Annotated in this window: 194 protein-coding genes and 7 pseudogenes (1 of these 201 cut by a window edge); 60 read left to right on the forward strand and 141 right to left on the reverse strand. The window is 40.5% G+C overall.

The window, feature by feature from the left end; translation table 11 throughout:
* Positions 1–654: 654 nt before the first annotated feature.
* On the forward strand, positions 655–2,337 hold the full coding sequence (locus AC1D69_RS11975; RefSeq protein WP_495456396.1) for a ribonuclease J: 1,683 nt from the start codon (positions 655–657) through the stop codon (positions 2,335–2,337).
* Between the two features lie 214 nt (positions 2,338–2,551).
* Here AC1D69_RS11975 and AC1D69_RS11980 read toward each other — a convergent pair whose 3' ends face one another.
* Positions 2,552–3,130 (reverse strand): DNA-3-methyladenine glycosylase I, encoded by a 579-nt coding sequence (locus AC1D69_RS11980; RefSeq protein WP_495456397.1) that lies wholly within the window; start codon positions 3,128–3,130, stop codon positions 2,552–2,554.
* A gap of 141 nt (positions 3,131–3,271) precedes the next feature.
* On the opposite strand from AC1D69_RS11980, the gene pepT reads away from it, so the two are divergent.
* On the forward strand, positions 3,272–4,504 hold the full coding sequence (gene pepT / locus AC1D69_RS11985; RefSeq protein ID WP_495456398.1) for a peptidase T: 1,233 nt from the start codon (positions 3,272–3,274) through the stop codon (positions 4,502–4,504).
* A gap of 162 nt (positions 4,505–4,666) precedes the next feature.
* Here pepT and AC1D69_RS11990 read toward each other — a convergent pair whose 3' ends face one another.
* A complete protein-coding gene (locus AC1D69_RS11990) occupies positions 4,667–6,286 on the reverse strand; it encodes an alkaline phosphatase family protein (protein ID WP_495456399.1) in 1,620 nt (539 codons plus the stop codon).
* Between the two features lie 171 nt (positions 6,287–6,457).
* On the opposite strand from AC1D69_RS11990, the gene AC1D69_RS11995 reads away from it, so the two are divergent.
* A complete protein-coding gene (locus tag AC1D69_RS11995; protein ID WP_495456400.1) occupies positions 6,458–7,162 on the forward strand; it encodes a DUF421 domain-containing protein in 705 nt (234 codons plus the stop codon).
* A gap of 96 nt (positions 7,163–7,258) precedes the next feature.
* Here AC1D69_RS11995 and AC1D69_RS12000 read toward each other — a convergent pair whose 3' ends face one another.
* The 5 genes from AC1D69_RS12000 to AC1D69_RS12020 form a co-directional block, all read right to left on the reverse strand.
* The gene (locus AC1D69_RS12000; RefSeq protein WP_495456401.1) at positions 7,259–7,963 is read right to left on the reverse strand and encodes a M50 family metallopeptidase; all 705 of its coding nucleotides are present in this window, start codon (positions 7,961–7,963) and stop codon (positions 7,259–7,261) included.
* A gap of 78 nt (positions 7,964–8,041) precedes the next feature.
* Positions 8,042–9,160: an NADH-dependent flavin oxidoreductase gene (locus tag AC1D69_RS12005; RefSeq protein WP_495456402.1), complete on the reverse strand. Its 1,119-nt coding sequence runs from the start codon at positions 9,158–9,160 to the stop codon at positions 8,042–8,044.
* A gap of 143 nt (positions 9,161–9,303) precedes the next feature.
* Positions 9,304–10,212, reverse strand: a complete 909-nt coding sequence (locus AC1D69_RS12010) for a glycine betaine ABC transporter substrate-binding protein (RefSeq protein WP_495456403.1) — start codon at positions 10,210–10,212, stop codon at positions 9,304–9,306.
* Between the two features lie 9 nt (positions 10,213–10,221).
* On the reverse strand, positions 10,222–11,058 hold the full coding sequence (locus tag AC1D69_RS12015) for an ABC transporter permease (RefSeq protein WP_495456404.1): 837 nt from the start codon (positions 11,056–11,058) through the stop codon (positions 10,222–10,224).
* Positions 11,055–12,254: a quaternary amine ABC transporter ATP-binding protein gene (locus AC1D69_RS12020; RefSeq protein WP_495456405.1), complete on the reverse strand. Its 1,200-nt coding sequence runs from the start codon at positions 12,252–12,254 to the stop codon at positions 11,055–11,057. The genes AC1D69_RS12015 and AC1D69_RS12020 overlap by 4 nt, the downstream gene beginning before the upstream one ends.
* A 260-nt stretch (positions 12,255–12,514) precedes the next feature.
* On the opposite strand from AC1D69_RS12020, the gene AC1D69_RS12025 reads away from it, so the two are divergent.
* Positions 12,515–13,075, forward strand: a complete 561-nt coding sequence (locus tag AC1D69_RS12025; protein WP_495456406.1) for a GbsR/MarR family transcriptional regulator — start codon at positions 12,515–12,517, stop codon at positions 13,073–13,075.
* A gap of 83 nt (positions 13,076–13,158) precedes the next feature.
* Here AC1D69_RS12025 and AC1D69_RS12030 read toward each other — a convergent pair whose 3' ends face one another.
* The 3 genes from AC1D69_RS12030 to AC1D69_RS12040 all read right to left on the reverse strand — a co-directional run bounded on the left by AC1D69_RS12030 (position 13,159) and on the right by AC1D69_RS12040 (position 15,204).
* Positions 13,159–13,770, reverse strand: a complete 612-nt coding sequence (locus tag AC1D69_RS12030; RefSeq protein ID WP_495456407.1) for a flavin reductase family protein — start codon at positions 13,768–13,770, stop codon at positions 13,159–13,161.
* A gap of 143 nt (positions 13,771–13,913) precedes the next feature.
* Positions 13,914–14,318 carry a DoxX family protein gene (locus tag AC1D69_RS12035; protein WP_495456408.1) on the reverse strand — a complete coding sequence of 135 codons (405 nt, stop codon included), beginning with the start codon at positions 14,316–14,318 and terminating at the stop codon, positions 13,914–13,916.
* A 319-nt stretch (positions 14,319–14,637) separates the two neighbouring features.
* Positions 14,638–15,204 (reverse strand): molybdenum cofactor guanylyltransferase, encoded by a 567-nt coding sequence (locus AC1D69_RS12040; protein ID WP_495456409.1) that lies wholly within the window; start codon positions 15,202–15,204, stop codon positions 14,638–14,640.
* A 243-nt stretch (positions 15,205–15,447) separates the two neighbouring features.
* On the opposite strand from AC1D69_RS12040, the gene AC1D69_RS12045 reads away from it, so the two are divergent.
* Both AC1D69_RS12045 and AC1D69_RS12050 read left to right on the forward strand, forming a co-directional pair.
* Positions 15,448–16,908 carry an alpha-amylase gene (locus AC1D69_RS12045; protein ID WP_495456410.1) on the forward strand — a complete coding sequence of 487 codons (1,461 nt, stop codon included), beginning with the start codon at positions 15,448–15,450 and terminating at the stop codon, positions 16,906–16,908.
* 261 nt (positions 16,909–17,169) lie between these two features.
* Positions 17,170–18,378 (forward strand): peptidase, encoded by a 1,209-nt coding sequence (locus tag AC1D69_RS12050; RefSeq protein ID WP_495456642.1) that lies wholly within the window; start codon positions 17,170–17,172, stop codon positions 18,376–18,378.
* A gap of 94 nt (positions 18,379–18,472) precedes the next feature.
* On the opposite strand, the gene AC1D69_RS12055 is transcribed toward AC1D69_RS12050, so the two are convergent.
* Positions 18,473–18,799, reverse strand: a complete 327-nt coding sequence (locus AC1D69_RS12055; RefSeq protein WP_495456411.1) for a hypothetical protein — start codon at positions 18,797–18,799, stop codon at positions 18,473–18,475.
* A gap of 166 nt (positions 18,800–18,965) precedes the next feature.
* Between AC1D69_RS12055 and AC1D69_RS12060 the strand changes: the two genes are divergently transcribed.
* Positions 18,966–19,919: a TRM11 family SAM-dependent methyltransferase gene (locus AC1D69_RS12060; RefSeq protein WP_495456643.1), complete on the forward strand. Its 954-nt coding sequence runs from the start codon at positions 18,966–18,968 to the stop codon at positions 19,917–19,919.
* 387 nt (positions 19,920–20,306) lie between these two features.
* Here the strand turns inward: AC1D69_RS12060 and AC1D69_RS12065 are convergent, their stop codons facing one another.
* The 6 genes from AC1D69_RS12065 to AC1D69_RS12090 form a co-directional block, all read right to left on the reverse strand.
* A complete protein-coding gene (locus tag AC1D69_RS12065; RefSeq protein WP_495456412.1) occupies positions 20,307–21,662 on the reverse strand; it encodes a sodium-dependent transporter in 1,356 nt (451 codons plus the stop codon).
* Between the two features lie 215 nt (positions 21,663–21,877).
* Entirely contained in the window at positions 21,878–23,173 is a 1,296-nt protein-coding gene (locus tag AC1D69_RS12070) for a hypothetical protein (RefSeq protein ID WP_495456413.1), read from the reverse strand.
* The gene (locus tag AC1D69_RS12075; protein ID WP_495456414.1) at positions 23,136–25,694 is read right to left on the reverse strand and encodes a DUF2339 domain-containing protein; all 2,559 of its coding nucleotides are present in this window, start codon (positions 25,692–25,694) and stop codon (positions 23,136–23,138) included. The genes AC1D69_RS12070 and AC1D69_RS12075 overlap by 38 nt, the downstream gene beginning before the upstream one ends.
* A gap of 180 nt (positions 25,695–25,874) precedes the next feature.
* Positions 25,875–26,507, reverse strand: a complete 633-nt coding sequence (locus tag AC1D69_RS12080; protein ID WP_495456415.1) for a thermonuclease family protein — start codon at positions 26,505–26,507, stop codon at positions 25,875–25,877.
* 114 nt (positions 26,508–26,621) lie between these two features.
* Positions 26,622–28,067, reverse strand: a complete 1,446-nt coding sequence (locus AC1D69_RS12085) for a DEAD/DEAH box helicase (protein ID WP_495456416.1) — start codon at positions 28,065–28,067, stop codon at positions 26,622–26,624.
* 523 nt (positions 28,068–28,590) lie between these two features.
* Positions 28,591–28,890: a stalk domain-containing protein gene (locus AC1D69_RS12090; protein ID WP_495456417.1), complete on the reverse strand. Its 300-nt coding sequence runs from the start codon at positions 28,888–28,890 to the stop codon at positions 28,591–28,593.
* 321 nt (positions 28,891–29,211) lie between these two features.
* Between AC1D69_RS12090 and AC1D69_RS12095 the strand changes: the two genes are divergently transcribed.
* Positions 29,212–29,556, forward strand: coding sequence for a YhfM domain-containing protein (locus tag AC1D69_RS12095; protein ID WP_495456418.1), 345 nt, complete (start codon positions 29,212–29,214; stop codon positions 29,554–29,556).
* Positions 29,557–29,742: 186 nt separating this feature from the next.
* Here AC1D69_RS12095 and AC1D69_RS12100 read toward each other — a convergent pair whose 3' ends face one another.
* The 9 genes from AC1D69_RS12100 to AC1D69_RS12140 form a co-directional block, all read right to left on the reverse strand.
* Positions 29,743–30,147, reverse strand: a complete 405-nt coding sequence (locus AC1D69_RS12100) for a VOC family protein (RefSeq protein ID WP_495456419.1) — start codon at positions 30,145–30,147, stop codon at positions 29,743–29,745.
* A 235-nt stretch (positions 30,148–30,382) separates the two neighbouring features.
* The gene (locus AC1D69_RS12105; protein WP_495456420.1) at positions 30,383–31,996 is read right to left on the reverse strand and encodes a glycoside hydrolase family 43 protein; all 1,614 of its coding nucleotides are present in this window, start codon (positions 31,994–31,996) and stop codon (positions 30,383–30,385) included.
* A 123-nt stretch (positions 31,997–32,119) separates the two neighbouring features.
* The gene (locus tag AC1D69_RS12110) at positions 32,120–34,207 is read right to left on the reverse strand and encodes an alpha-glucuronidase family glycosyl hydrolase (RefSeq protein WP_495456421.1); all 2,088 of its coding nucleotides are present in this window, start codon (positions 34,205–34,207) and stop codon (positions 32,120–32,122) included.
* Positions 34,208–34,362: 155 nt separating this feature from the next.
* Positions 34,363–35,367 carry an endo-1,4-beta-xylanase gene (locus AC1D69_RS12115; protein WP_495456422.1) on the reverse strand — a complete coding sequence of 335 codons (1,005 nt, stop codon included), beginning with the start codon at positions 35,365–35,367 and terminating at the stop codon, positions 34,363–34,365.
* Entirely contained in the window at positions 35,367–36,293 is a 927-nt protein-coding gene (locus AC1D69_RS12120) for a carbohydrate ABC transporter permease (protein ID WP_495456423.1), read from the reverse strand. Before AC1D69_RS12120 ends, AC1D69_RS12115 begins: the two co-directional genes overlap by 1 nt.
* Positions 36,294–36,305: 12 nt before the next feature.
* Positions 36,306–37,247, reverse strand: a complete 942-nt coding sequence (locus AC1D69_RS12125) for an ABC transporter permease (protein ID WP_495456644.1) — start codon at positions 37,245–37,247, stop codon at positions 36,306–36,308.
* Positions 37,248–37,379: 132 nt separating this feature from the next.
* Positions 37,380–39,089, reverse strand: a complete 1,710-nt coding sequence (locus AC1D69_RS12130; RefSeq protein ID WP_495456424.1) for an ABC transporter substrate-binding protein — start codon at positions 39,087–39,089, stop codon at positions 37,380–37,382.
* Positions 39,090–39,235: 146 nt separating this feature from the next.
* Positions 39,236–40,978, reverse strand: a complete 1,743-nt coding sequence (locus AC1D69_RS12135) for a sensor histidine kinase (protein ID WP_495456425.1) — start codon at positions 40,976–40,978, stop codon at positions 39,236–39,238.
* Entirely contained in the window at positions 40,968–42,602 is a 1,635-nt protein-coding gene (locus tag AC1D69_RS12140) for a response regulator transcription factor (RefSeq protein WP_495456426.1), read from the reverse strand. The genes AC1D69_RS12135 and AC1D69_RS12140 overlap by 11 nt, the downstream gene beginning before the upstream one ends.
* A gap of 210 nt (positions 42,603–42,812) precedes the next feature.
* Here AC1D69_RS12140 and AC1D69_RS12145 point away from each other — a divergent pair, with 210 nt between their 5' ends.
* Positions 42,813–46,346: a glycosyl hydrolase 115 family protein gene (locus tag AC1D69_RS12145; RefSeq protein ID WP_495456427.1), complete on the forward strand. Its 3,534-nt coding sequence runs from the start codon at positions 42,813–42,815 to the stop codon at positions 46,344–46,346.
* Positions 46,347–46,474: 128 nt separating this feature from the next.
* Here the strand turns inward: AC1D69_RS12145 and AC1D69_RS12150 are convergent, their stop codons facing one another.
* From AC1D69_RS12150 to AC1D69_RS12160, 3 genes are all read right to left on the reverse strand, one after another.
* A complete protein-coding gene (locus tag AC1D69_RS12150) occupies positions 46,475–47,935 on the reverse strand; it encodes a methyl-accepting chemotaxis protein (RefSeq protein ID WP_495456428.1) in 1,461 nt (486 codons plus the stop codon).
* Positions 47,936–48,809: 874 nt separating this feature from the next.
* Positions 48,810–49,430 carry a hypothetical protein gene (locus AC1D69_RS12155; RefSeq protein ID WP_495456429.1) on the reverse strand — a complete coding sequence of 207 codons (621 nt, stop codon included), beginning with the start codon at positions 49,428–49,430 and terminating at the stop codon, positions 48,810–48,812.
* A 132-nt stretch (positions 49,431–49,562) separates the two neighbouring features.
* Entirely contained in the window at positions 49,563–51,101 is a 1,539-nt protein-coding gene (locus tag AC1D69_RS12160; RefSeq protein WP_495456430.1) for a DUF4153 domain-containing protein, read from the reverse strand.
* Between the two features lie 110 nt (positions 51,102–51,211).
* Here AC1D69_RS12160 and AC1D69_RS12165 point away from each other — a divergent pair, with 110 nt between their 5' ends.
* Positions 51,212–52,939, forward strand: coding sequence for an ABC transporter substrate-binding protein (locus tag AC1D69_RS12165; RefSeq protein ID WP_495456431.1), 1,728 nt, complete (start codon positions 51,212–51,214; stop codon positions 52,937–52,939).
* A gap of 137 nt (positions 52,940–53,076) precedes the next feature.
* Here the strand turns inward: AC1D69_RS12165 and AC1D69_RS12170 are convergent.
* Positions 53,077–53,254: pseudogene (locus AC1D69_RS12170) on the reverse strand (IS5/IS1182 family transposase); the annotation flags it as partial.
* A 408-nt stretch (positions 53,255–53,662) separates the two neighbouring features.
* Here AC1D69_RS12170 and AC1D69_RS12175 point away from each other — a divergent pair.
* The 3 genes from AC1D69_RS12175 to AC1D69_RS12185 all read left to right on the forward strand — a co-directional run bounded on the left by AC1D69_RS12175 (position 53,663) and on the right by AC1D69_RS12185 (position 57,064).
* The gene (locus AC1D69_RS12175; RefSeq protein ID WP_495456432.1) at positions 53,663–55,069 is read left to right on the forward strand and encodes an MBOAT family O-acyltransferase; all 1,407 of its coding nucleotides are present in this window, start codon (positions 53,663–53,665) and stop codon (positions 55,067–55,069) included.
* A gap of 21 nt (positions 55,070–55,090) precedes the next feature.
* Positions 55,091–56,377 carry a DHHW family protein gene (locus AC1D69_RS12180; protein ID WP_495456433.1) on the forward strand — a complete coding sequence of 429 codons (1,287 nt, stop codon included), beginning with the start codon at positions 55,091–55,093 and terminating at the stop codon, positions 56,375–56,377.
* Between the two features lie 480 nt (positions 56,378–56,857).
* Complete coding sequence (locus AC1D69_RS12185; RefSeq protein WP_495456434.1) at positions 56,858–57,064, forward strand: hypothetical protein; 207 nt, start codon at positions 56,858–56,860, stop codon at positions 57,062–57,064.
* Between the two features lie 172 nt (positions 57,065–57,236).
* On the opposite strand, the gene AC1D69_RS12190 is transcribed toward AC1D69_RS12185, so the two are convergent.
* Complete coding sequence (locus tag AC1D69_RS12190; protein ID WP_495456435.1) at positions 57,237–57,797, reverse strand: guanylate kinase; 561 nt, start codon at positions 57,795–57,797, stop codon at positions 57,237–57,239.
* A gap of 220 nt (positions 57,798–58,017) precedes the next feature.
* Here AC1D69_RS12190 and AC1D69_RS12195 point away from each other — a divergent pair, with 220 nt between their 5' ends.
* A complete protein-coding gene (locus tag AC1D69_RS12195) occupies positions 58,018–61,134 on the forward strand; it encodes a GNAT family N-acetyltransferase (protein WP_495456436.1) in 3,117 nt (1,038 codons plus the stop codon).
* 13 nt (positions 61,135–61,147) lie between these two features.
* The gene (locus AC1D69_RS12200) at positions 61,148–62,023 is read left to right on the forward strand and encodes an amidohydrolase family protein (RefSeq protein ID WP_495456437.1); all 876 of its coding nucleotides are present in this window, start codon (positions 61,148–61,150) and stop codon (positions 62,021–62,023) included.
* Between the two features lie 65 nt (positions 62,024–62,088).
* Here the strand turns inward: AC1D69_RS12200 and greA are convergent, their stop codons facing one another.
* From greA to AC1D69_RS12230, 6 genes and pseudogenes are all read right to left on the reverse strand, one after another.
* A complete protein-coding gene (gene greA / locus AC1D69_RS12205) occupies positions 62,089–62,568 on the reverse strand; it encodes a transcription elongation factor GreA (protein WP_495456438.1) in 480 nt (159 codons plus the stop codon).
* Between the two features lie 507 nt (positions 62,569–63,075).
* A complete protein-coding gene (locus AC1D69_RS12210) occupies positions 63,076–64,254 on the reverse strand; it encodes an NAD(P)/FAD-dependent oxidoreductase (RefSeq protein ID WP_495456439.1) in 1,179 nt (392 codons plus the stop codon).
* Between the two features lie 38 nt (positions 64,255–64,292).
* Positions 64,293–64,730 carry a helical membrane plugin domain-containing protein gene (locus AC1D69_RS12215; protein WP_495456440.1) on the reverse strand — a complete coding sequence of 146 codons (438 nt, stop codon included), beginning with the start codon at positions 64,728–64,730 and terminating at the stop codon, positions 64,293–64,295.
* Between the two features lie 433 nt (positions 64,731–65,163).
* Positions 65,164–65,916, reverse strand: coding sequence for an SDR family NAD(P)-dependent oxidoreductase (locus AC1D69_RS12220; protein WP_495456441.1), 753 nt, complete (start codon positions 65,914–65,916; stop codon positions 65,164–65,166).
* Positions 65,917–66,115: 199 nt separating this feature from the next.
* Positions 66,116–66,331 (reverse strand): annotated as a pseudogene (locus AC1D69_RS12225) (carbohydrate ABC transporter permease); the annotation flags it as partial.
* Positions 66,327–66,914, reverse strand: a pseudogene (locus AC1D69_RS12230) (ABC transporter substrate-binding protein); the annotation flags it as partial. The pseudogenes AC1D69_RS12225 and AC1D69_RS12230, both read right to left, overlap by 5 nt.
* 382 nt (positions 66,915–67,296) lie before the next feature.
* Between AC1D69_RS12230 and AC1D69_RS12235 the strand changes: the two are divergent.
* Positions 67,297–68,793, forward strand: a complete 1,497-nt coding sequence (locus tag AC1D69_RS12235) for a peptide MFS transporter (RefSeq protein ID WP_495456442.1) — start codon at positions 67,297–67,299, stop codon at positions 68,791–68,793.
* Positions 68,794–69,038: 245 nt separating this feature from the next.
* Here the strand turns inward: AC1D69_RS12235 and rlmN are convergent, their stop codons facing one another.
* From rlmN to AC1D69_RS12295, 12 genes and pseudogenes are all read right to left on the reverse strand, one after another.
* Positions 69,039–70,136 (reverse strand): dual-specificity RNA methyltransferase RlmN, encoded by a 1,098-nt coding sequence (gene rlmN / locus AC1D69_RS12240; RefSeq protein WP_495456443.1) that lies wholly within the window; start codon positions 70,134–70,136, stop codon positions 69,039–69,041.
* A gap of 219 nt (positions 70,137–70,355) precedes the next feature.
* The gene (locus AC1D69_RS12245) at positions 70,356–71,708 is read right to left on the reverse strand and encodes a GGDEF domain-containing protein (RefSeq protein ID WP_495456444.1); all 1,353 of its coding nucleotides are present in this window, start codon (positions 71,706–71,708) and stop codon (positions 70,356–70,358) included.
* A gap of 205 nt (positions 71,709–71,913) precedes the next feature.
* Positions 71,914–72,987, reverse strand: coding sequence for a dihydrodipicolinate synthase family protein (locus tag AC1D69_RS12250; protein WP_495456645.1), 1,074 nt, complete (start codon positions 72,985–72,987; stop codon positions 71,914–71,916).
* A complete protein-coding gene (locus AC1D69_RS12255; protein WP_495456646.1) occupies positions 72,987–74,003 on the reverse strand; it encodes an NAD-dependent epimerase/dehydratase family protein in 1,017 nt (338 codons plus the stop codon). The genes AC1D69_RS12250 and AC1D69_RS12255 overlap by 1 nt, the downstream gene beginning before the upstream one ends.
* 111 nt (positions 74,004–74,114) lie before the next feature.
* Positions 74,115–75,020: a Gfo/Idh/MocA family protein gene (locus AC1D69_RS12260; RefSeq protein WP_495456445.1), complete on the reverse strand. Its 906-nt coding sequence runs from the start codon at positions 75,018–75,020 to the stop codon at positions 74,115–74,117.
* Between the two features lie 126 nt (positions 75,021–75,146).
* Positions 75,147–76,157 carry a zinc-dependent alcohol dehydrogenase gene (locus tag AC1D69_RS12265; RefSeq protein ID WP_495456446.1) on the reverse strand — a complete coding sequence of 337 codons (1,011 nt, stop codon included), beginning with the start codon at positions 76,155–76,157 and terminating at the stop codon, positions 75,147–75,149.
* A gap of 116 nt (positions 76,158–76,273) precedes the next feature.
* Positions 76,274–76,498: pseudogene (locus tag AC1D69_RS12270) on the reverse strand (sugar phosphate isomerase/epimerase); the annotation flags it as partial.
* 51 nt (positions 76,499–76,549) lie between these two features.
* Positions 76,550–77,647, reverse strand: a complete 1,098-nt coding sequence (locus AC1D69_RS12275; protein ID WP_495456447.1) for a hypothetical protein — start codon at positions 77,645–77,647, stop codon at positions 76,550–76,552.
* Positions 77,648–77,682: 35 nt separating this feature from the next.
* A complete protein-coding gene (locus AC1D69_RS12280) occupies positions 77,683–78,567 on the reverse strand; it encodes a carbohydrate ABC transporter permease (RefSeq protein WP_495456448.1) in 885 nt (294 codons plus the stop codon).
* A complete protein-coding gene (locus AC1D69_RS12285) occupies positions 78,567–79,496 on the reverse strand; it encodes a carbohydrate ABC transporter permease (RefSeq protein ID WP_495456449.1) in 930 nt (309 codons plus the stop codon). The genes AC1D69_RS12280 and AC1D69_RS12285 overlap by 1 nt, the downstream gene beginning before the upstream one ends.
* A 61-nt stretch (positions 79,497–79,557) precedes the next feature.
* Complete coding sequence (locus AC1D69_RS12290) at positions 79,558–80,880, reverse strand: ABC transporter substrate-binding protein (protein WP_495456450.1); 1,323 nt, start codon at positions 80,878–80,880, stop codon at positions 79,558–79,560.
* Positions 80,881–80,980: 100 nt separating this feature from the next.
* On the reverse strand, positions 80,981–82,057 hold the full coding sequence (locus tag AC1D69_RS12295) for a mandelate racemase/muconate lactonizing enzyme family protein (protein ID WP_495456451.1): 1,077 nt from the start codon (positions 82,055–82,057) through the stop codon (positions 80,981–80,983).
* Between the two features lie 395 nt (positions 82,058–82,452).
* On the opposite strand from AC1D69_RS12295, the gene AC1D69_RS12300 reads away from it, so the two are divergent.
* The 3 genes from AC1D69_RS12300 to nagA are packed head-to-tail and all read left to right on the forward strand — an operon-like array spanning position 82,453 to position 85,223.
* The gene (locus AC1D69_RS12300; RefSeq protein ID WP_495456452.1) at positions 82,453–83,322 is read left to right on the forward strand and encodes a MurR/RpiR family transcriptional regulator; all 870 of its coding nucleotides are present in this window, start codon (positions 82,453–82,455) and stop codon (positions 83,320–83,322) included.
* Positions 83,323–83,325: 3 nt separating this feature from the next.
* On the forward strand, positions 83,326–84,051 hold the full coding sequence (gene nagB / locus AC1D69_RS12305) for a glucosamine-6-phosphate deaminase (RefSeq protein ID WP_495456453.1): 726 nt from the start codon (positions 83,326–83,328) through the stop codon (positions 84,049–84,051).
* Entirely contained in the window at positions 84,051–85,223 is a 1,173-nt protein-coding gene (gene nagA / locus AC1D69_RS12310) for an N-acetylglucosamine-6-phosphate deacetylase (RefSeq protein WP_495456454.1), read from the forward strand. The genes nagB and nagA overlap by 1 nt, the downstream gene beginning before the upstream one ends.
* 154 nt (positions 85,224–85,377) lie before the next feature.
* Here nagA and AC1D69_RS12315 read toward each other — a convergent pair whose 3' ends face one another.
* Both AC1D69_RS12315 and AC1D69_RS12320 read right to left on the reverse strand, forming a co-directional pair.
* The gene (locus AC1D69_RS12315; protein ID WP_495456455.1) at positions 85,378–86,406 is read right to left on the reverse strand and encodes a Gfo/Idh/MocA family protein; all 1,029 of its coding nucleotides are present in this window, start codon (positions 86,404–86,406) and stop codon (positions 85,378–85,380) included.
* A 27-nt stretch (positions 86,407–86,433) separates the two neighbouring features.
* Complete coding sequence (locus AC1D69_RS12320; RefSeq protein WP_495456456.1) at positions 86,434–87,321, reverse strand: sugar phosphate isomerase/epimerase family protein; 888 nt, start codon at positions 87,319–87,321, stop codon at positions 86,434–86,436.
* Positions 87,322–87,445: 124 nt separating this feature from the next.
* Between AC1D69_RS12320 and AC1D69_RS12325 the strand changes: the two genes are divergently transcribed.
* The 3 genes from AC1D69_RS12325 to AC1D69_RS12335 all read left to right on the forward strand — a co-directional run bounded on the left by AC1D69_RS12325 (position 87,446) and on the right by AC1D69_RS12335 (position 91,103).
* On the forward strand, positions 87,446–88,333 hold the full coding sequence (locus AC1D69_RS12325; protein ID WP_495456457.1) for a helix-turn-helix transcriptional regulator: 888 nt from the start codon (positions 87,446–87,448) through the stop codon (positions 88,331–88,333).
* Between the two features lie 165 nt (positions 88,334–88,498).
* Positions 88,499–90,412, forward strand: coding sequence for an FUSC family protein (locus tag AC1D69_RS12330; RefSeq protein WP_495456458.1), 1,914 nt, complete (start codon positions 88,499–88,501; stop codon positions 90,410–90,412).
* Positions 90,413–90,488: 76 nt separating this feature from the next.
* A complete protein-coding gene (locus AC1D69_RS12335; RefSeq protein WP_495456459.1) occupies positions 90,489–91,103 on the forward strand; it encodes an NAD(P)-dependent oxidoreductase in 615 nt (204 codons plus the stop codon).
* A 62-nt stretch (positions 91,104–91,165) separates the two neighbouring features.
* Here AC1D69_RS12335 and AC1D69_RS12340 read toward each other — a convergent pair whose 3' ends face one another.
* The 4 genes from AC1D69_RS12340 to AC1D69_RS12355 all read right to left on the reverse strand — a co-directional run bounded on the left by AC1D69_RS12340 (position 91,166) and on the right by AC1D69_RS12355 (position 95,518).
* Positions 91,166–92,563: a sugar phosphate nucleotidyltransferase gene (locus AC1D69_RS12340; protein WP_495456460.1), complete on the reverse strand. Its 1,398-nt coding sequence runs from the start codon at positions 92,561–92,563 to the stop codon at positions 91,166–91,168.
* Between the two features lie 43 nt (positions 92,564–92,606).
* Complete coding sequence (locus tag AC1D69_RS12345) at positions 92,607–93,737, reverse strand: glycosyltransferase (RefSeq protein WP_495456461.1); 1,131 nt, start codon at positions 93,735–93,737, stop codon at positions 92,607–92,609.
* Positions 93,734–94,558: a DUF6492 family protein gene (locus tag AC1D69_RS12350; protein WP_495456462.1), complete on the reverse strand. Its 825-nt coding sequence runs from the start codon at positions 94,556–94,558 to the stop codon at positions 93,734–93,736. Before AC1D69_RS12350 ends, AC1D69_RS12345 begins: the two co-directional genes overlap by 4 nt.
* Positions 94,559–94,843: 285 nt before the next feature.
* Positions 94,844–95,518, reverse strand: a complete 675-nt coding sequence (locus tag AC1D69_RS12355; protein ID WP_495456463.1) for a glycosyltransferase — start codon at positions 95,516–95,518, stop codon at positions 94,844–94,846.
* 220 nt (positions 95,519–95,738) lie between these two features.
* Here AC1D69_RS12355 and AC1D69_RS12360 point away from each other — a divergent pair, with 220 nt between their 5' ends.
* Positions 95,739–96,071: a heme oxygenase gene (locus AC1D69_RS12360; protein WP_495456464.1), complete on the forward strand. Its 333-nt coding sequence runs from the start codon at positions 95,739–95,741 to the stop codon at positions 96,069–96,071.
* Between the two features lie 691 nt (positions 96,072–96,762).
* Here the strand turns inward: AC1D69_RS12360 and AC1D69_RS12365 are convergent.
* From AC1D69_RS12365 to AC1D69_RS12410, 10 genes are all read right to left on the reverse strand, one after another.
* Positions 96,763–97,866 carry a protein-glutamate methylesterase/protein-glutamine glutaminase gene (locus AC1D69_RS12365; RefSeq protein ID WP_495456465.1) on the reverse strand — a complete coding sequence of 368 codons (1,104 nt, stop codon included), beginning with the start codon at positions 97,864–97,866 and terminating at the stop codon, positions 96,763–96,765.
* Positions 97,867–97,901: 35 nt separating this feature from the next.
* Positions 97,902–99,500: a methyl-accepting chemotaxis protein gene (locus AC1D69_RS12370; protein ID WP_495456466.1), complete on the reverse strand. Its 1,599-nt coding sequence runs from the start codon at positions 99,498–99,500 to the stop codon at positions 97,902–97,904.
* A gap of 448 nt (positions 99,501–99,948) precedes the next feature.
* Positions 99,949–100,608 (reverse strand): response regulator transcription factor, encoded by a 660-nt coding sequence (locus AC1D69_RS12375; RefSeq protein ID WP_495456467.1) that lies wholly within the window; start codon positions 100,606–100,608, stop codon positions 99,949–99,951.
* A 47-nt stretch (positions 100,609–100,655) separates the two neighbouring features.
* Positions 100,656–104,330, reverse strand: a complete 3,675-nt coding sequence (locus tag AC1D69_RS12380) for a PAS domain S-box protein (protein WP_495456468.1) — start codon at positions 104,328–104,330, stop codon at positions 100,656–100,658.
* 112 nt (positions 104,331–104,442) lie between these two features.
* The gene (locus AC1D69_RS12385) at positions 104,443–105,858 is read right to left on the reverse strand and encodes a hypothetical protein (RefSeq protein WP_495456647.1); all 1,416 of its coding nucleotides are present in this window, start codon (positions 105,856–105,858) and stop codon (positions 104,443–104,445) included.
* Positions 105,859–105,995: 137 nt separating this feature from the next.
* A complete protein-coding gene (locus tag AC1D69_RS12390; RefSeq protein ID WP_495456469.1) occupies positions 105,996–106,697 on the reverse strand; it encodes a histidine phosphatase family protein in 702 nt (233 codons plus the stop codon).
* A 123-nt stretch (positions 106,698–106,820) separates the two neighbouring features.
* Complete coding sequence (locus AC1D69_RS12395; protein ID WP_495456470.1) at positions 106,821–108,275, reverse strand: PTS transporter subunit EIIC; 1,455 nt, start codon at positions 108,273–108,275, stop codon at positions 106,821–106,823.
* 150 nt (positions 108,276–108,425) lie between these two features.
* Entirely contained in the window at positions 108,426–109,301 is an 876-nt protein-coding gene (locus AC1D69_RS12400) for a PRD domain-containing protein (protein WP_495456471.1), read from the reverse strand.
* 260 nt (positions 109,302–109,561) lie between these two features.
* Positions 109,562–110,065, reverse strand: a complete 504-nt coding sequence (locus AC1D69_RS12405; protein ID WP_495456472.1) for a PTS sugar transporter subunit IIA — start codon at positions 110,063–110,065, stop codon at positions 109,562–109,564.
* Between the two features lie 303 nt (positions 110,066–110,368).
* Positions 110,369–110,725, reverse strand: a complete 357-nt coding sequence (locus tag AC1D69_RS12410) for a nucleotide excision repair endonuclease (protein ID WP_495456473.1) — start codon at positions 110,723–110,725, stop codon at positions 110,369–110,371.
* Positions 110,726–110,950: 225 nt separating this feature from the next.
* Between AC1D69_RS12410 and AC1D69_RS12415 the strand changes: the two genes are divergently transcribed.
* Positions 110,951–112,153: an MFS transporter gene (locus tag AC1D69_RS12415; RefSeq protein ID WP_495456474.1), complete on the forward strand. Its 1,203-nt coding sequence runs from the start codon at positions 110,951–110,953 to the stop codon at positions 112,151–112,153.
* A gap of 78 nt (positions 112,154–112,231) precedes the next feature.
* Here AC1D69_RS12415 and AC1D69_RS12420 read toward each other — a convergent pair whose 3' ends face one another.
* The 4 genes from AC1D69_RS12420 to AC1D69_RS12435 form a co-directional block, all read right to left on the reverse strand.
* Positions 112,232–113,212: a zinc-binding dehydrogenase gene (locus AC1D69_RS12420; RefSeq protein ID WP_495456475.1), complete on the reverse strand. Its 981-nt coding sequence runs from the start codon at positions 113,210–113,212 to the stop codon at positions 112,232–112,234.
* 154 nt (positions 113,213–113,366) lie between these two features.
* Positions 113,367–113,846 (reverse strand): GyrI-like domain-containing protein, encoded by a 480-nt coding sequence (locus AC1D69_RS12425; RefSeq protein ID WP_495456476.1) that lies wholly within the window; start codon positions 113,844–113,846, stop codon positions 113,367–113,369.
* Positions 113,847–113,910: 64 nt separating this feature from the next.
* Positions 113,911–114,849 carry a helix-turn-helix transcriptional regulator gene (locus AC1D69_RS12430; protein ID WP_495456477.1) on the reverse strand — a complete coding sequence of 313 codons (939 nt, stop codon included), beginning with the start codon at positions 114,847–114,849 and terminating at the stop codon, positions 113,911–113,913.
* Between the two features lie 168 nt (positions 114,850–115,017).
* A complete protein-coding gene (locus tag AC1D69_RS12435; RefSeq protein WP_495456648.1) occupies positions 115,018–115,959 on the reverse strand; it encodes an aldo/keto reductase in 942 nt (313 codons plus the stop codon).
* A 296-nt stretch (positions 115,960–116,255) separates the two neighbouring features.
* Here AC1D69_RS12435 and AC1D69_RS12440 point away from each other — a divergent pair, with 296 nt between their 5' ends.
* Positions 116,256–116,813 carry a TetR/AcrR family transcriptional regulator gene (locus AC1D69_RS12440; RefSeq protein ID WP_495456478.1) on the forward strand — a complete coding sequence of 186 codons (558 nt, stop codon included), beginning with the start codon at positions 116,256–116,258 and terminating at the stop codon, positions 116,811–116,813.
* 269 nt (positions 116,814–117,082) lie between these two features.
* On the opposite strand, the gene AC1D69_RS12445 is transcribed toward AC1D69_RS12440, so the two are convergent.
* From AC1D69_RS12445 to AC1D69_RS12460, 4 genes are all read right to left on the reverse strand, one after another.
* Positions 117,083–117,517 carry a MarR family winged helix-turn-helix transcriptional regulator gene (locus AC1D69_RS12445; protein WP_495456479.1) on the reverse strand — a complete coding sequence of 145 codons (435 nt, stop codon included), beginning with the start codon at positions 117,515–117,517 and terminating at the stop codon, positions 117,083–117,085.
* Positions 117,518–117,550: 33 nt separating this feature from the next.
* Entirely contained in the window at positions 117,551–118,306 is a 756-nt protein-coding gene (locus tag AC1D69_RS12450; RefSeq protein WP_495456480.1) for an SDR family NAD(P)-dependent oxidoreductase, read from the reverse strand.
* A gap of 380 nt (positions 118,307–118,686) precedes the next feature.
* Positions 118,687–119,358 carry a hypothetical protein gene (locus AC1D69_RS12455; protein ID WP_495456481.1) on the reverse strand — a complete coding sequence of 224 codons (672 nt, stop codon included), beginning with the start codon at positions 119,356–119,358 and terminating at the stop codon, positions 118,687–118,689.
* Positions 119,359–119,396: 38 nt separating this feature from the next.
* A complete protein-coding gene (locus AC1D69_RS12460) occupies positions 119,397–120,374 on the reverse strand; it encodes an NAD(P)H-dependent flavin oxidoreductase (RefSeq protein WP_495456482.1) in 978 nt (325 codons plus the stop codon).
* Positions 120,375–120,607: 233 nt separating this feature from the next.
* Between AC1D69_RS12460 and AC1D69_RS12465 the strand changes: the two genes are divergently transcribed.
* A complete protein-coding gene (locus AC1D69_RS12465; RefSeq protein ID WP_495456483.1) occupies positions 120,608–121,285 on the forward strand; it encodes a lysoplasmalogenase in 678 nt (225 codons plus the stop codon).
* Positions 121,286–121,325: 40 nt separating this feature from the next.
* On the opposite strand, the gene AC1D69_RS12470 is transcribed toward AC1D69_RS12465, so the two are convergent.
* The 5 genes from AC1D69_RS12470 to AC1D69_RS12490 all read right to left on the reverse strand — a co-directional run bounded on the left by AC1D69_RS12470 (position 121,326) and on the right by AC1D69_RS12490 (position 128,366).
* Positions 121,326–122,342, reverse strand: coding sequence for a DUF2804 domain-containing protein (locus AC1D69_RS12470; RefSeq protein WP_495456484.1), 1,017 nt, complete (start codon positions 122,340–122,342; stop codon positions 121,326–121,328).
* Between the two features lie 35 nt (positions 122,343–122,377).
* Positions 122,378–123,661, reverse strand: a complete 1,284-nt coding sequence (locus AC1D69_RS12475; RefSeq protein WP_495456485.1) for an MFS transporter — start codon at positions 123,659–123,661, stop codon at positions 122,378–122,380.
* Entirely contained in the window at positions 123,654–125,477 is a 1,824-nt protein-coding gene (locus tag AC1D69_RS12480; protein ID WP_495456486.1) for a glycoside hydrolase family 2 protein, read from the reverse strand. The genes AC1D69_RS12475 and AC1D69_RS12480 overlap by 8 nt, the downstream gene beginning before the upstream one ends.
* A gap of 131 nt (positions 125,478–125,608) precedes the next feature.
* Positions 125,609–126,796, reverse strand: coding sequence for a nitric oxide synthase oxygenase (locus AC1D69_RS12485; RefSeq protein WP_495456487.1), 1,188 nt, complete (start codon positions 126,794–126,796; stop codon positions 125,609–125,611).
* A gap of 322 nt (positions 126,797–127,118) precedes the next feature.
* Positions 127,119–128,366, reverse strand: coding sequence for a GHKL domain-containing protein (locus AC1D69_RS12490; protein WP_495456488.1), 1,248 nt, complete (start codon positions 128,364–128,366; stop codon positions 127,119–127,121).
* Between the two features lie 435 nt (positions 128,367–128,801).
* Between AC1D69_RS12490 and AC1D69_RS12495 the strand changes: the two genes are divergently transcribed.
* Positions 128,802–129,908, forward strand: coding sequence for a PdaC/SigV domain-containing protein (locus AC1D69_RS12495; protein ID WP_495456489.1), 1,107 nt, complete (start codon positions 128,802–128,804; stop codon positions 129,906–129,908).
* A gap of 107 nt (positions 129,909–130,015) precedes the next feature.
* On the opposite strand, the gene AC1D69_RS12500 is transcribed toward AC1D69_RS12495, so the two are convergent.
* A complete protein-coding gene (locus tag AC1D69_RS12500) occupies positions 130,016–131,524 on the reverse strand; it encodes a DHA2 family efflux MFS transporter permease subunit (protein ID WP_495456490.1) in 1,509 nt (502 codons plus the stop codon).
* Positions 131,525–131,790: 266 nt separating this feature from the next.
* On the opposite strand from AC1D69_RS12500, the gene AC1D69_RS12505 reads away from it, so the two are divergent.
* Positions 131,791–132,678 (forward strand): TetR/AcrR family transcriptional regulator, encoded by an 888-nt coding sequence (locus AC1D69_RS12505; RefSeq protein WP_495456491.1) that lies wholly within the window; start codon positions 131,791–131,793, stop codon positions 132,676–132,678.
* A 147-nt stretch (positions 132,679–132,825) separates the two neighbouring features.
* Here AC1D69_RS12505 and aguB read toward each other — a convergent pair whose 3' ends face one another.
* Both aguB and AC1D69_RS12515 read right to left on the reverse strand, forming a co-directional pair.
* Positions 132,826–133,704: an N-carbamoylputrescine amidase gene (aguB, locus tag AC1D69_RS12510; protein WP_495456492.1), complete on the reverse strand. Its 879-nt coding sequence runs from the start codon at positions 133,702–133,704 to the stop codon at positions 132,826–132,828.
* A gap of 19 nt (positions 133,705–133,723) precedes the next feature.
* On the reverse strand, positions 133,724–134,755 hold the full coding sequence (locus AC1D69_RS12515) for an agmatine deiminase family protein (protein WP_495456493.1): 1,032 nt from the start codon (positions 134,753–134,755) through the stop codon (positions 133,724–133,726).
* Positions 134,756–135,288: 533 nt separating this feature from the next.
* On the opposite strand from AC1D69_RS12515, the gene AC1D69_RS12520 reads away from it, so the two are divergent.
* On the forward strand, positions 135,289–135,639 hold the full coding sequence (locus AC1D69_RS12520) for a RidA family protein (RefSeq protein ID WP_495456494.1): 351 nt from the start codon (positions 135,289–135,291) through the stop codon (positions 135,637–135,639).
* A gap of 111 nt (positions 135,640–135,750) precedes the next feature.
* Here AC1D69_RS12520 and AC1D69_RS12525 read toward each other — a convergent pair whose 3' ends face one another.
* Positions 135,751–136,692, reverse strand: coding sequence for a MerR family transcriptional regulator (locus AC1D69_RS12525; protein WP_495456495.1), 942 nt, complete (start codon positions 136,690–136,692; stop codon positions 135,751–135,753).
* A 188-nt stretch (positions 136,693–136,880) separates the two neighbouring features.
* Here AC1D69_RS12525 and AC1D69_RS12530 point away from each other — a divergent pair, with 188 nt between their 5' ends.
* Entirely contained in the window at positions 136,881–137,927 is a 1,047-nt protein-coding gene (locus AC1D69_RS12530; protein WP_495456496.1) for a bifunctional transcriptional activator/DNA repair enzyme AdaA, read from the forward strand.
* Between the two features lie 101 nt (positions 137,928–138,028).
* Here AC1D69_RS12530 and AC1D69_RS12535 read toward each other — a convergent pair whose 3' ends face one another.
* The 4 genes from AC1D69_RS12535 to AC1D69_RS12550 form a co-directional block, all read right to left on the reverse strand.
* Positions 138,029–139,054: an HAAS signaling domain-containing protein gene (locus AC1D69_RS12535; RefSeq protein ID WP_495456497.1), complete on the reverse strand. Its 1,026-nt coding sequence runs from the start codon at positions 139,052–139,054 to the stop codon at positions 138,029–138,031.
* Between the two features lie 4 nt (positions 139,055–139,058).
* Positions 139,059–139,406 (reverse strand): PadR family transcriptional regulator, encoded by a 348-nt coding sequence (locus tag AC1D69_RS12540; RefSeq protein WP_495456498.1) that lies wholly within the window; start codon positions 139,404–139,406, stop codon positions 139,059–139,061.
* A 180-nt stretch (positions 139,407–139,586) separates the two neighbouring features.
* The gene (locus AC1D69_RS12545) at positions 139,587–140,090 is read right to left on the reverse strand and encodes a DUF2798 domain-containing protein (RefSeq protein ID WP_495456499.1); all 504 of its coding nucleotides are present in this window, start codon (positions 140,088–140,090) and stop codon (positions 139,587–139,589) included.
* Positions 140,091–140,259: 169 nt separating this feature from the next.
* Complete coding sequence (locus tag AC1D69_RS12550) at positions 140,260–141,294, reverse strand: C40 family peptidase (RefSeq protein WP_495456649.1); 1,035 nt, start codon at positions 141,292–141,294, stop codon at positions 140,260–140,262.
* Positions 141,295–141,484: 190 nt separating this feature from the next.
* Here AC1D69_RS12550 and AC1D69_RS12555 point away from each other — a divergent pair, with 190 nt between their 5' ends.
* The 5 genes from AC1D69_RS12555 to AC1D69_RS12575 all read left to right on the forward strand — a co-directional run bounded on the left by AC1D69_RS12555 (position 141,485) and on the right by AC1D69_RS12575 (position 148,571).
* Positions 141,485–142,180 (forward strand): response regulator transcription factor, encoded by a 696-nt coding sequence (locus AC1D69_RS12555; protein ID WP_495456500.1) that lies wholly within the window; start codon positions 141,485–141,487, stop codon positions 142,178–142,180.
* The gene (locus tag AC1D69_RS12560; RefSeq protein WP_495456501.1) at positions 142,173–143,177 is read left to right on the forward strand and encodes a sensor histidine kinase; all 1,005 of its coding nucleotides are present in this window, start codon (positions 142,173–142,175) and stop codon (positions 143,175–143,177) included. Before AC1D69_RS12555 ends, AC1D69_RS12560 begins: the two co-directional genes overlap by 8 nt.
* Before the next feature lie 100 nt (positions 143,178–143,277).
* The gene (locus tag AC1D69_RS12565) at positions 143,278–144,039 is read left to right on the forward strand and encodes an ABC transporter ATP-binding protein (RefSeq protein WP_495456502.1); all 762 of its coding nucleotides are present in this window, start codon (positions 143,278–143,280) and stop codon (positions 144,037–144,039) included.
* Positions 144,029–145,975 carry an FtsX-like permease family protein gene (locus AC1D69_RS12570; RefSeq protein ID WP_495456503.1) on the forward strand — a complete coding sequence of 649 codons (1,947 nt, stop codon included), beginning with the start codon at positions 144,029–144,031 and terminating at the stop codon, positions 145,973–145,975. Before AC1D69_RS12565 ends, AC1D69_RS12570 begins: the two co-directional genes overlap by 11 nt.
* 202 nt (positions 145,976–146,177) lie before the next feature.
* On the forward strand, positions 146,178–148,571 hold the full coding sequence (locus AC1D69_RS12575; RefSeq protein ID WP_495456504.1) for a nitric-oxide reductase large subunit: 2,394 nt from the start codon (positions 146,178–146,180) through the stop codon (positions 148,569–148,571).
* Positions 148,572–148,675: 104 nt separating this feature from the next.
* Here the strand turns inward: AC1D69_RS12575 and AC1D69_RS12580 are convergent, their stop codons facing one another.
* The gene (locus tag AC1D69_RS12580; protein ID WP_495456505.1) at positions 148,676–149,041 is read right to left on the reverse strand and encodes an IS3 family transposase; all 366 of its coding nucleotides are present in this window, start codon (positions 149,039–149,041) and stop codon (positions 148,676–148,678) included.
* Between the two features lie 25 nt (positions 149,042–149,066).
* Here AC1D69_RS12580 and AC1D69_RS12585 point away from each other — a divergent pair.
* Positions 149,067–149,738: pseudogene (locus AC1D69_RS12585) on the forward strand (bacitracin ABC transporter permease); the annotation flags it as partial.
* Between the two features lie 124 nt (positions 149,739–149,862).
* Here the strand turns inward: AC1D69_RS12585 and AC1D69_RS12590 are convergent.
* The 3 genes from AC1D69_RS12590 to AC1D69_RS12600 are packed head-to-tail and all read right to left on the reverse strand — an operon-like array spanning position 149,863 to position 152,005.
* Complete coding sequence (locus tag AC1D69_RS12590) at positions 149,863–150,288, reverse strand: hypothetical protein (RefSeq protein ID WP_495456506.1); 426 nt, start codon at positions 150,286–150,288, stop codon at positions 149,863–149,865.
* 48 nt (positions 150,289–150,336) lie between these two features.
* Complete coding sequence (locus tag AC1D69_RS12595; protein WP_495456507.1) at positions 150,337–151,062, reverse strand: DUF2705 family protein; 726 nt, start codon at positions 151,060–151,062, stop codon at positions 150,337–150,339.
* A gap of 4 nt (positions 151,063–151,066) precedes the next feature.
* Positions 151,067–152,005: an ABC transporter ATP-binding protein gene (locus AC1D69_RS12600; protein WP_495456508.1), complete on the reverse strand. Its 939-nt coding sequence runs from the start codon at positions 152,003–152,005 to the stop codon at positions 151,067–151,069.
* A gap of 667 nt (positions 152,006–152,672) precedes the next feature.
* On the opposite strand from AC1D69_RS12600, the gene AC1D69_RS12605 reads away from it, so the two are divergent.
* Positions 152,673–153,086: a metallophosphoesterase gene (locus tag AC1D69_RS12605; protein WP_495456509.1), complete on the forward strand. Its 414-nt coding sequence runs from the start codon at positions 152,673–152,675 to the stop codon at positions 153,084–153,086.
* A gap of 459 nt (positions 153,087–153,545) precedes the next feature.
* Here AC1D69_RS12605 and AC1D69_RS12610 read toward each other — a convergent pair.
* From AC1D69_RS12610 to AC1D69_RS12645, 8 genes and pseudogenes are all read right to left on the reverse strand, one after another.
* Positions 153,546–153,759: pseudogene (locus AC1D69_RS12610) on the reverse strand (NAD(P)H-dependent oxidoreductase); the annotation flags it as partial.
* Between the two features lie 253 nt (positions 153,760–154,012).
* Positions 154,013–155,029 carry an extracellular solute-binding protein gene (locus tag AC1D69_RS12615; RefSeq protein ID WP_495456510.1) on the reverse strand — a complete coding sequence of 339 codons (1,017 nt, stop codon included), beginning with the start codon at positions 155,027–155,029 and terminating at the stop codon, positions 154,013–154,015.
* A 114-nt stretch (positions 155,030–155,143) separates the two neighbouring features.
* Positions 155,144–156,226, reverse strand: coding sequence for an ABC transporter ATP-binding protein (locus tag AC1D69_RS12620; RefSeq protein WP_495456511.1), 1,083 nt, complete (start codon positions 156,224–156,226; stop codon positions 155,144–155,146).
* Positions 156,227–156,249: 23 nt separating this feature from the next.
* Entirely contained in the window at positions 156,250–157,905 is a 1,656-nt protein-coding gene (locus tag AC1D69_RS12625) for an ABC transporter permease (protein WP_495456512.1), read from the reverse strand.
* A gap of 86 nt (positions 157,906–157,991) precedes the next feature.
* Positions 157,992–159,029 carry an ABC transporter substrate-binding protein gene (locus tag AC1D69_RS12630; RefSeq protein ID WP_495456513.1) on the reverse strand — a complete coding sequence of 346 codons (1,038 nt, stop codon included), beginning with the start codon at positions 159,027–159,029 and terminating at the stop codon, positions 157,992–157,994.
* Between the two features lie 22 nt (positions 159,030–159,051).
* Entirely contained in the window at positions 159,052–159,840 is a 789-nt protein-coding gene (locus AC1D69_RS12635) for a DUF3919 family protein (protein ID WP_495456514.1), read from the reverse strand.
* Positions 159,841–159,910: 70 nt separating this feature from the next.
* On the reverse strand, positions 159,911–161,317 hold the full coding sequence (locus AC1D69_RS12640; RefSeq protein ID WP_495456515.1) for a sensor histidine kinase: 1,407 nt from the start codon (positions 161,315–161,317) through the stop codon (positions 159,911–159,913).
* Positions 161,318–161,319: 2 nt separating this feature from the next.
* Positions 161,320–161,985 carry a response regulator transcription factor gene (locus AC1D69_RS12645; RefSeq protein ID WP_495456516.1) on the reverse strand — a complete coding sequence of 222 codons (666 nt, stop codon included), beginning with the start codon at positions 161,983–161,985 and terminating at the stop codon, positions 161,320–161,322.
* Positions 161,986–162,260: 275 nt separating this feature from the next.
* Here AC1D69_RS12645 and AC1D69_RS12650 point away from each other — a divergent pair, with 275 nt between their 5' ends.
* Positions 162,261–163,718, forward strand: a complete 1,458-nt coding sequence (locus AC1D69_RS12650; protein WP_495456517.1) for a methyl-accepting chemotaxis protein — start codon at positions 162,261–162,263, stop codon at positions 163,716–163,718.
* 143 nt (positions 163,719–163,861) lie between these two features.
* Here the strand turns inward: AC1D69_RS12650 and AC1D69_RS12655 are convergent, their stop codons facing one another.
* The 7 genes from AC1D69_RS12655 to AC1D69_RS12685 all read right to left on the reverse strand — a co-directional run bounded on the left by AC1D69_RS12655 (position 163,862) and on the right by AC1D69_RS12685 (position 172,895).
* Positions 163,862–166,405 (reverse strand): ABC transporter permease, encoded by a 2,544-nt coding sequence (locus tag AC1D69_RS12655; protein ID WP_495456518.1) that lies wholly within the window; start codon positions 166,403–166,405, stop codon positions 163,862–163,864.
* A 1-nt stretch (position 166,406) separates the two neighbouring features.
* Positions 166,407–167,078, reverse strand: a complete 672-nt coding sequence (locus tag AC1D69_RS12660; protein WP_495456519.1) for an ABC transporter ATP-binding protein — start codon at positions 167,076–167,078, stop codon at positions 166,407–166,409.
* A gap of 136 nt (positions 167,079–167,214) precedes the next feature.
* Positions 167,215–168,144, reverse strand: a complete 930-nt coding sequence (locus AC1D69_RS12665) for a sensor histidine kinase (protein WP_495456520.1) — start codon at positions 168,142–168,144, stop codon at positions 167,215–167,217.
* A 1-nt stretch (position 168,145) separates the two neighbouring features.
* Positions 168,146–168,829 (reverse strand): response regulator transcription factor, encoded by a 684-nt coding sequence (locus AC1D69_RS12670; RefSeq protein WP_495456521.1) that lies wholly within the window; start codon positions 168,827–168,829, stop codon positions 168,146–168,148.
* A 212-nt stretch (positions 168,830–169,041) separates the two neighbouring features.
* A complete protein-coding gene (locus AC1D69_RS12675) occupies positions 169,042–169,746 on the reverse strand; it encodes a hypothetical protein (protein ID WP_495456522.1) in 705 nt (234 codons plus the stop codon).
* Positions 169,747–169,996: 250 nt separating this feature from the next.
* Positions 169,997–171,757, reverse strand: coding sequence for a dihydroxyacetone kinase subunit DhaK (dhaK, locus tag AC1D69_RS12680; protein WP_495456523.1), 1,761 nt, complete (start codon positions 171,755–171,757; stop codon positions 169,997–169,999).
* A 1-nt stretch (position 171,758) separates the two neighbouring features.
* Positions 171,759–172,895: a glycerol dehydrogenase gene (locus AC1D69_RS12685; protein WP_495456524.1), complete on the reverse strand. Its 1,137-nt coding sequence runs from the start codon at positions 172,893–172,895 to the stop codon at positions 171,759–171,761.
* A 387-nt stretch (positions 172,896–173,282) separates the two neighbouring features.
* Between AC1D69_RS12685 and AC1D69_RS12690 the strand changes: the two genes are divergently transcribed.
* The 3 genes from AC1D69_RS12690 to AC1D69_RS12700 all read left to right on the forward strand — a co-directional run bounded on the left by AC1D69_RS12690 (position 173,283) and on the right by AC1D69_RS12700 (position 176,308).
* Positions 173,283–174,323, forward strand: coding sequence for a PocR ligand-binding domain-containing protein (locus AC1D69_RS12690; RefSeq protein WP_495456525.1), 1,041 nt, complete (start codon positions 173,283–173,285; stop codon positions 174,321–174,323).
* Between the two features lie 98 nt (positions 174,324–174,421).
* Positions 174,422–174,943 (forward strand): DUF1036 domain-containing protein, encoded by a 522-nt coding sequence (locus tag AC1D69_RS12695; RefSeq protein WP_495456526.1) that lies wholly within the window; start codon positions 174,422–174,424, stop codon positions 174,941–174,943.
* Positions 174,944–175,123: 180 nt separating this feature from the next.
* Positions 175,124–176,308 carry a MalY/PatB family protein gene (locus AC1D69_RS12700; protein ID WP_495456527.1) on the forward strand — a complete coding sequence of 395 codons (1,185 nt, stop codon included), beginning with the start codon at positions 175,124–175,126 and terminating at the stop codon, positions 176,306–176,308.
* A 76-nt stretch (positions 176,309–176,384) separates the two neighbouring features.
* On the opposite strand, the gene AC1D69_RS12705 is transcribed toward AC1D69_RS12700, so the two are convergent.
* Both AC1D69_RS12705 and AC1D69_RS12710 read right to left on the reverse strand, forming a co-directional pair.
* Positions 176,385–176,726 carry a zinc ribbon domain-containing protein YjdM gene (locus AC1D69_RS12705; RefSeq protein WP_495456528.1) on the reverse strand — a complete coding sequence of 114 codons (342 nt, stop codon included), beginning with the start codon at positions 176,724–176,726 and terminating at the stop codon, positions 176,385–176,387.
* A 76-nt stretch (positions 176,727–176,802) separates the two neighbouring features.
* The gene (locus AC1D69_RS12710) at positions 176,803–177,864 is read right to left on the reverse strand and encodes an endonuclease/exonuclease/phosphatase family protein (protein WP_495456529.1); all 1,062 of its coding nucleotides are present in this window, start codon (positions 177,862–177,864) and stop codon (positions 176,803–176,805) included.
* Between the two features lie 242 nt (positions 177,865–178,106).
* Here AC1D69_RS12710 and AC1D69_RS12715 point away from each other — a divergent pair, with 242 nt between their 5' ends.
* From AC1D69_RS12715 to AC1D69_RS12745, 7 genes are all read left to right on the forward strand, one after another.
* Positions 178,107–179,579 (forward strand): MBOAT family O-acyltransferase, encoded by a 1,473-nt coding sequence (locus tag AC1D69_RS12715; protein WP_495456530.1) that lies wholly within the window; start codon positions 178,107–178,109, stop codon positions 179,577–179,579.
* A 9-nt stretch (positions 179,580–179,588) separates the two neighbouring features.
* A complete protein-coding gene (locus AC1D69_RS12720; RefSeq protein ID WP_495456531.1) occupies positions 179,589–180,677 on the forward strand; it encodes a hypothetical protein in 1,089 nt (362 codons plus the stop codon).
* 250 nt (positions 180,678–180,927) lie between these two features.
* Positions 180,928–181,266, forward strand: coding sequence for a DUF4234 domain-containing protein (locus tag AC1D69_RS12725; RefSeq protein WP_495456532.1), 339 nt, complete (start codon positions 180,928–180,930; stop codon positions 181,264–181,266).
* Positions 181,247–181,657, forward strand: coding sequence for a DUF2752 domain-containing protein (locus tag AC1D69_RS12730; protein ID WP_495456533.1), 411 nt, complete (start codon positions 181,247–181,249; stop codon positions 181,655–181,657). Before AC1D69_RS12725 ends, AC1D69_RS12730 begins: the two co-directional genes overlap by 20 nt.
* Before the next feature lie 340 nt (positions 181,658–181,997).
* Positions 181,998–182,891, forward strand: coding sequence for an N-acetylmuramic acid 6-phosphate etherase (gene murQ, locus AC1D69_RS12735; protein WP_495456534.1), 894 nt, complete (start codon positions 181,998–182,000; stop codon positions 182,889–182,891).
* 37 nt (positions 182,892–182,928) lie between these two features.
* Positions 182,929–184,368 (forward strand): PTS transporter subunit EIIC, encoded by a 1,440-nt coding sequence (locus AC1D69_RS12740; RefSeq protein WP_495456535.1) that lies wholly within the window; start codon positions 182,929–182,931, stop codon positions 184,366–184,368.
* Between the two features lie 202 nt (positions 184,369–184,570).
* The gene (locus tag AC1D69_RS12745; RefSeq protein WP_495456536.1) at positions 184,571–185,416 is read left to right on the forward strand and encodes a MurR/RpiR family transcriptional regulator; all 846 of its coding nucleotides are present in this window, start codon (positions 184,571–184,573) and stop codon (positions 185,414–185,416) included.
* 32 nt (positions 185,417–185,448) lie between these two features.
* Here AC1D69_RS12745 and AC1D69_RS12750 read toward each other — a convergent pair whose 3' ends face one another.
* Complete coding sequence (locus AC1D69_RS12750) at positions 185,449–186,003, reverse strand: hypothetical protein (RefSeq protein ID WP_495456537.1); 555 nt, start codon at positions 186,001–186,003, stop codon at positions 185,449–185,451.
* Positions 186,004–186,100: 97 nt separating this feature from the next.
* Between AC1D69_RS12750 and AC1D69_RS12755 the strand changes: the two genes are divergently transcribed.
* The 4 genes from AC1D69_RS12755 to AC1D69_RS12770 all read left to right on the forward strand — a co-directional run bounded on the left by AC1D69_RS12755 (position 186,101) and on the right by AC1D69_RS12770 (position 189,989).
* The gene (locus AC1D69_RS12755) at positions 186,101–187,015 is read left to right on the forward strand and encodes a phosphatidate cytidylyltransferase (protein ID WP_495456538.1); all 915 of its coding nucleotides are present in this window, start codon (positions 186,101–186,103) and stop codon (positions 187,013–187,015) included.
* A 433-nt stretch (positions 187,016–187,448) separates the two neighbouring features.
* Positions 187,449–188,048 carry a glycosyltransferase family 2 protein gene (locus tag AC1D69_RS12760; protein WP_495456539.1) on the forward strand — a complete coding sequence of 200 codons (600 nt, stop codon included), beginning with the start codon at positions 187,449–187,451 and terminating at the stop codon, positions 188,046–188,048.
* A gap of 64 nt (positions 188,049–188,112) precedes the next feature.
* Positions 188,113–189,141, forward strand: a complete 1,029-nt coding sequence (locus tag AC1D69_RS12765; RefSeq protein WP_495456540.1) for a polysaccharide biosynthesis protein — start codon at positions 188,113–188,115, stop codon at positions 189,139–189,141.
* Positions 189,138–189,989, forward strand: coding sequence for an SDR family oxidoreductase (locus AC1D69_RS12770; protein ID WP_495456541.1), 852 nt, complete (start codon positions 189,138–189,140; stop codon positions 189,987–189,989). Before AC1D69_RS12765 ends, AC1D69_RS12770 begins: the two co-directional genes overlap by 4 nt.
* Before the next feature lie 100 nt (positions 189,990–190,089).
* Here the strand turns inward: AC1D69_RS12770 and AC1D69_RS12775 are convergent, their stop codons facing one another.
* Positions 190,090–190,620 (reverse strand): class I SAM-dependent methyltransferase, encoded by a 531-nt coding sequence (locus AC1D69_RS12775; protein WP_495456542.1) that lies wholly within the window; start codon positions 190,618–190,620, stop codon positions 190,090–190,092.
* Positions 190,621–190,908: 288 nt separating this feature from the next.
* On the opposite strand from AC1D69_RS12775, the gene AC1D69_RS12780 reads away from it, so the two are divergent.
* Complete coding sequence (locus tag AC1D69_RS12780) at positions 190,909–191,031, forward strand: hypothetical protein (RefSeq protein ID WP_495456650.1); 123 nt, start codon at positions 190,909–190,911, stop codon at positions 191,029–191,031.
* 298 nt (positions 191,032–191,329) lie between these two features.
* Here the strand turns inward: AC1D69_RS12780 and AC1D69_RS12785 are convergent, their stop codons facing one another.
* The 8 genes from AC1D69_RS12785 to AC1D69_RS12820 all read right to left on the reverse strand — a co-directional run bounded on the left by AC1D69_RS12785 (position 191,330) and on the right by AC1D69_RS12820 (position 200,297).
* Positions 191,330–191,824: a CAP domain-containing protein gene (locus AC1D69_RS12785; RefSeq protein ID WP_495456543.1), complete on the reverse strand. Its 495-nt coding sequence runs from the start codon at positions 191,822–191,824 to the stop codon at positions 191,330–191,332.
* A gap of 319 nt (positions 191,825–192,143) precedes the next feature.
* A complete protein-coding gene (locus AC1D69_RS12790; RefSeq protein ID WP_495456544.1) occupies positions 192,144–192,890 on the reverse strand; it encodes a hypothetical protein in 747 nt (248 codons plus the stop codon).
* Between the two features lie 64 nt (positions 192,891–192,954).
* A complete protein-coding gene (locus AC1D69_RS12795; RefSeq protein ID WP_495456545.1) occupies positions 192,955–193,803 on the reverse strand; it encodes an MBL fold metallo-hydrolase in 849 nt (282 codons plus the stop codon).
* A 168-nt stretch (positions 193,804–193,971) separates the two neighbouring features.
* Positions 193,972–195,447 carry a protein adenylyltransferase SelO gene (locus AC1D69_RS12800; protein ID WP_495456651.1) on the reverse strand — a complete coding sequence of 492 codons (1,476 nt, stop codon included), beginning with the start codon at positions 195,445–195,447 and terminating at the stop codon, positions 193,972–193,974.
* Positions 195,448–195,628: 181 nt separating this feature from the next.
* Positions 195,629–196,693, reverse strand: a complete 1,065-nt coding sequence (locus tag AC1D69_RS12805) for an acyltransferase (RefSeq protein ID WP_495456546.1) — start codon at positions 196,691–196,693, stop codon at positions 195,629–195,631.
* Between the two features lie 11 nt (positions 196,694–196,704).
* A complete protein-coding gene (locus AC1D69_RS12810) occupies positions 196,705–196,872 on the reverse strand; it encodes a hypothetical protein (RefSeq protein WP_495456547.1) in 168 nt (55 codons plus the stop codon).
* A gap of 91 nt (positions 196,873–196,963) precedes the next feature.
* Positions 196,964–199,345, reverse strand: a complete 2,382-nt coding sequence (locus AC1D69_RS12815) for a phosphoketolase family protein (RefSeq protein ID WP_495456548.1) — start codon at positions 199,343–199,345, stop codon at positions 196,964–196,966.
* Between the two features lie 226 nt (positions 199,346–199,571).
* Positions 199,572–200,297, reverse strand: a complete 726-nt coding sequence (locus AC1D69_RS12820; RefSeq protein WP_495456549.1) for a GntR family transcriptional regulator — start codon at positions 200,295–200,297, stop codon at positions 199,572–199,574.
* Between the two features lie 148 nt (positions 200,298–200,445).
* On the opposite strand from AC1D69_RS12820, the gene AC1D69_RS12825 reads away from it, so the two are divergent.
* Positions 200,446–201,315, forward strand: coding sequence for an aldose epimerase family protein (locus AC1D69_RS12825; protein WP_495456550.1), 870 nt, complete (start codon positions 200,446–200,448; stop codon positions 201,313–201,315).
* A 135-nt stretch (positions 201,316–201,450) separates the two neighbouring features.
* On the opposite strand, the gene AC1D69_RS12830 is transcribed toward AC1D69_RS12825, so the two are convergent.
* Complete coding sequence (locus AC1D69_RS12830; protein WP_495456551.1) at positions 201,451–202,005, reverse strand: TetR/AcrR family transcriptional regulator; 555 nt, start codon at positions 202,003–202,005, stop codon at positions 201,451–201,453.
* A 169-nt stretch (positions 202,006–202,174) separates the two neighbouring features.
* Between AC1D69_RS12830 and AC1D69_RS12835 the strand changes: the two genes are divergently transcribed.
* Complete coding sequence (locus AC1D69_RS12835) at positions 202,175–203,620, forward strand: DHA2 family efflux MFS transporter permease subunit (protein ID WP_495456552.1); 1,446 nt, start codon at positions 202,175–202,177, stop codon at positions 203,618–203,620.
* A gap of 101 nt (positions 203,621–203,721) precedes the next feature.
* On the opposite strand, the gene AC1D69_RS12840 is transcribed toward AC1D69_RS12835, so the two are convergent.
* The 6 genes from AC1D69_RS12840 to AC1D69_RS12865 form a co-directional block, all read right to left on the reverse strand.
* The gene (locus AC1D69_RS12840; protein ID WP_495456652.1) at positions 203,722–204,258 is read right to left on the reverse strand and encodes a DinB family protein; all 537 of its coding nucleotides are present in this window, start codon (positions 204,256–204,258) and stop codon (positions 203,722–203,724) included.
* Between the two features lie 67 nt (positions 204,259–204,325).
* A complete protein-coding gene (locus AC1D69_RS12845; protein ID WP_495456553.1) occupies positions 204,326–205,273 on the reverse strand; it encodes a helix-turn-helix transcriptional regulator in 948 nt (315 codons plus the stop codon).
* Between the two features lie 141 nt (positions 205,274–205,414).
* Positions 205,415–206,029, reverse strand: a complete 615-nt coding sequence (locus tag AC1D69_RS12850) for a hypothetical protein (protein WP_495456554.1) — start codon at positions 206,027–206,029, stop codon at positions 205,415–205,417.
* Positions 206,019–207,776 carry a HAMP domain-containing sensor histidine kinase gene (locus tag AC1D69_RS12855; protein WP_495456555.1) on the reverse strand — a complete coding sequence of 586 codons (1,758 nt, stop codon included), beginning with the start codon at positions 207,774–207,776 and terminating at the stop codon, positions 206,019–206,021. The genes AC1D69_RS12850 and AC1D69_RS12855 overlap by 11 nt, the downstream gene beginning before the upstream one ends.
* The gene (locus AC1D69_RS12860) at positions 207,773–208,453 is read right to left on the reverse strand and encodes a response regulator transcription factor (protein WP_495456556.1); all 681 of its coding nucleotides are present in this window, start codon (positions 208,451–208,453) and stop codon (positions 207,773–207,775) included. Before AC1D69_RS12860 ends, AC1D69_RS12855 begins: the two co-directional genes overlap by 4 nt.
* 280 nt (positions 208,454–208,733) lie before the next feature.
* On the reverse strand, positions 208,734–210,011 hold the full coding sequence (locus tag AC1D69_RS12865) for an amidohydrolase family protein (protein ID WP_495456557.1): 1,278 nt from the start codon (positions 210,009–210,011) through the stop codon (positions 208,734–208,736).
* Between the two features lie 177 nt (positions 210,012–210,188).
* Here AC1D69_RS12865 and AC1D69_RS12870 point away from each other — a divergent pair, with 177 nt between their 5' ends.
* Entirely contained in the window at positions 210,189–210,620 is a 432-nt protein-coding gene (locus AC1D69_RS12870) for a MarR family winged helix-turn-helix transcriptional regulator (protein WP_495456558.1), read from the forward strand.
* 68 nt (positions 210,621–210,688) lie between these two features.
* Here AC1D69_RS12870 and AC1D69_RS12875 read toward each other — a convergent pair whose 3' ends face one another.
* Entirely contained in the window at positions 210,689–212,314 is a 1,626-nt protein-coding gene (locus AC1D69_RS12875; RefSeq protein ID WP_495456559.1) for an MFS transporter, read from the reverse strand.
* 201 nt (positions 212,315–212,515) lie between these two features.
* Here AC1D69_RS12875 and AC1D69_RS12880 point away from each other — a divergent pair, with 201 nt between their 5' ends.
* Positions 212,516–213,550 carry a CdaR family transcriptional regulator gene (locus tag AC1D69_RS12880; protein ID WP_495456560.1) on the forward strand — a complete coding sequence of 345 codons (1,035 nt, stop codon included), beginning with the start codon at positions 212,516–212,518 and terminating at the stop codon, positions 213,548–213,550.
* An 88-nt stretch (positions 213,551–213,638) separates the two neighbouring features.
* Here the strand turns inward: AC1D69_RS12880 and AC1D69_RS12885 are convergent, their stop codons facing one another.
* The 12 genes from AC1D69_RS12885 to AC1D69_RS12940 form a co-directional block, all read right to left on the reverse strand.
* Complete coding sequence (locus tag AC1D69_RS12885; RefSeq protein ID WP_495456561.1) at positions 213,639–214,778, reverse strand: glycerate kinase family protein; 1,140 nt, start codon at positions 214,776–214,778, stop codon at positions 213,639–213,641.
* Positions 214,779–214,796: 18 nt separating this feature from the next.
* Entirely contained in the window at positions 214,797–216,092 is a 1,296-nt protein-coding gene (locus AC1D69_RS12890) for a GntP family permease (protein WP_495456562.1), read from the reverse strand.
* A gap of 496 nt (positions 216,093–216,588) precedes the next feature.
* Entirely contained in the window at positions 216,589–217,089 is a 501-nt protein-coding gene (locus AC1D69_RS12895; protein WP_495456563.1) for a CarD family transcriptional regulator, read from the reverse strand.
* A gap of 73 nt (positions 217,090–217,162) precedes the next feature.
* Positions 217,163–218,254 carry a GerAB/ArcD/ProY family transporter gene (locus AC1D69_RS12900; RefSeq protein ID WP_495456564.1) on the reverse strand — a complete coding sequence of 364 codons (1,092 nt, stop codon included), beginning with the start codon at positions 218,252–218,254 and terminating at the stop codon, positions 217,163–217,165.
* A 12-nt stretch (positions 218,255–218,266) separates the two neighbouring features.
* Positions 218,267–218,494 carry a hypothetical protein gene (locus tag AC1D69_RS12905; RefSeq protein ID WP_495456565.1) on the reverse strand — a complete coding sequence of 76 codons (228 nt, stop codon included), beginning with the start codon at positions 218,492–218,494 and terminating at the stop codon, positions 218,267–218,269.
* Positions 218,495–218,500: 6 nt separating this feature from the next.
* Positions 218,501–219,706 carry a Ger(x)C family spore germination protein gene (locus AC1D69_RS12910; protein WP_495456566.1) on the reverse strand — a complete coding sequence of 402 codons (1,206 nt, stop codon included), beginning with the start codon at positions 219,704–219,706 and terminating at the stop codon, positions 218,501–218,503.
* Between the two features lie 14 nt (positions 219,707–219,720).
* A complete protein-coding gene (locus AC1D69_RS12915; RefSeq protein WP_495456567.1) occupies positions 219,721–221,154 on the reverse strand; it encodes a spore germination protein in 1,434 nt (477 codons plus the stop codon).
* Positions 221,155–221,452: 298 nt separating this feature from the next.
* Positions 221,453–221,818 (reverse strand): GntR family transcriptional regulator, encoded by a 366-nt coding sequence (locus AC1D69_RS12920; RefSeq protein WP_495456568.1) that lies wholly within the window; start codon positions 221,816–221,818, stop codon positions 221,453–221,455.
* 1 nt (position 221,819) lies between these two features.
* Positions 221,820–222,476, reverse strand: coding sequence for an ABC-2 transporter permease (locus AC1D69_RS12925; protein WP_495456569.1), 657 nt, complete (start codon positions 222,474–222,476; stop codon positions 221,820–221,822).
* On the reverse strand, positions 222,469–223,323 hold the full coding sequence (locus tag AC1D69_RS12930; RefSeq protein WP_495456570.1) for an ABC transporter ATP-binding protein: 855 nt from the start codon (positions 223,321–223,323) through the stop codon (positions 222,469–222,471). Before AC1D69_RS12930 ends, AC1D69_RS12925 begins: the two co-directional genes overlap by 8 nt.
* 229 nt (positions 223,324–223,552) lie before the next feature.
* Positions 223,553–224,947: a sensor histidine kinase gene (locus tag AC1D69_RS12935; RefSeq protein WP_495456571.1), complete on the reverse strand. Its 1,395-nt coding sequence runs from the start codon at positions 224,945–224,947 to the stop codon at positions 223,553–223,555.
* A 1-nt stretch (position 224,948) separates the two neighbouring features.
* Positions 224,949–225,596 (reverse strand): response regulator transcription factor, encoded by a 648-nt coding sequence (locus AC1D69_RS12940; protein WP_495456572.1) that lies wholly within the window; start codon positions 225,594–225,596, stop codon positions 224,949–224,951.
* A 237-nt stretch (positions 225,597–225,833) separates the two neighbouring features.
* Here AC1D69_RS12940 and AC1D69_RS12945 point away from each other — a divergent pair, with 237 nt between their 5' ends.
* The gene (locus AC1D69_RS12945; protein ID WP_495456573.1) at positions 225,834–226,643 is read left to right on the forward strand and encodes a hypothetical protein; all 810 of its coding nucleotides are present in this window, start codon (positions 225,834–225,836) and stop codon (positions 226,641–226,643) included.
* Between the two features lie 162 nt (positions 226,644–226,805).
* Here the strand turns inward: AC1D69_RS12945 and AC1D69_RS12950 are convergent, their stop codons facing one another.
* The 4 genes from AC1D69_RS12950 to AC1D69_RS12965 form a co-directional block, all read right to left on the reverse strand.
* The gene (locus tag AC1D69_RS12950; RefSeq protein WP_495456574.1) at positions 226,806–227,009 is read right to left on the reverse strand and encodes a hypothetical protein; all 204 of its coding nucleotides are present in this window, start codon (positions 227,007–227,009) and stop codon (positions 226,806–226,808) included.
* Between the two features lie 78 nt (positions 227,010–227,087).
* Positions 227,088–227,819 carry a Crp/Fnr family transcriptional regulator gene (locus tag AC1D69_RS12955; RefSeq protein ID WP_495456575.1) on the reverse strand — a complete coding sequence of 244 codons (732 nt, stop codon included), beginning with the start codon at positions 227,817–227,819 and terminating at the stop codon, positions 227,088–227,090.
* Positions 227,791–229,707 carry a heavy metal translocating P-type ATPase gene (locus AC1D69_RS12960; protein WP_495456576.1) on the reverse strand — a complete coding sequence of 639 codons (1,917 nt, stop codon included), beginning with the start codon at positions 229,705–229,707 and terminating at the stop codon, positions 227,791–227,793. Before AC1D69_RS12960 ends, AC1D69_RS12955 begins: the two co-directional genes overlap by 29 nt.
* 13 nt (positions 229,708–229,720) lie before the next feature.
* Positions 229,721–229,951, reverse strand: a complete 231-nt coding sequence (locus AC1D69_RS12965) for a heavy-metal-associated domain-containing protein (RefSeq protein ID WP_495456577.1) — start codon at positions 229,949–229,951, stop codon at positions 229,721–229,723.
* 337 nt (positions 229,952–230,288) lie between these two features.
* Here AC1D69_RS12965 and AC1D69_RS12970 point away from each other — a divergent pair.
* A pseudogene (locus AC1D69_RS12970) lies at positions 230,289–230,598 on the forward strand (response regulator transcription factor); the annotation flags it as partial.
* A 44-nt stretch (positions 230,599–230,642) separates the two neighbouring features.
* Positions 230,643–230,686: the beginning of a winged helix-turn-helix domain-containing protein gene (locus AC1D69_RS12975; protein WP_495456653.1), read on the forward strand. Its footprint extends 238 nt past the window's final position; the window shows 44 of its 282 coding nt (coding positions 1–44); it begins with the start codon at positions 230,643–230,645; its stop codon lies beyond the right edge, outside the window.

Consider the following 230,686-nt stretch of genomic DNA (forward strand, 5'->3'; position numbering starts at 1 on the left):
AGCGATATGCTCATTTAAAACAAACTGACGAGAAATTACTTTCTCTATCAAATGATTTCTCATTTGTTTTGACTTCACTTTCGTGAAATCTACTCACTCGTTGTTCAGTTTTCAAAGACCAATTTTTTCATTTTGTTAGTCGCCATGTAATGTCTGTGACAACTTTTATATCATAACATGTCCGGTTCGTTTGTGCAAGCTTTTTTTTCGTTTAAGTTTCATTCGAGTTTGGCTTGCCGATTCAATAAATGTGTTATTTACTGGCCGGAATAAGAATATACCATGTCTATCATTAGGTTGACAAGTTGTAAAAATTGACAGTTAACTAGATCCTTTTTAATAGTCTTACAACCTACTCTCTAAGAATAACATAACGATATTACACGCCTACGTATCTCCTATTAAAACAATATACTTTCACTTCTCTACCATACCCCTATCTGAATTGCTGGAAACTTGAAATATTCTATTCGATTGCATTAACAGAACTGACGTCTTCTCTACCATCATCAATATCCTTCTAAGCAATACCGCAGTCTTACAACTACCTTCATTATAGCAACACCCCAAAAGTCATATCTCCACTCATATTAATCATAATAACTTCTACATAAGGGAAGACTACTTTCATATTTTTAAGTGGAGGTGTCTGGATTGAATACAAACGAATCAACTGAATCGACGCTGTCGATTGCTGCCTTAGGCGGTGTTAATGAAATCGGGAAGAATATGTACGTGCTCAGATATGGTGATGATATCATCGTCATTGACTGTGGCTCCAAATTTCCTGATGAAAGCTTATTAGGGATTGATCTAATCATTCCTGATATATCTTATCTACTGGAGAACCGCGACAAAGTCAGAGCCTTAGTTGTTACTCATGGTCACGAAGATCATATTGGTGGTATTCCATATATTCTAAAACAGTTGAATCTACCCGTTTATGCAACACCATTAACTCTGGGCTTAATTGAAGTGAAGTTAAAAGAGCATAGTCTTCTAGGCAGTACAAAAATGATAACGATCAATTCCAAATCTACATTAGAGATCGGAAAGATCAGTTTAAGTTTTTTTAGAACAAACCATAGTATCCCTGATTGCCTCGGTGTCGTATTTGATACTCCAGAAGGAACGGTTGTACATACAGGAGATTTTAAATTCGATTTAACACCTGTAAATGACGAATATCCAGATCTGCACCGTATGGCTGACATCGGTAAAAATGGTATCCTAGCTCTGTTGTCTGAAAGCACGAATGCAGAACGCCCAGGGTTCACCCTCTCTGAACAACTCGTTGGGGAGAATATTAAAGAAGCCTTTATTAAGGCAGAACAGAAAATATTTATATCAACCTTCGCTTCCAATGTTCATCGTCTACAACAAGTGATTGATGCAGCAGAGATAACTCATCGAAAGATTGCTTTGCTGGGAAGAAGTATGGTTAATGTGGTATCTATTGCTCATGAACTAGGTTATTTAAATATTCCTGAAGGCATGTTAGTCGAAGCAAATGAAGTCAGCTCCTATGATCCTCACCAGATGGTTATTCTATGTACTGGAAGCCAAGGAGAACCTATGGCTGCTTTATCCCGTTTAGCGAGTTCTGACCATCGACAAGTAGAAGTATTAGCAGGTGACACTGTTATCCTAGCTTCCACACCAATCCCCGGAAATGAGCGGAATGTGGCACGGGTAGTGGATAATCTATATCAATTAAAGGCTAAGGTTATTTACGGATCGGCTTCAGTAACAGGAATGCACGTATCGGGTCATGCCAGCCAAGAGGAACTTAAGTTAATGCTGTCATTAATGAAGCCTAAGTATTTCATTCCCATTCACGGGGAATTCCGAATGCTCCATCAACATCGTTTGTTAGCGGAATCGGTAGGCGTTGAACCAGATAACATCTTCATTATTAATAATGGTGATGTCGTCGATATTACCAATCAAAAGGCTATTCAACGTCGAAGCATACCTACCGGGAATACACTCGTTGACGGTCTCGGAATCGGTGATGTTGGAACGATCGTCCTTCGAGATCGTAAATTATTGTCCGAAGATGGCATTCTTATCGTCGTGGTCACGCTTAGCAAGAAAGAAGGTAAAATCATATCTGGGCCCGAAGTCATTTCTCGTGGGTTCGTATATGTGCGTGAATCAGAGGGTTTATTGGATGAAGTAAGCCGGATTACAGTAGAAAGCATCCATAAATTACAGGAAAAGAACATCACCCAGTGGGGAATATATAAGCAAACCATTAAAGAGTCCGTGGGGAATTACTTGTATAGTAACACTAAGAGAAGACCCATTATCCTCCCGCTTATTATTCAAGTCTAGATTGAGCTATTTAGACTCTCAGATAAAGGACACTCCAAACGGACACTACCTCATCGAGGATTGTGTCCTTTTTTTGCTAATGATCAAGTGCTATACTCAGGTATCCAGAGACTCATTCAATGAGTCATAGATGAACTTTAATCTAGTCTCGGTACTGTTTTTATTATCACCAGTGAGCGTTGGCCACTACGATTCGCAAAAATATCATAACATCTTAGGTTTCAGTTATTCCGTCTCTACAGAAACAATCTAACGTATGGTCGTTCACCATACCAGACGCTTGCATAAATGCATAACAGATGGTGGTGCCAACAAACTTAAAGCCTCTTTTTTTCAGAACCTTACTCATCGTATCTGATATAGGTGTGCTCGTAGGAACTTCAGAGCGGCTTGTCCATTGGTTTACGATCGGTTCACCATCAACAAAACGCCACATAAAGCTAGAAAAGGAACCTTCCTCACGTTCGATCTGCTGATACACACCAGCATTATGAATAATAGCACGTACTTTCAACTTATTACGGATAATTCCTGAGTCCTGAAGAAGTAGTTCCACTTTCGATTCATCATAAGCAGCTATTTTTATAGGGTCAAAATGATCAAATACTTCGCGATAATGTTCTCTTTTCTTCAAAATTGTATACCAGCTCAACCCTGCCTGCATTCCCTCTAACATTAACAATTCGAATAGTTTCCGATCATCACGTAGTGGCATTCCCCACTCCTTATCATGATAATCCATATATAAAGGATCTTGATTCACCCAGGCACAACGTTGCTTCAATTGTTCCATTTCACGCATACTCCTCTCATCGAGCTATCGCTCTATCTCAATGTATCTCATTTAGATTTGGAAAACCTTAAACTCAGATAAGACTAGACTAGCTTGGACATGATAAAATAATACTATCAAATCAAAGGAGCGATCCAATACATGAAACAAGAACTTATTGAACGATTTATTTCCTACGCCAAAGTAGATACGCAATCTAATGAAGATATGGATACATGCCCTACGACCTCTGGACAACTGATTCTCGCAGATATGTTAGTGGAAGAACTAAAGAGCATCGGCATGGAGGAAGTAACGGTTGATCGCAACGGATATGTTATGGCTACACTTCCCTCTAATACAGAGAAAGAAGTCGATACCATCGGATTCTTAGCTCACCTAGATACTGCCACAGATTTCACTGGAACAAATGTTAATCCGCAGGTGATCGAGAACTATGAGGGAGGAGATATTACTTTAAATGAATCCTTACATATTGTCATGTCACCTACAGAGTTCCCTAGTCTAGCAGAATATACGGGCCACACATTAATTACAACGGATGGTACAACGCTTCTTGGCGCGGATAATAAAGCAGGAATTACAGAGATTATGACAGCTATGTCCATCTTGATTCAACATCCCGAAATCAAACACGGGAGAATAAGAGTCGCTTTTACCCCTGACGAGGAAATTGGGAGAGGACCAGAGAAGTTTGATGTCACTGCGTTTAATGCTACCTATGCTTATACAGTCGATGGAGGTCCTCTTGGCGAACTAGAGTATGAGAGTTTTAATGCAGCAGCTGCCAAGATCACTTGCAACGGAAGTAATATTCATCCAGGAACAGCCAAGGGCAAGATGGTGAACTCCGCCAAAATAGCGATGAAACTCCAAAGCATGCTTCCGGTTATGGAAGCCCCTGAATTCACAGATGGCTACGATGGGTTCTATCATTTGCTTGAAATGCAAGGTGATGTTGAGCAGACAACACTTCATTACATTATTAGAGACTTCGACAAAGAGAATTTTCAGGCTAGAAAGGCGAACCTCGAACGGATTGTAAATGAGCTTAAAGCGGAATACGGTCTAAAGAGCGTAGTGCTAGATATGAAGGATCAATACTACAACATGAAAGAAAAGATTGAGCCTGTTAAACACATTGTTGATATCGCGTATGAAGCGATGAAGAATTTAGATATTGAACCTATTGTTAAACCTATTCGTGGAGGTACAGATGGCTCACAGTTATCTTATATGGGCCTTCCTACACCGAATATTTTTACTGGAGGAGAGAATTTCCACGGCAAGTTCGAGTATATATCCGTAGATAACATGGTCAAAGCAACACAAACGGTGATTGAAATTATTAAATTGTATGAGCAAAAAGCTTAAACTAGTAATACTGCCATAGGTCACTGGTAGATCATACACTATAATTTACTTCGACCTTTCTATTCATAACGTATATTTTATATGCGACCATCATTGGCTCAATAGAAAAAGAAGGACACGGCTCTAGTTCAGAGGCCGTGTCCTTCTTCTATATATACTCATTTAATCTTTTGACTCGGATTTATTTCCCAAGGGCTTCGTTAGTAATCGTACGATATACGATTTCAGATCCACGATACGAGTATGATCAGGCTCTTCATCGGTACCGCTAATGATCAATGGAACTAATGACTCCGTACGGTTAAGTGCCCCGTGGCCACCCCCACCTTTATGCGTAGGTGAGCTCTCACCCGCAAGTTCGTATCCCGACTTCGCTGTGACTACTAAGAAGTCTCCCTCATGGGAATTTAAAGCGCCGTACAGTCTCTTTAATGCATCAGGGTATTCTCTATATTGAACTGTGTCTTGATCTTTATCCAATTGTAGATCTAATACCTCGGGATGATTGCCTATGGTCCATGATTGTCCGTAAGCGTCTATCGTCTTCCCAGTTGGCTTATATCTGAATTCTTTCGTTGTGCCTCCCTGCAGCACTTGAATCCATCCGTTTTGTTTCCAAGCAATGAAATCGATACGTGCCTCATCTTTTAACCTATTAGCCATACTCCGGAGTGAATCTGTAGTATTCAATTTATACACATAGGCCATCGTTTCATTCACAGCCAGCGCGATTTCTGTATCCCTGGTAGTGTGTGCACCTGATTGTAAAATGGAGTAGTTATGCAATATCTGTGGCAGATCAATAACCGGTTGTTTGCTTTTCGGCATAATAGCACTCATGCCACTGTCCCCAACAATCATGATGACGGCTTCGTCCAACGCCTCTTTTGGAGAACCAAATGAGTTCAATACCGTCTGAAGTTGCTTGTCCATTTTAATAACACCATCGAGCACTGAGGGACCCTTCTTATGTAGCTCTTGGTCTAAATTAGGTAAATAGACATACAGAAAGTCAGGTAGCTTTTCCGTCTGCACTAAATGCTTCACAACTTCTACAGCATAGTCATTATTGAATCCCATTCGCTTAGTTAACGCATCAGGTAATTCCTTTACACCTTCTAGTGGATTCGAAAAGGAACCTAACGACAGAAAATCAGGTCCTTTCACTTTTATTTCTTCGGGTAATGAGGTTGGCTCTTTAATCCACTTAGGGACAGAGATTGTATGTTCCACGTTTCCTCGGTATATCAATCCATTGACAGAACCTGTTTTTAAACCTTTTTTGTTCAATTGCTCATAGATGGTTGCGGTTTGTGTATTCAGATGATCCCCGTTTAAATGAATCATAGCATCACTCATGACAGGGTCTATTCCATGTTTAAGGATTTCCATTGGCCCGGTTCCATAATTAATGACTTGATGATCTTTCGCTGAATACCAGATCAGACCAGGAACATGATGTTCGTTAGGGTACGTCCCCGTAATTAAAGAACTATCGATTGCAACAGACATTGTTGGAAAAGAACTCACGAGATTCTTATGATACTTGCCATGATCTATCAGGAATTTCAATGTAGGGAGCTTGTTTTGCTGTATTCCTTTATCAATGGATTGAGCCATTAGAGAGTCTACTAAGATCAGAATGACTTTTTTCGCTTTGTGTTCCGTTTGGGACTTCACATGGAGCAGATCGTCTTCCTTGGGCTTAGCTTTACTCCCATAACATCCTGAACAAATGATGAGCGGCACAACGATCCAAATCAAATATCTGACGATACGCACTAGTACCACACCTTTTCTGTAGTCTTTTCAACTCAGTTCTTAAGTCAATATACTTCAGTTTGTTCGTTTGTAAATTTAAGTATACAAGGAAAAGTTGGGCAGTTTATTTGGAGGGATATTCACAATATATAAGGTTATGCTAATCATAAAATTTCTAGGGAGTGAATAGATTTGGATTTTCTGAACAGCCAAGAATCATTAACAACCATTGAATGGGTCCTTCGAGGCATTATTAGTTTTGTATTTCTGCTATTGGCAAGCAAAATAATGGGCCAACGCTCGATTTCCCAATTAAGATTTCTCGATTTCATTATTGCCTTAATCCTTGGGAATATTATCGCTCACCCACTTTCAGATGAGAAGTTAGGTTTAAAGGGTTCTGTGACTACGACCATTGTTCTCATTATTTTATATGTTGTAGCGACATGGTTGAGCCTGAAATGGCCTTTATTCAAAAGATATCTCGATCCACCACCCATTACGGTTATTAACAATGGACAAATTCATTTTAAGAACCTATCCAAAGCTAGAATCTCGATTGAATTCTTATTTAGTGAACTACGCAAAGAAAAGGTAGAGAATATAGAAAAGGTAGCTCTAGCCGTTTGGGAACCCGGTGGTACCATTTCTATTTTTATGAATACGCAAAGCCAGCCAATTACCCCTGCAGATATGAAATTAAAGACCCAACCCTTTAACATCATAAGACCCATCGTCATTGATGGCGTAGCCGACTTATTCCTTCTTCATGAGATCGGCAAGGATATGAACTGGCTTGAGAAAAAGGTGTCTCCTACCCATACAAATATTCGCGATTGTGTATTAGCTACTGTTGATGAAAATGAACAAGTGAAAGTTTACTCTACTCCTACCTGAGGTCGACCTTTACTTACCTCTTATATCTGAAAAGTCAGACAACAAAAAACTAACTCGGTACGAATCATACCAAGTTAGTTTATTAAAATTTTAAATTCATTTATAGAGAGTTGAAGAGTTAGTCTCTTTAACTCGTGAAGATTGCCGTTTCTTAAAGAATAAGGAGACAGCAATCTTAGCACACACAAGCGAGAAGGCTAGAAATAATAGTGCCCAGAATACTGCAGGAACAGATGTCCAAGAGGCAAGATTAGAAGCGTCACCCGCCCTTCCCTTACTTGTAAGGGAAAGTACAACGAGATGAAAGGGCCCTACTACGGACTCTTCCAATGTAAGAAACGCAAGTAGCCCATAATATATAGTGCGTAGTGCTGGTGGTAATACCATCATCACAATGTTCAGTATGATAAACCCTACAAGCCAGAATACACCATAACCTTGGTGCACATACAAGATGAGCATGACTAAGGCAATCGTAGTTAGTAGGACTAATCCCCATTTCTCTCGGCGTTTATTCATCCAATAAAATAGTAACACCGCAAATAATGACGCTAAGGTATACCCCGCAAGTGCAACAAACATGGACATCCATTGCGATGTCGTTGTGGAATAAGTGACCCCGCTGTGGTTTGCATTCAATTCAATAGCTAGTACGCGTCCCGAGGTAAGTAGTGTCACTAATGCATGACCAAACTCATGAATCATCGTGTCTACGGTTCGAAATACATAACTAAAGGGTATAAACCTCGTTAGGATTGCCGAACCGACAAGCAATAGAATGGTCTTGAGCCATTTATTCAAATACATCCCCCTACTTTGCCTACATTAGGCAAGTGTTCTTACTCTTATATTAACAAGAATGAACGGGATTCACATCTATTACTCAACAGGAAACCAACCAGGTCTACCTACGATACCTTGCCAAAGCGGATCCGGAATCACCAGTTGCTTCTGCGCAGTAGTGCTCACAGTTGTAGCAATGTCTTCTTGACGTCCTGATTGTACTTTCTCCACCCAATCCGGCTCTACAATCAATTCTCTCCCTAGAGCAATTAAAGGGATATCAGTCTCCAATGCCTTCAAAGCCTCATCTGGCGTATGAATAGAACCTACACCCATGATAGGAACACGTTTTCCAACACGATCTCTAATGTATTCCATACGAGAACGACCATCCAATTCTACCCCACGTCTTGGCTCTGACCAGAAATCCATAAGAGAAATATGAATGTAGTCTAGATCTTTATCTGCTAAAGCATCAAGTAAAACGAGTGTATCTTCCATGGTGAAACCCAATTCCTCTGGCTCTTCTGGAGATAAACGATAACCCACTAGGAAAGGTCTATTAGCATGCTCAGCTACAACTTTCTTCACTGTATCCACGACAGCTAATGGGAACGTCATTCTCTTCTCAAGACTTCCACCCCAGCGATCATCCCGGCGGTTTGTGTGACCAGAGAAAAACTGATGTATTAGATAGTTATTCGCCCCATGAATCTCTACACCATCATATCCAGCTTCTATAGCTCTACGCGTTGTTTCTCCAAAATCATGAATCATAGCTACAACTTCTTCATCTGAAAGAGCACGCGGCGTTACTTGGCCATCATCCGTTGGTACTGCACTCGCACTGACAACATCACCATTTACCAGTTCAGGAGGACACATACGACCACCATGGAATATTTGAAGTACAGCTTTCGAACCCTTTTCCTTAATTGTAGTTGCTAGTCTTGTCAAACTAGGAATCATCTCATCGCTATAACCAGCGAATTCACCATGAAATCCTTGTCCGTTCTTGGAGACATTGGTGCATGCAGTAATAATCATGCCCACGCCACCAGCTCTACGGCTATAGTAATCAATCTCACCATCTGAGACTGTACCGTCTAAATTCGAAGACCAATTCGTCATCGGAGCCATAACAACACGATTCTCTACCTCAACACCACTACGAAAAGTAAACGATTTGAAAAGCGGTTCATATTTAGCTTCCATTTGATTAGTCCTCCATGATTATATATTTTCCATACTGTAACTATTATAATTACAATTAATTTGATTTGCAAATCTGCCGAATAATGATGGTAAAAAAGAACAGAAGCTTATCGCTCCTGCTCTTACATGATTCCATTAATCTATTATTCAATTCCTGCAATCCATTTATTTACCTTTTCTTCATTAGCGTCTACCCATTTCTTAGCCGCATCTTCTTCGGACATCCCATCAGCGATATCACCCATCACAGCTTCCATATCTGCTGGTGCCCATTCAAATTGATCTAGAAAACGATACGCATTGGGTTGATCTTCTTTCAGACCTAAGCGTACAAGTGTATGGATTTGCTCGCTTCCACCGTACACCTTCTTAGGATCATCAAGGTATTTCAAATCCATATCTGCGAACATCCAATGTGGAGTCCAACCTGTAATTACAATCGGTTCCTTTTTAGCATAAGCATCCTTAAGTACCTTTACCATTGCCGCTGAAGAGCTCTCTTGAAGATTCCACTTGCTGAGATTATACTCTTTAACTGCATTTTCTGTTTGGCTCATTATGCCAGCACCCGGTTCAATCCCGGTAATTGTATAATTAACCGACTTACCTACTGCTTCTTTATTTAAATCTTCGATCGTCGTAGCATCCATGTAGGTTGGTACAACCAATCCGTTCTTGGTTCCATCTAAGTTAACGCCAAGATCTTCAAGCTTATCTTTATTGGGTTCATAATAGTTCTCACCGTGTGTGCTTGGTAACCATGCAGCGACCATTCCATCTGCACTACCATCTGCAACACCTACGTACATAGGTCCAGCATCAACCTGAAGCATCTCTACTTTATAGCCTAATTTACTTTCCAATACTTCCTTTACGACATTGGTGCTAGCAATTTCTGAATCCCATGCGACATAAGCTAGCGTAATTTTTTTATCTTTCGATGCCGTTCCGTTTCCTGCATTATTCGCGTTCTTGTTATTAGAACATCCTGCAATCACCAAAGTTATTGCCATAAACGCGACCATAAGTACACTCATTTTCTTTTTCATCATCAATTATATTCACTCCTTCTTATTTTTCTTAGCTAATTTCTGAGTCATTCGATCCAGCATAATGGCTAACACGACAACGGCTAACCCTGCTTCGGTACCCACACCAGTCTTCGCTTGCGTTACTGCTTTATAGACATCTGCTCCGACACCTTGAGCACCGATCATTGAAGCAATAACAACCATCGATAGTGACAGCATAATCGTCTGATTAATTCCCGCCATAATGGTTGGAATCGCAATGGGTAACTGTACTTTAACTAACTTCTGCATACTTGTTGAACCAAATGCATCTGCTGCCTCTACTAAATCCTCAGGAACCTGGCGAATACCCAAACTTGTTAATCGAATGGTAGGTGGAATAGAGAATATAACGGAAGCAATTACGCCTGGTACAACACCTAATGAGAAGAAAGCAACGGCTGGTAATAAATAGACAAACGCCGGCATCGTCTGCATGAAGTCCAAAAGTGGTGTGACAACACTTTGTACTTTCTTATTTCCAGCGCATAGAATGCCAATCGGCACACCTAGTACAATAGAAATGATGGAGGCAGTTAACACCAATGCAAGAGTATCCATCGTATGTTCCCAGTACCCTAAATTAAGAACTAACAACAAACCTATAAGTGTGAAAGCACCAAGTCTTACTTTTCCAAGCCAGAAGGCAAGGATTGTAAAAATTGCGATCAATACTAGCGGAGGTAAAAAGTTAAATCCATCTGCTAAACCATTGACGACATTACCTACGACTAGTTTAACGCCGTCAAAAAATGGCTCAAAATTCGTCTCTAACCAACCTTCAAGCGATTCTACCCATTCACCTATTGGGATCTTAGGTACATTCATTGAGGTTCACCTACTTCCGCCTCATTATTTCCAGTCAGTGCTGCGAGGACAGCTCCTCTGATCACGATTCCTACTAGACGGTTGCGATCATCAATCACAGCCACAGGAATCTTAGCACTACTTACAACATCGAATAGTTCTACTAAAAGAACATCCGGGGAAATCGTCGGAGTATCGTGAATGATAATCTCCCCAAGCGTCTGGCCTGATTTGATTGCAGCTAATGCATCCTCTGCTGTCACAACCCCTATTAGTTGACGAGACTTGTCTACAACATAGAGATTGGATATTCCTCGATCACGCATCAGTTGTAAAGCTACTCTTGGTCCACGGTCTATACCAATTGTCTCTGCACGAATCATGACATGTGCCGCAGTCAGTACCTTGGACAAGTCTACATTCTCAACGAATCGTTCAACATAAGCATTGGCAGGATTCATTAGAATTTCTTCAGGTGATCCAATCTGTACGATAGCCCCGTCTTTCATCAACGCTATACGATCACCAATACGTAAAGCTTCGTCGAGATCATGGGTGATGAAAATAATCGTCTTCTTCATATTTGCCTGAAGCTCGAGTAATTCATCCTGCATATCTTTACGAATAAGTGGATCCAGTGCGCTGAAGGCTTCATCCATCAATAGAATGTCAGGATCGTTAGCCAATCCGCGAGCTAGTCCAACGCGTTGCTGCATTCCTCCGCTTAATTGATCCGGTTTCCGGTCTTCTAGTCCCCCTAACCCAACTAAGGCTAAGGATTCCTTCGCTTTCTTACTTCGTTCCTCTTTCCCTACCCCTTGAACCTCTAATCCATATTCAACGTTCTCTAATATCGTGCGGTGGGGAAAAAGAGCAAATTTCTGAAAAATCATACTCATTGTCTTTCTTCTGACCTGTCGTAACTCTTCCCGATTCATTCGAACGATATCTTTACCGTTGATGAGAACCTGTCCTGCAGTTGGTTCAATAAGACGGTTCAATAGTCTTACCACCGTCGATTTGCCGCTACCCGATAAGCCCATAATGACAAATATTTCACCAGCTTCAATGGAGAAGTTGACCTGATTAACCCCTACTGTTAATTTTGTCTCTTTCGCAATACGTTCCTTAGTCCAACCTTGCTGTAGCAAAGGAAACGCCCTTTTAGGGTCATTACCGAATACCTTACTTAACGATTTAACTTCTATAATCGCCATCTATATGCCCCCTTCAGTCAATCCAAATCTAATATATGGCACTTATATAGTGTAGACTTCATCAAAAATAGGGTCAAAATGGAGAATCGAGCGTATAGTACGTACAGTTTTAACTTTACGTACTATATTAACTGTATGCTCCGTTTAACTTACAATTCCTTCTTTGCTGTATTCTTTACTTTTCAAACACTTTTTTTTACAATGGATGCTGTGGATATTGTTTCCGCTCATCGCAAGCGTTATTCAAGGGAGTGTACGATATGACAACATTTGATGGATTAACTGAAGAGCAAGCTAAAGTGATCGAGAAATCGCGTCAGCGCGTTATGGATTCTATTGGAACAAATATGGATCTATATGGGGTCACAATGTCCATTGGTCATTTGTACGGAAATATGTACTTCCACAATGGTCCCGTCACGCTGGACGAGATGGGTCAAGAAATGGGCATGAGCAAAACAAGTATGAGTACGGGCATGCGTGCATTAGTTGATCTGAAAATGATAAACAAAGTATGGGGAAAAGGTTCGCGGAAAGATCTGTATGAAGTTGAACGAGACTGGCATCAGAACTTTGTTGATTTCTTCTCTATAAAATGGCGAAAATCTATGGAAATGAATATAAATTCTTTACACAAATCGTTAACAGAGCTTAGAAAGTTACAGGAACAGAACTGTGATAATGAGCAGCTGATTACCTATGTGGAAATGGACATAGAAAGAATGACCCACGCTGTTCAATACTATAAATGGTTAGGTCAATTCATCGACGCATTGGAAACCGGGAAAATATTTGATTGGATTCCAAAATTGGAGGAATAACTCCAGCTCTTTTATTCATTCCATCAAAAAAAGCCACCACTCTTGAATCATTCAGAGTAGGTGGCTTTTTAAGTTTAAGTAAATCAGTCCGGACGTTCAATAGAAAATAATTCACCCAACTTGGCGTATGAGGTACCCGCAAGCCGACTCACCGGTCTAAGGGAATGAGGATTAATATGCCCGTTCTCATACACCGATTCATCTATATGGAAACAGACTACACGTCCAATTAGTAGATCTGCTGTTGGAGATCCCTTCGTTCCTCCGAGTGGTATACAATGTTCAAGCGTGCACTCCATCCGAATCTTAGCCTCCGCTATGCCAGGGACTGCTATCTTGTCACTCGCCACAGGAGTAAGTCCTGCCAGAACAACTTCACTCTCTTCTGGTGGTAAATTGGCTGCTGTCTCGTTAATCTGGTGAATATAGGATTCATCAGATATATGAACAACAAAGGCCCCTGCCTCTACCGCATTTCGAGCTGTATCCTTTGGTATTCCGTTCTTTCGCTGTACAGATATAGATATTAAGGGAGGATCAGCAGTGACAACATTGAAATAACTAAACGGTGCAGCATTCAAAACGTCTTTGTTTGAGAGCGTTGTTACAAATGCCACGGGTCTTGGAATAATGCTACCAATTAGCAGTTTATAGTTATCACGTTCGCTTTGTTCTAATGGATCGATAGAAATCATAATGATTCCTCCTCTCTAAATAAGGATCTCCTCAGGTTTACTTATCATTGTATCAAAACTGTTTATAACTCACGAATTCAGCAACAGGTTTACGATACCCTCGTGGTCTTTGACTTGCTCATTTGTATATCTCCCTTTATCTATTATCTAAGTAATACAGCGTCAAGAGAGTAATCCCCCGCACCTATGAAAGCCAATCCAATAGCAACTGCAATCAACAATACATTGTATTCATACCCATTCGCTGTAGCCCAGTAGCCATTTGCACCATGTACTTTAATAATAGCTCCAAGCATCGTCGCGATGATCAGGATAGAACCAACTACGGTGAACAACCCTGTAACGAACAATAACCCTGCAACCAACTCCATTAGTCCGGCCATGACAGCCATCACAACACCAGGTTTCATCCCCATGGATTCCATCCAGGCACCCGTTCCCTTAGGTCCATGACCGCCAAACCAACCGAACAACTTTTGTGCACCGTGCCCCATATAACTCAACCCAACAACCAACCGTATAATCAACAACCCTACTGCGATACTCATTTGTAATTCCTCCATATTTTCGTATTTGGTTAGGATATCCGTTAAACCTACAAGCTATATTATCTTAACATTAAGATAAAAAATCAAAAAAATTTATCTCCCTGTTTCTAAGCTTGTTACCTCCACACCATTTAATCTTAATTTAAAGATACTTTATATTGAGGTATTAGTCAACATTTTTTATATATTTTTAAAAAAAAGATAGTAGCCCCTTTCTCTATCCGGTGACTACTACCTTTACTCTTTATCTCATATGTAACGCTATAAGTATAAAGGGAAGAATTACCGCATACCTGAATGCCCGCTGAAAGTTATGGGATTAACTATGTTCCTCAGGGCTATTTATATTCCGGAATACTTCTCTAGCATGGCTTGTCAGTTCTTCTCCATCGATCCAACGCACATCCACTTTTTCCAAAAGTCTCATGACGCTAAAATGACCTTGCTCCAAAGCATGATAGATGGAATCTTTCATCCTAGCATTAAAAATAGAAACGATTGGATGTTGTATACCGTCCACTTCCACTGCGAGAACATCTTCACCCGTATAGCTTGCAACAAGTTGCTCCATGACATCCCTGCTTATATAGGGCATATCACAAGGTAATACTACATACCGATCTGCTTGAAAAGCATTCATGACAGAGTATATTCCCGCAAGGGGGCCACATCCCATATATTCACTTACATCCACGATCACGTTCAGCCCTTCTCTAAATCGCTCTAGAAACTCTGGGCGAGCTACCAATACTACTTGATCACTCACCGTCGATATAGCTTCATTGGCAATCTCATAATAAAACTTACCTTCTTGTTGCACAAATGCCTTTGGAGAACCATAACGCCGCGATAATCCACCCGCCAAGACAATACCTACTGTATTCATGATCTGCTCCTCTATGGCTATTTCATTATTAGTATTCCTTCATCCACTACTATAAAACGAACTATTCCGTTTGCAAAGTATCTACTTCTACATACTAGTGAAACAACCCATTTCATAGATTATTCTATTCATGAAAGTTTAATAACTATGGCACAATGGGTAATCTGTATAAGAGAAACTATGAATGAGTGCTCATATGAGTGGTAAATTGGACATGCTATTACACAAAAGGGGATTACACATATGAATCGCAATAATACGATGATGCAATTTTTTGAATGGCATGTTAATGCAGACGGAACACATTGGAAACGTCTTAAGGAAGCTGCGCCCGAATTGAAGAAAAAAGGAATTAGTACCGTATGGATTCCACCTGTCACCAAGAGTCAATCTAAGGATGACACAGGTTATGGTGTATATGATTTATACGATCTCGGAGAATTCGACCAAAAGGGGTCCGTTCGCACGAAATATGGAACAAAACAGGAATTAGAAGATGCTATCACTGCCTGTCACGATCAAGGACTTGCCGTTTATATAGATGTAGTCATGAATCATAAAGCGGGAGCAGATGAGACAGAAACCTTCAAAGTTATTGAAGTAGATGGCAATGATCGTACGAAAGATATCTCCAAACCCTTTGATATTAAAGGCTGGACAAAATTCACATTCCCAGGACGAGGGGATAAGTACTCATCCTTTAAGTGGAATTCGGAACATTTTAACGGAACTGATTATGATGCGGCTAAAGAGCGAAGTGGTGTTTTTCGAATCTTGGGTGAGAATAAACATTGGAATGAGAATGTTGATAATGAATTTGGGAATTACGATTATTTAATGTTCGCCAATATTGATTACAATCACCCTCAAGTGAAAGAAGAAATGATCTCCTGGGGCAAATGGCTTGCAGAAACGTTATCGTGTGATGGCTATCGCTTAGATGCGATCAAACATATTAATCATGATTTCATTAAGGAATTCGCAACTGAAATGACTAAAGAACGAGGAGACGACTTCTATATGGTGGGCGAGTTCTGGAACCCAGAGCTCTCTGAATGTCAGCAGTTTCTAGATACGATCGACTACAAACTGGATCTATTCGATGTCTCTCTTCATTATAAATTAAACGCAGCTTCAGAGGCGGGTAGTTCGTTTGATCTCAGAACTATTTTTAACGATACGCTCATTAGCTCACACCCCCAAAATGCTGTAACATTCGTAGATAATCATGATTCACAACCTAATGAATCACTTGAATCTTGGGTGCAGGATTGGTTTAAACAAAGTGCCTATGCGCTAATTTTGCTAAGACAAGATGGTTATCCAGTCGTCTTTTACGGAGATTATTATGGAATTGGTGGCGATCAACCACTGAAAGGAAAACAATCAGCCATTGATCCCTTGTTATACGCTCGTTACCATAAGGCCTATGGGAAGCAGATAGATTATTTCGATCATCCCAATACCGTTGGATGGGTCCGGCAAGGTATGCAAGAATTTGAGCATTCTGGTTGTGCGGTTGTCATCTGCAATGGCGATGCTGGAGAAAAACGAATGTGTGTTGGAGAAGATCATGCAGACGAAGAATGGGTTGACCTAACTAACTCGAGAAAGGAACGTATTACCATTGAAGCTGATGGTTTTGCAACATTTCCAGCCAATGGTGGTAGCGTATCTGTATGGGCATACCCAGACAATGTATAAGTAGTTAAACTAAAAAGGGGATGTCTCGTAACCTACGTAATAAGGCTGCGGGACATCCTCTTGTTCGATATAAGCTGGAGTGTCTATCTATTTCACAATGGTTCCTCCAAGACTTCTCGATGTTCCTGGCTCCATTCTATGCGAAAAATTAATGATGCAACATTCTAATGTAACTTACCGTCTAAGATGATGTAAGCCGAATAGAAATTTAATCCATTATGACATCCTAAAAACCATTGGAGGAATGACAACGTGAACCACATGTTAAAAGTATTAACAACAGCATCTATCCTAACGATGATAGCTATCCCGGTGGCAGCAAGTGCACAGGACGTAGCTACGCCAATTCAATATGGACAAGAATCTACAATAAAGATAGTTCCTGGTACAATGGGTCAAATAACCGATTTCGTGAACGATAAAACAGGTAAATTCATTACAGTAACAGGTCGTGGCCTTAGCTTCGCTGATCAAAGCGAAATCATTCTATCCATTACAAAAGACACTAAAATTTTCGATTCTAAAGGTAAAATAGTACCTTTAAAAACGATTATTGATGAGAAAAAAGTTGTAAAAGCATTCTACGATCCTAAGATTACGAAGAGCCTTCCAGCAATAGGAACAGCGCTAACCCTGATTGTTAAAGACCAGAGCTTTACTGGAATTAACGGAACAGTATCTGATGTTAATGACAGTAGCATCACGGTTACAGGAAAAGATATCTATTCCGAATTGGAAGATAGTATTGTACTTCACTTTGATGACCGTGCACAGATCATGAGCCAAGATGGAAAAACCATTGAAGCAAGTTCGATCAAACCAGGTATGACTATCAAAGCATTCTATGGCCCTGCTGTGACGATGAGCCTTCCTCCTCAATCCACAACGAACTATGTCGTGGTAGACACTACCGCTGAAGAAACGGTTCCAGCGAAAGCTCCTGGTACATCTGGCGTGATAACGAATATCCAAGATAACAAGTTCACTGTGATTGGGAGTCCTATGGAGCAAGGTGGCGTGAACTATGTGATATTGAAGGTTGATAAGAACACTCAAATTTTTGACCAGAATGGAAATTCATTAACACAAGACGCGTTAAAATCGGACCTTCTTGTCGATGCTTATTATGGTGAAGTAATGACGATGATCTATCCAGCTCAAACGCATGCTGATAAAATAGTTGTGAAAGAAACACACTCCAATAAAATTGAAGGTACCATCGTTGCTTCTGAAGAAACAACAAAAGGCCAAGTATATGTCAACGTTGGTTCTGACTCAAGTATCAACAATGATGTCATTCTCAACATTACAGATGATACAACTGTAATTGCAGATATGGGTGGAAATGAATTGAAAGCAGGCATGAAAATTGTCGCTTACCATTCCCCAATGATGACTAAATCATTACCCGGTATCACAAATGCTGAAATTGTAGTCGTAATCTCTGGCAATATAATATTGCCTCAATAATCATGTTACATGCCAATATATTAAAAAAACGAACCGATCTATTGAGATCGGCTCGTTTTCTTTTTCATGTCATAATCATATAAATAATGATTATTTATTTTTTCTTAAACAGAGCAACCGTAAAATGGATTGCTTCTAATACCTCTTTTACAAAAGGAACATTCTCAGGCTCCCACTCCGATGGACTATCCATTCCATATTCATCGACGTACTCCATTAATTGTGCCGCCGCTTCCTGTAGTTGAGCTCCTTTGACCGCAGATTTACCTCTCAACACCTGGACCGAGAGTTTCATGGCTTTGGACGTTTCCTTAATAAAAGGGAATTCATCCTTCTCCCAAGCCTTCGCGTCGTCCATGTCATATACGGATATCCATTTCTCTAGTAACTGTGCAGCTCTCTTCTCATCCATTCGACTCATACCATTGTTCTCCATTCTCGTGATCTATTGATATAGGATTATGCCTTGTTTCCATCCATTTTACCATGCTACTACCCTTGGATTCGCATTTTTTTTGCTTTTCTAGACTTTTACGGATATGGTTGAGGTGAAAGATCTATTAGACGCTATGAAGGATGGGAAATTATTGAAACAAAATATTCAACAACCGGAATTTATATATACTTTTGCATGTAGTGCAGATGAGCAATCTTTATACAGCTTGGAAATGCGCTCCCTATTTGGGATGGAAACTGATTCCTATATTATGAAGAGCTCCATTGATATCGATCCAAATCGAAGTCCATTTATTAAAGAGCAAATAGAAATCATGTACGAAGGCGATCAAATGTCCGATATTCTGAAGCAAGTGGAAGAGATTGTTCTTCATGATTCGACATTCAAAGTCATATTCATTAAGATTAATGACCTAGCTTCAGCGGACAAAATATCCTACGAGGAAAGACGTCTCATCGAACGAGATTTAGGATTACATATTGAGGGCGAAGCAGATGTACACAATCCAGATTATGTATTTGGAATTGTTGCCTTAGGGGGTCGCTGGTATTTCGGAAAATACCGTAAAAATGACGCCTTATGGTTCCTTCATATGAAGAAGCCGCGCAACTATTCAATTGCTCTAGGTACACGTCTCGCAAGAGCAGTGGCTAATATTGCTGTTCCAGCACCAGTAGGATTGAAAGTAATCGACCCTTGTTGTGGGATCGGAACGGTGTTAGTGGAAGCACTCTCCATGGGTATCGATATTGTAGGCCGCGACATTAATCCACATATCGTCCAGGGCGCAAGAGAGAACATCGCTCACTTCGGATATGTAGGTGAAGTCACCTTTGGCGACATTTCCGACGTATCTGAGATGTACGATGTAGCGATCATTGATATGCCTTACAATCTATTCTCTACAACAACACCCGAGGAACAATTATCTCTCCTTAAGAATGCCCGCCGTTTCACAACTAAGGTGGTTATTATTACAATTGAAACCATTGATGACATGATTAAAGAAGCAGGTTTTACAATTCAAGATCGATGTGTAGCCAAAAAAAGATCATTCTCCAGACAAATTATTGTCTGTTCCTAATGTTCTCCACCACGCCGAAATAGGATAGTTGGATGATCCAATCCCGACAATCTCCCCAATTCCTGTCCAAACCATATGCCATGAGCTTGTTGGGTCGCTTCTATCCAAAGAGAAATGTAAAGCAATCATATATTTAATTCCAATTATAGATGAACTATATAGATTATTATGATCATATTTGAAAAACGTAATCACAAAAGAGATGCCCATATCATATGGACACCTTTACTTAGAACTTATTCACTACTGCTTTCTTCCTCCTATTCACAGAAAATACGCCTAGATTCTAGGATCCAACCTAGTCGTGTTAGTTATTGTCCTTAAACAACAAAAATCCCAAATCCTTAAATCAGGATTCGGGATTTTTTATATGGAGATCATCAGCCCCTAGAATTTAATAATTCCAGCTGAATGAAGGAATACGAATACAACTAGGATCGGTGCGACAAATCGTAACATGAACAACCATAAACGAAACCATACTGCAGTGAGGCCTGCTTCTTCTGCCACACCCTTCCAGAAGTATCCTGCAAATATCGTGACCATGAGTCCTCCCAACGGTAACAATATGTTAGAAGCCACAAAGTCAATCCAATCGAAGAATGGCTTACCCCCGAAGGTTAACCCTGGTGAAACTCCCAAGGACAAGGCAGCAGGAACACCTAATATGAAGCATCCGACAATAAAAATCCATACGGACCGAGTTCTACTCCATCCAAAGCGATCCATAGCGTATGCTACCGGTACCTCTAACAATGACACTGCTGAGGTTAACGCTGCGATAGCTAGCAAGATAAAAAAGAAACCCCCAACAATGGAGCCGAAGGGCATCGCTGAAAATGCAGCAGGCAATGCAATAAATACGAGTCCCGGGCCTTGTCCAGGATTTAGTCCAAAAGAAAAAGTGGTCGGGAAAATAATCAACCCGGCGATAAGCGCATAGAGAAGATCACCTGCTCCAATAGCTAATGTTGCCGTTCCAAGTGATTGACGTTTCTCGACATAAGAACCATAGGTAATCATGGTCCCCATACCAAGGGATAATGAGAAGAATGCATGCCCTAACGCTACAAGCGTGGACTCGGTTGTCAGTTTTGAAAAGTCAGGATTAAGAAAGAATGACACACCAGAACTTGCACCTGGTAATGTTAAAGCGCGAATCATTAATGCAACTAGTAGAATAAACATTCCAGGGATTAGAATCTTGTTGAATTTCTCAATTCCCCCAGAAACCCCTTTAACCACTACAGCGCCTATAAGTACTAATACGATGGCCTGCCAAAGTATTGGCGAGTTGCTATCCATGAATCCATTGAACATGACGGTGAAATCTGTATTCGGAACTAATTTACCACTAAACGATTGCACCGCATAATGAAGAGTCCATCCTGCAACAATAGCGTAGAAAGACAAGATGACAAATGGTGCTACCACCGAAATCATGCCTAATCCGCCCCATATTTTTTTCCCGCTTAATTTAACAAAAGAAGAGGATGCACTTCCACGGCCACCTCGACCAATTGCAAGCTCTGCGAGAAGGACAGGCAGACCTACAATCACTAAACATACAATGAATAGTAAAAAAAATGCAGCCCCACCGTATTGTCCTGTAATGTATGGGAATTTCCACATGTTACCCAGCCCGACGGCACTCCCGATCGCTGCAAGTATAAATCCCGATGATGAGAACCGTTCCCCTTTACCATTAGATAAATCCTGATGATCCTGTTGCGAATTCTTCATGATTACCCCCCGATGTTATAAGCCTTAGCATAATACTAGGATCTCTCTATTAAACACACGTATTATACTAAACAAAGATACGAACCGTATACGTTGAATATTATAATATTCCTTGCTATTCTATTTTGTTTTATGCCAATAGTAAAAAGGAGTCGACCCCATGATTAGAGTTCACTCCTTCATAACTATACTCGATATGGCTCAATCGTTATTCCCTATGTCTTAAGCTTCATCTTTTTAACCAATAAAACAATCAAAAGTAAAGCTACCACAACGATAATGGTATTAAACCATAATCTCTGTTGTTGCCACCAAGCTGGATCCTTGTCTGCAGTTGCAGAAACTTGGGATTCCACTTGTGCACTTAACTTTCCAACTACAACGCCTTCTTGCTCGATATGGATCTTGAAATTGACAATATCGTATTGGGATTCCGATGCAGAGGCATTCCCGTAAAGTAATGTATAAGGGCCTTCACCTTTATCCTCGAACACTACCTTATCAAGGATATATTCAATTACAACTCCCGTAATATTTAATGGTGCATCATCTAGATTATTAATTTGTATTGTGTAGTAAGGATTCCTGATTGAGCTCGCCGTTGCGATGGTATAATTCCTAATCCACCAGTCTTTGAATTCCACATTATATATATTCTGTTCCCCAACCGTATCAAGCCTCATGCCCTGATCATCATAAAGTTTATATGACCTTGTGAAGTTACTATTGTCCACTCGTAATAGTGTTTCGTTAATTCGAAGACGACTCGAATTGTTTATAACGATTTGAGTATATCCATCCTCCTGCTTCAGTTCAAAAGATGCATCGCCAACCTTCTTGTAGTCCATCCATTTGAAGTCTTTCGTATTATGAACCAACTGTAATCCTGGGAATATTAATTTCTCCACATTATTCCTTACGATTAATCGATAATATTCATATTTGTAAGCTGTACCCAATGGAATACTATCCTTCACCAATTGGTCTGTTCGGTATAGTTCGCCCCCATTAATATCTAAAAATTCCCACCTGTTGCCATCGTAACTGCCCTGCACCTCAATATACTTCAAGAAATCTACCTTCGGTAACTCTAATGTTAGAGTATTCCCTTGAATATCCACATTCTCTGCCTTTGGCGTGATCTTATAATCCAATATAGAATCTCCATCTTTCATGGCTGTATGGACCAATGAAGAGGAATACGTTACGGTCTTCTCCTTAGCTTCTCCATAGCCACTATCGATATAATAAGGGACGTACTGCCCCTTATGATTGACAATACGTAGGTCACGCAAATCATCATCTGCCCCAGCATACACTTCTTCATCTAGAAAAAAGGCCTGATATGGACCTTCACCCTGCATTTCAATCCCCTTCGAGTAGCGCCATTCTTGCTCCTGACCTTGTTCAGTTGCGACAATCACATCGTTGCCCACGAAAGTACACATCCACAGCGTTACCGCCACGATGAGACTAGCTCTTCGAATCTGCTTCCACTTCTTCGTTCGCATGAGTCTCCCCCATTCTGCTCGATACTTTCTGATAGCCATAAGAAATACCAAGCAACACGATTCCGAAAGTAAAATAAGCGATAATTGTACTACCCGTCGATAATAATCTCAGATCATTCAATATTAATTTCCCAGTTGCCGCGAGCGTCAATCCTAATCCGAACCGTCTAATGTACACATATCTATAACGGAATCCGAATGTAATGTACAAGATAGCCAGGAATAGATATAGCAAACTGAAGATCAACCCGATCTCTTCCATCTGAAATTGAACCACTAGGAAAGACGTTAATATACCCAGTAAATATACCCCTAGAGCTACCGGATAGATCTCAATACTCTTATACTGCTGACTAAGGAATGATATTAACACCTCACGTATGCTAAAGAATACCAATACATTAAATCCAACTAAAATCCCCAATGCAACATATTCCGTTGCAGAGTTATAAGCATAATTCGACTGTAATGCTGGGGTAGTTAATGTAACTACGATACATACCAGGTAACCGACCCCGTATAAGAACATCATGTAGTATTTCACTACGCGGTCATACAGCACCTTAACCTTAGAGAATGCGTAGGCAAGCCCAATGGTTACTGTCGCAACTAAAAGGAATTTATAGAAATCATAATGACTGAATTCTCTCGGTACCCATGTATTATACATATTCTCCATCTCATACAGGAGATAAAACCACACGTTTAGTAACGTAGCATATTTAAATACCGTAACGATCTGAGCTTCATACGGACGACTGAAGAGTCTACCCTCCCGCTGTTGCTGAACAGCATAGAATAACGTAACCACCACCATTCCTGCGGTGACGAAGCTGTATTTTATTACATAGAAGGTATCATTGTAATCAAACAATAAGACATTGCCCAATAGATCTACATAGAGGAATGCCCCTAGACACAACGTTAGAATGCCCCAGCCAACTTTCTCTAACTGCTTAAACCGATTAAGACTACCGTAGATTGTTAAAAGAACACCTTCGACAAGCCAACCCATCGAAATCCACTCTGCTCCGAACTGGAATGGAATCATAAGTACCGCAAAAGTAAGTGATGTGGCATAGAATAATAGTGTTGTTTGTTTCTCTTGCTGCATGAACTTCTCAACGAATTTACCCAACCCGATATAGACAAGACAGAAGACCAATGCTAATAATCCTTGGAAATTCTCCAAGTGCGGCTCACCAAACAAGACATACATCATCACACAACTAATGAACGTATTTAAGGCCAGCAGTGTGAAATCCCACCATGACAACTTCATCTTATACTTAAATGAGTATCCTAACGTGATACCTAGATACATCGCAAATGTAATGCCCACATAACCCATACTTATAGGATTGCTAACCGATAACCACACCAGAGCTATCATAGAAGGAACATTAAATAAGAAACTGATGTAATTGACGATGACCCAACGCTTTTTAAATGAGACAAGTAGAATGGATACGTTCAATAAGAACAAATAACCCATAGCCACGTATACTGCATTCCCCTCAAGTCCGTAAGCCCACATATATGAGAATAACGGTAGATACCCTCCTACAAGACCCAGTGAAATGATACTCCGCGAGTGATACCTTAAAGACAACAGTACTGCCGTTAACGATACTAATACAGATAACAATAGCCCCACGTTCATATCTATAATCTTGAGCAAAAAATAACTATAAAAGATCGACCCATACAATACAGAAACACCGCCACCCAATAACCCTAAGGCGAACGTCTGTCTCTGCTTACGGAATAGCCATTCTCCACCCACAAGCATGATGACACCAAGCAGGAAAAAGGCACTGCCTTTCATATAACCATTGAACCAAGTCGAATATGTATATTTAAAACTAACGCCTACAGCTAAAATAATAAGCAAGATAGCGACCTTATTTAGCCAGTTCAATCCGATTTTCATTTCGAACTGATTCTGCTTGATTCTCTTCTGCATCACTTCTTCGGTTACTTCTTCTGAAGCAAATTGATCTAACCCACCCTTTACAACATGATGAAGTTTCTGCTCATCTTCTCGTAGTCGTTCACGGTGAAGCATAATCTTATGATTTAACTCGTCAGAGATCTGCGTAAGCTTAAGCGCCATCTCTTCTTCCTCTTCCTTCAAGTGGCTGGATGTTCGCTCAAAGAGACGCTGAACCGCAGTCTTTGTCTGGAACTCGAAGGCTCTTAGCCGATTCGAATGACCCTCTGCACGATTTGCAAAATAGGTATTCAACTTCTCCCGTGATACGTTAATGATATTCAATTTCTCGTTAACGATCTGCTCTGTTAAAGAAGTACGAAGCTTCACGTTCTCTTCTTCCAAATGGGTTACTTTCTTCTGTAACGTTGTTAGTCGAACCTTCTGTTGCTTATGTTGCTCTTGAAGTTGTTCATTCTCATGGACTAAATCGTGCGTCTGATATTCATCAATTAAGATCTGAACTTCTCTCGTCAATTGGTTCTGACTGTCTTGAATGTGAAATAGACGATCTTTGAACTCCTTCATGTGTTCCCTCCATTGTGGATTCATGGTAATATTTCCATTTTACTATATATAACAATCAAAAATAGAATTATTTAGGAAGTAACTTTCCTTTTGTCTTGCGAGTGATGACCTCTACCAAACAAAAAAAAGGCGCCGTCCATAGCTTATAAGCCTTGGACTGCGCCCTCTTGATATATAACCTTACTGAGTTGCTTTTCTAAATCCGGAAGCGACCGCTTCCTGATCCGTGCAGAACATCATCTCTGCTTTGGTCTCGTTATAACTTTTACCACCGGGTACATGATATATTTTTTCATTCCGAGCATTAATATTACCTTTGATCTTAGGATTACTACAAGATTTAATCTTGTCTTGTTTACCCCATAATCCGACTTGGTTATCCTGTGCTTCACTTTTTAATAGTGAAAACCTCTTCGTATATAGAACATCAGGAGGAAGCGACATCGTATTCGCATACCCCTTAACAATCAACGTTTCGTTGAACATGACTGAGTCACCTTCTATAAAGACAAAACGTAACAGTCGATCATACTTATCTGTGTCACTTACATCCTTGAATAAATACACGGTCTTGCTCTCCAGTTGTTGCTTGCTGAAGTCACTTGCTTCTTGCCCATAATATTGGGCTTCACCAAATACTTCAGGTGTATTCATACCAATCATGCGCACCTTCTGACCGGAATTGGTCACAAAAGTATCTCCGTCAACGATACGCTTGATAGTTGTAACCTCATACTCTTTATCTTTCAACTCAGGATATTCTCTAACAATCTCGGTAACAAATGCGTCTTCGTCATTTGCTACAGTGCCCATATTGGTACATCCTGAGATGAAGATGGAGACTAATAAACCGATATAAAGAAAGATTCTCATCGTCATTCCTCACTTATTCCTGCGATAGCTCTTCACTAATTGATGATTTATCGACTACTTATTCGCTACATGCACTTTTAACAATTTACCCTTAATCGTTGTATTCTTCATCACTTGAATGACATGTTGACCTTTACCATTCAATATCTCAACGTAAGACACGTTATCTTGAATCGTAATAATACCGATATCATCCGCAGATACGCCTTCAATCTTAGCAATGGTACCGACGAAGTCTACCGCTCTAATCTTCTTCTTCTTTCCACCGTTGAAATATAGCTTGGTAATCCCTTTATTTAATTGCTCATTCTTATCTTGCTTCAAGATAGGCTCAATTCCAATTTTGCCTTGGAAGGCATCCTTATTACTCGCAACTTCTTCTTTCGTGGGAACACTTTTCTTAGGAATAGCAAATCCAATATAACTCTCAATCTCATGCAGAAATTTCTCTTCATAAGGAGTTACGAACGTGATGGCTTTCCCTGTTTTACCCGCGCGACCCGTTCTTCCAGTACGGTGAACATAACTTTCCTTCTCCATAGGAAGATCATAGTTGATGACATGTGTGATGTTATCAATATCAATGCCTCTCGCTGCTACATCTGTAGCGACTAAATAGCGGAATTGGCCCCGTTTGAAGTCATTCATGACTTCGAATCGATCCTCTTGGATCATGCCACCATGGATTTTGGAACACGTATAATTGGCATTCGTTAATTGCTCAGTCACCTGATTCACATGTTCCTGCGTCCGGCAGAAAATAATACAGCTATCCGGATTCTCAACAACCGTAATATCTTTCAGTAAGCCGAATTTCTCTGATTCTCTGACTTCATATAAAGAATGCTCAATCGTATCTGTAGTGAGCCCCGTAGCTTTAATCTCAATCATCATCGGATTACTCATATATTTGTAACAAAGTTTCTCTACATCTTGAGGTAACGTAGCCGAGAACACCATCGTTACTCGTTCTTTAGGAAGTTTCTCAATAATCGATCCGACCTGCTGAATGAATCCCATATTCAACATTTCATCGGCTTCGTCAATGACAAGGTATTCTAAGCGTTCTAACGCAAACGTACCACGTTCAATATGGTCCAATACGCGTCCGGGCGTACCTACAACCACATGACTTTTTTGCTTCAATTCAGCCGTTTGTTTCGCATAAGGGGTCTTACCATAAAGCGCTGTTGCTTTAATCCGTTTGTATCGACCAATATTCGTAATATCTTCTTTCACTTGCGCAGCAAGCTCACGCGTAGGCGTTAAGATTAATGCCTGTGGTTTGTTCTCGTTCCAATCAACCAAGTCACAGATCGGTATTCCAAAGGATGCTGTCTTTCCGCTCCCTGTCTGTGATTTCACAACAAGGTCCTGTCTCTTGAGTGCCATTGGAATAACTTCACGTTGCACCTCAGTCGGATTGTTATATCCTAAGCTATCGAGTGCTCGTACGATTTCTTCACTTAATGTATAGTCCTTAAAACTTTGCTCGCTCATGTAGTAACCTCATCTATTCTAAAATTATTGTTATGGAAGCTCAGCACTACAACCAGTGCTTAACAAAAAGCCATCTATAATGACCGCTACGATAACGGATTGTCCTTCCGATCGCTGTTGCCCTCAGATTTCTTGATTATATACCGGTTCACGGTAGAAATCAGAGGGCAAAGGCGAACGCTATCGCTTCTCCAAGACAATTCCGTCACCTCCGCTAGGTTTCAGCATAATCCATCTTTTTGCAAGCACGAGTTATGGGTAAGAGCCCTTATGGACATATGTTTCCACGAATCATCTATCACATATTCCCCATTATACTCGAAAAGGAGAAAATACTTTAGTGATTCCATGGGAAATAGCCGAAATTAGCTTATAAGGCTACCCTCGGCTTCATCAGAAATTAAATACCGCCTATTGCAATCTAATAGATATATTTATTTCGCAGCTTTATCAGTTCGAATTTCGTCAGGAATGGAATGAACCATAAGCCGTTTATTTCTTAATTGAGCAGGCGACTCCAAATTTATCTTATTCCTCCAAATGTCACCTCTTTTTCGCCTACTTTAAGAACCATCTTATCCTTATTCGCCTTTGTCGTTACCGTAACCGTTTTATTTTTTGAATTCCAGTCTAAATTAAGATTTAACTTTCTCATGGAATCTAATGAGACCATTGTTTTTCCATCAATCACCACAGGTGGTGAATCTGAACTAACGACTTCACTATTAATAATAAGGCTAACCTGTGATCCTGCATATATTGGTATTGAACTACACAAAAATACTAAACACATTACTAATAAAGTACTTATCGTTTTTTTCATATTCTTTCACTAACCTCCATTTTTAGACTCTAATTATATTAGACGCAACTACATATAGAAGTGTTATACAAATCAAAATATATATTACGTACTATTAAGTCAATAGGAAACTAGGCCTTGAATTATATTTGATTCTCAAAGTAACTACCATTTAAATTCTTATACTATAACTAATAAATTTAACTCAGAAGCCCTCGAAAATTTATTTAAATGAGTCATACAATTATGTTGGAGACTGAATAATCGGTCTCTATCCTTTTTCAGCGGGAGGTAGTTTATGAAAAAAAGTAGAATCCTTTCAATTTCACTGATATTTTTATTTTGATAGTTGTATTAGTCAGATCACAGCAAGAGATTGCTAGCGTTAGGCTTGTGTCCGAAACAACGGAAATCACTTATACTGACAGTGAAAGCATCCAAATCTTCGAAGATGCTATAAGAACTGTAAAAAAAGTACGCGGGTCTGTTGATGTGGGTGGTCCACCAGATTATCGAATGACTGTTACTTACGCTGACTCTAAGGTTGATGAATACAGCCTTTATATGGATTTCAAAACTAAAGATGGCTACCTGATTAAAGATAGCCATAGCGAAAAGATGCTGGATTTAAGAACTAAGAATTCGGCAGAACTAGCTGATCTGTTAAGTCAAGAAAAGAGAGAATAATATTTGATATATTCTTCAAAAAGCCATATGTGTACATCTTTTGTGCAGAACTAATGTGCAGAACTAAACGGAAGCTGCGCCCAGCATGGGCGCACTAAAAAGGATCCGCTGTTCACAGCGGATCCTTTGAATTATACGAATCATTGCCACTCCTCAAATTGAGGCCACACTCACTTTAACTGTCCGTTAATGCCTACCGCTGAACCGTTTGATCGCTTCCTCGGTCACCGGCGTAAAGAGGTTAACTAGGTTGCCGTCGGGATCACGAAACAGCACAGCACGGTTCCCCCAAGGCATCGTGGTTGGTTCCTTTACCCATTCGTCGATAAACGGCTTCAAGCGCTCATATTCGGCATCGACATCGTGGACACGGAACTCGAGGATAACAGTGTGATTGTTGGCCGCCACTGCAGAGCCAGCGCCGAACAGTTGCACCGTCTGGGAGTGGCCAATCGCCAGGGTGCACGATGGCACAACAAGTTCAGCAAAGACGGGCGCGGGGCGTTCCGCCGAAACACCCATGACTTTCTCGTAGAACTCGACGAGACGATCCACGTCGTCGGTAATGATGCGTACAGAAGCAAAATTCATAAGATCCATCCTTCCTATAATAAATGATACATTTCAAGTAACCTTATTGATTATATAAAAACACTACTGACAACATTATGTCAGTAGTGTTTTAACATTTTTCTGGGCTTCCTTCCTCATGAATTCGAGCCATTCGTCTTCCATGCAACAATGAAAAAACCGTGCTTTGGCCAACAAGCCAAACACGGTTTCTCTTCGATTGACTTCATATTTCAGGTTCGCCTCATATTACTCTTCAGTTTAATTTCACTTCGTAATCAACATAATCAAAGAACGCCGAAGTCTTACTATCCTCACCATTACCCGTTGCATAACATCCAATAAGTGCTCCTGTGAATCCACCATTTCGTTCTGGCGATACGATATGGGCTGATGCGCGCGCAAGCGAGATCCAGTTCGATCCATCGATGCAATAAGCCAACTCATATTCATGTTCATTCGAAAGGATTTGAAGGCAAATATGATCTTCTGCCACAGGCACCTCTCCCAGTAATGTGAGCTCCCCACGATCAACCGCGACTGCCATTAACATTCGTCTGCCATCGATTCTGCGAATTCCGAAGGTAATATGCCCTTGTTCGTTCAGCCTTACCGCAAGTCCCGCTTCCTCACCATCGGTTTGAGGTGCGAAGACTAACGCTGTTGATACGTTCGTTCTTAGATGCTGTTGCCGAACACCGACGAATAGGGAGACCTCAGCATCACGAAGCGAATGTTTATTCCCTTTTAGCGCCATATAACCAGGTCGTTGACTCAACGATACTCGTTCTTCTTGCACTGTACGGATAAATGCCCAACGAAGGTCAAGCTCCTCGCTATCGAAGTCGTCTCGCCAACCTAACTTGCCAGAACCAACAGGATCAGTATATTTAGTCGTGGTTTCCCTTATTACATTGTCCGAACTCTTTTTTCCATCTAATAAAGATTCTTCTGAATTCCGACCTAGTCCTGCTACAGTCATCTTCAACGCTACCGTTCCCTCATTATTATCAATTGTTGGCCAACCATCTTCTGTCCAAGTCACAGGTGCAAGGAATGTTTCCCTACCAAGGACGCTATATTGCCCATCAACGGGACGTATTCCAAGAAACATCGCCCACCATTGTCCGTGTAAATCTTCAACCAGTTCAGCATGACCTGTATTCTGGATGGGATGATTAGGAAGAGAATTATGTGTCAACATCGGATGCGGCATCATTTCAAATGGGCCATTCGGTGTACTCGATCTGTATACTAAAGCACGATGATCAGATCCCGTTCCTCCACATGCGCAGATGAGATAATATAAATCATTGATTTTATAAAGATGGGGCCCTTCTGTCCAGACGCCACCATCACCATGCGCAACAATAACTGGCTCAGACAAGGCTCTACCTGTCTTAATATCAATCTCATATTGAATAATGTGTGATTCTTTATCTGCACCACGTTGGGCTGTTACATATACTTTTCCATCGTCATCAAACATGAGAGAAGGATCTATATTCGCATAGGGAACTGTAATTGGATCTGACCAAGGTCCCTCCGGTTTCTCCGCTGTAATATAGAAGTTACCAATCCCATAGACATCTGTCGTAATCAGATAAAAGAGACCCTCATGATAGCGTAGTGTTGGTGCATAGATGCCTTGAGAACTTTGTCTGGTGGACATATCAATCTGACTCTTACGAGCTAGCGCATGTCCTATTTGTTCCCAATGGATCAGATCCTTGCTATGAAATATCGGAAGACCCGGGAAATATTCGAATGAACTTACTGCCAAATAGTAGTCATCGTTCACACGAATAACGCTCGGATCTGGATAAAATCCGGATAAAACAGGGTTGTTGTACGTTATAGGGTTGCTCATTATTGGTTCACTCCTAAAGGTTACTACCTATGAATGTGATAGCTATCACTTTATCAGGATATTTTCAGCACGGTAGCTACAATCCGTGTTGACTATCAAATGAAACTTATACGTTCTTATTTTTCAATAAATGATTCTACCCTGCACATCAGGCACTCCCGATTTACGATAAAAGTACGTATTGATGACATCTCGCCATTGATGAGCATGCTCAGCCTGTTCTGCTAATCGTCCAGCTACTTGACTGAATCGATCCGTGTCCACCTTGTTCTGTAGTTCAGACCACTCTTTCTGTAGCTGTACAGCTTCTTCTGCCCCTGCGAAATGAGTATCATAAATATGCTGAATGACCGTCTTACCTGAATGTAAAAGATGCGTATAAGGCACGTGGTGGAAGAACAATAACAATTCATCTGGGCATGATTCAAGAGATTCATATACGTCTGCATTCTCACTGTAATACTGTACTGCATACCCTGTGCCGGTTGCTAATGTACGATCTACTCCAATCCCGTTTCGGTCAGCGAAATGGTACGTTCCCCAGCGCGAGTATTCATATCCATCAATGTCTGGGCCGTAATGGTAATGTGGTGTGACCATCCAACCTACACTTAGAGGCGCTGTATAACTCTCATATATAGGCCAAGATTTCATTAGCATGGCACATATCACATCCACCACCTGAGGGTCATTACCGAAGGAGAGCCGTACCCACTCTTCTGCAATCCCTTCCGATGATAAGTCTGGATTCCAGATGAGTCTGCCATATCCATATAGATTAGCCTGTGCTAACGTATGACCGGTCCAGTTCTCATCGTTCCCGATATTAGAGACTGCTGCTATACCACTGTACTTCATATTGAACACTGAACCATCTACTATATGTTTCACTTCAGCACCAGGTCCGTTAGCATACGTATCGAAATCGAGGACTGTCTTCCATTGAGGAACTAAATAACAGACATGTCGCTGCTGACCGGTATACTCTTGTGTAATCTGAAACTCTAACACCTGATTTGTCTGCTTCATGGCACCAAACAATGGCGAGACCGGCTCTCGTACTTGGAAATCCATTGGACCATTCTTAATCTGTAGAAGGACATTGTCTCGGAACTTACCATCGAGTGGACTGAAATGGTCATATGCCGCACGTGCCCGATCCGTAGAACGATCACGCCAATCTTGCATACAGTTGTATACAAAACATCGCCAGATCACAAGCCCACCATGCGGTGCTAGCGCATCTGCCAGCACATTCGCCCCATCGGCATGATCGCGATCATAAGTAAATGGACCCGGTCTATGTTCCGAATCTGCCTTAACTAGGAATCCTCCAAAATTGGGAATTTCCCGATATATCGTATCTGCCGTGTCACGCCACCATTGGCTAACTCCTTCATCCAATGGATCTGCCGTTGCAAGTCCACCCACCTGCATAGGAGCTGCGAAGTTAACGCTAAGGAACAGACGAATACCATATGCACGGAACACACTCGCTACTCGAGCCACATCAGGTAACAACTCATCCGTTATGAAACGTGTCTCTATCTCATGCACATTGACATTATTCATAGATATACTGTTTATTCCAACAGAAGCTAGCATCCGTGCGTAATCTTTCACTCTCTCTAAGTGAGCGGTGATCTCTCCGTTGTGATAAAAAATAGATGTCCCCGCATATCCCCGCTCAATGGAACCATCAGCATTATCCCATTGGTTAATCATTCGAAGTTGATTCTTTGGTTCTTCTAGTACATTAATATTCTCAGGGCGAACGCCGCTTGCGATTAGACGTAACAAGTGAAATACACCATACAATACACCTGAAGCTGAACCCCCAATGAGCATCAAGTATCTACCTTGTTCTGTTGACACGTACTGTAAACTAAACCCTTCTAAAGAAAGATCACGAAGCTCACGGTCTGTATTTCCTATGAATCTCTCATCCGCGCCTAGTTCAGTCCAGTTCGTTATTTCTGTAATGGTGCCTATCCGAATATATGAGTTCTCCACAGCCTTCGAGGTCACTTCCGGTTGAATACCTAACGAAGATGAGACGCCTTCTTCCAACTCACGTATTGCAGTAACCATGACCTCCGATGATTGATCTTCTACGACCAGATTGCTTAGAAGTTGTGCATACACTGTACGTAATTCTGAGTCCTTCACTTCGGCATGTTGTAGCCATGTTTTATATAAAGTACGTTCCATGCTATAGATTCCCTCCAATGATAGTCGAATTAGATGATGCATCTGGTACAAAACAACAGATGCCGGTCACAAAGACCGGCATCTCGATTAAATACGGCTATGCCGTCCTTCTTATTTGTCCTAACTATTAAACACAACATTTAGGATGTTCCTACTTACCTCACGATACTTTGGAACGCCGGCTTCGGCTGATGTAATTCATCGAACAGGAATGGCCAATTCTTTCGACCCCGTACTGGGAAGTTATCTAACCAAGTATAATCATCTGCTGCTCCCCAGAATGTCACTGAAGTAATCTCACTATGATATTCTCTCAATAATTTAAACATCACTTCATATCGTTGTGCTTGTAACTCTAGTAATGCTTCGGGTGCTACTGTCAGATCTCTACGCTTATCATCGAAGCGGAATAGGGAAACATCCAGTTCAGTTAGCTGTAATTGCAGACCCAGTGAGGCATACTTCTCAATCGCACGACGGATGTCATCTAATAAGGGATCGTACAGATTCCAATGGGCTTGTAGACCAACACCATGCACAGGTACATCTTGTTCCACAAGCGACTTCACTAACTTGTAAATCTTATCTCGCTTAAGTGGATTTGACTCGTTGTAATCGTTATAGAATAGTAATGCTTGAGGATCGGCCTCATGTGCATATCCAAACATCTTAGCAATAAAGTCAGGACCAACAATATCCAACCACTTCGACTTGCGGAGAAGTTCTTCACCTTCATCCGCTATCACTTCATTCACAACATCCCAAGCATAGATATCTTGCTTATAGCGACCTACAACGGTACTGATATGGGACTTAATTCGCTGAAGTACCGTTTCACGATCTGCCGTCTTCCCATCCTTATCTTCGAATAACCAATCTGTTGTTTGATTATGCCAGACTAGGGTATGACCCCGCATACTCATCTCATGCTTCCGCGCAAATGCTACCAATTGATCTGCAAGTTCGAAAGTATAGGTCTCCTCCGATGGGTGAAGACTCTCGAACTTCATTTCATTCTCAGCCGTAATGCTATTGAAATGATAGGCCAGTAGTTCCTCCTGACTTACGATGGTCTTTGGATTCACTGCTGCTCCGATTAGAAAGTCCTGAGCGAATACTTCTTTTAACTTAGGTTCATTACGAGTTCCTATGTTACCCATTAACCCTTCACCCCGCCAATGGTCATCCCTTGTACAAAGTACTTTTGTAAGAATGGATACACCATAATGATCGGAACGCTGGCAACTATTGTCATCGTAGCACGAATAGATGTTGGCGTTACTTGATTAGCTTGACTTGATGTTGAGAACATGGATGAATAATCCTGAGAGTTCATAGATGCACCTGAGTTCTGAAGAATCTTCATAAGCTCATACTGTAACGTACTTAAATCTGGATAAGATGAGTTGTAAAGAAACACATCAAACCATGAGTTCCATTGGGCTACTGCCGTAAAGAGTGATACCGTTGCGATAACCGGTAGACATAACGGAAGAACAACACGGAGAAACGTTGTGAATTCCCCAGCTCCATCAATTCGAGCTGATTCTAGAATTCCCTCAGGCAATCCTTCAATAAAGGAACGGATAACGATAACGTTAAATACACCGATCAATCCAGGAATGATGTATACCGAGAAGCTTCCAATCATACCAAGTTCACGAATGAGTAGGAAGTTAGGAATAAGTCCTCCACTGAAATACATTGTCAAAATAAATGCAAGCGATACAAACTTACGTAGTACATATTCCGGACGGCTAATCGTATAGGCTACCATCGAGCAACATAATACGGAAAGTACCGTACCTATAATCGTTCTCATCGCTGATATAAAGGTTGCCTGGTAAATCGATGATTCTTTAAGAACAAACTTGTAATTCTCAAGCGTCCATTCTCGTGGCCATAAATATATTCCACCTTTAAGTGAATCAGTCGCTTGGTTAAGAGATACTGCCAGCGTATTAATAAAAGGATATAGCGTAACTACGACCAATAATAACATCATGATAATATTGAAGGTGTCAAATACCCGATCTCCAGGGGATTTGAAACGTGCATGTGCTTTTAATACCTTTGCTTTTGCCATTATAAATCCTCCCTAGAACAGTCTATCTTCGCCTAATTTTTTCGCGATGCCATTTGCACTAAATAATAGAATAAAGCTGACGACGGTTTTGAACATTCCAGCTGCAATAGATAATGAGAAGTTACCCATCTGAATACCATATTTGAGTACGAAAATATCTAAGTTCTCAGAGAAATCGATATTCATCCCGTTACCAAGTAAATATTGCGGTTCAAAGCCAGATTCAAGTAAATTACCAATATTCATAATCATGAGAATAACAATAACGGGTTTAATCCCTGGAAGTGTAATATGCCAGATCCGTTTGAAGCGTCCAGCTCCATCAATCTCAGCTGCTTCATATAGGGATGGATCTACTGATGTTATTGCTGTTAAATATATAATGGTGTTCCAGCCTACGTTCTTCCAGACTTCCGAAGCACCTAGTATTCCCCAGAAATAATTACCTTTTCCCAGCCATAGAATTGGTTCATCAATGAAACCAAGCCATATAAGTATTTCGTTAATAACTCCGCCGTCTGCTGATAGCACGGTAGTGATAATACTGGCAGCAACTACCCAGGATATAAAGTGAGGTAGATAACTTATGGTCTGTACAACTCTTTTAAACATCACTCTACGTAACTCGTTAAGTAGTAAAGCTAGAATAATTGCTGTGAAAAATCCTAATACAAGGTTTATAAAGCTCATTGCTAATGTATTTCGAAGTACTAATAGGAAGTGTTTATCTTGAAATAAGAAACCGAAATGTTCAAAACCAACCCACTTTTGATCCGTAAAACCTTTTGCCGGTTTATAATCTTGGAAAGCAATGGTCCAACCCCAAAGAGGGACATATTTAAAAATAAACAACCAGATTAAAAAAGGAACAGACATGAATACTAATGTCTTTTGCTGAGCAATTCTTTTCATGAAAAGTCTCATTCCTGTTGGTGCATTAGCTATCGTTGGCATATCATGCGGTACTATTGGAGTGCTATTGCTCACAGTATATTCTCCTCTCTATCCTCAGTAGAATCGTTAGATGATAAAGGAAGGGTGTCGACCAAATCTAGACAACAGCCCTTCCCCTCTCAAACAATCGTTCTACTTACCTGCTAATATATCTATCTTTTTGGCTACTCCAGCATTAATTATATCTTCAAATTCCTTAACATCTAGCTTGTTAAATTCTGTGTAATATTGGTCCCAAATCTTCTCGAAATCAGCAGGAGCTGCAAGAACTAGTTGTGGGAAGTATTTGCGTTGTAAGTCACTTCTCTTCTGTTCGAATACTTGCGCTTTAGATCCCTGTGGAATCGCAATACTCCATGCTGGATACCAAGGACGTTCGTCTGGTGCAGCAAAAAGTTGAGAGAAGGATTCAATATTGTAAGCCTTCAATAACTCTTTATCACCATCGGTATATGTCATTTGTGCAACTTCTGGTTGAGTTCCTGGCCCTACAGAGTTACCGTCCGGAAACGATGATCCCCCACCATACATCGGCCAGCTATAATTGAAATATTTGAAACCAAATGATTCTTGGAATGCTTTCTCATTCGTTTTTACAATTTGTTCTGCCGTTCTATTGAAACGTCCTTCTTCATTAATTTCAAACGTTTCTCCCTCAATTCCCCATTGACTGAGGACTTGGTTCTCATCGGTTAGCAAGTTATTGAAGAATTTAATAATACGAACCGGGTCCTTAGCACTAACTGTGATACCGATACCCCGATTATTTACAAAAGATGGTGGATCAATATATTGATCCTTGATGTTCTCGTCAAATACGATAGGAAGCGCCATATAATCTAGATCGTGGTTACCTGATAGTACTGCAGCTTCTCGTAGAACATTCATCCCATCTTGTGCTTGCCATTTGTAGTCAAAGAATCCAAGAACCTTACCGGAAGCAATCTTCGCGATATATTGATCTTTCGTATCTACGAAGGATGACTTATCAAAAATTCCTTCAGCATTGAGCTTATTCAATTCTTGAAGATAACGTTTCGTGCTATCTACATCGTCTCCATAATCCTTTGCTTGGTGAGTCTCCATATCAATAATAGTGCTACCATCATTCGGATAGCCTGCCAAATGCATTGGTGGATTAGTGAAAGCGAAGAACTGATCTTGTGCAGTCAGTGCCAAGTAACCAGTTAATTTTTCATCTTTATGTTTAGCTACATAATCACGAATTAATTTAAGATATTGATCATATGTCTTAATTTTTGGGTATCCAGCTTCTTTCAACACTCGACGTTGAATCCAAAATGCACCTTGTGTTATGTTTGGCTCTGGCTTAAACTCTCCTACGTTTGCACTGAATGGTAGAAAGTTGATATTACCATCCTCATCCTTCATTAAGTTGAAATAAGGCTCATATACTCGTTTAATGTTCGGACCATACTCCTCGATTAAATCATTGAGAGGAATGAACGCACCTCCATCAACAAGCTTATCAATAGACTCTCCTGGTACAATGACATCTGGAAAGTCATTACTTGCGATGAATGTTCCAATCTTGGTATTCTCATCCCCTACGAGATGCTCAATTTTCCAGTTAACACCCGTCTGCTCCTCATACTTTTTACCAATCGTTGTTTCATTTGTATTAACATCTTTACCTGCAGCAGCATTAAAGTAAGAGAATGTGACTTTATCTACCTTTTCTTCTGTTGCTACTCCAGGTTCATTGGATGAAGTCGTTTTACCGCTGTTCGCTGTATTACCATTGTTGCCTGAGCAACCTGCAAGAATAGATCCCATCATGACTGCTGTAAGACAAATAAGTCCTATCTGCTTCTTTCCCATACTTGTGACAATCCCCCTTCGAACTTTTAATTATTTTGTAAGCACTTTCATTTATATTATAAGGGAGATATCTCCCTAGTTTTACCCACCATTCTAAAGATGGTACTTAGAAAACTATAGATGCCACTTTGGTATCCTTCTCATGTTCATTCTTCTAATGGTATCCGAAGGATGACCTGCGTTCCCTCACCTGGTTGACTATGAATCCTAAATTCAAAGCGACTACCATAATATAGCTTTAGCCGATATATGACATTTTGTATACCGATTCTCTCACCCATTTCTTCCTCATTGGTGATGTAACTGTACAACTGTTCGACTTTCTCAGGCTCCATACCCGCTCCACTGTCACTTACAAGAATGACTAGATCATTTCGATCTCTCTTAATATTCACATGAATGACACCACCCTGTTTGAAAGGTTCAATGCCATGAATACTTGCATTTTCAACAAAAGTGACAATGGACATTTTAGGGATTTTTGATTTCATCTCGGCTTCTTCCGCATCAACCACATAACTAATTTTGTCACCGAAACGATATTTTTGAATTTCCAAGAAGCAATGGATGAAACTCAGCTCTTCCTTTAGCGTAATCATGTCTTTATTCCAGACAAGGGAGTCTCTGAAAATTTTGGCCATGTTCTGAATAATATGAGCAGTCTCATTCTCATCCTTCATAAGGCTACGCATCCGAATGGTCTCTAGCGCATTGAATATGAAGTGAGGATTAATCTGACTCTGAAGCGCGTTTAATTGAGCGTGTCTGCTCTGAATCTCTAGGTCTTTCTTCTGAATATCCGCTACATAGACATCATTAATTAAGGTGTTGATCTGCAACGTCATACGGTTGAATTCAACGGTCAATTGGCCAATCTCATCACGTGAATGATCATCTTTAATCATCTCAAAATGTTGGTTCTTAACTTTCTTCATTTGTTTCAAGATTCGAATAATACGTACGTTCAACGAACGAGTGACCCATATAATAATTAAAGTAGGCAATAAGATGTTCATACATGTAACTATGATGACGAAATTCCGAGATTGACGTACTTCCTTAAATACTTCCTCCTTTGAAAGGGTAGCGATAATACTCCATCCATTCAGATCATTTGTCGTCTTATATTCTGTGTTGAACTCAATCGTATCCTTAGCCATCGTCAAAGAATCGAAGGGTACAGGGCCCTTCTGTGCATCCACGTTCACATCCGTTGTATACTCAACCTCTCTTTTATTATTCAGCAAGTAGACGTTACCTTGTAGGTTGAGGTTATTAAATATTTGTTTAATAGAAAACATCTTCATATCGATCTTGAGTATTTTGTTGTAATTATTCTGTGAGTAAAAGGAATCCATCCGTCTGACGATGCTAAATGTCTGGAGTGATCCACCTTTTTCCGAACGAATGAGTAATGGTTTAGCTACTCGATTCTCCTTGATTCGCTCGTACCATTCATTTTCTTTAACACTCTCATTGATAGCACTAATACCCCCGGAATATAGTAGGGTCGGATTATCCACGTAGATTGTGACCTCTTCCACTGCATTATAAACAGGTGTATTGGCATTGAGTATACGACGAAGATATGAATCATAAGCCCCTATGTATTCAGCAGGATGGGTATAATCCGTATCAACAATCTCATTCAAAAGGGAATCGGTATATAACACCGTTGAAATCTCCATTGCCCCTTCAACTTCCTGGAAAAACTCATTCTTCACTTGTTCAATCGCGCGGTTAATATCTAGAATCAATTGCTGCTTCACATTATTCGTCGTCACGTAATAAAAAATAGCATTCGTTACTAGAATGGGGACAAAGACGCATAGGAAATACAATCCTAACATTTTGTCCCTTAGACGGACGTTATTCAGACTAGGCTTCATTTGACCGCCCTCTCGGACTATCCCCCTTGTTTAGACTATGGCGATACTCACTTGGTGTTACGCTTTCAATCTTCTCGAATTTAGTCACGAAATAATCACTGTTACCAAATCCTACGCGCTCTGCAACCTCGTAAATACGTAGATCGGTCTGGCGTAGCAATTTCTTCGCTTCGTTAATTCGTAAATGTTGCAGGAAATCATTGAAGTACACACCATATGTTTTTTTAAAAAGTTGACCTAGGTATACCGGATTGATATAAAATTGGGACGCAATCATCTTTAAGCTAATATTCTCCTGATAATGCGCTTCGATATAGGATCGAATCTTCTGAATATCACCACTCTGCTGATCTTTACGGAGACTCGCAATATAGCATCCACTCTCCGTAGCAAACCTTGTGAATATGCGTTTCAACTCGCTTAGTGACAAGTTCAGGTCATGCCAATCCAGAAGCATCGCTAGTGTGTTAACTCCTCGTTCTTCACCATTCATCTCATGAATAATCCTCACAACGCCAGTGACACACTGATGAATATTCATTTTCACAGCCTCTGGTGCATAGGCCTTCTCGCAGAAATGACGAAAGATCTCATCAATCGTTAACGTTAGTTCTTCAAACGCTGACTCTTCGATCTGTTCAATTAATTGTGAATACAGTCTCTCATCCAAACTTATATATTGAAGAGCCTGCATGGTATCCCCGTCATAAATCACAATGCTCTTATCATCATGTACATATTTATATTGGAGTGCTTCCTTAGCACATTTATACGATTCTCTTATATCTGCTAACCGCCCTACCTTACACCCTGCATATAGGAAGATTCGGCAATCATATTGGCTCACCAGCATCTCCAAGAGTGATTCTGCAAATCGTTGAATCTGTCCTTGAGAAGACTGGAAAAGAACACTGTCTGGCACGATAAATCCGATACGATTACGATGTTCATGCAGATAAAAGGGTTGGCTGCCCCCCGTCATCTTCTGAAGGGTTTGCTGCAAAATCTCTTTGAACCTAGAGAGGTTAGGTACTGTGCTAGATTCTTTCCAGAGATGAATATCATTCAGCTCAGCAAACATATAATAAAGGCCATCCCTATCGCTTAGCATTAACCGCTCTTCCCACTCGGATATGAATACATTGTCGGGATTGTCTAGAATAAGCTTCTCTATCATGGCTCCACTCAGTAAATTCTCCTGCAAACTACGGTCTTCTCGATCGCGTTCGAGCTTATCTTTTAAAGTAAGAAGCGTCTCTGTTAATTCAATCTCATCAATTGGTTTAAGAATGAAGTCATGTACTCCGTATCGTACGGCTTTCTGAGCGTAACTGAAATCATCATATCCACTGATAATAATAAAGGCTGGGCAAATGTCACTTTCCGTAGAGATGCTCTTAATTAACTCCAGTCCATCGAGTACTGGCATACGAATGTCGGTAATGACTAGGTCTGGTTGAATGTTCTTAATTAATTCCAATGCATCCTCGCCATTATCGGCTTCCTGTACAATCTGATAACCACAAGCCTCCCAGTCGATTAATTTAATCAACCCTTTACGAGTATAAATCTCATCATCTACTAAAATCACCTTATACACAGTTAGCTCTCCCTTCCTTTTCATGGTGCTCTTTACCCTATGAGAAAACCCTTACAATACCCTTTTATTGTTCCTTCACTCACAGATTATGTCAATCTAAATATATTGATATCTATTCTAGCTTTTCAAAGTATTCCCTATAGTTTGTATGGTACCCCGCATCAATTAGCTGTGATAGCATAATCAGATAGAAGATTACAACCTACCATTTACACATGAAAAGAGGGATGCCTCATGCTCGATAATACGTATATTTGTTCCACGATGAAGAGCGGTGATTTTCCAATGGTTCATCAAGGGAGAGTTGCTTCTCTTTGCGTCTCCTTGAATGAGAAATCGGGAATCGTCCGCGCAGCAGAAGACCTATGTCGAGATATAGAACGTGTCACGGGAGACACACCCTTGCTAAAGAATGATCTCTCATCCCTTTCTGGACATGTCATTCTGATCGGTACTATTGGGGAAAGTCCCCTCATTGATCAACTCATGTCAGAAGGGAAGATCGATACAAGTGGCATTACTGGGAAATGGGAATCCTTTGTTATACAGACTGTAGCTAACCCACTGCCCGGCACAGATATAGAACAGGCCCTTATCGTTGCTGGAAGTGACAAACGAGGAACGATCTTCGGAATCTATGACATCTCCGAGAACATCGGTGTCTCTCCTTGGCACTGGTGGGCAGATGTTCCTCCTAATCAACATGCCAACCTCTATGTCACACCAGGTACCTATAAACAAGGAGAGCCATCCGTTAAGTATCGCGGGATCTTTCTAAACGATGAAGGTCCATCACTTATGGCTTGGGCACGCTCTAATTATCAAGAACTGAATCATCACTTTTACGAGAGTATATTCAAGCTTCTTCTCCGTCTTAAGGCGAATTATCTATGGCCTGCCATGTGGGATAACACTTTTCATGAGGATGATCCATTTAACCCTATAGTCGCTGATGATTATGGAATTGTTATTGGAACTTCTCACCATGAGCCCATGCTTCGTCCACACGGAGATTGGAAGAAGCACAAACAAGGTCCTTGGGATTATTCAATCAATGATGAAGTGCTGTATCGTTTCTGGGAGGAAGGTATATCTCGTAGTCGGGAATACGAGACCATTGTCACACTTGGTATGCGTGGAGATGGTGATGAAGCCATGGGGGGACATTTATCGTTCGAGGAGAAGATCGACCTTCTTCAGCATATCGTTAAAGACCAACGGAAGATTATCACGGAAGCAATGGCTACCGATGTTACACACGTCCCACAATTATGGGCGCTGTATAAAGAGGTTCAAGACTATTACGAGCATGGAATGAGAGTACCCGACGATATCACGTTGCTATGGTCGGATGACAATCACGGTAACTTACGCCGAGTACCCACAGAAGAAGAGAGAACCCGCTCTGGGGGAGCCGGAATCTACTATCATCTAGATTACGTTGGTGGCCCCCGCTCATACAAGTGGCTTAACACCGTGCCTATTCAGAAAATATGGGAACAAATGCATAAGGCCTATGCCTATGGAGCAGACCGGATCTGGATTCTGAATGTTGGGGATCTGAAACCTATGGAGTTCCCCATGGAGTATTTCCTTCGTATGGCATGGAATATAGATCGTTGCACGAAGGATCACTTTCATGCGTACACACTCCAATGGGTAGTTCGTCAGTTTGGAACTGAACATGCTGAGGAAATAACGGATATGATAGAGCGTTACACCCATTACAATGGACGTCTTAAGCCTGAGTTAATCAATGCCGTCCAAGGCTACAGCCTTACGGATTATAAAGAAGCGGATAGTATCATTGCAGAGTTTCGTGACATTACCATCCGAGCAGAACAGTTATTTAAACAACTCCCTGAACAGCTCAAGGATGCATTCTTTCAATTGGTGTTATACCCTGTGAAGGCATCCGCACAAGTACTTGAGCTGCACATTCGCGCTATGACAAGCCAGCTGTATGCAGAGCAGGGTCGGACGATGGCTAATGTAGAGGCACGCGCAGCTGAACTTCTATTCGTTGCCGATGCCGAGCTCACATTTGACTATAACAAACGGCTATCGTTAGGCAAATGGGATCATATGATGGACCAGACGCATATCGGATATACGTATTGGAATCAACCACCTCATAACATCTTGCCTGAGGTGGGTCATGTTACCGCGCAGAAAGGTTCTGAGATGGGTATTGCTATAGAAGGTTCAACCAACGTATGGCCTGATAAAGCAACCCTATGCCAGCTGCCTGAATTCGACGTGTTCACGCAGGAGAAACGCTATTTCGAGATCTTCAATAAACGTTCATCTCCCTTCGAGTACGCCATCCACGTAGATGTCCCTTGGATTAAAGTATCTTCTTGCGAAGGAACGATTGTTAAGCAGAAGCGGATCTGGGTCGATATCGATTGGGAAGCAGTCCCTATAGGAGAGAACATAACTTCATCCATTGTTGTTATGGGCGCAAATAGCGCTAAAGTCGATATCCAAGTGAGCATCTTCCATCCCTTGCAACCCCAGCGTGAGACACTTGTCGGGCATATCGAGACCAATGGTTATATCTCTATTGAAGCTGAGAACTATACTCGGATGCAACCTGCAAATGGCGTGGAATGGCATACCATTGAGGGTTACGGACGTACCCTGTCCTCCATGGGAATCTTCCCTGTCACCACGCCTTGCTGCAATTCACCGGAGCCAGAGAACTCTCCACGTCTGGAATATCAAGTCTATGTGGTTCAACCCGGGGAAGTAACGATGACTCTATTCCTTGCGCCATCCAATGACTTCGTTCCTGGGATGGGGCTACGCATAGGTGTCTCCTTCGATGATGAACCTGTTCAGGTATGTGACGCTATTGTGCGGATGCCGGATGGATCATTCCATGAGAGAGAGTGGGAAGAAGGCGTCATTACCAATGTACGTACTGCCATGAGTGTACATCCGAGACTCGAACGCGGCTATCATACACTAACCGTGTGGATGGTTGATCCTATCACTATTCTACAAAAGATCGTTGTAGATCATGGTGATCTAGCACCTAGTTATCTTGGTCCTCCTGAAAGCTACTATGGCGGGAAGTCCCCTGTATCATCATCCGTATGGTTGGACCATTCATTCGATCCAGTATCCGTGCCCGGTGTTATGACACTTACAGGATCATTCGATTCTCAACAACGTGTAGAAGTATTCGTTGAACATAGTGGAATATATGAATTGAGGTCTACAGCACTGACTGATGCAAGTACTAATGCTGTGATGTGTATAAAGTGCGATGGAATCGAACTACCTAGCTCTTTGATTCTTGCGAATCTAGAGAGTGAAGCTAAGAGCGAGATTAATGATACCTACTCACCTCAAAGGATCGCCTTAGCATCTGGCGAACATATCCTGGAATTCTTCATCATGGAGGGAGCTATCCCCTCTCCTATGGAGATAGAACTAGTACTAATCTCAGAAGATGTCCTTAGCGTACGACCGTCGTTGCGTAGGGGTAACCTTCTTCCTGATAAGCCACTTCTCGCACAGATCGGCGTAATCAACAAGGACCCCATGTACAGTCATCCCTATGTCATGGCTGTTAAGTTGTATGATAACGGTGGTTCACTTCTAGATCAGGCCACACTTACTAATATTGTATCTGTGCGTGGGCAGGAGATGCATCAACTATGTTTGTCTGAGTCAGTCAATAGCACCGTATACTCCATGAAGGTTAGCGTTATGGTTGATGGGCTAACACGGGAATACGTGTCGGATTGGAAACTTTAAGGATTCATAATATAAAAGGTAGGTCAAGAATAGCTTTAACTATTTCTTGGCCTACCTTTTATGCTCATATTATATAGAACTTTTCCATCTTGCTTCAGTAGATCACCTTTTTAACACTTCATGTCTTGTTATTCTTGTTCCGTTAACCGGTTCAAATCAGCAATAAGCATCTCCAATTCTGCGAAGCTATTTACAATTTGATTAACCATTGTACTTTGCTCCTCAATGCCTGCGAGAATTTGCTCTGTGGCTGCGCTCGATTCCTCTGTTACACCTGAAATGGAAGCAACCTCCATAACAATATTGTCAGATGAGCGTCCTAGTTCAGTTGTCTTACCCTCTACTTCTTCCGCTTGAGCAAGCACTTGATTCGCATTCCCGGAAATTTGTTGGAAAATAATCTCTGATTGTTGGGCAGATGCAATACTTTCATCCAACGCCCGTTTCCCTTTGGATACCTGAGCAGTTAATTGCTCCGTACGATCTCTGATACTGCTAAGAATGGTTGTAATCTTAACCGCAGATTGCGAGGAATTCTCCGCAAGCTTGCGTACCTCAGAAGAAACGACAGCAAATCCCCTACCATGCTCACCCGCGCGTGCTGCTTCAATCGCAGCGTTTAACGCCAACAGGTTGGTCTGAGTCGCCATTTCCTGAATCGTCACCAGAATTGTGCTAATTTCCTCATTCTGATGATTTAACATAAGCATATCCTCCACGATTGTTCCAACAATAACATTCGCATGATCAATACGCTGAGTAAGCTCATTTAACTGCTCATTTCCTTGTATAGCTACCAATTGCGTATCTGAAGATACGGCACGCATCTTTTGTGAATTCTCTGCAACCTCTTGAATACCCTCATTTGACTTCTGCATCATCTCGTTAATATCGGACACACTCGTAGCCTGAGATTCAATCCCTCGCGCTACTTCATTAAATCCAAGACTCACTTCATGGGTCATCTTCTGCGTAGTCAACACCTTGTCCTGAAGCTGTGCATAAAACGCACTTAGACTCTGAAGTGCTCCGCGAACTTGTCCCAGTAGTTCTTCGGACTTCTTATGGGCAACCTGTGCATCCTCACTATGCTTCACTACATTAGCTAATACCTTTTCATTAATACGAACTAATGTAATAATTACGGCTCCAATTACTATATATCCGAACAATCCGCTAGAAAGAAATTGACTGGGTAGTAACGGCTCTCCCTTACCAAAGGCCACCTTCTCAATAAACAAAAGTGACGCTGTGATGGCTACCGGACGAAATGTAGGATATAGTGCGGTAAGAGTAACTAGCATGACAGGCAAGGTAGCATCTGCTTCATCGATCACAGACAGCATGGCATAGAACACGACAAAAATCCCAACAATAATATATGGCGTCAACAATGCGAACCGCTTTATTCTCGAAAGTACCGTAATTATTGCACCTAGGATAACCATTGGAATACCCGTATTCTTCAGTACTGTCAAGTCACCATCAAGTGCAGAGTACAGGCCAGGTACCAGAGCAAAAATCCAGAAAAAGATGACAACTGTCTTGCTTCTGTAAAAATACAATTCACTTATTTGTTCTGTTGTCATTTTATTCCCCCTGTGTGTAAAAATTCATAGTGTATATTTTCTATTTCGGCATGTTTAGTCCATATCTTTATATTAAAACGAAATCAGAGGGGCTTTTTAAATAAACCAATGAAATAAAGGCATAGCCTGCCTAGGGTTAACAAAATACCACTCTAATTTAGAGTGGTATTTAATTTATATAAATGCATTCATATTCATTTATTTAGTTAAACCTTTGCTACAATGTCACATTTACTATTTCAGAATTGTTACATAGGAATACAAGAAGTCTCCTTGAAAGGTTACCGCATGATGGATCTATAAAATTGCCTATCACCATTGTTTGAATATGATCAGAAGCTGCCACTGTAATATTCGGGCAAGAAGCGATCAATACTGTTAAACATCGGGGTTCTACTTACGCGACCACGCAAGCACTTTTACCCCATCTTCTTGGTGTAATGAGCCACCCTACGCTTACCAAATTAGGAGACCACAGACAAATCAAGTTTCGTGAAGTTTACATATAAAGATAATGACATGATTTATCTACTAACCATTAGTGGAAGCGACCAATCTACCGTGAAGTTCTTAGATAGCAGCCCGTCTTCACGCAAGTTCATGATGCCGCTGGAACAAAAGTATACAATTATATAGATCCGGACAAGAAGGAGGATAATCTCCTTGTATGGAACCGTCAGGTTACAGGAGGGAGCTTATTCTATTCTTTGACGAACACACCTGTCGATACCACAAAACAAATCACCTTCGCTAAATCCATCATTACCGCACATCCTTCGGATGAGTAAATATGCCCTATAGAATAGACACTTTAAAAGGCTTTATTCTATAATGTGCTTTTCTCTATCATTAGAAAAACATACATCAGAATACATCAGGACTTCTTTGTTTTACTCTTGAAGTGTTCAATTAAGTGGTATAAATCCATCTTCCAAACATTATTTTCTTTTTTCAATCCATATACTGTGGTTGCCGTAAAACTACCTATACTTGCCGTAACGCCCATGGCTATCTCGTTCTCCTTAACCATTCCCTCCTGCGCTTCGATGGAATCATAATATCTATAATCTAAAGCAACCTCTAGCTCCGAACTCATTAAATTTTCATTATATTCTTGTCTAAAGGTATCTGCATCCGGTAACTTCCCATTATCATAAGTGAGTGCATAAATACTTTCTACATCACCCATACTGGCTAAATGAAGGTAGATTAATAGAATCTCTTCTGGAGTGAATCCTTCTAAATGATGAATATTTTTGTCACTCACAAATAGTTCATATGCCTTCAATCTCTCATTCGGCAGTTGATCTATATACACAAATCCCTCCTTTTCCTCTTCTGGAATTGTGGTAGTCTTCACTTGAATGACAGGAGCTACCGTTGGCATTGTAACCGCATCATGTACAATTAAATTATTCTCAGAACACCCCACCAGTACTGAGGAAAAAGAAAGTACCGTCACAAAGGTAATAACAATCGTCTCTTTTATTCTCATACATCCTCCATTCAATAACCTTTTTATATTCCCGTACATTAATTAAGAAGCACACAGTAACTTAAACGTAAGCGAAAGAACTTAGTTACACAGATTGAATAATAACCTTTTGATAAACTCTTTCCATTAAGTCTAGTTCTCTCCCGAGAAATAATCCTTCAACGCTCTCTCCGCTCGATAATCAGATAGATTGAATGACGGCCAATTCTGATCTCTTGTGGACAGGTCCCTCCGTCGTTCTTCCAACTGCGCGTCCATCATAGATTGTTCCTTGAGACTAAACTGAATGAGTGTAGGAATGGCATCCGTAGATAAACTAGTCAAATAGAATTCATCTACAATACCACTTTCTTTATACCGTTCTATGTTCTTCTTAGCAATCATGATATCCATATCCACATAGTTCATGATCACATACGACACTAGACCTAATACGATATATAACTTCGCGAGAGGAATACTTACAAAGTGGATTCTAAGTCCCGCAATGATCAACAATACCCCTAGAAAAATCATAAACGCATGAACGAGAAAACGAATATACGTATAGCCATATGCTTCCTCATACAGAACTAAGCGCATATAGGCCGAATATAGCATGACACAAGAACACACCACCAATATATACAGCATCACATTATTCACCTGCTGTAAGAACCCTCGTTGCTTCACACTAAACATAAGCGTACCCATCACTAGAACCAAATTAATGGCCGTAACGACGATGAGCTCAAGGAATCCACTTCTTGCATATTCTGCGTAAGAGGCCCCCTCTGGTAATGTCCCTTCTCCTGCACCAAACAAGTAAGTGAACTGTACGATGACAAAAAGGACATACACCATATTGATAGCTACTAACACCGTAGCTGTAATGATTGGATCTAACACAATCTTGAATGGTTCTGTTGTACGATGTTCCCCAGTAACTGTTGCCCGATCGATCTTGCAATCCAATGGTTCATGTTGCCCCCACTCGTACTTCTTGGAGTCAATAAAACCCCATAGATATCCAAATAGTAATACACAAACAATACACACCCATATAAACCGAAAGATACCATCACCAATCGATAAGTTACCTAGTAGATCGGGAATTTCCGACAAGATATGGTCGAATACTCCGTCTGCGGAAGACAGCAGGGCAATGACAACCATCAATAATGGCATGGCAATCGCAAGTCCGATAAGAACTTTTCTTACGACTGCTTTGCGACGTTCCTCCATCGTACCAAATGCTGTAGTCTTCACCGTTCGAAATGCGGTTGGAACATGTCGCAAACTTTGAACGATCAGATGATCCAATGCGACTCTTATGATCTGCGGCTTATACCAAGAAGGCCTCTCGTTACTCAACATATATGCCATATGTACAAAGATTAGCAAAGGTATGGTAATAAAATTCAGCCTATGAAAAAAGGGGTTCTGAAATAGGCCATAGGTTAATGAGAGAAGCATAATAGCTCCGAACAGTAACCATCCAAACCATGTTGCTGGCTTCACTTGATCCTTCGCATGATAGAACACATACACATAGAAAAGTCCTATAAAGATAGGATACGACACACCCAGTGCATTCCCATAGAACAAATACTGATGAGCAATAGCTATGATGAACGCGCCAATCAGGGCAACAAGAGGTCTGTCTATTCTCGATGTTTTCTTATTAGCCATAGGTAATCCCTCCATATCTTACTTTCTAAACCCTATTCTAGATGATAAAATAAGAAGATAAAGAGAAATAAATAATTTAAAATTTCCTATTTTAGAGGTGGATCGTTTCTATGAAGCTACATAATCAATTTCTACGTCTTTATTCGCATTATGGTACCTCACAGGAAGTCCAGATTACATTGGATGAGTTAGCTCTAGCCTTCAATTGCACGCATCGAAATGCTTCGATAATCATAGGTAACATGGTAGAACACCAATGGATTCGTTGGGAGCCAAAGCGTGGACGTGGGCGCCGCTCAACGCTACAATTCCTGATACAACCAGAGGAGATTGCTGCCCAATCGATGGTGCAAGCGATCAGTCGGCAAGATATTAAACAGGCGATTGATCAGATCAGAGTCCATGCCAGATCATCTAAGATGCAGGATCGACTACAAGAATGGCTACTCACCTACTTTGGTCACCATTCTGAGATTAGAAGTAACAAACAAATTGATACCCTTCGATTGCCGATTCGTGAGCGACTTCACACCCTTGACCCTATATATATGAATTTGTTGGCTGAGACGTTTGTATCCAGTCATGTCTTTGACGGTCTTACTAGAAGAGCGAATAACAGCAATGAGATTCTTCCCAATCTCGCTCACGCTTGGGATATCGACCCAAGTCGTACACTGTGGACCTTCTATCTACGCAAAGAAGTGTTATTCCATAATGGCACGCTACTGACGGCCCAAGATGTTGTGTTTACATTTGAGCGATTAATCGAGACCTCTCAAAGAACGTTGTATAGCTTTATTTTTAAACAAATTAAATCTGTTCGAGCTATTAATCCTACAACGGTAAGTATCGAGCTAAAAGAACCTAACGAGCTATTCCTATCCTTCTTATGTACTAGTCGGGCTGCAATTGTTCCGAGAGCGTTAGATCAACTAGGGGAAGCTAGCTTCGGCACCAAACCGATAGGCACTGGACCGTTCAAGGTTACGGAAATGAATGAGAGTATGTGTGTGTTAGAGGTGTTTACTCATTATTTTCAAGGAAGGGCACACCTAGATCGCGTGGAGATTGTTTCTGTCCCGTGGGAAATACCTGCTGACTCCATCGACAACAAGCCTAACTCTTCACACATGTCTGACATGTTATCTCCCTTTCATATTATTCATAATCCCTCATTAGCTGAGGGTGCATCCTGGAGCCAGATTCATTCCGAGGCTTCTGTTAGAAAATTTGTAACCTGCAACACCAAAAAAACCGGACCCTTAAATGATCCAGTTGTTAGAGCTCATATTTTATCCTGTTTACGTGGGAAAGAAACCTCCTTAAATGATACCGATTCCTCGAGTCACAGAGAGTCCAGCAAGCACCATTGCTCTCTCCAGATTGCGACCATTCCACAATATAGACAGGATGCTGACTTCATAGCTAGAACATTGGCTCCATATGGTTATGAGTGTGTTGTCGTGTCAGCTTCCGTTGAAGAGTTCAAGGGGTCCATTCGCTTAGAATCAGATCTGATTGTCTTCTCCCTATTCCGTGATCAAGATGAGCAACTTCGCTTATTTGATCTCTATGTAACCATGTCTGAACACGTTGAACCCCATACCCGCGTAGATATCGATACGTTACTTCACAGTATAACTCGGGAATCTGATTCTCAAGCACGTTCACAATGGTTTGATCAGATTGAAGCACGTCTTATTCAGGAACATCAATTACACATCCTTTATGAAAAACCTGTTCAGACCGCCTATCTCCCATCTGTTCGGGGTGTGTCTTTTAATAGTCAGGGCTGGGTTGATCTGAGGCATATATGGTTTCCACCTGTCTCCCAGTAAATAATGTAAAAGAGTCACCTCTTAAAACAGAGGCCACTGAAAAACTACGTTTTTAATTTGTTGAAGACATGTTTTAAATCAAAAAGGTGATATTCCGTTCATATTCGAACGCAATATTGCCTTTCTTTTTATTTTATTCACTTTGATTCTCTTATGAGTGTAATGATTCGCTTGAGATTAACAGAAAATATTGCCATGGCACCTTGCATTTACATGCCAATTAGACCCGAGGAGGAGGCCACATCATACCGTGTCTGCGTTTGGGTTCACTATTTTTGCCTCAATTTTATAACGCTCCTTCGATACATTATAAAATGTGTGCTTCTGACTCCACTTCCCTGCTACTGAAATGCCTTTCTTTGAATCCAGTTATAACGGTAAGATTAAAGAAAGAACATCCTTGTATGTGACCTGTGACCCGAAAGATGAACACTTAGAAAAATTGATTACATCTTTCTGGGTATTTTGCATTTATAATGAAAATTGTGATAAAAGCGAGGTGCACGTTTTGGTCATATTTACGACCTAGGATAATTAATATGAAGATCTGTCGCCTCGTAAAGAAATACAATTTAAAGCGAGTGTGCGCATAATGTTACACAGCACATTAATCATACATTTGAACCACCAATTTGGCACGGGGAAGCCTGATAATGTCTTTCTTACCGCCGTGTCATATCATTATTTGATTCAACAAAACCAAACATAAGGAGGAAGTTAATTTTGGTCTTCAGTTCAGTCATATTTATATTATTCTTTTTACCACTTGTTCTTACACTCTATTTCTCTGTTCCGTTCAATTGGAAAAATACTATTCTATTGATTTTCAGTTTAGTCTTCTATGCCTGGGGTGAACCGAGGTATGTAATTCTAATGATATTATCCATTATCATGAACTATGGTTATGGGATTTGGATCGATAAGAAGGAAAATAACGAAAAAAAGAGGGTCTTGCTATTAACGTCGGCAATCGTTGTTAATATCACCCTTCTGGGCTTCTTTAAATATGCTAATTTCTTTATTGATGTAATGAATGCTGCACTACAAACGAATCTTCATTTGGAGCCTATACCATTACCCATAGGAATTTCCTTTTACACGTTCCACGCGCTCAGTTATTTAATTGATGTCTATAGAAAAAAAGAAAAAGCGCAACGAAATCTCTTTAGCTTGGCGCTTTACATTACATTCTTCCCGCAGTTAGTAGCAGGTCCCATTATTCGATACAATGCTGTCGCCGAACAACTCAGTAAACGCATATTTTCTTCTATCCAATTTGCTGAGGGCATCAAACGTTTTATTCTAGGTTTATCAAAAAAAATGCTATTAGCCAACCCCCTCGGCTCCGTTGCAGACACTGTGTTCGCTACTTCTATAACGGATCTTTCAACCGGAAGCGCTTGGATTGGAATTATCGCATATACGCTACAAATCTATTATGATTTCTCAGGTTACAGTGATATGGCGATCGGTTTAGCTAAAATGTTTGGCTTCGAATTTGCAGAGAATTTTAATTATCCCTATATTTCAAAGAGCATTTCTGAATTCTGGAGACGTTGGCATATCTCCCTTGGTAGCTGGTTCCGAGATTATGTATATATACCGCTTGGCGGAAGCAGAGTTACACCATGGAAGATCTATCGCAATTTATTTATTGTGTGGGCATTAACGGGATTCTGGCACGGAGCCAGTTGGACATTCATTGCATGGGGTTTATACTACGGGGTCCTTATCGCTTTAGAAAAAGCTGGACTTGAAAAGACCCTTTCCAAGATGTATCCGTTAAACCATGTTGTTGTGTTGCTGCTTGTCATGATTGGCTGGGTGTTCTTCCGCGCTGACAACTTTACTTACGCTACTGATTTCATTTCTACCATGTTCTACTCGAGTGGGAGCCAAATATTCGATTCCCTTGCACTCTCGTTGTTATCTTTGAATTGGTTCCAATTTACCATTGCTATCCTTGTTGCCATGCCAGTATTTCCGAAGCTTCAAAAGCTGCAGCTCAGTAAATCGATAACAAATGTAAAAACTGCTATTGCATTACTGTTCTACTTCTTCCTATTCGCCGAAGTTATCTTGTATCTTATTAATTCAACCTATAACCCTTTCTTGTATTTTAGATTCTAATCTTTCAAAAGGAGTAACGAAGTGAATAAACCTATTTCAATCATTTATATAGTCGTCTTTTCAGCCATTATATTCATGTTCGCAATTACTAGCATCATTCTGCCGGATAAGGAAATCTCTACTACTGAAAATAGAACTTTAAGCAAGTTTCCAACTATCAGCGCCAGTGCCGTTGTATCACGTAGTTTCTTCGAAGATATGAATCAGTATTTAAATGATCAACTCGTGTTTCGTGACCAAATGGTTCGGATTTATCATAATCAGCAAAACTCTAAGATATTTAACTCTATGCTGTTCGAAAATATGTTTTACGCTAAAGAACCACTGAAACCCGAAGACGGAACGGAAGTAAAAGATTCACGTATTGTGTCCAAAATTGTGATAACAAATAATAAATGGATGCTGCCGGTTACCAACAAAGTCGTTCATACAAATAGAATCGACGCGTCGACCGCCACATTAAACGAAACGGTTAAATTTGCCGAAGATCAACAAACAGAAACGTTTTTCGTATTTAATCCATCGAGAACGAAGGCATTGATGCATTTGTATCCGGAATATTTGGCAACCGACGCTTATGCCGAATCGAAAACATATTTCTTATCTAAGCTCGATAAAGATATGAAAGTCGTTAATATCGGAAATAAGTTCGATACCTTTACCAAAGCGGAGCTGGAAGACCTTTACTTAGAAACCGACCATCATTGGAATATCAAAGGCGCCTTTACAGCTTATCAGGAAATGATTAATCAAATATCAACAAAGTCGACCAAATTCAAAGGCGAGCCTATGTCATTAAGTGAGATCAATGTGTCTAATTTAACAACGGGTGTCTTCCAAGGTAGTTATAACATTCAAATCAATTATGCTGTAAATCCAAAAAAAGCAGATAGAACAATTATTTACGAACCAAAAATACCATTCACATTCGAAAAATTCGAAGTTATTGACAAGGATGGATCACAAATGATCAAAAAATTCAACGATTTCTATGGTTACAAAAAAGGGCGAAGCACTTATACTTATGGCACCATATATGGCGGCGATAGACGGAAAATCACCTATGAAAATATAAAAGCGAATAATACATTAAACGTCCTATTGCTTAAAGATTCCTTCATGAATCCCATTACACCGTATTTAGCTCAAAACTTTAACAAACTAACCGTTTACGATAATCGTTATTATTCGGAATTTAGCTTGAAAGAGATTTTAACGAGCGAGCATTATGATGTCCTAATCATCGCATTCCACGACGACAATCTTTTCAGTGGTAACTATGATTTTGAAAAAATAACGGAAAATTAAGTCTGTACTAATAAGCCACCATAGGCAAGCGGACAATGTTCTTACCTTAGATCAGGAATCGGATCAAGTTCTTGTCTTCCAACATTAGTGTCATACACCTTATAGCTATATCAATATACATACATAGTTTATAAGTTTGTCTGCCAATCACTTACTACAATTCTTGTTCTTGGACACATACCTTTTGTAGCTGCAAGAACGATAGCCCTTTATAAGACTTCATAAGCTTAATCTAATACTAATCCAATAAATGAAACAGCGGCGAACTAGGATGTAATGTCTTAGACCTGCCGCTGCTTTTTATTATGACCTACCGGTAGCAATAGGTAAGCCTTTGATGCGATCTCCAGCTTTTCCCCTGCTCCACACGGAGCGTGCTAGTGCAAACGGAAATTTAACTTGTCCAACATAGCAATGCCGTCTTAAACGTACTCCATCGTTTCTTAATTTACCATTTTTTGCAATCTATTAACTCATAGTATGGAAGTTGCACAAATTGCTAGAGGATTGGCTATGTATCTTATGCTTGATACCACATTTGTTGTTGAAGCGTGTTATCTCGCACATGATTTGGGGAATCCACCTATAGGCCATTATAACTTGTCCATGATATTGTTATCTATTCTAAGAAGTTGCATTTTACCTTGTAGTCTCCGAAAGGATGCTGACTATAGCACTCGTGCATAATCGCGGGAATAGTCCCCTCTTCCTCTCTCATCATCCCCCATAAGGGCTTAAATCTCACATTTAGGTCTCTATTAGGGGTTATGAAATATTTTAAAGAGTACAACAACGGAGCGAATAGGCTTTGAGGGGAATGCCCAAACACTTAGAATTTTAATGAAATTAGAGAAGATGATTATAAAAACTCACTGTTCTCCACCAACCCTCGCTTAAGATAACTTATCATTCTTTCAGCCTCTTCCCTGTTATCCTCTGAGTTGTATATCACGATGTCACACTGAGAAAGCGCGCTAATTTCCTCTTCAAAACTTGCAAGTCGATGTCTAATGTCCTTCTCGTCAGCATTTCTGGACAACAAGCGTAATTTACATTGCTCTTTATCAGCAGTAACCCCTATAGCTAGAACCTTATTGAGGAATCGCTCTTTAAGCAATTTTACACCTTTAGCATCCATAACAATTGAATATCTTTGCGTTCCATTCATGATTTGGTTAATGGATAACATGGACGTCCCATAATAATTCCCTTGGTACTCCGTCATTTCCAACATGTTTCCTTTTTCAAACATTTCGCACATCATTTCCTTAGTTACAAAATGATAGTCTACGCCTTCCTTTTCTCCTTCTCTAGGCTTGCGTGATGTCCATGTGACTACTTTAGGTAAGTCTAGTAGTGCTTGCAGTGTACTTTTCCCTGAGGCACTTGGTCCTTGAAATACAACGAGCATGATCGACATGTTAACCTCCACAATATATAAAGAATCATTAGTGCTATTTTAACCTTTAAATAAGTAAAGACACCATCTATTTAAAAGAAATACAATCGATCATTTCTCTCAGCATTAAATAATTATAATTAAACTTTCCGCTCGTATCATGAGATAAGTCCTAGGTTTCGCCTTCTTTTTGGCCTAATATTCAGTTAGAATTAAATTAGCAAATATTAGGAGGACTGAAATGACACTACCTTACACGGATCATGTTACCATTGTTGAGTATGAACCAAAGTATGCAGCCTCCGTGGCTGATATGTGGAATCGTAGCCGGGAAAGCTGGGGAGGAGATGATTCTGTCCGCACAGAACAACTCATCATCGCCGAGCATGAACATAGTTCCCACCTTCATGTTTTTCTAGCCTTAGCAGGCAATGTGGTCATTGGTTATTGTAGCTTCTCCCACTATAAAGACGATGAGGGTGCTCTGTATATTCCATTATTAAACGTTCGACCCGATTACCATGGGCGTAAGGTGGGGAAAACGCTCGTTCTTCGCGCACTACAGGAGACGATGCATTTAGGTTGGAATAGACTCGATCTTCATACGTGGCCCGGCAATACAAAGGCGGTTCCGACATATAAGAAATGCGGCTTCTTCTGGGAGAAGCGCGATGACATGACGCATCTTATGAATTTCATCCCTTCCGTTCTGCAAACAGAGGCTGTTCGTGCTTATTTTGAAGACATTGACTGGTACACTGCTAGTACTCGTGTTCTGTCCGTTGAACCCGATGGACGTAAAGAGAATGGCTTCGATTACTTCACATATGAGTGGAATAAGGATGGACGATATTTAAGAATGGAGTATGAACGTTCAGGTCGTGGTCTTCGACTCATAGAGACGGATGATTACCTCATTAGCGCGACTGTAGTCGATCATAAACTCCCTTTTGGCAAAGACTACGAAATTGGTTATGACATCATTAGTAAAAATAACGCTCCTCTAACCGTTGAAGTCCATGGCATAAGCAACAAACAGATTCAATACAATCTTCATGAATCCCGAACCGTTATCGACAAAGATGTGATTAAAGGCCTCTTTCATGTCCATCCTATTGAAGAGGAACAGAGTCCTTGGCACACCCATCCGCATGTCGAAGCAGAACTGAGTATTAACGGTCTTAAAGCTGTGTTTAAGATCGGTATTGCTCCTACGTATCCAGTCACATTTACGCTAGAATCTACACAACATGAATTTTACGTTGGACAAGAAGCGGAGCTATTCCTAACTGTCGCGAATGGATTTAACGAAGAGACGACCTTTTCATTCGAGCTACCTTCGCTACCCATGATCACCTTCGGACAACGTAATATCGAGATAAGTATCCCGGCCAGAGGCCGCAGAACCGTACCCATTACGGCTCAACTGCATGAATATGGCGTCCTACATTGTTCTATTGAGCTACTAGCTATCATTGGCAACGAGAGAATCGTTGTTCACAGAGAGTTAAGTGCGCTCTTTCAAGGGCATACGGCTATGTTCGGGGGTGAAACAGATAAAGAATGGATCATTTGCAATGACGGTTACTCCGTACGTTTAAACAAATTAACCAATCGGACTTCTGTTGCTCAGGGAAACAACGTTATAAATACAACACTCTTGTTCCCTAAACTCGGTCTACCCTTTTCGAATGCATTCGTTAAGAATCGCCCCACCCTTGTGGAGCAATATTCCCAACAAAAACTCATGGTCATGGAGGCACACTATGTCATACCTCGGTATGAGGATGTGCTTCTTATAGGGGTTACGAAATTATATGGGAACGGCATCATCGAGCATTATTACCGTGTGCAAAATATATCGGATGTGGCTAGAATAGAGGATTTGGTGCTGCAGGAGGGCATAATACACGATCTACAGAATAGTATCATGCCCTACGATGGAGATTACATGGATTTACGTCAAGGCGTAGATGCTTCCAATCTTGATTACTGGGATACTAGCTTATTGATGGAGAATTGGTTATTTAAATATAGTGAGCTCTCAACCGTAGGTATCCATTGGCCCTCAAGCCGTAAATTGCGGAAAGAAGGATGGTATTTCTGCCTTGAGCATCCGCTAGATAAACTTCGGGCTGGGCAAGTAATCGAAACTGAACCTTTACAAATAATAGTGGGAACTTTCGCAGATTGGCGAGATTTCCGTGCTTTTGCTATGCAGAATCACAATAGTAAGGACTTGCAAACTTCTGAGCATCTCACTTGCTCTCTTAACGATGGTAATCCATTTGTAAACCATGAATTTCAAGTGACGCTTAAGGAGCATTCCACGGTTGTTCTAGATGGTGAAGTCTCCGTTACATCCGATGGGAATAGTATCCACCCGGCTAGTATCACTATCACAAGTGAGCAACAATTATCCCTTGTGTCGATCCCACTCACGATTCAGGGTAAGAATAAATTAGATATAGCCGATATAAGATTCGATTCTCAACCCTTTGAGGTTCAGCAAAGAAAGATAATATTCCCTATATCGCTTACAGATATCCAACTAGAGACTTCTATCCAACACGGCCTAGAGGTATTCACAGCAGACAATGGGACCCTTCGAATTCAAGCTAGTTCAGCATTTGCGCCTTCTCTATTCTCGATCACTCATCAAGGACGAGAATGGTTAGATTCCTCCTTCCCACAAGTTGGACCGAAGTCTTGGTGGAATCCATGGTTAGGTGGCATAGCAAGTAACCTAAGTGGGATCTCCTTTCTGAGTCTGATGGAAGAGCCACGTACCGTTTCCTTTGCTCAGTTAATTGATAATAAAGGAAACCAATGGTCGGGTATTCGGATGAGTATATCCATTACCCATAATGAGAAATACAAAGGACTCATTATCCATCAATATTTCATGTTATTGCCTGGCGTTCCCGTTGTGTGCCAAGTCATCATGTTCGAACAGCTAACCGGTGTGTATCTACCTCCTTTGCGTGTGATTACTTCAAGCTTCTATAGAGCTGGCGATGAGTTGAATAATAGCCGAGTACATCTGAACGACAAGCAGGGTGAACCGCTTGTATATAAAGCGGGTAGAGTCCAATATGGTATCAAGACGACCGGCATCATACGTTATGGATCCTCAGAACATACAGAACAACTGACGTTGGTCACACATCCTGAATTACCTTACTGTGAGGCGCTTGTAAATACACATGCCATGGCCTCAACCGTTATTGAAGAGCTACTAGTTAAAAGCGAAGAAATTGAATTTACTAAACCGCAGTTCTACGTTATAGGCAATCATACGGTCAGTGACTCGATTTACAACGATTTATTCACCATTCATTTCACAATGCAATCATGAGAGGAGTTTACCCATGAAAATCATCGATGCACATATCCATTATTCCAACATAGAGTCCTTCCATGACACCGCCCGAACGATGTCATTTATCGATTATTCTGCCGTTGGTTTACAGGAGGAATTCAAACGATCCGGTGTTATTGCAGGAGTTGGAATGGGCGTAACTGAGACGGTAGCAGGCGCCTTTCCTGATTCTGCTGCGACAAATCCGATGATGCTTGACCTGACGGAAGAACCATTACCCTCTAATCTATTTACATGTGTTGGTATTAACCCATTAACTCTGCAAGATAGTAATCAGTTAGAGGTATTAGAACACGTCCTTCAACAGGAACATGTGGTAGGCATCAAATTATATGCTGGTTATTATCACTTCAATGTTGGCGATCCAATTTATGACCCCATCTATAAACTGGCCTCAGCCTATAACTTACCTATCGTCATTCATGGAGGGCTTACTTATTCCGACAAGGGCTTACTGAAATACTCTCACCCACTCGCTATGGAAGAAACCCTCCTACAGCATCGAGACATCACTTTCATGATCTGTCATCTAGGTGATCCGTGGGTCATGGATGCAGCAGCCTTGCTGGAGAAGAATCCGAACCTATACACAGATTTATCCGGCTGGATTGTGGGAGATGATGATAAAGTAGAACGTTTGATGCAGGAGCAGACCTATACAGATCATTTCCGCCGTGCTCTCGTATTCGCTGAACGTTACGATCGACTGGTCTTTGGTACGGATTGGCCGCTCGCTCCCCTTGATTCTTACATTCGCTTCGTGAAGAATCTAATTCCCGAAGCGTATTGGGAGCAAGTGTTCTATGGAAATGCCCTTCGTGTATTTCCTAAGCTAGAGCAAGCTTTGAGTCGACTTAATACTTAACATTAAATAAACGTAGAACACAAAAAAGCCGCCCCTCAGGGACGGTTTTACATTGCCTTTTAAAGTTACATTGCCTTTATTTCAAGCAACTCATATTTAATAATGCCCATAGGTGCCGTTACGTTAATAACACTGCCTACTTTTTTACCTAAGAGTTCTTTACCTAAAGGACTCTCATACGATATTTTATTATCCAATACATCCGCCTCAGCTGGTCCTACAATTTGATACTTAATTTGCTCTTTGAATTCAATATCATTCAGAATGACAATGGAACCCACGCTAACAACGGAGAGATCTAAACTCACAGTATCGATAACCGTTGCTTTCGTGATCATCTTTTCCAATATCTTTATTCTAGTCTCCATGAAGGATTGATCATCCTTAGCTGAGTGGTATTCACTATTTTCTTTCAAATCGCCGTAACTAATAGCTAACTTAAGACGTTCTGCTAATTCTTTGCGTTTGACCGTCTTTAAATCTCTTAGTTCATCCTCTAACTTGGTCAACCCTTCTCTTGTTACAATCACTTCTTCTTTAGCCATGTTTACAACTCCTAATTTACTTTCTTATTCAATTCTAACCTAAATTCAATTAAAATGTTATTAAACTCAATGAAAAAGGTTTCAGGACACCGTAAAAGAGGGTGTTTTATCCAACGACAGACGATAAGTATGTATATTCTCACATTATCTTCTACATTTGCGTATCTTTCTATTCTGCTTTCTACACGTACCTCATTTTTATTATCTATTTACGAAAGTAGGTCTTCCTATCCATACAAATGCAATCAAGAAATGGATTGTTGCAGCTCTCGTTTTTTGGGGATCATTTAAAATTTTACTTTTCATAGTGAAGGATATTATTTTTCGATATACTTCCTTCCCAGATCCCTATGACAAAGCTTTACAATTAATTAGCTCTGGATTGATCATCCTATTGTCACTTATTTCTACATCACTTCTAATTCATGAAAAAAACAGTAAGCCAAATGATTAAACAAATAATCACTTCACTTACTGTTTTGCAAGTCAGTTTAAATATTTATCCTCTTAGTATGCCAAAGTGTACAATGCTTTAATATGAGACAAGTAACGAATATTACTTGCTTCCTTCATAAGAGAAGCTGGCAATCCTCTAAGTGGTGTTCCATTAGCTCCGACTGTTGCAACAGCGTCTTTACGACCCAAGCTTGCAAGTGTTCCGGAGTCAATTGGTGAGAAGGATTCCATCGCTTTATTATTCAACTTAGCGTATAGGTTGTAACCAACAAGTTCTCCCATTTGCCAAGCAATCTGTGCTGTTGGTGGATATGGGCGTCCTTCTGGACCGAAGAATACGGCACTATCTCCTACAACGAATACGTCAGGGTGTGAAATGGATTGAAGATGTTCATTAACGCTCGCACGTCCACGGTTCACTTCAAGTCCTGATTCACCAACTAGTGGACTTCCTTGTACTCCACCTGTCCATACAAATGTGTTAGCAATCACTTTCGAACCATCTTTAAGGTCTATTGTGTTTCCTTCAACATTCGTTACAGGAAGGCCTGTTAGGAATTGTACCCCACGAGATTCTAAACTCTTCGTTGCACGTTCGATCAAATGATCTGGCAATACAGGAAGAATCTTAGGACCTGCTTCAACAAGCATCAATTTAATGGTTTTAGGATCTACACCGTATTTTTTAGCAAGTGCAGGCATTCCATCAGCAATTTCGCCGACTAGCTCAACGCCTGATAGTCCGCCACCACCGATAACAATCGTACCGTCAGCTTCGTTATTTGTTTTACTAAATTCACGAATACAACCTTCAATATGCTTATGAATGTTGTTCGCATCCACTGCAGATTTCAAGACCATACTATTCTGTTCAAGTCCCGGAATACCGAAGAATGCCGTTTGGCTTCCCAAACCGACAACAAGAGCATCATAAGTTAATGTAGTACCATCTGAAAGTTTAACTTCTTTGTTATCTACGGAGAATGATTTAACCTTACTAATCTTAAGATCAATATCCTTCCCTTTGAATAGCTTCTGTAATGGCATAGCAATTGCCTCTTGAGCTACATTTCCAGCTGCAAGACGGTGTAATTCTGTAATGATTTGGTGTGTTGGAGTCTGGTTAATAACAGTGACTTTCGCTTCAGCTTTGCTCATGAATTTACGAAGACTCAACGCTGTTAGAAGTCCACCATAACCTGCACCTAATATAACAATATGTTTTGACATCGTGTATCCTCCGCTCTTACTAAGTTATTATTAATGAATTACTTCTTACTTTTTTCTTCACTAACTTGAAGATAAGCATTAACGAAACGGAATACCTTTTGAGCCTGTGGATCTTTTACCATCTTTAACAGACCAAATAGACCGATCACTTCGTTACTTTCCTCAGCGCGATCTTTTGCTTCGATAACCGTTGCCGCAATATTCTTCACGGAGTCTTTCACGGGTCCTACGATTTCAGTTATTGCTCCAACCGTATCGCTCTTCAATGTATCATCTGTAGCAACGGAATGAGCAAAATCATATGATTTTGTCATAGCATTAACAATTTCAGTCAATTTCGGTAATTGCTCAATTAAAGCAGATAGAGATTCCTGAACCTCAGGTTTTAATAGCTGATCCAACACATCATTATTTCTAGTTGCAGTCAATGATTGTGGTTCTTGTTCAGACGTAGTCTGAGTGATTGATTCTGACATATCTAATTCTCCTTTACGATAAGCAAATTCGCTTCAGCTTTATATTTGATGGATTGTCAATAGATTAGATCATTGATCATCCGTCATTTCACGGGAATTACATAAGAATGCGTCTTAATAACCATAATTTAGTTCTTTAATATAAGAATCACGATTTAAATTCCCTATTAATAATACGACTAACCTGCGATATTATCAAATAACTTTTTATTGTCATACTTATTCATACAGGCCTATCCGTACAAAATCAAGAGCTCCTGTTCCATTAACTTTCACGAGTGCAAGTGATATTATGCACCACAGTCGCAATTTAAATCCTCATAACCAAGTAACATTGACAAAGCTGCTGTCCTTTTTCAAAGATGACGTCTCTATTTAAAAATCTGGACGTACAAATGAATTTGTACGTCCAGATGAAATTCTGTCATTCACATTATTTTGCTGTAACGCCACCATCGACAGGAAGTTCAATGCCTGTAATGTAAGCAGAAGCATCGGAAGCAAGGAATAATACGGCACTAGCCACTTCAGATGCTTTCCCAACTCTTGGTAGTGCTGTTTGAGATAAGAACCATGCTAGCATTTTCTCATTATCAACCATATCTTGAGACATTGGAGTCTCAATAAATCCTGGGTGAACAGAGTTTACGCGAACATTGAATTTACCATAATCGACTGCCGCTGCTTTGGAAAGCATACGAACTGCACCTTTGGAAGCTGTATAAGCGCCCGCACCGCTACTACCCGTTAAACCAGCGATAGAAGAAATATTAACAACCGATCCACCGTTAATCTCTTTCATGTGAGGAATAACATACTTCATTCCTAAGAAAACACTAGTAACGTTGATATTCATAACACGGTTCCATTGATCCATAGTCGTATCAAGCATGTTAACTGCTAATGAAATACCTGCATTGTTAACTAATACGTCGATTTTGCTATATTTCTGAATCGTACCATCTACAACCTTGATCCATTCTTCTTCTGAAGCAACATTATGTGCAACAGCGGTAGCTTCTCCACCATTTGAAGTGATTTCTTGAGCAACCGCTTGTACTGCTGCTTCATTGATATCAGTTAATACAACGATAGCTCCCTCTTTAGCAAGCAAGATCGCTTCTTCACGTCCCATACCACTACCAGCACCTGTAACAATGGCTACTTTACCATTCATAACTCCCATTATATAGTCCTCCTCATATATATCTTACATTTCAATGATATAAATTTTGATGCCATAACATTTAATGCTAAACTATTTAACGCTATAACATTTAGCACTATAATAGCATATATTAAGACAGTTTATAAAGTAGTTGTTACAATATTGAAAAGTCAAGGAAATAGCACCCTGTTTTGGGTGCTGAATTCATGATTATTTCCTATTTTACAGCCCCTTGGGTTACCCCATTAATAATCCATTTCTGTGCAAATAAGTAAATAATAATCATTGATAACATGGCCATCAAGTAAGATGCGAATGCTAGGTTGAAATCTGTATTAAATTGCCCCTGAAAAATATACTGAACCAGTGGCAAGGTATACATACTCTGATCACTGATAATGATGAGTGGAAGCAAGAAATCATTATACATTAAACGGCAAGCTTGTCTGCCAATCATCTTTATATGTAAAATAAAATGCTGTTTTCCCACTTTTCTTCAACTTCTCAACCGTTGCGATTAGTTCATCCCATGTTTTTGGAATGGTGAGTCCCATCTCTTTAAAAATATCCTTGTTATAGATAATGCCGTTAGCATTAGTCGCATATGGAACGCCTGTTATCTTGGTCATACCCGTAATATCTTGGAGCATTGTAATATAACTCGTATCGACCGAATCTAACAATTCACTCTGAGACAGGTCTGTAAAAATATCACTCTGTGCAAGAACCGAATATGTATCTGTTGCACCAAGTCCAATGATATCTGGAATATCATTCTTCACGACTCGTGTCTTGAGTACAGTCTCAGCATCCGGTGGATTGACCTGTCTGACCTTCATGCCGGGATGAGATTCATTAAATTTGAGTATGAGCTTATCAAATGATTCCTTTGCTTCAGGTTTATTTTGAAAAAATTCAAGTTGTACCTTACCTGCTTCTTTCTCACTTTGTCCTCCACACCCAGACAGAAGAGATACTAATAGCAGACATGCCACTAGACTCCTTCCAATCTTCATACCGAACCCTCCCTTATCAATCTCTTGCTGTTAATAGATTACCCATTATGGCTCCGTGAGAAACGGCTTACACCCCGTTCGCATGCTAGGTAAATTGTGGATACGATTAAAAGGACTCTACCCATCCGCACATTAGCGATGATTGAATCTCTGCGACGTGAAATGAATCGAATTTAAAAATGGACATACTTCAATAATTTTCAATTATATATATTTCTGTAATCGTCATATAATATTTAGAAAGAAATTTCGTCACGATTCGTCTTCATAGTGATTAAGATCTCTTCTTTTGACGTAAAGTAATGTTAGTATGGTTTTTTCGACTATTTTTACCAAGGAAATATTTAAGATTAGTAAGGTTACATAACAAGGAGGTCGTCCTATGACAGATTCAAACAGGCAAAAAATAGTGGACAGCGTCCCGCAAAAGGGATTTTTCGGTCATCCGAAGGGGTTATTTACTCTATTCTTCACAGAGTTTTGGGAGCGTTTTTCTTATTATGGAATGAGAGCCATACTTGTCTACTATATGTACTATGAGGTATCACAAGGTGGACTTGGTTTCGATGAGCCTACAGCGCTTGCCATCATGTCGATCTACGGATCTTTAGTGTATATGTCAGGTATTATTGGAGGATGGCTGGCCGACAGAATATTCGGAACTTCAAAGGCCATATTTTATGGCGGTATATTAATTATGTTGGGGCATATTATCTTATCTATCCCTGGAAGCACAGCCATGTTCTTTATTTCGATGGTACTCATCGTCCTAGGTACAGGGTTACTGAAACCAAACGTATCCAGTGTCGTAGGTGAGATCTACAGCCCCGATGATCTTCGTCGAGATTCCGGGTTCAGTATATTCTATATGGGAATTAACCTTGGTGGATTCATTTCTCCATTAATTGTAGGAACCATAGGTATGAAAAGTAACAATTTCCACTTAGGATTCTCCTTTGCCGCTATTGGTATGTTTATTGGATTAATTATGTTTGTTTTAACCAAGAAGAAAAATTTAGGTATTGCAGGCACCATTATAGCTAATCCACTTTCCCCATCTGAAAAGAAAAAAGTCTATACGATCATTGGGGTCAGTGTAGTTATCATCGCAATTTTGATTGCTATCAGCATCCCATTAGGTCTGTTAACATTTAGTAGCTTTATTGCTCTTATAGGGATATTAGGGATTCTTATACCTACTACATACTTCGTTGTGATGTACCGCAGTCCTAAAACAAGTATAGTTGAACGTTCCCGACTTATTGCCTACATTCCGCTGTTTATTGCTTCCGTTATGTTCTGGGCAATTCAAGAACAAGGATCAACGATCCTTGCCTCCTATGCGGACAAGCGTACGCAGTTGAATTTTGCAGGAATTGAACTTTCGCCAGCTTGGTTTCAATCGTTGAATCCAATGTTTATTATCATCTTGGCTCCCGTATTTGCATGGTTCTGGATGAAACTAGGCGTTCGTCAACCCTCAGTTCCTAAGAAATTCTCCTTAGGCTTATTATTTGCTGGGTTCTCCTTTCTAGTGATTCTCCTACCCGCTTACTTTGGCGGTAGCCAATCCCTAGTTAACCCATTATGGCTTGTTCTTAGTTATTTCCTTGTCGTTATCGGCGAATTATGTTTGTCACCTGTAGGACTATCCGTAACTACGAAACTAGCACCAGCTGCTTTCTCAGCACAAACCATGAGTTTATGGTTCTTATCCAGCGCTGCTGCCCAAGCTATTAACGCTCAGATTGTTAAGTTCTACACTCCTGCGACTGAGATGATCTACTTCGGTGTCATTGGAGGAGCAGCAATTGTACTTAGTATTATCCTCTTCGCCCTTTCCCCTAAAATTCAGGGATTTATGAAGGGTATACGGTAACCAATCACTGTTAAATATAAAACCTCCCCTTTAATCAAGGGGAGGTTTTGTGATATTTCTGTACAAAAGATGGATTGAAGTTACGGAGTATGACGCATAGAAGGTAGCAATAAATCAGATATTATTTGGACCCAACGCCTAAATGGGATGCTTGGTGTGTTTATACGTAGTATCCTAACCGCAGTATATCGAAATGAGAACCTCTAAGCAGGTAAATTACGGACTTAGAATCCGCTATTATAATTTCAACCCAATGCAAATCGATCTTGATCAGAGATATCATCTTCCGATTGTTTCATTTGTTTGCTTCTTAGCTGTCCACAAGCAGCATCAATATCTGCCCCGTGTTCAAGACGAACGGTACAGTTGATATCATGCTTTTTCAAAGTGTCATAGAAAGCTAGGATAGCTTCCTGATCACTTCTCTGGTATTGACTATGTTCATCTACCGGATTGTATGGAATAAGATTAACACTTGCAAGGTGTTTCTTGTCTTTAATGAGTTCCGCCAGCTCCAAGGCATGCTCTTTGCGATCATTTACATCCTTAAGAAGGATATATTCGAACATAATTCTCCGATTCGTTTTCTCCAAGTAATACTCCACAGCGTTCATTAACTTTGCTATTGGAAAAGCACGATTGATAACCATAATCTTCGTCCGTAGTTCGTCATTTGGCGCGTGTAGGGAAATTGCCAAATTCACTTGTAAATCTGCATCGGTAAACTTAATGATCTTATCAGGCAGACCACTGGTCGAGACGGTAATACGCTTAGCACCAATCGCTAGTCCCTTATGATCCTTAATCACTTGCAAGAAGTCCACCAGGTTATCGAAATTATCAAATGGCTCGCCAATTCCCATGACAACCACATGGCTTACTCTTTCCTCTTGCTCTCTTTGATCTAGATGATGCTGAACATTCATAATCTGTTCCACAATTTCGCCTGCGGTCAGGTCACGACTTTTCTTAATAAGACCACTCGCACAGAAACTACAGCCAATGTTACATCCCACTTGAGTAGTGACACATACGGCTATTCCGTATTTTTGTCTCATCATGACCGTTTCAATGAGATTACCATCCTGTAATTTGAACAGAAGTTTAATCGTTCCATCCGTCGATTCCTGCTTCACATGTTCCGTTAAGGTCTGAATAACAAAGTGATCGGAAAGGATTTGAATACAATCTTCATTCACATCAATCATGTCTGAGAAGTCCGTTACACGTTTGCGATATAACCAATCCCAGACCTGTGTTGCTCGAAATTTTTTATGACCGGATTCCAAAAGCCATGCTGTTAATTGTTCTAATGTTAATCCATAAATGGATTGTTTATTCATGTCGTTTCCTCTTTTCAAAGCTTTAAGGTTCAGTCATATGATTGTCTCAAATTTTTATTATTAACACAAGCGAGACAAACTGTCATTTCTATGAAATATTTTTATTATTCAGCATCGTCTGTAGCTATAACAAGACTACAATAATGAAAAGGAGATCATTCACAAATAAACGTAGCACTCCCCCATAAAAGGGAATGGCTACGTTACTATGTGTTCATATTAACGAATCAAGTCTTTCAAGAAGCTCATTCGGTATTGTTGTCTAGGTCGCCCGCGCGATGCCCCTTTTTCTTCACCTATGATCTCTATAAGTCCAGCATCCATCCAAGCTAGTAGGAACCGGTGCGCACTCCGAGTCGTTACACCTAATACTGCGGCCATATCCTGCGCATAATAGTCGAGTTTCCCAAAACGTGTCGTATGTGCGATTAACTTGCTTAAATAGACAGAGGTTAACCCGGCTGCTTCCGCCTTTTTCAATAAAGCGGCATCAACGAGTGATAGATCAATCTCCATTGGCTCCGTCATTTCAAGAGGTCCTATCACGCTTTTATCTTCCCTGACAATAAAGCAATGATCGCCACCACCGCCCTTCGCTAATCGAAGGGCTTGTCTTGCATGCATTCCGGCTTGTCCAGCAGAATACCCAAATCCCACACCTATGCTTAATAACACGCCAAAAGCCCTCTGGGCTTTCTTAGCCAATGGAATTGTTTTATATCCACCTGTCTCGCGCTCAAAAATTCCCCGCGACGTTACGAACAAATATTCATTCCCCGCCAATTGCGTGAGATGCCCATCCAAATATTCAGCAAAATTTAATACCATATGATGAATATCCAGCTTAAGGCGCTGTACTTCATGCTCAGAAGGCTGCGCCTCAGCAAGCTTGGAGAAGTTGTCGACATGAATCAATCCCATGACAATTTGAGCTTCCTTATTCCTACGCCATTCTGATGATAATAAAGCACGTTCTAGTGTTACAATGATATCCTGTTCCGTAGGTACGACCCATTCACAGGGAATACCCTCTTCGGTTAATTTTATAGCCACACTACTAATTGTAGTCAGTGCACAACTCGAACGACCAGAGTTATATTGGTCTCGATGAAACGTTAACAATTCCTGCTCGGTTGGAATGGTATCTTTCTTATAAACAAATAACTCGACCTTTGGCCCGCCAAGCTCTGTAAATGCCCTTTCGATCATCTTCTCTGTTAACGTATCCACAGATAAAGATGATATACCATAAGTCCGTTCCAAGTGGAACAGACTTCTGTAAAGTCCCGATCCATTTAAGGGGACGAATAATGCAGGCACTTCGAAACGATTATTTTCTTTAGCAAGCAGATAAGGGACCTCACCGGTGAATAGAATCACATCTGCTTCCTCAGCTGCGATTCTTGTGAGCTCAGGAGCCTCGGACACTAGACGATATCCTTTCAACACAGGGTGAAAGGAGGGAAACCCTTTGAGGCAATCTGACATTTTGTCCATTAAAATTTGGGGTCCAATAATGGCTATTCTTATCCCTGAACATTCTGGGTCTTGCATTCTATCTTCCATCCACATGATGCGCCTCCAGCTATTCATATTTATCTTTCTATTCATAATGACTATATTATGAATATTCTAGAGTGGAGACGCCAACCCTTTTCATGTACGAAAATCATTTAATAAAGACAAGCCTTTCATTCGCATATGGACCGACCATGGAGCCGGGGAAAAAAATGAAAAATTATTTCTTAAGTATCAATACAGCAGTAACAGCGCATAATCAGGAATGTAACCACTGGCTCAAATGAGCAGTAACAAATTCATCATCATTCAAATGGGGATAACTACGATGCACACGATCAATCTCCTCCAATTGTCCTGGTGACAGCGTTTCATCTGGATTTAGACACCAACAACCCTCCAACAGCCCTTGACGCCGAAGCACCTCATGAATGCCAGGAATACACCCGTGAAATGAATGCGCAGGATCAAAAAATGCTGCATTGCTATCCGTTACCTCAGCACCTAGTGTTAACCAATTCCGATCTAGAAAACGGTCATCCCTTACTTTCTTAATATCATCCAGTAGCTTAACGGCCTTCTCTGTCCATACTGCCCAATGTCCGAGAAGCCCTCCAACAATTCGCTTCTCAACGATGTTGTCATTGACAGGATAACGGAAGGTCGTCAGCAAATCATGGACGATATTATCGTCATTCCCCGTATATAATGCAATATCATCACAACGGCTTGATTCCATAACCGCACGAACGACATCCCATGATTGATAGCGATTAAAGGGTGCCATCTTAATAGCAACAACCCCTTCGATCTCAGAAAATGCCCGCCAGAAATCATAGCTAAGTGTTCTTCCTCCTACCGAAGGCTGAAGATAGAAACCAAATACAGGAATGATATTTGCAACTTCCCTTGTTCTCATGAGCAACGCTTCTTCGCTCCAATTCTGAAGTCCACCCATACTTAGCAAGCCCACGTCATACCCAATCTCAGCAGCGACCTCCGCTTCGGCCACAGCTTGGTTTGTTGGACCGCAAATACCGGCAACCTTCATAAAAGGACGATCTAGATTCGCTCGTTCCACTTCCTCCGCTGCAAGCCTTAACACGGGTTCAAATAAGTCAATCCCTTTATCCCGAATTTCAAATTGAGTGGAGTGAACGGCTACCGCGATACCTCCAGCACCAGAGGCAATATAGTATCTCGTTAGTGCCCGTTGCCTAGCTTCATCGAGCTGTCGTGACGAATTAAGCGCAAGCGGATGTGCTGGAATAGCTAATCCATCGTGTAGCGCAGCATGTAACCCTGGTGCTAATGGTTTGCTCTGAGCCACCATCAATAGTTCCCCTCCCGATCTTGAAAGTGAGTATCTTTATTCCACGTCTCTCCATCTTGCTGCACCCAATTAGCTATCCATTCTATCATTTCATTCAGGGTAACCTTAGGATATCCAAATGTTCGCATGGCTTCAGCAGAATTACTTAACAGTGCTGTCGAAGCCTCTTCTCCCGTAATGACTGGCGTAATTCCCAATAACTGACCGAAGCGATTGGCTACCCAACGAAGAGACATCGTCTCTGGGCCTGTCACATTCATGAGCTTAGGTGGACTACTACACACATTCAGAGCACGAAGTGCGATCTCATTAGCATCTCCTTGCCAAATGACATTAGCATGTCCCATCGTTACGTCGATTGCCTTGCCCTCCTTCACAGACTTAGCGATCTCGAGCAATACACCATAACGAAGATCGATCGCATAGTTGAGCCGATAAATGAACATCGGAATGTCGTACTTATGGGAGAAATGTTCAAATACTCTCTCACGACCTAGACAGGATTGGCCGTATTCACCATTCGCAGAAGGTGGACATTGCTCGGTTGCTCCTCCGTCCTTGATCGGAGTTAGCGGATATACATTACCTGATGAAAATATAATCATACGAGAATTTCGAAATTTCTCCGCTACCCGTCCTGGCAAGTAGGCGTTCATGGCCCAGGTGAAATGCTCATTCCCAGTCGTACCAAATTTATTACCCGCCATATAAATCACATTTTTCACATCAGGAAGTGCCTGCAGTTCATTATCGTTCAGAATATCCGCAGCTATGGTCTCCACCCCAATATCCTCTAAATCCTGTCTTAACCCACCAGAGGTAAACCGTGATACACCAATCACTTTTTTCTTCAAGCCTGCCTGCTTAATCGCATTCATCGCCAGCCTCGCCATACTTGGTCCCATTTTGCCACCTATGCCAAGCAGCATTATGTCACCATCTATCGCCTCCATGTCACTCACTAGCTCTGCGGATGGCTTCGCCAACCTGCTTTCTAACTCCATAATACTATTGATCATCGTAAATCCCTCCAGTTACTTATCTTAGTAATTCATTTTAAAGACAAGTCTTTAAAATGTCTCAAATTATGTGAAAACCGACTATTTCATCGATCCTGTTCCGTGATTTTATAACTTAACTTCCTTACCCGTTTCTCGACTCTCGTTGGCTGCTTCAATAAACCGAATGACTTGTAGCGTCATAGCCATATCAACCGCTGGCTCACCTGTCTTGAACATATCCATCACTTTTTCAAGTAAGCTTGCATAGAAAGGCTTCTTATCTGAACCAATATCAACGAGTGAGGAGCTATGTTCTCTATTAATGACTGCCATAAATGGAAGACCACCCGATAGACTACCACGAACGGTACCGATTCTTCCATCACTCCACACCCCAGTAATCGTATCTTGGTCCCCTGATGTAGAAACCATAACATGATCACAAGTACCACCCATCACGGTAAATAACATCTCCACGGAATGAATGCCATACCAGAAATATCCCTTCTGGGTAGGTTCCATGTACATTGGTCCATAACAATCGACCCTTAGGATGCTATAGTTAGTGTTACTTTCGAGTTGCCTCGTTAACGCATCTGCATAACGAAGAGCTGATGTGCTTAAGATCGGAATGGACCATTGTTCAGCCAACTTAAAAATCGCTTTAGCCTCTTCTATACTATTTGCAAGTGGTTTGTCTATGAATACTGGCTTACCGTAGGGAGCAATCATCTCAAACAATTCTCGATGAACACGCCCGTCTGCAGACAGCAACAATATGGCATCACACTCAGCTGCTACTTGCTTCGGATGCTCGACCAACCGAACGCCAAACCGAAGGTTCATTTCCTCTGCAAAAGTTGCAACTCTTGAAATGCTAAGTTGGAAATCTGGTGACCCACCCGGAAAAGCGACAATGACCTCTCCTCCCTCTACATGATAAGGATGCTCCCTATCGTTCAGTAGTTCTGTAAAAGCAATTGAGTGAGAGGTATCTGTTCCAATGATTCCTATTCTCATATTTTTCTCCATCAGATCACATCCCCGATACCTAATATAATTTCTGTAGAGCCGACTATTCTGTCAGCCCTATCGATTTATATATCTTATCTTTCTCTATTATCACAAACGCTGGGCAGCCGCAAGAATATTAAGTAATTAATAGCGAATTAGTACACCCAGCGTGTTGCTTATATCTTCTTTCATCGCAATGTAAGCCTCGGGTGCTTCATCAATAGAATATTCCTTTGAAATAAGCGATTCCACTTGAATGATTCCCTCTTCAAGCTGCCGTATGAATTCCGCCATATTCCGGCCTTCTGTCCAACGAACATACGATTTGGGATAGTCAATATTCAGCTCCTCATACTGTTCATCGTATCGACCTGGTCCAGCTGCACGAGCAATTACGAAATCAGCTTCCTTCTGGAAAAAGAGCTCCCGCGGGAATTCAATAGGAACGTTACCAACCAACACATATTTTCCGCGGAACGCCAATTTTTCCATACTTGTAGCGATAATATTGGGTTTCAATGAATGGGCCACCAGAGCAATGCTGTCAAACCCATGACCTTCTGTAAACCGTTCTATATGCTCAGCAAGATGTTCATCATTGGCTAAATAAGCGTCGACTCCAAATTCTTTAGCAGCTGCTACTCGTGCAGGGTCCATATCGGTCGCAAACACACGGTAGTTAGCTTGTTTACTAAATTGTGCCATTAGCTGACCCAGTAGCCCTAAGCCAATAATCCAGACGGTCTCGCCAAATTCTATAGACAACCTTCTTACACTATGAATCGCAACAGAGCTCAATCCAACTAGTGCAGCTTCACGTAACCATTTATCCGACGATAATCGGACACATAACTGTCTAGGCACTGATAATTGCTCCGCATGATAAACGTATGGGCCACCATAACAGGCGACTAAATCACCGGGCACCAAATCATCCACCTTTTTACCTACCGCTATAACTTCTCCTGACACACTATAACCAAGCTTGAATCCATCTGTAACATCCATATTGTGTATCAGGTTCAGCTCTGTACCCGGACTGATAGAAGAGTATTTGACTTTGACGAGCACACGATATGGGTGATCAACCGTTAATACGGGAGCATCCGCTTCTTCAAGAAGTGCAACATGCTGTTTCACGATGATTTGCTTCATTTGTAATTAGTCTCCTTTTGTCCATATAATGGGCTGATCCAATAATTAAGAAAATAATATGACTGACGAAATGCTTCATTATGACCTTAGCTCTAGCACTACCGATATCTCTTGACTACACTTCCTTCTCCAAGTGGCACCTCTTCAAATAGCTTGCCTTCTCGCAGAAGTTTGGCAATCGCCCCATGCTCCATCGGCTCGAATCCTACCGCCCCATACAGGATACGTGGATCGAACACTTGATGTCTGATCCCATCCTTCACATGAGTATGCACGATATAATCCTTCAATAAGTGAACTCCCTTCCCAGGATCATCACCCGTCACCATAACCATATTGGCAGCGCTTGTAAGTGGGCACCTGATATCGAACCTGTTCCGATCACCGCTATTTTAAGCTTTGCCATTCATATATTCATCCTCTTCGTCAAGAACCCAATCATCTAGAATGATATTAGCTGTAATTCCAGCAAATCCCGTAGCTTTACGAAAGGTTGTCGTAACAGGTGAACGATCTGGTAGGTCATTCTGAATATTAGGAGTAAATAGTGAATGACCTCGTTCTGCTATACTCGCAGATACCTCTGCGAAACGGTCTTTCCCAAGCATACAAATATCTGATGATTGGCTTCTCCAGAAGGATAAATAAAGCTCCCAGCCATTAGACCAATCCCTCGTCCACCATGTCGCTTCGCTTTCTTCCGAAGGAGGCTGCTTAATTGCTTCTAGCATAGTATCTACTGCAGCAGCAGATACCTTTGACCAACGTTCATACAATTGACCCTCTAGTAAGGGTAAAGCAGTATACGCAAAAGCAACAATTGTCGCTTGGTAGAGTACACTATTTCCCATATGCACAGAGCCATCCCAGTTCTCGATGTAAGGCCACCAACCCGGTTCATTTTTTCCGAATCGATCCGCTAAATGGTTAAATATTTGATGAACCTTCTCCAAATAGATTAAATCACCAGATAGTTCGTAGGCCCTGCCAAATGTGTGTGCAGCATACATATCCCCGTTCAGCACGTCAAAGTCTGAGCTAGGACGTTTCAGTACAACCGCTGGGTTCTCTACAGCAACCTGAGTCAGTAAATATTGTGCAGCACGAAGTAAACTTTCTTTGGCTGCATCACTTCCCGTCGCTTTGTGTACATGATATAAGCTATTAGCAACGGCACCAATCTCTGCAATATCAACTACTAGAGGTTCACCTTTCTTCACATAGAAGGGCTGTGAAAAGCCACCATTTGGTAGCTGACGTCTTCTCACTTCCTCCACTAGACATTTAGCAATTTCCAACCCCTCAGAATTTCTGTTTAATTTACCGTCCAACACATACAAGGACGCCGCTAACCCTGTCGTACAGCAACTTGCCTTTTCGCCCAACTCGTCATCGAATATATACAGAAATCCAGTCTTTGGATCCTTTCTTAGTAAACTATTGAAATAAGGCTTCATCCCGTTGATGATCTGAGAAGCAAGATCTATCATATTCTCTCATCTCCTGTTGCATACTTATTAATGGATTATTTAGAACCTGTCATCGTAATTCCTTCAATAAATACTTTCTGTACGAAGAAATACAATATGATCATTGGAAACGTAAATAACGCTGCAGCTGACATCAACATACCCCATTCGATGTTGTACTCTCCGATGAAGGCTTTCAGCCCTACGGACAAGGTCCATTTCTCCGGATCGTTTAAATAGACAAGTGGTAGTTGATAGTCCTTCCAAGAACTTAAGAATACGAGCAAACCAACGGTAAATAGTGCTGGACGAGATAGTGGCAACATGATTTGAGCGTATATCCGAAATTCTGAGGCTCCATCAATCTTGGCGGATTCCGATACTTCCTGAGGAATACCCATGAAGAACTGTCGAAGTAAGAAGATATAATACGCTGCTCCAAAAAAAGCAGGAAGGATCAAGGGCCAATACGTATTGATCAGGTTCATTTTGTTAAACAAAACGTATAGAGGTATCATCGTAGCCTGAGTTGGTAACATGATTGTCGCCATGATGATCATAAATAAAAAGTTTCGCCCCTTAAAAGGGATTCTTGCGAGTCCGTAAGCCGTTAATGGCGCTGCAATTAACTCCCCCAGTACGCATAAAAGAGCAACGAATAACGTATTTAAGGTATATTTAAAAAATGGAATAAAGTTGACTGCGTTTGAATAATTGGTCCAATAGAATTCTTTTGGCCACCATACAAAGGGTATAGCGAAAATTTCTTCAATTGATTTAACTGATGTAAGTAACAAATAAGCAAATGGTCCAAGGAAAAACACGCCAGCTAAACAAAGAACAAAATGCTTGAGTATAGATTTCACCTTTTTCTTTGATTCCTTTTTTCTTTTGGCCGCTGGTAAACCTAAGTCATTCGATGAAACAGCTAGATTTGACATTACTTATCACCTCCATAGTAAACCCACTTAGCCGATGTCTTGAGGATAAGAAGCGTAATTAACATGACTACTAGGAACATGATCCAGGCCATAGCAGAAGCATAACCCATATTCAAGAATGAGAAGGCCTGCTGATAGAGATAAATGGAGTAGAATAGCAAGGAATTCTCAGGTCCCCCTGTCGACTGCGTCGCTTCGGCAAACACCATTCCCTCAGTGAAATATTGAAAGGAAGAGATTAGCATCATAAGTAACTGAAATATTGTCATAGGTGAGATAAAAGGGAATGTTATCGTCCAAAATTGTCTCCATTTGCTCGCTCCATCGATACTAGCTGCCTCGTAATACATTCTTGGTACATCTTGGAGGGCCGCCAAATACATCACCGTGATGGTCCCCGTTCCCCAGAAACCCATTAATACAAGTGATGGCTTCGTCCAATCTGGATCTATCAGCCAGTTCGGGCCAGTAATACCAACATAGCTAAGTGCGATATTAATAAATCCATATTGAGAGTTTAGCAACCACATCCATAATAGCGATCCTGCAACGGCAGGGACGAGCGTGGGTAAGAAATAAATTGTTCTATATATACTTTGACCTTTTACTTTCTTATTAAGAAGTAGCGCCATCACTAAAGCGTATGCCAAATGAGGCACGACGCCTACGACTGTAATGTATATAGTGTTATACATGGATAAGAAAAACTTGTCATCTATAAGTAAATTCTTATAATTATCTAGCCCCACCCATTCAGGTGCTTTAAATAAATTATATTCAGTCATACTGTAATAAAAAGAAGTTACGATGGGATATAGTTGAAAAACCAAGAAACCGATAATCCATGGGCTGGTAAATAAAAGTCCTGTGATTAGCACTTTCCGCTCTCTTTTACGAATTCCTTTGAAGTTGATACTCTTTGCTCCCATTATATCTTCTCCTCCCTTTAAGGTAGAAGCGGACCGATAGGCGGCCCGCTGCTCTACCTTCTTATTTCTTATCTGCTAAAGGTTGAATCTTCTCCTCAACCTTGTCCATAGCTTCTTGTGCTGTCAGCGTTCCCTTAAGTGCTTTCTCTGTCTCCTCAGATAAAGATTGCAAGTACTCATTGATGTATGCACTGTTTGGGAATCCGTTCAAATTACTACTTTTTGCTCTTTCATAGAATGACCACATCGTCTTATTATCTTCATCTAATAAACGGCTGTCTTCCAAAGCAGACGTTATCGTTGGAATAACATGTGCATCAAGAGAGAACTGAATCTGTGCATCTGTAGTCATCATGTATTTCATGAATTCCCATGCTTCCGCTGAATGCTTTGCTTTTAAAGGAATAAACGCAGCACGTGGACTAACCATCCCAGCACCTTTTAACTCAGGTTGATCCTCTGGATATGGGAAATCAGCAACGCCAATGGGTCCCTCTTCTGTTCTATCTGGCATAAAATTATATTCCCAACCAACATACATAGCTAGTTGTCCAGTCAAGAGCGGATCTTGAGGAGTACCCCGCTTGCCCATTCCTGATTTAAATTTATCTATTTTACTCTGACCGAATTGTTCATAAAATGAGCGTTGGTAAGCAATTGCTTTAACATTAGCTTCTGCGTTTGGTGTGACTTTACCTGTGCCTGCGTCATACCAAGAGCCTCCAAACACAACGGGCCAGAACACATTATCAATCCAAGGGTAATCGGGGATAAATCCCATTCGTGTTATATCTCCAGAATCATTTTCCTTTATCAGTTGTTTAGCATAATCGAATAGCTGCTCTAACGTTTCAGGAGGACTGGTTAACCCAGCTTCCTTAAAAGCTGCCTTATTGTACATAATTGAGCTAGCCATACTCATCGTGAATGGCATTGCGTAAAACTTATCGTTGACTTTCATTCGTTCTAAAGATGCCGGAATTAATGAATTCATATCAAAGCTGTCTTTTGCAATATTATCAGTTAGATCAAGAACAGCACCTGCATCTGCCCATGGACCGATGTTATTCCAATACGTCAATACTATATCCGGTGCCGCACCTCCAGATATTGCTGTTAATTGCTTCGTAGCGTCCTGATTTCCGAGTATTTTGACCGAAATACGATCTTGACTCTTATTGAAATTGTCTACCAATGTGTTAATCGGTTTTGCATCCGCATCCGTATACGTATGCCAGAATGATATTTCTACTTTCTCTTTAGAATCTGCTACCGAGTTTCCTGCACTATTATTGGCATTATTAGACCCACATCCAGCTAAAAGAGTAGTACTAAGAACAATAGAAGCTATTATCGAAAATGACTTTTTCTTGAATATTGACAATGTATATGCCCCCTTAATATATAATCAGATAAACTTCAGTAACGATTATTACTCTATAATGATAAGTCCTCCGAATTTGAGTATTCAATTCTTAATTATTTTAAATTCGAAATTTATTTAGTTTCTCGATTGAAATCTCACAGCCTATCCCTGGTTTATCAGGTAACGTAACCTGCCCTCCACTAATGAGAGGTCCCTGAAGAATCGGGTCGTCTTCCAAGAACATAGGTCCATTCAAATCTACGGGATCGGTAATCTGTAAGTAATTGAATAAATGTGCGCTAGCCGTCAGTCCTAATCTGGATTCAGTCAATCCACCGCCAAGAAGTCCTAATCCTGCTTCCCTCGCGATTTCACCGCATAGTTTTGCAGGAGATAATCCCCCCATTTTGGTAAGCTTGATCACAACGGAATCACAAGCCTCAGCACGAATAGCTTGTAGGAGATCTCCTGCCGTCCAAATACTCTCATCAAGAGCAATAGGTAAGGATGTCTTGCGCCTAAGTTCTGCATGTCCGAATAAATCGTTTGCTCGGAGTGGTTGCTCGAACACATCTACGCCTATATGCTCCATACGTTTGGAAAGCTTGACTGCTTGCTGTAAATTGTATGCCTGATTTGCATCGACGCGTAAAAACAAGTTCGGCGCTGCTCCCTTTACTGCATCTAGAATATCGATATCGATATCTGGATTGAGTCCAATTTTTACATCCAAACCTTTGTACCCATTTAATTGCGCGTATTGCGCTTTCTGCTCGGCTTCTACTGGATTCGAAGTACTGATTAGATATGAGATTTCCAATGTTTGACGATAAGTAGAGAACCACATATCAGCTAACCGTTTATCACTCGCTGAACCAATCAGATCGTGCAAAGCCATGTCAATCGCAGCTTTTGCAATTGGCTGTCCACTACTAGTACCCTTCTTGATCTCCCTATTCATTAAATAATGGATAGCATGAAGATCAGTTGCACTAGTTCCCAGTAACACAGGTCTTAAATAGTTATATATCGTGCTCGTTACTGTTTCTAACGTCTCATAGCTCCATCTATGACTGGGTCTTGCCTCTCCCCATCCCTCGACACCGTTATTTGCCGTCACTTTCACATATACATGCGGCGCTCCTTGGTTGATGTTTCCAACCGAACCGCTTGAAATTGTGAAGTTTTGTTTCATCGGAAGCATTAATGCAAAGACCTCAATGTTAGATATGTTTACGTCATCACCCCCACGATAATTAGCTTGCTGTTGCTTGTTTTATTGTAGCTTATAAACGATATAAAATGTCTCATTTAGCTTTTAAAGACATTTTTTTCTCCACCAATTACTGAATAACTGAGAAATTATTTTTATGATGTCATTAATAATAACACAAAATATGTAAGCGCTTTAATTTACAAGGAGATTACATCTTCAAGATTCAAAAAATTTACTTAAATTATACAATTCATGTTGCTTCCACAGAAGAATTATATTATATTAGTTATGAAAATAATTTTCTTAATAAACGATATATTTATAGAAATAATTTTACAAAGTGTTTACAATCCAAGTGTAAGTGAGGTGTATACATGGCCGCAATCCTTCACACCCTACAACAACAATTGTCTAAGTTGTCTCCGTTAGAACGCAAACTTGCAGAGCACATTTTAGCCTTTCCCAGTGAAATTGTTCATATTGGTATTACGGAGTTGTCAGAGCAATGTGCTCTCAGCCCCGCTACCATAACAAGGTTCTGCAAGGGTTTCCATTTCAAAGGATTTCCTGACTTCAAAGTCCATCTCGCATCTGAAATAGCCGGTGGAACGGACGATTCGTCACACTCATCTGCTTATCAAGATATCGTAGCAGGGAATCCTTTATCTCATATCGTGGAGGCCATGCAAGCTAATCATCTAGCATCCATTAGAGATACAACCTCTCTTTTAGATCTAACCAAACTTACCAAAGTTGTTGATCTGCTATGCGGAGCAAGAAGGATTGATCTGTATGGGATGGCAACATCCTCTATTGTAGCCCAAGATTTCTACCAAAAATTAATTCGGATCGGGGTAAACTGCACTGCTTTTGCTGACTCCCATATGCAAATCACGTCAGCATCCACCCTCGGCCCTAACGATGCCGCTTTTGCCGTATCCTATTCCGGGGAAACTCCTGAAACGATTGATGCTTTAACGTGCGCTTCCCGTCGGGGAGCTTCAACCATTTCACTAACTTCTTTTGGAAGTAATACACTTGCATCACTCGCTGAACTCCCTCTCTTCTCATCTTCTCTTGAACATGGTATGAGACGTGGAGATATGGCATCACGTATTGCGCAACTACACATTATAGATATCCTGTTTACTGGGATGCTTAGTCAACAATTTGGAGACTTTATTCCTAAGCTGGAACAATCTTATAACGACGTTCAATATTACCGTAATCATCGAGGAGGATAATAAATGAATATACTTACATTTAATCAAGAAGAAGATTTCGTACAAACCGGTGCCAATCTGATTGTTAGTCTATTACAAAGCAATCCAAGGGCTGTTCTTGGCCTTGCAACAGGTAGTTCTCCCATAGGTATCTATGCACGATTAGCAGAAATGTATGAGAAAGGCCTCGTTAGTTTTGCCGATGCTTCTTCTTATAATCTTGATGAGTATGTAGGGCTCTCCGAGGATCATCCACAGAGCTATCACAACTTTATGAATTACAATCTGTTCCAACACATCGATTTAGATCCAAGTCGGATTCATATACCTAACGGAAATGCAGAAGATCTGACAGCAGAGTGTCAATCGTACGACAAGCTCCTTGAGGAGAACGGACCAATTGATCTACAGCTTCTAGGAATCGGTCATAATGGGCATATTGGATTTAATGAACCGAGTGACCATCTTAATGGTAGCACCCATGTGGTCGATTTGTTAGAAGAGACACTTGCTGCGAACGCTCGATTCTTCACATCCATGGAGGAAGTGCCTAAACAGGCCGTGACGATGAGTGTAGGAAGCATCCTGAAAGCTCGACAAATTGTGTTACTTGCGCGTGGTGCTGAGAAGGCAGAGGCGATCAAAGCCGCTGTTCATGGTCCGATCACAACACAATGTCCTGCTTCCTTGCTACAATGTCACCCTAACGTCATTCTTCTACTAGATCAAGCTGCTGGGAGACTACTCTAATGACAACTGTTACAGAACAACTTTTATTCGGAAAAGTACTGACACCACAGGGATTGATTGAAGACGGAGTTATCGCCATATCCGAAGGAACGATTTGTTATGCTGGTGAGAAGAAGGACCTGCCTTCCACTTATACAGATTGGAAGAGCCTATCGAACGAAGGCGGACTACTCATTCCTGGATTCGTGGATGTACACGTTCACGGTGGAGCAGGACATGACTTCATGGACAGCGACCGTGAGACCTTAGATGCCATTAGCCGCTTCCATAGTTCTCAAGGAACAACAACGATGCTAGCCACAACGATGACTGCTCCTAAACATGCCATTGAGAATGTGCTTCGTGAAGTCAATGCTTACCGCTCAGAGGACATGCCATATGCTCAAATCGCGGGCGTTCATCTAGAGGGACCATTTATTAGCCCACAATGGCCTGGGGCACAGAACCCTGAACATATCGTCCCCCCTACTGTAAGTTGGCTAGAGGAATGGGAACAACAATATCCTGATCTTATTCATCAAGTTACGCTCGCTCCTGAGCGTGAGGGGGCTCTTGAAGTTATCTCATGGTTACGAGATAACGGCATAACAGCGGCTCTAGGTCATACGGATGCTACTTACGAACAGATCATTGTTGCTGTTCATGCTGGCCTTAATCAAGCTGTCCATGCCTTTAACGCCATGACGCCACTTCATCATCGTAAGCCTGGTACTGCAGGTGCCGTTCTAAGTGATGATCGAATTGCAGCAGAAGTAATTGCTGATGGGATCCACGTGCATCCAGCGGTGATGTCGATCCTAGCACGTATGAAACCTTCTAATAAACTGATCCTCATCACAGATGCGATGTCAGCAGCTGGACTTGGGGATGGTGAGTATATGCTTGGTGATCAACCCGTGAAAGTGTCCGGAGGAGTAGCGACACTTAAGGACAATGATGGAGCACTTGCTGGAAGTACATTAACGATGATTCGTGGCTTCCGCAATCTGATATCGGACGTGGGCTTATCCCTTGAAGAAGCCTCCAGAGCTGCAAGTCTAAATCCTGCGATATCGCTCGGAATGGACCAACAGATCGGAACTCTTGAAGCTGGTAAACAAGCTGATATTCTTCTATTAGACGATGAATTGAACCTTCGCAACGTATATGTTCAAGGTAGACAAATCGTATAATCAACTATTTATCGTATACATGAAAATAACGCAGCTATCCTTATCAATCAGTAGAAGGATGGCTGCGTTTTTGTTTAGCCCAAAATATCGGGAGGAGCTGCAGAGTATTAATTGTCACCAATGAAAACCTTATGAGGTTCCTTAGCACTTCACTTTACAATATGATCGGCACCTTACGGCCACTCTTCGCACTTTCAAGAGCAGCAAACACCATCGCCATGCTGTATATATTGTCGCTACAGTCCGTTTCTGGTATACGATCCTCAGCAATTGAAGCGAACATCTCATTTAGGCAACCTTGATGGAACGTGTGTTTCATTTCGACAGGTTTTCCCTCCACTCGTTCAACATCAAGAATAAATTTTCCGGTCTGACCTTCCGCAACAACCTCCGCGTACGGCTCTCCTTTTCCATCCCAGATTGCTGTACCATATTCACCCGTCACTCTCCATGAAGACTCCCATGATGTAGATGCCCCCTCAGCACACCACGATCCACGATAATTAAATACTGAACCATCGGACATTTCATAGATACAGATCGCCATTGCATGTCCTTGATACCATGAGCCAGGAGGATTAAACTCCTGGCAGTAGACAGATATCGGATTGGAACCTAGAATGAAACGCGCTTGATCAAATGTATGAATGGCCATGTCAAGCAATAGAGGACTTTCCATCACATCCCGGAAGCCACCAAAATGTGCCCCGATAAAAAAGTCCGCCCCCACATAACCAGGCTTGCCAATCGTTCCTTCAGCAATAAGATTGCGATATGCGCGTATACGAGGATCAAACCGTCGGTTCTGCATAACGGCATGCGTCTTGCCAGTCAAATTCGACAGACGAACAATATCTTTGCATTCACTCATCGACTCTGCTAAAGGCTTCTCAGCAAACACATGACACCCATACTCCAATGCAATCTTACTAACAGCATAATGGCTAGATGGTATCGTAACATCAAAAACCATATTAGCCCCTGTAGCCATGATCGCTTTTTGAATTTCTGTAAATGTCGGGCAGGTCAGACCTTTGCGTTCCGCCATCGCTTTCGCGAACTCTTCTTTAATATCAACTAATCCGACAATTTCGATATCAGCTCTATCCATAGCATAGTCTACCCATGTATTAGCCATTCCGCCACAACCTGCTACGACCACTCGATGCTTAATTTCCTCCATCGCCGAACCTCTCTCTCCTTGGGTTTCTTATATAGGATTTGGAACAGGATTGCCTCCACGACAATATTTCAAATAATTCAATGCATGCACCTGTCCCGTCATTTCCAGCTCATCTTTATAGACGGGATCATGCCATCCCTCAATATCAATCGTTCCTTGATAGCCATTCTGTCTCAAGATTGTAATAATATCCGACCAGTTACTATCACCAAAACCAGGAGTCCGATGCCACACGAACGGATCCTTACCATGTACGCCCTGTTCCTTCACAATATCCCACGCAATCGTTGCATCTTTACCATGCACATGAAACACCTTATCAGCCCATTTACGTAGTTGAGGAATTGGATCGATCAAACTCACCATTTGATGACATGGCTCCCACTCCAGTCCAATGTTATCTTCTGGTACCGCATTAAACATAAGTTCCCAAGCTGCAGGGTTATGTGCAATATTCCAATCGCCCGTTGCCCAAGTACCGCCCATATCACAGTTCTCAAAGGCAATCCGAACGCCTTTATCCGCTGCTCTACGCGTCAACTCTCCGAATACTTCCTTAAATTTAGGGATGGATTCATCAATGGACTGTCCTGTCAGACGACCGGTGAAACCGGATACAATGTTTGTGCCAAATAAATGCGCATGGTCAATAAGACGTTCCCAACTAGCAATCGTATCCGCATTATTACCTTCACCTGTTAAAGGATTCCCGAACACACTAATCGCAGATATCACAAAATCATGCTCGTCTCCGAGCTCGCGAACCTTCTTTGCCATGTCTACAAGATCCGTATCTCCTGTAGTCTGCCAGAAGGTCGGGTTGAATGATTCAAATCCATGGAACACGATTTGTGGAATAACCTCAACCGCGGTGCCACCAGCTACTAATGTTCCAATGCGTAATTTATTTTCCATCCTTGTATCTCACTCCAATGTTGGCTTATAGTATTCGTAACATCTCCATTATAGCTAGGAGATTTGCTTATTACTCTAGTCTATCTTGTTCAATACTAGTCTAATCTTGTGGTGGTGATGAAGATTGACCTATCCGAAGGATCTCTGGGAAAACACCCATATTGAGCATAAAGCATATCCGTTTCAACTCTTTCCAAATCATTACCATAACATCAAACCTAATGACTGCATTCTTTATTTACATTGGCATGAACATTTCGAAATTATTATCATGCGGAAGGGTACCGCACTATTTCACATCGATAGCCAACCCTATCATGTCAAAGCCGGCGAGGTTATTATCATTCCAGGTGGTGGGCTACATGTCGGTTATGCGCTAAGCTATGATGACGTGTACTATGATTCTATTGTCTTCAATTCTTCACTGTTCATTGACTGGGTGAATGATCCACTACACGTGCAATTTGTTGCCCCATATCTCGAAGGACGTATGCGATTCCCAGTTAAACCGACTAACCATGACGAGACATGTATTCGCCACTATTTATTACTGGATGAGGTAATAGAGGAACTTGAAGCTAAACGTCCTGCCTATCAGCTTGTCGTTAAGTCAAAGCTACATACCTTATTTACGCTGCTATCTCGTACTTTTATGCCACATCATCTTGCTGATAAACCTGTGGGGTCTTACTTACCGAACCGCGAACGGTTTAAGCAACTTATTCAACGTATTGAGTCTGACTTTATCAATAAAATAACGATTGAACAGGCTGCCAAGCAGGTTAGTCTTAATCCTTACTATTTCTGCAAGTTGTTCAAACGGCTAACAGGACGTACCTTCATTGAATATGTTAACGTCTGTAGAATGATTGAAGCCGAACGCCTACTCCGTGAGAGCAATGATACGATAACAGAAATTGCTGCCAAGGTTGGATGCGAGAATCCAAATTATTTCACCAAACTATTTAAGCAATACAAGGGGATGACCCCCTCCCAAACGAGAAAGAATTAAAAATCAAGAATTAAAGACGTTCCTCTGGATTTCCCCACAGATCTGACTTCATATCTTATTTACGCCACTACGTCGTGATGCGATAAACAGATTTCGTATAAAATAAGGAGTTCTGCGCAACTATACATAGATAGGTATAGGTGTGTTTAAAAGGAGCTTTTATTTATGACAACGATCAAACAGGCCTTTAAGGTGAATAAGATTCCTCTGCCATGGAACAAGGCCATTCGTGCTGGGATATGTTCTGGCATACCACCCCTCATCGGATTAATATTAGGAAATTTACATTATGGCTTATTAGCAGGCTTAGGTGGACTCACCTACCTATATGTATTTAATATTCCGTATGCTCAAAGAGCCAAAAAGATCTTCTTCGCACTCCTTGGAATGACAATCTCTGTGGCATTAGGGAGTATTCTGGCCCCCTTCTGGCTCGCCTCGGCTATAACTGTCGGTATTATTGGAGCTGTCGGTACATTTATCTTTGGATCTTTAAGAATTGCAGGACCCGCTGCTATATTCTTTGTTCTGACTTTTACCATGTCATCAGGGATGGATATTGATCCTTCACTTGCTCCCTTACGTGCTGGTCTAGTCTTCTTAGGTGGGGCTTTATCGTGGATCATCGGAATGATAGGCTGGCCATTTAACCCTTACGGACCCGAGACTTCTTCTGTACAAAAGAGTTACAACAACCTTGCAGATTACGTAGAGTCCATAGGGACAGACTTATCTAACGAAGCCAGACAGCGACTCGTATTATCGTTGAAGTCAGCCAAAGATACTCTTGTGGCAGGGTATATATCTTGGCGAACACCTGACCCGTATATACGCCTTTTTTTATTAAATGATCAAGCAAATCAACTGTTTATGTACGTTCTTGAGTATGGTGAGGAGAAGAATGTTAAGCTTCCTTCCGAGATTGGTGCTTCCATTCGCCTTATTGCTAATTCAATTGGAACAAGAAGTGGACCCCTTGATGTAGAGCTTCTCCAACCCAAAGAAATGAGTGAAGATATATATCGTTTGTTTCTAAAAATAGGGGATGCCATGGATCTCATACACAAACCTTTGAACGCAACACAGCGTGATTTGAACATTGCTAGGCCCTCCCTTAAATCCGTATTCGGGGGTTCCTTTGATAAAAATTCGATCGTATTCCTTACGGCGTTAAGATACGGAATTGTCCTTATTATTGCTGCGATTATTGCCTATTCCTTTGACTTTAACCGCTCTTATTGGATTACCCTATCCTGTGCGGCTGTCATGTCGGGACCAACCATCCTTTCTACGTTCCATCGCGCTATTCAGCGCTCCATCGGAACGATCATTGGCATTCTGATCGCAACGTTAATTCTCTCTATTCACCCCGAGGGGATCATCATTGTCATCGCTATTGTGATCTTAACCGCCCTAACAGAGCTTGCCATTGTGCTTAATTATGCGATTGCAACACTGTTCATAACGCCGAACGCCTTACTTCTTGCTGAAAGTACAACACAATTACATAATGCTACCTATTTCACTACGGCTAGAGTAACAGACGTCCTAATCGGTTCTCTTATTGGCCTTATAGGAACATTATTGTTCAGCAAAAGACAGGCCTCGAGTCTACTTCCTCATTTAATGGCCAAGACCATTCGAAGTGAGCAACAATTTCTTATGATGTTGTTCTCAGAACATCGTAGCAACGATGAATTAGAAGAATCTATAGAACAACGTAAAATGCGTATTAACCTGACCAATCTAACCATTGTTTACACGACAGCTCTAGGAGAAATGCCTAGTAATAAAATATCCTTACAAAAACTCAGTCCCGCTATTTTTTATATTGAACAGTTAGGTTATCTACTGGAATCCACTCAAAAATACGCCTATCGACCTGTATTATCCGACGAGAGTCTTTCTCAACTGCTTTTTGTTTTTGAAACCATGGCCATTGCCATGGAACAAGAACGTCCATTAACTAAGAAGAAACTTATCCCTGAAATCCAAGGATTCTCCCAAATCCAAAAAGACATCCATGATCTACAGGATGCCCTTCAGCTTGCACCTATTCAAGAAACCCAGATGCAATAATGCATATGACCTTTGGTCTTCATAGACAAACGCTAGCTGTTTACACTATGATGAGGGAAAACAAGGGGGATTTAACATGAAGATTATTGTTTTTGGAGCTTCAGGAGGCGTAGGACAAGAGGTCGTCCGACAAGCGCTGGATGCCAACCATGAAGTAACGGCATTCGTCCGTGACCAAGCTAAGTTATCCGTGCAACACCCTCATCTGACAATGGTACAAGGGGACGGATTGGATGAAAAGGCCGTCAGCCTTGCGATCCAGGGACATGATGCTGTCGTATGTTGTGTAGGAAATAAAGGCATGGGTGCCACAACGTTAATGTCCGATATCGTGCGCAATATCATCGCTGGCATGACCCAACATGGCGTAAATCGAATTGCATATGTTGCCTCTGCTGGTATCCATAAGGAATTGAAGGGCCTCATTGGTTCCTTTGTTGGTTTCCTTCTTCGAAATCCGCTTGCGGATCACCGTAGATCTTATGAACTTCTTCAGAAAACTCACCTTCAATGGACCCTTGCTCGCCCAATGCAATTAACAAACGGGGAACAGACGAGCGTCTATCGTGAGACAGAGACAGGTGTCGCACATGGTGGGCAGAAAATTTCTAGAGCGGATGTCGCTCATTTCCTTCTAAAAGCTCTCGCAGATGATACCTATGTGAACAAGTCAATAGGATTAGTCTACTAAGCCATATCTAAATTCAACACTTTCCTCTACATGGTAAGAGGTATGATCTACTTTGCTACAACTCATACCTCGGTATCTTTTACATGAACAATTTCACACAACTTCATCACATCCTCCCATGTCATCGCCATACGTAGGATATCTTCCTCATCCAGTTCTGTTCCTATCTGAATTTCAATGAATTCAAGAGGTGTTATCGCTTTGATTGCATGCTTCATCCCACAAGGAATTTGCAATACATCCCCTGCGACAATAGGATTTAGCTTGCCATCCAGGATATACTCTCCTGATCCAGAAATAATAGTCCATATTTCAGTTCTCTTCTGATGCATATGATAGCTTATATTTTTTCCAGGTAATAGATTCACTTTAATAGTCACAGCTTCCATGCCCTCATCAACTAACTTGGTATGATCAAGAACCAGGTAAGTCCCCCATCTTTTCTCATCGTATCTAGGCTTTTGTTTGACCTCATGAAGCTGTTTTTTTATTAGATTAGCATTCCGTTTACTTGCAACCAGAATCCCATCGGGACTTGCAGCTACAATGATATTGGAAACATCAATGACTTGAATGGGATACGCTAGTTCATTTACTAAATGTGTATTGATAGAATCACTAGAGATTTGTCCTGTGCCTATGACACTACTCTCGATATGGCTCGTCAATGCATCCCAACTACCAAGATCCTTCCATGTGCCATCATAAGGAATAACCACGGAATGATTTATTTGCTCCACAACCTCCTGGTCAAAACTAAGCTCAGGGAGATACTCATACTGTAGGAGATATTCATCATAATCTATCGGTAGACCCTTGTTCTTCATATAGGTAAGCATGAACTTTTGAGAAAATGCAAAAACACCACAGTTCCACAATGCCCCACTGTTGATTAGGCGGACGGCATCCTGTTCTTCAGGCTTCTCAACGAAATGAGTAACAGGCAAATACGTGCTCTCCTGGATACGACCGATATTAGGTACAATATAGCCAAATTGACTGGAGGGATATTTAGGTACCGTTCCAAGAAGCGCTAGATCAGCCTGGGATTTCGTAAGAACATCAGGGAATGTGTGAAGGAGTTGGAAGAATGCTGTCTCTGCAAATGAATCTACGGGAAGAACACATATCGTTTCGTCCGGATCTATCTGCATCTTGGAATGAAAATAGCTTGTAGCTAGCGCAATAGCTGTGAACGTCCCCTTTTTATAAGGCTCGCCTAGAATGGGAACCACATCACCCACATAAGTCTGTGTAATCTCAACTTGGCTGCGATGTGTAACAATAGAGGTCGATTGAAGTAAGTCTACGGAATCCAATTGCCTACATATTCTTTCAATCATCGATTCCTTACCGCCTTCATCCGATCTCAACAATCTAAGAAATACCTTAGATCTAATCTCATTGGAGAGCGGCCATAGTCTCTTTCCCGAACCTCCAGATAATAGAACGATTCTCACGATATCTCTCCCCCTTTCGAAAAGATGACTAGATTTTCCACTCCTACCTTCGGCGTTGTGTCCGCGCGACTGTATCGATGACTTGCTTCAAAGAGAATCCCGCTCGATCCCAAGACAACCTAAGCACATCGTGTCTACCTCGGCGTCCCTTGGTTTGACATAACTGAGGATTCTGATAGGCTAATCTCATTTTGTGCCGTAAGCTACGAACATCCACTTCTGCCCATAGTTGTCCCCTTTGTGCGAACAATGCCCCGAATTTACGAGAGATCGCATGTCTACTCTTCATTCTTATCGCAGGATTTCTTAATTTATAAGGCACTAAGAATGAGTTGTTTCTATTCAAGAAATCCATATGCCCACCCCACCCCGTAGTAATCACAGGGGTTCCGCTTGCCAATGATTCAAGAAAAGGTAACCCCACGCCTTCACCACGGGTAGGTAGCACGAAGGCTTGACCACGCGTATAGATTCCCTTCAGTTGTTGTGAATTGAGATGTCGGGCTGTAAGTATAATTGGAGCTGTTTGATTGCGAATGCCAAGTCTTTGTTTATAATTCCGAATTCGGTTCTTAATCCATTGTTCATTCTCATGTGCAGCATATCCGTTCGTCTTGATCATCAGAACAACATGATCTGCAGCAGAGAACTCCTCCCAGTAAGCTCTTAATAAAGCTTCCGGATTCTTACGATGTTGAAATCCAAACACAGAGATAAATGCAAATCGTCTATTATAATTTTGTAACGATATTTTCCTATTACTAGGTGTATATTTGCGAGTGTTCACCCCATGAGGAACGATGTATATCGGAACACGAACACCGCTATTTAGCATAGCTTTTTTATTATGAATCGAGGGCACACAAACAGCATCAAACCTATTCATATAAGGTATCCATCGTTTAGGTATTCGGCTTGTCTCCCAGACAGTATTCAGAATAATATGGTCGTAATATGCTCTTTCTCTCCTAAAATTAATCGTATGTGGCGAATGATGATAGATTAGAATTTTCTTACCCCTACCACTACCGTTTGTGCGTGATGTATTTGATGTATTTCCAACCTTGACGTTCACACCTTGTCGTCTCAATGCCTGAACATAAGCCCTACTGGCTATGCCAAGACCAGAGGCTTTGTGTACAGGTCCCTTCCATACTACTTGGTAATTGCTCATTTCCTCTTCACCGTCGATTTTCTTGAATAGTCTTTGCGTTTGTGAAAAGAAATAGATCTGTATTGTTTAGACAGGCGATTCACCCGTGCCTCTGATGCTTGAGTAACACTCATATTTAGACCTTTATTCAAGGATTTCTTAAGAATTAGTCCCTCTGGATGCGTTGAATACACATAATTCGCGTATGTCTCAAATTCGGAAAAGGCGAACTGTTTCGTCTTATCCATACTCCGTATAATGGCGGAATACCATCTTCTATGATGCTTCGCTTCAATAACCCTTTTCATCTCTGCGAGTCTTGATTTCTCAAATAACATATAATGTGTGACAAACGATGTGGATGTGGAGCGTTTCCTTCCAAGAAGTTTACGATACGTTGTGAAGTATTCATTTCTACTCCAATTCCTCGTGTAAAATACCGTCTTGTTCCCCGTTCTAAAGACATGCGGACGAATCATCACCGTATCAGCGTCAATCGCCAGAAAGAAGTTCGAAGAGCCAAGGGTATCCCCATTCAGTTTCAATAGTTGTTGAAATAGCCATCCTGAACGTTCCCATGTTCTCGAACGATAGTTAATATCTTTTTTAGTTATTGGAAGCACTGTATTCTCATTAATGAACTTACATCCTTTTCTAACACATAAATCCATGATTCTTTTCTTTCTCGGCGCAACAATCATGATCTGACCGATGGGGTGCTTCACATATTTCCTTACGGAATCAATCACAAAAGGGAGCGTCCCTAAATCCTTTTCAATCGCAGGGATCAAGATATCTATCTTTGTCTTACTGCTTAATGGACTCTTCTGAGGGATTGGCATTATTTCAACTCCATCTATCAAGGTTTTGCTATATGATATGCATACCAGAACAGATGGATTGGGCATTCAGAAGTGGTATAAAGTCTAAAAATCCCCCGTAATTCCGCCTTTGCAAGGCTAATTCTTGATTTGCTATCCGTTATAACTTAGCTGGAACATACGAGATTGTTTCTATGAATCTATAACGTTCTTGGAGCCATTCTCGATGGGACGAATCATGATCTAATGTAACGAAAGAAGCCATAAGCACGAATAGCACTTATAGCTTCTTTGTTATCAAATTCTTTATTTAAACTTATCTGGAAACTGCTTAACTATTCCGTCAGTAAGGATATCTGCGAATTCGATCATATGATCCAAACCTTTATCAAAAGCGATGGTCTCAGCATCCCAATCCTTTTTAAGTCTTGCTGTGACATCGTCTGTTATCAGTTGTAAATGCACATAATACATGTCCCTTAGTACCTTTTCCGACCAATGAGGATTAATACTGCTGAGGAATTTAGTGAGGTCATCCGTATTTCTGTACCATTCTTTATTGAGTTTATCGAAATTAGCCTGATCTCCACTTTTCGCTGCACCTACTACTTTTCCCGCGATTAAGATGTGCTCCCGTAATAGTTCTGTTAGCTTATTACCCGCTTCTTCCCCATAATACGGTTTGAACGCATTCCCAATATCCTGTTGATTCTGTAGTAATCTCTCCAATACCTTCTGTTGATCCTCTAGCCCAGAAATGGCACTAACGATATAGTTCCTAGTCCATACCACGTGGTCGATCCATAACTTTCTTAAATCCTCTTTCAGTTTCACTTTTGATGGGCTTAGACATTCCTTATGTGCTGTAGTAAGGGCTTGTTCATTATTCTTATCATTGTGCATGGCCTCGGCCTTTAATGGAGTCACCGTTGCTAATAGAATCACGATTAGCATCGCTAACTTCAAACTCCGGATCTTCATAAAGTAATTTCTCCTTTTTAAGCATAAATTGGGATGGAATAGCATCCCATTTATTGTGTACACTTTGATCTATCTCATGCATGGAACTTCAATCTAATGCAGATCCATCGTGACCGCAAAAGTAGCTAATATTTGCTTTTGATATTTAAAGGATTAGAATAATATGAAAGTCTCCATTTAAATATAGGTTTCAAAAATACTATAAAAGGAGTAATGTCGCATGATCATTGTAACGAACAGAATGAAAGTCAAAAAGGGAATGGGTGCTGCCATGGCACCAAGATTTACAGCGTCAGGTTCATTGGACTCTTCTAAAGGTATGATCAAAGTAGAAGTATTACTGACTCAAAACTTATCCGATTATGACGAGTTAAGTGTAAATACGTACTGGGAAACACAAGAGGATTTCACGACTTGGAGAAATAGCGATGCGTTCAGAGCTTCCCACAAACGCCCAGAACCAAGTCCAGATGCACCAAAACAAGAATCACCTATCATTAGTAATGAGATTATTACGTATGAAGTGGCGGCCGTGAAGGAAATCTCTAAATAATAACTATACTCCTGGGGAGATGGTACCTTTATAGTGCGAAGCGTCACCTGATTCATTCACGGTCAAGATTGTCTGCCGGCCTGATCTGGCGATTGCTGTCTCTACTCCGTCTGCCTGTTTCCCCTCAGAATTGAGGGAATATAGTGTGAAACCAGTATAGTACATTACCTTTATAGGGTGTCGTCTCTTTTATACAGAGGAGTATTAACCAACCGCTGTTTTGTTGTTTCGAACAATGAAACGGCGGCCTTTTTGTCTTTTGTGATTGAGGTGATTTGAGGCGAACAATATCATAGGTGTGATTTCATCGGCTAACTTCTAGAATTAATAGATGAAGACACGTAAACGAAGAGAGATTACCCAAGAACAGAATATACTGATATGAATTGCTCAAAATGCTTCACTCCCTCCCCTATTACCTTACATCAGACTTAATAGCATGAAATTATCCTTCTAATTTCTTCATATGGCCCCTTAATGTTGTACTAGCTGGAAATTATCCAGTTAGTTCCGGATAAATAGCTCTTATTCGGTTATCTAGCCAATATTAACAGGAGTTTCTCCAGTTAGGATGAGTATTAACCGACATATGCAGCACATTAGCTGTAAATTCTCCATCTAATTCATTCATTTATCCTTAATTCTGTAATATAATCTACCGCTCATACGAGTTAAGATGATGAGTATAGACTTAGCGTTTCAACACTCCGGTAACTTCTAACATCTTAGAAGTAATTAGATGTAGGGGAACCGTATGATCGACACAGCCCATTTCAATTGCGGCTCTAGGCATGCCATATACAATGCACGTCTCATTTGATTCAGCAATCGTTGAATGTGCTCCTGATTGCTTGGCGGACATCATCCCTCTTACACCATCGCTCCCCATACCGGTCATAAGAATAAAATGCCGCTTCAGGCTCTTACATAATGAAATAGAATCAAATAACACATCAATGGATGGTCGGTGTCCCTGAACCTCCAACTCCTGATGAAGACTGATTCTAAATTCCCCATTCGTCTGGACAGCGGTCATATGGTAATCTCCAGGTGCAATATATACGGTACCACCCAATATAGGTTGGTTATGCTTTGCCTCAACCACCTGCACACGGGATAAGCAATTCAATCGTTCTGCCAATGGCTTTGTGAACTCAGGTGGTATGTGCTGTACTACTAGTATGGGGTAGGGGAAATCGGCGGGCAATGCTGTAATAACCGTATCCAGTGCCTTCGGCCCCCCCGTTGAAGTCCCCATTGCAATGATCTGATCGAATTGTTTTGACAGTCGAGCTTGAGGAATCTTGTTCTGTCCTTCCTCTACTTTTGAAATGAAAATATTATTAAGAATAAGGCTGATCAGAGAGATTTGTGCAGCTTGTTTGATTTTAAATACCAACTCTTCCTTCACCTTGAATAAATCAAATGAATTGGAACCTGATGGTATGGTTATGAAATCCACTGCTCCTGTTTGTAATGCGGTAATCGTTGCTAATGCTCCTGCTGGCGTCATCGAGCTTAGCACAAGTATGGGCGTTGGACGTTGTTCCATTATTTTGGTCAGAGCATCCATACCGTTTATTTCCGGCATTTCAATATCTAACGTTACAACATCCGGCTTCAGCTGTTTCACCATGGTAACAGCCTCCAATCCACTTCGAGCTATTCCAATAACTTCGAGTTCAGCATCTTCTACAATGAGTAGAGAGATCAAATTCCGCATAAATACAGAATTATCTATTACCAGCACCCTTATTTTTTGCACAATATCTACATCTCTTCCTCTGTCCCACATTAATAATCCCCCGCTATGCTTCTTCCTGATGATGATTAATTGATTTTGAACATAGATACTGACAAGTTCAGTTCTTCTGCGAGTTGGGCCAAAGAATGTGCAGTTGATGCTGTTTCTTCGCTACTTGCAGCTGACTCTTCGGTTGCTGCATATATACTTTCAATGGAATACATGACTTCAGTCGATTGAGCAGCCTGCTCCTCACTTGCAGCCGCAATCTCAGATACTTTGCTTGCTGTGTCACTAACTATTGTGGTGATATGCCCCAAGGCTTCACCTGTTTTCTGTGAGGAAGTGACCCCTCCTTCTACAGCAATCACACTTTGCTGGGTATTACGTTGTATCTCATTAATAATATTTGTAATTTGCTTTGTTGCCTCACTGCTTCGTTCAGCTAACTTCCTCACTTCATTCGCTACAACGGCAAATCCTCTACCTTGGTCTCCTGCACGAGCCGCCTCAATTGCCGCGTTCAGTGCCAAGAGATTCGTCTGTTTGGCTATATCGTCAATCACTCCAATGATCTCGCTAATTTTATTAGAGTCCTCTTCTAATCGAGACATTTCTTCATTCACTTTAATCATCCCTTTAATAGAACTATCGACCACCTTAGCCCCTTCTAGTGCAATATTCATGGCTGAATCGGATAGTTCAGAGGCTTGCTCTGCACTTTGCGCAACGGAATTAATTGCTTGAGATAATTGACGAAATAATTCATTTACGGTTTGAACGGAGCTAGCTTGGCTCATACTCCCATTAGCCACCTCTTCCGTACTTGCAGAAATTTGTTGAGCAGCCGCAGAGACGCTATCTGCTGAGAGCAGAATCTCACCTACCGTGTGTCTTAAATTCAGAATCATTTCATTGACCGAATTAGCTAATACTCCGATCTCATCTTTGGTATCTATGTCCGAAGTTTCACTTAAGTCCCCTTTGGCTACTTTACTAAGCAGGTTCATCACCCGACGTAATGGCCGTGCTATAATCTGAGAGATTACATAACCCAACGTTACACTGATCAGAAGTGAAATAATAATAATGATGATTGTAATAATCCGAGAAGATACATATAGCTTATTGGCGTAGCCTATGGCCCCGTTAGCCTGCTTCATTTTGATATCGATTAGACCTTGCACGAGATCTGTCATTTCAGTTGTTGCTGTTTGTAACCCCCCTGTGAGTAGATAATTTGTATATTTCTCCGTACTTAGGTCACTGTTATTAACTTTAATAGCATCATCTACGCTTACTTTGTAACGTTGCCATGTTGAAGAATAGTTTTCCATCTTCTCCAGTTCATCTGGTCTCAAAGCAGTATTCGTATATTTTTTCATGATCTCTTCAATTTCATAGACATTGTCATGGATAAGATCCTTGTATTCATCCTTATCCTCCTGCGTCTTAGCCATTGTATTTATATCTCGAATATTCACTCTATTTTGGAGAAATAATTCATTCACTTCACCAAGATAAACAATCGGAGTTAATCGATCCTCATACATATCCACGATAGACTCATCCAGCTTGTTCAAATTGTTTATTCCAGAATAGCCGACAAAACACAATATCAAACTGACCAAAACAAACGCGGATATTAATTTTACAGCTGTTTTCAAGTTATATAACCACTTCATATGTATACCCCTTTATAATTGTTATTGTTACTTGCTTTCTAGTCCCCTTACGTAAAATACAAAACCAAGCTCGCTAGCAAATTGATCCTTATTCCCTACCCCTTCGCACGAAATGAATCTAAAGAACTAGGACTATCATAATCTATCGTTATATTTTGGTAACCGAAAAAGGTTGGCGTGACCCCGCAAAATGATTGCGCTCCTTTACAGTAGAACAACCAGAATCACCCGCTCTATTAGTAAAAATGGGATACCAACCACCCCCTCCCTATTTCGACGAAATGATAAGGAATACCAAATCAAGAATCAATTACATCATTGCGCAAATCGATTGAAATGCATCGGCGATGATGGCACTGTCCAAGCGAACCTGGTCCTTTCTTATAATTCAAAAAAAAGATCCCTAATCACGAAATGTGATGGGACCTTTATAAATGATATTAGCAACTCACGAATGATTCATATCCGAATTCATTAATATACCTAACTGTTTCGCCTTCAGAGCCGCTTCTATTCGCGACTTAACTTTTAACTTATAGAATAAATCGGTTAGCCTATACTCTAACGATCGTTGCCCCATATGTAGAGTCTCAGCAATTTCCTTGTTACTTTTCCCTTGAGCGATCTCCCTTAACATCTCATATTCCATGTTGCTAATCGTAGAGCCCAGCTCTTCATCGTTCGTCTCCGATCCTGAATGTGTCGTTCTTCTTAATTGCTTAACTAAGGAGAATGGAAGAATGACTTCTCCCCTGAGGGCGCAACGAACGGAAGTGACAAGCTGTTCTCTACTTGTGGTTTTGGGAATAAAGCCAAATATACCTGTCTCAATCATGACGTTAAAATGGTTATTAATTTCAAAGCCTGTATAGATTAATATGATGGCATCCGAATCCATTTGTAACACTTGCTTAGCCAACTCAATTCCATTGACATTGGGAATATGAAGATCGAATAACATAACGTCAAATGTCTGCGTGCCTACCATTCCAAGAACTTCCTCAGATGAATTTGCTAAATCTACTACCATATCTCCCTCTTGCTCCAGAATCATCTTCGTTCCCTCCATAACAGCTGGATGGTCGTCTACGATTAGTATGCGAATCATATTGCTTCACCTCCAAATGAATAATCCATTCCCGCCTTATGACTATATCAATGTCCGGGTAGAGATATAAAAACAGCTAACCCATTATTCTCAGATGAACGGAACTGGATGGTGCCATCCATGCTACAAACCCGTTCCTTCATACTATATATTCCCATACTCTTAAGCGAATCCTCAGTCAATGCTACATCCATACCAATCCCATTGTCTTGATATTCCATTCGAACGCCTTCACCCTCATCCGAAAGGGCAATACGAACCTTCGTTGCCGATGAATGTTTCGAAGCATTAGCCAAAAGCTCCTGTACAACACGATATAATCCGATAAGTATGTCGTCTTGTAATGTATGTGTTAAATGTTCCACTTCAAATTGAATGCTATAGTCGGCACGTAATTGAGTGAAATCAAACAATGCCTCAAGCGACGAAGTTAGTCCATCACTGATTAACATTGGTGGCCTTAGTTCATTACATGTTATTCTTAATTGATAAATGACATCTAGCAAACCTTCTGTAATCTGTCCTAGCTGCTCTCGCAGTGTTCCGGTAATTGATGGATCGGCCAAAAGTAAATCCAGCTTACGATACCAAATAATCTGCTCCTGAAGTGCAGAATCATGAAGATCCTGAGACAGCCGTTTTCTCTCATTCTCGGACAAATGGAACATAAACCGAAGAAACCAGGTTGGGCTAACTTGCCCTAAGGTTGCCTGCTCTAGCTCTTTAGTTAAGTCTTCAATCAACAAAAAATGATCGAAGAGAACACTGACATATCGAGTGATTGTCTTAAGCCATACTCGAATGGATGTAATATTGAGGATGCTCGGTTTTTCGTCAATACAAAGCAAATAACTTCTCGCTTTAGCATTACCGATCTTAAGCAAGTATCCTTTCTCCGTTTCAATTATTTCGCATAACTTGTCATGATTCTGATCAACTTGAATGATACTCACATTTGAAATTTGTAATAAATCACGTACTTCCTTCAATAAGCGCTGTTCCATTTGGCTAATTTTCATGACGCCGAACAGATCATGTGAGAACCGATCCAGGCTTGTTTGTAAGCGGAAATATCGTTCTTCACTTACACGAATGACTTGCTCCGTGCGCCTTCTTTCCTCTTCGGCCCTTTTCCGATCACTTATATTATGAAAGATCGAAATGGCTGCGAATCCCTCTTTATAAGGAATCGAATTAGCTGTCACTTCGACATCGATTATTTCACCATCTGATCGTATGACCTTTTGTTCAACAGGAGTGGAACATATCATTTGTTGCCTATATATTTCATCCATGCGTTCCTTTATCAACCACCAATAGTCAGGATGGGCCCAGCCCAATATGGACTTACCAATCAATTCTTGTGCGCTTGATACTCCAAACAATTCAAGACCTGCATGGTTTACATATATAAACTTATAATCACTATGAACAACTATCGCTTCAGGTGACATTCTAATAAGCAGACTATTTAACTCCACGCTTTCCAATAGAGCCTGTTCTACCTGTTTCTTCTCTGTAATATCTTCGAACATAAGCTGGATCGATGAAGAATGAGCGTCGTATATGGAGAGCATAGATACAATAATGACATGACCATCCGAATGGACGACTTGATATTCGGCAGGGAGTGAATATCCATTCAATAACGTGTGATCCATCGTCTCTTGTACATACTTTCGATAATCTGGATGAATCCAATCTAGCAACATGTAGGTTACACCCTTGTCCCCTTTAACCTCTACACCGAGCATCTTAGCTCCGGCTGGATTAATATAACTGATCTCACCGTCTTTATATACAGCAATCGCTACCGGAGATAATTCCACCAATCTTCGGTACCGTTCTTCACTCTCTTGAAGGGCTCTCTCCATCTTAAGACGTTCCGTAACATCCTTAATGATAATGATGATTGTCTTTGTTATCTCGTCATATATTCCGATTACTTCTGTTTCAATAAGCTGCCCATCGATACGAATGATCTTATATTCCGTAGATCCTAGATACTTCTTATCCATGAGTTGAAGCATCCTATTCGTACCCTCTACCCAATAATCGGAATGAATATAATCATACATCCAATCCCCATGAATATCATCGGCATGGTTCGCTCCAAGCATGTCTAGTCCAGCAGGATTCATGTAGGAAACTTTACTATCACGAATGAGAACCATCGGTTGAGGTGACAACTCTATTAGTCTTCGGTAACGTTCTTCACTTTCTCTAAGTTCATTCTCGATTCCGATTCTTTGGGTGATGTCTCTCGACACGATCACAATGTTCTTCATTTCTCCATCTTCGCCGAATACAGGTGTACCCATGGTTTCAAGATGAATAATATAGCCATTATCTTGAACAAAACGGAACCGTAACAATTCACTTCCTCTTGTATGAAACATAGTTAAGACTCGATCGATTAAATATTGCCTATCTTCCGGATGAATATGTTCCAATATCGTATTATCATTAATAATTTGTTCTATAGGCATCCCCATGATATTCACACAAGAAGGTGAAGCCATAATTAATTTGCCGCTGGAATCTAGAACAACCATCAAATCTTTCATATTGTCGGTAATTAACCGATATTCTGCTTCACAATTCGCTAATCTTTGCTCGGCTTCTCTTCGTAGAGTGACATCTTTGGCAATTGCAAATACGCCCACTATTCGGCCATTCACTTGAATGGGGATATTCTTCATTTCCCAATGAACAATACCTCCATCCTTATGACATGATGTTACTGTGTAATGTGAGGAGTCTCCTGCTATGGCCTTCTCTAAATAATCACTCATGAGCCCAGTATACTCAGAACCAAAGATATTCATGATGGAAAGACTGTCTTCGGTGACATTTAAACGTTCTCCTGTAATCTTCTCGGCAACCCGATTAATAGCTAAAATATTACCATGCAGATCTAATTCGCACACGACATCTGAGTTATATTCAAATAAAGACTTGTAACGTTGCTCATTTCTGTATAGATCTTCTTCCATAACCTTTCTTGAAGTAATATCAGATACAATACCATCAAGACGAACTACAGCTTGGCAACGATTTAGACTAGGTATCAACCTAACTTGTACCCATTTCATATCACCATTAGCATCGATAATCCGATATTCGCATACAGCAGAAATTCCTTGTCTTGCAGATGTAATGATGTGATCGATAACGTGACGGTCATCTGGATGTGCAATATCTGACCATAAATGAATTCCGCTTGCCTCCTCGATTGAATACCCGGTAATTTTTGCGATGGCATCTGAAATGAAAGATACTTTCTTTGAGGCAATATCAAATGACCAAATGGCCACATCAATGGTATCTAATATCTCCTGATATAAAGATAACGTGTTTTCTAACCGTTCCTGAGTAGCCTTCTTCTCTGTAATATCGAGAATAACTCCATCTATCCTATAGACTTGATTATCCTGGTCTAGAACAGGTATACCTATACTTTGCACCCATCTCAACTCATTTGATTCTAAAAGAATGCGATATTCAATGGAGCTGGTCTGACCAGAACATAGGATATCCATGTGTTCATTAAAGAGGTAAACATCCTCGCTATAAACCATTTCTTGCAAGAGATCAGGTCTGTTGTATATTTCCTCTTCAGAACGGTCCATCCATTTCTTGAATCCGTCCGACATGGTCAGAAGATTTCTCTTCTTATCGATAGACCACGTAGTTGTATCTCTCTTGCAGAATGAACTCATGTTGTTATCACTTCCGTCTTGGATATTTAATTCGTTTCCTATTCAAATAGAATAGACGACCTAAGTCGCCTATTTCCAGTATTATTTTCTTTCATAGTAAGGACGCCTCAGCTTATACGAGAAACATTGCCACAACAGTCGTTACAGCAAGCCCAATCAGTACTGGCTTTAAATTACGTCTAGCAAGCTCAAATGGGCTTACGCCACAGATGGCTGCTGCGGGAATTAGAGCCCATGGAATTAACGTACCCCCGCCGACCCATATCGCAGAGATCTGCCCAAGTGCCGTTAAGGTAGCTGCGCTTGATTGAGTAGCGACCGCGAATAGCTGTGCGATGGATCCCGCCAGAGAGATACCTGAGAACCCTGATCCATCCAGACCTGTAATCGCTCCCGTGACGGTTGAAGTCATGGCACCCACTGCGCCATTTAGGGGTACATTACCCGCAAGAGCAACACCCAGATCATTCACGATACCATGCGAAGCATCCGGTAACACTTTACCGAACAACTCCACGAATGCAGAGTCACCTAGATAGAAGAAGGCTGCGATCGGAATAACTGGACCGAATACTTTGAATCCAAAAACAAATCCATCAATAAGATAAGAAGTCACCTTCTCTAAACCTTGATCACGATGCGTGAGTAAAGTAATTACAATCAGAATGACTATTGCGGTGCCACCCACCAAGGCTGTTGCATCTCCTCCCTGCAAATTCAGCAGGAACATGGCTGCTACATCCCCTAGGAATAATAGTGGAATAATAATAGCTAACCATTGCTTTACTCTTGGATGGATCACGATCTTGTCATCATCATCTTTGTCATCAGTAGATAGCGCATTGACTCCGCTTTTCCCAGCTACAAGTCCATCTCTCCAATTGCCATTCTTCATATCTCTACGCATCATCCAGAAGGCTGTTATGGTCGTCACTAGTCCCATGACAATGACCAGAGGAACACTGGCTTCCATGACACTACTTACCGGAATGCCTGCAGCATCGGCTGTTAATTTCGGTGCACCTTGAATAATATAGTCACCCGATAGGGCAATTCCATGGCCGAATAAGTTCATCGCCATGGCCGCACCAAGAGCAGGCAGTCCAACACGGATGGCCACGGGTAGGAGCACCGCTCCGATCAAGGCTACTGCTGGCGATGGCCAGAAGAACCATGAAGTCACCATCATAATGATTCCAATTCCCCAAAAGGCTATTCCTGGTGTTCGCAGAAAACGGGTAAGGGGCGCCACCATGGTTTCATTAATCCCTGTACGAATGAGCACACGACTCATCGCCACGATAATCGATATAATCATAATTGTACCCATCAACTCTTTAGTGGCATAGATAAAAGAGTTGAACACACCTGATATGGAGCCGCTAAGACTTTCTGTGGCCAATAATCCAAGCACGAAAATTCCTACTACGCATATCATCGTCGTATCCCGCCGCTTGATTAAGAACCCCATAATGAACACAATAAAGGCTAGATATACATAGTGAATCGCTGTTAATTCAATGCCTATCACTAGCCACACACCCTTTCTCCTACTACCAAATGTGCTATATGGTATGCACGGGTATAGGCTAGTGTTCTTGAACCCACTCGCAAAGAAAAAGCCTTTTCCTTGTTTATATGGAAAAGGCTTTAAAATGGGCGTTGCTACATATGGTTTCCAAGCAATCCACGCGGGCGATAGTTCATGCCATTGGCATATAGATGAGAAACATCCCCAAGTGCAATACATCTAGGAACTGCGAAGTATTCACTTCGTTCCTCCATTAGAAGGGTTGTCACCGAGCTTGGAGCAATCCAGAAGGAAGACCAAGCCAACGATAAAGGAATCTGTAATAGATGAGCTAACCATGCGAGACCGAATCCACCGTGGCATACCATACCAATCTTTTTCGTTGAAGGCTCCATCATACGATATAGACCATTCTCTCGTTTATAATGCTGCCGAAGCATAAATTCATCGGAGGATGCCTGCAACTCGTTAAATTTAGTTCTATATTCATCTTGTTTTAACCAATGATCCGTTTTATCATCCCAAATTCTCTTTCCACTGGATATCTCAGAAATATGCTCTCCGGCATAGTCCCATATTGGACCCATTTGGTCCTCTATCATAGTACCCGTCCAATCCAGTTCACGAGTCCATGCTTCTGTCTGAATCGTAAGCCCTGTCTCTTTCGCAACATAACCTGCTGTGGTCTGAGCTCTACCGAGTGGTGAAGCATATAGTTCATCAAGTCCTATAGAAGCCATCCGTTTTCCCAATGCTGCTGCTTCCTGATGCCCGAACTCCGTCAAGTCATCTATAGCATAGTCAGGATCGGCATGGCGAATAAGAAATATCTGCATATATTCATTCCTCCAAGTTTATCATAATTGAATAAATCAGCGATAAGATCATGTCTAGTTACATCATAACACTTGTCACTTGTTACTCAAAAATGGATGAACTCGTCAGGAATAGTACGCCGATTATTTCATCAATTTGTTGATCTCATCCTTGATCGCGTCGGATTGTGGTCCGAATATGACTTGGACAGCGCCTTTTCCGAGTCTCATAACGCCTGAAGCACCAAGTTTCTTCAGACCAGCATCGTTAACAGCTTTCTCATCTTTAACGATGAGACGAAGACGTGTAATACAAGCATCAACTGAATTAATATTGCTAGGTCCACCTAGTTGAGCTAGAATCTTAACGGCTCTACTGTCGGAAGCACCAGCGATAGAAGTGTTAGTTACAACAGTATCTTCTTTCTCGATGTCTTCTTCACGGCCCGGTGTTTTGAGTTTGAAAACTTTGATTAGGAATCTGAACAAGATGTAGTACACTACAAAGAATACAATACCAATAGGGATCAACCAAAGCTGATTTGTCTCCAACTTCCAGTTCAGGAGATAGTCTATCAAACCTGCTGAGAAACTGAATCCGAGTTTAATATCAAGTGCGTACATAATCCAACCAGCAACACCCGTAAGAATCGCATGCACACCATAAAGCAATGGAGCAACAAACATAAAGGAGAATTCCAATGGTTCAGTAATACCAGTAAGAATTGAAGCAACAGCCGAACTGATAAAGATCGAAGCAACAATCTTACGTTGAGTAGGCTTCGCAGAATGAATGATAGCTAATGCCGCACCTGGAAGAGCGAACATCATGATCGGGAAGAAGCCCGACATAAACTGGCCTGCTGTTTTATCTCCTGCCAAGAAGCGGCCTACATCACCTTTGACTACATCGCCCGCAGCATTCGTATATTCTCCAATTTGGAACCAAGGGAAGTTGTTCAGTACATGATGTAGACCGAATGGTACTAACAAACGGTTACCGACACCGAACAAGAAAGCTCCTAATCCACCCAGACCAACAAGCCATTCACCTGTAGCGTCAAGCCCTTGTTGGATAGGCGCCCAAATTATACCGAACACGATACCCAAAATAAGAACAATAAGTGCTGTCGCCATAGGGACAAAACGTTTCCCGGCGAAGAAGCCAAGCCAATCTGGTAGTTTAATTTTATGGAACTTATTATAACAATAAGCTGCAATCATACCACACATAATACCGCCGAGTACTCCCATGTTTAATGCCTTACCTTCACCTAGGAATGTGAAGGATTTAGGGATTTGAATGAGAACTTGAAGCAATATCACATGTGCCAGCGCTGCTGATAACGCTGCAACAGCATCACCTGCTAGCCCAATAGCCACACCGATAGCGAATAAAAGCGCGATATTCCCCAGAATGGCACCCGCTCCTGCACTCAAGAACGGAGCAAAATATTGATTTAGAAAGGCTCCAAAACCGCCAAGATGTAAATCTTTTTCATAGTTAATTAATGCAAAACCTTGCAGGATACCTGCGGCTGGTAGTGTCGCCACTGGAAGCATTAGCGACTTACCGATTTTCTGTAGAAAAGCCAACATAATTATTACACTCCTTCGTTTCATATTAGTAAGACTCTATATAATCAATGAGTTGAAGCCACAGAAAAAACACACTACCCTTGCCTGTAGTTACCTAACGATAGGTTGTTCCGAATGATTGATATTTATTTGGTAAACCTATCATTCCTTTCATGTGCTATTTGTTTTGTTCTCTAACGTTTGAAATAAGCGGTGCAGATGCATGGCTAAGAAACAAAGTTCCTCTTCCGGGATGTCGATTTCTAGCGTGTTCTCCATCACTTTCCCCAGCTTCTGGGCTAATTTATATTCCGATTTATACTCTTTCTTAATATGTTTTACAAAAGGATTATCTATTAGTGATCCTTTCAGTATTCTCTCTAGTGAAAACCTCAGGTGAACCGTCAATCTAACGTGATTCATACTGCCTTGTTCAAAAATGATATCTCGTTCTTTACGGATCATATCAAGCAGTTCATTTACAATATTAGAGACTTTCACCACCTGTCCTACCGGAACATTGCTAACAGCCGAGTATACGTGATAGGTTAGAAATCCAATCTCGTCTTCAGGGATCTGGACTTTAAACTCAGCATTAATTTTATCAGCAGCTTTGGAAGCGATTTCAAATTCCTTCGGAAAGCTTATTTTGGTTTCTTCTAAAAAAGGATTCACAATATCCATTCCATTTCGTAATCGATAAATCGTAAATTGAATGTGGCTTGGTAGGGCCAGATATATTTTGTCATTTAATTTATAAGTAAACTCACTTTCTATATCTGAGATAATCTCATCGGTTATTCTCATAACCTCGGGATCAATATCCTCCAACAAAATCTGATACTGACGCCACTCTTCACGGTCCTCCAGACGAAATAATTTCTCAATTCGCGGATCGTCACCTTCAATTATGTCTGACGCTTTGCCTGCAAAACCAATGCCCTTGCCGATGATGACATACTCTCTTCTATTCGTAACTCCTTGAACCATCACAAAATTGCTTCCGATGACTCGCTGTATTTGATATTGCTTGATTTCACGCGCCAAATTTTTCCCTCCCGGTCATCATCATATTTGTAAAAAAAACAAAAGAGCCAAGAACGAGCTCATCTATTCTGAGTTCTATTCTTGGCTCATGCCCTTTACGGTAACACGCCACATATGAATAAATCATTTATGACAACATCATAAATCATAGCCTGTGACGCGTCAATGGCTTTTTTTAAGAAAGTCAAGTTCACTCTCCTACTGTACAAATTGGCGTTCAAGATTAGCTTATTTATAGGATTATTTATCCTAGCTCTATGTTATTCTGTTAAAGCCACGGTTAGAACACTATCCTTACCTGCAGTTACCTGACCATAGTGACAGTCCACATTCCAAGTGATTTCATCCTCACCCGTCGTCACAATAACTGGAATGATGGTGCTATAGCCCGCTGCGCGAATGATGTCTAGATCGAATTCTATCATCGTTTGCCCTGCCTTCACTGTGTCTCCAATTGCAATATGGCTAGTAAATCCTTCACCTTTTAATTTAACTGTATTGACACCAATGTGGAATAACATTTGCAATCCGGAAGCATGTTCTAGCATAACAGCGTGATTCGATTTGACTACATGAACCACCTTCCCATCAAAAGGAGCAATCAGTTTTCCATCTACAGGTTCAATAGCAATCCCCTTGCCCATATGCCCTCCTGCAAAAGTTTCATCTGGCACCTCTGTTAACGATACGGACTTGCCACTTACAGGGGACATAATCTCCATAGGTTGGTTAGTTTGTTTTTTTGATTTCCATTTTGAAAACATATTCTTCATTCCTCTCTGCTACTATTAGCTTTGTTCTCTAAAGGTTAAAATATACGGGCGGTGCAAATTCATGGCTAGGAAACATAAATCCTATAAAAAAACGAAAGAGCCAAGAATGAACTCAAATAAACGTAAGTTCAATTCCTGGCTCATGCCCTTTACGGTAACACGCCACCAACATATGAATAAATCATTTATGACATTATAAATCATAGTCTGTATCGCGTCAATGGATTTTTCAGTTAAAAAAGCAATAAACGTGGTCTTGTTAACTACGCCTATTGCAAATTTATTATCAATCGTTTACTTGTATAATACTTTGTCCACATTGTATTTCGCTTTGTATTCATTAATAATATACGTTTCATAAATTTCTCTATGAACAGGGTCCCCAATGAGGCAAACATCAATTCGAGTGACTTCATCTCTATTCATCTTGATGACGGATACCGTATCTTCGAAATGTTTCTTTATTCTTGGTCTAAGCTTTCTTGCTTTACCAACGAACAATAATTCATCGTTGTCGTTGTAAAACATAAAGATTCCACCCATATCTCGAGGAATCAGGTGAAAATCAGTAAAACCGTAAATGTTACTTAGCTCAGGATTAACCTGTTTAGTAATCGAAATATGTGGATCTGGAACCGTTATATTTATCATTATAGCTCACTTCCTCATTCTATATAGGTGTAAATACTATCACAAATCTTCATGTAAAACCATGAATTATCTAGCCAACCCCCTCAGTATCCCCAATGTTCGAGTCATACCGATCATCTGCGCATCATAATTTCCATTACTTTTCCGAAAAAATTATTCTTGAATAAACTTTCAGAAAACTAAATAATAAGAACTACATACAGAGGAAAGGTTGAACATTACAACATGAATGCTATACAAGGTGTCACTAGGGAACAAGCAATCAAGAAAGAACCGCTTCCCATCTCCATCCTCTCCCTTACCGTTGGCGCTTTTGCGATTGGAATGACTGAATTTGTCATTATGGGGCTGTTACCTAATGTAGCTGAGGACTTAGATGTCAGTATTTCCACAGCAGGACAACTCATTACAATGTACGCCCTAGGGGTAGCTATCGGTGCTCCAGTATTAACGATCCTCACCCAACGAATCCCACAAAAGATGTTATTATGTCTGCTTATGGTTCTATTTATTGTTGGTAATGGCATCTCGGTATTTGCACCAAGCTATGAAGTATTGATGATTGCTCGAATGATTACCGCGTTAACTCATGGAACGTTCTTTGGGGTTGGTGCAGTTATTGCTTCCAATCTGGTTGCACCCAACAAACGAGCCGGAGCTGTCTCTATTATGATGGCAGGCTTAACCATCGCCAATATTGTTGGCGTACCACTAGGCACATTCATCGGACAACACATGGGTTGGCGAGCATCATTTGGTGCCATTGCGATCATGGGTGTTATTGCACTTATCGGTATACTTATCTTTATTCCCAAATTGCGACAGGACAAGCCTGCTAGTGTTCTAAAACAAGTTAAAGCTCTTGCCCAACGCAAGCTACTGTTATTCTTGTTAATTGGTGCACTAGGCAACGCCAGCTTGTTCACGGTCTTCACGTATATTACACCTCTACTGGAAGATGTGACTGGATTCGCTGAGCATAGTGTAACATGGATTCTAGTCTTATTCGGCTGTGGTGTCACTATAGGTAATATCGTTGGTGGAAAGCTTGCAGACTGGAAGCTCCTGCCCTCTTTATTGGGACTCTATTTCGCTACATGCATCATCCTTACGATCCTCACTTTTACTATTCATAGTCCAATTGCTGCTGTAGCAACGATCTTCCTGTGGGGTGTTGCTTCTTTCGCGGTCATGCCAGGACTACAAGTACGAATTATGAGTCTAGCACAAGATGCACCTGCACTTGCGTCTACCTCCAATCACTCTGCCGGTAATTTAGGTAATGCATCTGGTGCTTTTATTGGAGGTTGGGTCATTTCGCATCTAGCCATCACATCTCTTCCTTGGGTTGGCGCAATACTTGTCGGACTTGGTCTAATTCTTGGTATAGCTTGTTACCTGGTCGAACGCAAACAAACCACGGTGTAAATCTACTTAAAGCATTTAACCACATACAGCCCCAGCTACGTTATTCGAAGCTAGGGCTGTTTTTTATTATAAAATTATTTATTTCAACTTAACGACTATCTTCCCTTTAACATGACGTTCTGATAACTGTACTAAAGCTTGAGGAACCTCTTCTAATGTGATGATTTCTTTTAGCATAGAGGTGATCTGGTTCTGTTCCATTAATGCTAACATAGCATCACCTATCACACTTAAATCTCTTTCAGCCTTTACGTCACCGGATTGATGAGCTGCTCCAAGAGCAATCTCGTGATAGGATATGGACTTCGTAAATAGCGGGACCTTCATAAAGTCTGGTGCGCCTGCAATAAACACGATATGTCCCATAAAAGCCAGCATGTCCAAAGAACTCGTCGCACTTGCTCTACTCACCGCATCAATAACTGCATCTACACCACGGCCATTCGTAATCTCCATAACCCTAGCCATCACGTCTTCCTCGCGATAATCAATCACGTAATCAGCACCAAGAGATCGTACATATTCATGATTAACCGGAGAAGCTGTCGTAATCACTGTTTTTCCCGCTTGTTTCGCTAGTTGAATACCAAATCCGCCTACGCCGCCTGCACCACCATGAATCAGAATCGTATTCACTTGGTCCAGCGGAATCTTCCGAAACAACGATTGGTAAGCTGTATACCCTGCTGTAGGAATGGCTGCGGCATCTTCAAATGAGATAGAATCCGGAATTCGGGACACAGTATGCGCTGTCGTTACAGCATATTCAGCATAACCGCCCTTCTTAGTGAGGTCTCCATGATATACAACCCGGTCTCCCAAGCTCAACTCTGTAACGCCCTCCCCTAATTCTGCTACAACACCTGCCACATCTAACCCCATAATATGAGGATAAGACCAATTAGGATTGCCCCCGGTAGCTGATTTATAATCCACGGGATTAAGACCTACCGCGTAGACCTCAACGAGAACCTCACCCTTTTGCGGTTTCGGTGTCTCCACTTCCCCTATCTTCATTTCCATCCATTTATTTTTGCCCAGTAACATTAATGCCTTCATCTATATCATCTCCTGATTAACCTTATTTACATTAGTGTTGCCTCGTAGGGTTTACCAGATTCATTTTAGCATAAAAAAAGAAACCGTCCTAAGCATCACTTCTGCTCTTAAACAGTTTCCCTCTTCTAGTATGATGTTATAATCTGCCTACGAATTATTGGATCGCAATATAAATTTTCACCTCAGCATGGGTAGGATCGAAATGTGCAGCATCATAAAGTTCAAAATCCCCAGTAAAGGTTCTTACCTCCTCTGACTCTTGGAAATATGTCCAAATGTCCCCCCATGCTTGTGCGACAACTTCATACACTCGACCCTTTTTAGTCGTAAATACGAGATACTTACTCGCTGGGGCAACCGCATGAGCATAGTTACAATCGGTAAGAACAGCGTCACTAGCCGTTTCATGTCCAATCAGAACCGTATACGCACCTGATGCGTCAGTCTCATAATCTGTGTATAAGGCATAGATAAATTGCTTGTTGGTCCCTTTCTCTAACGCCATATCACGCTGAAAATAGCTTTCCCAAAGCTTCGATAATCGCCCATTTGGACCCATTTCTTCGGCATTTGTCGTACGTACGCTAACACCTGTCAGTGTGATTTCTGGTTTTTGAACGGTATAGGTGTTCATGAAAATCCCTCTTTTCCTGTGATATACATTAAGTATACACGGGACAAGTGGACACCTATCTGTCTTAGTTAACATACCGCTCTATAATTTTTTGTGCGCGTCGTACGACTTCCTCCGCCACACTCACTGGCTCCTCCACTTTCACATGCTGCCCATAACTTAAGAGCATCCCATATAACCATTCATCTTCCGTGAAATCTGCCTTCAGTCGCATGTTGCCATCCTCCAACACGGTAACCGACTCAGGATCGAATGAATCTGCGACTCGATGACGAACCTCGCGTTGAAAGGTTAGAATGATCTCGCGCTTGATCTCCTTAGACCACTCGATGTCCCATTCGTAACGATCTAAGGATGGTTTCTCACGGTGTTCAGCCTGTTCCATCAACGTCTGTAACTCCATGACACGAGATAACCGAAACACCCTCCAATCCTGTCGTAACGTGCAGTAGGCATGAAGATACCATACATATCCTTTAAGGATCAAAGATGATGGCTCAATGACTCGTTCACTTTCTGTGCCATTCATGTTCATATATTCAATTCTCACCTTACGTGTTTCAGCTATCGCCTGCCTTAATCTATTCACTTTATCTCGTGCGGAAGAACTCTGTCCCCAAGGGTTGAAATCAAAGATAATTCCCGTCTTAGATTGATCCACGAGGTTGGTGTCTGCTTTATTAAGTAGTCCCTTCACCTTCTCAAGCAGGGTGGAGAACATACCGTCATCCACTACTGTGTTGATCCCTTTGACTACGGATACCATCGTATTAATTTCGTTAAGCGTCAGAAATTGGCGACCAATCGTGTATTGCTCCATAATCTCAAATCCCCCTGAGGTTCCTTGGTATGCCACAATAGGAATACCCGATTGTCCTAATGTCTCCATATCTCTGTAAATCGTCTTGGTTGAAACCTCAAAACGATCAGCTAACTCCTTGGCACTCACTCGTTCACGATTGAGTAGCAGCAGCGTCATCGCTAACAAGCGATCAATTTTCATAGTTTCTCCCCTAGCTATATATGTAGTGGCTTTATTTCCATTATAACGGTTTTCACGAATGAAAAAGGATATGGCGACTCATCCTGAACGTGTTGGTAATAATCAAAAAAACTCCTATATAGGAGTTTTCTGATAAGCCATGTTAATGTGTGAGTGCTACTGTAAAACTTAGAACCGTCCCCCGGCAGCGAAGCCCTTTGGAGAGATACGTTCAATTTCTTCGAAATCCGCTGGAGTAAGTTGAACCTGCAGAGCGCCAAGATTCTCCTTCACCCGGTCTATTCGCGTTGTACCAGGGATGGGCACAATAAAGTCTCCTTGGGCGAGCAGCCATGCCAATGCAAGTTGAGCAGATGTACACATTTTTTTTGAAGCCATCTCTTCAATCAGCGCTGCGACTTCCACATTTTTAATGAAGTTATCGCCTTGGAACCGTTCATAATTTCGTCTATAATCATCCTCTGCCAAATCCTCGAACTTTTTAATTTGTCCTGTCAGGAATCCCCGTCCCAGCGGACTATAAGGTACAAAACCAATTCCCAATTCTTTGAGAACCGGAAGTACTTCATCTTCCACTTCTCTGCTCCACAAAGAATACTCTGTTTCCACTGCCGTAATGGGATGAACGGCGTGGGCACGACGGATGATATCAGCAGGTGCTTCGGATAGACCGATAAAACGAATTTTCCCCTCTTTGACTAAGTCGGCCATCGTTCCAATGGTTTCTTCAATAGGGGTATTCGGATCGTAACGGTGTTGATAATAAAGGTCAATGTAATCCAATCCGAGATGGTACAGACTAGCATCTACGGATTTTTTGATATACGCCCGATCACCTTTAGGCCCCTGGGTATGCGTTACACCAAATTTCGTGGCAATCACCGCTTTATCCCGTCTAGACTTAAGCGCTCGCCCTACCAACTTCTCGTTTTCTCCAAACCGCGCTTGCGCAAATTCACCATAAATATCCGCTGTATCAAACATCGTGACGCCGATATCCAGCGCCTCATGAATGACGCGAACAGATTCCTCGTTATTTGGCATCAACATAGTTCCAAGTCCTAGTGCTGAAACTTCTAATCCCTCACGTCCAAGGTTTCTTTTAGTTATGTCTTCGGATCTCATTTAATTTTCCTCCTAGAAATAATATTGATGGAACACGACCGGTAAGTTTCTCTGTTGCTTATCCCCTCCATTAGAATATTTATTCTACTTCACTATAGGAATTAAATATAAAAAAGTCAATAAAATCAGAAAATATATTCTAAATTTATATTTTTTGTACGTTAAATAGCTATTATTAAAAAAAAGTCGCTATTAATATGGAATATTTATTCCTTAAATTGACACAGTATTAATCAAATTGTATAATTAATTAGAATAATTATTCCATGACGAGGTGCGAAATGAGTAAACGTGAAGACATTTTGGTTGCAACCCTTGATTTAATTACCGAAGAGGGCTTGCAGTCCGTTACCTTTTCAAAAATTTTTAAGAGGGCAAATGTGGGTTCTAGCACCTTTTATAATTATTATAAAAGCAAAGAGGAATTGGTTAGTGAGCTCTTTATGAATGCTCGTACTCATATGGGAGAAGCAGTTATGATGGGGAATGATCCCAGTCTGACTGTCTATGAAAGAATAAAAGGTATGCTAAAAAGCACGATGGACTATGCACTCAGCTACCCCAAGGAGCTTTCGTTTATTGAGAATTATTGCGAGTCACCCTATATCTCCGAAGAATTGAGGAATAAGCTAGATCCCTCGGCCATTGAAATTTTTTCAATTATTGAACAGGGACAAAAAGAGGGCGTTATTCGGGAAATGGACATCATATTATGTTGCCAACTCTTCACTGGAATGATCAATTCTGTCATAAAAGGTTATTTGGCAGGTAAATATTCTTTAGACGAATATCAGATTCAGCAGACTCTTGAAGCTTGCTGGAAAGCCATTAAGGTTTAGTGAAAGAGCTTGTGTCCCCTATTATGCGGAAATTCCAGACCAAGTGGTTCAGCGCCAGATTTTCCTACTGAAAATCACCAGTTGCTTGTCAAGAAAACTGATGCACACAAAAAACAGGTCAAGATGGTTTATCCATGACCTGTTTTTTGTGTGCAATCAGACTTCAATAGACCTAACTTCTTCTACAAAAAAACAAATGGGGTGCCCCCAGCCATTTTCATGACTTATGGGACAGCCCCTTATAGAATTTAGATTCATCCATCCGAAGCCTATTCGTCGGTTTTATCAAAGTTCTTTAATAGCTTTTCATGAATACTTATAAACTGTTGTACTTCTTCTTCACTAAGCACCTTGAACAATTCAATTCGAAGTTCTTTGCCCTTGTTATGGGCTTCCCTCTGAACCTCTAAACCCTTGTCTGTAATTGAAAGGAATACATTCCGCCGGTCATCCTCACTATATTTACGCTCCGCAAGACCTAGCTTAATTAAGCGATTCGCAATATTAGTCATTGCACCAGGGCTATATCCTAGTTTCTTTGCTAACACGGTATGTTTTTGAATCCCTTTATATTTCAATTCAGTCAAGACAAGAATAGGTGAAATCCCTATATTATGTTCAAAGGAATTCATCCATTGAAGAATCACTTCATTTGTGAATAATTCCACCGTGTGTATCAATTTAAAAATATCGGTTTGCTCCAAAATGGTCTCCTTTTTATCGACGGAAAGATTATACTATCTAAGTTTGATGGAACCGCCATCAACCATAATTGTCTGTCCTGTGATATAGTCTGAATCCTCACTAGCTAAGAAGACTGCTACCCGACCGATATCATCTTCAAGTTCTCCAAGGCGTCCTAGTGGAATTTTGGACAACATAGCTTGGTAATATTCAGGTTCTGCCTTCGCCCACTGCTGTACCCCAGGAGAATTCGCAATAGGTGAAATGATGTTGACATTAATCCCAAATGGGCCGAATTCATTCGCCGCAACACGTGTAATCCCACGGATTGCTTCCTTCGCTGCCGCATAAGCACCCTGAGTAGCATCTCCATTTATTCCTGCACCAGAGGCAAAGTTAATAATTTTCCCCTTGGACTCTTTCAAGTAAGGTAACGCTGCTTGCATAAGATAGAGGGTTGGATAGAACCCTGTATTAAATGACAAGTCAAAATCTGCTTGTGTAAGTTGTTCCAATGGTGCTCTGTTTGACGCATGAGCGTTGTTAACTAATATATCTAACTTACCGAACTTTTCGATTACTTTAGTCACAATGGATTGAAGTTTATCGTGCTCTGCAAGGTTTGCTTGAATGAACAAGGAATCTGGTTGAATCTCCTGTAGCTCTTTAACAGTCTGTTGACCTACTTCTTCATTGAGATCGACAATAACCACTTTTGCTCCTTCTTTTACAAAGCTCATAGCCATTCCTTTACCTATACCTGAAGCTCCACCTGTTATAAGTGCAATTTTTCCTTCTAATCGATTCATTCTTAAAAACCTCCTTTTTTTGTAATCATTATTTTAACATTAAACTATTTAATAGTAAAATACCTAGCTTTTTAATATCAAAATATAACGTATCTATTATAATACCACAAAAGAAAAAACTCCAACCATACAATATCCGTTCGATTCTTCGCTTATTATTTCAAATTAGAGTGCTTTAATGCATATAAATTGGCCTTAAATCTCGCTTAAAGGGATGTTGTTTGTTGTTTTTTATTTACCGTTTACAATTACATTATTATTTAAGAGACTGTTATCTCAAAAAAAAAACCGCTGCAGCACGCTGCAACGGCAAATATAACTTAAATTATTGTAGACTTTTAATCGTAACCGGGCCTTCTTTCATGAGGTAGGTTACAATTTCAACCTCTTCCGATTGTTGCCCCTCGCCCTGTAGAACGGCTTGATACTTGATAAAAGGATGCCTGATCCCCATTCTTCATTTCATCATACATTCCGTTATCCTGAATCTGTGAAAATTCTATACCTTCGATACCTGTTGCAGATGGTTCATTATGGTCATACTGAATCGTTAGTAATCTTCGTCTATAGTCATCGTCATCTTTCGGATAGCTAAAATTCAGCTTAAGTGTCAAAAATGCCCCGCTCGCCTTAAATGATCCTGGGAGTAGTTGTGGAAATTTCGGTGTAAATCCAATAATCTTCTTCGCGTGCTGTATATCCCCTGTATCGTAAATATTCGCAATCATCATATGGTCATTATTCACATAACGATCTAGTAACCGCTGATTAGGATACCTCATAGAAGCAATCACATCTTGTAATGCCATATCATTTATATTTCCGGTATAGTACTCGTTGATCTGATACCTTATCCCTTTGTCCAGCCAAAGATAATAATAGCGGTCCTTGTTCCACTTGGAAGTAAGGGTTAGCTTAAGCACATCATGACCATTCAGACGAAGTGATTCTTTCTCGATATGGAAGTTGGCAGGGTCCTCTGTTCTACCTAGGTTTTCCCATACCCTACAAACAAGGAAAAACCAATCATCGGTCTCCCGAGATTGGTTCACACTGATCCTTGAGTCACATTGATCCTTGAATAACTTCGTTACTGTACTTCCTTGCATTCATTCATAAGCTTGTCAATGATTTGTTGAACGGTTCTAATCTCTTTGATCTCATGCACCCTCGAACCAGCAAAAACCAACCCGTTCTGAACGTCTCCTGCAAGGGATTTATTTAGACTATCCATTGTGCAAAACCGAAACGAGCACACTTTCAGGCACTTATGGCATTTCTCTATGCGTAGTTTCGTATTCTCATTACTTATCAGATCTGTTAATCGATTCTTTATCGCTCTTCCATGTAATCCCACCGTCGTCTTAACCAATATCGTATCACCCTGCTGTGCATCCACATACATCTGTTTGAAAGCTAGTGGAGCATCACATTCATGGCTAGCCACAAACCGCGTTCCAATCTGAACACCAGATGCGCCTAGTTGCATAGCCTTAGCGATATCCCCACCTGTCATAATGCCTCCAGCTGCAATAACCGGAATTTTGACGGCTTCCACAACTTCTGGAAGGATATCAAATAACGCCCGGTCTGTACCCAAATGGCCTCCCGCTTCATGCCCTTCCACAACCACAGCAGAAGCACCTAATCTCTCAGATAGTCTTGCTACTTTTGCAGATGAAACGATAGAAATGACAGGCGTATTATGCGCTTTACCCCATGCATACATATCTCTTGAAATACCGGCACCAGATATGATGAAATCCACTTTTTCTTCCAAGGCAGCTTGCATTTTTTCCGCGAAATCCTTTACAGCAAATAAGACATTAACTCCGATATATCCCATTCTTTCCTTGGATTCTTCCCGCGCCTTGCGAATATGTAATCTTAATTCTTCTATAGATATGCCTGTTCCTGAAATGGTTCCAATCCCACCTGCATTAGCTACAGCAGCCGCCAGACCACTTAGGGAGATTCCGACTCCCATACCCCCCTGCATAATGGGTACTCTTGATTTAATATGGCCAAATTGTAATATCGGAAGCTCCAATATGAACACCTCTTTCATGATATGTAAACCGGTTCTTGAGATATTTCAATTTTTGTATTACATTTTACAGTACTATATCTGGAAATATGATCATATGATTCAACTCACAGTCTGACGATAGGGTATGGCATGTGATTGTACAATTCCACTTAAATCATATCCTAATCAAAAAAACCTAACTTTAAAAAAAGTTAGATAAATTATGGTATATTTAGTGTTAACCTTCATTTGAACGACAAAGGAGCAATTTCTTGAAGAAATTACGATTACCTGTACTTATTTTACTCATGAGCCTGCTCTACATTTTTCTGATTCCATCTGATCCTCATATCGTCAAAATTCTATTCAAACTCATTCCGATGTGGCTCATTATCGCGTATGCATACGCTCGAATGCCCACCCCTAGAAGGCGTTATCATTGGTTACTGTTAACCGGATTATTCTTTTGTATGATCGGTGATGGTATACTACGTTGGTTTGTCATTGGATTATCTGCATTTCTCATCGGACACCTGTTTTATATGATAGGCTTTCTCAGTAATTGGCGCTTCTCGAAGCTTCGATTCATCTCGATTGTCCCACTTGCCATATATGCCTCAATCATGGGTTGGGAGATTGTTCATGCATTGATACTAGACCATAATGAATCCTTAATCGTGCCTGTTCTTCTCTATATTAGCGTGATTTCATTGATGACATGGTCTGCTATTATGACCGGTCACACATGGGCGATCATCGGAAGTGTATTATTTACGATCTCCGATTCTATTTTATCGTGGAACCTCTTTGTGTCTCCTGTTGCCCACTCCGGTGTGCTCATTATGACAACCTATTATGCCGCTCAATTCTTTATGGCCTACAGTATTCGATCATTTGCAGACCATAAGAATAAAGAGACAGTCATAACTGAAGAGGTGGTCGTGTCCTAAGCATTACGGTTACGGTTACGGTTGCGGTTGCGGTTGCGGGTCACCAATTATTAATGGCATGCTCGGTGAACGCAACCATATCTTTAACTTCAATAACCCTGCCATCATCCAGAATCGCTTGCCCTGTAAACGTCCCAAACACCTGATGACACTTATTATCTACGAACAATATTTTGGTTTGGGTAATCTGATCGTAGATCGGAGTAAATTCCATTTCAAATCTTCCATCATCGCTACTAAATGTCTTCTTCGACATATAGCCACCCGCTGACAAGTCAAAGTACACATGCCCAATCTTATGAGCCGTACCCTCGTAGAACAACATGTTCTCTGTTGCTGATGAGGTGTTCCCGAAACCATGACCAATATTAAACCCGAATCGTTTGCCATCCACGTAAGTGCTACCATTTCCCCAATACCAATTCTGTGAAAAGGGCCATACTCCCCTGCCCCAATCAATCAGACCAAAAGAACTATCCGGTTCAAAGCGATATTCCTGATCTCCAACCCTGGCCACGCCACTTGCTGGCATGCAGTTTATTTTATGATTGTAATAGAAATAAGCAGGATCTTCGTCAAAGGGTGTAGCTATTACCAGTGATGTTAAGTCCGGTTGGGACAATTGGATATCAAGATCTATGGTAGGAGAATTCTTTCCCGAAGCTTTACATATTAGTCTGCGTCCGCCCTCCCACACCTGAAACTGCATAAACATATTTTTATCCTTATACGTCAAATCTCCTTGTTCAGCTGATGCAGGCATATGTAAACGATTGAAGGGCAGAGCCAATATCTTTGAAATTTCATAATGTTTACCTGTCGCGAATTCAAACAACTTAACTGATATATTACCCGCGTAAGATACGTGTCCGATCGTCATCTGCAAGCAATAGTCGTCGTTCGAGACCTGATAGAAGTCCCACTCTTTAATCCGCCAGGGCGGCGCGTTAATATGTTTCCGGTTATACGTTAACTGGGCTTGCGTAGAATATCCCCTCTGTAGAAGAGAGCCATCACTTCCGAGTAGTGGGCCATTAGATTGAATATGATTCTGCATTACTACACCTCCATATGATTGGATTATTTATTGTATTATGCCTTGCGCATACGTTTCTTCGCTTCTTTACTCGCCGGAATGAGTGGCAACAATGTAAAGAGGGTTATAAATGCGGAGACGAGAAAAAGGACTTCGGTTGGTACCATGCCTGCTATCCCATCTATCTCCATATGAACGCCATAATGTTGGATAATAATATTCGAAATCGAAGGTCCAATGACCATCGGTAAGCATACCGCAAACACCATCTTAACGCCCTCGAACTGTCCCCTCTGATCCTCTGGAAATAGATTCTTCACCCATGCGGTGATCGTCTGAATGACCAAAACATACCCAATCCCGGCACAAAAGGTGGCGATCAACAGCATACCTATTTGCGAAGATAAGCTAAAAAGGATGAGACCCAGGAAATTAGCAATGACGGCAAATAAGATAATACGCGCTATCTTTCCTTTATGAATCATTTTGGCTGCGGGTATGGTCAACATAATAGCAGATACAAGTCCAATCGCTTGTATGCCACCCGATAAGGTATAACTCATATTCAAATAGTTATTGAAATAAATCGTGATATACGGAAAGTAAACATTAAATGATATGAAATACACGCAATTGATGACAAACACCCAGAATAGTTCTTTGTTCTTCATCACGGTTCTAACGTGGAATACCTCGGCAAATTGATGCCAATATCCCTCACGATTCCTTCTGGATTTCAGACCGGGATAATCCTTAAGTGAGAATAATGTAAATATACCGGTCAGGGTAACGACGCTACCCATAATAATAAAGAACGGAAAGAAGCCAAGGTGATCCACAATCATACCAGAGACAACCGCACCGAAAATGGTAGCCATCACGGGCATAGCTGCAAATGCAGCGCCGAGTTTCCCACGATTATGTTCGCTCGAGATATCCGTTGTCCACGGATTGTACGCGGCATCATAACCGGTAGAACCGAAGAAACTCATGATGGCATCTGCCGCTACAATGAAGACAATGGCAACGTAAAGGGGATTCTTCGGAAGGAATTCCGTTGCTCCAAAAGCAATGGTGAATACCCCCCAACAGATATAACCGATAGCGATAAATGGTTTTCTCTTACCTACGCGATCACTCCATGTTCCAATCAAGAACGTTGTCATGGTAGATACGATAGCGCTCACCGCTACCATCCACGTAATAATCGAAGGGTCCTTCGCAATTTTGTCATATACAAAGGTGTTAAACCAGGAGTTCTCAATATTCCAACAGATTTGTCCTGCCATTCCGAGAATCCATATGAGTACCCAGTTCTTCCTGGAAATTCGATTATTCATGATTGGCTTTAGCTCCCCAGTCTTTATGTATTTCGTTCAACACATGCTGATCCACTTTTACGATTTCCCTATCATAGGTCATCATCCCATTAATCTCTGTCTCAACATCTGTTAACTGGGTATATACTGCCGCCGACACCCCCTTGGGAATGAGCGGTTTTAACTGGTCATTAATTAACGTACTGTAAGCATCCACCAATCCTTTTCTCGACTTACACTTCTTATATCCGAACTGTTTATTCTCATGCCATACATGCCCCTTCTCAAGTAGGCCATACCCACCGTATTCCGAGATCACGACGGCTCGACTGTTGATTTTCTTCGGCATTTTCAGTTTGCGGAAGTAGATATGGACACTTTTAAGGTCACCCACCTCCTGATCGTGCCAGCCACTAGCGTGATCCACAGGACGAGTAGGGTCATAAGACTTCACCCATGCTGCTGTCTCTGCAGCGTCGAATTGTCCCCATGCCTCATTGAATGGTACCCACATTCCAATACAAGGCGTGTTATATAACGTATCGATCATTTCTTTGAGTTCTTTCTTGTATTGCTCGCGATTGGATTCATCCTCTCGACCTAACGCCTTGTACTTTTTATCATTAACTTTGTATCCGCTTACAAAATTAGGAAGAATAATATGATGGAAATTGTTCCAACCTCCCCCACCGTTAATCATGTCTTGCCAGACGATCAGACCTAACTTATCACAGTGATAGTACCAGCGTGCAGGCTCAACCTTGATGTGTTTCCGATTCATATTAAATCCTAACTTCTTCGTCATGATCACATCATATGCAAGGGCTTCATCCGTTGGAGCCGTGTATAACCCATCGGGCCAGTACCCCTGATCCAGCACACCATGTTGAAATAATGGCTCATGATTTAGACATAACCGCTTCATACCTTTATTGTCTTGCTCAACACTAAATTGTCTCATGCCACAATAACTATCAACGGTATCCACCGATTCCCCATTTTCTATTAATCGGATCTTGATCTCATAGAGGAAGGGTGAGTCTGGGCTCCACAATCTTGGATTGGTAATGTTCAGTTTCAGAACATCTCCATATTTACAAATTCCTGAAGCTATTTCTGTTCCTTCTTCATAGGCTGTCGCCTCAAATGATATCTTCTGATGTCCTTCTGTAGAAGATTGAATATGTACTGTAATGTCATTTGCATCAATGTCAGGTGTTAATCTAAAGGATTGAATATAGGAATGTGGAACAGGCTCGATCCAGACCGTCTGCCATATACCCGATACAGCCGTATAGAATAATCCTTTGGGTGTTAATGTCTGTTTACCTCTCTCTTGTCCATAGGTATTTGTAGGATCCCAAACGATAACAACCATCTCATTATCACCATCGATCAGGTATTCAGAAATATCATACGTAAATGGACAATATCCCCCGATGTGCTCTCCAACCTTATGCTGATTAATCCATACCTCTGTTTTCCAATCTACAGCTCCGAAATGCAATAACAACCTTTGATCCTTCCATGCCTCTGATACGGTAAAAGTCCTTCTATACCACAGTCTCTCATCAGGGAGTAACGGCTTCTGTACACCCGACAATGCCGATTCAATCGCAAATGGTACTAGAATATGACCCTCATATTCGTCAACCTGTAGGGCTTCTAGCGGGCGTATCGCGTACTCCCATAGACCATTAAGATTCATCCATTGATCTCTAACCATCTGGGGTCGAGGATATTCGGGCAGAACCCTTTGTGGATCTACTTCTCTTGCCCATCTTGTCATCAAGCTACCCTCAACAGGTTGCCAGACCTTATCTTGCGTTCTTTCCATGATCAACCTCCTAAGAACATTCGTATTATCGATATGTATCATAGATAAATATATTCTCATTTTAACCTATTTTATGGATTTTTTGTGGTTAAAAGGACACGCCATTTCCACCGCTGGGTCTACAGAGAGTATTATGCTGTCATTATCATCATTAGTAATGGAGGAATGGCCACGAACCCTCCGTTAGGCGCACCATCTAGCGCTTCAAGGAAGTCAGCATAAGCCGCCTTTTGGTACAAATAACGCGGACTAAGGTCAAGCTCCTTCAAGGATTGATCATGCCAGATTGGAGTGGCCGATGGAGACATCGGCGGAATAAGCCACGACCAACGACTGGATACCTCACGTCCTCGTTCCTTCTCTTGTTGTTGAAATTTAACAAATTGATCAGCTGCCGTATGATGATCAACAATACTGACACCTGCCTCCTTGAAGGAGTGAAGCACCGCACGGTTTAATTCAAGAAGTGCTCGGTCTTTCCACAACGTCGTGTTAGTAGAACGATCCAGACCCATCAAGTCTGCAACAGCTGGGAGTAGGTTGTATCGCCCGGTATCACCCAGATTACGTGAACCAATCTCCGTCTCCATATACCAACCATTAAAGGGAGCTGCTGTGTACAGAATTCCACCGATCTCAAGCTGCATGTCTGAAATAATAGGTACGGAATACCAGCGTAATTGAAGATCAGGAAATTGCTCAATTTCGTGATGACTTAGGCGCACTTCCTGAATCAGGTGTTGAGGAATAGGAAACAACCGTGGTTCTGCATCACCAATACCAATAACTAACGGGAGCACATCATAATGTCCACCTGATCCCTGCCAACCTAACTGTTGACATACACGCGTGAACTCATCAGATGCCGGATCACCAGAACGATCATGCCCCTCACTGCCGGGGTAACCAGCATAACGAATTAATTGATGGTTCCATATACGAATGCGCCGATCAGCGTCCACACTACTTCGAAACACCGTGATTATAGGACGAATACGCCCTCCATTATTTGCCCTTTCTATGTGTTGTAACAGAGCCTTTGCAATCTGCTCCCCATTCTCTGCTTGGCGAGCATCAATAACTTCAAGCTTGTGCCAGAACAGGCGACCTATGCAGCGACTATTGTGACGCCATGCCATTCGTGCCCCGTGCATCAGTTCTTCCTCTGTATGAACGTATGTACCCGTTGTATTTATTTCCTCACGCACCGTTAGGAGGCGATTCTCCGTCTCCGCTTCAGACTTGTCCAGTTCTGTATACATCAGACGAATGAATATCTCCGCCTTTTGACTAAGCTCTTTGATGTTCGTGTTATTCACGCTACTCACTCCTTGATCTCGATCCGTCTTACCAGAATTATTTCGTTCATTATACCATTTGAGTTACATTTGCTTCATCTTATAGCCGCTCCATACCCTATCCAATCTGTAAGATGTGTCCATTTAAACAACGTTCACATTCAAAAACACCAAGAAACCCCATTCCATAACGGAATGGGGTTCCCCATGCTGAGTGCATCTTCTACCCTGATGGGTGTCTCTAAACACTAAAAATTCTCACATGATATCTACTAGTTTTTTGGCTTGAGTATCAAGTTGAAGTGCAGCCTGCCCTATGCCTGTAAATTGATCAACCGCCTGTCTATATCGTAATCTGTATAAAGACTTTATCATTTTCATATTCAAAATAAATATCACCCTTATATATTTCTACCGTTCTTTTAATAATTTTCAACCCATTACCACTAAGTTCATCACCATTTTCCTTTGTTGTGTACCCATTTTGAAATAGACTCTTTTCTTGTTTAGCAGTAAGTCTAGCCGTGTTCTCCACGGTGAAAATATACTTCTCGCCAATCGTTTTACATGTAACATTGATCTGTTTAGTCTGGTCACCCATGTAAGCTTCTGTTGCTTCTATCGCATTATCCAATAGATTAGAATAAATTCTTGCCAGATCCATCGAATTCAATCTACAATACTCATTCCGATCCGTATCAAAATACATCTGTATATTTTTAGATTGGGCAAACTCCCATTTACTTTGAAATATAATCATAAGAATTGGGTTTTTAATCAGTAATGACATTTCTACTATTTTGGATTCCACGCTCATCTGTTTGAGATAATCGTTCGCTTTATCATACAACTGCATATCCATTAGACCGACGAGAACCTGAAGATGATTAAGCATGTCATGTCTGCTCGACTTAATGGCATCGATGACTCTTCTAAGTTCTGAGATATACATATCCTCCGACTCTTTCAAATCTTGTTTTAGCCCATTTTTGTACCACTGGTTTAAGCTAAAAGCAACAACCAATAATATAACAGCAAACAAAATATCAATCAAAAAGATAAAAATACTACTTTTAAGAACTTGGTCACTTACCTTCGTCAGTTCATCCGCATCAATATCAATAGCTATAACACCAAGTATCTCTCCATGATTATCGTAAAAGGGGACCCCAACAGATAAATAAGATCCGTTATGTCTATCCTTTATAATATCCGTATAGTAGTTTTGGCCATCTTTTGCTTGCTTTATTTGATGAGCTGGAACGGTGCAAGGTTCTCCTATGGCGAAATCTTTTGTTCCTGAGGGAACAGCAGACACCATCACCTTAGATACATCCGTTTCATCCAGCATTAAAACATATATATATAACGCTTTTATTCGACTGTAATATTGTTCTAGATAATTTTTTATTTGTTTACGATTCTCATCATCCTTTGAGGTTGATAGAAACTGTTGATATACCTCTTTATCTAATCCTGCTGCAATATCTTTAGCTATTTCTATATACTGCTTCGCTATAGTGACTTCCGCTGATTTACCAATTGAATAATAAGATATAAACAGTTTAGCTCCCATAAGGATACTCAGCACTATGCAAGAAACAACAATAAAAGATATGATTTTCTTTTTAGAATATATGTTTTTGAACATTATTATTTAGTCCTTTGGTTATATTGTGACGTGATCTTAGTACATTATGACTACTACAAATGCGACATTTCATTTAGTTACCCATCGCAACACAAGCCACTAGGTTCACACCAAATAGTACAACTTGATGCACCCTTTTACAATGGATATTCCAATATTCCAGCCTTATATCACATCATATTTCGCTAAAATAACAAATTACCGGATGACTCACTCCGATGAGCCACATCTCGAATGATCCATTATGCAACAATACTGTAACCACATTTGTAAACAAATCCACAATCCACTCCATGTAATATAGGTAGTAGAGTTATTTCGGTAAAGTATCTCATCATATCCATATGTGACCACCCGCGAGAGGAGAAATTTAATATGAATAAAGGTATGAAATGGAGCGTAGCCCTATTGTCTGCTGGAATAGTACTAGGAGGTTCCATGCTGACGGGAGAGGCTTCTGTAAGTGCCGCTAGCACTAACAATCAGGTTATTAACAAAAGCGTACAGAAGACCCATGTTGTACTTAAATATAATGGTGAGGTGTCAACACAACAGGGGAAATCTATAAACGGGAATACCATGATTCCATTAACATTTCTACGTGATGCTCTTGGGCTTCCGCTAAGCTATACACCAAGCACAAAAACTTCAACCGTAGATATTGGATCTAAAAAGCTTAATATGGAAACCTCGGAATATGGTGTTTATACGAACCTCAACGGATACTATATTTACAGTTATACTAATAAATATGAAGTGAAAAATGTGGACGGACACTTGTATGTTCCATTCAAGTTATTAAGTGATTACTTAGGTTTCCAAGGGGAGTATAACCCTTCCTTGAAATCACTAGATATCAGTAAGCGAGTGATGAACGATATCAGTATTTCATCTGAGACATTAGATAAAAGTAATAAGAATGCAGCTATTCAAATTCAATATCCACAAATCAGTGGGCTGACAGACGAAGCTCAACAAGCGATCAATACCGTGTTCATGCAGAAGACTGACGCTTTCGTAACGGCAAGTGAACAACAGGCAAGTATAAGAGACGGCTCTATCGAACGTAAATATGAATTCATTCAAAACTTTATAGTGTCCTTCAATCGTGAGGATGTGCTCAGTATTATTGTCGATCAAAGCTCTTACTTAGGTGGAGCCCATGGAAGCACTATACGTGAAGGTCTTACCTTCTCACTTAATACTGGGAAACAGCTGGAACTAGGTGACCTCATGAAGGCAGCTCCAGATTACAAACAAAACCTAGACAAGATGCTGAAGGAAAGAACAAAGGAGGTGTCCTTCGCAGACGTGTCGCCTGGATTGAATGCTAAGCCTGAATTCTACGTTAAAGAAGGTGGAATTGCTATCCTATATCAACAATACGAAATTGCTCCTTATGCTGCTGGCATACCTACGTACGAGTTTAATTATTCGGAATTACTTCCAAAGGGTACAGACCCTTTTGCTTCTTTTAAGTAAGCCATAGAATAGTATTCTGTAAAATAATAATATTTAAAAAGGCATATAAAAAAGGCACTCCATCCTTAGGATGGAGTGCCTTTTTGAACATTCCTTCTAATAAAGTTTTATTGAGTTGCTTCTTTCTTCATAGCTGCTTCATTTCTTTTGGGATCCTCCGCAGGTCTTGTTCTTCTAATAAAGAATGCCAGAATTAATGCAATTGCAGCAATTCCTGCGGACACTAAGAATGCATCATTTATGCCTTCAATGGTAGCCTTCGAAATAAACTGTTGTTGTATTTCTAATAAGGTGCTCTCTGAAGGTGGCGTAGTTAGCTTACTAACAGCCGCCCCCACCATTTCTCTCACATGTGTTGTTGTCCGAGTCGACATGATGGTGACAAGTAATGCTCCACCAATAGCTCCGGATACTTGTTGAATCGTACTATTCATAGCTGTACCATGTGGCGTATATCTTGCCGGTAACTGGTTTAGTCCGTTGGTCATGACAGGCATCATAACCATAGCAATACCGAACATTCTCATCGTGTACATCATCATCAAGGTCCTATATTCTGTAGTATCTGTCAACTGACTGAAGAAGTACGTCGTCACAATCACGATAGCTAGACCAATAATGGCTAATACTTTTGCTCCAAATTTATCAAATATTTTACCTGTGATCGGAGACATGACTGCCATGGCTAGAGCTCCAGGTAACATGAGTAATCCAGAGTCTAGAGGTGAAATACCTCTTATATTCTGTAGATAGATTGGCATCAACATCATAGCAGAGAACATCGCCATATTTAATGTAATTGAAATCGCAGAAGATAAAGCGAACATGGGGAACTTATATACTCTGAAGTCAAGCATAGGTTGCTTCATCTTCAATTGTTGTACAATAAACGTCGTTAAAGAAATGACCCCAATAATGAGTGAGGATACCACAATCGGAGAATCCCATCCTTTATTTCCAGCAGAACTAAAACCGTATAATATTCCACCGAACCCAATAGCGGATAGAACAATAGAAGGAACATTAATCTTAAGATCAATTTTTTCCTTGGTATCATGTAATTTAATGAAGGCTAGGATGAACACCAAGATGGCGATAGGTGCAATGATAAAGAATAGTACTGGCCATTCATAATGCTGAATAATCCAACCAGACAATGTAGGTCCAATCGCAGGTGCAAAGATCATGACTAATCCGAACATGCCCATAGCTGACCCACGCTTCTCAGGTGGAAATGTGGTAAATAATACATTCATTAATAATGGCATGATAATCGCTGCCCCAGAAGCTTGGACCATTCGAGCTATCAATAACACACTGAAACTTGGTGCGAATCCCCCAATTAATGTACCTATAGAGAACAAGGCCATAGCGATTAGAAACAACCGTCTCGCCGTAAACTTTTGAATCAAAAAGGCCGTGGATGGAATCATAATCCCATTGACCAACATATACCCCGTAGATAGCCACTGTACCGTTGAGGCCGTGATATCGAAATCCCTCATAATCGATGGTAATGCTATATTAAGTAATGTATTACTCAGCAGAGCCACAAACGCACCAATCATAAGAATGGCTAGAATGCCGAATGACGCCTTATTTTCTTTTGCTTTCATTACGAAATTCTCTCCTTCTCTTCATTTAAAGTAACTGTATGATTGTATAAGCAACATCAAATAATACCGACAGTCCAATTTTGAACTTATGTTACAATGTATCATATACTACTCCTTTATTATTCCTTTTTCAAGTTGGCGTTCATTCAAATATCCAGATTTACCCTACCCCATTTTCTTTCTCAGCAATCCATTTGATTCAATTGTAATATGCATTAAAATGAGCTAGTCTATTCTAGAACAAGTCCAGTTAAAGGGGCATCGCTATGAATAAACGTAAAGAACATGTCGTCCATAAGGCACATGAGCTATTTATTGAAAAGGGATATCATGCTACATCTATTCAGGATATTTTGAATCACAGTGGTATTTCAAAAGGATCCTTTTATAATTATTTCGCCTCTAAGGGGGAGCTATTTAAAGCTGTATTCACGTCCATTCAGAGCCAGCTTGAGGAAGAGCGAAATGCCTTGCTCATTGGGGAAGACCTCGATGATATACATATATTCTCCCAACAAATTCTTCTGAGCATGACGCTAAACAGAAAGAATAAAATGTTACAGCTCATAGAAGATGCACTGGTCTCAGACGATACCGAATTAATCCTATTTATCAAGCAGTCTAGATTTTTATTTTTAAAATGGATCCATGACCGTTTCGTAAATATATTCTCTGAGGATAAGAGACCTTATCTTTTTGATTGTGCCATCGTATTTACAGGACTCCTTCAAAATATGCTTCAAACATCTACTGCCATGAATGAGACAGTTACTTTAAAAGAACTTATTGATTATTGCATGGACCGCATCCAAATCATGATAGAAGATGTAAGTAGCAAAAAAATTCAAATTTTCTCACCTGACAAAATACATATTCTATTGCCTAACTCAGACAACATCGACTTTTTTAATAATGAATTTTCTTTTGCAACACTCAGTTTAAAAAAAATGATTGAAAAAGTATTCGCAACGGATGATATCAACCGATCTACCTATCATAAATTGTTGTGTTTTATCCAAGAGGAATTCATGAACCCTAAAGAACCGAGAGTGTTCTTAATTGAAAGTGCTTTGTTGTCTTTGAAGATGTGTCCTCAAATTCATGAAACAAAAGAATTCGAACATTATTATAAAATAGTACACAAGATGATTTGAAATCCCGTCTTACAACAATGAAATAAGGAATAAAAGTATCCAGTGAAAATCATTAAGAATGCAAAAAAAGGTCACTTCGTGGAAGTGACCTTTTTTGCTTATTCATATTCATATTCATAGTAGAACCTAAGCAGCATTCTATTAGCATTAGTCTACACGTAGTTCGCCATCAGAGGACGTGATGATTCGGTAAAGTTCCGGACGGCGATCGCGGAATATCCCCCACTCAAGACGTTGAGCTTCCAGCTGATCTAGATCAAATTCGGCTATCAGTACTGCTTCCTCTGTTCGGTTAGCTTCCACAATTTTGTTGCCTTGTGGTCCTGCGATGAATGAAGCACCGTAGAATGTAATACTGGAATCGTCATCTGACTCCAAGCCTATCCGATTGGAGGCAATGACCGGAACGAGATTCGAGGCCGCATGCCCCAACATGCAAGTCTGCCAATGGTCCTTAGAATCAATGGATCCATCCTGCGGCTCTGAACCAATTGCCGTCGGGTAGAACAGTATCTCCGCACCCATCAATGCCATGCAACGTGCTGCTTCAGGGAACCATTGATCCCAGCATATACCGACCCCAATCTTAGCATAACGCGTCTTCCAAACCTTGAAGCCTGTATCTCCTGGATTGAAGTAAAATTTCTCTTCGTACCCTGGACCATCCGGGATATGGCTCTTACGATACTTGCCGAGCACTTCACCATCCGCATCAATGATGGCAACCGAATTATAGAGAGCATTGTTCCGTTTCTCATAGAAACTGATCGGTAGTACGACCTCTAGCTCCTTAGCAATCTTCTGGAAATGTCTGATCGCATCGTTCTCCGCAAGCTCCGTCGCGTAGCTATAATAATCAGCCTTCTCCTTTTGACAGAAATACGGCGTTTCGAATAGCTCCTGTAACAGGATAATCTGTGCTCCTTGTTGCGCCGCTTCTCTCACTAACACTTCCGCGTTGCGGATATTCTCTTCTTTATTACTTGAGCAGCTCATCTGTGTGGCTGCCACCTTCACGTTTCTCATATGTCTAACCTCCTCTATATTACGACTGCCCTACAGCCATTTGTTGCGTTGTACAGTGGACATTACCACCCTCGCGGATGATTGCCATACCATTCACAGTGCGAATTCTGCGCTCTGGGAACGTCTCGCTCAGCACTTGCTGTGCCTTACGGTCCGTTTCCTCCGCATCGCCACCAAATACCGGTAAAATAATACCCCCATTTACGAAATAAAAGTTCAAGTAACTTAAGGTTAGCCGTTGATCCTCAAAGAAAGCTTGTGGTGGTTGCTGAATCTGAATAATCTCAAGCTTTCGACCTTGGGCATCCACCACTTCATGTAATGTTTTAAGATTCTCTTGCGTAATTGCATAATTCTCATCTTCTGGATCATCGCATACCTGAATAATCACCTTACCAGGAGCCGCGAAGCAGGCAATGTTATCTACATGACCGTCTGTCTCGTCACCGCTTAGTCCTCTTTTTAACCAGATAATCTGATCTACATTGACGAAGTTCTTCACGTGCGCTCCGATCTCATCCTTGCTCATATGTGCGTTACGATTCTTGTTCAATAGGCATTCTTCCGTTGTCAGCAACGTACCCTCACCGTCCGTGTGAATAGAACCACCTTCCATTACAAGAGGTGCGTCAAACTGCTTCACACCAACATGCTTCAGGATTTGTGGAGCTACCTCATTATCTAGATCCCACGGTGAATACTTGCCACCCCAAGCGTTAAATCCCCAGTTCACACCCGCTAACTCCCCTTTATCATTAACCACAAAGGTCGGTCCGTTATCTCGAAGCCATGCATCATTATGCTCGATAGGTAAACATTCAATCCGATCATTAATAAATAAACCACTTACTTTCTCCAGGTCATCTGGATTGACGACAACCGTAATCGGTTCGAATTCAGCTATGGCTGTAATAATATCAGCATACCCTCGACATACGTCTTCATATTGATCTGGGTAGCACATGGAATCCTGAACAGGCCAGGAGATAAAAGTTCGTGTGTGTTGCGCCCATTCCGCAGGCATTCTATAGTTTAAGTCTTTAGGATTCATAATTCCCTCCATATCGCCATCATTGGTTTAATTTAGGCATATAAGTATCTTTTTATCATCCTATCATATAACAAAAAATAATAGGTCACAATGGAAGTCACATGCAAGAAATAGGATGCAAAAAGAGTGCCGTTATGGGAACTTTCTCATCATATGAATCTATTAATTTATTAATTTATCTTAATTCTCCGTTACTGATTTCTATATATCAGACTTCTCTAGTGGATGATATATTAAATATCGACACTCCAAGGGAAGCCAAGAAAATAAAGATTTCCATAACTAAATCACACCTTCTAATTAAATTAAGATGAATTATAATATGTAAATTAATGTATTTTATATAATGCATACTATATCACAATTACTAGGAGGATTTATACAAGATGGGCTTAATTCTTGCCGTCTTCCCCACACCCAGCATTCCATATTTATTTCCGTTGGAAAAAACTTGTATATAAAGAACGTATGTTCTATAATTTACTTGTTACAGGGGATACCCTTGTAAAACTAAATGACAAGGAGCGGATTAAATGGTACATAGAATTACAACCCCATTCAGCTATTCTTCGGCAGTTGTAGCAGGGGATTATGTATTTATCGGTTTGCATCGGGGACATGGAGAAAGTTTCACTCAGCAGATACACGAAACCTTTGCACATTTAAAAGAGACACTTCAACAATGCAATACCACATTGGATAAAGTCGTTAAAGTGAATGTATATCTTAAACATATTGAGCACTTACCTGAAATGGAAAAAGTATTCCTAGATTACTTTGAAACAGATCAATTTCCTGCAAGAATGACATCAACAACTGAATTTATTGATTCAGATTGCCTAATGATGATCGATGGAGTCGCATACAACCCAACCTCTCTTTAGAACCAGCAATAACTCATACTTAATTCTACTTACAGATATCAATAGGCCCACGATTTCACCGACACCAAGTTAAAAAGGTCATCTATTATGGATGACCTTTCCTTTGAATGCTTAGCTTGAGATGGGATGGTATAAGTCCAGTTGGAATGTCTCGTTAACAAACATCCCTCCATTGAATAGGAAATGTTCCTCCAGGCATTGATGCGAACCCGAGTTGTATTGACTCTTGTGGATCCATTCATTTAATCTGTTCCAAGCGATGGGAATATCATATCCCAATAGACTTGATACGGCGTATAAACCTCCACTTACTTGTTTTATTCCGATTTTGCCCGATGGTTCAACATCATCCGATACTGTGGCCCACATCTCATACCCATGCTCTCTGTTCTGCCCTAATGAATCGAAGCCGAAATACCGGGTGGTGGATCGTTGTTCTAATCCTTGCGCCTTGACCCAAGCATATAACACCTGCCAAGCATCATCTTCCGGTTGACCAAGACTGCTCGTTGAGTGAAAATATGCGACCTTCATAGGTTTTAACTCAATAAAACGCACCTCATGATCCTGAAGCCTTGAGGGTTCTTGATTCCCTTTAAAGTCATCCTCCATAGGGTCCTTCACCTGTCCTTTATCCAATATAATAGGAGTATCCAATTCGGAAATATTCAATAACTGCTGAATGATATTGTTCTTCGAATACCCTCTCGTTTGCAGAAAAGACAACATATGCTCAACTCTATTTTTCACCATCATCATGTCAGTCATATCTTTATTGATTTCGCTAAGCTTGTTACTGAAGACTTCTACGACAGTTCGTAGATCATCTGACGATAATACAATGGAGATATCCTTAACAGAGAACTGATGTTTCTTCAACAACAAAATCAGCTCCAACCTTAATAACATCTCTGGACTATAATAGCGCTTAGAATAATTCGTCTCCCTCACACTTGCTAACAATCCAATTTCTTCATAATACCTAAGTGTTCGACTTGAAATTCCATACCGTGAAGATATATCCCCAATATGACTCAGCTGAGTTTTGATCATTGTCCCTCCCTCTTATATATTTAATGAAGACTTCATAAATCAATCGTATCGGTTTACGTGCACGTTAAGTCAATGTGTATTTCAGATATTTTCTCATAAAACAAAAAAATAGATGCCTGATTTTCGGCTACGTCTTCCTGCAACAGAACCTATAATAAGATCATAATCCAATTTTAGGGGCCACGAGAATGATACCTACCGAACGTTACGAAGAATATTACACCGCGTTATTAGAAAAAAGAACGGAATATGAAGGTGTATTTTATGTAGGTGTTAAGACAACGGGTGTATTCTGCCGCCCGACTTGCCCTGCACGAAAGCCAAAGTTTGAAAATTGCGAATTTTACGAGAATGCACAGCAAGCGCTACTCGCTTCTTTTCGTCCATGTCAACGATGTCGCCCCTTATCTCATCCGAATCATGTCTCAGATATTGTTCGTGTACTTGTGGAGGCCGTGGAGAACAACCCTGAGAAACGGTGGAAAGAACAGGACTTCAAGGATCTCTCAGTAGATGAATCAACAGCACGCCGCCAATTCAAAAAACGATTCGGTATGACATTTGTTGAATACGCACGAGCACGTCGTATGGGACTTGCCATGAAGAATATTAGATCTGGACGAACCATCATTGATACGCAACTATCGACTGGGTATGAATCCAGTAGTGGGTTCAGAGATGCATTTTCTCGAATCATGGGTGCTGCGCCTACTTTGTTAGACAATAGTAAGGTGCTGAAATCGTCTTGGATTGATACACCCCTGGGACCCATGATTGCCATTGGGGATGAGCATGCGATTTATCTCTTAGAATTTGTTGATCGACGAGGACTAGGACGCGAGGTAGAACGGCTTAGACAAAAGACGAAATCAGCGATTATCCCTGGTGTTACGGAATCGATTCGATCGATTGAAGGCGAATTGACTGAATATTTCGAGGGTAAACTGACTACATTTACAACCCCCATATCCTTACTGGGTTCTCCTTTTCAAAAAAGCGTATGGGAGCAGTTAATGGCAATTCCACCTGGTGAGACTCGCTTCTATTCCGACATTGCGGTGTCATTAGGTAAACCAACCGCCTTTCGTGCGGTGGCTCAAGCCAATGGCGCTAACCAGCTTGCCATAATGATTCCTTGTCACCGCGTCATTAATTCGAATGGCGATTTAGGCGGCTACGGCGGGGGTCTATCACGTAAAGCATGGCTATTACGTCATGAAAAGGCAGGAGTATAAAATCATATCTCGTCTTAAATTAAAAGAAGTCGCTGTATAGGCGACTTTCTTCAACGAAGATTTCAATAACTCTTCTATTTATTCTTATATTTTTTACTTGCTCATACAGAGGTTTTTGCACGATACCACTTATACGCTTCGGATACGATGTCGATTAATGCGACCAATGCAATGATACTAATGAACCCAGAAGACAATCGATTCCATATCGATACAACGGTGTCATATCCTTCTCCACCTACAGTTATGAGTCCTGCTGATTCCACCTGTGTGATGAAATGAGGATTCCATATGGCTGTATTGGCAAAGATGGCGCACACTAATATGGTGGATGCCACCGATATAATGATGTGAAACGTTAGCATGTTACCTGTTCTCTCGCGCATGATGATTCTGATACTTTCTTTTAAGATGCCAAGTGCAGCAATAATCCATATCATCGGTAAATAGTTGTGGAATACGTCTGGATTCAAAAATGGAATCGATATTCGCTCTCCGTCATTTAACCTCCATATGCCGAGCAGATCACTGAAGTTTACACATAACACTGTAAACAATACAGTAAAGATAATGCCTGTAATCGGTTCTGACATTTTAATTTGTTTCCTAATATCAGGTATTTGTGGTAAATCAGATGGGTTCCATGTGTCCCACCCTGTACTGTTGATGTTGGGGTCAACGGCATTCTTCTGGTGGCGGCTATTAATCAATGCGAATATAATGGTGACCCAGAAGAAACCTTGGGCCACTATCATGAACAGGGATTCGAGAAAACTTGTGAAGTGTGCAACAATTCCTAGAGGTTCCATGATCATATCAATCCCAAACAAGGCTGTCATAGAAATAACTATTGAGATAAGGGAGATCTTGAGCGTTGTCATATATGGAGAGAACAACATCGGACCGATCAAGTACTGATCATATCCACGATACTTTGCAGCTAGTGCATTTGGGGGACCAAGTTCAAGTAGTACACTTTCTACATCCTTTTGCGACGCTTCACTAGCCAGACTCCGTTCCTCCAACATATCTTCGATCAACCCAAGCAGTTCTTGTTTAATATCCGCCCTCTGCTGTTCAGGTAAGCGTTGCGTTACCGCATAAATATAACGATCAATCATCTCCATCTTCTTATCCCCCTTTATTGTCACCAATGATGTCTTCCATGCTGATTATTAATTTACGCCATTCCCGACATAGTCCATCATAAACTTCTCTTCCAAAAGAGCTAAGTAAGTAATATTTCCGTGGGCGTGCCTCATTCGTGTCCCATTTGCTCTCTAACAGTCCCTGCTTCTCCAACCTTCTTAGCAATGGATACAACGTGCTAGGATCAACAGGTATCCCTTTCTCCGCTAATACCGGAACAAGAGAGTATCCATACTGGGGTTGGGATAATTGACTGAGCACACTGATGACAATTGTTCCGCGCCTCAATTCGCTTAACAACCCGTTAATTGCTTCATTTACATCAGTCATTTGATCAACTCCTGTTTTTATTATACTGTACGTCACACACTATTGTGAATATAATATTAATAAATATTTACAATTATATTTCTTTTTGAGTCGGGTACGTATCCTCCGAATGTGCAAAAAAGGAACGCCCGCTATGGACGTCCCTTAAATTATTTTCTTACTTTACAGCGTTCCGGTTAGTTACGCATTCACAGTTTCTGTTTTACGATCCTGTCTTGCATGTAATGTTTTCATTACAAATCTTGCGATCGGCTGCGCAACCAACAATTCAATCCAAAATGCTATACCAAAGTTCCTTGGCCAGATGTGGAGGTAGTTTTTAAATGGTTCTAGGCTTACTTCCTTCGTTCCAACCCAAGTACCGATAATCGACAATAAAATAGATAATACTGTGACATTCAATAATGTGTTCAATAGAACCCTAGCATTAAATCCATCGGTTTTCCCCACGAATTTCGGCATTACTTTCCCAACAAGCGGTCCTGCAACTAATTTCACCAATAAAACTACGATGATCCACATGAACGGAATAATCTTTAGTGTATCTAAGTACACTTCCTTACTGAAGCCACGTTCCAATCCTACTATAATAGGTGCGATCGTGTTTACTGAAATGATTGAAATAATCAGTAAAAATAATAACCCTTCTTTTGCGTTTCTAGGCAGTCTTGTTTCTCCGTGCATGTTTGTCATCTCTCCGTAAATCATATTTCAGATGGCAGACGTATCAAAGAGACATATATTTTTGGTTCATAAGCGGACCAATATCTCTACACACTGATCTATTCATTATAGCATTTCATTCAAATGAATGTCAGTGTTGTAGGTAAAATTTGTTAACTATCGTGCCAACTTAAAATAGTCTACGAGCCGTTACAAATCGCTTCATCCACTTGGCATCTAAAGTCTCAACATGAACGCCAAGTTCCTTCGAATACGTATGTAATATTCGATTGTTACCCGCATAGATGGCCACATGACCGATATCGAGCCCTCGAGCGCTAAAGAACAACAAATCTCCCTTACGCAGATCATTAATCCCAACTTCCTTACCTTCTTTGGCTTGATTGTAAGATACACGTGGGAGATCAATCGACAGCTTGTCCTTAAAGAGATGTGCAACGAAAGAAGAACAGTCAAACGTAAGCGTCTGATCCGTTGAAGCACCGAATTCATATGTTGTGCCTAGATACTTCTCTCCATATGCAAGTAGCTCATCCGCTTGCCGTTCAACGAGAGACGCACTGGTATAATTACTATACTTAGGTTTAGCCGAGATGTATCCCTTCTTGTTGTCCTTAGTCAGCACTTCCAGCCAGGAAGCGCCGACTTCCTGAATGACATGAACTTTCTCGCCTGTAGGTAGCATTTCACGAATCACGGAATCCTTTGTGGAATCGGGCAAGCTTCGCAAGTTAATACCATAAAGAACCGTTGTGTCGTAATTGATCGCGGAAGAGATCCGGACCGTACGAGTGTTAGCATCCCACTTCACATTACTTCCCAGTGCTTCACTGACGAATCGTAGCGGCATCATCGTATACCCAGCACTAATTTGACCCGGTACGTTCAAGCTGAGCGATTGGCCATTCTTAGAAGCTGTGCGATCCCCAATATGATAGGTTAGTACCATATCCCCCTTGGTTGCCTTCACTGTTCGGGTACCGCTATTCCAGGATATCTTAGCTCCTTGAGCTTCAAATAACTCACGCATGGGAATAAGCACTGTATTGTTTACCAGCATTGGTTGAACTTTAAGTTGAAGCTCACTGTCGTCCAGATAGATAGCCTTAACCGGAGTTGATGGCGTCGTTGCCGCATGAACTGGAGCTGAATAGAGCATAGATGTAAGTAGTAACAGAAGCATAGCATTCCCTTTTATCGTCATGATGTCGTCCTCTCGTTGATTGATATGTTCCATGTATTGGTACGAAATCATGGTTGATTAGTTTTGTTTCAATTATTGGATTATTTGTAAATAAGCAAGAGGAAGTCCTGACAATGACCTCTCTATGGCATCCACACAGGTTTTCCTATACAATCATTTGTAAAAGAACTTAAAAGTGTGGTGAGCTCATTTGTTTAAACTCTTATTGATTGAAGATGACGCAACGTTATTTCATGAGGTCAAAGATAGATTGTCGCAATGGTCCTATGATGTGTATGGGATTACCGATTTCAGTAAAGTGCTTCAGGAATTCACGGATATCAAACCTGACTTAGTCGTGATTGACATTCAATTGCCTAAATTCGATGGGTTTCATTGGTGCAGAATGATTCGAGCCCACTCTAACATTCCGATCATATTCCTATCCTCTCGCGATCACCCAACGGATATTGTCATGGCTATGCAGCTTGGAGCGGATGATTATATTCAGAAGCCCTTTCATTTCGATGTGCTGATTGCCAAAGTTCAGGCGATTCTTCGACGTGTATATAACTACAATACAGACATTATCGAACTCAAAACATGGTGTGGAGCAACGGTGGACTATGAGAGAAATACCGTTACCCATGATGCAGGATCGATTGAACTGACCAAGAATGAAATATATATATTAAAAATGCTCATCGAGCAGAAGAATAAGATCGTAACCCGAGAGCAATTGATAAATAGCTTATGGGATGACAAGCGTTTTATTAGTGATAATACCCTCACAGTCAACGTCAATCGTCTACGAAAAAGGCTAGAAGAGATTGGTCTGGGTACCTTTATTGAAACAAAAGTCGGACAAGGTTATATGGCTGTGGAAGAGACTGCTCTATATGATTAGAAAATATATCATTGAACGTCGCAGCTGGATCATGTTATTTATGCTTCAGCAACTACTGATCATCTTTGTCGCTTTTATTGACTCAGCAATCCCACTCCAATCGATCCTCTATCTTGTGTTTTTATCGATGATCCTTTTTACGATCTTCTTGGTCTTTCGCTACAATAAGGAGACTCGATTCTACAAAAGCTTAGAAGAACGGGACGATAATCTGGATTTAACGAGTATGTCCAGTTCAGAAAGTCCTTTTGAAGTGATTATCGAGAACAGTATGACCAATCAAACGGAACGGCTCAAAAACACAGCATCGATTAATCTGATAAACCTGGAGCAAGAGAAAGATGACTTACTATCTTGGATTCATGAAGTGAAAACACCGCTAACAGCGATGCATTTAATGATCGACCGTATAGAGGATGAAGCTATGAAGACTCATTTAACCTATGAATGGCTGCGAATTCATCTCTTACTCGATCAACAACTGCATCAACGGCGTATCCCGTTTATTGAGAATGATCTATATATTAAGGAATCGGATATAGAAACGATTATTTTTGATGAGATCAAAACCTTAAAGTCCTGGTGTATTCAAAAGGGTATTGGCTTTGACATCAATCTAGAAGTGGCCGAGGTCTTAAGTGATGCCAAATGGCTTGCCTTTATCCTTAGACAACTCTTAACCAACGCCGTGAAATATAGCCAAACTTCTGACATCATGATTAGCAGTTATCAGTCAGCTGAACACACCATTCTTGAGGTGAAGGATAGTGGGCGTGGCATTGACCCCAGAGATCTCCCTCGCATATTTGACAAAGGTTTCACATCCACGACCATGCATCAGGATAATGCTGCCACTGGCATGGGGTTATATTTAGCCAAAAAAGCAGCGAAGTCATTACTCATCCAAATCCATGTGACATCAGCCATTGGCATCGGTACGACCGTTACGTTAACTTTTCCACAAAAAAATGAATTCGTACGGATCACAAGCGTGTGACAACAATGTCACATGCTTTATTCATTTGTTCGGCTAATCGAAGGATAAGAAAGTTAAACCCTTTTATACTAAAGATATTGAGAAAAGGGAGTGTGTTGATATGGTTATATTAGAAGCAACAAAAATTCATAAGAGTTATGGTAGTAAATTTAACAAACAATCCGTGTTAAGTGGTCTAGATATTAGCATTGAACAAGGGGAATTCGTAAGTATTATGGGTGCGTCCGGTTCAGGAAAGACGACGTTGCTCAACGTGCTCTCATCTATTGATAAGATCAGCAACGGCACCATTAAGATTGAGGGAACCGAAATTTCAGGTATGAAGGAAAAACAGTTAGCTGAATTCCGAAAAAATCATTTAGGGTTTATTTTTCAGGAATACAATCTATTAGATACGCTGACTGTGAAAGAAAACATTCTATTACCGCTATCCATTACAAAAACTCCGAAAAAAGAGGCTGAACAACGATTCCAAGCACTTGCAACGCAACTAGGGATTGCTGATCTGAAGAATAAGTATCCAAATGAAATTTCAGGGGGTCAAAAACAACGTACCTCTGCAGCTAGAGCTTTCATTCATGAACCAAGTATTATTTTTGCGGATGAGCCCACTGGTGCACTTGATTCCAAATCGGCGTCAGACCTCCTAAACAAGTTGAGTGAACTTAATCAGAAGCGAAAAGCAACGATCATTATGGTTACTCACGATCCCGTAGCGGCAAGTTATTGTAGTCGAGTGATCTTCATAAAAGATGGGCAAATCTATACACAGTTAAATAAAGGGGAAGAAACAAGACAAACCTTCTTTAAGGACATCATGCAAACCCAAAGTGTGTTAGGCGGGGTGCAGAATGAGTATTAATCAACTCATGTTTCGCAATTTGCGGAAAAATCTCAAGAATTATTACCTTTATGTCTTTGCCTTAATCTTTAGCGCCGCCCTTTACTTTGCATTTGTCACGCTACAATATGACCCAGCCTTGGATGCGACATCAGGGTCTGTCAAAGGGGTCGCAGCGATTAAAGCCGCATCCGTTCTCCTTGTGGCTATTGTGTCCATTTTTCTGTTGTACGCGAATACCATCTTTATTAAACGACGCAGTAAAGAAATTGGTCTATTTCAACTCATAGGCATGACCAAAAACAGAATATTCCGTATCCTTACAGCTGAGAACTTAATCCTTTATTTCGGATCACTAGTGCTAGGGATCTTTGTCGGATTTGCCGTTTCCAAACTGATTATTATGGTTCTATTTAAAACGATCGGTGTTGATGCGATAGCAACGCTACATTTTTCTTATAAGGCGCTCATCCAGACACTGATTGTATTCTTCGTGATCTATCTCTTGATCATGATGATGAATTATTTGTTTATCAAAAGACAGAGTATTCTATCCTTGTTTAGAGTGACGTCCATGACCGAAGGCAAAGTGAAGAAAGTGTCCTTCCTTGAAATGATCATTGGGATCATTGGAGTGATATTCATCGCTCTTGGCTACTATATTTCATCCAAATTATTCACTGGAGACTTCGCCACAGTAAATGAACTTTTCACTGCGATGGTCGTTATTCTAGCATCTGTCATCATCGGGACATATTTATTTTATAAAGGATCTGTCCGTTTCATATTTAATATCATTCGAAAAAAGAAAAATGGCTACCTCAATATTAATGAAGTATTGTCGCTGTCATCCATTATGTTTCGAATGAAATCGAATGCCGTATTGTTAACCATTATTACGGCGGTATCTGGACTTGCGATTGGTTTATTATCCTTAAGTTATATCTCATACTACTCCGCGGAAAAGACTGCCGAGAACTATGTCCCGCAAGACTTTTCAATTACGGATATCCAGGATGCAGAGCAATTTAAAGCGGCATTAACCGCGAACAACATATCGTATATGGATAGAACCATGGATGTCATTCAGGTAAATGTGAATGTAGAGAACATCATGGATGCCAATACAGAAGGATTGGACTTTGACACGAGTCTTATGACTATGCCTGTGATTAGTGAGCAAGCCATCAAAGATATCCATTTATCCGCAGACGAGACCCTTTTTACCGGATCTAGTGGAATACTACAGAAATTTATGTCGATGAAAAAGACCGGACCTATTGATTTGAAGGGTCTCCATGACGTTATTCCGCAACAGTATAAAGGAATAGATATGAACTCACCCGTTTCAGGATTTTTCACTAGTGGTGGTCTGCCTGTTGCTATCGTAGACGAAACGATATTTAATCGCTTGAAAAAAGACATAGACCCAGATATTCAGAAAAAGTCTTCTGTCTATATCGGCATTGATATCAATGAGCAAGGTCAACTTAAAGAGGCTAATGACGTCTTTAAGGAACTTGGATTCGGCGATACACTTGCATACGATTCACAACTAGAAATGAGTAACAACCAGAAACGGAGTATGGGACTCATCATGTTTATCGTGGGATTCCTAGGTCTAACCTTTCTGATCACATCCGGATGTATTCTTTATTTTAAACAAATGGATGAGAGTGAAGATGAAAAGGCCAGTTATACCATTCTAAGAAAACTTGGATTCACACAAGGAGATTTGTTAAAAGGAATTCAAAGGAAGCAACTCTTTAATTTTGGTATCCCTTTAGTCGTTGGTCTACTCCATAGTTATTTTGCAGTCCAATCCGGTTGGTTCTTATTTGGAACAGAGCTGTGGGCACCAATGGTCATTGTGATGGTATTATACACCGCTCTATATTCCGTATTCGGCATTCTATCCGTGTTCCATTATAAGAAAGTAATTAAAGAATCTCTTTAATTAGATAATTCGACAGCTCCAGGCTACCCATGCTCTGGAGCTGTATTTTTTAAGAGTACTTTGTGAAAAATTTCTTATTTATCTCTAAATTACAGAAAAATTGATCTAAATCAATTTTCATTGATAATCATTACCATATAATGGAGATGAAATAAAGAGATAATCCGGTTTGAGATATAAAAATTTGAAGGGAGTGTTTGAAGTGAAATTTAAGAAGTCTGGTAGTAACCAAGTGGATAAGCCAGTAAAGACAGCCTACAGTCTTATTAAATCGATTTGTATTGCTACCATAATAGTCGTCTTCACCGTTCTATTAGTTGGAGGGTATTGGATATTTAAAACAGAAGCACCGCGACCTGTTGTAACCGATACTGCTGGTAAAGTTATTATGACAAAGGATACCATTCAAGGGGGGCAAGCCGTTTTCCAAAAATATGCCTTAATGGATTACGGAACAGTACTAGGGAACGGCTCGTATATGGGCCCAGACTATACTGCTGAAGCCTTGAAAGTCTACACTGAGGGAATGCAAGAATTCTATGCTATGCAAGAAGGAATGAACTCATTTGCTGAACTAACTGTAGACAAACAAGCAGTCATTCGTGATAAGGTAACCACTGAGTTGCGAGAGAATCGCTATAATGATGATAAAGACACCCTCGTCTTAACCGATGCTCAAGTGTATGGTGTCGAACAAGTTAGAGCCTTTTATCGAATCGTATTTACGGAGGGTGATGGCTGGGCACTACCCGCCAACCTTATTCAAGAAGATCATATGCCTGAAACTGATCGTAAATGGGTAGCTGAAGGCGATCAAATTACTCAAATATCTGATTTCTTCTTCTGGACAGCTTGGTTATCAAGTACCGAACGTCCGGGTGAAACATTCTCATACACGAATAACTGGCCTTACTATGAAGATGCTGGTAACGTGATGACTTACTCCTCTGTTCTTTGGAGTGGTGTTAGTATTACATTGTTATCTTTGGTTATGGCAATAGTATTCTTTTTATTTCGTAAGTATCATTTGGAGATGAAAGAGTCTTATACAGCTGATAATTTCCCGAGGATTAATTTGAATGCTATACCTGTCACGACATCGCAGGTAAAATCAGTGAAGTTTTTCGTAGTCGTAGCGCTACTATTCTTTATTCAAGTAATGTTCGGAGCATTTTTAGCTCATTATTATACCGAACCAACTAGCTTCTTCGGAATGGAATGGATTGTTGATTTATTACCATTTAGCTTCGCTAAGGGTGCCCATCTTCAATTGGCCATCTTCTGGATTGCGACCGCTTGGTTAGGTGTCGGTATCTATATCACTCCAATCGCTGGTGGACGTGAGCCTAAACACCAAGGACGTCTAGTTGACATTCTATTCTGGGCATTAGTAGTCGTTGTGTTCGGAAGTCTGATCGGTGAATGGTTGGGTATCAACGGTTATTTAGGAAACCTCTGGTTCCTACTTGGTCACCAAGGATGGGAATACCTAGAATTAGGACGCTTCTGGCAGTATTTACTTGCCGCTGGTATGCTACTTTGGTTATTCATTATCTTCAGAGGAATTAAGAGTTCGTTGAAACGTGAACCCGATCGGGGTGGACTTATTCACCTTGTATTCTATGCTGCAATTGGTGTTCCGTTATTCTACTTCGCCGCTTTCTTTATTAATCCCGGTTCTAGCTACACAATGGCGGATTACTGGCGTTGGTGGATTGTCCATCTATGGGTTGAAGGTATTTTCGAAGTATTCGCGGTTGTCTTGATTGGTTTCTTATTAGTACAAATGAAACTTGTAACGAAGTCTTCAACGATTAAAGCGCTGTACTTCCAAATTATCCTTATATTAGGTGCGGGTGTACTCGGAATTGGACATCATTATTACTATAATGGTTCTGCAGAAGTATGGATTGCTCTCGGTGCTGTCTTCTCAGCCCTAGAAATTATACCGTTAACTTTATTGATTCTTGATGCGTATCAACAATATAAAATGTTACGCGATGGTGGTGTTGACTTCCCATACAAATCAACCTTCTGGTTCCTTATTTCTACTGCACTTTGGAATCTAGTGGGTGCCGGTGTATTAGGATTCTTAATCAACCTGCCTGCGGTCAACTATTTCGAACATGGTCAGCAGTTAACACCTGCACACGCGCATGCTGCCATGATGGGTGTATATGGAATGTTCGCGATTGCTTTACTTCTATACGCCTTAAGAAATGTCGTTAATCCAAAAGCTTGGAGTGATAAGCTCCTGAAATTTATATGTTGGATGTTAAATATAGGATTAGCCGGAATGGTATTCATTACTTTGTTACCTATAGGATTCATCCAATTCAAAATGGCATATGATGATGGTTATTGGTCATCACGTGATCCACTAACATATTTCAATAATGAGACAGTTCACAATTTCTTATTATTCCGATCCATTCCAGATACCATCTTCTTAATTGGTGTTGTCGCATTCGTATTCTTCATCGTTAAAGTATTCTTCAATCTACGGAAGCCAACACATGGCGAGAATGAGCCCTTACCTGTTGAGGATTTAACATTAGATGATGAGAATGAAGTGAATCTTCCTTCACATGAATAGTCAATTAAGCTTGATATATTAGGTTATTCAATAATATTAAAGAAGCCTTAGTCCTATATAGTGAACTGTGACCGTATTTGTGGAAAGTTTGAAAAAGATGACCTTTAAGAGGCAGTTAATAGGTGACTCCTAAATTCATCGGGAGTCATTTTTTTTAATGCCCATTGATATCGTTCGGAGTTATAGTAGGCGATATAATCACCAACCCTTGTTCGCAACTCAATGAGGTTCATACATGACTTGTACTCCAAATCATCCTTCATATGGCCAAAAAAACTCTCCATGGAGGCATTATCCCAGCAGTTTCCTTTCCGTGACATGGACTGGATAAACCCAGCTTTGTGTACGAGAAGTCGGAATTTAGGATGAGTATAGTGCATTCCTTGATCCGAGTGCAAAAGCGCCTCTGGATGAATATTACCGTCCAGTCGCTCGAGTAGTTTCTCCAGTGTTCGTTCTACAATTGGCATTGCCAATGATGAAGAGAGGTGGTGATTGAAGGGTCTCCATGACGTTATTCCGCAACAATATAAAGGAATAGATATGAACTCGCCCGTTTCAGGATTCTTCACAAGTGGTGGTCTGCCTGTTGCTATCGTAGACGAAACGGTATTTGATCGCTTGAAAAAAGGCATAGACCCAGCTATCCAGAAAAAGTCTTCCGTATATATCGGCATTGCTATCAATGATCACGATCATCTTAAAGAAGCTAATGACATCTTTAAGGAACTCGGATTTGGCGATACACTTGCATACGATTCACAACTAGGAATGAGTAACAACCAGAAACAAACTATGGGACTCATCGTGTTTATCGTGGGATTCCTAGGTCTAACTTTTCTGATTACATCCGGATGTATTCTTTATTTCAAACAAATGGATGAGAGTGAAGATGAAAAGGCCAGTTATACCATTCTAAGAAAGCTCGGATTCACACAAGGAGATTTGTTAACAGGAATTCAAAGAAAACAACTCTTTAATTTCGGAATCCCCTTAATCGTAGGTTTACTCCATAGCTATTTTGCAGTCCAATCAGGCTGGTTCTTATTTGGAACAGAGCTGTGGACACCGATGATTATGGTCATGTTACTTTATACAGCATTGTATTCAATTTTCGGAATCCTCTCCGTATTTTATTACAAGAAGGTCATTAAAGAGGCGCTATGATAGATTAAGTGAGCACAAGCTCCAGTACTCAGAGGTACTGGAGCTTGTGCTTACTTATTTATGACTCTGGCTGGCTACTGCATAATAGACTGATTAATGCAGAAAGGATTCATTCTGTACCATTTTAAGCCACCTTATTCTTCCTTAACCCAACATTTGCAATCACATAGTGTGAGACGATAGTCATTACTAATAGTATAACTAAGCCAAACCAAGGGGAATTACTTACTGAAACATTCAATTGGTCAGATTGATATCTTTGACTCGAAGCAAAAATTCCATCTATGTTTTCACTGATCAAATAAGAGGAAATCGACAGGTAAACTATATTTGGAATGCTATATATCAGACCCCTATTTTTAACATGAGTAGGATCCTTCTTCTTGTCTATTTGCTGTCCCCACAAACAAATAACTAAACTAACAAGTGAAGGAATAAGAATAAACCCAAAAACCCAAAAAACGTCAACACGATCTTCTAGAAGAATTATTAGAATTAACGCTACTATATGTACTATACAGGAAGTAAGAAATATCCCTTTACTCTTCAAAATAATAACCCCCTCATAAATTCATTACGTTGTAACTAGGTTTCAATACTACAGATCTCTCCTTTCAAATCTTTTAATTCCAACAAAATTACAAAGAATGAAGTATATTAAAGAAACTCCTACATTAATAGAGAAAATTGTAAATATTTTAGATGTATCAGATAAATCTATAGTACTAAGTTGTTCCGTGTAATACTGGAGCGAAATATACTTGATTCCAGGGAATTTGGAGATAAAAATAAATACAATAAACAAGATACTAAAAATAATCACAGAAGTATTTGTCTTGAAAAAGGTACTAAGCATAACACTCAAATTAATCGTAAATATATATACCAATACAATAGATATGAAAAATAAAATCATACCAACAATTTCTTCCTTCTTGATAAATTGGCTTGAAATAATATCTTCACGTTGAACTGCAAAAATATAAAACATTACCATTGTTACTAAGAAAAATATAATGCATATCAAACTAACCATAGCGATTAAAGACCAGACCTTTGCTTGATATATCTTCCGCCGATTATTGATTCTTTGCGTATATAATAAGATGCTTTTATTCTCAATTTCCCCACCCAGTGATCTAGATGCAATTAAAGATAGTATGAAAAAGTAGATGAAAATGGAGTCAACGAAAAAAAACATGTTTAAAAAGAAACCCATAGCATATTCTTTACCTTCTCCGTTGAAGACGATAGCAGAGGAATTAAGAAATACTCCAATACTATAAAGTGCTGGGATTCCAAACATTGTGAGCATAATCCACATATCCTTACGATGTAAGAGTTTCCTGAATTCGATGTTCCATATTGCCTTGTTGCTCAACATTGTTAATATCTCCTTTAAACAACCTAATAAGTGACCCTTCCATAATTTCAAAATCCGTAATAGCAATTTCCTGATAGACGAGTACTTTTAGAATCTTATTCAAATCATTTAGTTTCTGCATAGTAATGACATTATTATGGATGACCAAATCGTTGTTACATGCAGCGAATATGATGGATTTGAAATTCTCACTTATTCTATCTACAGTGATAACATATTTTCTAGCATCATCAAAAACTCCGTCATACATTTTAACTCCATCTTCGATATATATAATTCGATCGCATACATCCTTAACCTCAGTTAAGTTATGATCAGAAAAAATAATAGCCTTTCCTTCTTTTTTAGCTTTGTCTACAATAATTTTCTTTACAAATTCCCTTCCCATCACATCTAGACCCACTAAAGGTTCATCTAAGATAAGTAATTCTTTGTTATTCAAAAGAGCTTGAGCTAAACCGAGTCTTTGTTTCATCCCAAAAGAATAAGTCTTTACATATTCTTTTTTTCTCTCGTGCAGTCCCACTAATTCTAATACTTCAAGTAACTCCTTATGAATTGAACTAATATTTGTAACACCGTCAGCCATCATAAGTAATTTCAAATTATCATACGCATTTAAATAGTCTAAAAAACTACTTTCAATCAAAACACCAAAATCGGAAATTAAATGCTTATTTTGGAGAAGGTTCTCATCATTTATAAAAATCTCTCCGGAAGAGATATGAATATGATTAACAATGCAGTTTAACAGTGTCGTTTTACCCGAGCCATTCTTCCCAATTAAACCGATCACCTCGCCTGAATTTATCGTCATTGAAAAGTCACTTAGTGCCAAGTGGTTTCCATAATACTTCGTAATATTTCTTACTTCTAGTTTCATGTGATTTCTCCTAATACAAATTTAAAAGGGTAGCGTTGAAATACTCTCACAATGCTACCCACTCCTAACTACCAGCTCTTAGCATAACTCACACATAAAAAAGTACGTATAAGTTCGGTGTCTCTTAATCGTTCAACAAAGTTTCGTCCCTTATCATCTAATCCAATAATAGAGCCATTGCTTAAATTCCCAATCATATCTAACCCTTCTATTTCGAAATGCCTGACTCGATTATGTAAATTAAACTTTTTCCATTTATCAAATTCATATATATCCTCCTCATCAATTCTTAAAATTTACTAAACCATTATAGAAGTGAAATCGAGTTGTCAGAATACTATTGAGCAAATAGTATAGTATTTTACATAAGAAGAAACATTTAACACTAGTATATTTTATTACTTTTTTATTAAATATAAACATAATAAACATTTTTTCCTAATACCTATAATATTTCATTTAGTAGGGTTTAAAATATGATTACTATCACTTTAAATCATTTTTTATATTAGTCTATTATTATTTATTAAGGAATAATAGTAAGAAAAACGAACTCCAGACTATAAGGTCTGGAGTTCGTTCATTTCTTTCCACCCAAGAGACTCCACTCCATTCTGAATATACATATAGGTATATCAGTTAATGAGGATGGAAAGGGTGACCTCTATTGAAATTGAAGTTAAAGAAGAAGATAACCACAACGATACGCAAGTCGGCTACGCAGAGGGTCAACTTTGCAGTTATGGGTGATAGTCATGTTGGTTACTTGAATAGTCTGAACATATTTAGAGGCCTTCTACCTAAAGCCGTCGCATCGGGTAACAAGAAGTTTGTTATCTTCGGAGGGGATAATAAGCACGGATTTGTGGGGACTGTAGCGGAAGCCGATTATAAAGCATTCAAAGATACCGTCACAAGAAATTTGGGACCCAAAAACATCCCCTATAAAGCATCTATAGGGAATTGGGAAGATAACACTAGAGTCTTATTCAACAAATATTTGGGGGCTGTTTATGGACAAATGAACTTCCCAGGTACAAAGGGTAAGGTGAAATATGTTTGGTTAGATAGATTGAACTAAAGGCGAACCGCAAACTTTAGTTCATTCTATCTTGATAATGCACCAGGGAAATTTAGCTATGATAGTATAAGTCTGCTCAAAACGTTGAGCCCTAATTATTACTACATTATCGATTGCCATTGGCCACTGCGGGTTAGTGGAATTACAGTAGACCCCTCCCACGTCCTAAGTCAGCAAGAAACGGATCATTTCTTTAGAGCGATCCCTTCCAATGTGAGGAACAAGATCCTCGGTATTTTCACTCATCATTCCCATACGTTTTATGAAAATCTAAACAATATTTATCCTGGTTTTACGAAGACCAAATTTTATGTATGCGGATGCTCAGGTGCTTACAAATGTAAATGTAATTCCGCTAGTTGTGGTCGGGGTTACTATGATGCAACCTTGACCATCAACAATAATCAAGTCGATCTTGCGGTCAAGACAGTAAAATCTTAAAAAGTTGACTCTTATCTTTTTCATGCTGGAGATACAAATCACTGACTTCCCTTTTAACAGTCCCTCCGGCAAAACTTTACCTGTATCCTTATACGCGCATCCCGATGCAAATATCTGGTCGATATAGCCCATAACATAGCTGGAGGACGTCCCCACCAAATCGGATATATCAAACTGCCCACATCAGCTGATCCCTGTATAGAGCTAAATCTGGATCGGAATGCAATTCTTGAATACATTGCTGTCAGTCAGCCAGTTACGCTAAGTGAAATCAGCGAATGAATGCAGAAGTCCATGCGAACACGAGCCGCGAACTCAGAAAACTAACTGAAGGACAATTATGTGAAAAGATAACCGATGACGAAGACCGGCGTAATAGCGTATCAAGTGAATCCATTTCGGGTCAGGTTTTTCAGTATTTCTCCTTACTTACCATTCGAGCCTCTATATTCAATCATTCTAGTGTTTACATGTACAATTGAACTCTAATGTTCACCCACCACACGCCATCTTAAGAGTAGGGATTCCCGGTGCTCCGCAGCAATGTCGAAACGATATGTCGTCAGCAACTTTCCTAACTTAACAGAAGATAGTAACGGATGGACCTTAATGTCCGGAAGTACAGGTAAAGAGAAAGCTGAATTCATGTAATCTGTCTGTGCGTCGCTCGATAGTACGAAATCTATGAATTGCTTCGCAGCGGTCTTATTATTTCCACTCTTCAAAATGGATACCGCCCCAATCTCCCATCCTGCCTGCGGAGGAATAGAGGAAGAAATAGCATATCCTGAGTTTGTGAAGCGAAGCTGATCCCCCATGAAGCTAACGACTGCGGCAACATCTCCTACAGCAAGTCGCTGTGCAGAGCTAATTCCGGAGAATGTCGTCGAAGAACTTTGCATCTTCAGTGCATTCATAAGTTCCACTGCCTTCTTCTCACCACGTTCCTGTGCAAGCGAAGCCAGTAATGTATATCCCGTTCCAGATGTTTCAGGATCAGGAATTTCTATTTTCCCTTTAAGCTCTGGCCTTAGTAAATCTTCATATCGTTCTGGGAGCGCTAAATCCGCAAGCAGTGGATCCTGCTTCCATACTTGCTCATTCACGCCAATAGCCAAGGCACCCATATACATCCCGGTCCAGAAACCGTCCTTATCTTTGTATATTTCGGGTATCTTATCAACCATACGTGACGTATAACGAATTAATTTGCCATTCTTCTTAAGCTGTTCATGAAGATCAGCCGGTCCCCCAAGGACAACATCAATACCCGTCTTGTTCATCTGTAACAGATGATAACTTGCCTCTCCACTGGACATCCGAATGACTTCATAAGACTGACCCGTCTCCTTCTTGAACTTTTCCAGCAGAATACGTGCCTCATCCTCCTGAAAAATCACATATACCTTGAGTGGCTGCTTACTTTGCTTACCGGGATAGAACAATATAAGGACAAGCACGGCTGCCACAACCATCGTTATAATAATGCTTCTACTTTTCAATTACATCTCTCCTCCCGTTTAGTAAGCCTGCCTATATCCGCCCTCTTTAGCTTCCTCACATATACGCCAAAAAAGGAAAACGATTGTTCTCCTTTTTTGAGCTACGATATCAATTTATGATTTAATCTTTTTAATAATATGGATTCTATCAGCCGCTGCGCTCATTTGGACTTGACCTTCAAAGGTCTTCTGACCAATATCATACGCATCCACAATCCATTCTTTACCAGACTGACCAGTTAAGAAGTAACGCTCTTTCTCTCCTAGGAACATCGACGATTTAACGACTCCGAAGACGTTAAACTCTCCCACTTCAGGCTGATTAAGACGTAATGACTCTGGGCGAATACTCAGAAGAACTTCCTCACCCTCCGTCAGCTTCTCATCCGTGGCAATCGTAACGCTATCTCCCGCTTGACCGTAGCGAACCGTGGCCTTACCCTCTCTATTTTGTATAACTGTTGCCTCTATAAAATTGGTAGTTCCAATAAAGTCAGCTACATATTGCGTACGGGGTTCATAGTATATCTCGTGGGGTGTACCGTACTGGTCTATCGCTCCTTTATTAAAAACAACGATCTGATCCGACATCGACAAGGCTTCCAATTGATCATGTGTTACATAGATGACGGTGAGTCCAAGCTCCTGCTGAATGGCCCGTAGTTCAACCCGTACCTCTTCACGTAATTTAGCATCGAGATTACTGAGCGGCTCATCCAGAAGAATAATGGGTGAGTTCATAACGAGGGCGCGGGCCATCGCTACACGCTGTTGTTGACCGCCTGACATTTCATGAGGATAACGCTCTTCCAGCCCGGTTAATTTCACCTGTGCCATAACATCCTTAACGCGTTGTTGCACTTCGTCTTCAGGCCGCTTCTTAATATCTAACCCATAGGCAATATTATCAAATACTGTCATATGTGGGAACAGTGCGTATTCCTGAAATACCATCGGAGTACCCCGTTTGTAAGGAGGTAAATCATTGACTAGCTTCCCATCAATCCATACCTCACCCTCGTCGACCGTGTAAAAACCTGCGATAGATCGCAGTAATGTCGTCTTGCCGCATCCGCTCGGGCCTAGGAAGGTGATGAACTTCCCTCGTTCAATCTGTAAGTTTATATTTTTCAGGACGTGGTTATTGCCAAACACTTTATTCACATTTTTTAGATCTAGTAGTATGTTGGATTCCATCGTGCCCACTCCCTTCTCTGTCATTAGAAATCAAATATTTTTACTTTAGACCGGAAGATCAACTTAATCACGCCAAGCGTAGCTAGTGTTGTTCCCATCAACCCAACGGCTACAGCGGCTGCCCAATAGTAGGTTCCTGTTTCGGCGTAGTTAAAGATCGCCACAGCTGCAACAACCCATTTTGGGGTGATTAAGAAAATAATTGTGCTCAATGTATTCATATTTTTCATAAACGCATAGACAAAGTTCGCTACGACGGTTTTTTGCAGCATTGGAAATACAATCGTTGTCAGCGTCTTACGACTATTCGCACCCAGATTGTTGGCTGCCTCTTCGATCGATTTATCCACTTGTTTAAAGGATGCTGTTAATCCACGATACCCAACAGGCATCTGTTTGAGTAACATCGCAATGACAATTAGCGCCGCAGATCCTTGTAAGACAATCGGCCCATTACTAAAAGCCACGATCAGAGCAAGACCCACAAATGTTCCTGGAAGTGCAATCGGTAGAACCGCGCTGAAATCGAGTAATCTTTTACCTGGAAAAGGTTTACGGACAACAATATAAGCAAGAACTAGGGCAAATGCCACTGCCAGAATAGCACTAATTAACGATAATACTAAACTGTTCAGTACGGCTGGACTGGATGAGCTAAATACAACCTTCATAATGTGATCCAGTGTGAACGTGTTATCTCGGCCGAAGTTTTTCGTAAAGGCAAATAGAATCGTAATCGCAAACATCGAAATAATGAACAATGAAATCAAGCTGTTAAATGTAAAGAGTAACGCATCGGTTTTCTTAGATGTTGTGATCCGTTTCAAGCCAGATACTGGCTTACCTGTAATCGTAGAGTAGGAGCCTTTGGATAACACCTTATTTTGAACCCAGAATACAATCAGTGCAGGAATTACTAGGATAATCCCCATAACAGAAGCAAGTCCTGCCTCGTTATTGATTATTTCCCCGTAAATTTCAACAGCAAGGAGTGAATAGTTACCACCAATTAGCTTCGGGTTCCCAAAGTCAGCGAAACAGTTAATCGCTACCAGCAAGAACGCATTAATGACACCTGGAAATGCAAGCTTGAGTGTGATGGTACGAAATAATTTAAAACCTCTCGCTCCAAGATTCTGTGCTGCAATCTCCAGATTTGGAGATATGGCTCGCAACACACCCGTTATAGTCATATAGGCCAGCGGGAAATAAGAAATGGTCTGAACAATCCATAGACCCGGAAGTCCATACAGATCAAGTTCAAAATTGAAATTAGTATTTAACCACTGAGAGATCATACCGCCACGCCCGAAAAGTAACAGGAATGCTAATCCACTCATGACCGAAGGGGCTAATAACGGAATAAAGGCAATAAAGCGGAAGAATTTCTTTCCCCGGATGTTACTGTAATTAATAGCATACGCATATATAAATCCGAATATGGTTGCTGTAAGTGCAGAGAGCGATGAGCTGACCACGGTATTTAATAACGCTTTACCATAACGTGGCTTACTAAAGAATGTTGCCCAATTGTCAAAGCCCGATGTACACACAACGTATACGAGCGGATAAACGACAAATAGAATGAGGAATGCAAAACTGGTCAGTACGAGTACGAGTGACGATGGATCTTTGAAGAGCCTCTTGACCGACTCCCCAACGCCTTTTTTTTCTTTCATAGGGGGCGACTCCCACCTTTCTGCTATCCATTAAGGGGCGTTACACTGACCATTACAGCCATGTATAACACCCCATTGGCTCTCTTTTATTTCAAATTCTTCAGTGCACTTTGTAATTCTTTACGTTGGGAAGCTGCTTTCAACAAATCATAAGCATCATTATATTTTGTTGTCTTAATATCGATTCCACCCTCTGGAATCGGTACAGATGCTTTAACGGACACGGCATAAGCTGATTGTGTATACAACTCACCTGGTTCATTCGTAAGCATATAATCCATTAATTTCTTTGCAGCTTCTGTGTTAGGGCCATTCTTAACAATGGATAATGCCCCAACTTCATAGCCTGCAGCTTCTGGTACGACACTTACAATTGGATTACCTTGGTGTTTAATTTTCAATTGGTCACCTAAGAATGTCACACCAATGGTGTATTCGCCTTTAGCAGCTTTCTGAATTGGCTCAATACCGGATTTCGGTCTTTCCTTCAGGTTCGGTAGCAATTGCTCAATATAATTCAACATTTCTTCCTCACCCCATACTTGGGCTAGTGAAGCTACTGCTGTATAAGCTGTGCCTGATGTTGCTGGATCAGACATACCGATTTCGCCTTTAAATTTAGGATCTAGTAGGTCCTTAAAGGACTCAGGATATGGGTCACTGCCGTACTTATCCTTCCAACGTTCCTCATTAATACCTATCGCAATCGGGTTAAGATAGAATCCTGTCCAGAACCCCTCTTTGTCCTTCATATTGTCAGGAATATCAGATGCGTTCGGAGAAGTATATGCTTCTAGTGATCCCGCTTCTTTCAACACTTGGTGGGAATCTGCTGGTCCACCCATCAGAAAGTCAGCTTGTGGATTACCCATCTCGTTCTGTACACGGGATACGGCTTCACCACTTGGTAAGCGTAGAATGTCATAATCAATACCGGTTTCAGCTTTGAATTTATCGAGTAATTTACGTGCTTCTTCTTCTTGGAAGATGGAATATACGGTGATCTTCTGTTTTTCTTTTCCACCGAATATGCCAGATTTAAACATAAAGAACCCCGCTACTAATACAATCACTATGACCGACAATATAATGACCGAACTGTTACTCTTTTTATTTCTTGCCATAGATTAAACCATCCCTTCAATTTCAATATGAGGTATCGTTTAACTTGAAATAGGCCCTTTGATTCGTCTCATCCAGAAGGTCATACACCACGATATAAGCACTGTCATATCGATCCAAATGAATCCAGTGCTTTTTCGCTCGATAGTCACTCGTGAGTTGAATGACAAAGTGTGCGTCTGGTGGTTGTTGCAAGTCATTAAAATGGCTGAAATCGATGATACGCGCTGCTTCCTTAATCTGTAATGTTAATTCCTGTCTCTCATGTTGTGAGAGAGCCGTAAGTACACCCTGTTGAAGTGAGAACACGTCATTATTCTTGTTCTCCACTGCAGATCCAATCGTTCTTGTCGTTAGGATTTTATCAATGAGTGTACTTTGCAACTTACGGATGTTAGCACTCACATTAAGCGAATTGACCAATCCATCGCCGAATTGAAACGCATTCGTCTCCACTTGAAATGGAATATCTTCTTGATCCAAATAAGCTATAGTCCCTGTTAATAGAAGCCTTGGTACCTGCTTCTGTTCACGCTGAGTACCCAAGGATAATAACCTAGAGAAAGAAGATTTCAAATTCAACAGTTCCTTCGGATCATCAATGGAGATAGTCCCTAGCCCTGGATATGTAATATCCACGCGCATAGGAACACCTGCAACACGATCGAGGCTATCCTGCTGAGGAGGTACGATATGCACAACGTCGACAGGTGTACGAAAAGCGTAAGAACAAATAGCGATTAATAGACCACCTATTATGACTTGTAGCAAGATGAGGCGAAACCATGAAAGCCCTTTCATGTCCTCTGGCATTTACTTTAACCTCCACATGTATCAAAAAAATTTTAGATTTGTATCACTTTTGTAACAACGCTTACATTTTTCAATTTATCGGAAATTGTAGCTGGACTTCTGTCCCTTGCCCCTCTGCGCTGTGGATGACAATACTTCCTCCCTGCAGTTCCATAAACTGCTTGCAGATCGGTAATCCTAAGCCGTGTGTCTCCTTCGTAATGACGCGGTCCTGCTTCTCAGCCGAGGGTAGAAACAATATCTGTTGATCCTGTTGCGATATTCCCTTCCCATTATCCACAATTCGAACCAGACCATGGTGTTCATGCTCTGTCAGTTCAATATGTAGCTGTGTACATTCGCTATGCTTAATAGCATTATCAATCACGTTAAATAGTACCTGTTGGGTTCGTTTTGGATCTAAATATATGTTACAAGGTGAGATCTTCACCGTGGTAGATATCGTTGATTTCTTAAGTGTCGGCTGGAGGATCCGGAGACTGTCCGTAATAAGAACCCCCAAATCAGCCTGTTCAAGTATGATGCGCCAGGCTTCATCCCCTTTGAGCGATGTATATAGGAGTTCATCAACCATCGTTAATAACCGTGTGCTCTCTTTACGGATGTAGATATTACACTCTTGTATTTCTTCCGTCCGATTCATTCTTGCAATCAAATCAGAGAAACCAATAATGGAAGTGAGCGGTGTCTTTAACTCATGGGTGATATTATCATAAAAGGCCTTCTGTTTCCCTTGTTCATAATGTAGCATTTCGATGTGATGTTGCAGGGCATCCGACATGTGATTGAAATCCTTAGCCAATTCGCCTATTTCGTCCTGACTGCTCACCTGTATCTTTCTGCTGAAGTCACCGACAGATACGGACTTAAGTGCCTGTTGTAGCGCATGCAAGGGTTTCATTAGAAAAGATGAAAAGGAATAGCTACCCAGTAACGAGAAAATTAAGCAACCTAACGCCGCTCCTATAAACCAGCTCCGCATCTGGTGAAGTGTCTCACTATTCTCGTGGAGATCCAATAAATAACGAAATCCACCTACCATCTTTCCTTCATACCAGAAAGGTACAGAATAGATGAGATATTGTGTGCCTTCGCCTGCGGTAATGACCGTCGTTGTATTTCCCGATAATGCTATCTTAATGTCATCGCGTTTGAGCAAATTCTCCTTATCACTACTGCTACCGACGATGGTCTCATCTAGAGCGAATAGTTGTACTTGAAAGTTGCTATTCGAAGCTAGATGTGAGGCGATAAAGGGAGCGTATGCACCCGAGAATAACTGTTCTATGTTGATTTTCTTATCGCTTACGATCTTCAAGGCTTCAATCCGATGCAGAGCAGAATACTGGTTTAACGTCTGGGTGTCACGTTCGATCATGCTCTTATTAAGCGTATAGTTAACGATGAAATACATCGCTGTAAGCAGCATGATAATCGTAACGGCATGCTGTATAAACATTTTATTACGTAACCCCATACCTATACCTCCAGCTTATAGCCCAAGCCATGTACGGTCGCAACCAAGTGCTCATTGGGTCTCATTTTCTCCCGAAGACGATTCACCATCATGTCCACGGAGCGTGTATGACCATAATAATCGTAACCCCAGACCTGATCTAACAGATCCTCACGGGTGAACACCTTCTTCGGATTCGTACATAACAACCACATGAAATCAAACTCTTTACTAGTCATTTTAAGGAGTTGGCCGGCAATCTTACAGGAATGCTCCCGCTTGTCAATCTCAATAGGCCCAATCTGAATGACTTCAGTTGCCACGATCACCTTCATCCGTCGCATAACTGCCTTAATACGTTCAATGAGTTCACGTGTCTCAAAGGGCTTCGTCAGATAATCATCTGCTCCAAGCTGAAATCCTAATATTTTATCGTTCATTTCATTCTTAGCGGTGAGGACAATGACGGGTACTGTCTTATACTGACGTTGAAGTATCTGAAGAAGTTCAAATCCGGAACGGTCAGGCAACATAAGATCAAGTAGAATGATATCTGTATGCTCGGACTCAAGCTCTGTTAATCCTGCAGCTACAGAGCCTACAGCCTTCGGGTGGTATCCTTCAACTTCCAAGCTTAATTTAAGCAACATTTGGATACTGGGATCGTCTTCAATGATGAGAATATTCATAAGTTACCCCCTCTTCATGTAATACCAATTCTTACTCTTGTTCGTTACAATCTATCATATGTCATTCATATCCCCCTTATAATAACGGATACTTCTCGTGATGCACACATATTCTATTCGTTTGTATCTTTTGCTAATTAAATATGCCCCTTTGTTCAGCCTTTGGAATGATGTTCATTCACCATAAATATCGCTACTCTATTAATGATAGACAACATATAATTGATCCCTTAAACTTAACAAATCGCGAATAAATTACAAGATGGAGTGAATTTATGGTTTCGAATCAATTATCAGAGTTGCATCAGCGTAATAAATTAATTGTTTGGTTGTTGTGGGGCTGTTTATTACTTGGTATAGGTGCAAATTACAATTATCCTAACACCATCATTACCCTTCTCTCAGCGGGTCTCCCCCTTGCCTTGTTGTGCACAGTACTTGTGTGGAGACGATTGGCACCAGCCTATATGATGTACGTAACTTCCCTTGGCTTCAATGTCATTGCATTCTTCTTCATTCATACAACGAGCAACATTATCAACATGCTCATTATATATTTAGGGCTAGGAATCGTATCGCTATACCATAACTATCGTCCTTTAGTTGTTAATGGTGTCATATCTGCCATTATGATCAACTACTTCTTGATGACGAAGGAATCCTATGCTTCAGTAGTTCCCATCGGAGTTAATGCTTTCCTCATTCTCATGGTCTTAGTACTCGTGTTCCAGAGTCGAATCGGTTCGAGAATGATAGGAAATATGTCAAAGAGTAACAGTGAATCAGAACGTGCTAAGTCGGAGATGGAGGAGGTAATTACGAGTGTTACTGAATCTGTGGGTGTTCTGAGTCGTTCTAGCAACCTTATCCAGGATAATGCGCTAACAACATACCGTGTTTCCAAGGAGGTCGTGAGTGCCTTCAAAGAAATTGCTATAGGTGTCGAATCACAAGCATCTAGTGTTACTGACATTTCCCATGCAATGCAACAATTGAACGAAACGGTGATGCAGGCAAATGAAGCATCCATCACGATGAGTGGCAAGAGTCGTGACACCGACCAGTTCACACAAGAAGGCCAAGAAAAGATTATTCGCCTAACTGACAATATGTCAGAAGTGACATATATCGTAACGAGAACATCTGACATTATGAAACACATGAATGAGCAAAACCAAAAAATAGAGACGATAGTTGCCACTATCGTTGGGATTGCCCAGCAGACTAATCTCTTGTCATTAAATGCTTCCATTGAAGCCGCGAGAGCAGGTGAACACGGCAAGGGATTCGCAGTTGTTTCTCATGAAATTCGTAAATTAGCACAGAACTCTCACGAAGCATCAGCAGACATTGCAGGAATTCTTGGAACTGTTCAGAAGAATATCGAGCAGGCAACCGACATGGTAAGTAACGGTCTGCTCGCTGTTGAATCAGGGAGAACATCCGTAGATGGGATTTCTCGCTTGTTCGGTGGCATTCGTGATAATACACAAGGCGTTCTAGAGCAGGCTGAAAGCCTGAAGACCATGAATGGACACATCCATCATTCCTCTAATGTTGTATTAGGTGAACTACATTCTGTCGCGGCAATTACTGAAGAAAATTCAGCATCCATTGAGCAGGTCTTGGCAAGCGTCGAAGTCCAGCAACAACTTGTATCCGAGACAGTAACCAACATTGGCCATTTGAATCAATTGGCAGGAACTTTAGAAAGCTTGACGAAAAAGTCATAGCGGTTCGATGATGATCTAGACGGTCAATTACAAGATTCCAATTGATACTTAAGAAAAACAGATATACAAAAGCCCCTAATTCGTATTTATGAATAGGGGCTTTTGTATGTCTTAATTCTTTATTTTCTAGTCTATATTTGTATCTATACCGTATCTCTTAATCTCTCCACAACACTTTGCTTACTAAGGCTACGGAAGGCAACATACGGAATAATAATAGACAATACAAGTAGTGCAGGATACGCCGCCACTAATGGAGTAATAGTGAACTTATAGCTGAAGAACCATAAGTTTCCAACTACACCTCCAATAACCACATAGGAAAAGATTATACCGAGTGCCAATGAAGCAATGATCGTCGCGATAGCATAATACAACCCTTCAAAAATAATCATCCGACGCAATTGTTTATCGGTCATACCAATGCTCTGCATAATGGCGAACTCTTGCCGGCGGGATACGAGACTGGTCAGCATCGAATTGACGAAGTTCAAGATACCAATTAGCCCGATGATCAAGCATAACATCCCACCGACATTCATAAGCATATTTTTCATTCCCTTAAAGGTATCCATCATCGTCATCTTCGAATCATAGTTCATGACCGGTTCGATTTCCTTCGTATAGCTATTCAAAAAGGCATCCATAGATTGCTCATAGCTATTCTCAACGTTAAAGGCATAACTCATGACCACAGGTCGTGTAACTACCTTTAGATACTCTTCAGCAGGTAGGTACATCATAAAGCTGCCCATCAATCGACTGGTATTCGTATAGCAATCTGTTTTTGCTTTTGCCAACACTTCATATTCATGCATCTGACCATCTACAGTAATCTGTATCTTGTCTCCAATCTTATATCGATCAACATCCCACTGGACCTTCCCATGATCATCTGCAGGCAGACCTTCAATGATATATTTACCTGTTGCGAGCTTGTCTATATCCAGCTCACCTTCGACAATATCCAATCTTGATAATGGCAGATGCTCTAGACCATATAAGTCAAGGAGCTGATCATCACCCTCTGGCAAGTTCACATTCTTACCCGTATAGGCTACTCTATTGTGGCCTGTATAGTGGATTTTACTCTGACCCAAGAAGACGTTGTAATATAACCTGCCGCCTTCCTCAAATCCTGGCTGTCCCTCGACTGTTTGAATAAAGCTTTCAGATAACTCATCTTCTTCAAAACGGAAGTAATTATGGTTGAAATAATTCGCGTGTCCAATTAAGAAGTCTGTATCCATGAATGCAGAGAGATATTTGTCCATGTCCATTCCCTTAGATAGCGTAAAGACTGAATTCAGCAACACTAGACTCAAGGAAAGTGACACTACGACTAACAACGTTCGTTTTTTATTACGGCCTAGATTAGATCGTGCCATTTTGTGCAACTTACCACCATCGGTACTCTTTTTATTCTTACGTTTGATATCATCAGAAACACCGCTATAACGGATTGCCTCTATGGGAGACACGCTACCTGCCATCTTGCCAGGTTTACGTGAACTGATAAATACCGTGATTAGTGCAAATAATGCTGCCCCAATAAATATAATTGGATTCAAGGATACTACAGCATCGACACCACTAGAATCAGTGATTCCCATAATGAGTGGCAAGCATGCCTTACCTATAATGAACCCAATCACTAATCCAAATGGAATACCAATCACCGATAGTAGAAGTGCTTGCTTGGTAAGCATTTTTTTGATCTGCTTGGAGGTTGTCCCGATCGTTTTCAATAGCCCATAGAATTTAATATCCCGAATCACAGAAATTTGAAATATATTAAAGATAATCAAATAACCTGTGAAAATAATAAGTATTAATGCCGCCGTAACGGATAGAAGGGTAGTCGGGTCAGCGCTGAAGTTTGAAGACAAATACGCCCAGTTCACATTACCTTCAATATCCGTTGAGCGCGGGTCACCCTTGCTGTCATCCCCGCGATAGGTATAACCACTGTCCGTGATAACCTGTTCCAACTTTTGTGCCATGTTCTTACTATTGCTGAACATGATATCCGCATTAATTGCACCTGTCATATCATTGTCGGTCTTATAAGTGAATGGCATATTAGCCATATCTGTATCCACGAAGGCCTTTGAGACCAACACGATACCTACATTAATGGCTGCATCACTATTCCAATAACCACTCAACGTAAACTCCTTGGTATAAGACTTCCCTTTCAGAGTATAGGACAAAGGCACTTTTTGACGTATTTCATGAGGGATTCCGAGTAGATCCAGGGTCATCGTATCCGTAATGATCTCATCTTCCTGCTGTGGCATATCACCTGTTGTTGGTGTATTGAATCGGAGCTTTGCCCCTATTGTATCCTCATACCACATCTCTACATGGCGTTTCAGAAACTCCGGATTATCGGCCGTGCTAATCATTTGGTTGTAGCCAATCTCTTTAATCAACGGATGGTCCTTCATGGTATTGAACTGTTCATCGGTAATATATTTGGCTACCGCATGTGCACTGCCCCCCGATAGACGCATCGTTTGGTTCTGAAAGCTCTCCATTGTCCCCATACCGATCGTGAACAGCGTGGTGAATAGGATTGTAGTTAGTGCAATAGCGATAATAGCGATCAGATTGCGTGTCTTATTGGCTTTAAAATTGGCAAAAGCGAGCCGAGATACTATTTTTCGATTCGAAACTTTTATCATGTTACTCACCACCTACAATTGTGCCGTCCTCGATACGAATTACACGATCCGCCAATTGCGCAATCTCTTCGTTATGAGTAATCATGACAATCGTCTGATTGAACTGCTTACTGGTCACCTTCAGCAATCCCAGGACATCCATGCTCGTCTTACTGTCTAAATTACCCGTAGGTTCATCAGCAAGAATGATAGCCGGCTTAGTCGCAAGGGCTCTCGCAATGGCTACACGTTGCTGTTGTCCACCGGAAAGATTGTTGGGCAGGCTATACAGTTTGCTCGCCAATCCCAACGTTGCTGCAATTTCCGCAACAAAGGCTTGATCCACCTTGTTACCATCCAATTCTATTGGCAAGGTAATATTCTCATAGACATTCAATATGGGTACTAAATTATAGTTCTGAAAAATAAATCCAATCTTTCGACGACGAAAAATAGTTAGCGTGTCATCCTTCAACGCAAATATATCCTTGCCATCGATCAATACCTTACCGCTTGTTGGACGATCAAGCCCTCCCAACATATGCAGCAATGTGGATTTCCCACTGCCTGAAGTTCCAACGATGGCCACAAACTCACCATGTTCAACCGTTAGATTAACCCCATCCAAAGCACGTACCTTATTCGCTTCCCCACCGTAATATTTCTTTAAGTTATTGGTCTCTAATATATTCATTCGATCGTGAGCCTCCATATCAAAAAATCTATACTGTAAATGCCTTTCCGCATCCTACGATATAGACTATAACATCCAATTCTTTCAGGCTTCTGTCTGAAATCTTTCAGTATTGAAATGTTTCAGTCCGGCCAATTCATTTTGGAAGAAAGATAGAAAACGTGCTGCCCTCTTGAGGCGCTGAGTTTACTTTAATATACCCCTTTTGCATCGAAATAATTTCTCTTGCCAAGTATAGACCTATGCCCACACCTTCCACCAGACCGACTTGAGGAGAGCGATAGAACCTTTTAAAAATTTGATTGATCTCATGCTCATCAATACCAATACCCGTATCCTTGATGTCAATCCGAGTGAATAGTTCATACGTTGTGGTAGAGATCGTAACGATTCCATGCTCAGGTGTGTATTTAATGCTGTTATCCAGAATGTTAAAAAGGGCCTCCTCCGTCCACTTGGGATCACATAAAGCCATCGTGTCATCTTCAATACAATGATGAAGATCAATAGATTTCAACTGAGCTTGTTCTTCCACTTGCGCAACTGCACGATGTATAACATCCTTCAATCGATTGGCCTGAGGATGAACATCAATCATTCCTGCTTCCATTCGCGATGTTTTAATTAATGATTGAATCAGGAAATTCAGCTTCTCCGATTGTTGTGCAATCTGATCTGTCAGCCCTATCGTAGGCCCACCCTCTTGCTCTTGCTCTTGCTCTTGCTCCTGCAAGAGCTGAGCATACAGCAGAATATTGGCAATGGGAGTCTTCGTCTGATGGGAAATATCGGAGATCAGCATATTAATCCGATCCTTCTCCCTGCTCATATCACGTTCGCCAATAGTGGAGGCGTTCACGAATCGATACAACTTCGTCTCAATTTGTGATAGCCGCGTCTCATCATAGTAGGTTTCCTTAAAGGATGTATTCATGGCCGCATCAAGCATCATGTTTAATCGGTCTAACATCACCTTACTTTTACGATGATAGATAACCATTAACAATCCACCCGTGATCATGGCACCTACTACAGCAGCCAGTACATACAAATACACATTCCCCATGTTATTTCACCGCCCACCTATATCCGATTCCATAAACCGTTTGAATATAATCTGGTCGAGCAGGAGCCTCCTCTAATTTATTCCGTAATCGACTAATCGTAACGGACAAAGCGTTCTCATCGACATACTCACTACCGTCCGCCCAGATCTTATCAATGAGTGTAGCGCGAGGAATAGTTATCCCTTTATTCAAAATGAGAATACGCAACAGCCTCTGCTCCGTCTTACTTAGAATCACTGGCTGTCCCTTGCGCTTGAACTCCATTTTATCGAAGTCAAAAATAAAATCATCCAATTGTATAACGGACGAAGCATGCTTGTCCGAAGTTGTTCTTCGCAACTGTGCAGCCACCCGTGCTCGCAGAATCATGAGACTAAATGGCTTCGTCATATAATCATCAGCACCCAACTCAAGCCCCGTCACCACATCAATCTCCATATCGTTCGCAGTTAACATTAAGATAGGTACAGATGAATTCTTACGAATCTCTTGGCACCATTCAAACCCATTACCATCAGGAAGGTTAATATCCAAAATAATTAAATCAACCTCATGACTGTTTAGCAATAGTCTGGCCTGTTTGATCGTAAAGGCTTGTAGAAAGACCCGTGAATCATCTCTTAAAGAAAGAACGATACCATTATTTAACGCTATGTCATCTTCTACGACTAATATAGTCGGCATAAGCTCAATTCCCTTCCATACCCTGCTTATATGAATCCAATAGGTTTCCCCCTCTATATTAGCATTCTCATATTAAGAATTGTATGTACGTTCGATCAACCTCATAGCAAGGTATTCCTTTGAGCTCACATGTAAGGTATTTGCCTCATACGATTTCAAAAAAAATTACGGCAGCAATCACCATTAGGTGTCGCTGCCGTCTTCATTCTTTCTTATGGTGTCCATTGATCGTGGATGATGCCCACAAGTGCATGGTCTTCCCCGATCTTCTCGAAGACAAGACGCAGGCTACGCCAATCCTTCCCTTCAACAGATGGATCGATGCCGTCTATGTGGTATTCAACGAAGTCATAGCTTTCTTTAGGATATACTTCGTTTAAATTGTTAACATTCGCGCCTTCTCCTAGTCCCTCGTTCACTGCGACCTTTGCATCCTTAATAAAGTCCGCATCGTAGACAAATCGCTTATAGTATTCTGCAAATGTCATCTTGTTCTGCTCACCTGAGCCAGGGAACGTCCGCCACTCACGTTCTGTGATATCTTCCATCCCCCGCTCTAGCTCGCCTCTTGTAATTACGACATCTTTCTTCGTATCAACGTAAGCGTATGGTGAGAACCGCAGCCCTTTCTCTGGGTGCACCCAAGCTGCAAGTGTACTCATATCACTGTTCTTTATTGCATTCATAACCGTTGTGGCTGCTTCCATTGCCGTCGGTGGAAGCCCCTCCTGCAGCTCTGCCTGCTCCGTTGGTTGTTCTTGTGGTTGTTCTTGTGGTTGTTCCTGTGGTGTCTCTGGTGGATTCTCTTGTACTTGCTCCTGAGGATCCGATACCACATTCGGTGTCCCGCTGCAGGCAGCAAGCAACAACATGACCGCTCCCGCAACCATCCATCCTATATTTCTTATTCTATACATGATCTCTCTCCTTTTTTTTCTTTACACTCTCTGACGTATATTAACTGGAGAAGTTGCAGATAAGCATAAATGGCTTCGCCGTCCTTTAGCGGCGATGAATCGTTTAGCGTTGAAATATAATCCTATTTATAAGCAGAAATACTTATAAATTCTTATATTTTAAAAAAGGACGACTAAAGCCAATAATGGCTTTAATCGTCCTGAATACAGCAATCTCCGTGTTTTATTTAGAAACATGGTTACCTACCTTTTACTTAATCACCTGTGAAAGCTCCGTAAAGATAACCCCTAATGCGTAAGCTCCCGCATCCGGATAACCAATACTTCGCTCACCTACAGTACCGGCTCTGCCCATACGGGCCACAATCGTTTCGGTATGTTTCGCTCCTTCTACTGCAGCATCTGCTGCCTTTTTAGAAGCTACCTTAATGTCGTCACCACTAATCACACTACTTGCCCAAGATTCAGCATAAGGAACAAGCGCATCAATCAATGTTTTGTCCCCAACGACAGCACCGCGGCCAAATGCTCTTTCTCCTGTATCTTGTATCCCTTTAACAACAGCAGCCATCATCTGAGCGAACTCATCCATTGATAACTCTTGTTTATTTCCAACATTTTTGCTAGCTGCTCGAAATGCGGATCCCCAGATCGGACCGGAAGCTCCACCACAATACTCCATAATTATAAGAGAACAAGCACCTAAGAAACTTCCCACATCCGTTGCATGATTCGTAACAATGTCATGCCACTCTGTCTTTAGTTGCTTAAATCCCTTAGCCACACTCATACCGAAGTCACCGTCACCCGCATGAGCATCTAGTTCACAGAAAGGTACTTCTTTCTCAATGATAATTTCACTCATCTTATCGATGAGGTATATAACATTGTTTAAAGAGAATGAGTTATGATCAACTTTTACGAAGTCTGGATCTGTCTCACACCTGTAGGATACAGACGTATTCTCAGCTTCCGCTAAAACAACCTCAGTATAGTTCACTTCTTCAAAAGGTTCATGAACTACAAGCGCAGGTGTCTCACATGCTGCACTTAACAGTTGCTTCAACGAATCGTCCAGCGCCATGATTGAAACTGAAGCCCCAGCCATATCAATGCTCGTCATATAATTTCCAACAAATACTTTATAGACTTTCTTATTTCTAGATGCCAATTCGCGCATCACGGAATTATTCAATAGATATAATTCTTGTAACGGTGTTCCACCGAATCCATTAATCAACACGGCAACTTCCTGCTCGTCACTCTGATCAATCTTCAGATTCTCCAACAATGCGCTCACCATTCTGTTGGCTAATTCATCGGCAGACACTAATTCTTCTCTACGAATTCCAGGTTCTCCATGGATCCCAACACCATACTCCATTTCATTATCCTTAAGTGTGAAGGTTGGCGATCCTTTGGCAGGAACCGTACAAGAAGTAAAGGCAAATCCGATACTTCTTGTATGATCTATCGCCTTTTGAGCGGCTTCCTTTACTTCGCTTAAGGACAATCCTTGTTCTGCTGCTGCACCGGCTATTTTATGAACAAAAACAGTGCCCGCAACGCCCCTCTTCCCAACCGTATAGAGACTATCCTCCACTGCGATGTCATCATCCACTTTAACGAAATCCACTTCAATGCCGTCTTCACTGGCAAGATGAGCCGCATTCTTGAAATTCATAATATCTCCGCTGTAATTTTTTATAATTAACAACGTTCCCTTGTCAGATACAGCAGATCGGATGCCTTGGTACACTTGAATCTGGGAAGGAGAAGCAAATACATCACCACACACAGCAACATCTAACATTCCCTTTCCAATAAATCCAGCATGCGCGGGTTCGTGCCCACTGCCTCCACCACTGATCAGTGTTACTTTATCTTTATTGATTTCCTTTTTCTTAATAATCTTATATTTATTAATAAACTCTAAATCGGGATGTGCCATAACTAAGCCATTACACATCTCTCTTACTAGTGTTTCTGGTTGATTCATTATTTTCTTCATGTTATTCATCCTTACTTAATTTGTATTTCCGACCAAGTTGATCTGCTACGATAATGGCTGATGCGACAGCTTCCTCCGTGATAGGGAATGGCATGGAATGAATAGATTCTTCTGGAAGACAAGCTTTGCGGGCTACTGCCAACGCTTCTTCATATGAAATGCTATTTACGCCAATGTCTGCTAGACAGATGGGAAGACCCACCGCTGTACAAAAAGCCATCACTTCATTCAATTCATCTTTATCTGCATTCTCCAGAACTAATTGAGCTATTGTACTGAAGGCTACTTTTTCACCATGGAAATAATGATGTGTGCCCTCCAGTGAAGTTAAGCCATTATGAATGGCATGAGCAGCAGCTAAACCTCCACTTTCAAAACCAAGCCCTGATAAAAGAATGTTGGCTTCTATAATATTCTCCAATGCAGGAGTAACTAAATTGCAATCAGAAGCTACTTTTGCCTGAATACCATCTTTTAATAAAGTTTCATAACAAAATTTAGCCAGTACTAATGCTGTATTGGTGCCCTTAGCAGGGCCACACGTCCCTTCACGAACTCCACAAGGTAAGCCTGCATTGACGTTAGAGTATGACTGAGAGGTTGCTCTAGCTTCAAAGTAAGTAGAGAGCGCATCCCCCATACCAGACACAAGAAATCTTGTAGGCGCATTTGCAATAACTGTCGTATCAATCATAACCACACTAGGGCTTTGTTTAAAATACGCGTAGTCATCGAATTGACCGTCTGATGTATATAGAACAGCCGAATGACTTGTTGGTGCATCGGTCGCTGCGATCGTTGGAACTATAATCAAGGCTTCCCCTTCTGCTACACATTTAGCCGTATCTATAGCCTTTCCGCCACCTAATCCGATGGTACAAGAGCAAGCATGTTTTTGAGCTAATTCCTGTAATCTCTTTACTTCTTCACGAGTGCACTCCCCTTGGAAATGGCTCTCAACTAATGTGATATTATATTTATTTTTAGTGGATTCTAGTTTCTCTTTTACCCGATTCACATCATCTGGATGAGCAATTAGTAACGCTGAATCACCGAATGTTTGTACAAAATACCCCAAATTAAGTAGTTCGTCTTCCCCCTGAACATATTTCGTTGGGCTAATAAAAGCTTTTCTCATCATAATTCCTCCCCTTTACCTCATTATGTTTCTATTATAGTCTTACTACAAATCGTAAACATTGAACTAAAACCGCCACTTTAAGCGCTTTCAGATAGTGTTTTCTTGTCATCTATCAATCTAATCGAATAATTATGTTCATTTCCCATATTCTATTCCTAAGTTTCCACTTCTATTCAAGAGCATAATTACACAAATCCAACTGATGCATAAGTTACCAAACTTTGATGGATTAACTCTAGCTTCCTTTTTTATAGATGATACGGACTATGCACTTCGAATTGTATTTCTATGTCATTATCTACTAAATGGTATAATCTTGTCTTGTTATCAACGTAATATAGTATAATTAGGATGTATTCAATTCTGTATTAGGAGCATGCACTGATGAATCATTCGTTGTTTAATTTAGATAAAATCATTGATCTAGAGAAATGGCATACGTTGCAGGATTCTCTTGCGCTAGTCACCAAAATGGCGATCATTACAGTGGATTACAAAGGTATTCCCGTTACGAAACATAGTTACTGTCAACCTTTCTGCCAGGGTGTACGGAAGGATTCCGTACTATCTCCTTATTGTCAGAAATGTGATGCACGGGGCGGACTCGAAGCTGTACGATTGAATAAACCCTACATCTATATGTGCCATTTCAATATTATTGATATTGCCATTCCAATCATTATTAATAATCAATATATTGGGGCTATCATGGCTGGACAAGTTAAACTTAAAGACATAGATCAACCACTCGAACAAATTGTATCTCGACCGATTAACGAAGAGACAACTACCAAGTTCAAGAATCTAGAAGAAGATTATCTTGCATTACCGACCTTATCTTACGAAGAAGTATCGACTATCGCTGATATGTTATATCACCTGAGTAACTACATCGTGGAAGAAGCCATCACGAAGACATCCACAATAGATATGTATAAGAAGGCTTTATCTATGGATCAATCTAACGACTCTATAGATACACTTAACTCATCTGAGCGTAATTATCGAAATATTCAAGCTATTCAGAATGAACTATCCAGTACACTTATTGAGAATAAAATCAAAAAGTTTACATCGAATGAAATTCACTCTTTGAATCTACTACTTCAGCCTGCATTTGATTATATCTATCAACATAAAAATGAAAATGTGACATTAAGTGAACTAGCTAAACTATGCCACATCAGCCCAAGTTATTTTAGCCGCATATTTATGAAAGAAACTGGAGAGAAATTCTCCGTCTTTACTCCCCGTTTAAAAATTGAGTGGGCTAAGCAACTCCTAGAGACAACAGATCAATCCATTAATCAAATTAGTGATGAATTAGGATTCTGCGATGCTGGATACTTCATTAAAACATTCAAAAAGTTCGAAACGCTAACGCCAGCTGTGTACCGCAATATGTATCCGAGGCAATCCTATTAGAAATATATAATATTATTTGAGAGTCAACGATTGTCCATTTCCTTTTTGATAAATCTTCATATTATACATCGTAAGATTATTAAAAAGGAGTGAGTGCAATGAGTCTTAATTTTCGCAACAACACGAGTTCACCTGTATATATTGCCTACGCATACCAAGACCCCAATTGTAGACCTGTCACCTATACAAAGATTGGCTGGTACCGCGTGGACCCTGGACAGACGAGAGCAGTGTGGTTCGGATACGTCGGGGGACGTACGTTCTATTTCTATGCTGAGGATGCATACAATAACGTGTGGTCGGGTTCCTACTATACCCAAGTCCCTAATTCGGCATTCCAATGGTGCTGGGATACGGGTTGTACCACCTGCAGAAGAGTAGGATTTAGGAGAATCGATATCAGCTTCATCTATGCGAACTACACAGTCAATCTCATATCAAGTACTAGCCAAGGGCAATCTGAATCGGGTAATACCCTTAATCTATTACCTACAAGATTAAAAGGTGGAGAAACTCTACTGCCTAAAACCCCTAAGGCAATATCAAAAAAATTGAAAGCGGGAAGACCCATTGTCATTAACCGCACAGCATTACCTAAAAGACTAACAATAAAAAAATAATTTACAAAACATTAACTAAAGGAGTGACCTATACCAATTAGGTTATCTCCTTTTTTGTATATCTAATGGGTTATCAAAGAATCCCTAGTTTCTTTGATTCATTCTAATATTAAGTTTATACTGATACATATTTATAGTCGAAAGTGCAAGTATAATCTAATTGGGAGGATGACTCATAACATGAATTACGATTTTGACAAAGTGATTGCGAGAGAGAACACCAACTCTATCAAATGGGATCCTGCTATTTTTAATGAAATTATAGGCTTTGAAAGTGAAGGCGTTCTTCCCCTATGGGTTGCAGATATGGATTTCCGTGTACCGGAAGTTGTCATTGATGCCCTATCCAAACGAGTTGAACATGGCGTTTTTGGTTACAGCTCACCTTTAGACGAGTACTTCAAGGCACTCACTTGGTGGCAGAAATCAAGACATGATTGGGATATTAAAAAGGAGTGGGTTACAACAACTCCAGGAATTGTTCCTGCCTTAAACTTCTTCATTAGAGCCTTGTCTGCCGAAGGGGATAAGATCATTATCCAGGAGCCTGTGTATTATCCTTTTAGAAATACGATTGAGGCTAATGATAGAATTGTAGCCAATAACCCGCTGAAGCTAGAGAACGGGAAATATAAGATGGATTACGAGCATTTAGAGGAATTGGCTAAGGATCCTCAAGCGAAGATGATCATCCTGTGTAGTCCTCATAACCCATTGGGACTTGTATGGAGCCACGAAGAACTTCGGCAATTAGGAGAAATATGCAACAAGCACAATGTCATTGTCATCGCAGATGAAATCCATAACGATTTGATTCTACCGGGGAATAAACATGTGACTTATGCTCTATTAGGCGAGGAGTTTGCTTCGAATGCTGTCATCTGCACAGCCCCTAGCAAAACCTTCAATCTAGCGGGACTGCAAACTTCAAATATTATTATCCCTAACCCTCATATAAAGGAAAAAATTGATTTAGAATTGAAAAAGTCATCCATTGGTAGCCTCAATCTATTCGGAATTGTAGCAACTACTGCTGCATATACGGAGGAAGGTGCTGAATGGCTCGATCAATTGTTAGCATACTTAGATGCCAATGTAGATTTCATGGACAATTTCGTAAAGACACGGATGCCTAATGTTACATTGATTAAACCTCAAGGCACTTACTTAGCATGGCTTGATTTCAAAGAAACGGGTATACATGAGGAGGACCTCGAGAAAAAACTACACGAAGAAGCGAAGGTGCTGTTAGATGGAGGCTCTTGGTTCGGTATAGGTGGCGAGGGTTATATGCGTATTAACTTCGCTTGTCCAAGATCCATTCTAGAAGAGGCATTAGAACGAATCACCAAATTGTTTAAATAAAGAGTACCCTATCCATTCTGTATATAAAAAAACGTCCGATGCTGAACAAGCACTGGACGTTTTTTTTATTCTAACATTAGATCTTTTTAACAAATTCGGACTTTAATTTCATGGCTCCGAAACCATCGATTTTGCAATCAATATCATGATAACCATCAACCAACCGTATACTTTTTACTTTTGTTCCTATTTTCAATACGGATGAACTGCCTTTTACTTTAAGATCTTTAAGAATGGTGACAGAATCACCATCCTGTAAGACGTTTCCATTCGCATCTTTAACGACCTTCTGTTCTTCATTACTTCTGTTCTCTACTTCTAAAGTCCACTCATGAGCACATTCCGGGCATATAAGAAGAATTCCATCTTCGTAAGTGTATTCTGAATGACATTTCGGGCAATTTGGTAAATTAGACATGATTTAAATGCTCTCCATTCGTTGTTGTTACCTATGATTTATTATACTGATATACAACCCTTTTACCTCTTTAGTTCTATTTTAGAATAAAGTTTCCTGTGACCGGATTATGATCACTATGATTAAAGCGTAGATCGTGCCCGCTCACCTTTACAATCTCGATATTAGGTGAGATAAGGAATCCATCAATGACAGCAGTGAAATTGGTACCTTTTATATAAGGTATGTCGAGTGTCCGTACGCTTGGTGTAGTTGGATCATTGGCCCATTGGTAGCCCTCTGCACGGAACGTCTCGGGAAAAGATTGTAGCCATTCCGGCCACTCTTGCTGTGTAGCGAAATTCTTCGGATCTGTTCCCGGCAGGGAATGGTTCCAGTCACCACCCAAGATCAGATAGTTCCCCTTCCCCGTCTCCTGTCTGATGTAACTCTCTAGGAATTCGATTTGTTGCTTGCGTATTACACCACCCTTATCAAAAGCTGATAAATGCAGATTAATCAGTACAAGTTCCTTCCCGTTATCTACTGGGAATCGGCTTGCCATAAGTGCACGATCTAACTCCATCTGCTGCACTGGCCAGCTTTCTTTGCCAGGCAGATCAAAACGCGTATGAGATGTACTATGTACATTGGACAACGTTAGTAACCCACTATGCACCGACCCCATTGGATGCATTAAAGGAATGGGAACCCACGGCACCTTATAATTGATGGCAAACGTGCTACTGTATTCTGGAAGAAGACTACTTAATTCTGAGCGTTCATTGATGTGATAACTGCGCGAGGAATTTACATCGACTTCCTGCAATAGATATAAATCTGAGCGGGTATCTTTTAAAAACTCTGCTATCGATGATAAATTGACTTCTGTCTGCTTCTTGCTACTCGAGCGTGACCTGGTTCCACCATCCATGAAGAAGTCCTGTTCCTGATCGAGTCCAGCATAACCAATATTAAATGTAGTCACGGTGAATGGTTCACCTTGTTTTAGCTCTTCACCCTGATTATGATCCGTGTGTAGCTGAATTTCTGCGGCAGGCTTGTAATCATCTACTGTAACATAGATAAGAAATATTACAATAATAGTCACTAGAATAAGCACAATCCAACCTAACCATTTTAAAGCTCTCTTGATCATAATTGTTCCCTTGCCCCCTTATTCACTAACCTTCCGTATGACACTATTTAAAATGTACCATAAACTGGGTAGATAGTTCATTACTAGAATATAGATTTTGTCATATGACAAAATAATGACAGCAGTCACTATCCCTTAAGTGATTCTCCAATTATAATATTTTAGTTACCTTGAAATATCTGTTGTCCGAACAGTAACCACAAGTTGCTCCATATATAACTTACATAATAGGAAGTGTACTTATGCTTTTCAATTCTCCGCAGTTCATCTTTTTCTTTTTACCTATTGTGTTTGTGATTTACTTTTATCTTAACTCTATTGCTCCTCTTTATATTGCAAGAGCATGGTTAGCCTTAAGTTCTCTATTCTTTTATGGTTGGTGGAATCCGCAGTATTTGTTACTCATTTTTCTTTCTATAACTATTAATTTTATCATCGGTAAATCTCTCATTTTTCACAAGAAAAAATGGGTCCTTATCGTTGGAATTGTATTCAATTTAGGCTTTTTAGGATACTTCAAATATTTTGACTTTTTCCTAACTAATCTCAATGCACTGTTAGCAACACATATCTCTTTGTTGAATCTCACCTTACCATTAGCCATCAGTTTCTTTACATTCCAACAAATAACTTACATAGTAGATTGCTATAAAGGTAAAGTAGAAAACTACAACATAATTAATTACACTTTATTTATTACCTTTTTTCCCCATCTAATTGCTGGGCCTATTGTGCATCACAGAGTCATGATGCCTCAATTTCAAAGTTCTAAGAATCTAAAAATAAATTTTGAGAATATCGCATTAGGGATCTTCGCGTTTTCTATTGGTTTATTTAAAAAGGTCATACTTGCTGATCATTTTTCAACCACCGTATTAGATGGTACTCAATATTTGGATACTATTACTTTCTTCGATGCATGGATTGTCATACTTTCATATACTTTTCAATTATACTTTGACTTCTCCGGTTATTCAGATATGGCTATTGGATTAGCATTGTTATTTAACATAAAACTACCTATTAATTTTAACTCGCCATATAAATCCACCAATTTTCAGGAAATGACTTCACGGTGGCACATGACATTAACCCGTTTTCTATATGAATATGTATACTTTCCAATGAATCGCTTCCTATCAAAGAAAGTATTTTCTTTCTTACCCTTTAAACCTAGTACAAATGCTAAAACCAATGTTACTCTACTTCTACTATTTACTTTGAGTGGAATCTGGCATGGTGCAGGTTGGAATTTTATTATCTGGGGATTCCTCGCTGGAGTTGGTATCATTATCTGTCGGATGTGGAGTAAATTGAACATAAAGCTTCCTATAATCTTATCTTGGATACTTACATTCGGCTATCTAAACATAACTCTCGTCTTCTTCAAACTAAGTGAACTCAATAAAGCTACCTTACTAATTAAGGCGATGCTTGGATTTAACGGATTTATTTTACCTGAACAGTTGTCTCAAGCTTTACGTCCTCTTACAATAGTTGGGGTCGTCTTTGCTAGTACACCTCTAATGGATAAGTATCAGGCTGTTGGATTAATCTTACTGGGGCTCCTCATAGTATTATTATTTAAAAATACCTCTGAAAAAATGAAATCGTTTAGACCTACATTTATTAATGCTATTATCACCATCATAATCGTTATCTACTCCGTATTAAGTTTAACTAAAGTATCTGAATTCTTATATTTCAAATTCTAAGGTGAGATCATGACAACATATAAAAAGTGGACGCTATTTACCCTATCTTTAACAGTCTTTGTTTTATTTATAATTGCAGCCGTGAATTACGTTATTGATCCCTACGGATTTTATCACTTTTCAGGTAAACGCTATAATTATCAAAAAAGTACAACGAGTGATCCCTATCAATTTAAGGCTTACCAAAGTAAGAAGTACCATCCTGAAACCATTGTGCTGGGAACTTCAAGAGCTATGAGGCTAAATCCTCCGGAAATTAAATCTTTAACTGGCGAAAATGCCTATAACTTAGGACTTCCAGCGGCTACTCCTTATATTGATCTAAAATATTTAGAATACATGATAAAAGTTAATAAGAACTTACACACTGTTTTCCTGGGATTAGATTTTGAAGTTTTCGACAAAAATTACCTCAACCATGCAAGTTTTGATGAAAAAAGATTGAATTCCTCTTTTTACACACAAGATATATTTGCAACTTTACTGTCGAAAAAAACTCTAAACGATAGCCGAAAGGTTATTATTGATAACCTCAATAAAACGACTACATATACAGAAAATAGATATTTAGGCGATGGTAGCTTTGATGAAACTCTAGTCTACCCTCCTAATATCAATGAAAATACATTACAATCGTATCCCACTACATCTCAGTTATCATTAGATAGTATGTTATACATTAAAAAGATTAAAGATCTATGTGAACATAATAATCTTGAATTATATATATATATTAGCCCTATTCATGCAATATTATTGGAGACATTCTGGCAAAACAACTTATGGAACAATTTTGAGGAATGGAAGAGGAAATTAGTAGCAATTACACCAGTTTGGGATTTTTCAGGCTATCATGATATATCGATGAGTTCATTGAATCGTGAAGAATATTATAATGATCTTTCACACTTTTCAAAAAGTACCGGCAATCTCATGCTCTACCGAATGCTACATAAAGAGATTACCAAAGTCCCTTCTTACTTTGGTGTATATATGACTTCAAAAAATATAGAACAGCATCTTGATGATTTACGGTTGGACAGAGAAGATTGGGAAGAGAAGAACAAGAATATGTTCAAAATTGTATTCAACTACTAACTAGAATGGTGAACCTACTTATTCACTAAAATAACATATGTATAGAGTCGATAGTCCTATTCAATATTTTTATCTTGTATATATATCCATATTTTATTATAATACTGTTGTCGATTTTTTTCTTTTTATGTAAGATACTGACACTGAATTATATCCGAATAACTTCGACCTGTGACCTGTTAATCTACTCGTGAGTTCGATTCCAGGCCATCTTGTTCTACAAATACATATTTCATAAGGATGGTGTACAATGGTTACCCAAAGGGGTGTAGTAGGCGCAATTATTTTGTCTTTGATTACTTGTGGAATTTATGGCATCTATTGGTTTATTGTTCTAACTAACGATGTCGGCAGGCTAAGTAGAGATCCATCATTTACAGGAGGTAAGCATCTCCTTCTAACATTAATTACATGTGGTGTATGGAGCTTCATTTGGTCCTATCAGATAGGCCAGCATGTTGCAGAAGCACAAAGACAACGCGGTATGTCTGAAACAGATAATTCTGTTATTTATCTTATTCTCAATCTCTTCGGTATGAGTATCGTAACGCATGCTTTGGTTCAAGCAGATGTCAATAAACTTGCATAACTTAACTATTCTTAGAAAGAGACACCCGCTATTATTCCGGGGTGTCTCACTTGGCGTTATTGGGATTATATATTTAAAAGTATGGTTGCCTTTGACAAATATCACTGTTCCTTGTGTGTTTCATGAATTTACTGGACTTTATTGCCCTGGATGTGGCATCACAAGGCTTATCCTTTCCTTGTTCAGATTTGATTCTGTTCAAGCCTTTAGATATAACCCCTTGGTGTTCATTTTACTTCCGTTATCCCTGATGTACTTCATTGTACACAAGAAGAACATGCGAATTCTTACCCATATCATTATGGGTGTTATGTTAATCTTAACTCTAGCATTTGGACTATTAAGAAATATCCCGACGTTTGATTGGTTAGCTCCAACGACCATTCGTTAGGAGAGACCAGTTCCCTTGTCTGTCATCATGAGGAAACATAAATAACCTCCTTGGATCGCCAAAGAGGTTATTTAAGCGTTTTCTGTTAATACATATATTAGAGCTAAAAACCAAGAAAATATACCTTATTTCCTTCCTCCAGAGCCACGGCAGAGAAGTTGGAATAACACGAGGGTAAAAGGATTCCCATACCGATTAGGTCGAATACTGACACCATAAATGATATATTATTTTAAATATTTTAAATATATATTGAAATTTTATATTGAAATTTCGTGTTGGAAGCGCTACAATAAAACGTATCAAGAATTGATTTTATACAACAAGGGAGTTTTTAGATATGTTAGAAAACCTGACAACTGAGACAAGAAATCAACGCACGATGCATTTGGATCAAATGAGTGTTACTGAGCTGCTAACGGTTATGAATGAGGAAGATGCTAAAGTAGCAAATGCAGTTAAAGAACAAATTCCTAATATTGCACAGGCAGTTACGGCGATTACGGAGTCGCTACGTCGTGGAGGACGCCTTATTTATATGGGAGCTGGAACTAGTGGTCGCATTGGTCTTCTAGATGCTGTTGAATGTCCCCCTACCTTTGGAACATCTCCAGAAATGGTTGTGGGTCTTATTGCCGGCGGTAGCAATGCCTTCATTAAAGCTGTAGAAGGTGCAGAGGATCGGGAAGAATTCGGAGTTGCAGATTTACAGAGCTTAAATCTTACAGCAGAAGATGCTGTAGTCGGAATCGCTGCTAGCGGAAGAACACCTTATGTAATTGGTGGTCTGGAGTATGCGAGAAGCGTGGGAGCTGTGACAATCAGCGTTAGCTGTAATAAAGATGCAGCCATTAGCCAATATGCTGACATTACCATTGAAGTAGAGAATGGCCCTGAAGTTCTGACTGGATCAACCCGTTTGAAGGCTGGTACATCGCAAAAATTAGTGTGTAACATGCTATCTACGGCCTCTATGATCGGACTAGGTAAGGTCTACGGAAATCTAATGGTTGATGTCCAACTCTCTAACGAGAAATTGGTAGAACGTGCTAAACGCATTATTATGGAAGCAACTTCTTGTGATCTTCCAACAGCAGAGAAAACACTTGAATTGGCAGAGCGCAAGCCAAAACTAGCCATTTTGATGATTCTGACAGGCTGTACGTATGTAGAAGCTTGCGAAAAGTTAGAACGATCCCAGGGTTTTATCGCACCTGCGGTAAGTGAACTTTAAATAAATTTGTAACACATGAGCATAGGAGGCTAAGCAGATGAGCAAGTATGGAGAAACGGCAAAAGGGATCTTGAATACGATTGGTGGAAGCGGTAACGTTGGCGATTTCACGAATTGTATGACCAGATTGCGTATTTCGATTAAAGACCACAGTCAGATCAATGAAGCTGAGTTGAAGAAGGTAGATGGTGTACTCGGTGTTGTAGATGATGAGGATTATCAGATCATTCTCGGACCGGGTGTTGTAAACAAGGTAACAGAGGAGTTCGGAAAGTTGATCCAATCGGCGTCTACGAGCGGTTCTAGTGAAGGGACGAAGGTTCAGGAGAGTACTGATATCAAGGCTAACCTAAAGAAGAAGAACAACACACCTTTTAAAAACTTTTTACGTAAAATCGGTAATATCTTTATTCCACTTATTCCGGCCCTTGTAGGTGCAGGTATCATTAATGGGATCGCAGGTCTACTAAACAATCTGATTACTTCAGGGAATGACGCTTCATGGTTATTGACTCTGCAACCAATTCTAGGGGTTATCGGTTCTGCCTTCTTTGGTTATCTGACGATCTTTGCGGGTATAAATGCTGCCAAGGAATTTGGAGGAACACCGGCGCTCGGTGGGGCAGTCGCTGCTATCATTGTAGCCCCTGCTGTTGCTAATATTTCTTATGTATATCCCTTATTCGGTGAGATCAAGCTAAACGCAGGGCAAGGCGGGATAATCGGTGCGATCTTGGCTGCGGGACTTATTTCAGTCCTAGAGAAATTCCTTCGTAAACGGGTACCGACTGCTATCGACATTATTGTTACACCAACACTTTCACTTCTTATCGTGGGTCTAGTGACGGTATTCTTCTTAATGCCTGTAAGCGGTATTATATCTCAAGGTATCGGTGACATTACGATCTGGTTGCTAGCACATGGTGGACCTTTTGCAGGATTCTTGCTAGCTACTCTATTCCTACCACTGGTTATGTTCGGTCTGCATCAGGCGCTCATTCCAATTCATGCGGAATTAATTACTCAAGTTGGATATACGGCGCTACTTCCTATTCTAGCTATGGCTGGAGCAGGTCAGGTCGGATCGGCTATTGCCATCTATATTAAGCTAAATAAAAACTCAAGATTACGTAATTTGATTAAAGGAGCACTACCGGTTGGTTTCCTTGGAATCGGTGAACCTCTAATATATGGCGTAAGTCTTCCCCTCGGACGACCGTTTATCACTGCATGTCTGGGTGGTGGATTCGGTGGAGCTTTACTAGGACTGTTCGCTATGACGGATCGTTTTGTCGGTACTGTGGCGATAGGACCATCGGGTCTAGTCTTGATTCCTCTTCTTAAGGGTCAAATGGGATTTGGTGCTACCGTGTTAGTGTACTTATTGGGGTTAATCATTTCTTATGTCGCTGGATTCTTGTTAACTTACTTCTTTGGTTTTACAAAACAGATGCTTGTAGAGCATAATAAAGATTAGAAACTGCTAATGATTAGGCGGTTAGATACGCCTCCAAATCTTATTAGTAGAACCGGCGGGGTATGACTGAACCGCCGGTTTTTTCAAATTATAAGAATTATAAATATTTCTGCTTACAAATAGGCTTATATTTCAACGCTAAACGTTTCTTCACCGCTAAATGACGGCGAGGCCGTTTATGCTTGTGGAGAGGGGATTTAAAGTGTCGGGAAGCATTGTGTTGCAAATGGAGACTATGCTCGAGCAACTACCGGAATCAGAGCGTAAGGCGGCCAGATATATGTTGGACCATCCTGAGGAAATCTCTAAGCTAAGCATTCATATGCTTGCAGAGAAAGCGAGGACAAGTGCTGCTGCCATTACCCGGCTGTGCCGTTCGCTCGGTTTAAGGGGCTTTCCGGATTTAAAGGTCCGCCTATCCGTCGATAATGCTAAGCCTCAAAAGCCAGGTTATTACGATATCGAAAATAATGAATCGGTACATAATGTCATTCGCAAAACCGTATCCAATAGCATTCAAGCGATTCAGGATACCATGTTGCATGTACATCCTGAGATGATTGATCAAGTAGTAAGAAGCTTTGGTGAAGCGTCCGTGATTTATATGTATGGTGTCGGAGCTTCTGCAATCGTGGCAGCCGATGCTGCACAGAAGTGGCTTCGCCTCGGTAAGCCAGCCTTCGCTCTACAGGACGAGCATCTCATCGCCGCCGCGCTGGCAAGTGCTCCACCTCAGGCCTTATTTATGGGTATCTCTTACAGCGGCAATACCAGAGAGGTAGTTCAACTCTTTCAGGTTGCAAAGCAATATGGCGTCCGTTCCATTGGTCTGTCCCGGTTTGGTAACCACAAGATATCCGAATTGGCAGATATGATGCTATATACACCGGTAGCACCAGAAGCTACGCTACGAAGTGGGGCAACCAGTTCTCGTTTGGCACAGTTGGTTGTTATTGATATCTTATTTTTTGCTTATGCTTCTATGCAATATGAAGAGACACTTACTAAGCTGGAGCACACTCATCAAGCGATTTTATTCCTGAAATAAACCTGCATAGCTAATATCGCAGTCCTCGGTGTTCAACACGGGGGCTGTTTTAATTGCTCGTACTCGCTTAACTTCCCTTCATAGATCAAATGTAGCCGATTGCTTTTCCGGAAATCATCTGGGGTTACAAGCGCAGGTAACTTACTCCATATCTTTATTCCGGAACGTTCCAGAATTTCTGCGACGAATTGTGAGCAAAAGTAGGAGTTGCTGAATTCAATGGGTTCTTTCAGTGCAATGCCAATAACACCTAGAAAATTATAGAGATACTTTTGGTGTTTTTGGATAAAGACCTGTAGGACTCGCCTCATCTTCTCAATTTCACGTTCGGATACTTGAAGCTCATAGATCACGCATGTGGTATTCGGATACTTACTGTACGTGCCCGTCTTAATATCTTCCTTCACGAAACCACCATTCAGAGGGTTATTTGGATGCTTTCTCCCAAAGCTATACAACTCCGAAAGTTCACGATCAAAGGAGATCGAGGCATGATTATAAGGTGCCTTTGTATAGGTCTTAATGACTCTCGTAAAAATGGTTCCGGTATTTGTAAGTAAAATAAAGACCGAGCGATCAGCTTCCATTTAGAAAATTTCCCCTTATCAATTGCAAGCATTTCCTTCATAATAACATATGATCCCTTTATTGGAATCCTATCATGTCATAAGTTGGTGATCCTCAATGGACAGTTCGCTATTAACGTTAGTGCTTATTTTTGCAGCCTTATCGGTCATCCAATTGATTTATTTTCTGATAGGCAGAATACTACCGAATAAAGACTATACGCCCATTGGCTCTCGAATTAAGACCTGGTGGGGCATGCTCTTCATCTTTTGCTTGGCAACCCTTTTCAACCCGGTCGTTTCACTGCTAACCCTAATGGTACTCACCTTTTTAGCTCTGAAAGAGTATTTCTCCATGATCAAGTCGAGAAAAGCCGACCGCCGACTCTTTCTGTGGGCGTACTTATCCATTCCCCTACAGTTCTATTGGATTTATATTGAGTGGTACGGAATGTTTATTGTCTTTATCCCTGTCTATGTATTCTTGCTCCTACCGCTCCCGCGATTGATAAACAAAGGAACGTTAGGCTTTCTGCACGGCGTCAGCTCGACCCAATGGGGACTTATGCTGATGGTCTTCGGACTTAGTCACTTGGCCTATTTCCAATTTGCTACACCGCAGTATGGGGCATCGCTAGTACTGTTTCTAGTCGTATTAACGCAGCTTAATGATGTAATACACCATCTGGCATCGCTCTATTTCGGCAAGCGAAAGATAGTCCCAACGGCCAATCCCAATTTGACTTGGGAAGGCTTCGCATTCGCCTTTATCGTAACGACAGGGGTCTCGTATCTGATCTACCCTTACCTGACACCGCTTAATCCGACTTTCGGGCTCTTATCCGGCATGCTAATTAGCATGAGCGGTTTCTTCGGCAGCTTAACGGTTTCCGTTCTGAAGCGAGATTTGTTAATCGGCGATGGCGATAAGTTCGATGCTTTGAAAAAAAGCTACTTAAGTCGGGTCGATAGCTTGACCTACACCTCACCAGTCTTTTTCCACGTGATCCGTTATTTTTTCGATTTCATGTAGTGAAAGGGCACCTTATTCGGTGTCCTTTCATTAATCATTATTATTCTTTAATCGTAGGTAGGGGGCAGGCCATCGTGCCCTTAATTCCGTCTCTTCCCTGTTGAAAAGGATCTGTTATGTTCTAATCCTTAAGATTCACTTAACTTTCTCATGGTGCGGTTCACCGTATCACTCAAACGGCAAATAAGAATAGTCATCCAATTTATTCGGAAATATTAGACGATAACTGGCATATAGTATTAAGGAAAAGGCCTAGTTTTAATCCTAATTACTCATACAAGAATGGTTCTGGATGAGGCAACTGATTTATTCACGATGCTTACATAGACGATGTGTCGTATTTAACTTTTCCCGTGGGTTACAACCCTAAGCATTTGTAAAGTGAATATGCAATACCCTGGCATTACAAACAATTAGAGAATTGAGGTATTTTATGAACATTAGTTTTTTAACTCCGGCTTATAATAGTGCAAGATGGATTGAGACCATGTTAGATAGTATTCCCAAAGAATATGCTTATGAAATTTTAGTATGTGATGATGGTTCAACTGATAATACATTAGAAATATTAGAAGATTATAAAAAGGGCTGTCCACAATTAAAAATATTAGTGAATGAAAAAAATATCGGTGCCAGTAATTCATACAATAGATGTATCGCTGAGGCAACGGGTGATTATGTAGCAATCATTGATAGTGATGATCATTACTTACCTGCTATTAGAGAAGTATTAGCACAAGTTGACGGAGATTATGACATGTATTATTACAATATGATAACTAAGGATGGAAACATGTTATTTAAATCCCCAACTGATGGTTATCAGTGGTGTGGGCAATTTAAAATTATTAGAAGAAGTTTTATAGGTGAGGCAAGATTCACAAATAGAAGGGATATTGCGGGTGATTGGGATTTTAATAGAGCGTTAGTTGATATGAATCCCAAATCTAAATACACTGGGATATTAGCCTATTGGTACAACTTTTATAGAGAAGATTCTGAATCCAACTTGCATTTAAAAGGACTCAAATAATACAATATGCGTTGTCATATTTCTGGAACGACCCTCATAGAAGGGAGGATGAAGATATCATTCTATGTTTAAAAATCAAACATTACTCATCACTGGTGGTACTGGTTCATTTGGAAATGTGGTATTAGAACGCTTTTTAAATACGGATATCAAGGAAATCAGAATATTTTCAAGAGATGAAAAAAAACAAGATGATATGCGAATTTTATATAACAATAATAAGATTAAATTTTTTATTGGGGATGTACGTGATATTAGTAGTTTAAATAATGCTATGTATGGTGTGGACTTTATTTTTCATGCTGCGGCCCTAAAACAAGTCCCATCTTGCGAGTTTTTTCCTGTAGAAGCCGTAAAGACAAATATACTTGGAACAGAGAATGTATTAACTGCAGCGATAAACGCAGGTGTAAAGAAGGTTATTTGTCTATCTACAGATAAAGCAGCATACCCTGTAAATGCCATGGGGATCTCAAAAGCTATGATGGAGAAGGTATTCATTGCCAAGTCTAGATTAGTCACTCCTGACAAAACATTAATTTGTGGAACTAGATACGGAAACGTTATGGCATCCCGTGGATCGGTCATACCATTGTTCATAGAACAAATTAAGACTGGGAGACCATTGACGGTTACTGATCCCCAAATGACCCGCTTTATTATGAGCCTTGAAGAAGCGGTAGAGTTAGTTCTATATGCGTTTAACAATGCAGATAATGGTGATATCATGGTTCAGAAATCTCCAGCTTCTTACTTATCAGATTTAGCACAAGCACTGATAGAATTATTTGACGCGGATAATGAAATTGAAATTATTGGTACTCGTCACGGTGAAAAAATTTACGAGGTACTTCTTACTAGAGAAGAAGCAGCAAAGGCAATGGATATGGGAGACTTTTATAAAATCCCAGCAGATAACCGAGATCTAAATTATGGAAAATACCTTGAAGAAGGCTCCCCTAAAATTACTTTAACGGCTGAATATAACTCGAATAATACAACAATACTTTCGGTAGAGGAAATAAAAGAGAGGTTGTTACAGCTTACATTTGTTAAAGATGAACTCCTCAAATGGAATGGAGGATTACAATGAAATTCCTAATCCTCGGGGCAGCTGGAATGGCTGGTCACACCATCTCATTATATTTATATGAACAGGGTCACGAAGTCACTACCTTTTCGCGAACATCCTTCCCTTATTGCGAGAATATCAATGGTGAAATTACAGAACATTTCTCATTGCATTCGGTCCTACTTAAAGAGGATTATGATGTGATCATAAATGGCATAGGGGTTTTAAACCAAGCTTGTGATTTAGATCCATCACAAGCTATCTATCTAAACAGTTACTTACCACACGCCATTATTGATATATTGAAAGACACCAATACTAGACTCATCCATATGAGTACAGATTGTGTTTTCTCTGGAAAGTCAGCACCATACTTTGAAAATAGTAATTATGATGGTGAAACTTTGTATGATCGAACAAAAGCTTTGGGCGAAGTGAATGATCATAAGAATTTAACCTTCAGAAATTCTATTATTGGTCCAGATATGAAAAAAGATGGCATTGGCCTACTTAATTGGTTTATGCAACAAGAAGGAGCCATTAACGGATTTACAGGAGCTATTTGGACTGGTGTGACTACTTTAACTTTAGCCAAAGCTATGGAAAGAGCAGCCATTGAAGAAGTAACGGGAATATATCATCTTGTTAATAACATAAGTATCAATAAATTCGATTTATTACAACTATTTAATACAAACTTTAAGGCTAATAAACTACGTATTGTGCCCTGTAATTCAGTTAATGCTAACAAAACATTAATAAATACCCGAAGGGACTTTTCATTCGAAGTACCTAATTATGAACAAATGGTATTAGAGATGAAAGAGTGGATCTGGACACACCAAAACTTATATCCACATTATTTCTAATTCATCGTAGCTCCTCAGCCGAACAAATGGCTGGAGGGGCTTTCCCTTGTTATAGGAAAGCCCCTCCACGTAGATCCATTCCAACCATTTAGATCCTCATTTACTTTTCCTTCCACGATAATTGCATCTGACGTTTTCTACAAATCGTTAATCCTGGCGAAATCGGGATCGTCATCATTTCATACAATTCTGTTTCCTTAGATAATTCTTCAACTGCTTGATAGGCAGTCTCACACAAAGATGGGTGCATCATATACTCATTTTCAGGATGCGTATCATGCAATAAGATTAATCCATGTGGTACAACAAATGGGAAGAAGGCCCTGAAGTCTTGTAACACTGCTTCTTTTGAATGATCTGCATCGATGAATACCATATCAATTTGCAAAGGGTTAACCTCTAATTCCTTAGCAAATTCCTGTGTGGCACCATTAAAAAATTGAACATTGTTTGACTTTCCCATATAATTACCTGAATCTGGGGTAACATCCACTCCTATCAAGCGTTCAGCCAGAGGAATTATTCGATTAAAAAGCCTACATTGCTGTATTCCTAGTTCCACATATACCTTTGGACGGACAAGACTTGCCAGATTAAAAATAAAATCTTCATGCCAGTTTAATCCCATCATACTCAACTCTTTTCGTTATTTGTTAAATAATCGCCTATTTATCTACCCTATTCAGAATTTAAATACCAGGCAACCGTATTCTCCATAATACTCACAAACATCTTATATTATGACTACTTCGAAGCCTACTTTTAGAGCTTGTTCAAAAAGTCATCTGCGGATCACGAAGGTTTCTAAGAATCCGATCCCAATCATCACTTTCCTTTTCGCTGCGCAAGAATTTGTGGAATATGTAGGCCTCATGAACTGAATGAAGCTGCTCGAGTAGATGGTAATAGCGAGTGGACTATCTTCTGGAGAATCGTTATGCCATTATCCGCAGCAGGCTTATCTACCTTTGCTATTTTTACATTTACATTTATGTGGAATGATTATTTAGCACCTTTGATTTATTTGATGACGATACGTTAAAGACGCTGGCACTATGGGAATTGTATATCCTCAGAAGAAACGCCTTGGCGCCAATTAACCGAAGAGATCAAACAAGTATGGAATCAGCATAAGGAGCAGGAGAAGGGCGAAACATATAGCGTAGTATATTCTGATAGCGCATCCTGAGCCAGTTCGACTGCTTCAGATGGATTTCAATAAGTAATATCTATGGAATGTATCTTAATGAACAGTGGTGATACATCCTTCGAGGCAAGCTCAGACACTCAAAAGGCATACTGAATACAACTATTCAGTATGCCTTTTTTATTTTTTTGGATTACGGTTTCTGAATAAACAATTGTGTCCAATACGTTCGATATCGACTTGTTTCAGTTCCTGCTACGTACCCAACTCCAATATCCGTAAAGCGAGGATCCAGAATATTGGCTCTATGACCTGTACTATTCATCCATACTCTCATCACATCTTCAGGTGTTGCTTGACCTGCTGCAATATTTTCTCCATAAGCGCGATTATTGACCCCAAAACGATCTAACATTTCCCCCGGAGTTCCATAGGTTGGAGAAGTATGACCGAAATAATTGTTGTCTCTCATATCTCTTGATTTCAAAATCGCTAGATCTGTTAGCGTTGAATTAAGAGTTAGTGCAGCAATACCCCGACTTGTTCGTTCTTCATTTACCAATCTAAATACTTGTAATTCGTACGCATTTGCTTGTCTGATACGAATTCTTTTTGGCTTTCTTACCTTTTTCGTTATTTTGCTAGGATTACGTTTAATTCTTTTCATTGATGAAATTCTCTTTCTCATGTGATCAACCTCCAACAATATTTACATACAACATATATATATTGCTGAAGAAGCAATAACGCTTGTATCTTAGTCTATGATTCTACTAATTGATGTAAATGGATAGATTAACCATAGAAAATCTATCAGTAGAAATAGACCTCCAAGTGTATGTAAAAAAACCTACCTAATAATACGGTTCAACGTATCATAAGTAGGGCGATCGATCTTATATCTTTGCTTTACGCCAAAAGTACAGTCGGTGTATCTACCACATTTTACGTTCATCCCGATATTTTTTTATGTCATCCATTATTTCTTTGATTTCATATGAATGAGCTCAGTTGTTCCATAAATGATCTTGCAGCGTCTTTGTCAAGTCGTCTTGATGGCTGGAAAACTGCTTAAATCGGTGTCCGTTTGCTCCAGATGGATGAGGAAATCCCCATAAACAGCGCCGTGGATCTAGCCTGCCCTCAGACACCAAAAGCTGAAGCATTCCTTCCACTGTTTTTCCTAGAGGAATAATTAAAGCTTGGCTCAGGAACCCTAGCTCCTCCTCTAAAGACGTTAGCCCATATTCTCTAAGTAACGAGTTGGAGAGTAAATTGGGATGAGCTCCGCTATAATTTTTCTTACCTACAAATACGGGAAACCGTAATAAAGAGGTGGTATGCAGTATAGCTTGCTCCTCCTGAAACAATTCAGCACTTGAGGACAGATTCAAATATTGATGGAGTTTTAGTGTATCTAGCATATGAATTAACGTATTCCGCATGGAACCCGCGAATCTCGCCACTTCTTTAGCTTTTTTGCAGACCTCTTCATCTGAAAGACCCACTTTGAGGCCTATAATCGCTTCTTGTATAGCAATCCTCATTTGTGTAAAACCAGGGGTTAACCCTAAAATGATTACCTTTGCAAAAGGATTCATGTACTCATTATGTGGTGCATAGTACATCTCAATTTCACCGCTACGCTTCATTAGAAGCTTATCCACCTGCAGATCCTCCCTAGTTAACGAGGAATCCTTCGGTAGCGAGAGTATTGTCGATTTATATTGTTCTAGGTGGTTAGAAATGAGCATGTCCATGCACCTCCCATATCACGATTAGTTAGTATTTGATCCTCAAATGACGGTGTGGAGTAATTTAAACTAGTTTGCGATTACCACTTACAAAGTTTTCAATATACTCGAGTTGTTCTTTATTGGGTGCTGTCTTTCGTACTTCGTTAAATCTAGTAACAGCTTTCTCAAGGTCTATTTCTTTACCCGCAATTTCTCCGATCCTAGTTAACTCATCCAAAAACGTCCACATTTCTACGTACGTCTTTGGATCTTGATGCCCTGTCACATAATAATTTACTTCGTACTTTTTTATTTTATCTAATAGGATGTAAAGTTCATCTTTGTTGTAGCTCCATGCTCCGCTGTAAAAGTCCTGATATATACAATCACCTAGAAACATAACTTTCTCTTCAGGAATATAAATAATGCATGAATCCTCTGCGTGAACCCCACCAACATGCTCAACTACACAGGACACGCCACCCAAATCAACCTCGATTTTATTATTAAAGGATAAATCTGGCGCCTTCAATTTCAAATCATCTCGTGTAGGCATTTCACGTTTTATCATATCTCTACAAAACTCAATTTCTTCACCCGTTCCAACGCGCGAGTCTAGTGAAGTGTCATCCCATTTTAGAGTTTTCAAATTATTTATCTTTTTCTTCGTTTCTTCATAACTAATTGTTAATAATCCCATCGTATGAATACCAAATATATGGTCCCAATGCCAATGTGTAATGACTAGAAAATTTACAGGTGCGATATCCATTTTTTTGACTTCATTGAGGAAATCCATTGCATGTGCAGGTGAATTCCCTGAATCAACGATCAAGCTGAAGGTATCCCCACAAATTAACCCCAATGTGGGACGGTCAGTTTCTGAATAATGGGGCATATAGTACACTCTATTTGCGAGTTTTTTTAACATTTAAATACCTTCTCTACTGTTATTTTTTAGGCTAATGATCAAATGCTCCCCGCGCTGGGAATATACCGAGAATTTAGCATTTCAGAAAAAAGTCCGCCTTCATAATGACAGGCAGCCCATCATACAATTGTATCCGATTGTTAGAAGTTATATAAATCCAGTAACTTATCATGTTCCACAATAAGTTCTATAAGGACGATTAGACTCCACCGGTAACGTAGCGTAAACAGCCTGTTCTGGTGTGTGTGCATAGGGATTATCAAGTGCCTCTAATAATTGTTCCATGACACTGTAATCTCCACAATTCACTGCAGCTTCTAATGCCTCTTCTACGCGATGATTGCGAGGAATAATCGCTGGGTTGCTGTTTCTCATCAACTCATGTGCTTCATCCTTCAATTCCTGTTGCCGCTCAAGTCTCTCCTGCCACAACGTATACCACTGAGTAAACTCTGGCGTGCCAGACAGAACTGTTTCCTTCGCCGTATCAAAGGTTAAAGCAAGAAAAGTATTCGTATAGTCCGCTTGATATTTTTTCATCATATCGAGGAGATCTTTAATAAAATTCTCATCCTGTTCTTCGACTTTAAATATGCCAAGCTTGGATCCCATTCCAGCAAGCCAGGTATCATAATACAACGTTGCATATTCTGCTAACGCATTCTCAGCCAATTCGATAGCTTCAGATTGATCATCATGAAGTAAGGGTACAAGGGCTTCTGCAAATCTTGTAAGATTCCAACCCCCAATATTCGGCTGGTTGCCAAAGGCGTAACGACCTTGTCTATCAATGGAGCTAAACACAGTGGCAGGATCAAAGGTATCCATAAATGCACACGGACCATAATCAATCGTTTCTCCACTAATCGCCATATTATCTGTATTCATTACCCCATGAATAAAGCCTACCAACTGCCACTTGGCAATCAACTTCGCCTGACGTTTGATGACTTCTTGAAGTAAATGGAGATAGCGATTGTTGTCCTCTTTTATAGATGAAAAATGCCTTTGTAATGTATAATCGGCAAGAACTCTAATATCTTCAACATCCCCCCATTGGGATACATATTCAAAAGTACCTACGCGCAAATGACTAGCAGCGATGCGAGTAAGAATGGCACTCGGCAAATCTTGTTCACGGATGACGGATTCACCCGTCGCCACTACCGCTAAGCTCCGAGTTGTAGGAATACCTAGCCCATGCATGGCTTCACTAATGATGTACTCGCGTAGCATCGGTCCAAGTGAAGCTCGACCATCCCCTCCGCGGGAGTATGGTGTTCGCCCTGCTCCCTTTAGTTGGATGTCCAAGCGATCTCCTTCTGGCGTTATCTGCTCACCAAGTAGAACAGCCCGTCCATCGCCTAACATCGTGAAGTTCCCAAATTGATGCCCTGCGTAAGCTTGAGCAATGGGCTCCGCACCTTCCGGTATGCTGTTTCCAGCAAGCACCGCTACGCCTTCTTCACTTTGTAATGCCTTGATGCTTAACCCTAAGGATGTTGCCAACTTCTCATTGAGAATAACTAACTGTGGCGATTTCACTGGCGTTGGGTTAGTGTGGCTAGCAAATAATTGTGGCAGACGAGTATAACTATTTTCAAAATTCCAACTTGCTTCTAATCTTTCATCTATCTTTGTCATCGCCATAACCTTCTCTTCGTTATTTTTCAGATCCATAACTATTGTACTCCTATGCATTGTAATAATTGTGTGGCATATAGACAAGCCTGTTCCTTATGTCTAACCCTACCCCATTATTTTTAACAATAATCTCAATATTTATCTTTTTTTTTTTGGAGAAAAAAGCACCTGATGCGTGTCATCAGGTGCTTTTGGTCGTGTCCGTTTGGATCGCCGGTGATCGTCTGCGAACGTCAGATTTGCCAACAATGTATATTCCAAGGCTTGTTTTCTGAATAACCATGGTAATGAGCCATGAAAGCGTCAATGCGACTAATCCACCTGCTATTGTTAACAGATGATAGGATATCACTCCATGAGTCATCACTTTTTGCCGCCATAAAAGCAAGAAGAACGGATGGATGAAGTAAATACCGAACGAGCACGTTCCAATGGAGAATAGGGCTTTGCGTAAAAAATGAAGATGTCCCCCCTCAAGTAGTAACGCGACCTGCATCAGCACTAAGCAGCAAATTGCAACATAGGTGTAGTCGGACACAAAGTTAAGATAAGAAAGATAAGGTTGCGGGATCCAGTGCGGATTCGTTCTCAGTAGCCACATTTGGCCTACATAGACAATGCCGGAGATAACGAATCCGAAATAAAGGGAACGTTGCCGCCAGAGTTTACCCCCTGCTTTGAATTTCCCGGCCGCATAAGCACCCAAGAATAAATAGAGCAGGTACGATCCGATAAATGTACCAACCTTGCTCATATGGAAAATGTAATGGTTCAATATATAAAAGGCAATTTGGAATATGGCGCCGCATAACAGCGGATGACTCTTGACGAACCTATTCCGAAGTAATATATGAAAGAGCGGAAACAGTAAGTAAAATTGGGCAATGATAACGATGAAGTACAGATGGGCGTAGTTGTCACCGATTAGCAGTCCTTTTACATAACGCCATAGACCCTCTCCCACAGACATTTGCTGAATATGCATAACAATAACTAAATAAAAAAAGGACCAGAGTAAGTAGGGAACGATGATTGTCTTCAGGCGCTTCCGGTAAAAAACGAGCCAATTTTGCTTTGTACCGTCGTCGTAGTGATAGAAAAGCAGAAGTGCGCTCAAGAAAAGAAAAGCGGGCACGGCAAAATGAGAAGCAGTGTTAATAATGTGATAAAAGGGATAAAGGAATGAATCCTTCGATAGCTCCATGATTGCATATGACGTCGAATGGATCGCCAATACCGCCAGCATTGTGATACCCCTTAATAGTTCAAGATAAGTAAATCTTTCTCTTTTTTCCACCATGCACCCTCCAAGATCATGTTATTGCATACTAATGACGGTGTTTGTCCGAAATAGGTTTCTGCATAATATTCTGTAATATTTTCCTGAAATAAACCAATAATCTCATTATACTCGGATATCGTCATGAACATGTTCATAATAAATACAAAAGAAGGACCCGCCCCTCAGCGGATCCTTCTACATGCTCTCAAATTACATGAATTAGATAAAGAAATATTATTTCAATTCTTTCCATACCCAGTTTTCTACTTCCGGCAAATCAGTACCTTCTTCACGGATGTATTCATGATGTTTCTTAATCGTAGCATCCATTTCATTCGCAATTGCTGTATATTGGTCTGCATCTGACAAGCTCAACACTGCTTCCTTCACTAAGTCAAAACGGTCCATTTGATTCAATACCCGCATATCAAATGGGGTCGTGATATCGCCATTCTCGCGGTATCCATGGACATGAAGATTATGGTTGTGACGATCAAAGAACAGGTCCTTAATGAGTCCTTCATAACCGTGGAAAGCGAAGATCACAGGTTTATCTTGTGTGAAATAGTGATCGAACTCCTTGTCAGATAGACCACGTGGGTCAAGCTTCTGACTTCTCAGCTTCAACAAGTCAACCACGTTAATATAACGAATCTTCAGTTGTGGTAATTTCTCATGCAGAATGGAGATGGCAGCCAAGCTCTCCATCGTTGGCTCGGTTCCTGCGGAAGCAAATACTACATCAGGCTCTCCATCATGATCCGTACTTGCCCAGTCAATGATCTTCAAGCCTTTATCCACCAATATCTTCGCTTCATCTGCACTAAACCATTGTGGACGTGGATGTTTGGAAGATACGATAAGGTTAATCTTCTGGCGGTCGTTCAAGATCGTATCAAATACAGCTAGCAAGGAGTTCGCATCCGACGGTAAATATTCACGGATAAATTCTGGCTTCTTGTCTGCCAAATGGCCGAGTAACCCCGGATCTTGGTGAGTATATCCGTTATGATCCTGTTGGAACACCGTAGAAGTTGCTACGATATTTAACGATGGGATATCCGTACGCCATTCTTGGTCCGTTGCCTTACGCAACCACTTAAAGTGTTGTGTAATCATCGAGTCAACTACCCGCAAGAAGGCTTCATAACTTGCAAAGAAACCATGACGTCCCGTTAACACGTAACCTTCGAGTAAACCTTCTGCCTGATGTTCGGATAATTGCGAATCAATTATGCGGCCATAAGGAGCAAGGAACTCATCGTTAGGTTCGATAATTTGGTCCATCCATTGACGTTTTGTAACTTCAAATACAGGTGCCAAACGGTTAGACATCGTTTCATCTGGTCCGAAGATTCTGAAATTACGGTTATCTTCATTTAGACTGACTACATCTCTAACGTATTTTCCTAAGACAGCCATATCTTGCGCAATCACTTTGCCTGGAGTGGAGTTATCAAGGACATAATCCCGGAAATCCGGTAACCGCAAATCTTTAATAAGGTTACCCGCGTTAGACACGGGATTCATTCCCATGCGTCTGTCACCCTTAGGCATGATTTCAGCAATTTCAGGTTTTAGACGACCATTGTCATCGAAACATTCTTCTGGCTTATAGCTTTTCAACCATTCTATTAAGGCAGGTGCATGCTTCATATTTTTTTGGTCAACTGGAATAGGAACCTGATGGGCGCGGAATGAACCTTCATTTGGTACTTGATCCCACTCTTTTGGACCTGTCCAACCTTTAGGAGAACGGAAGACGAGCATTGGCCATACAGGGCGGGTAAGGTCATTATTTTCACGTGCATTGTTTTGAATGGCTGCGATTTTCTCGACGATGGTATCAAGAACCTTCGCCATTTCTGGATGCATTAAATCCGGATCTGATCCTTCCACAAAGAACGGTTCCCAGCCCATTCCCTTGAAGTAAGAAGTTATTTCTTCGTTCGACTGACGGGATAGAATCGTTGGGTTACTGATCTTGAATCCATTAAGATGGAGGATCGGCAACACAGCACCATCTGTCACTGGGTTAATGAATCTGTTGGAGAACCATGAAGCTGCTAATGGCCCCGTTTCTGCTTCGCCATCTCCTACAACAACCGCAGAGATTAGATCTGGATGATCCAATATCGCCCCTGCACCGTGGGAGAGCGAATATCCTAACTCGCCGCCTTCATGAATGGATCCCGGTGTTTCAGGAGCAGCATGGGAAGCAATACCGCCAGGGAAAGAGAACTGTTTGAACAACTTCTTCATGCCCGGAATATCTTGTGTGATTTGCGGGTATATTTCAGTATAGCTTCCATCAAGATACGAATTTGAAACCATAACTTGACCCCCATGTCCAGGTCCTTCAATATAGAGCATGTTCAAATCATATTTGTTAATCACGCGATTTAGATGCGCATATATAAAGTTCTGACCCGGAATTGTCCCCCAGTGTCCAATAGGCTTAATCTTAACATCCGACTCTTGTAATGGTGCTTGTAACAACGGATTGTCCTTCAAATATAACTGACCTACTGAGAGGTAGTTGGTTGCGCGCCAATAAGCATCGACCTTAGCTAAATATGTTTTAGATGAGTAATCCAATTGTGTTGTTAGTCCCATTTCTTCCACTCTCCATCTATTTTTATATACGTTCAATTGTGAAACATTTCACGTTGTTATATTTATATCATAACGTTTTTTCAGGAAATTGATACGGTCCAATTATGTGAAATATTGAACATAGTATGAATAATGGATAAAAACAATTCATATTTCTACTAATTTAAGGTTCTTTTATGAATAAATCACAGTAAATTATGCCAAAAAAAGAAGACCGAAGCATTCTTCAGTCTTTCACCGAGACAAACGTATTGAATTTCATATATTTGTAGTGGAATCGCATATGGGAAAACTCGAATGGAGTACCATTATCCAAGAAAAAAATCCCCTCCATGATCCCGACGGGTTCATTTTCTTTCAGACGCAGAAGTTCTTGATCCGTAGCGGTGGAAGGCTCTGCAAATATAGATAAAAACGACTTGGTGACAGCCAGATTATGGGCTTCCTCCAAGTAATTGAATATGGACCCTTCGATAATGGTCTGGTTCAGATTTTGAACAATTTTGATCGGAATGTAGCCTGTTTCAATCATAAAGGGTTCTTCATCAAACAACCGCAAGCGAATGATCTTATAAACAAAATCATGGGGCTCTAGGAACAAATCACGCTGTAACTCCTCCGTTGGTGGAATAACCTCGAAATTGAGTACCTTGGTTGTAGGTTTGATCCCGTGCATATGGAAATTGTCGGTGACGCCTAAATTTGACCCTTCGTAATTGAAGATCGATTCATTCTTTATATATAAAGGGTTAATGAATGTTCCCGACCCTTGCTTTTTAAAAATAATTCCATCATGCTCCATCTTAGTCAGCGCACGCTTCACGGAACTACGGCTAACCTGGTAAGCTTCACTAAGGCTGCGCTCATCGGGCAATCTCATGTTGGCAAATTGTCCGGCAAAGATTTTTGTCTTGAGGTCATCAATAATTTGCTTATAGACGAATTCCGCCATATCGTACTCCTTTTCAGTTCCTGTTCTACTCCTATTCTACCATTAATCAAATGTGAGGTGTGGTAATTTAATGTATAATATGTTTATGATTTATGAACCTATTAGGTCGTCATTGCTCTTAATATAATTACCGTTGAGGAGGAAGATTATGTTTACTTATTACACGAAGCAAGACCATTTTGAGACCTATGTTCTATCCAATGAGGAGCGTAACATTTATGTTGAAGTGGTCCCTGAACGGGGAGCTATTATTAGTAAATATGTACATAATAATGAACCCATTTTTTATCTGGAACAAGAAACATTAGAGGATACCTCAAAGAATATACGCGGTGGTAATCCTATTTTGTTTCCTATTAGTAGCTACTTAGAGGATGAGACTTACACGTACAATGACACCGCCTATCATCTAAAACAACACGGATTCGCGCGTAATCTACCAGCTAAGGTCATCCATACGTCTACTGATGAACACAGTGCTTCAGTCACTCTAGAAATCGTAGGTAATGAAGAAACCTATGAGAGATACCCTTTCCATTTCAGACTGGTCATGCAATATACACTTACTAAGGATGGACTAGACATACAAGCTACCATTCATAATCTGGATCATAAAGTGATGCCCTTCTATTTAGGTTACCACCCTTATTTCTATGTAGCAGATAAAGATCGTCTCGAATTAAACATTCCTTCATCTCATTGCAATGAAATGATACCCCATAGTATGGCGCAGGGTAAGTTTAACTTTAATCAACCCGAGTCTAATGTCATTTATGATCAACTACAATCGAATCAATGTGAGATGATTGATCATGCCAGACAGCTGAAAGTGACAATCACCTCTGAGGATGTATATCAGTATATGGTGTTATGGGCATTGCAAGGAAAATCCTTTGTATGTATTGAACCTTGGATGGCTCCAGTAAATGGGTTGAACATTGGACAAGGTATCCAATTACTTGAAGCTAGCCAAGTACATACATCCACCATCCAAATAAAAGCAGAATCGCTTATATAACTTTCAAAAAGAGATGTTATCTATCTCCGATATGATACCGCGATCGACAAAAACCATGTTGGGTAAATACACCCGACATGGTTTTTAGCTTTTCAGATTTCATCATATACATCTTATTTAAAGACAATAAGTTCCTTACATATGCCTCTTGTTGTACATCAAGGTAATCTGACCTGCGATGTATTCTGAGCTAAATTGAGTACCATCCTTAATCCACCACATAATAATACCCAAGAGTGAAGATGCTATAATATCAACCGAAACCTCTTCCTTCGTAAGTTTAATATTTCTCATTTTTCTACGCCTTTCTATCGTGCTTTTTATTAAATTAAACAAGTTGTTTTTGAATCCTTTGTTCTCAATCAATACCCCAAACACTTTTCGATATTCATAAATACAATCCAAAAAGGTTACTAACTGGTCCTGTTGGGTGCTACTCTTCACTTGTAATAATGGTTCCATTTTCATAGATAGATCATCAAAGATTTCATGTACAATCTGGCGTAATAAGTCATTAATATCCTCGTAATGCAAATAAAACGTGGCACGATTTAGTTCTGCACAGTTCGCAATCTTCTGAACGGTCAACTGAGAGATTTCAATATTATCCGCTAATAAGGAAAAAACCGCATTTTTTAGCATCTTTTTTGAACGAATGGTACGTGGATCTTCTTTTTTATGGGTAGACATTTCATCCCTCTATTATCGATTATTGTTTACTTCATTGACAAATCAATTGATTCTGTCGATTAGTCAACACTTTTAAATAAATTGTAAATAGGCAATTTTCTTAAATACTGATATGATCTATTTTATTGACACTATGTCGAAAAAGCAATGAAGAGAGGTTTTCACATCTATGCAAGAAGACGATAAAAAAATAAATAAAAAGATATTAATAACCATTTTTATCATTGGTTGCTTCTTATCCACTTTGAATCAAACGCTATTAAATGTCGCATTAAGTAATTTAATGGACGTATTTCAAGTATCGGCAACAACCGTACAATGGATTTCAACGGGCTTTATGCTTGTCAACGGAATAATGATTCCTACTACAGCCTATTTAATGAAACGTTTTACAACGCGTCAATTATTCATAAGCTCCATGCTATTTCTATTAGTGGGTTCTATTGTTTGTGCAGCGGCACCCAACTTTAGTATGCTACTAGCTGGACGTATGATTCAAGCTGCGGGTGCAGGGATTATCATGCCACTCATGATGAGTGTAGTTCTTGCGATTTTCCCAGTTGAAAAACGTGGTAGTGCCATGGGACTCCTTGGTCTGGCGATGATATTTGCTCCTGCTATTGGACCAACCCTTGCGGGATTTGTCATCGAATATCACTCTTGGCGCTGGTTATTTATCGGCATAATACCATTTGTCATCATTATCATTTTGCTGGCAATGAAATATTTAGTGAATGTATCCGAAACGTCGAAAGCGAAGCTTGATGTGTTTAGTGTTCTTTTATCAACTATCGGATTTGGCCTCATTCTATACGGATTCAGTAGTGCGGGTAGTAAAGGTTGGGACAATATCATTGTGATACTGTCATTAGTGATTGGGATCATTGTAACGGGTATCTTCTGTATTCGACAAATTAAGTCCAATGATCCACTGTTAAACCTATCTGTATTTAAAAATAAAATCTTTACGATGACATCTCTTATAAATGTATTAGTCACCATGATGATGTACGCAGATATGATCTTATTACCTATTTATCTACAACAAGGTCGCGGATTCACAGCTTTTGATGCAGGACTTTTATTACTACCAGGTGCACTTGTGAATGCGTTTATGTCACCTGTCACTGGTAAACTATACGATCGCTTTGGTGCGAAACCACTCTTTATTATTGGGTTAATCTTTATTATCCCATCGATGTGGGCCGTAACAGATTTATCTGAATCGACAACGTATATGTATTTAATGATTCGTACGATCGGTCTTCGGATTGGGTTAAGCTTCATCACTATGCCACTCAATACGGCGGGACTCAACGCATTACCCAAACAACTTGGTACGCACGGTACAGCAGTGAATAATACCGTTCGCCAAATTGCTGGAGCGATTGGTACGGCTGTCGTAATCACCATTTACACAGTGCAGTCAACAAGCCATGCAGCAACAGTGATGCAGGATAACCCTTCAACTGCTACTGAGCTACTTAAATCCCTTTCATCCATTTTAGGGGCAAGTGATGCCTATTACTTCATGACGATTCTAGCCATCGTCGCGTTTATCATCACATTGTTTATGCCCTTGAAAGCGAAGAAAACGGTTGAAGAAAAAGCATAAGCAGTACAAGAAAATGAATCAATTTTAAGGTATATAAATTAAAAGACGAAGCCATCGATTACGTTGGCTTCGTCTTTTGTTGTGCATGAACTTTATGTGGTCTAACTCACGCTGAGCATTTGTTTTAAACGGTCCAGCTGCAGAAGATGATGACGGTAATGCATTTCAACAAGCAGAAACCATTCCTCCGCACACAGTCCACCAAATGACGGATGGGGTATTGTATGTTCTTTGGACACTTGTACAAGGGTTGGTTCAATCTCTTTCATTCTCTGGAGGACCGTGTATAACCCTTGAATTAGTTGCTCTTTGTTCTCAGGCTGTTCAGGTGTATACTGCGCAGAAGGCGGAACCTGAATACGAATGGGTGGGAAACTTCCTTGAGCAAATACAGCCACACCTCTCTCCGTTTTTCCCGCTTGAGGCACGGGTTGATCTTGACTTGGTACTAAACATTGCTCTAGGTTACGAAGTTGCATATACAGTGCTGAGTTAATAAGATGTTGTACCATCTGCCCGATGGACCACTCATTGTCACTTGGCCTTTGCTTCAGTTGCTCCAGATTAATTGGATCCAGCTCATGAATATAATGTGTCACCGTATCCTCAAAACGTTGTAATGCATCCTTTGTTGTAATCATAATGCTTTGTCTCCTTAGTCATCTTTTTATCTAAGTATACAAAAACGCTACTGACACCTTTATGTCAGTAGCGTTTCAACATGTTCTCCAGTTCATTTCTAACTCGATGTCGGAAGGATTCCGGCTCCAGCACCTCCACGCCACTTCCCCAACTGAACACCCAATGCAGTAATTCCTCAGGCTGTCGAACACGAAGGGTCATCAACAGCCCATCCTTATGTTCCTCTATGGCTTCTGTATAGAAGTTGTTCGATTCCTTTACCTTATCGGCAATGTCAGGTTGGACATGGATGCGAACACGAATGTTGCGATCATCTGTTGGCCGGTATACATTCAAATCAAAATCTGATGGCAACTTAAATCCAGCTTCCAATACACGAAGATCCGTCATTCGAGACAACCGGAAATGCCGAATGCCTTCACGCAATTCGCACCATGCGATAAGTACCCATGCCCCTAGATGAAGCACAATACCATATGGTGCAACTGTACGAACACTTTGACGGTTCCCGTCAGCCTCAGCAGTACTTTTAGAATAGTGGAATCTTATTTTTTTTTCCTCCAGCATCGCTCCGCGGATCGCTTCCAAGTATGCCTTTGCTTGTATTCGAGATACATCTTCAGGGGATGAAAACAAACGAAAGCCCTTACGAATCCGGGATGCCTCTTTGCGGATCGGTTCCGGCAAGATGGCTTCGATCTTCGCTCTCGAATTTCGAGACTTACTGACATAATGGGCATCAAATGACTGCTCGATAAAATCTATCCCAATGAGTAACGTCACAGCTTCATCCACTGTGAAACTAACGGGCGGTAGGAAATACCCCTCCAGTAAGGAGTATCCCTGCCCTGGCGCCCCTATCACGGATACACCGGCTTCACTTAAAGCCTGAATATCCCTATAGATTGTTCTCACGCTTGTTTCAAATATAGCGGCCAAATCCTCGGCTCGTAACACTTCATTACGCTGCAGCTCAAGCACTATGGCTAACAAACGATCCATTTTGTTCATGCACTGCACCCCTTTCCGAGAGACTTCTTGTATACCAGAGTTGCTACCTATGAACTAATCCTGATTGGCCATTATCTAATTATACTCCGTAACCTTATCTTACCAATTATGATCAAATAATCCAGTCACATTCCATCCCTATTAAATCAATGTTAGTTTCTTTTTCCAAGTTAATTCCTTGCCTTGATCATTCTTGAATAGAAAAATGATTTGACCTTCCTCACCTTTCATCGAATCTGGATAGAAGAACCCAGTATATTGTCCGTTACCACTAATGTAGAATCCATCTCCACCGTTCGCTCCATTTTCAATCGCTTCTTGGATAGAATTTATAATCGTATTATCCTTAGAAATCCACTGTAATTCAGCTAGAGCATATCCTTCCGGAATCTGTTTCACACCAAAATCAAAACTATTTCCCTCAATTGGCTTGGGAGTCTGATCGATAATAACTAATATTTCTTTATCGGATTCTACCGAATTGTCCTTTTGAGGCTTGGTATTCTCTTGTTTACTTTCAGTTGGTTTGACTGGTTCCGATTGTTTAATTGGTTCAGTTGGCTCGGTTTGTTTTGTTGGTTCATTTTGTTCAGATGGTTTAGTTTCTATGTTGTCCGATGGTTCGGAAGGCTGCGTCGTTACGGTCCCCGTTGTTGATCCATTGTTAGATCCTTTGTCGGATTCTGTGCTACAAGCACTGGTCAGAAGTAGCGCACATAGCGCACATATAACATACATCATTTTTTTATTGTTCATTGATTTCTCTCCTGCTTTCATTTAATTTAAAAGAAAATTCGACGCCTGAATCCGTATTTTCCACACCGAACTCACTCTCATGAAGTTCCAGAATATGCTTAACGATCGTGAGCCCTAGACCTGTTCCCCCCGATCTACGATCCCGTGAACGTTCAACGCGATAGAACTGATCCCATATTCGACTCAGGTCCTCCTTGGCAATGTGCGGTCCGATGTTCTCAATCACTGTGTTTACTTTTCCAGCAATGGTCCTTCTGATGCAGATTGTAATGACGCTATTCTCCACTGCATACCGTATAGCATTACTTAATAAATTCAGAACAACCTGTTCGAGCCTTCTAGGATCGGCCTCAACGAATAGTTCTTCCTCTTCGAGGTTTACCTTAATCTGAAGGTGCTTACTCTCCAACTGTTGAGAGAAGGAATCGACCATATTCTGAATAAGGTTTGTCATAGATATACTTCTAGGATGCAACCGAACAGCTTTAACTTCAAATTTGGAGAGCTCTAACATATCCATAATTAATGCATTCATACGATCCGTTTCATTCACAATCATGGCAAGGTACCGGTCTCTTTTATCGGTCGCAACACCATCCTGTAGCCCTTCAGCGAAGCCTTTAACAATGCCTAAAGGAGTTTTCAACTCATGGGAGATGTTCGCGATCAGTTCTTTACGAAGCTGTTCGGATCGCTGTTTTTCTTCCATATCCTCCTGTAACTTTATATTGGCATCGGTGAGATCCTTCAAGGCTGCATCTAAATTGTGCGATAATGCAATCATATTACGCGATAACTCCCCAAATTCATCCTTTGAATCGATTTGTGGCTGTACCGTAAAGTCTAGATTAGCTAGTCGCACAGCTGAGCGGCTTAACATCACTAACGGACGTGAGACAATTTTAGAATAAATAAAGGATAGAATAATCACGAGTATAAGAATAATAGGTGCCATATAAACAAAATATTGCTTGAGTATCCCGACAGCTTCCCCGACCGGCTGCAGAGAGGTCATGACCATTAAATAACCATTCCCATTCTTACCTTCAGATAATGATCGGATTAGAACAATGTATTGGACACCACTCCATTTATCACTCCAATTCATCTGAACAAGAGAACCGTTCTTTAAGGTAGAAAGAGATTGTTCTGCTTCTGACTTTAGATCCAGCAAAGCATCATCTATAAGGGTATCCTGATAAAGAGGATTGTACGATCGCCGATCAGGCAACATCAAATTCGTTATCTTCCCTTCCACTCGTTGCAAGCCCTCTTCAAGATCCGAATCTATCTGCTGTACGACCACAGGATGCATAATGGTATCCTTCTCATCCATGAAGATCCCATCTACCACCAGATTATCGCCAATTTCAATTCCTTGCGGAATAGTATCCATTGTCAGTCCATTTGTTGGAATAAGAATAGTAATGGACTTAGTGTCATCTTGAATCTCCAAGAAATAAGGATTTAGGGTTGTTCGTTCCCACTGATTATTCAAGATGGCAGTACTCACATCATTGTGATTCATAAATGTACCGAGCAGCGGGGAAATTGATCGTTCTTTGGACTCAGATTGGTTGAATTGATCCACGAATTGATTGATATTTTGCTCTAATGTTTGGATCTTAGACGTACGATAAAATCGCTCAAAGAACAATCCCTCTGCAAGTAGCACTAACGAAAAAACAACCAAAATCATAACCGACGTTACAATGAAAAGTTTTAGAACTACACCGTGTCTTCTCATACTTCTAACTCAAACTTATACCCTGCACGAATGACAGTGCATATATATCGACCTTCATCTCCGAGCTTGGCTCTTAGTTTTTTGATATGGGTGTCTACTGTACGTAAATCTCCCACATAATCGTAGCCCCAAACTGTGTCGAGAATATATTCTCGTGACAAGACCTTATCATAGTGCTTGGTGAGAAAGAGAAGTAAGTCATACTCTTTGGGTGATAAATTAACTGTCATTCCCGTTACCGATACCGTATGTGCCATTCTATTCACGACTAAGTCACCATAGCTAAAGATATCGCCTTCATTTCCGATAGTCCCTTCTGCTCTTTTCATTAGTGCCGTAGCGCGGGCTACCAATACCCTTGGACTTAAGGGCTTCGTCACATATTCATCAGCACCCAGCTCGAATCCTAACATTTGATCATCGTCTTCTGACCTTGCGGTAATAATAATAATCGGTACGTCTGACTTCTTGCGAATGCTTCTACATACGGACCATCCATCCATTTCTGGCATCATAATATCTAGAACAATCAGATCCACAGAAGTCTGTTCGAAAATCTCAAGTGCGATTCTTCCGTTCTCCGCTTCATACACTTTCCAGTGTTCCTTTTCGAAATAATCCGTTATAAATTCTCGCATAAGCATATCATCTTCAACTAACAATATACTTCGTTTCATTACTGTACACTCCACATCTATCCGCATTTTTGTTACATAACGTAAGCTTAGGGGAATCTTATTAATACTTATACCCATATGTGAATCACATGTATACGATATCCCCATTTGTTCTTACAAGACTCAGTATAAAGTAATCCTGTGTACATCGTGTGTACTTTCAAGAATTCCCTTAAATCTCTTACCAGAAATAAAACTAAGAGCGCTACCTATTAGGTACGCGCTCTTAGTTTTCAGTTGATTTTATTTAAAGAGACTTGCGGTAATATAGCTCATGATATTACTCTCCTATTTGCCGAGAACCACGTAACCATACTTCACGGATCGATAACGTATCCGAGATATTAATTGTTGGGTCACCATCAACCAATACTAAGTCCGCTCTTGCCCCTTCTACAATACGTCCGCGGTCATCCAAGCTGAACCGACGGGCCGTTTTTGAAGTAGCGGACTGAAGGGCTTCTACAGCTGTGAATCCCGCTTCCACCAACAACTCCATTTCGTGGTGTACGCTAACTCCATGGGCAAGTCCGCCCAACGTTGGAACCGGTACAGAAACATCCGTACCCACCAAGATATCAACACCTGCACGGTGTAGATCCATTACATTCCGATAATTATCTTCCATACTTCCTTGCGGATAGGTATTAAAGCTGGAATTCAACGTATCAATCCATTCTGGACTGAGCTTGGACCTCACACGTGGATCAATCGCCATTTCCGATGCTGGTTTACCGATAATTGAAGAGTTCAAGACGAGACATGGTGTAACAAAAGCTCCAGCCTCCGCGATCATTTTCACTAAATCCGGAGTCGTTTCAGGACGGTCAATGAATAAGTGCGCGAGTCCTTCTACTCCAACTTCTATGGCTTGCCGGGAAGATTCTACAGTTAATACATGAGCAATCGCAATCTTGTGATGACGATGTGCTTCTTCTACAGCCGCGCTTAGAATATCTTGGCTCAAGACAGGTAATCCGGGCGCTGCTAATACTGTCCCTTCTTCGATCATAATCTTGATATAGTCAGCTCCGTCTCTAACTTGTTCTTTCACGAATGCTATTGCTTCTTCTCGGGTTGATACCGTAGGAGCTTCTCCATGATCATGTGCGTAAGCGGCCAGCATGGCGTTACGATCTTCCTCGCTCATTTTCTCTAATTCTTTTAGAACAAAGTCTGGGATTTCCCCATCTCCTGGCATTAGTTCATCAGGATGTCCCCCAGGAGGTGTAACGCCCATTCCGGCAGATCGTACATCAGCAATATCTTCTATCCCTTTCAATTGTGTCGCACGGCCTTTTTTCGTGAACCCGCCCATCATTTCCAGTTCCGTTGTAACTCCAAATTTCAGTGCGTCTCGTAGACCATCTACAGATGTGTGAACATGAGCATCGATTAGACCTGGAAGCAGCGTCCCACCATCCGCATCTATAATGGTCGCATACTCTGGTATTTCCCCTCCAACCGATATAACTTTGTCTCCTTCAATCAGAACTGTATTGGCTTGGATCACTTTCTCCCCATCAAAAATACGCGCATTCGTAATTGCAGTAATCATTGTATTTTCCTCCTGTAATGAATATACTTTTTATAGATTGAAATATAACAGTTAGATTTCTAACTGTCAACAGTCTAATTAAGTAGGTTGTCGCTATTACATTTGACAGTCACTCCCCTAACTATTAATATTACGTATAATTAGAAATCTAACTATACGAAGGGAGTCGGCTGTAGAATGACAGAACAAACCTTTCATACCCCCTATTCAGATGTGATTGTAACGATCGGAATGAAAATTAGAAGCATGGCTAATATCCGATTGTCAGAATTGGATCTGAACGCTCAGCAAGGGCAGATGATGGGATATATCTTTGAGAATCAGGACAAAGGTGTCATCCAGAAAGATTTAGCAGTCCATTTTAACCGTAAAGGAGCCACCATTACCAGCATGCTTCAAGGACTGGAGAAAAAGGGCTATATCAAGCGGGTCATCCCTGAAGATAACGAGCGACAAAAAAAAATATACTTATTGGAAAAAGGGAGCAATCTCGTTGAAGAATTCAACAAAATATTTATGGAAGTAGAACAGAGTATTACTCATGGTCTGTCTGAAGAAGAGAGTGAGATCTTCATGAAATTATTACTCAAAGTTAAAGCGACTTTATAGAGGTTAGAAGATCATGAGATACACAAAAAGTCAGTTCCCAAGGAACTGACTTTTCATACTTTTATCTCCTACTCCCCGCGAGACACAGTACCTTTCTCACGTAATGGTATTAATATTAAAGAAGCCACAATGATGAGTACACCTAAAATAGCTGCTGACCAGTATAACCCACCGTACCCATTCTGTGCTGCCATTTTGGTGATTTCAGAAACACTGTTTAGGATCACTTCTTTTAATGCTGGATCTTGGATTGAACCGACGATTTCATTCATTTGATTTGAATCGAACGAACCCGAGCCGGAAGCCATCTGCTGACCAATCTGTGCTAATTCACCTAGTGCATCCGGTGATAAAGAGGCCTGTGCAATGTTGTTCTGTAATACATCCTGGAAATCATTCTTAAAAAGATTACCCATATTGTTATAGCCACGTGCAATAAAGCCTGCATAAATGGTTGGAGCGATGGTCATCCCAATTTGGCGGAGTAAGGATAAAGAAGCAAGAGCAGTACCCTTATCAGATTTCAACCCTTCTGTGGCAAGAATATTTAACGGTGCACCTAAAATAACACCAATGCCGACACCTGCAATCATACTTGAGACAACAAATTGCCATTCCGATTCAATCCATAACGGGAATAAGGCAAATCCGATGGCTGCAATCAACCCAGACATAATCACTGTAAATACTGGGCCACGCTTACTAACAAGTACACCACCTAATCCAGCACCAACCCCTGCTGCTAATGCAAGTGGTGTCATCCAATAACCTGATTTCTCAGCCGTAATCCCCAGTACATTTTCTGTGAAGGCTGGGATGAAAATCATACCCGCTAAAATCCCACCTGATAAAGCACCAATTAGAAGCACCATTAAGAAACGAGGCTGCTTAATTAAGTGTATAGGTAGAATAGGGTCACCCTTTTCTTTTCGTTCTAATCTAGATTCATAAATTACTAACAGGATAAATAACACAATTCCTGCTCCAATAAATCCTGACACGTTAAGCTTCGTAAAGCTTGCCAAGAAATCAATATCAATGTTTGTTAATCCGTACATAATCGAAAGAATAGCGAATGATAAAATAATGGTTCCCATTAAATCTAAACGACCCGGACTTGGATCTGCCGATTCTTTTAGCTTCATAAAGGCAAGAATAAACAACACAATGGCAATAGGCACGTTAATTAAAAATAAAATATGCCAATTTCCCGTTAAATCAAGTAAGAATGAACCAACGTTTGGTCCTAATACTGCCGCTACCCCGTTCATTGCACCTAAAAGTCCTAAATATTTGGCCTGCTTGCTTGGCTCAACAGTACTTAAAATATGGGAGTTCCCGATAATGAAAATACCCCCGCCACCCAGTGCTTGAATGAAGCGCGCAGCTAAATAAAATCCAAATGATGGGCTAAGGGCTACTAATGATGAACCAATTCCAAATAAAATAATTTCAATAATAAATAACTTCTTCCTTCCGTACCTGTCGGAGAGTTTACCTACAATCGGTAAGCTAATCGCTAAACCTAATGTATAAATGGTTATCCCCCATGCGCCCCAGTTATCCGTCACATCAAAAGAACGATTAATGGTTGTGAGCGCTGAACTAATGATTCCGTTATCCAGCTGCGCCATAAATACGCCAATTGAGAATAAAAGCAAGGCCCAGAATTGAGATGATTTTTTAGCCAACATGATTCACCCCTTACAATCTGATATTTTCACCTTCATATAATACACTTTAAAATAATATTATTCAAAGCCCTATCTTATAGCCATACTTCTATATAAGACCATTAATCATTGGTATAATTTCATAAGAAACTTGACCTTGCACACTAATGGTTACACGAGAATGGTTGTTTCGTACTTATACTTTAGGAAGGAGATGCAGCTATGTATGAGTTGGAGCATCATCAGGCCCAGATCATTGTTGATAGAATGATGAAGGATATTCCCTATAACATTAATATTATGGATCATACGGGCATGATCATTGGAAGCGGAAATAAAGAAAGAATTGGTACACTGCATCATGGTGCATTGGAAGCTATAAACCAGAGAACCATTGTGGAGATTCATACAGATGAGCAATTTGTAAAGAAGGGTATTAACTTACCGATTGAATTGAATGGCCATATTGTCGGAGTGGTAGGAATTAGTGGTGAAGTACAAGAAACGCGACCCTTCGGAAACCTCTTAAAATCTGCTGTCATTTTATTGATCAATCAAAGCATCACATTAGAAAAGGAGAACTTAAAGAATAACCTAAAGCAGGAATTTTTCAGTTTGATTATTAACTCAGACACCACTTACACCAAAGAAATAATGAACCAAGCATTAATCTATGGCCTACAGTTAACAAAACCTACCCAAATTCTATATATAGAGTCACCTAATGAGGTTAATGAAGATATCAATATAAGCTTATCCTCCTTTAAAATGTCTAAACATACGCTTTGCTTACTCATTCAGGAAGCAGATAAGTGTGAATCTCTGCACCAAATCATGAGAAATCAGCATCCGAATGCTCTCATTTCAATTAGTAAAATGAACGACACTATTTCTGATGGATTTCAACAAGCCAAATCTGCTATGCGTGTTCTGAAGGGTATCTATTTCAACGAGAAAACGATTATGTATTCCCAATGTGAATTCATAGCCGATATGGCGAAGCTACAAAAGAATGATCCAAAGGCAGAACGGCTGACCCATTTACTCGAAAATAATGATGAATTAATCAAAACACTTCAAGTTTATCTCAACTGCAATCTTAACGCCAATGAAACCGCCAGCAGACTCATGATCCACAGGAATACATTGAACTATAGATTAAATAAGATCTATACTATTACAGGTAAAGATCCCAAAAATATTTTGGAACTCGTGGAACTCATTTTTATGCTGATTAACCGTGTCCAACAAGCATAAACAGCCTCGCCGTCCTTTAGCGGCGAAGAATCGTTTAGCGTTAAAAAGAGGATGTCCCATGTTGCTTTTGGGACATCCTCTTACATTCTTATTTCAACAATCTGGCAATGCTCTCAGATGTACGAGCAACATTTTCCTTACCTTTTGCCAATAAGGTACTAATATCTGCGGCTCCATGTACAATTCCAAAGATGGAGTCAAATCCTTCATCATACAAGACCTCTACATCTTGGCCCACATATCCTGCCAAGGCGATCACCTTGATATCACTGTTAACGCTTTTAGCTGCCTTAGCTACGCCGTAAGGTGCTTTACCGAATTTCGTCTGAAAATCGATACCGCCTTCTCCTGTGAAGCAGTAATCTATATTTTGCAGCTTCTCTTTCAATCCTGTATATTCGATTACAATTTCAATTCCCTTTTTCATTGTAGCGTTGGTGAAAGCAATCAGGCCACCGCCAAGACCACCTGCACCGCCTGCACCTGGTACATCGACAATATCTTTTCCAAGTTGCTGTTTAATTACGTTGCTATAATGTCTTAGATTCTCATCCAATACTGCAACCATTTCAGGAGTGGCACCCTTTTGTGGACCAAAGACAACCGATGCACCTCGTTCTCCGCACAAAGGATTAGTTACATCTGAAGCTACCAAGATGTTAATATTTTTTAATTGCGGAAGCACATTAGTTGTATCGATCGAGTCCAACCCAGATAGACTTCCTCCACCAAGCAACTGTAGCTCGTTTCCTTGTTTGTCTAGGAATTTATAACCCAGAGCTTTAGCCATTCCGGCCCCTCCATCATTCGTAGCACTTCCCCCAATGCCTAGGATGATATCCGTAATACCCTTTTCAATACAATCCTTAATTAATTCACCCGTTCCTAAGGTTGTCGTAACTAATGGGTTTTTGGTTTCCTGCGTAACATGATGAATGCCACTAGCAGATGCCATTTCAATCACGCCTGTTTTGCCGTCTCCCAAAATGCCATAATGAGCAAGAACCGGTATACCAAGAGGACCTGTCACTTCTTTTTGTATCAAGGTGCCGCCTGTTGCATCTACTAATGATTGGACTGTACCTTCACCGCCATCAGCCATAGGAACATGAATACATGTTGCGTCTGGAATAGCTCTTTTTATACCTATCTCCATAGCTTCACATACTTCTTTTGCTGTCATACTTTCTTTAAACGAATCAGGAGCTAACAGAAATACTTTACTCATGATGATTCCCCATTTCCTTTATAAGATAAATCCGAAAAGAACAATTGCTATTATTGTCATCGTTATACCGACCATACCTTCATACAGGACAACCTTCATTCGGTCCTTCATACTCATGCCCATCGCATTACGTGTTACGTGGAAGTAAGTTCCATGTGGTAAACTGTCAATTACCGTAGCACCCGCATGGGTCATAACTGCAGCTGATAGAGGCGCAACCCCTGTATTTAATATCGCAGTTGAGAATGAGCCTGTAGCCAAGATCACACCTGTTGAAGTGGATGCTGTTGCTCCTGCCATCAATATACCTGCTATAGGTGCAAGGAAGACACCGGAAATACCTGTTGCTTCTACAAGAGCAACAACTTCTGCTGGAAGGGTTGACGCTGTAATCAATCCGCCAATGGCACCTGCACCAATAATGATCAGAATCGTTGGTGTCATTCGATGTAATCCTGCCGAACAATAATTCACTATTTCTTTGGTCTTACCTAATGCCACGGAGCCAACTATACCGGCAAAGGGTAGAATAAACAAAGAGTCTATTTTTAAATCTGCGAGGAAACCAACGCCTAATATCGATCCAACCGGACTAATCATCAAAAGAACAATAGCAATTACAGGAGCTACTAGAGCTTTAGATAAAGGTGGTAGATTCGTGTTACTGCTCTTTTCCAATTCCGCAGCTTCAAGCTCTGTTACTTTAGTGCCTTTAAATTTAATTAATGATGCAATAATAACCGCAACTACTAATCCGCAAATAGCTGGGACTAGTCCACCAATCATTACTTGGTTAACATCGAGTTGAAATCCACCTGCCGCTGCAATGGTATTCGGGTTAGGAGAAATGATGTTACCCGCTTTACCACCACCAGATAAAGCCACTAGCAAGGCGATCTTGGAATATCCCATTTTATGACCTACGGACAATGCGATTGGTGCAACAATCAATACAGCTACTGGAATAAATACCCCTACAGCCGTAATAACCATAGTAGCCAATGCAAGCGACAGCATGGCTTTCGTTCCACCGAGTTTATCAACAATAAATTTCGCGATGGTTCCCGCTGATCCAGATTCCATCATTACACCCGCAAATACGCCGGCTGCGATAATCCGTATAACGGTACCTTGTACACTTTGTGTTCCAGAAATGAGGATACTAATGACCTCTGAGAAATTAGCCCCTCCAATAAATCCACCAACAATAGCTCCTAGAATCAACGCATACGTCGGTGCCAGTTTAAACAAAATTAATACGATAGCTAATGCTAGTCCAGCTAAAGCGCCAATCCAGCTAATTTCCAATGCCATCTTAACTCCTCCTTAGGGTAATCATGATTTTGAATTGTTTTGTAACCCCATTGAGCCAATATGAGTAATCACCACAGACATTGTAAGTTTATTCACAATGTAGGTCTTATTCATCCACATTTACTTACATGTGTTGTAGTGAGTAGTTCTATTACCCCTTTAGGGCTTCTGTTTACTATCTTGAATACGTTTTCATTATATTTCTATTACTGACCTTAAACAATTGATATTCCAATGAATATTATTGTGCATATGCACAATATAGTATAAATTTAACAATGTCAAAGAAGAAAACATAGTTACAGCAAGTGATAGGTTGAACGAACTGCGCTTTAGGATTTCGGATCACATATGCTTAATTGTTGTATTTTGTGACAATCCTTTGATTTTTTCTTTAGAAACGCTAAAAAAGCGTTAATCCTAAGGTTAACGCTTGAATCAATTCAAATGTTAGCTTAGATGCCATGTAAGAGAATCCTATGATTGTCCTTAAAGTTTACTGATTCTCCATAATGATATGATTAACCTGTTCTGATATGGATTCGAAAGTTGTTTCCAATGAGATAGCCATCTCTTTAAACAATATACTCTCGATAGAAGTTAACAAAACTTGGTCATATGTACCAAACTTTTTATTGTTCAATTCTATTTGATGCTTTTTACGGAGTAATGTATTAGCAACTTTAGCAATCTCTTTTCGATTTCCTTTTGATACGATATTGGCATACGTTTGATGTCGTTCGTTATTTTTATCGATCCACTGTATACCCGGCAATCGAAAGGATTCAATAATTTTCTCCGCTTCGTTCCTTTCAATGAGATCTAGCATAAGGACGGATTTACTATCTACTGGAATACTGATTTTTAACTTTGCCCCGTTAAGTGGATGTAATTCGTAATAGTGCTTTGATTCACCCTCTATGGTTTTTACGCTTATGTTATCTATTCGGCAAACGCCATGTCCTGAATATATAATCAAATCACCCACATCAAACATTGTTGAATTCACCCCTCATGTCGTCAAGTTGACTGTATTAAGATTATGTCCAATTTTGAAGAGCTTATGATGGTTACGTTTTTCCTAACTGACCTCTTAACTTGCCAACCAGCCATAGTACTATAGGAAAGACGATACCGAACATCATCGCATAAAAAGGCCATACGGAATTAAACTCACTTATATATGAGATGTTAGGCCAAATATAATGGGCCATGGCCAACGCGATTAGTATTAGAGGAATTAAAAGACTGTTCGACTGTCGAAGATGGAAGGCATCTGCAAGTCCTTGTGCTGAAATGTATAGTAGGAAGGCAAGGCGAAAAAAGATGGTAACAAACCAGAATACGGCAACGCCAATTTCAAACCGTTGAAGAAACTCCCCGATACTGATTGTTCGGTCAATAAAATAAGTGGGATACGTTAAATTTGCCACAACTCCTTCACTCATCACTGCAATCATTTGCAGAACCATGAGAAAGTACATGCTAGCGCTAATCAAAGCACTTGTTATTACTGACTTTCTCCACTTTTTCGGATCAGGGATGTGCTGAACAAAAAAGAGAAACAAAATCGCTTCTAAAAAGGGAAAGGCAAACAAATAAAATGATGCATTAAAGATAGGTTTAAAACCATACTCAAACATAGGGAGCAAATTATGTAGCTCTGTTTCAGGAATAAGAGTTACCCTCACGAATATATACAGAATCAAAAGCAAAAAAAACAATATTTCTGCACACCGACCAATCACAACAGGACCCGAACGTACGGCGTAAAAAATCACGATAAGCATGATGACATATATGGCTTCATAGGGAGTCTCCGGCATAATAGATGTGGTGATAAAGTCACCTAGATTTCGAAGCGTCATGATGAACTCAAGAAAGGGAAATAAAAAAATAAAAAGGGTAGCTATCATTGTTCCGCCCAAGGATCCGAAGAGACCACGGAGATATCCCACGAAAGATTTTCCATTCATTTGCCTAGCGATGGTTGTATATAAAGGTATCAATAACAGATGAAATCCTAGGGAGAGTGGAATCGAAATCCAAGCATCCTGTTTAGCCGCAGTGGTAATTATAGACGGCAACACTAGATATGAGCTTCCTATTTGATACAGTGCAAACCACGTAATGGCTTGCCGAAAAGTTAAGTTGGTATTCATTCCAAATCTCCCTTACATATTATATTTATACAATAACTCACTTATGGGTTGGAACAGGAACTGGATAACCATTAGTGGACTTGGGAGCTCAATGTTGAAGATATGCAGTAAGGTCAATATTGAACCTATAGTCAATAATACTAAGCTAATCACCACTTCACGTACGTAATGTTGATCCTTCAATTTTTTTAGCTCGTATAATGATGCTAGGATGGAGACTGCAAGAATCACATATAGCATTTACATTCACTCCTGATTGTGTTCCGTATCCATCGGACTCATGATTTTCCCGACACGGTTTAGACGATATTGGATATGGACATCCACCTCGATTTTTTGAAATCTCTTCCCCCAGTCATCTTTCCATGTATGCCATTCACGAGGGAACTTCCGATGAAAGGCTTCTCCAAACCCGAATATATCGGAACCCATTTGTTGTGCATTCCGAACGCCTTCCTTCAAGATCTGTTCCTGCTGCTCTCTAACTGCATCTTGAAAATCTTTAAATACCCTACCATCCTTCAAGTTCGCATTGCAGGCAACCTCTCCGATATTGGATTCCATATTTACAAATAGGGAAATATGAGGTTCATGATCTATTACTTCTGGATGTATCTTTACCTTAGAATTGATTACTTCAACGGCAAATTTCCCCTTGGAATCCGGACAATCGATCGAGCCTACTGTACTAGAGACACGGTTCGTTATATAGGTGAACGCCTTACTTTTGGATTCATCCATCCAACCGATAAGTCGATCCTTCTGAAAGACACCAATACCGGTAAATTCGTAACTTGTATGTTTAGGTGAACTTTTCACATTCTCAATACTTAGACCTTTCTCCAGATTTCTCAGTCGTATGCCGGTTAGAACAGGTTCAATGCCTTCTTTGGCGAACCGCTGCAACAAATCCTTCACATTGACGGCGGAGGTGGGTGCCCATGCCTTTTCGGACACTTTTAATGCCTTATACATATCCATTGCAGGCAAAACCTCGGTTGGAGCAACAAAAGTAACAGCGTCCTTAGCCGAATTGCCTCTGACAACAGCCAAATAGAAATCAGGGCGTACTTCAGGGTCACGAAACAGGAAGTCCAAAGATTCTTTAATACCCTTTCTTGCAGTTTCCTCATCGAAGATCACAAACTTTAAGTGAGACATATACATTTTCCTGGATGATTCGGTTGTAAATTTTCGAACAGCTTCAAATATGGTATCGGCACGTTTTGAAAACACAATCGTTGGTGAGCGTTCCATGGTTCGGTTCATTGACATTTGCGATGGATCGACCACTTGTACACTAATCTCATATTGATCACCAACGGTATCGATGCCGAGAGCCACGACGACCGACAATTCGTTCAATTCTTTACTATTCCAGCACCCGGTAAGAACAGCCAATAGGAAAGAGGAAATAAGCACGGATATAATGGTAGATCGGTGCAGATTCATTATGCCTTACTCCTTTATTTTTTACTTTTGGCTCTTTTATTTCCAAATGGAAAACGTAATATAGCATCTCTTTGCTTCGACGAATTGTAATTAGCTAAGGGACTCAAGTAAGGTACACCGAATGAATCTATCCCATTTAAATGGACTAAGAGCATAATGATCCCAACAGTCAATCCATATACTCCGAACATAGCTGCCAACCCCATGAACCCAAATCGCAATAGTCTGATTGGAAGGGCCATGGTGTATGAAGGGATAACAAAGCTGGAAATAGCAGTTATTGCAACAACAATGACCATAACAGCTGAGACGATGTTTGCTTCGACGGCTGCCTGTCCAATAACAATTGAGCCAACGATGGAAACCGCCTGACCAACCGTTCTCGGCATGCGAAGACCTGCTTCTCTAAGAATTTCAAAAATGACTTCCATGATCATCGCCTCAACAAATGCCGGAAATGGGACCCCTTCTCGTTGCGCAGATAAGCTTAATAACAGGACCGTTGGAATCATATCTTGATGGAACGTCGTTAATGCAATATATATGGACGGTGCCAACATACATATAAATAGTGAAAAATACCTTAATATGCGAATGATACTGCTATAAATAAAAGATTGATAATAATCTTCTGCGGATTGTATGAAATCCACAAACACTGCAGGCGCAAGAAGAACGAAGGGCGTTCCATCAACAAATATCGCGATTTTCCCCTCCATAATACCTGCAGCAATAGAGTCAGGACGATCAGAGTTATAGAAGGTTGGGAAGATGGAGAGTTGTTTCCTACCACGGAGGCATTCCTCTAGATATTCACTCTCAAGCACGCCTTCTATAAGCATGTTCTTTATTCTGGATATCATATTCTGCACCATATCCAGATCAGCGATCTCATGTATATACATGACCGATATGTCGGTCTTTGTCTTTTCCCCAACTTTAAGTGTACATACTCGTACTCTTGTATCCTTCACCTTGCGGCGAACCATTGTCGTATTCGTACTCAAAGTTTCCGTAAACGACTCTTGTGGACCTCTGACAACAGGCTGCGTCTTCGATTCTGTAATGCTACGTTCTTCCCATCCAGGTAAGGGAATGCCCAATCCATCATCTATACCGTCCAATAACAGGAGGAGGCTTCCAGAGAGGATCTGATCCAACGCATCTTCAAAGCTCTGAACGAAGTTTGCTTCTCCGACGTCCAGAATATCATCCTTTAAAAATGTTAAGGTCATCATCTCATCTGAAGAGGTACGGTCATGCAGCGGCCGAATCACATTATCCTGTATCTTCTGCATGTCCGTCATTCCGTCTAAGTAAAAAAGAGCAGCATGTTTATTACCGATTGTCATTTTACGAACAATAAAATCCGAACTGCTTCCCATGAAATCACAAATGAGATCGATATTCTGACTTAATGACTTGGAGAATTTAGTTTGTACCTTCATTTTTCAATAATCCTCCCTCCGATCTGTACGATTTGGACAAAGACCTGGAATGGTAAATATGATCTTTCTGTACTTTATGGTTATTGAAATCCGCCCTCTAAGGCAATTTTTTGTAGTATGTGTAATTATTTATGTAGTATCCTGAAACATCATAAAAAACCAAGTAATTCATTGCGCTCTTTATTTCGCTACACAAAAAATCCCCTCCAAGTACCATCGTATCCACATGCTAATACATGAGGTTTTCTACGAATGATTACTTGAAGGGGACGAAGACTTATCGTCAACAACTCCGGTATTAATAAATCTTCTTCAACAGCTCAATAACTTCATCCAGGGTGAGGCCAAAGGATTTGTAGTAGGATGTGTCGCTTTCCATTTGCTTTAAGATCATTTCGTTCCGGATTCGCAGCATCTCCTCGGGAGAGAACTCGGCTACAAAACACCCTTTACCTGTTACGGTATTAATCAATCCACTCCGTTCGAGCTCTTCCCAAGCTTTCTTTACAGTGATGACGCTAACGCGAAGCTCTTGGGCTGCTTGTCGAATGGGTGGCAGACAATAGGCGCTTTCTAATTTGCCTTTCAGGATCTGGGCGCTGATCTGTTCGAAAAGCTGTTGATAAATTGGTTTCTCAGATGTATTCGAGATAGATACGTTCATTTTATAGAATCTCCACTTTTAGGAATCGTTTAACCGCCATCCGATAGGCAATCATGATCAATGCAATAAATATCACGATTCCTCCGATCAGAATAGAGATTTGAAGTCCTGTATTATTGGCCCCGGAACCATTGAACATATCGGACACAACATGACTTTGGACTCCAATCCATTGGGCAACTCCGGCGAACAGCATAGCGGCTGTTATGGATACAATCGCTGGGATGCCATATTTATATGCCGTCTTGTAATACATCGGGATAAAGATTACGTTGAAGATCGCAAGCATGATGAAACATAACCCCCAGAATCCCAAGTGCGGTGCGAAAAAAATATTGTCCAGATTCGGATATAAGCGGAGGTTAATCATGCCAAATATCATAGCCATAACGATATGCAATAATTCCAAGATGACGATAACAAACACCCTTGCTTTCACGATGTCTTTTTTGGTGACGGGCATCATCGAGGTAAACATCAAATCATTCTGCGCTCTAAATTGGCCAAATATATTCGGTATCGTGATCCAGCAGAAATATAGAATGACAATGAAATACAACCATCCGGGAATAAGCATTAAGGACCCTAAAATAGCAGGTGTGATCAGGAATATAGAACTTATCCCTATTTTTAAATCCTTCATCACTAAATTATACATACGTATCCTCCCTTTTCGCAAAATAAATCATGATTTCCTCAAGACTCGGCGTGGTTGCTCTAATATCGGAAGAAGAATCAAAGTCTCCGGAATGAATCAATCCAGTAAATCCAAAAGAGTTAACTTTATAGGAAATCATCTTTGCTTTCACCTGGTCTAGTTGGTTTTCGTTGCCACTCAGTAAGCGATAGGACTCCATAAGTTCGTTTTTCTCTGAACTGGCGATGACTTGCCCATTATTGATAAAAGTTATGAAATCCGCGCATTTCTCTAAATCCGATGTAATGTGAGTAGAGAAAAGAATGCTTATTTCGCCATCGATAACGAGTTCTTGAAAAATATCCAACAGATCGTCTCTTGCAGCTGGATCGAGCCCGCTTGTCGGTTCATCGAGGATGAGAAGCTTTGCGCCGTGGGATAAGGCAATGGCCAAACTGTACTTTACCCTCATTCCCGTCGACAGTTCAGCCACTTTTTTGTTTTCATCCAATTTGAATCTTCTCAGATAGTTATAATAAGTTTCATCATTCCAATTCTTGTAGAACTTCTTGATGATATCAGTCAATATTTTTATCTTGCTGCGAGGATAGAAGTCAGTACCACCAAAGGCGCATCCAATCTCCTGTTTTAATTCGATTTCATGTTCGGCGATATCCTTTCCCAAAATACGTACTTCACCGCTGTCGATATGAATCATATTCAGAATTGATTTGATGGTGGTCGTTTTTCCCGCGCCATTGGCACCGATGAAACCCATAATATAGCCCTTCTCTAGTTGAAACGTTATATCCTTTAACTCAAAGTTCGGGTATTTCTTGTTTAAGTTCCGAATATTTAATGCCAGCATGTCATACCTCCTCATAAAAATTGTGTATATTGTGTATACACAATATATCACGGAGGATTGTTGAAGTCAATTGGGACATTACCTAATTTTAGAATATTTATTGAGTAAATGTTAGTGACGTGCTAGACCATTAATCACAAGAAGGGAGCTTTCCCCGAAAGTAGATTTTTCTACCTAAGGGCAAGCTCCATTTTCAAAATAGCCGATATTTGTTCTTAACCTCTTTAAGTTAACCTTCTTGAAAAGTGACCTTTGCTATTGTATTCTCATTAGGCTTTGAAGAAAAGGATAACTCTGCATGATGCTTCTTAGCAATCTGCGCACATAATGCGAGTCCCAATCCATTTCCCCCTTCTTTTCTACTTCTTGCCTTATCTACTCTATAAAATGCTTCTGTCACCTGAAGGAGCTGATTCTCTGTCATTCCCTTTCCGTTATCTTCTACTTCAATAATTTTTTTCCCTTTTTCAAAATAAGCTCTCATCATAATCTTACCTTGTGTGCTACATGCCTTTATTGCATTATCTACTAAGTTCAGAACCATACTTTCTATTAAGTCTTTATTTCCCTTTAAATCTTTTAACTCACTGTAATAGACTAATTCTATTTCTTTAAGCTTAATATTTTCGGTTTGATGAATTTTTCCAAACAACTGTTCTATATCAATGGATACCATTACTATTTCTTTTTCTTCACGTATGATTACCAGTTCCAATAAACTTTCCGAAATATTCTTTAACCGTGTACTCTCTGATAAAATATAATTGGTTGCAGCATACTTATCTTCCTCACTTAAATGCGCCTTCTGCATATATTCAGCATATCCATAGATCGCAGTTAATGGCGTTCTCAATTCATGCGCCAAATCATCGATCAATCGCTGCTTTTCTCTCGCATGGTTCTCAAGCTCTTCCATCTGATATTGAATTTTATCCGCCATCGTATTGAAACTTTGTACAACCTCTGCGATTTCTTTGCCACCCTTAATCTCTAGCTTTTCTTTATATTCTCCATTTGCAATCTTATTTGAAATACTTGAGATTCTTTCTAGCGGTTCAAAAAGATACTCTAATAAAATATACAAGCATATACTTAAAACTCCGGAGAATAGGATACTTGCAATAAATAAAGAGATATTCATCTTCTCCCATTTATTCACTATATCTGTTATGTCTGCATAGTAGACTAACGTATATTGGCTATACTGTTCTGGTAAATTCCCCGATACTTGTATGTATTTCCTTCCATTTTGTGTCTCAACATTGATCTCCGTTATATCTTTTTCTTTAATTATATCTTTATTAGTTAATGTTACTTCTATAGGTAAACTGGAATACATACTCACCTTATCTTTATAAATCTGTAAATATATTTTTTGAATTTCATATTGCATTTTATACGAATCATAAGAACGAGCGATAGCTTCATCTGTTTCATACCCTCTATTGTTCATAGCCATTATGTCTTTAGTCATACTATTCACTAAAAAATAATGCTCTCTTAGATAGCTCTCCTTAATACCTGAAAGGTTATGTTTTGTATTGATAATACTAAATAACATAATCCCAACATTAATAAACAACAGAAATAATACCAAGGTCCATATATAGGTTTTATTTTTCATACTACACCTCTAACCGATAACCTAGTTTATACACGGTTACAATTCTCTTCTCCAACCCCAACTTTTTTCTAAGCTTCTGAATATGAACATCCACCGTTCTTGTTTCTCCTATGTATTCATATCCCCATACTAACTCTAAAAGCTTCTCTCGTGATAAAGCAATGTTTCTATTTTTTATGAGTACCTCTAATAGCTCAAATTCCTTAGGTGTATATTCAACTACCTCCTCCTTCAAAAAAAGCCTTCTACTATGAAATTCAACCCTAACATTATCTAATACAAATGTATCTTCATCCTTCTTGGTTCGCCTTAATATAGCTTCTACTCTTGCAAAAAGTTCTAACATTTCAAAGGGTTTTGTCAGATAATCATCTGCTCCCATGACAAGCCCCTTTACCCGATCCTCTACGCTTCTTCTGGCCGTTAAAAGAATAATAGGAATGCCTTTTACTTGTTCCAAAACCTCAAACCCATCCATTTTAGGTAACATAATGTCTAATACAATTAAATCAAAACTTTTATTTTTTATCATTTCTACGGCTGTCTCACCGTCCATAGCCGAATAGCAGGTATGCCCTACCAAACTTAGGTTTCTCCTTATTAATTCATTAATTGCCTCTTCATCTTCTACTATTAGAATATCTGCCATGCTTTTCACCCCATCCTATTAAACAACTAATATCCTTTTACACTTGAAATATGTACTTAGAGATACTATTCTATTTAAAAATGTATTAATATTTCGCCTTATTATCTCACATTAAAACTTAAATGTTGCCATTCTTCATTTTTTTTACAACTCTATTACAACTTAATAATACTACCTATATATTCTTTTGTTATTTTTAAATTGTCATTAAATAAGAATAACAAGGAGGACAATACAATGTCTCGAAAATCATTACTTCCAAGAAATCTTGCAAAAGACAGCTTCAAAGGTGTTAAAATTATTACTTTTATAGGTGTCGCTTCCCTGATCTTCACACAAGCCATAATAGCTAGTGATCTGGAAACTACCACTAAAGTCCCTACTACTTACAATGTCTCTGAACTTTCTGACTTAGTGAATAGGCAAATTCCTGATGGGTATGTAAAAGCTAATTATGAGGCTATCTATTCCGCTGATACTCACAGTAAAACACCTAGTTCTAAAGATTTATCTTTACAAGAAGCTGCTGAAATAGCTGCCCAAGAAATATTTAAATTTTCCGGCGAAAAACTTAATAACCAAACGCTCCAAATGTCCTATTTCCCTCAAACTGGTGGACCTAATTCTACGTGGGAGGCCCATGTAAACATTACACCTTCCTACCGATTTTTAGCTGAAATAGATGGAAGTACGGGTGAACTCATTCGCAGCAAATGCATTGGTGGTCCTGATATAGACAACAATTTCGACATTGATGCACCTTCAACCAGAATACTCTCATCTCAACGACTGGATTCTGCTCCCAAACAATTTGCTGAACAATTTACTCTTGATGACTCCTATGCAAAAGTCCAGAATCTTATCACAGAAAAAGGTTATATAGCTGAACCTATTAAATCCATAACCTATAAGTATATCTCTACCGATGCATTCGCAGTAGCTTCACATACCTTTGAGGTCACAACGGCTTCTAATAAACTCTATTATGTTGCACTCTCGGAGGATCTTACTCAACTGAGAGACTATGTTGTTTTAGGAACGAAATAATATTACTGATATAGAGCTCCTGGAGATATGAGAGTTACGCCGGAACAGCTGTATACCTAAAGGGTATACAGCTGTTTTATTTTAAAATTCACTTATGATACTTTTCACCTCAACGGTGTGCCCCAAAGTTCAGCGAGCTACAAAACCCTTTTGAGAAATACCTTATACCGATATACCCGAGTGTGTGTCTATCCGCTTGAGTTGAAAGAACGGCTTGCCCTTTGACCAATGGATAAATGGCTGCTCTATGACATAATAAGAGATCATCGCCGCAATATACGAGATTGCGACAACGGACACACTGATGCCTAACCATTGCCACACGTCATCAATACCGGAATTACGATAATCCTTTAAAACGTACATTTCGATTAACGTAGATATTGTCCGCTTAATTTTATTTGATATAATCCGTTGCGTTCTTTGTTTGCTTGATTAGATGTTCTATTCATTCAATTGTTTAAGACTCTCATGGTCTACTATGTTGATTTGGCGTTGACCTACGAGCTTAATCCACCCTTGTTCCTGGAACAAGGCAAGCTTGCGACTTAGGCTTTCCTGCGTTGTTCCGATCATCACTGCTAAGTCTTTCTTACTTACGGGCAGTATTAGCACGTTATCCTCGAGGTGATCATTCTGTTGATCGTGCAACATTACCAGTAAAGTCTTTGCGATTCGTTGCTCAACATCATATAGAGTAAGCTGCTCTAATTTATCTTCTGCCATTTCAATGCGTTCTGTATACCTCTCAAGGAACTTGATAGCAATCTGAGGTGTTCTCAACATTAAATCATTGATGACTTTGCCTTGAATTAGACAAATTTCTGTAGGTTCCAATGCTTCGGCGGTGTTAGTTAATACCGTATGACTGAATAAAGACAACTCCCCAGTGAAATCACCGGGGCTAAGAATACGTACAATCTGCTCCTTACCCGAAGGGGAGTAGCGAGATATCTTCACACTGCCCCGATGGACTATCCATAAATTCGCTGAGGAATGACCAGGAGAGAAAATAACTTCACCCTTTATATATTGTTTGCTAACAGAGACGTTCATGACCTCTATCTTCTCATCAGGCGATAAAACATCCAAAATAGGTACATTGTTGATACATAGTGCTGGGGATTGCTGACCCGCAACATACAATTTACTTGCTTGATGATGATTGCATTCCATTACGAATCCCTCTATTCTTGTTCGATAATATAGGTCGGCTAGTCTTTACGCCTTGGTAGCGTGTTAGACGAATCGCATTAATGATTACTAGCAATACACTTAATTCATGTACGAGCATCCCGGAAGCCATAAATACATTTCTAGTTAACACACCGATTAATAGAGTCATGACGATGACTACAGCGAAGTAAATATTTTGCCTCATATTGTTCATTGTAGCATGGCTAAGTCCCAAGGCGTATGGAAGGTTCACTAGACGATCTGACATAAGTACAACATCGGCTGTCTCGATCGCGACATCAGTTCCTGACCCGCCCATAGCAATTCCTACATCGGCAATGGCTAGAGCGGGAGCATCATTCACGCCATCACCAATCATTGCAACGATATATTCCTTCTGCAGCTCTTGTAATATCTTGACCTTATCGTCAGGTAACAGTTCCGCGTAATATTGATCAATTCCAAGTTCATGCGAGACCGCAGCTGCGGTCCGTTCGTTATCACCCGTTAACATGACTACCTTTTTAACACCAGACTTTTTCAAGTTATGAACAAGTTCAAAGGCATCATCCCGTAATACATCTGCAATAGAGATTAGCCCTAACACCCGTTTATCATCCGCGACAAAGACGACCGTCTGTGCCCTATTCTCCTCTTGAGATACGTAATTGGCTACTTCCTGATCATAATGAATGTTGTGGTCCGCCATTAACCTTCGATTTCCGATAAATAGATTCATTCCTTCAACCGTGGCAGCTACCCCTTTGCCGGGCAACGCCTCGAACTGTTCTGCGGGTATAATCTTAGAAGCGAATCTCGATGAAGCCTCCGCAACGATGGCTCTAGCCAAATGGTGCTCGGATGCATATTCTGCACGGGCTATCATCTGCAGGAGCTCATCCTCGTTCATGTGAAACATCTTGAGTCGCGTGACCTGGGGTTTACCAATGGTGAGTGTACCTGTTTTGTCAAAAGCGACCACTTGAACTTTCCCCGCCGTTTCTAACGTCTCACCACCTTTAAACAGAATACCGTTCTTTGCACCGTTCCCGATTCCAGCTACGATAGAGACCGGAGCAGAGATAACCATGGCACCCGGGCAAGCAATAACTAACAATGTCAGTGTTAATTCAATATCTCTAGTAAAGGCATACACGATAATAGCTAATATAAAAATGGCAGGAGTGTAGTAACGAGCGAATTTCTCAATGAAATTCTGCGTTGGTGCTTTCGATTCCTGTGCTTCCTCGACCATATTTAGAATACGAGCAAACGTTGTGTTGTCACCGACCTTCTCAGCGATAACTTCTAAATATCCATGCTCAATGACCGTTCCGCTGAATACTTTCGCATCCTTGTCTCTACTGACTGGAACGGACTCTCCTGTAATAGCTGCTTGGTTGATCGTAGCTTTTCCTTTGAGAATAGTACCATCCACCGGAATGCTTTCACCGGGACGGACTAGAACAATGTCTCCTTGGATCACTTCATCAGGTGATAACTTAACCTCTATCCCATCACGCATGACAGAGGACGTCGTAGGTGCCAGATCCATCAGTGTTTCCAATGAAGAGCGAGTCTTTTCAATAGTTCTCGCTTCTAGATATGAACCGAATATGAATAGGAACGTGACAGCTGCCGCCTCCCAGTATTCCTGGATTGTGATAGCCCCGATGACCGCTACTGTAACGAGTGCTTCAATTCCTAATATGTGATAACGTAATGCTTGAATGGCATTCATCATAATCGGATACCCTGCGCTAAGCGCGGCTGTAATCATGAGCATATTAGAGTATAAATCCAGCACGTTCCATAATTTCAGTAGAAAAGATATAGCGATAAGCAGCCCAGAAATCACTATAACCCTTTCTTTCTTCTTTCTAGACATGATGCATACCCCCTTATTTAATGTTTAGAATTTGAAAGCCCAGGTCGGTGATGACTTTACCGACACCCGCAGTATTAACAATATTCTCATTGTGACTTACTTTTACCTTGCTTGAAGTGAAGAGGACTTTTACCTCAGATACGCCATCTTTGTTATTTAATGCTGTTTCGATTTTCTTAATACAGCTAGGACAAGTAAGTTGTTCTAATTGGAAAGTTGTTGTTGTTGTTGTTGTTATTGTCATTGTAAATCCCCCTTAAAAGTGTAAGTTATCTTCTTGCTAATTTCAGTATAGGTTGAACCTTGTCATGTTAAATTGATATAGATCAAGATTTAAAATAATATGTATTTTTTTCGAATAAAACTAGGAAGAATCCATACATAAATTAGACCACATCAGATATACCTCTAATACAACCGGAGACGAGCTGAACGTATAGAATATATATTTTTCTATCTATTATTGTTATGATTTGATCGTAAACCAGATTGGTTTCATGTCATTAAAGTAGGAGGACTGATTCAAGATCAATCAGATATTAATTGTAGATGATGAGCCTGAAATTCGGCAGCTAATCCGAATACATTTAGAACAATCAGACTTATCCGTTATTGAAGCTGGGTCAGGACGCCAAGCTATTCAATACTTACAGAATCACGCCATAGAACTAATGATACTGGACCTCATGATGGATGATGGCAACGGGTTTGAGGTGCTTCGCTATTTGCGTGAGGCAAATGCTGGGCCATTAGTTATTGCTCTCAGTGCAAGACGAGAAATACAGGACAAAATCTTAACACTCGGATTAGGTGCAGATGATTATGTCACTAAGCCCTTCAGCCCGATGGAATTGGTTGCTCGTGTGCAAGCACAGTTAAGAAGACACCGCCCTCAATCTACTTATCCCGCTAAGGTTCTTCGTTTAAATAAATTAGTGCTGGATATCGACAATTATGTTTTGCGAAATGATGGAAAGGC

Source organism: Paenibacillus sp. Y301 (assembly GCF_059445505.1).

Coding starts and splice junctions, on each gene's coding strand:
- AC1D69_RS11980 (WP_495456397.1), bottom strand. CDS start 3,130: ATGGAACAATTGAAGCAACGTTGTGCCTGGGTGAATCAAGATCCTTTA.
- pepT (WP_495456398.1), top strand. CDS start 3,272: ATGAAACAAGAACTTATTGAACGATTTATTTCCTACGCCAAAGTAGAT.
- AC1D69_RS12005 (WP_495456402.1), bottom strand. CDS start 9,160: ATGGAAGCTAAATATGAACCGCTTTTCAAATCGTTTACTTTTCGTAGT.
- AC1D69_RS12010 (WP_495456403.1), bottom strand. CDS start 10,212: ATGATGAAAAAGAAAATGAGTGTACTTATGGTCGCGTTTATGGCAATA.
- AC1D69_RS12015 (WP_495456404.1), bottom strand. CDS start 11,058: ATGAATGTACCTAAGATCCCAATAGGTGAATGGGTAGAATCGCTTGAA.
- AC1D69_RS12020 (WP_495456405.1), bottom strand. CDS start 12,254: ATGGCGATTATAGAAGTTAAATCGTTAAGTAAGGTATTCGGTAATGAC.
- AC1D69_RS12025 (WP_495456406.1), top strand. CDS start 12,515: ATGACAACATTTGATGGATTAACTGAAGAGCAAGCTAAAGTGATCGAG.
- AC1D69_RS12030 (WP_495456407.1), bottom strand. CDS start 13,770: ATGATTTCTATCGATCCATTAGAACAAAGCGAACGTGATAACTATAAA.
- AC1D69_RS12035 (WP_495456408.1), bottom strand. CDS start 14,318: ATGAGTATCGCAGTAGGGTTGTTGATTATACGGTTGGTTGTTGGGTTG.
- AC1D69_RS12040 (WP_495456409.1), bottom strand. CDS start 15,204: ATGAATACAGTAGGTATTGTCTTGGCGGGTGGATTATCGCGGCGTTAT.
- AC1D69_RS12045 (WP_495456410.1), top strand. CDS start 15,448: ATGAATCGCAATAATACGATGATGCAATTTTTTGAATGGCATGTTAAT.
- AC1D69_RS12050 (WP_495456642.1), top strand. CDS start 17,170: ATGTTAAAAGTATTAACAACAGCATCTATCCTAACGATGATAGCTATC.
- AC1D69_RS12055 (WP_495456411.1), bottom strand. CDS start 18,799: ATGAGTCGAATGGATGAGAAGAGAGCTGCACAGTTACTAGAGAAATGG.
- AC1D69_RS12065 (WP_495456412.1), bottom strand. CDS start 21,662: ATGAAGAATTCGCAACAGGATCATCAGGATTTATCTAATGGTAAAGGG.
- AC1D69_RS12070 (WP_495456413.1), bottom strand. CDS start 23,173: ATGCGAACGAAGAAGTGGAAGCAGATTCGAAGAGCTAGTCTCATCGTG.
- AC1D69_RS12075 (WP_495456414.1), bottom strand. CDS start 25,694: ATGAAGGAGTTCAAAGATCGTCTATTTCACATTCAAGACAGTCAGAAC.
- AC1D69_RS12080 (WP_495456415.1), bottom strand. CDS start 26,507: ATGGGCACTGTAGCAAATGACGAAGACGCATTTGTTACCGAGATTGTT.
- AC1D69_RS12085 (WP_495456416.1), bottom strand. CDS start 28,067: ATGAGCGAGCAAAGTTTTAAGGACTATACATTAAGTGAAGAAATCGTA.
- AC1D69_RS12090 (WP_495456417.1), bottom strand. CDS start 28,890: ATGAAAAAAACGATAAGTACTTTATTAGTAATGTGTTTAGTATTTTTG.
- AC1D69_RS12100 (WP_495456419.1), bottom strand. CDS start 30,147: ATGAATTTTGCTTCTGTACGCATCATTACCGACGACGTGGATCGTCTC.
- AC1D69_RS12105 (WP_495456420.1), bottom strand. CDS start 31,996: ATGAGCAACCCTATAACGTACAACAACCCTGTTTTATCCGGATTTTAT.
- AC1D69_RS12110 (WP_495456421.1), bottom strand. CDS start 34,207: ATGGAACGTACTTTATATAAAACATGGCTACAACATGCCGAAGTGAAG.
- AC1D69_RS12115 (WP_495456422.1), bottom strand. CDS start 35,367: ATGGGTAACATAGGAACTCGTAATGAACCTAAGTTAAAAGAAGTATTC.
- AC1D69_RS12120 (WP_495456423.1), bottom strand. CDS start 36,293: ATGGCAAAAGCAAAGGTATTAAAAGCACATGCACGTTTCAAATCCCCT.
- AC1D69_RS12125 (WP_495456644.1), bottom strand. CDS start 37,247: ATGCCAACGATAGCTAATGCACCAACAGGAATGAGACTTTTCATGAAA.
- AC1D69_RS12130 (WP_495456424.1), bottom strand. CDS start 39,089: ATGGGAAAGAAGCAGATAGGACTTATTTGTCTTACAGCAGTCATGATG.
- AC1D69_RS12135 (WP_495456425.1), bottom strand. CDS start 40,978: ATGAAGCCTAGTCTGAATAACGTCCGTCTAAGGGACAAAATGTTAGGA.
- AC1D69_RS12140 (WP_495456426.1), bottom strand. CDS start 42,602: ATGAAAAGGAAGGGAGAGCTAACTGTGTATAAGGTGATTTTAGTAGAT.
- AC1D69_RS12145 (WP_495456427.1), top strand. CDS start 42,813: ATGCTCGATAATACGTATATTTGTTCCACGATGAAGAGCGGTGATTTT.
- AC1D69_RS12150 (WP_495456428.1), bottom strand. CDS start 47,935: ATGACAACAGAACAAATAAGTGAATTGTATTTTTACAGAAGCAAGACA.
- AC1D69_RS12155 (WP_495456429.1), bottom strand. CDS start 49,430: ATGAGAATAAAAGAGACGATTGTTATTACCTTTGTGACGGTACTTTCT.
- AC1D69_RS12160 (WP_495456430.1), bottom strand. CDS start 51,101: ATGGCTAATAAGAAAACATCGAGAATAGACAGACCTCTTGTTGCCCTG.
- AC1D69_RS12165 (WP_495456431.1), top strand. CDS start 51,212: ATGAAGCTACATAATCAATTTCTACGTCTTTATTCGCATTATGGTACC.
- AC1D69_RS12185 (WP_495456434.1), top strand. CDS start 56,858: ATGGAAGTTGCACAAATTGCTAGAGGATTGGCTATGTATCTTATGCTT.
- AC1D69_RS12190 (WP_495456435.1), bottom strand. CDS start 57,797: ATGTCGATCATGCTCGTTGTATTTCAAGGACCAAGTGCCTCAGGGAAA.
- AC1D69_RS12195 (WP_495456436.1), top strand. CDS start 58,018: ATGACACTACCTTACACGGATCATGTTACCATTGTTGAGTATGAACCA.
- AC1D69_RS12200 (WP_495456437.1), top strand. CDS start 61,148: ATGAAAATCATCGATGCACATATCCATTATTCCAACATAGAGTCCTTC.
- greA (WP_495456438.1), bottom strand. CDS start 62,568: ATGGCTAAAGAAGAAGTGATTGTAACAAGAGAAGGGTTGACCAAGTTA.
- AC1D69_RS12210 (WP_495456439.1), bottom strand. CDS start 64,254: ATGTCAAAACATATTGTTATATTAGGTGCAGGTTATGGTGGACTTCTA.
- AC1D69_RS12215 (WP_495456440.1), bottom strand. CDS start 64,730: ATGTCAGAATCAATCACTCAGACTACGTCTGAACAAGAACCACAATCA.
- AC1D69_RS12220 (WP_495456441.1), bottom strand. CDS start 65,916: ATGGGAGTTATGAATGGTAAAGTAGCCATTGTTACAGGTGCTGGTAGT.
- AC1D69_RS12235 (WP_495456442.1), top strand. CDS start 67,297: ATGACAGATTCAAACAGGCAAAAAATAGTGGACAGCGTCCCGCAAAAG.
- rlmN (WP_495456443.1), bottom strand. CDS start 70,136: ATGAATAAACAATCCATTTATGGATTAACATTAGAACAATTAACAGCA.
- AC1D69_RS12245 (WP_495456444.1), bottom strand. CDS start 71,708: ATGTGGATGGAAGATAGAATGCAAGACCCAGAATGTTCAGGGATAAGA.
- AC1D69_RS12250 (WP_495456645.1), bottom strand. CDS start 72,987: ATGGTGGCTCAGAGCAAACCATTAGCACCAGGGTTACATGCTGCGCTA.
- AC1D69_RS12260 (WP_495456445.1), bottom strand. CDS start 75,020: ATGGAGAAAAATATGAGAATAGGAATCATTGGAACAGATACCTCTCAC.
- AC1D69_RS12265 (WP_495456446.1), bottom strand. CDS start 76,157: ATGAAGCAAATCATCGTGAAACAGCATGTTGCACTTCTTGAAGAAGCG.
- AC1D69_RS12275 (WP_495456447.1), bottom strand. CDS start 77,647: ATGATAGATCTTGCTTCTCAGATCATCAACGGGATGAAGCCTTATTTC.
- AC1D69_RS12280 (WP_495456448.1), bottom strand. CDS start 78,567: ATGTCAAATCTAGCTGTTTCATCGAATGACTTAGGTTTACCAGCGGCC.
- AC1D69_RS12285 (WP_495456449.1), bottom strand. CDS start 79,496: ATGGGAGCAAAGAGTATCAACTTCAAAGGAATTCGTAAAAGAGAGCGG.
- AC1D69_RS12295 (WP_495456451.1), bottom strand. CDS start 82,057: ATGAAACAAAACTTCACAATTTCAAGCGGTTCGGTTGGAAACATCAAC.
- AC1D69_RS12300 (WP_495456452.1), top strand. CDS start 82,453: ATGGCCGCAATCCTTCACACCCTACAACAACAATTGTCTAAGTTGTCT.
- nagB (WP_495456453.1), top strand. CDS start 83,326: ATGAATATACTTACATTTAATCAAGAAGAAGATTTCGTACAAACCGGT.
- nagA (WP_495456454.1), top strand. CDS start 84,051: ATGACAACTGTTACAGAACAACTTTTATTCGGAAAAGTACTGACACCA.
- AC1D69_RS12315 (WP_495456455.1), bottom strand. CDS start 86,406: ATGGAGGAAATTAAGCATCGAGTGGTCGTAGCAGGTTGTGGCGGAATG.
- AC1D69_RS12320 (WP_495456456.1), bottom strand. CDS start 87,321: ATGGAAAATAAATTACGCATTGGAACATTAGTAGCTGGTGGCACCGCG.
- AC1D69_RS12330 (WP_495456458.1), top strand. CDS start 88,499: ATGACAACGATCAAACAGGCCTTTAAGGTGAATAAGATTCCTCTGCCA.
- AC1D69_RS12335 (WP_495456459.1), top strand. CDS start 90,489: ATGAAGATTATTGTTTTTGGAGCTTCAGGAGGCGTAGGACAAGAGGTC.
- AC1D69_RS12345 (WP_495456461.1), bottom strand. CDS start 93,737: ATGAGCAATTACCAAGTAGTATGGAAGGGACCTGTACACAAAGCCTCT.
- AC1D69_RS12350 (WP_495456462.1), bottom strand. CDS start 94,558: ATGCCAATCCCTCAGAAGAGTCCATTAAGCAGTAAGACAAAGATAGAT.
- AC1D69_RS12355 (WP_495456463.1), bottom strand. CDS start 95,518: ATGAAGATCCGGAGTTTGAAGTTAGCGATGCTAATCGTGATTCTATTA.
- AC1D69_RS12360 (WP_495456464.1), top strand. CDS start 95,739: ATGATCATTGTAACGAACAGAATGAAAGTCAAAAAGGGAATGGGTGCT.
- AC1D69_RS12365 (WP_495456465.1), bottom strand. CDS start 97,866: ATGTGGGACAGAGGAAGAGATGTAGATATTGTGCAAAAAATAAGGGTG.
- AC1D69_RS12370 (WP_495456466.1), bottom strand. CDS start 99,500: ATGAAGTGGTTATATAACTTGAAAACAGCTGTAAAATTAATATCCGCG.
- AC1D69_RS12375 (WP_495456467.1), bottom strand. CDS start 100,608: ATGATTCGCATACTAATCGTAGACGACCATCCAGCTGTTATGGAGGGA.
- AC1D69_RS12380 (WP_495456468.1), bottom strand. CDS start 104,330: ATGAGTTCATTCTGCAAGAGAGATACAACTACGTGGTCTATCGATAAG.
- AC1D69_RS12390 (WP_495456469.1), bottom strand. CDS start 106,697: ATGCAGATATTTCTTATTCGCCATGCCGATCCTGACTATGCTATAGAT.
- AC1D69_RS12395 (WP_495456470.1), bottom strand. CDS start 108,275: ATGTTGGCTTTTCTACAGAAAATCGGTAAGTCGCTAATGCTTCCAGTG.
- AC1D69_RS12405 (WP_495456472.1), bottom strand. CDS start 110,065: ATGTTTTCAAAATGGAAATCAAAAAAACAAACTAACCAACCTATGGAG.
- AC1D69_RS12410 (WP_495456473.1), bottom strand. CDS start 110,725: ATGATAAATATAACGGTTCCAGATCCACATATTTCGATTACTAAACAG.
- AC1D69_RS12415 (WP_495456474.1), top strand. CDS start 110,951: ATGAATGCTATACAAGGTGTCACTAGGGAACAAGCAATCAAGAAAGAA.
- AC1D69_RS12420 (WP_495456475.1), bottom strand. CDS start 113,212: ATGAAGGCATTAATGTTACTGGGCAAAAATAAATGGATGGAAATGAAG.
- AC1D69_RS12425 (WP_495456476.1), bottom strand. CDS start 113,846: ATGAACACCTATACCGTTCAAAAACCAGAAATCACACTGACAGGTGTT.
- AC1D69_RS12430 (WP_495456477.1), bottom strand. CDS start 114,849: ATGAAAATTGATCGCTTGTTAGCGATGACGCTGCTGCTACTCAATCGT.
- AC1D69_RS12440 (WP_495456478.1), top strand. CDS start 116,256: ATGAGTAAACGTGAAGACATTTTGGTTGCAACCCTTGATTTAATTACC.
- AC1D69_RS12450 (WP_495456480.1), bottom strand. CDS start 118,306: ATGAATCGATTAGAAGGAAAAATTGCACTTATAACAGGTGGAGCTTCA.
- AC1D69_RS12460 (WP_495456482.1), bottom strand. CDS start 120,374: ATGAAAGAGGTGTTCATATTGGAGCTTCCGATATTACAATTTGGCCAT.
- AC1D69_RS12470 (WP_495456484.1), bottom strand. CDS start 122,342: ATGCAGAATCATATTCAATCTAATGGCCCACTACTCGGAAGTGATGGC.
- AC1D69_RS12475 (WP_495456485.1), bottom strand. CDS start 123,661: ATGAATAATCGAATTTCCAGGAAGAACTGGGTACTCATATGGATTCTC.
- AC1D69_RS12480 (WP_495456486.1), bottom strand. CDS start 125,477: ATGGAAAGAACGCAAGATAAGGTCTGGCAACCTGTTGAGGGTAGCTTG.
- AC1D69_RS12495 (WP_495456489.1), top strand. CDS start 128,802: ATGAATAAAGGTATGAAATGGAGCGTAGCCCTATTGTCTGCTGGAATA.
- AC1D69_RS12500 (WP_495456490.1), bottom strand. CDS start 131,524: ATGAAAGCAAAAGAAAATAAGGCGTCATTCGGCATTCTAGCCATTCTT.
- AC1D69_RS12505 (WP_495456491.1), top strand. CDS start 131,791: ATGAATAAACGTAAAGAACATGTCGTCCATAAGGCACATGAGCTATTT.
- aguB (WP_495456492.1), bottom strand. CDS start 133,704: ATGAGAAACGTGAAGGTGGCAGCCACACAGATGAGCTGCTCAAGTAAT.
- AC1D69_RS12515 (WP_495456493.1), bottom strand. CDS start 134,755: ATGAATCCTAAAGACTTAAACTATAGAATGCCTGCGGAATGGGCGCAA.
- AC1D69_RS12520 (WP_495456494.1), top strand. CDS start 135,289: ATGGTACATAGAATTACAACCCCATTCAGCTATTCTTCGGCAGTTGTA.
- AC1D69_RS12525 (WP_495456495.1), bottom strand. CDS start 136,692: ATGATCAAAACTCAGCTGAGTCATATTGGGGATATATCTTCACGGTAT.
- AC1D69_RS12530 (WP_495456496.1), top strand. CDS start 136,881: ATGATACCTACCGAACGTTACGAAGAATATTACACCGCGTTATTAGAA.
- AC1D69_RS12535 (WP_495456497.1), bottom strand. CDS start 139,054: ATGGAGATGATTGATCGTTATATTTATGCGGTAACGCAACGCTTACCT.
- AC1D69_RS12540 (WP_495456498.1), bottom strand. CDS start 139,406: ATGACTGATGTAAATGAAGCAATTAACGGGTTGTTAAGCGAATTGAGG.
- AC1D69_RS12545 (WP_495456499.1), bottom strand. CDS start 140,090: ATGCACGGAGAAACAAGACTGCCTAGAAACGCAAAAGAAGGGTTATTA.
- AC1D69_RS12550 (WP_495456649.1), bottom strand. CDS start 141,294: ATGACGATAAAAGGGAATGCTATGCTTCTGTTACTACTTACATCTATG.
- AC1D69_RS12560 (WP_495456501.1), top strand. CDS start 142,173: ATGATTAGAAAATATATCATTGAACGTCGCAGCTGGATCATGTTATTT.
- AC1D69_RS12565 (WP_495456502.1), top strand. CDS start 143,278: ATGGTTATATTAGAAGCAACAAAAATTCATAAGAGTTATGGTAGTAAA.
- AC1D69_RS12570 (WP_495456503.1), top strand. CDS start 144,029: ATGAGTATTAATCAACTCATGTTTCGCAATTTGCGGAAAAATCTCAAG.
- AC1D69_RS12580 (WP_495456505.1), bottom strand. CDS start 149,041: ATGCCAATTGTAGAACGAACACTGGAGAAACTACTCGAGCGACTGGAC.
- AC1D69_RS12595 (WP_495456507.1), bottom strand. CDS start 151,062: ATGTGGATTATGCTCACAATGTTTGGAATCCCAGCACTTTATAGTATT.
- AC1D69_RS12600 (WP_495456508.1), bottom strand. CDS start 152,005: ATGAAACTAGAAGTAAGAAATATTACGAAGTATTATGGAAACCACTTG.
- AC1D69_RS12620 (WP_495456511.1), bottom strand. CDS start 156,226: ATGGAATCCAACATACTACTAGATCTAAAAAATGTGAATAAAGTGTTT.
- AC1D69_RS12625 (WP_495456512.1), bottom strand. CDS start 157,905: ATGAAAGAAAAAAAAGGCGTTGGGGAGTCGGTCAAGAGGCTCTTCAAA.
- AC1D69_RS12630 (WP_495456513.1), bottom strand. CDS start 159,029: ATGGCAAGAAATAAAAAGAGTAACAGTTCGGTCATTATATTGTCGGTC.
- AC1D69_RS12635 (WP_495456514.1), bottom strand. CDS start 159,840: ATGCCAGAGGACATGAAAGGGCTTTCATGGTTTCGCCTCATCTTGCTA.
- AC1D69_RS12640 (WP_495456515.1), bottom strand. CDS start 161,317: ATGGGGTTACGTAATAAAATGTTTATACAGCATGCCGTTACGATTATC.
- AC1D69_RS12645 (WP_495456516.1), bottom strand. CDS start 161,985: ATGAATATTCTCATCATTGAAGACGATCCCAGTATCCAAATGTTGCTT.
- AC1D69_RS12650 (WP_495456517.1), top strand. CDS start 162,261: ATGGTTTCGAATCAATTATCAGAGTTGCATCAGCGTAATAAATTAATT.
- AC1D69_RS12655 (WP_495456518.1), bottom strand. CDS start 166,405: ATGATAAAAGTTTCGAATCGAAAAATAGTATCTCGGCTCGCTTTTGCC.
- AC1D69_RS12660 (WP_495456519.1), bottom strand. CDS start 167,078: ATGAATATATTAGAGACCAATAACTTAAAGAAATATTACGGTGGGGAA.
- AC1D69_RS12665 (WP_495456520.1), bottom strand. CDS start 168,144: ATGGGGAATGTGTATTTGTATGTACTGGCTGCTGTAGTAGGTGCCATG.
- AC1D69_RS12670 (WP_495456521.1), bottom strand. CDS start 168,829: ATGCCGACTATATTAGTCGTAGAAGATGACATAGCGTTAAATAATGGT.
- AC1D69_RS12675 (WP_495456522.1), bottom strand. CDS start 169,746: ATGTATAGAATAAGAAATATAGGATGGATGGTTGCGGGAGCGGTCATG.
- dhaK (WP_495456523.1), bottom strand. CDS start 171,757: ATGAAGAAAATAATGAATCAACCAGAAACACTAGTAAGAGAGATGTGT.
- AC1D69_RS12685 (WP_495456524.1), bottom strand. CDS start 172,895: ATGAGAAAAGCTTTTATTAGCCCAACGAAATATGTTCAGGGGGAAGAC.
- AC1D69_RS12690 (WP_495456525.1), top strand. CDS start 173,283: ATGAATCATTCGTTGTTTAATTTAGATAAAATCATTGATCTAGAGAAA.
- AC1D69_RS12695 (WP_495456526.1), top strand. CDS start 174,422: ATGAGTCTTAATTTTCGCAACAACACGAGTTCACCTGTATATATTGCC.
- AC1D69_RS12700 (WP_495456527.1), top strand. CDS start 175,124: ATGAATTACGATTTTGACAAAGTGATTGCGAGAGAGAACACCAACTCT.
- AC1D69_RS12705 (WP_495456528.1), bottom strand. CDS start 176,726: ATGTCTAATTTACCAAATTGCCCGAAATGTCATTCAGAATACACTTAC.
- AC1D69_RS12710 (WP_495456529.1), bottom strand. CDS start 177,864: ATGATCAAGAGAGCTTTAAAATGGTTAGGTTGGATTGTGCTTATTCTA.
- AC1D69_RS12715 (WP_495456530.1), top strand. CDS start 178,107: ATGCTTTTCAATTCTCCGCAGTTCATCTTTTTCTTTTTACCTATTGTG.
- AC1D69_RS12720 (WP_495456531.1), top strand. CDS start 179,589: ATGACAACATATAAAAAGTGGACGCTATTTACCCTATCTTTAACAGTC.
- AC1D69_RS12725 (WP_495456532.1), top strand. CDS start 180,928: ATGGTTACCCAAAGGGGTGTAGTAGGCGCAATTATTTTGTCTTTGATT.
- AC1D69_RS12730 (WP_495456533.1), top strand. CDS start 181,247: ATGTCAATAAACTTGCATAACTTAACTATTCTTAGAAAGAGACACCCG.
- murQ (WP_495456534.1), top strand. CDS start 181,998: ATGTTAGAAAACCTGACAACTGAGACAAGAAATCAACGCACGATGCAT.
- AC1D69_RS12740 (WP_495456535.1), top strand. CDS start 182,929: ATGAGCAAGTATGGAGAAACGGCAAAAGGGATCTTGAATACGATTGGT.
- AC1D69_RS12750 (WP_495456537.1), bottom strand. CDS start 186,003: ATGGAAGCTGATCGCTCGGTCTTTATTTTACTTACAAATACCGGAACC.
- AC1D69_RS12755 (WP_495456538.1), top strand. CDS start 186,101: ATGGACAGTTCGCTATTAACGTTAGTGCTTATTTTTGCAGCCTTATCG.
- AC1D69_RS12760 (WP_495456539.1), top strand. CDS start 187,449: ATGAACATTAGTTTTTTAACTCCGGCTTATAATAGTGCAAGATGGATT.
- AC1D69_RS12765 (WP_495456540.1), top strand. CDS start 188,113: ATGTTTAAAAATCAAACATTACTCATCACTGGTGGTACTGGTTCATTT.
- AC1D69_RS12770 (WP_495456541.1), top strand. CDS start 189,138: ATGAAATTCCTAATCCTCGGGGCAGCTGGAATGGCTGGTCACACCATC.
- AC1D69_RS12775 (WP_495456542.1), bottom strand. CDS start 190,620: ATGATGGGATTAAACTGGCATGAAGATTTTATTTTTAATCTGGCAAGT.
- AC1D69_RS12785 (WP_495456543.1), bottom strand. CDS start 191,824: ATGAGAAAGAGAATTTCATCAATGAAAAGAATTAAACGTAATCCTAGC.
- AC1D69_RS12790 (WP_495456544.1), bottom strand. CDS start 192,890: ATGCTCATTTCTAACCACCTAGAACAATATAAATCGACAATACTCTCG.
- AC1D69_RS12795 (WP_495456545.1), bottom strand. CDS start 193,803: ATGTTAAAAAAACTCGCAAATAGAGTGTACTATATGCCCCATTATTCA.
- AC1D69_RS12800 (WP_495456651.1), bottom strand. CDS start 195,447: ATGACAAAGATAGATGAAAGATTAGAAGCAAGTTGGAATTTTGAAAAT.
- AC1D69_RS12805 (WP_495456546.1), bottom strand. CDS start 196,693: ATGCTGGCGGTATTGGCGATCCATTCGACGTCATATGCAATCATGGAG.
- AC1D69_RS12810 (WP_495456547.1), bottom strand. CDS start 196,872: ATGACGATATCCGAGTATAATGAGATTATTGGTTTATTTCAGGAAAAT.
- AC1D69_RS12815 (WP_495456548.1), bottom strand. CDS start 199,345: ATGGGACTAACAACACAATTGGATTACTCATCTAAAACATATTTAGCT.
- AC1D69_RS12820 (WP_495456549.1), bottom strand. CDS start 200,297: ATGGCGGAATTCGTCTATAAGCAAATTATTGATGACCTCAAGACAAAA.
- AC1D69_RS12825 (WP_495456550.1), top strand. CDS start 200,446: ATGTTTACTTATTACACGAAGCAAGACCATTTTGAGACCTATGTTCTA.
- AC1D69_RS12830 (WP_495456551.1), bottom strand. CDS start 202,005: ATGTCTACCCATAAAAAAGAAGATCCACGTACCATTCGTTCAAAAAAG.
- AC1D69_RS12835 (WP_495456552.1), top strand. CDS start 202,175: ATGCAAGAAGACGATAAAAAAATAAATAAAAAGATATTAATAACCATT.
- AC1D69_RS12845 (WP_495456553.1), bottom strand. CDS start 205,273: ATGAACAAAATGGATCGTTTGTTAGCCATAGTGCTTGAGCTGCAGCGT.
- AC1D69_RS12850 (WP_495456554.1), bottom strand. CDS start 206,029: ATGAACAATAAAAAAATGATGTATGTTATATGTGCGCTATGTGCGCTA.
- AC1D69_RS12855 (WP_495456555.1), bottom strand. CDS start 207,776: ATGAGAAGACACGGTGTAGTTCTAAAACTTTTCATTGTAACGTCGGTT.
- AC1D69_RS12860 (WP_495456556.1), bottom strand. CDS start 208,453: ATGAAACGAAGTATATTGTTAGTTGAAGATGATATGCTTATGCGAGAA.
- AC1D69_RS12865 (WP_495456557.1), bottom strand. CDS start 210,011: ATGATTACTGCAATTACGAATGCGCGTATTTTTGATGGGGAGAAAGTG.
- AC1D69_RS12870 (WP_495456558.1), top strand. CDS start 210,189: ATGACAGAACAAACCTTTCATACCCCCTATTCAGATGTGATTGTAACG.
- AC1D69_RS12875 (WP_495456559.1), bottom strand. CDS start 212,314: ATGTTGGCTAAAAAATCATCTCAATTCTGGGCCTTGCTTTTATTCTCA.
- AC1D69_RS12880 (WP_495456560.1), top strand. CDS start 212,516: ATGTATGAGTTGGAGCATCATCAGGCCCAGATCATTGTTGATAGAATG.
- AC1D69_RS12885 (WP_495456561.1), bottom strand. CDS start 214,778: ATGAGTAAAGTATTTCTGTTAGCTCCTGATTCGTTTAAAGAAAGTATG.
- AC1D69_RS12890 (WP_495456562.1), bottom strand. CDS start 216,092: ATGGCATTGGAAATTAGCTGGATTGGCGCTTTAGCTGGACTAGCATTA.
- AC1D69_RS12895 (WP_495456563.1), bottom strand. CDS start 217,089: ATGTTTGATGTGGGTGATTTGATTATATATTCAGGACATGGCGTTTGC.
- AC1D69_RS12900 (WP_495456564.1), bottom strand. CDS start 218,254: ATGAATACCAACTTAACTTTTCGGCAAGCCATTACGTGGTTTGCACTG.
- AC1D69_RS12905 (WP_495456565.1), bottom strand. CDS start 218,494: ATGCTATATGTGATTCTTGCAGTCTCCATCCTAGCATCATTATACGAG.
- AC1D69_RS12910 (WP_495456566.1), bottom strand. CDS start 219,706: ATGAATCTGCACCGATCTACCATTATATCCGTGCTTATTTCCTCTTTC.
- AC1D69_RS12915 (WP_495456567.1), bottom strand. CDS start 221,154: ATGAAGGTACAAACTAAATTCTCCAAGTCATTAAGTCAGAATATCGAT.
- AC1D69_RS12920 (WP_495456568.1), bottom strand. CDS start 221,818: ATGAACGTATCTATCTCGAATACATCTGAGAAACCAATTTATCAACAG.
- AC1D69_RS12925 (WP_495456569.1), bottom strand. CDS start 222,476: ATGTATAATTTAGTGATGAAGGATTTAAAAATAGGGATAAGTTCTATA.
- AC1D69_RS12930 (WP_495456570.1), bottom strand. CDS start 223,323: ATGCTGGCATTAAATATTCGGAACTTAAACAAGAAATACCCGAACTTT.
- AC1D69_RS12935 (WP_495456571.1), bottom strand. CDS start 224,947: ATGAAAAATAAAACCTATATATGGACCTTGGTATTATTTCTGTTGTTT.
- AC1D69_RS12940 (WP_495456572.1), bottom strand. CDS start 225,596: ATGGCAGATATTCTAATAGTAGAAGATGAAGAGGCAATTAATGAATTA.
- AC1D69_RS12945 (WP_495456573.1), top strand. CDS start 225,834: ATGTCTCGAAAATCATTACTTCCAAGAAATCTTGCAAAAGACAGCTTC.
- AC1D69_RS12950 (WP_495456574.1), bottom strand. CDS start 227,009: ATGTACGTTTTAAAGGATTATCGTAATTCCGGTATTGATGACGTGTGG.
- AC1D69_RS12955 (WP_495456575.1), bottom strand. CDS start 227,819: ATGGAATGCAATCATCATCAAGCAAGTAAATTGTATGTTGCGGGTCAG.
- AC1D69_RS12960 (WP_495456576.1), bottom strand. CDS start 229,707: ATGTCTAGAAAGAAGAAAGAAAGGGTTATAGTGATTTCTGGGCTGCTT.
- AC1D69_RS12965 (WP_495456577.1), bottom strand. CDS start 229,951: ATGACAATAACAACAACAACAACAACAACTTTCCAATTAGAACAACTT.